We start from the raw sequence: 170,861 nt of genomic DNA on the forward strand, positions 1-170,861 counted from the left end.
GAGACTGAGTCGGGTCGAGTCCGGGAGGATGCGAGCATGATTCGGGTGGTGGTCGTCGACGACGAGGAGCTGGTGCGGTCGGGGTTCCGGCTCATCCTGGAGGCGGCCGGCGACATCGAGGTGGTGGCGACCGCGACCGGCGCGCAGGCCGTGCGCGAGGTCGGCCTGCACCAGCCCGACGTCGTGCTGCTGGACATCCGGATGCCCGATGTGGACGGGCTGACGATCCTGCGTCAGCTGCGCGGACTGCGCCGGCCGCCGGTGGTGGCCATGCTGACGACGTTCGACTCCGACGAGTACATCGCCACCGCGCTGCGCTCGGGGGCGGCCGGATTCATCCTCAAGGACACCGGTCCGGACCAGCTGGCCCAGGTCGTCCGGACGCTCGCGGCCGGCGGTGTCGTGCTCTCGCCGAAGGTCACCAGGACGGTCGTGGACGGCTACCTCGACTCCGGCGCCGGCTCGGCCGCCGCCGGCCAGGTCAGCCAGCTCACCGAGCGGGAGCGCGCGGTGCTCGTGCTGATCGCGGACGGACTGTCCAACACCGACATCGGGGCCCGCATCCACGTCAGCGTAGGCACGGTCAAGGACCACGTCAGCGCCATCCTGACCAAGCTCGGCGTGGGCAGCCGGGTGCAGGCGGCCCTGGTCGCGCAGCGCGCCGGCCTGCTCGACTGCGACGAGCGCCGGCCGTGACCCGGTCGCGGATGCTCGGGTTGCTCGCCGAGGCGTCGCTGCTCGGCGTCGCCGCCGTCGATGCCGGCCTCAACGCCGCACCGGCGTGGGACGAGACCGCATATGCGGCGCTTGCCGTGCTGGCGCTGCTGGTCCGCCGGCGCTGGCCGGTCCCGGTGTTCCTGGCGACGCTGCCGGCACTGGCCGTGTCGGGATCGGTCATCGCCACGCTCATCGCCCTGTACACCGTCGCCACCCGCAGCTCCAACCGCTGGCTGCTCGCCGGTTGCGGCGTGCTGGCCGCCACCGGCTACCTCTTTCCCGGCCAGGACTTCGACCTGTTCAGCATCGACGTGGTGCTCGGCGTGATCTACGCGACCATGACCGCGGCCGCGCCGATCTTCCTCGGCCAGTTCGTGCGGACCCATCGCGAGCTGACGCTGCGGCTGGCGGACATCGAGCAGGCGCGGGAGCACGAGCGGCGGCTGGACGCCCAGGCCGTGCTGGCCAAGGAGCGCAACCAGCTCGCCCGCGAGATGCACGACGTGGTGTCGCACCAGGTCAGCCTGATCGCGGTGCAGGCGGGCGCGCTCCAGGTCAGCACCATCGATCCGACGGCCAGGACCGTGGCGGAGAACATCCGCCGGCTGTCCGTCGACACGCTCGACGAACTGCGGCACATGGTGAACCTGCTCCGGGCCGCCGGAACTCCCGCGACCGAGCTCACCCCCCAGCCGACCCTGTCCGACCTGGAGCGCCTGGTGAACGGCAGCGGGATCGAGACCCGGCTGGTCGGTGACGCCCCGGAGGGCATGGACGCGCCGGTGCAGCGCACCATCTACCGCACCATCCAGGAAGCCCTGACCAACGTCCGCAAGCATGCGCCCGGCGGTGTCGCCACGGTCGAGTTCACACGCGACGACACCGATCTCACCGTCACCGTCACGAACACGCCGCCCACCAGGCCGACGCTCACGCTGCCCAGCGCGCGGCACGGACTCGTCGGTCTCCGGGAACGCGCGGCGCTGCTCGGTGGCACCGTCCACGCGGCCCCGACGTCGAACGGCGGATTCGAACTCCAGCTGCGCCTGCCGATCGCCGACCGATAGTCGATCTTCCACCGGCCCACCACGAAGCCGCTTCGGGGCGACGCCCCGGCTCCCGGCGGCACACCGATGCCGACGTTTCCGCTGGTCAAGCCCGCGCCGCCCCGTTCCCGTCCCGCCTGTTGACCGGCTTCGCAGCCGGCTGAGGCCGTGGGCGCAGGGCCGGCCGTTCCCCGGAGCGGGCGGCCCTGCCCCGTGTTCGCCACACTGTGTCAGCCGGGACGAACGCAGCGTCCATGGTGGTGGTCTTCGCGTGGCTCACCCGCGGCTCGCCGCTGTTCACCTCTCCCGTCGGCTACGTGCCATCGCCAGCGGGTCGCCGTCGGGCCGTGGAATCTCGAGGTCACCGAACAGCTCCCGCTGCTCCGCCGGGGACAAGGTCGGATCCGACGACGGCTGCTCGGACCCGCGGGTTCGCTCCGGCGAGGCCTGACGCTGCCGTTGTTCCCCACGGGCTGCCTGTTCACGGTCCGGCTCTGGCTGGTCCGGCTGCTGCCTGCGGCCCCACCACCGGCGGCTCGGCTCCCGGTCGACCGGCTCGCGACGGCCGGCCTGCCGCTGGTCCGGCTGCTGCCGTTGAGGTTCCGCCTGGTGGACCGGCTCACGGTTGCCCACCGCCCGCTGGGCCGCTTCGAGCAGGGCAGCCTCACGCTGCGCCGCTTCCCGCTGGGCCATCTCACGCTGGGCCAGCTCGCGCTCGACCGCCTCCCGTTGGGCCATCTCACGCTGCGCCGCTTCCCATTGGGCCGCTTCCCACTGAGCCGCCTCACGCCGGGCCGCCTCACGCTCAGCGGCCTCGCGCTGCGCCGCTTCACGTTGGGCCGCCTCACGTTGGGCCGCCTCGCGTTGGGCCGCCTCCCACCGGGCCACTTCACTTCGGGCTATCGGCTGGGAATGCGGCACCGGCGCGTGCGGGCTCGGCGCCGGGCCCCAGCCCGACTCCCTGGCGACCAGCTCCCGGAACTCCTCGTCCCACTGGTCCGGCTCCCATTCGGCCGACGCCCGCTGAGGCCGCTCGACCCGCGGTCGCTCATACCGGCCCGACCGCTGTTGGGCGGCCTGCCGCAACCGCGCGCCGTCCATCACCTGCGTGGCATCCACCGGGGCGGCCTCGGAGTGGGCCGCTTCCTGGGGTCGCGCATGCTGGCCCGACCGTTGTTGGGCGGCCTGCCGCAACCGTGCGGCGTCCATCACCTGCGTGGCATCCACCGGGACATCCTCGGGTGCGGCCGCCTCCCGCCGGCTGCGAGCCCGACCCGCGGGAGCCGCACCTCGCTGCTGGTGTCGGACCTGCCCGCTGTCGACGGGCCACATCTCGTCGCCGACCGTGCGCCGTGCGTCGGCACGGCTGGCGAACTTCTCGACGTAGTCGATCCACCGGGCGTACGAGTTCGACTGCTCCCACTCCGCCAGGGAGCTCTCGCCGTCGAAACGGTAGAAGATCTGCCAGTCGCGGCCGGTCGACACGGTGCCAAGGATCCCGGCGCCCAGGTAGCCCGGCTGCCGCGCCGCCATGCCGAGCAGCGCTGTGGCCGACATGGAGAACTGGCCCGCACGTCCGCGACGCACCTGGTAGCTCAGAGTGACAGTGATCGGCCCGCTCATGTCCGCGGCGCACCCCCTTCAGGAATCCGGGCGTGAATACGCGATCTCACCGGGACAGGTTCAACCCTTCGGCAAGCCGTTTCCGCGGCCGCGCCGGCCGGGTCACCGGAAGAAGCCGCCGCCGGACTTCTTGCCGAGCCTGCCCTCCCGGACCATGCCGACCAGCAGCTCGCAGGGGGTGAACCGGTCGTCGCCGGTGGTCTCCAGCAGCACGTGCAGGGTGTCGAGGATGGTGTCCAGCCCGATCAGGTCGGCGGTCCGCAGCGGCCCCATCCGATGCCCGAAGCAGTCCTCGAAGACCTTGTCCACGGTGGCCGGGTCGGCGGTGCCCTCCTGCACCACGGTGGCCGCGTCGTTGATCGTGGACATCAGCACCCGGTTGGAGACGAACCCGGGCGCGTCGCGCACCACGATGCCCCGTTTGCCCATGCCGGCCAGCAGCTCGTCGGCCCGGCGCAGGGTGTCCGCCCCGGTCTGCTCGGTGCGGGCCACCTCGACCACCGGTTTGAGCGGGGCAGGGTTCATGAAGTGCATGCCCAGCACCAGTTCCGGCCGGCCGGTGCAGGCGGCGAGCAGCCCGATCGGGATGGCCGAGGTGCACGAGGCGAGAACGGCGTCCGGTGGGCACACCGCGTCCAGCATCCGGAACAGCTCCTGCTTCAGCGGGATGCGCTCCGGCCCGCACTCCACCACGAACTGGACGTCGTCCAGGTCCTTTTCCACGGCCGTCCACCGCACCGAGGACAGCACCTCGGCATGGTCGCCGCTGAACCGCCCGAGCAGCTTCGCCAGCCGCAGGCCGTCCCGCAGCCGATCACTGCCGGTGGCCCGCACCTGGTCCGCCGGATCCAGCACGACGACCGGGTGCCCGGCGGTGGCCAGACTCTGCGCCACACCGAGTCCCATCGTGCCACCGCCGACCACGCCGACCGGCCTGTCCATGCCTTCCCCCTTCACGACAACAGCCTCACGTGTTCCGGCTGGGCCGGCGGCTGGTCCCCGGCGTAGCCGAGCAGCAACCGGTCGCCATCCCGGTCGGTCACCTCGAAGCCGCCGAAGCGCAGGGTCACCAACATGATCCGGTTCACCTCAGTGGACACGAACTCCGCCATCGGACGGCGGCCGGCGGCCAGCGCACGGGTGACGACGTGGTTGAGCAGCAGGGCGCCGACGCCTCGGGACATCACCCGGCACGACATGAGCAGCAGCTTGAGCACACTGCGTCCGTCGCCGATCTCGCTCACGGCCAGGCCGATCGTGCCGTACGGGCCGAACCTGTCGCGCAGGCTCGCCACGAGCACCTCGTGGGCCGGCGACCGGCTCAGCCTGCGCAGCTCGGCCAGATCGGCGGTCCAGCCGGTGGTGTTGAGCTGGTGCGTGCGCAGGGTCAGTTCGTGCGCCCGCACCAGGTCCTCCTCGCCGGCCCGCCGCACGGTCATCTCCAGTTCCAGCGAGGCGAGGAACTCCGCCGACGGCCCGGAATGCCGTTGCTCAGCCTGCTTCCTGGCCGCTTCCACCCGGTACATGTGCCGGCGCTGCCGGGACTCGGCGGTGACGAACTCCGGTTGGAACTCGGCGAGCCGGGGCAGCCTGGCGATCTCGGCGGCCGGGTAGCAGCGCACCATCGGCAGCGCCTGCGCCACCTCGGCCCGTTCCAACGGGTCGTTGTCCACGAACGCGACGGTGTCCAGGCCGATGTTGAGCGCATCGGCCACCATCCGGACCGAGTCCGACTTGGCGCCCCAGTTGACCTGCACCACGCTGAACATGTCCGCCAGCCCGCGTGCGGCCAGATGGGCCGCGGCGATCTCGGGTTCGCCCCGGCTGGCCACCGCGTGCAGGATGCCGCGCTGGTCCAAGGTGTGCAGCGTGGACACGGCGACCGGGAACGGATCGGGATCGTCGCCTTCCAGCACCACACCGTCCCACAGCGTGTCGTCCAGGTCCCACACCAGGCACTTGACCGTGTTCGTCATGTCCTCCTCCGGTGCTCGCGCAGCACGTGGTCGGCGATGTGCAGTTCGGCCACCTGGTCGGCGCCCTCGATGATGCGCATCACCTTGGCGTCGCGGTAGAACCGGCCGGCCCGGCTGTCCGGGGCGACACCGGCCGAGCCGAGGATCTGCACCGCGTCCGCACTGACGGTCGCCGCGGCCCGGGACGCGGTGTACTTGGCCATGATCGTCCGCGCGATGGCGTCGGGAGAACAGTCCATTCTGGACTGCGCGGCCGCCGTACAGGAGAGCCGGGCGTTGTCGGCCGCCACCGCGGCGCGGGCCACCATCGACCGCACCAGTTGGTGATCCGCCAGTGGAACACCGGCCTGCACCCGGATCATCGCGTGCTCGGCGGCGTCCCGGAGACACGCCTCGGCCATGCCGACGCACCCCCAGGCCACCGTGAAGCGCCCGTGGTCCAAGGCCGTCGCGACCACATGGGACAGTCCGAAACCGGCCGGCGCGACCAGGTTCTCCCGAGGTACCCGAACCTGGTCGAACCGGACGTCGGCGATGTGCGCGGCCCGCATGCCCAGCTGGTCGTGCACCGGTTCGAGGCACACGCCGGCGCGGTCGGTTTCCACGAGCACGGTCGCCGGCTTGCCATCCAGCACACCGAGCACCAGCAGGACGGTGGCAATCCGTCCGCAGGTGACCCAGCGCTTCTCGCCGTTGATCGTCAGCCCGCCGGGTCCCGCGTCGATGGTGGTGCCGACCGCGGCCAGGTCGGTGCCGGCGCCGGACTCCGTGGCCGCGAAGCCGGCGATCTCCTCGCCAGCGGCCAGTCGGGGCAGCCAGTGCTCCCGCTGGTCCGCCGTTCCCCACCGGGACAGCGCGGCCGACACCATGCCCTGCACCGTGACCAATCCGCGCAGCGAGCTGCACACCGCGCCGACCTCGGCGCAGAACTCCCCCAGCTCCAGCGGGGATCCGCCGAGCCAGTCCCGATCGGCGAGCTGTTTCACCACGTGCACCGGGAAACCGCCGTCGCGGTCCCACCGCGCCGCCTCGGCCGGATCGAACCCCATCTCAGGCGGCCGTCTTCACGCGGACGAACTCGGTCAGCCGGTCGATGGTGCGGAAGTGGTCCAGGTCGAGGTCCTCCACCTCGACCACCAGGCCGAACCGCCGCTCCACGAACGTGACCAGCTCCAGGGCGAACAGCGAGTTCACCAGGCCCTTGGCGAAGTAGTCCTCGTCGGGTTCGATCCGGTCCCCCGTCGCCTCGCTCAGGAACTCCGTCAGCTCCGCGCGGACGTCCATCCCGCTCTCCCTCACAGGTAGTGCTCCGTTGCCCCGCTGTCCCCGTTCTCCACCAGCAGCAGGCTCCACGCGGCCACCGGGCTGGCCCCCACCAGCACCGCGCGTTGCCCGGCGCCGAGTTCGCCGCCGTCGATCGCGGCGGTCAGGTTCAGCAGCATGTCGTTCGGTCCGAGGTGTCCGTAGCGGCGCAGGTTGTCCGTGCAGGCCTTGGCGATCTGCACGTCCAGCGACTCCGCGGTGAACCGCAGCGACCCCTCGGACAGGTTCTGGCCGAGGTGGCAGTGCACGTCGCCGGACACCATCCCGTTGCGGGCCAACAGGTCCCGGTACAGCTCGCGCAGGCGGTTCCGGGTCTCCACCGCCAGCTTGAACGAGTACTTCGGCGGGTCGGCGCACTCTTCCCGCCAGTCGGCCACCGGCCGGTCCCGGAAGTCCACGGCGAACAGGTCCCAGTACTCGCCGTTGCTGTACTGCACGAGGTCCAGCACCCGCAGCGGCCCGGTTCGGCCGATCACCACGGCCTGACCGCCGTCCCCGTTCACGGTCACCGGATGCCGGTACCGATTCGGAGTCGCCGGCTTGCTGCCGTGCACGACGAGCACGTGCTCGGCGGTCTCCTCGTCGGCGAGGAACGCCCGCGACGCCCGCAGCGCCGGCGCGATCGAGACGCACCCCAGGCCGCCGACGCCGAAGGTGACCGCCCGCCGGGCCCCGAGGATCGCCTGCACCCGGGTGGCCTCGGAACTCAGCAACGTTCGCGGCACCCGCGAGTCGATCACGATCAGCGCGTCGAGATCTCCGGCGTTGAGCCCGGCCTGAGTCAGCGCCTGCTCGCCGGCCCGCACCGCGAGGTCCACCGCGGACAGCCCGTCGTCGGCACGAACCCGTTCGATGCCCAGGTTCCGGCCGGTCTCCCGCTCCTCATCGGCGAACGGCAGGTCGGCGACCAGGAGTTCGTCGTCCGGCAGGAAATGCGCGACGGCACGCAGCGCGAAGGGCCTGGGCATCAGCGCTGCCCGGCCAGTTCGGCGAACGCGACCACCAACTGCTCGACGAAGGCCGACAACTCCCGCGCGTCGAACCGGCCGTGGTGCGCGAGGTACAGCTGGAGTTCGCCGTCGATCACGGCGGTGGCCACGATGATCGGCATGACGGAGAGCAGGGCGCGGTTCTCGGTGGCCATCATCGGGGGGACCATGCCGATCCGGCCCGCGCCGACCCGGAACGGGTTCAGCCCGCTCACCTTGTGCTCCACCAACAACTGCGGCTCCGGCAACGCACGCAACCGCTGCACCGCCTCGGTGGCCGGGCTGAGCTGCCGCAGAATCCCGTACCCGACCCCGTCGTTGGGCACGGCCCGCAGCGTGTCCGCCACAGCCGGCAAGGCGTCCCGCACCCGGGCCTCGGGCTGCACCGGCACCAGCAGCGGGAAGGCGTTGGTGAACCAGCCGACCGACCTCGACCGGTCCATGGGCCGGAACGTGTTCGGGGCACCATGGCCCACAGTGGACAGAAAGGCGTTCGGCGTGCCGCGCCACCTGGACCACGCACGGGCCACGGCGGCCACGGCCGCTTCGCGACTGGGTGCTCCGGGCAAGGTCAGCAGCGAGGCGGAGTCGCCCAGCCGGACGGTCCTGTGCCGCACGACCGGATCCGCCCCGGGAACGGCGGCCAGCGGTGCGGTGCCGACGGACCGGCCGCCGCGCAGCACGCTGGTCCAGTAGGTCAGTTCACCGGCGAGTTCGTCGGACCGGGCCGAGGCGACCAGGTGCCGCGACCACGCCCGCCAGGCCGCCGGCCTCGGTTCCAGCGGGCCGCTCAGCGCGGCGTTCAGGTCCTCCAGCATCGGCACCGCGGAGATCTCGTCGTGCACGAAGTGGTGCACCAACAACAGCAGGACTCCACCGCGCTGCGGGCCGCGCTGGTAGAACCGGGCGCGCAGCAGGGGGCCGCGCTGGATGTCGATCTCCGCGAGCAGCTCGTCCTTGTCCGCTTCCAGGATCTCGTGCTCCTCGGCCCGGCTCAGCGGCGGCAGCACCACGGTGTCGAACACGTGCCCGGACTCGGCGGCGGGTTCGATCCGCCAGCCCAGGCTGTTGCGGTGGAACCGGTAGCGCAGCGGTTCCTGCGCCTCGGTGAGTCGTTGCACGGCGGTACGCAGCGCATCGGCGTCGATGCCGGCCGGAACGTCCATCACTTCGATCACCACGAAGTCCGCCGCGGTACTGCCCGGCGCGTCCAGCAGCTGCCGGATCATCGGGGTGAGCTCGACGGTGCCGTCCACCGGCTCCGTCTCAGCCTGAACGGTCGTCGCCACGGCGGACAGGCCGCGCAGGGTCGGGTGCCGAAGCACGTCCTGCGGGGTGATGGAGACCCCGGCGCGGGCGGCCCGCGCGGCCAGGCCGACGCTGAGCACCGAGTCGCCGCCGATCTGGAAGAAGTCCTCGTCCAGCCCGATCTGCTCGCGGCCCAACAGTTCCGACCAGATTCCCGACAACACCCGCACCGGGCCGGCAGTGGTCATGACGTTCTCCTGGTTCAGGCTCGCGCGGTCGAACTTGCCGTTCGCGGTCTTGGGCAGCGTGTCGTGCACGATCACCCGGCCGGGCACCATGTGGGCCGGCAGCGCCGCGGACACGGCCGCGAGCAGCACGGGTTCGGCCGGGACGGCCTCGCCCGCGACGTGCGCGACCAGCCGCCGGCCGCCCGAGGGCAGTTCTTCGCTCAGTACCAGTGCTTCCCGCACGCCTGGCTGGGCGACCAGGACCCGTTCCACCTCCGCCGGCTCCACCCGGAAGCCGCGCAACGCGATCTGTCTGTCGGCCCGGCCGTGGAAGTCGATCGCCCCGTCCGGCCGGCGGGCGGCCAGATCACCGGTGCGGTACATCCGGGCCCCCGGCCTGGCGGAGAACGGGTCCGCCACGAACCGGGCCGCCGTCAGTCCCGGCTGTCGGTGGTAGCCGCGGCCGACCACCGCGCCACCCAGGTACAGCTCGCCGATCTCCCCTACGCCGAGCGGCTTTCCGTCTCCGTCCAGAATGTACGCTTCGGCGCCGGTGATCGGGTGGCCGATGTCCGGGGCGCCGTCCCCGCGCGGAGAGACCACCGAGCAGGTCGCCGCGATGGTGCACTCGGTGGGCCCGTACATGTTCAGCACCGTGAAGGGCAGCCCGGCGGGCGGGCGGACGCGGAGTCGGTCGCCGCCGGTCCACAGCGAGCGCAGGACCAGTCCCGGCTGCTCGGTGTAGTCGTTCAACAGTAGTTCGGTCATCGGCGTGGACAGGGCCGATACGGTGATCCCGTTGTCCGCGAACCACTTCAGCAGCGTGGCCGGGGTCTGCTTGACGTCCCGCAGCAGGTGCAGGGTGGCGCCGTGGTACAGCGTGGAGAGGATCTCGGCGACGGAACCGTCGAACCCGGCGGAGAAGGTCTGGCCGACGTGGTCCGCTGTGGACAGTCCTAGTCGCTGCCCGTGCCAGCGCAGGAAGTTCAGCAGGCTCTCATGGCCGATCGCACAGCCCTGTGGCCGGCCGGTGGAGCCCGAGGTGAACGCCACGTAGGCCAGGCCGGCGGCCGGTTCGGGTCGTCCGTCGAGCTGGCGCAACTCCGTGCCGACGATCATCATGGGCGCCCCGACATCGGCCAGGATCTGCTCGGTGCGCTCGTCCGGCGCGGCCGGGTCCAGCGGCACGAAGGCCCGGTCGGCGGCCAGCACGGCGAGCCAGCCGACCACCATGTCCACGCCGCGTTCGGCCAGCACCGGCACGACCGGCCCGGCCCCCTCGGCCCGCAGCCTGGCCGCCAGTTCCTCGGCCCGCCGGCAAATCTCGCCGTAGCTGTGCGAGTTCTCGCCATCCACCAGCGCGGGGTGTTCCGGCGCGTGCGCACGGATCGTCGACCACACCGAGTCCGGGTAGTCGGCCAGCCTGCGGTCCGGGTCGGCCATGGCCTTCGCGACGATCTCCGTGTACAACGCGACGACCCGCCGCATGTGCGGCTCGTCGAACAGGTCGGTGGCGTACTCCAGGTAGCCGCGCATCGGTCCACCGTCCTGATCGGACAGTCCGATGGTCAGGTCCAGCTTGGCGGTGCCCGGGGCGATGCCGAATCCGCCCTCGTCGCCGGCGGAGGCGGTCAGCCCGGCCAGTTCCGCCGGGTGGGCCTCGGTGTTCTGGTGGGTGTACGCCACGGTGAAGACGGGGTGCCGACTGGCGTCCCGTCGCGGGTGCAGGTCGGCCACGATGGCGCCGAACGGGATCTCCTCGTGGTCCAGGACGCCGGTGACCGTGGCCGCGCAGCGCCGGACCAGCTGCCGGAACGATTCGGCGCCGTCCACAGTGGTCCGGAAGGGCAGCAGGTTGTTGAAGTAGCCGATCAGCTCGTGGGTGGCGGGATTGGTCCGCCCGCTGGTGGCGGCGCCGACGACGACGTCCCGGTGTCCCGCCCACAGGTGCATCAGGGCGTCCATCACGGCCATCATGGTGACGAAGGTGGTCACGCCCTCCTGCCGGCTGAACTCCCGCAGCGCCACGGCCTGTTCCCGGGGCAACGTGAACTCCAGCAGCGCCCCGGCGTGCGACTCCACCTCCGGACGCGGCCGGTCCAGCGGGAGCTCCCGCGGTCGCAGCCCGGCCAGCTGGGACCGCCAGTACGCCAGTCCGCGCCCCATCCGCTCGGCATCGAGCCAGTTCCGCTGCCATGCGGCGAAATCCACGTACTGGATGGGCAGTTCCGGCAGTTCCGGCGGTTGGCCGGTCAGCCGAGCCCGGTAGAACTCGGACAGGTCACGCAGGAAGATCCGGGGCGTCCAGCCGTCGAAGGCGATGTGGTGCCAGGTGACGACCAGCAGGTGATCCACGTCGCTGAGCGCGTACAACACCGCCCGCACCAGCGGCCCGGCCGCCAGGTCGAAGCCCCTGACGCCCTCGGCCTCCGCGTGTTCGGCCAACCGCTCCGGCTCGGCGCTGAGGTCCACCACGCGCAGCGCCGGCCGGGGCGCGTCCAGCAGCACCTCGGGCCGGCCGTCCGCACCGAGGGCGATGCGGCTGTGCATGATCTCGTGCCGCTCGACCAGGTCCGCGAACGCGGCCTGCAGCGCCGCCCGGTCCAGCGGCCCGCCGTAGCGCACCTCGGTCGGGATGTTGTACAGGGCCGTGCCGGGCGTGAGCTGGTCGATGTACCAGAGCTGCTCCTGGTTGATCGACAGCGGCAGCCGGCCGGCGCGGGACACCAGCGGAACCGTCCAGTCCTCGGCGATCCCGGCCCGCTGCTCGATCAGCGCCGCCAGCTCGCCCACGGTCCGGTTCGCGTACAGGTCGGCGAAGGTCAGCCGCGCGCCGAACCTGGACTCGATCTCCCGCAACAGCCCGATTCCGGCGATCGAGGTGCCGCCGAGCGCGAAGTAGTCCGAATCGGCCCGCACGTCCGGGGCCTTGAGCGCCTTGGCCCACAATCCCGCCACGGACTCCGTGACATCCGAAGACGCCGGCTGGGCAACGGTGTCGACGGGTTCCACCGGAGCGTGCCAGCAGGACACCGGCTCGAACGGATAGGTCGGCGCCTCGATCCGTCGTGCCTTCGTGTTCCACTGCAGGGTGACGCCGAGTTCGTACAGACGGCCCAGTGCGGCGAGCAGTCCGTCCCCGGACAGCAGGCGCACCACCGGCAGTTCCGGTGCGAGTTCAGCGATCCCCCGGGACAGCGCCCCGTCGGCACCCATCTCCAGCACCACGGCGCCTTCGGCGACGAAGCCCCGCGCCGCCCGGCGCAGGCCCTCATGGTTCACCGGGGTCGACGGCTCGGCCGAGCGTTCCAGCGCCTCCGCCTCGGTGATCTTGCCTCGGATCAGCCGGACCGCCAGGTTGCCGTGGCCGGAGCCGACGAGCCGCGCGTCCGGCAGCCCCAGCAGCCCGTACAAAGCCCGCTGCCGCAGCAGGGTTCCGGCCAGCGCCGGGTCCACCGGGAACTGCGCGGCGAGGTCGGCCCACGTGGCGTCGTCGATCTCGGTGTCACCGGAGAACAGCAGCACCGCCGGGGCTTCCCGAACCGGCTCGGGCACCTCGGCTTCGCGCAGCGCCTCGGCCAGTTCCTTGGTGCTGTGCACGGTGAACGCCCACCGATACGCGTGATCATCGCGGCCGGCGTTCAACGCGAACGCCACCTCGGCCAGGCCGTGATCGGTCTCGTCCAGGAACGCCGCCAGCCGCACCGCGTAGCGCTCCAGTGCCGTGGGCGTACGGGCCGATACGGTGACCAGCCGGGGCATTCCATCGTCCACTGTGGCCTGTCGAGCCGGGGCCTGTTCCAGCACGGCGTGCACGTTGGTCCCGGTCAACCCGAAGGAACTCAGCCCGGCCCGAAGTGGCGCCCCACGCCAGGGCTCCGACACCGTCTGCACCGGAATCGGTTGCGGGAACAGCGGATTCGGCGTGTCGTAGTGGACGGTCGGGTACAGCGCCGAATGCCGGAACCCGGCGAGCACCTTGAACAACCCGGCCATCCCGGCGGCGTGGTCCAGATGCCCGAAGTTGCCCTTCACGGCGCCGACCGGCGGCAACTGCCGGTCGAACGCCTGGTGCAGGCCGTCGGCCTCCACGACGTCGCCCAGCGGAGTGCCCGAACCGTGGCACTCGACGTAGCCGATCTCCGCGGCGGAGACTCCGGCGTCCTGCCACGCGGCCCTGATCGCGGCGGCCTGGGCACGGGCACTGGGGGCGCTCATGCTGGTGGCCCCGGCCCCGTTGTGGTTGACCGCGACGCCGCGCAGCACGGCGTGGACGTGGTCACCGTCGGCCAGCGCCTCCGACAGTCGTTTGAGCAGCACGAATCCGCCGCCCTCGCCGCCGGTCGTGCCGTCCGCGGCGGCGTCGAACGGCCGGCACACCCCCACCTGGGACATCACGCCGAGCAGCGGATCGTCGTCCTCGTCGAGGTGCAGCACCGTTTCCAGGGCCACCCCACCGGCCACGGCCAGATCGGCCCGGCCGGCACGGAGTTTCTCCACCGCCAGCGCCACGGCGGCCAGGCTGCCGCTGCACGCCGTGTCCACCACCAACGCCGGCCCGGCGAAGTCGAACAGGTACGCGATCCGCGCGGCCATCGCCGCCGGCAGCGAACCCAGGATCTGGTTCGGGTCGTCGCCCTGGTACCCGCTGGCGTAGGCCCGGTTGGGCGCCGCGACGATCACCGCCGTGGCCGAGCCGCGCAGCCGGCCCGGGGCGTAACCGGCGTTCTCGACCGCCTCGTGCACCAGGTGCAGGCCCAGCCGCTGGTGCGGATCCATCGCCTGGGCCTCGGCCAGGGACAGGCCGAAGAACTGGTGGTCGAACAGGTCCACCCGGTCCAGGTAGCCCAGCGGCACGTAAGCCGCGCCCGGCACGCCGCCGGCGTGGCGCACCCGGTCCTCGGCCGGGGCGCGCACGCTGTCCCGGCCGGCGGTCAGGTTCTCGTGCAGCTCGTCCAGGGTGTGCGCGTCCGGCAACCGGAGCGCGACACCGATGATCGCTATCGCTTCCTGCGCCATGCTCCCCCGCCTCACAGTTCCTGGTCGGCCGGGGTGGCCCCGGCGTCCAGTCGCGCGGCCATCGCCTCGATGGTCGAGTCGTCCAGCAGCGCGCCGACCGGCACGGCCAGCCGGCCGGCCAACTGGAGCAGCGTCAGCGAGGAACCGCCGGCCTCGAAGAACTTCTCCCGCACGCCGATGCGCTCGCGCCCGATCAGTTCCCGCCAGATCGCGGCCACCTCCCGTTCGGCGTCGGTGCGCGGCGGTTGATCGAGTTCGGCCCGCACGGCCCCGGGGTCCGGCAGCGCCCGCCGGTCGACCTTTCCGTTCGCGGTGAGCGGCAACTGGTCGAGCAGCACGAACTGGTGCGGCACAAGGTGATCCGGCAGCCGCTCGACCAGGTACCCGCGCAGTTCCCGCTCGTCGACGGTCGACTCCACGTACGCCACGAGCCGTCGTGCCGGCCCGTCGCCCACTGCCAGCACCGCCACCCGCTCGACCGCCGGGTGCCGGCCGAGCACCGCCTCGACCTCGCCCAACTCCACCCGGAACCCGCGCACCTTCACCTGGTCGTCGGCCCGCCCGACGAAGAACAGGTTCCCGTCCGGTCCCCACCGGACCAGGTCCCCGGTCCGGTACCGGCGCTGCCCGTCCGGCCCGGCGACGAACCTGCTGGCCGTCAGCCCCGGCAGCCCGAGGTACCCGCGCGCCAGGCTCGGCCCGGCCAGGTACAACTCGCCGACCACGCCGACCGGCACGGGCCGCAACCACCGGTCCAGCACGGACACCGTGGTGCCGATGGTGGGCCGTCCGATCGGCACCGGGCCGGGGCGCAGCGGCCCGGCCAGTGTCGTGCACACGGTGGCCTCACTGGGGCCGTAGCCGTTGAAGATCCGCCCGTTGCGGGACCAGCGCCGAACGAGTTCCTCGGTGCACACCTCCCCGCCGCTGATCACGGTCAGTCCCACCGGCATGCGCTCGGCGGGCAAGGTGGCCAACACGGCGGGCGGGGCCACCAGGTGCGTCACGCCCTCGGCGGTGATCGTCTCGACCAGTTCGGCGGTGTCGCCCCGGTGCGGCACAGCGGTCGCCCCGGTCAGCAGGGCGATGCAGAACTCGAAGAAGGAGGCGTCGAAACCGATCGGGAGCCAGTGCGCCACCTTGGCTCCCGGCCCGACGCCTGCCCGGCGCACCACGGTCTCCACCATGTCGACCACGCCGCGGTGGGTCACCACCACCGCCTTGGGGCGGCCGGTGGAACCCGAGGTGTAGATCACGTACGCCGGATTGTCCACATGCGACACCACCGTCGGCGGGGTGGCCGGGTAGCCGCTCACGTCCTCCTTGCCGGTCACGAAAGCCGTTGCGCCGCAGTCGCGGAGCATCCAGCGCCGCCGCTCGGCCGGGAGTTTCGGGTCCACCGGCACGTAGGCGGCGCCGGTCTTCAGGATCGCCAGCATGCCAACGAGGTCGTCGGTGGCGAGGAAGGTCTCCGGACTGGCCCCGTGCTCGATCAGCTTGTGCGCCAACCTGTTCGTGCGCTCATCCAGTTCCGCGTAGGTGACGCCGGGCAGCGCGAGGGCCTGCGGCGTCCGGCGTGCCCACTCGGCGAAGAGATCCGGCACGCCGCGCGGCTCGGCCGGTTGGACCGGCTCCCGTTGCCAGCGGTCCACATCGGACAGTTCGGCCCCGGAGAGCATCGGGAGGTCGACCACCCGGCCACCTCGGGTCAGCCCGGCCAGCACGGTCACCAGGTGGCCGGCGAGCCGCTCGGCGGTCGCCGCGTCGAACAGTTCCGTGTCATAGCTCAGGTGCAGTTCGGCGTCCGGATACACCATCAGCCCGAGCCGGAAGTGGGTGGCATCCTCCCCGGTCAGGTCGAGGATCCGAATGCCGTTTCCGGAGACGGGCAGCGGGTCGCCCGGATAGTTCTCCACGGCGATCCCGCTGTGGTACAGCGGCGCTCCCGGGGGCATCTCGCTGACGGCTTGCTGCCGGGTGAGCGGCAGGTGGTCGAACTCGCGGGCGCGCACCTGCTCCTGCTGCAACCGGGACAGCAGGTCAAGCACCGGCTCGTCCGGCCGGATGCGGACCCGGGCGGGCAGCGTGTTGATCAGCGGCCCGGTGATCGTCTCGGCGCCGGGCAGTTCCGGCGGCCGGGTGGACACGGTGACCCCGTACACCACGTCGGTCACATCGGCGTGCCTGGCCAGCACCACGGCCCAGCCGGCCTGGATGATCGTGTTCACGGTGACGCGGTTGTGCCGGGCGAACTCGCGCAGCTCCGGCAGCGGAACCACCACGGTCCGCGACCGGGTGGTCCGGTGGTCGGCCGCCGGCGTCCGGTCGTACGGCAACGGGGTCGGCGCCCGAAACCCGGCCAGTTCGGCCCGCCAGTAGCGCACGGCGGCCTGCTCGTCCCGACCACGCAGCCATTCCACGTAGTCCCGGTACGGCCGGTCGGCCACCGAACCTGGCTGTTCGCCGGCGCAGGCCGCGAGCACTCCCGCGAGCATTCGGGACACGCTCCAGCCGTCCACGAACAGGTGGTGGGTGGTCAGCAGTACCTGCACGCGGGTCTCGGTCAGCCGGATCAGCGTCAGCCGCAGCGGGATCGGCTCGCCCAGGTCCAGCCCGGCGGCCTGGTCCGCCGCCATCAGCCGGGAGACCCCGGCCCGTTGCTCGACGGCCGACCGGGACCGCCAGTCGTGCTGCTCGATCCTTGGTCGCGCGTCCCGGTGCACCACCTGGACCGGCTCGCCGACCCCGACCCAGTGCACGGTGCTGCGCAGTACCGGGGCGGCCGCGACCACACCCCGCCACGCCGCCGCCAGCACCTCCAGGTCCGTGACGCCCTCGATCTGGAAGGTGATCCGCCGGGAGTACACGTCCTCGGTCACCGAGTGGTACAGCAGGCCGGCCTGGAGCGGGCTGAGCGGGTACACGTCCTCCACCGCCCGCCCGTCGCCGACCAGCGCGTCCACCTCGGCCTGGGTCAGATTGGCCAGCGGGAAATCCGAGGGGGTGCGGCCGCCGTGTCCGGCACGGCAGTGGGCGGTGATCTCCCGCAACGCGGTGAGCATCGCCGTCGCCATCCCGTCGATCTCCGCCCGCTGGCGCTGATCACGGGAGTAGTCCCAGGTCAGCACCAGTTCGCCGGCGGCGACCCGGCCGGTCACCTCCAGCGGGAAAGGCCGGGACTCGGCCGGATGGATGCCGTCGACCATCGGGAACTCGCGGCCCGTGTAGAACTGCCCGGCCCGATCCGGCTCGGCGAACCGGCCCAGGTAGTTGAAGCTGACCCGGGGCTCCCCCTCGCCCGGCAGCGCATCGGTCAGCTGGCGCAGCGCGTCGAAGCCGATCCCGCGCCCCGGCACGGCCCGCAGCTGCTCCTTGGCCGCCTTGAGGCGGGCACCCCAGTCCGAAGTGGACGGAAGGTCCAGCAGAACCGGGAACTGGCTGGTGAACCAGCCCACCGTGCGGCTCAGGTCCACCTCCGGGAACAACTGCTCCCGCCCGTGCCCCTCCAGGTTGACCACGACCCGGCCGCCCAGGGTGGCCGCCAGCGCGCTGAGCAGCACGTCGTTGGGCTGCGTCCGGTAAGCGGCCGGCACCTCCCGCAGCAGCGCCGTGGTCTCCGCCCGGTCCAGCCGCACCGTCACCCGCTCCGTACTGGCAACGGTCGCCGTGGCGGGCCGTTCCGCCGGCATTCGGGACGCCCAGTAGTCGATCTCGTGGTCCAGCGCCCCGGACTGCACGTGCGCCACCAGGCGCCGTGCCCAGTGCCGCATCGAGGTCGTCCTGGCCCCCAGATCCACCGGCTCCCCGGCCTTCACCTGCGTGTACGCCGTACGCAGGTCGTCCAACAGGATGCGCCAGGAGACACCGTCAACCACCAAGTGATGCACCATGAGCAACAGTCGAGCTCCGTGGTCGAAGAAGATCGCCTTGACCAACGGACCGTCCCGAAGGCTCAACTCGCCGTGCGCCGCGGCGACGCGGGCATCGATCTCCGTCCCGGTGTGCCGCTCCCAGAACTCCCCGAGTTCCGTGCCGATCCGCAATCGCCACTCCCCGGCCACCTGCTCGGCGCGGGTCCGCAACACCTCGTGCTGTTCCAGCACCGCCTGGACAGCGGCTCGGACGGCATTCGGGTCGACGCCCGGGACCAGTTCGACGAACCGGGGCATGGTGAAGTGGTCGGGACGTTCGGTGAACCGATCGAAGAACCACCGCTGGATGGGTGTCAGCGGCATCGGACCGGTGCCCGGTTCCTCGGGCGCCTCGGCCCGCCGCTCGGAAACGGTGGGTGCGAGCTGCTCGATGCTCTGGTGCCGGAAGATGTCCTGGGTCGTCGTGTGCCACCCGGCCTTGGCCAGCTCGGCGACCACCCGCACGCTCAGGATCGAGTCCCCGCCCAGCTCGAAGAAGTTGTCCAGCACGCCGACGTCGGGGACGCCGAGCACCGAGGTCCAGGCGGCGGCCAGTGCCCGTTCCACCGGTGTTCGGGCGGCGACGTGCCTGGTGACGGCCCGTTCCGGGGTCGGGAGCCCGGTCCGGTCCACCTTCCCGGCGGCGGTCCGCGGCAGCGCGTCCACCACGACGAAGTCCGCCGGAACCATGTGCCGCGGCAGGGACTCCGCGAGGAACCGGCGCACCTGGGGCACGGCCAGCCCGGTGACCACGTAGCCGACCAACCGGTTGTCCCGCAACACCACGGCGGCCTCGGCGACCTCGGGGTGCCGGGTCAGCGCCGCCTCGATCTCGGCGGGCTCGATCCGGTGCCCACGCACCTTCACCTGCGAGTCCACGCGGCCCAGGAACTCCAGCTCCCCGTCCTGGCGCACCCGCACCAGGTCCCCGGACCGGTACATTCGCGCACCGGGCTCGCCGAACGGGTCGGCCAAGAACCGCTCCGCCGTCTCACCGGGCCGGCCCACGTAGCCTCGGGCCAGTCCCGCACCGCCGATGTACAGCTCGCCCACCATCCCGGCCGGCACCGGCCGCAAATGCGGGTCGAGCACGTGGCAGGTGGCCCCGGCCACCGGCAAGCCGATCGGCACTACCGCGCCCGGCTCGCGGACCTCGCTCATGGTGGCCGCGACCGTGGTCTCGGTGGGACCGTAGATGTTGCCGAACACCCGGCCCGGCAGCCATTTCGCGACCAGCTCGGGTGGGCACACCTCGCCCCCGGTGTACACCGATCTGATCCCCGGCACCCGCTCCGGGTCGACAGTGGACAGCAAGCTGGGCAGCAGTTGCAGCGTGGTCACGCCGTCCTGGTTGAGCTGCTCCTCCAGCGGGATGCCATCGGACCGGCTCAGACACAGTGTCGCCCCGCACAGCAGCGGCATCAGCGCCTGCCACAGCCCCGCGTCGAAGCTGACCGAGATCTGCCCAAGGATCCGCTCCCCCGGCCCGATCCGCATCCGCCGCCCGCTGTCGAGCACGTAGTTCACCAGGGACCGGTGCGTCACGGCCACACCCTTTGGCCGCCCGGTCGAGCCCGAGGTGTAGATCACGTAGGCCAGGTTCGCCGGCCGCACGGTGCTGACCGCCGCGGGCGCGTCCGCAGCGTCCACGGAGCTGAGGACCATGGCCGCCCCGCTGTGCTCGGCCATGTACGCCAACCGTTCGCTCGGGTAGGTCGGGTCGAGCGGCACCAGTACGCCGCCGGCCTTGAGCACGGCGAGCATGGCGGTGATCAGGTCGATGGAGCGCGGGAACCGGACGCCGACCGCAACCTCCGGGCCGACCCCTTGCGCGGCGAGGTGATTGGCCAGCCGGGTCACGCGCCGGTCCAGCTCGCGATAGGTCAACCGGGACGAACCGTGCACCAGGGCCACCTGGTCGGGCACCTGCCGCGCCCAGCGCTCGAACAGGTCGTACGCGCAGTCGCCCTCCGGTTCGGCGGGTGGTCCCATCAGGCTGCCGGCCCCCGGCAGCGGCAGGGAACGCAACGGCCGGTCGGGGCACTCGGCGACCGCGGCGAGCAAGCCCGTGAGCTGCTCGGTCAGACCGTCGATCGTGCCGGCCTCGTAGAGGGCGGTGCTGTAGTTGACCAGCACCCGCAGCTCCCCGCCGACCTCGCGGAACTCCACGGCGAGATCGACATTCGTCGCCACCAGCGGCACCTCGACCTCGGTGGCGGTCAGACCGGCGAAGCGCCGGCCGCGGCTCGGCGCATTCTGCATCACCACCATGACCTGCACCAGCGGCGGGCGGGCGGGATCGCGGTGCGGCGCCAGTTCCCGCACCACCTGCTCGAAGGGGACCTCCGCGTTGGCCATGGCGTCCAGAACGCTTTCCCGCACCCGCGCCAGCAGCTCCGTGAAGCTCCACTTCTCGTCCACAGTGGACCGGACGACCGCGGTGTTCACGAAGAACCCGACCAGGTTCGCCCACTCGGCCCGGTCCCGGCCGCCGTGCGCGGTACCGATCGCCACCTCGGACTGCCGGCTGTACCTGGCGAAGAGCACCTGGCAGGCGGCGATCAACACGGTGAACAGGCTCACCTGGCGATCCCGCGCGAACCTCCTGAGCCGGTCGGTCGCCGCGCCGGGCAGGAATCGCTGCCGGGTGGCACCCGCGCTGTCGCGGACCACCGGCCGCGGCCGGTCCGGCGGCACCTCGGTGGGGACCAACCCGGCGAGTTCCTTCCGCCAGTGGTCCAGTTGCCGCCGCACTCGGTCGCTGGCGAGCTGTTCCCGTTGCCACAGCGTGTAATCCGCGTAGTCGGCCGGCAGTTCGGGCAGTTCCTCGCCGGAGTACAGGGCGGCGAGGTCGGACAGTAGCACCTCGTTGGCCCAGTCGTCGGTGACGATGTGGTGCATCATCAGCACCAGCACGTGCTCCTCGGCGCCGACGCGCACCAGCGTGCACCGCAGCAACGGCCCCGTCCGCAGGTCGAACTGCACACCGGCCTCGGCCCGCAACACCTGCTCCAGCGGCTGCTCGGTGAGCACGACCCGGACCGGGGCCGGCGGGTGCACGACCTGGGCGCCGTCCTCGAAGGTGGTCCGCAACATGCTGTGCCGCGCCACCAACGAGGTGAGTGCGCGGTTCACCCTGTCCAGGTCCAGCGGCCCGGTGAGGCGCAACGCCTTGCCCAGGTTGTAGTCGCTGCCGGGCTGGTGGCCGTGCAGGAACCAGAGCGGCTGTTGGTTGGCGGACAGCGGAAGCCGAAGGCCGGCGCCCCGTCCGCCGACCGGCACGGCCGCCGGGGTCAGCACGGCGGCCAGCTCGGCCACGGTGGGTCGGTCGAACAGCGCGCGATACGGCCACACGGCACCGAGTTCGGCACGGGCCGCCGCGGCGATCTGGATGCCGAGGATCGAGTCCCCGCCCAGGTCGAAGAAGTTGTCGTGCACGCCGACCCGGTCCACGCCCAGCACCTCGGACCAGATCCGGGCCAGTCCCGCCTCGGTCTCGGTGCGCGGACGCTCGTACGAGCCGGGCCCCGGCGCGGCCGGCAGGCTCCGGCGATCGAGCTTTCCGTTCGGCAGCAGCGGTAACCGGTCCAGCACGAGCACCGCACTCGGCACCATGTGCGGGGGCAGCCGGTCCGCCAGGAAGTCACGCAGCTCGGCCGGTGTGGCCGCGCTCTCGACGTAGCCGACCAGCCTCGGCTGCCCGACCACCGCCGCGCGGCGCACCCCGGGGTGTGCCAGCAGCGCGTTCTCGATCTCGCCCAGCTCGATCCGGAACCCCCGGATCTTGACCTGCTCGTCGGCCCGGCCGAGATAGTCCAGGGCGCCGTCGGGCCTGCGCCGCACCACGTCCCCGGACCGGTACATCCGGCTGCCGTCCGCGACGAACGGGTCGGCGACGAACCGAGTGGCGGTCAGCCCGGGACGGCGGTGGTAGCCGCGCGCCACACCGGCCCCGCCGAGGTACAGCTCGCCCTCCTCGGCCGGCCGCAACGCGTCGTCGAGCACGTACGCCGTGGTGCCGGGGATCGGCGGCCCGATCGGGACGAACGCGGCTCCGCCCAACTGGTCCACGGTGGGCCGCGAAACGCACGAGTCCACCGTGGTCTCGGTGGTCCCGAACGCGTTGACCACGACGGTCTCCGGGACCAGCTTGCCGGCCAGTTCCCGGAAGTCCCGCGCCGGCCAGGCCTCCGAGCCCACCGAGAGCAGTCGCAGGGCCGGCAGCCCGCCCACCCGGCCCATCGCCTTGACCAGGCCGGGAAGCGCCTCGATGGCGTCACCCCGGTGTTCGGCGAACAGGTCGAGCAGCAGCGCCGGGTCGGCGATCGCCCGCTCCGGCGCGATGATCAGCGTGCCGCCGCAGAACACCGAACGGAGCAGGTCGGCGAGGAACAGGTCCACCGCGAGGCCCGTGACCGACACGAACCGCAGCGGACGCTCCCGCAACCGGTACATCTCCTGCCACGCGGCCAGCACCGACGCCAGGTTCCGGTGCGTGACCGTGACTCCTTTGGGCGGCCCGGTGGAGCCCGAGGTGTAGATCAGGTAGGCGGCGTCCTCCCAGTGCCGGACCACTTCCGGTGCCCGCGCCGGGTACCCGGCGAGATCGTCGTCGAGCAGCACCAGGTCGGCCGGCCCGAACCCGGACGCCAGCGCGGATTCGGTGACCACGACCCGGACCCCGGAGTCCGCCCGCATCCAGTCCAGTCGCGCGACCGGGTACTCGGGATCGAAGGGCACGTAACCGGCCCCGGAACGCAGGATTCCGAGTATGCCGACCACCATCCACGGCCCACGGCGTACCGACAGTCCGACCATTTCCCCGGTCCGCTCCCCCAGGGCGTTGGCCAGTCGGGCGGACTGCTCGTCCAACTCGGCGAAGGACAGCCGCCGGTCGCCGAAGACCACCGCGGTCGCCCCGGGCCTGTCCCGGACCCGCGCGAAGAATTCGCCAAGCGGCTGCTGCACGATCCCCCCATGGCCCGCTGCCGTCACGCCGCCAGCCGGGGCGACCGCCAACAAGATCCTTCTGCTGTCAACGAATTCATCAGCTCGCCGCGCCTGTGTCAAGACTCCTTTGCCGATAGGGCAAATTGGTCACGCCCTGGTCCGGGGCTCCTCAGCCGCCCGCTCGTCGGACACCACGGGCGGGCGGCGGACTCCTCGGTGAAGTGGCACCGGCATCGGCACGAGTCCACTTCGGACACGGTGTCGTCCCTGGTGTCCGGTAGCAGCGCGATACCGCTGGCGGCGCGACCGCCGGGCACGCGAGTCGCGATCCTCGTCGGCGAGAGATAGTCATGGGGCGGACGGCATCCTCCGGTCACGGGCACTGCGCCGTTTGCGTCGGTCGATCGCCGGCGGCTACCGGCTGCACGACCTGATCCGAACGTGCGCCCATGGACGCCGCCCGGATCCCGGTGACGGGCCGACGGGCCGTGGTCGACTGCCTGCTCACGGCCCGGCTTGACGTCGCCGAGCACGCCTCGGACCAACTGCCGGTCGACCTGTTGCGGACGACGCCGAGGCGGCGCCGGGCGGCGTGGGCCGTGCCGGTCCTGTCTGTCCCGGATGAAAGTTTCACGGCACGGAGCGGCACGTACGCCGGAACTCGGCATCGTCACCTGACCCTGTTTTGCCTGCCACAGCGACGCTTCCGCTCATCCCGGCCGGCAGCCGGATCACGAAGGTCTGGACAGACCGCCGACGAGCAGCCATAAGTAGTACTTATCCGGGCGCCGGTCACGGCCAGGCATGGCGTTCGGTCAGGCACCTGCTGGACGGCAATGCCAACGGTCAGCGGATCAAGAGGAGAGTCATGCCCAGCTTGTCGGTGGCCGGCGCGACGGTGGCTCACCGCCCATATGAGTGAGGCACATCCGGGCACGACGTGCATCACACCCACCATTCGACCGTGAACAAGGGAGTTCACCTGTGGTCTCACGAACATGGATGTCTCGTGCGGGGCGGATCCTGGCGGTGAGCGCGGCGGCGGTGCTCGCGGTCGGGGCCGCGGTCGGCGCCGCACCGGCGACACCGGCCGCATCCGAGGGACCGTGTGACATCTACGCGGCCGGCGGCACACCGTGCGTGGCCGCGCACAGCACCACCCGGGCGCTCTACGGCACGTACAACGGCTCGCTGTACCAGGTGAGGCGCTCGTCGGACAACGCAACCCGGGACATCGGGGTCACCAGCGCCGGCGGTTCCGCCGACTCCGCCGCGCAGGATTCCTTCTGTGCCGGCACGACGTGTCTCATCACGATCATCTACGACCAGTCCGGCAAGGGCAACAACCTCACCCAGGCGCCCGGCGGCGGCGCGGCCGGCGGGCCGGACAACCTCGCCAACGCCACCGCGGCGCCGACGAGTCTCAACGGGCACAAGGCCTACGGCGTCTACGTGGCCCAGGGCACCGGCTACCGCAACAACCACACCACGGGTATCGCCACCGGCGACAAGCCCGAGGGCATGTACGCCATTTTCGACGGCACCCACTACAACGGCGGCTGCTGCTTCGACTACGGCAACGCCGAGACGGACAGCAACGACGACGGCAACGGCACCATGGAGGCCATCTACTTCGGCAACATCCGAGTGTGGGGCTACGGCGCCGGCAACGGCCCGTGGATCATGGCCGATCTGGAGAACGGCCTGTTCTCCGGCGTGAACCAGCACTACAACGCCAACGATCCCACCATCAACTACCGCTACACCACGGCGATCATCAAGGGCGGCCCGAACCAGTGGGCCATCCGCGGCGGCAACGCGCAGTCCGGCGGCCTGTCCACGTTCTACAGTGGTCCCCGCCCCAACGTGCCGGGCTACAACCCCATGCGCAAGCAGGGCGCGATCATCCTCGGCACCGGCGGCGACAACAGCAAGGGAGCCGTCGGCACCTTCTACGAGGGCGTGATGACCTCCGGCTACCCGTCCGACGCCACCGAGAACGCGGTGCAGGCCAACATCACCGCGGCCGGATACAACAACAGCGGTGGTGGCGGCGGAGCAACCACCGGCCCGCTGCACGCGGTCGGCGCGGGCAAGTGCCTCGACGTGCCGAACTCCACCACCACGCCCGGCACCCAGCTGCAGATCCACAGCTGCAACGGCCAGCCGAACCAGTCGTGGACGCGAACGTCGTCGAACCAGCTGACGGTCACGCTCGGCGGTACCACGCTGTGCATGGACGCCTACGGCAACCAGACGAGTCCGGGGACGAAGGTGGAGACCTGGTCCTGCAACGGCCAGGCCAACCAGCAGTGGACCGTCAACTCCGACGGCACGATCACCGGCGCGCAGTCGGGGCTCTGCCTGGACGTGACCGGCGCGTCCACCGCCGACGGGGCGCTCGCCGAGCTGTGGACCTGCAACGGCGGCAGCAACCAGCAGTGGACGCTCGGATAACCCGAGGTCCACAGTAGCCGGTCGCCGGGGCGGCATCGCCCGCCCCGGCACGACCTGGCGTTGCGCGCCACGAGACGTGCGGCCGTGTTGTCGTGCCGTAGGAATGGACTGCGGCTCGCACCGGATTCCCTGCACCACACGACATTCTCGAAAGGAAGACAATGCTCCGCCTCCTCAACTGCTGGCCACGACGACTGCTCGGTCCGGCGGCCGCCGCGCTCGCCGTGGCAGGCACCGTGGCACTCATCCCTGCCCCGGCGGGAGCCGCCGGCGCCACCACCCTCGGCGCGGCCGCGGCCGCGTCGGGACGGTACTTCGGCACCGCCGTGCCCACGAGCAAGCTGGGCGACGCCCAGTACAGCGGCATCCTCGACCGGGAGTTCTCGATGATCACTCCCGAGAACGAGATGAAGTGGGACACCATCGAGCCGTCCCGCAACAACTTCAACTTCGGCCCGGCCGACCAGATCGTCAGCCACGCGAACGCCCACAACCAGCGCATGCGGGGACACACCCTGGTCTGGCACTCGCAGCTGCCCGGCTGGGTGAGCGGCATCAACGACGCGAACACGCTGCGCAGCGTGATGAACAACCACATCACCACCGAGGTGACCCACTACCGCGGCAAGATCTACGCGTGGGACGTGGTCAACGAGGCGTTCGCCGACGACGGCAGCGGCCAGTTGCGCGGCTCGGTGTTCCGCAACGTGCTCGGCACCGGATTCGTCGAGGAGGCGTTCCGCACCGCCCGCGCCGCCGATTCCGCCGCGAAGCTCTGCTACAACGACTACAGCATCGAGGACTGGAACTCGCCCAAGACCCAGGGCGTCTACCGGATGGTCCGCGACTTCAAGTCGCGGGGTGTGCCGATCGACTGCGTCGGCTTCCAGTCGCACTTCGGCAATGGCGGTCCGCCGAGCAACTTCCAGACGACGCTGTCCAACTTCGCGGCGCTCGGCGTGGACGTGCAGCTCACGGAGCTCGACATCGCGTCCGCGCCGTCCACCGCGTACGCCAACACCGTCAAGGCCTGCCTGAACGTGCCGCGCTGCGCCGGCATCACGGTCTGGGGGATCCGGGACAGCGACTCCTGGCGCTCGGGTGAATCCCCGCTGCTGTTCGACAGGAACGGCAACAAGAAGCCCGCCTACAACGCCGTGCTCACCGCATTGGGCGGTGGCACCGGCGGTGGTGGCACCGGCGGCGGCCCGCAGGCCGGTGTCGAGTACCGCCTGGTGGCCGCGCACAGCGGCAAGGTGGCCGACATCTCCGGCGCCTCCACGGCGGCGGGCGCGGCGCTGATCCAGTGGTCGGCCGACGGCGGGCTCAACCAGCAGTTCGACTTCGTGTCCACCGGTGACGGCTACTACCGGATCCGGGGTCGACAGAGCGGTTTGGTGCTGCAGGTGGCCGGTGCGAGCAGCGGCGCCGACATCACGCAGCAGCCGGACACCAACGCGACCAGCCAGCAGTGGCAGGTGAAGGACCAGGGCGACGGCTCGGTCAGTCTCATCAACCGGTTGAGCGGGCTGGCGATGGACGTGTGGGGAGCCGCCACGGCGGACGGCACGCGGATCTCCCAGTGGACCTACAACGGCGACGCCAACCAGCGATTCCAGCTCCAGAGCGCCTGAGCCCGGGAGCTGGCAACGATGTTCCACCATCACAGGGAGGTGTTGGGTGTCAAGGTGTAGATCCTTACTCGGGGCTGTCGCGTCCGCGGCGGCACTGGTCCTGGCTGTGGGAGGCGCCGCGCAGGCCAGTGACTTCGGCGCGGCCGCGCCACACACGAACGTCGCCGTCGCCGGTGCGACCGCCGGTTGTGGCAAGGCCCCCACCCTGGCCAGCGGCACACACACCATCCAAAGCAGCGGCCAAAACCGCAACTACATCCTCCGAGTCCCCACCAACTACGACAACAACCACCCCTACCGACTCATCTTCGGCTTCCACTGGGTCGGCGGCACCGCCAACGACGTCGACTCCGGCGGCACCGACGGCTACAACTGGTCCTACTACGGACTCCGACGCCTCGCCGACAACGCCGGCAACACCACCATCTTCGTCGCCCCCCAAGGCAACAACAACGGCTGGGCCAACCCCGGCGGCCAAGACATCACCTTCGTCGACGACATGATCCGCCAACTCGAAGCCGGCCTGTGCATCGACACCACACAACTGTTCTCCACCGGCTTCAGCTACGGCGGCGCCATGACCTACGCCCTAGCCTGCGCCCGAGCAACCGTCTTCCGCGCCGTCGCCGTCTACTCCGGCGCCAACCTCAGCGGCTGCAACGGCGGCACCCAACCCATCGCCTACATGGGACTCCACGGCCTCCGCGACAACGTCCTGCCCATCTCCAACGGACGAGCACTACGCGACACCTTCGTCCGCGCCAACGGCTGCACCCCGCAGAACCCGCCGGAGCCGGCGCAGGGCAGCCTCACCCACATCGTCACCACCTACTCCGGCTGCAAAGCCGGCTATCCCGTGGTCTGGGCCGCGTTCGACGGAGCCGGACACGACCCCGGCCCCATCGACGGCTGCACCTGCGACGGCTGGCACACCTGGACCTCCGGCGAAGTCTGGAAGTTCTTCACCCAGTTCGACTCCAGCACGCCTCCGCCGCCCCCGCCGCCGCCCGGCGGCAAGCAGATCGTGGGCACGCAGTCGGGCCGGTGCCTGGACGACTCGAGCACCAACGGCACGCAAGCGCAGCTGGCTGACTGCGCCAACCAGGCGAGTCAACTGTGGACGGTCACGTCCAGCGGGCAGTTGACGGCCTATGGCAACAAGTGTCTGGACGCGTCCGGCCGGGGCACGACCAACGGCACACAGGTCATCGTGTGGGACTGCAACGGCCAGGCCAACCAGCAGTGGACCGTCAACTCCAACGGCACGATCACCGGAGTGCAGTCCGGTCTCTGCCTCGACGCGACGGGCCAGGGCACGACCAGCGGCACGAAGATCGAGCTGTGGTCGTGCAACGGGCAGGCCAACCAGCAATGGACCCTGCGTTGATCCCGACCGCCGTCCGCTGACCGGGCGGACAGCGGTCGACCGGAACCGGGTACGGCGCCTGCCGCGCGCCGTGCCCGGTTCCGCGTGCGTCCGGAGCATCGGATCCACCGCATCACCTCGTGACCACCGAAGGGAGATTCAATGCGAACAGGGCTCAGATGGCTCGTCGCGGTTGTGGCGGCCCTGGCTGCCAGCGCGTTGCTCAGCGCCGGTCCCGCCGTTGCCGAATCCAACGGCGGAGTCCGGATCATGCCGTTGGGTGACTCCATCACCGACGGCGTGCAGACTCCCGGCGGCTACCGGATCGGACTGTGGCAGCGGTTCGTGGCCGGCAACTACCGGGAGGACTTCGTCGGTTCGCTGTTCAACGGCCCGCCGGCCCTCGGTGACCACGACCACGAGGGCCATTCGGGGTGGCGCATCGACCAGATCGACGCGAACATCGTCACCTGGCTGCGCAACACCACCCCGCACACGGTGCTGCTGCACATCGGCACCAACGACGTCCTGCAGAACTACGACGTCGCCAACGCCCCCAACCGCCTATCCGGCCTGATCGACCACATCACCGCGACCGTGCCCACCGCCGAGGTGTTCGTCGCGACGATCATCCCGATCGCCAACGCCGGGCAGGAGCAGGCCGGCCAGAGGTACAACGCCGCGATCCCCGGCATCGTGCAGAGCAAGGCGGCCGCGGGCAAGCACGTGCACCTGGTGGACATGCACGCGGCGTTGACCGCTGCCGACCTCGTCGACGGCGTCCACCCCACCGCCGCCGGCTACGACAAGATGGCCGCGACCTGGTTCACCGCGCTGCGTTCCGTGCCCGGAAGCATCGGCGACCCCGTCGTGCCACAGGGCAAGCATGTCGTGGGCACTCAGTCCGGCCGGTGCCTCGACGTGGCGGACACCAACGGGGCACAAGGACAACTGGCCGACTGCGTCAACCAAGCCAGCCAGACCTGGACGACCACCGCCAACGGCCAGCTGACCGTCTACGGAAACAAGTGCCTGGACGCGTCCGGGCAGGGCACGGCCAACGGCACACAGGTCATCGTGTGGGACTGCAACGGACAAACCAACCAGCAGTGGACCGTCAACTCCAACGGCACCATCACCGGAGTGCAGTCCGGCCTCTGCCTCGACGCATCCGGCCAGGGAACAACCGCCGGCACGAAGATCGTCCTGTGGACGTGCAACGGACAGGCCAACCAGCAATGGACCCTGCGTTGATCCACTTCTGATGGCTGAAAGGCCGCCGGAGTCGTGTGCTCGCGATTCCGGCGGCCACCGTCCGTTCCAGCTCGCGAACGCCCTAGAGGTCGAGCACGAGGCGCGGTGAGCAGGACCGGGACACACAGATCATCATCGTGTCGTTCGCGGCCCGCTCCTCATCGGTCAGCACGGAGTCGCGGTGGTCGGGCGTGCCGGACAGCACTGCCGTCTCACACGTGCCGCACGTTCCTTCCTGGCACGACGACAGCACCGATACCCCCGATTGTTCGACGACCTCGAGGATCGACCGGCCGGCCGGCACTCGCAGGACAGTGCCGGTCTGGGCCAATTCGACGTCGAACTCCTGGTGCGGCCCGTCGGTCGCGGTGATCCTCGGCGCGAACCGTTCGAGGTGCAGCGAGCCGGCGGTACGGAACTGTTCGACAGCGGCCAGCAGGGGTTCGGGCCCGCAGCAGTACACGGCGGTGTCGTCGTCGGCCTCGGCGAGAACCGCCGGGAGGTCGAGCAGGCCGTGCTCGTTCTGCGGCCGGATCTCGACGTTGCCGGGGTGACAGCGCTCCAGCTCCGCGCGGAACGCCATGGACGACCGGGTTCTGCCGCCGTAGACCAGCCGCCAGTCTCGGCCGGTGGCCGCGACCTCGGCGATCATCGGCCGGATCGGTGTGATGCCGATGCCACCGGCGATGAACAGGTAGCGCTTCGCGGCGACGAGCGGGAAGTGGTTACGCGGGCCGCACACCTCGATCCGTTGCCCGGCGTGGAGGACATCGTGCACGTGCCGCGAGCCGCCGCGGCCCGACGGCTCGCGCAGGACGGCGACCTGCATGGTCGAGGTGTCGCCCGGGTCGCCGCACAGCGAGTACTGGCGGACCAAGCCGTCCAGGACCAGGTCGATGTGGGCGCCCGGCGTCCAGGCCGGCAGCGGGTGACCGTCCGGATGCCGTAGCGTCAGGAGCACCACGCCGTCGGCGATCAGTTCCTTGCTCTCGACTACCAGCTTCATGTCGCGTGTCCCACGGGATGACTGAGCAGCCACTCCCACATCTCGACCGGATCGTCGAACTCGCGCTCGGCCGAGCAGTGGCACACCGCGCGGAGCCGGTCGGAGCCCTGCACCCAGTGGACGCGGATCACGCAGCCGCCCGAGGGCGCGGTCATGACGCCGCGCACAGGCGCTGGAGCAGCCGTCGCGCCGCGAGCCCGCCCGTGTCGATGTTGATCGACAGTTCCTGGTAGCCCGCCGGCTCGGTCGCGATGACCTGCTCGAGCACGTTCAGCGCCTCGACGTCCTGCAGCACCACCGTGCGGTTGCTCTCGGCCAGGAACGCCGACACCTCCTCGTCGTCGAGTGCGAAGTCCCTGGCCACGCACCAGAAGTCGTGGGTCGAGTGGTCGGTCTCGGGCGTGATGGCGTACACCACCTCGACGTGGAACGCGTCCGGGTCGGCGCCGTCCGGGTGGGGCACGGACCCGACCGGCGCGATGCGACTGTGCAACTTGTAGAGGCACGGCGGCGTGTACTCGATGTCCTGCCAGCGTGCGATCCGGCCTCGCAGACCGGTCGACTTGGCATAGAACGGCGGGCATTCCGCGTCGTCGATGTGCCGCGAGACGTAGACGATGCCGGCGTCCTCGTCGACCGCGGTCGTGATCGGGGTGGCGGCGACCTCCGGCGTGCCGATGTAGCCCCCGTGCAGGTACGTCTCGTGCGAGAGGTCCAGCAGGTTGTCGACCAGCAGGGAGTACCTGGCGCGCAACGGCTCCATGCCGGCGACCGTCGTGTAGTCCGGCGAGACGAGCCACGGCGCGCGGGGAATCCGCGACGTGTCGGCCTTCGCCCGGTCGCCGATGAAGACCCACACGAACGAGTCCTGCTCCACGACCGGATAGGGCAGCAGCCGTGCCGTGCGAGGGATGCGGCTCTGCCCCGGCACGGCGACGCACTTGCCGCCCGCGTCGTAGGTGAAGCCGTGGTAGCCGCAGACCACCTGATCGTCGACGAGCCGGGACGGCGGCTGCGACAGCGGGAAACGCCGGTGCACGCATCGGTCCGGCACGGCCGTCACCGCTCCGTCGCGGGTACGCCAGAACAGGATCGGCTCGCCGCAGATGGTGCGGGTGAACAGGTCGTGCCCGATCTCGGCGCCGTAGGCGGCGACGTACCACTGGTCGCGCGGGATGCTCGTCATCGCAGGCTCCTCTCCGACTGAGGGAGTACAGACTGACCGAGACCACCGCCCGTTCCGTAGTGGGCTTTCCGGAAAATGGAAGCCTTCAGCCGGCCAGGGCGCGGGAGATGGCCTGGGCGCTGGTGCGCACGAGCCACGCCAGCGGGCGCGGCGTGGCACTGCCGTGGCGTACGACCAGAGACACCGCGGCGACTACCTCGCCGCGCCCGTCGCGGATCGGCGCACCGACCGACAGGGCATCCATCGTGACCTGGCGGTCGCTGACCGAGAACCCGTTCGACCGGACGGCGGCGAGCATCCGGCGCAGCTGCACCGGATCGGTGACGGTCTTGCTCGTGTAGCGCTCGAACGGGCCGCTCAGCACCTCTTCCTGCACCTCGACGGCGGCGTGCGCGAGCAGGACCAGGCCGACGCCGGTGGCGGTGAGCGCGAACCGGCCGCCGACGCGGGTGAGCACCGGCACCGCCCTCGATCCGGCGATCCGCTCCACGAAGACGAGCTCCATGCCTTCCCTGACGGCGAGCTGCGCGTTCTCCCCGGTGCTCCGGGAGAGGTCCTCGAGGAACGGCAGCGCGACCTCGCGCAGGCCCGCGCCACGCGGCGCGAGTGAGCCGATCTCCCACAACCGCAACCCGATCCGGTACAACCCGTCGCCGCCGCGCTCCACGGCGCCCCACGCGCAGAGCTCGTGCACCAGCCGGTGCGCGGTCGACAACGGCATGCTCGCCCGCCGGGCGAGCTCGCTCAGCGACAGCTCGCGGTGGTCCGGGCTGAACGCGTCGAGGAGCTGCAGCGCACGGCCGACCACCGGCCCGGTGGGGCCGATGGGGCCACCTCTCCTCGACGCGCTCACCCCGTCATTGTGCTGGAACCGGCCGGTCGACTACACCGAGGAGCACACGGTGCCGTTGAGGGAGAACACGGTCGGCGCCGGGGCCGCTCCGGTGTTCGTCCCGTTGAACCCGAGCGACACCGAGCCGCCGGCGGCGATGGTGCGGTTCCAGTCGGCGTTGGTCACGGACACCTGTTGGCCGGTCTGGCTCCAGGTTCCGTTCCAGCCGGCCTGCACCGCCTCACCCGCGTCCGGCCAGGCGAAGGTGAGGTTCCACCCGTTCACCGCCGTGGTTGCCCGGTTGGTGACGGTGATGCTGGCGCCGAACCCGCCGTTCCAGCTGCTGGTGACCTCGTAGTGCACGGCGCAGGTGCTGTTCGCCGGCGGTGGCACGGTGAAGGTCACCGGCGGTGACGGCAGCGACGCGTTGCCGTGGTTGTCGACGGCGACGACGTTGTAGGTGTAGCTCGTGCCGATCGTCAGGCCGGTCAAGCCGACCGAGGTGCCAGTGGTCGTCGCGGCCACCGAAGTACCCGAGTACACGTCGTACCGCGCGATCGGGTAGCTGCCGGCGGTTGCCGCCGGCCAACTCAGGGTGGCGCTGCTGGAGGTCAGGTTCGACACCGTCGGTTGGCCGGGAGCGCCGGGCGCTGTGGTGCCGGTGCCGCCGCTGCCCGGCACCTGCACGACCGTCAGCGTGTACGGCGCCACGGTGACCGAGCTGGCCGACGACTGGGTGGTGCTAGTGATCGAGGTGCCGTTGTTGGCCAGCGTGAACACGGTCGGCGACCCCGAGGGGGTGAAGTTGTTGTAGCTCAGGCTGACCGTGTAGGTGGTGCTCGGGTCCTCGTTGTCGATCAGGACGTCCAGGCTGCCGTTGGCACGGCGCACCGCGTGGGTGCGCACCAGCGCGTTACCCGACGAGGAGGTGACCATCTGGTCGCCCGGGGAGCCGAGCTTGGACAGCATCTGGATCGCGTAGTACGGCGAGAACGGGGTGTTCACCGCGGGCTCGGTCACGCCGCTTCCGTTGGTGCCGTTGGAGAAGATGCCCTGGTCGCCGTAGTCCTGCGCGCCGTTGACCATGCTCGGCGTGCCGACGCCGTTGTGCTCGTTCCACCAGTCCACGTTGGTGACGCCGTGCTCCAGCCACGTCATGTACATGTCCGCGCCGAACAGGGCGGCCGGCTGGGTGTCGAGGTCGATCGTGGAGTTGGTCTCGGTGACGACGATCTTCACCCCGGCCGGGTCCACGCCGGCGTACCGGCTGATCTGGGAGCGCAGGGTGGACGTGATGCCGGCGATGCCGTCGGGAGTGGACAGCATCGCGGCCGCGGTGGACCCACCGGGGTAGTAGTGCACGATCACGCAGTCGGTCTTGGCGCCCAGGGTGGACAACACCGTCTGGTTCCAGGGCTGCGGACTGGTGGTCGGGTTGGTCACGCCGTCCGGCCAGTACCCGGGCGTGGTCAGCACCGCGCACACGTGGATGTTCGGGCTGGCCGCCTTCATCGCGGTGATGTACTTCAGCACGTTCGCCGCGTACGTGGCCGGCCCGCAGTTGTAGGTCTGGGACGGCGCGCTGCCGACGGTCACCGGCTTCCCCGACGCGTCGGTGCAGTGGCTGTCGGCCTCCCAGTTGGCGCCGTAGGTCCCGTTCCCGTAGATCTCGTTGCCCACCTCCCAGTACGTGATCCCGTAGTTGTTGGTGACGTCGGCGTTGCGCACCCACGCCTGCGCCAGGTCCTCGGTGCCGGTGCCGTAGTTGACCGTGATGATCGGGTTCGCCCCGGTGGCCTGCGCCGTCTTCATGAAGTCGGCGAAGCTGGTGTTGGGCGCGTCGTATCCGCCCTGGGCCACGTTGGTCTGCCAGTTGTAGATGTCGGCGTAGGAGCCGCCGGGATAGCGCAGCGCGGTGATGCCGGCGGCCTTGACCAGGCCGGGGATCGCCGGGTCGTTCATGTGGCCGTCGTAGACGGCGGTGTTGAGGCCGATCGCGTTGGACGGGATCTGCCCGAGCCCGCCCGTCGCGTTGACGGAGACCGCCGTGCTCGCCGTCGTCGCGGCGGCGGAGTAGCCCGTGAGGCCGGCGGCGCCGAGCAGCACCGCCGCCATCCAGGCAACGCCGCGGACCCATCGTGTTCTCGTTGCGCTCCTGAGCATTCGGCACTCCCCTTTCGGTCGCTCGCCTGGGACTACAAGCACCGCGGGGAGCTGTCCAGCGCACCGACCGGCCCGAACCGTCGAATCGCGTCGAAGGCGCACGTCAGTCCGGAAACGCCTGGCACAGGAGGTTTTGTGGAACTTACACGCCGCGATATGCCTGTCAGGCGGAGGTGAGTGCCGGCGCCGGTTCACCGGCCTGACGCAGGACCGCGTCGAGAACGTCGTCGAGCGGTGTCGCCGTCAGCCCGAACGTCGTCTCGATCCGCGTGGAGTCCACGACGAACGGGCGGTGGGACATGTAGTGCGTCTCCCACAGCTCGTCCCAGACCGGGGCGGTGGCGCCGAGCAGGGTCAACTCCCGGTCGGTCATCTCGGCCAGGCGTGGGGCCGGGGCGCCGGCCAGTTCGGCGAGCCGGGTCGCCAGTTGGCGAACGGACCGGACGATGACGGGGGCGTGCCAAGCCTGTCCGAGGCTTCGCTGGTCGCGTGCCACAGCCACCAGGGCTCGGGCCGCGTCGTCGACGGAGGTGTAGGAGTGCGGGGCGTCCAGGGCGGCCGGCACGACGGCGAGCCGCCCGGCGAGCACCCGGGGCTGCACCATCGCGGTGAAGGTGGAGAAAGCGCCGGGACCGATGAACTGCCCGGCCCGGACCTCGGTGACCCGCACCCGGCCCGCGTCGTGGGCGGCCTTGGCCTCGCGCCACATGCGGGCGCGCACCTCGCCCTTCGGACCGGTCGCGGCCAGCGGGTGGTCCTCGGTGACCGGCCCGTCGACCGGCCCGTAGCCGTAGAGGTTGCCCAGCATCACGTAGCCGGCTCCGGTGCGCTCGGCGACCGACAGGACCGCCCTGAACAACGGCGGCACGGTCTGCGGCCACGTGTGGTAGGCGGGCATGGCGCAGTTGACCAGGGTGGCGGCGCCCGTGGTGAGTTCGGTCAGCCGGTCGGCGTCGTTGGCGTCGAGCGCGATCCGTTCGACCAGCGGGTGCGCGGGCCCGCCGCCGCTGCGGCTGACCACGCGCACCTGGTCACCGGCCTCGGCCAGCAGACGAGCGGTGGCCTGGGCGGTGGCGCCACGCCCGAGGATCACATGGACAGGCATGATTCTCCTTCACGAAAGGTTGTCAGGAACGCGAGCAAGCCCAACTGTGCCCTCGACGTCGGCGCGACAGCAGCGGCGCGGCGGCCAATCATCCGGAGGTTCTGGCCATGCATCGGGTCGCGTTTGTCGTCGTGCCTCCGGTGTACTCGTTCGACCTCGCGATCGCCCAGATGGTGCTGGACGCGGCCCGCCCCGACGGCCGCGCCGGCTATGAAGTGATCACGTGCGCGGCCCGGCCGGGGCGGGTCGAGGCGCTCGGCGGACCCGACGTGGTCGTCGAGCACGATCTGGCCGCCGCCGGGAACGCCGACAGCGTGATCGTGATCGGCGGCGGAGGCCGCGCGGACGTCGACCCGGGCGTACTGACGGTCGTGCGCGAGGCCGAGGCTTCCGGCGCCCGCGTCGCGGGGATCTGCACGGGCGCCTTCGTGCTGGCTCAGGCCGGGGTCCTGGACGGCCGCCGCGCGACCACGCACTGGGGCCTGACCGACGAACTGGCCCGCCGGCACCCGGCCGTCACGGTGGTCCCCGACGTGCTGTACGTCGCCGACGGCCCCGTGCTGACCTGCGCCGGGGCCGGTGCCTGCGTCGAGTTGTGCCTGCACCTCGTCCGCGCCGACTACGGCGCCGCCGTGGCCGGCGCGTGCGCCCGGCTGGCCGTGGCCGCACCGCCGCGCCCCGGCGGCCAGGCCCAGGTCGTCCAGACGCCGCTCCCCTCGGCCACGGACACCTCGCTCGCCGTCACCCGGGAATGGGCGCTGCGCCGACTCGACCGGCCGATCAGCCTGAACGACCTGGCCGCGCACGCCGGCGTCAGCGTGCGCACACTCACCCGCCGCTTCCACGCGGAGACCGGCCTCAGCCCGCTGCAGTGGCTGTTGCACCGCCGCCTGGACCGGGCCCGTCAACTGCTCGAAACCACGACGCTCCCCATGGACAAGGTCGCCTGGCACAGCGGCATGGGGACCGCCGACTCGCTTCGGCAGCACATGGTCCGCCGGGTGGGCGTCACTCCGACCGCCTACCGCACCTCGTTCAGTCGCGGGCAGATCGCCCGGTGAACGAAGCTGTGCCGGCGGATGTCACTGACACGCACGACGCCTGCGTGCGGTCCCGCATACGGGTCCCACACGCAGGCGTCGTGCGTCGCCTACTTGGCCGCTAGTTCCGGATCCATTGCTGGTTGCTCCCGCCGTTGCACGTCCACAGCTCGATCAGCGTGCCGTTGCCGGTTCCCGCCCCGGTGGCGTCCAGGCAGAGCCCCGACTGGGGGTTGGTGATCGTTCCGTCGGCGTTGGTGGACCACTTCTGGTTGGCGCCGCCGGTGCAGGTCGCGATGTCGACCTTGGCGCCGGCGCTCTGGCCGGCGGCGTCCAGGCAGTCGCTGCCGTAGACCTGGAGCTCGCTTGCGGCGGTCGCGGTCCACTGCTGGTTGGCGCCGCCGTTGCAGTCCCACAACTCCACCTGCGTGCCGGGGGTCTGGCTGGCGTTGGGCACGTCGACGCAGCGCCCGGAGCCGGTCCCGACGATCGTGCCGGTCGCGCCACCGCCGCCGCCCCCGCTGCCCGGGGTGATGGACAGGTTGTCGAACTGCGCCGTCTCACCCTGACTGGTCGCGTAGCCGGCCTGCCCCGCACCCCAGGTCCGGTCGTTGGCCGACCCGACCGTGACACCGTCGATGCTGGCGGTGATGGCGCTACCGGCGAAGGTGAGGGCCAGGCTGTGCCAGCGGTTGGTGCCCAGCGCCGCGACGGTGCCGTGGGCCAGGGTGGAGACGTTGGCGTTGGTGTTGGAGCTCAGGATGGACCAGGCCCCGGTCTCGCTGACGCGCAGGTGGTAGGCGTTGAGCCCGCCGGCTCCACCGTACGACTGCGTGTTGGCGCGACCCATCAGCTCGGCGTACCCGGACTTCTCGAGCAGCACGTCGGAGGAGACGGTGTAGTTGCTCCAGCTCACCTCGCCGAGCATGGCATGCGGATCCGACAGCGTGTCCCAGGTGATCGGGGCCTGCGCGCTCATCTGCCGCACGCACTGACCCGCGCGCCCGCCGCCGCAGCCGGCCACCTCGAAGGCGCCCTGCCAGTCCATCAGGTACTTCGCCTCGGCGCCGGTGGCGTAGTTGTCGAAGTTGTCGGTGTACGGCAGGCTCAGGCCGCCCGATGCGGGACCGGCCGCGGTGCCCTTGCCCTGCCCGGTCGTGGTGGTGACGGTGTACACCCGCCCGGGCTGCACGGTCAGGCTGTAGCTGCCGCCGGACGGGGTGATGTCGGCCTCGTGCACGAAGTAGTCGGCCTGGTTGTTGGAGTTCAGGTTGGTGGACCACACGTGCACCGCACCGGTGGACAGGCCGCCGGTCACGTTGAAGTTCAGCGTCTGCGCGCTGCCGGCGTCGACAGTTTCGATGACCGTGCTGTAGTCGCTGTTGTTCGTGGACTTCAGCGTGACGTAGCTGCCGTTGTTCCGGTTGCCGCCGAGGTAGCCGCTGGAAGCGTCCAGGTAGTGCCAGCCCGGCGCGGTGAACTGGGTCGTCTGCGCCTGCACCCAGGCGTTCTTGCCCACCGAGTAGTGCCCGGACCAGGGCTGCGAGGCCAGCACCAGGCCCATGGTGGGATAGGGCAGGTTCGGCGTGATCGCGGCGACGATCGGCCAGTTGAGGTACGCGGTCATCTTGCCGTCGATGTACCCGCGGTTGATGCCGCGGGCCATCGCCTGCGAGCCGGTGTTGTAGTCGTCCGAGCCGTTCTCACTGGCCCACAACGTCTTCCCGGACGAGGTGGCCGCCGCCGGCACGCCGCAGTTGGCCTGGGAGGAGCGGTAGCCGCACGGGTAGTGCGTGCCGATGACGCTGATCGCCGACGCGAAGGCCGGGTTGGAGTTGATGTCGTTGGCGATCGTCCAGTCCGAGTCGGCGCCGACGATCTTCACGCCGGAGTAGCCGCTGGAGTTCAGCGTGGACCGCAGGTTCTCGTACCAGCCGACGTTGTAGCCGCGCTCGTTCCAGCCGCCGAGGTAGTCGATGGGCAGGTTGTGCTGCTTGGCGCAGCCCAGCCACGACACCAGGTAGTTGACCATGTCGGTGGACCAGAAGTTGCCGTTGCCGATCCAGCCGGGCGCACCCCAGGCCAGCCCGTACAGCTTGATGTTGGGGTTGCGGGCCTTGGCCTGCTGGGCCAGCCAGAACTCGTAGCCGACATCGCAGTTCACCGCGCCGCGCGTGTGTTCGATGCTCGGCTCCGCGCCGGAGGTGGAGTTGGTGTCGCCACCGATCTCGATCTTGAGCATCTGCACCGCGGCGCCGTAGCCCGGCTTGAACAGGTAGTCCAGGATCTGGCCGCGCTCCGGCTCCGGGTAGTCGATCAACAGTCGGGAGTTGCCGCCCCCGCCGCTGATCGCCCCCACGCCGTCGAACGTCCGCCCGCCGGAGGCGCCGTTGACCGTGATCGACGTCGCGGCCTGGGCCGGCGCGGCGGTCAGGCCCACCACGCCGCCAACGACCAGGGCGACAACGCCGAGTGCGACGAGCACGCGACGCAGAAGTCTGCTACGACTGTCCACAGTGTCCTTCCCGAACGTGGTCATCCGAAGGTCCAGTGCTGGTTGCTGTTGCCGTTGCACGTCCACAGCTGCACCAGCGCGCCGTCGGCGGTGCTGGCGCCGGTCACGTCCAGGCACAGTCCGGACTGGACGCCGGTGACGGTGCCGTCGGCGTTGATGTTCCACTGCTGGTTGGCCTGCCCGTTGCAGGACCAGATGATCACCTTGGTGCCGGCGGTGGTGCCCTTGCCGTTGGCGTCCAGGCAGTCCGCGCCGTTGTAGACGGTCAGCTGGCCCGAGGCGGTCCGGGTGAAGGTCTGGTTGGCGCCGCCGGAGCAGGAGCGGATGTCCAGCTGCGTGCCGGCCGTGGTGGACGAGTTCGGCACGTCCAGGCACTTGCCCGCACCGACCGCGTGCAGCGGGCCGGTGCCGGTTCCGCCGCCACCACCACCCGAGCCGCCGAGGGCCGTGGCGGTGGAATTGTAAGCCGGCTTGGGCTGATAGTTGCTGTCATACATGGTCGCCGCGCCCTGACCCGGGAACGTACCCGGAATCCACGAGTCCGCGTCACCGACACCCCACTGCGACACCCCCGGACACCGCGTCACCGCCAAACAGTCATTGATCACCGTGGCGTAGTCGGTGGCCTGCTGCTGCAAACTGCCACTGCTGGCCGGCAACTGCACACGGTCATCCAACTCGGTCACCGCCACATCCAGACCCAACGCCGCGAACCGCTGCATGTTGGCCAACATCGACGACGGCACCTGCCCGACGATGAAATGCCCCTCCAAGCCGATACCACCCAACGGAACACCCTGAGCCAGCATCGACTGCGCCAGACTGTACAACGCGTTGCTCTTCGCGTTCTCACCCTCGATGTTGTAATCATTGATGTACAACACCGCGCTCGGATCCGCAGCATGCGCCGTGCGGATCGCGTCAGCCAGATAACCAGAGCCCATCGCGTTGTAGAACGCGTCCTGCCGCAAACTGCCGTCCTCGTTGAACGGCTCGTTGATCACATCCCAGGCATAGATCTTGCCCTTGTAATGACTCACCTCGGCCGTGATGTGCGACTCCATCACGCCCTGCACCTGGTTACGCGGCACACCGTTGACCCACCCCGGCAACTGACTGTGCCACACCAGATTGTGCCCACGCACCCGCATGTTGTGCGACTGCGCAAAGGAGACGATCGTGTCACCCGGACCGAAGTTGTAACTACCGTTGGACGGCTCGGTCGTGTCCCACTTCATCTCGTTGCCCGGAGTCACCATGTCGAACTGACCCGCGGCCAACGACGTGACCGTCGAGTTGTAGACCATGTTGCCGGTCAACTCGGTGCCGATGTACTTGCCCTTGGCCTCGGCCAGCGACCGCAGCGGCGAGGCGGCGTGCGCGAACGGCGCCGTGACCAGGGTGAGGACCGACGCGGCGACGAGGGCCGTCACGGCGCCGAGGACGCCGGATCGGGGACGTCGTGGTCGGGCGGAGCGAATGCAGGGAAACATACGAGACCTCCGGGATCGTCTCGACGTGAAGGAGCGAAGAAGCGACGGCATCGCATCGGCAGGGAGCCACGCCACGCCGCGGCCGGGCCGGCACCCGATCCCCAGGGAAGCAACTGCGCCGTAGGTAACTCCCGGCCGCCAGGGGTGTCAAGGCGCATCGGTGGCCGCTCGGTGTTCCCACAGCTGCGGACATGTCCGGCCCGCTGAAACTTACACACGTCGTCGGGGCGATCTGCGCAGGGCCACGCATGAGTACGAAACATGTCGTTGACCGCCCTCGCCCCGCTCCGTAACATCCGCCGCGTCAAGGGAATCGGTTCGACAGCCCGTTTGTCGGTCGTCAGCACAGGAATCGACCAGGGTCCGGCAGCCCGACGTCGCGTCCGCGCGTGCCCGCCGCACCGTCAACTTCGCGCCATGAGTTCTACACATCGCGTCGTCACGGCATCGTGGCGCGGTACCCCAGGAGGAGCCGATGAGAACGAGAACCGGACCCGGTCGGCTGCTGCTGGCCCTCGGCGCAGCCCTGGCCTTGGCCGTCCCCCTGCTCGCCCCCGGATCCAGCCACGCCACCCCGGCCGCCTCACTGACCGTGGACCTCGCCTCACCCCGCGGACCCTCAACCGGGGTAGGCGAAGGCTTCCTCTACGGCATCAGCTCCGACGGCACCCAACCCGTCGACCAGTACCTCAAACCCCTGGGCATCAACGCCTTCCGCGGCGGCGGCTGGTTCTCCGGCGGCTGGATCAAGGACGGCTACCGCTTCGGCCCGGCCACCCAGGCCGACCTCGACTCGATGATCTCCCAGGCCAAACGACTGACCCAACCGCCCTACCACGCCCAGTACCAGGCGCTGCTCACCGACATCTACGGCCTCAACGGCGGCCAACCCGCCAACACCACCTACCCCTGCGACAACGGCAACTGCTCCAACTGGGTCAGCTTCATCGACGCCACCGTCGGCGCGCTACAAGCCTCAGGCCTGAAGTTCGCCTACGACATCGACAACGAACCCGACATCTCCGTGTTCTGGACCCGCGGCGTGAACAGCGCCCAGTACTTCCAGATGTGGGACACCGCCTTCCGCGAGATCCGCCGCCTCGCCCCCGGCGCGCAGATCGTCGGCCCGTCCTTCGCCTTCACCCCCCAGGCCAGGTCGTCGCAGTGGCAGACCTGGCTGACCCACGTGAAGGCGGCCGGCACCGTCCCGGACATGATCACCAACCACGACGAGGGCGACGTCGACGACCCGGTCACCGTCTCCCAGTCGCTGAACAACGCCCTGACCACCGCCGGCCTCGGCCCGGTCCCGCTGTCGGCCAACGAGTACCAGCCCGCCGACCGGCAGACCGCCGGCGTGACCGCCTGGTACCTGGCCCGCTTCGCCCAGTCCGGCTACACCAACGCCATGCGCGGCAACTGGGTCTGCTGCATCACCCCCAACCTCACCGGGGTCCTGACCCAAAGCGGCGGGACCTGGCAGCCCACCGGCAACTGGTGGGCACTGCGCGACTACGCCGACCTGACCGGAACCCTCGTGGCCACCTCGGGCCAGGTCGGCTCGACCGCGATCTCGGCCTCGGAGGACGCCACCGCCACACGCGCGGTCGCGATCATCGGCGACGCCAACGGGACCACCGGCACCTCGTCGGTCACCTTCACCGGCCTGGCATCGGTCCCCTGGCTCGCGAACAACGGCAGCGTGAACGTCACCGTCCACCGCATCCCCGACCAGGCCCCGCTGTCCGCGCCGCAGGTGGTGTACAACCAGAACGTCAACGCCACGGGGGGATCGATCACCTTGCCGATCACCTTCCAGGCCTCCCACGACGCGTTCGCCGTCTACCTCACACCGGCCTCGACCGGCGGCGGCGGGTTCCCCAGCGGCAACCACCAGCTCGTGATCGCCAGCAACAACCTCTGCCTGGACGTGTACGGCGCCAGCTCCAGCGCCGGCGCGGTGATCGACCAGTGGACCTGCAACGGCCAGGCCAACCAGCAGTTCCAGTTCGTGCCCGCCTCCGGTGGCTACGGCGAGCTGCGGGCCCAGGGCTCCGGCCAGGACGTGACGGTCGCCAACGGCTCCACCGCCCAAGGCACCCCCGACATCGTCCAGGGTTCGCCGGGCACCACGGCCGCCAACCTGTGGCAACCGGTGCAGCAGTCCGACGGCTCGTACGAGTTCCGCAACCAGAACAGTGGCCTGTGCCTGGACGTGTACGGGGCCGGCAGCAACCTCGGCCAGCAGCTGGACCAGTGGCCGTGCAAGGACGCGCCCGGCACCAACCAGGACTTCATGCTCCGCTGACCCGCCCGTTCCCCTGCACCGGAAGGCAACGAAGCCATGTCCACCCGCACCAGATCGGTGCTCGCCGCGCTGGCCGCGGCGAGCACCGCCTTCGCCGGGGCCGCGTTGGCCGCGGCTCCCGCGCACGCCGCCGCCACCGTCACCATCGCCGTCTCCCCCACCGGAAACGACAGCAACCCCGGCACCCCCGACCAACCCGTCGCCACCCCGGCCAAGGCGCAGCAGCTGGCCCGTGCCCAGTCGGCGAGCAACGACGTGACCGTGCAGCTCGCCGGCGGCACCTACCGGCTCACCGCTCCGTTGACGTTCACCGGCGCGGACTCCCCCGGCTCCGGCCACCAGGTCACCTGGCAGGCGGCGGACGGCCAGACCCCGATCCTGTCCGGTGGGCAGCAGGTCACGGGCTGGACGGTGCGCGACGCGGCGGCCAACATCTACGTCGCCAGCGTGCCCAAGGGCATCGACTCCCGACAGCTCTTCGTGGACGGCTCGCTGGCCCCGCGCGCGGCCATCTCGTTGTCCCGCAACGACGTGCAGATCACCACGACCGGCATGACGATCGTGAACTCCGCGCTCAACTACCTGGCCACGCTGCCCGAGCAGAACCGGATCGAGGTGGAGAGCCAGAACTCGTTCACCGACCGGTTCGCGCCGGTCGACCACATCAGCGGCAACACGATCACCATGCAGCAGCCCGCGTGGAACAACAACAACTGGGGATACGACACGCTGGCCAAGCCGTTCGGCGGCGGGCAGATGTTCCTGGAGAACTCGTACTCGTTCCTCACCAGCGCCGGGCAGTGGTTCCTGGACCCGCAGGCCGGGCAGCTGTTCTACAAGGCCCCCGCGGGCAGGAACCCGGCGCAGAGCGACATCGAGCTCCCCCGCCTGACCTCGCTGGTCGACGTCGGCGGCAGCTACACCGCCCCGGCGCACGACATCGCGTTCAAGGGCATCCACTTCGAACACACGACGTGGCTCACCCCCAGCACCTCGGTCGGCTACGCGGACCAGCAGAGCGGCACGTTCTTTCCCCGAGCCGAGCAGCAGCCGTCCGACTTCCTGAGCTCCTGCCAGTCGGGCTGCCAGCTGTTCGAGGGCGCACGCAACGACTGGGCGCAGGCGCCCGCCGCCGTGCAGGTCTCGGCGGCCAGCCGGATCACCTTCGCCAACGACACCTTCACCAACCTCGGTGAGGTCGCGCTGGGCATCGGCAACGACGCCGACGCGCACGCGTCCGGGGTCGGCCTCGGCGCCTCGTCGATCACCGTCGACCACAACACGTTCACCGAGGACTCCGGCGCGGGCATCGTCGTCGGCGGCGTGCGGCCCGACGCGCACCACCCGTCCAACCCGGCGATGGTGAACAAGGACATCACCATCACGAACAACCTCGTCACCGGGGTGGCCAAGGACTACAAGGACATGGCCGGCATCCTGTCCACCTACGTCACGCACGCCGTCATCACCCACAACGAGGTGTCCAACCTCGCCTACGACGGCATCGACATCGGCTGGGGCTGGGGCGCCAACGACGCCGGCGGCAGCCAGGACTACCGCAACCGCGGCCTGTACAACTACCAGCCGGTCTACACCACCGCGACGACGCTGCGGGACACGATCGTCAGCTACAACCGCGTGCACGGCACCAAGCGGATCTTCCACGACGGCGGCAGCCTCTACAACCTCTCCGCCAACCCGGGCAGCTCCTTCGACCACAACTACGTCTACGACAACCAGCACACCGTCGGCCTCTACCTGGACGAGGGCTCGCGGTACGTGAACCTGTCGAACAACGTGGTCCAGGACTCCGGGGTGTGGGCGTTCACCAACGCCAACGGCAGCAACAACACCAACGACAACACGTTCTCCACCAACTGGTACAACGGCGGCGCGACCAACGTCGCCACCGGGGCGCCGCACAACAACGTCCTCAGTGGAAACGTCCAGGTGAGCGGCACCAACTGGCCGTCGGGCGCACAACAGGTGATCTCCGCCGCCGGGGTCGGCGGCAGCGGTGGCGGTGGCGGATCGACCACGGGCGCACTGCGCAACAGCGCCGCGAACCGCTGCCTCGACGTCAACAACAACAGCACCACGGCCGGCACCCAGCTCCAGATCTGGGACTGCAACGGCGGAGCCAACCAGACCTGGACCCACACGGCCGCCGGGGAGTTGTCCGTCTACAGCGGTGACAGCATGCGCTGCGTCGACGCCAACGGGCAGGGCACCACCCCCGGCACCAAGGTGATCATCTGGAACTGCAACGGCCAGACCAACCAGCAGTGGACCGTCAACTCCGACGGCACCGTCAAGGGAGTCCAGTCCGGCCTCTGCCTCGACCTGACGAACTCGGGCACCGGCAACGGAACCCTGGTGCAGCTGTCGACCTGCTCCGGCCAGTCCAGCCAGAAGTGGACCCTCGGCTGACGTCGATCGAAACGTGACCGGCGCCGGCGGCGGCTGAGGCCGCCGCCGGCGCGGACAGGAGCGGACAATGTGGTCTCGAATCGCGATGGTGCTCGCGGTGCTACTGGCCGCGGTGACGTGGTCGGCGCCGGCATCGGCGGCCGCCACCGGCCCCTGTGACATCTACGCCGCCGGCGGCACGCCGTGCGTCGCCGCCCACAGCACGGTGCGCGCGCTCTACGGCTCGTACTCCGGCAGCCTCTACCAGGTCCGGCGCTCGTCGGACAACACGACGAAGGACATCGGCGTGCTGTCACCGGGCGGCACTGCCGACGCCGCCGCCCAGGATGCCTTCTGCGCCGGCACCTCCTGCGTCATCACCGTGCTCTACGACCAGTCCGGGCACGGCAACGACATGTGGTACCAGGGTTCGAGCGCGGTTCCCGGGTCGAGCCAGAGCCGACCGGCCAGCGCCACGACGGAGTCGCTGACGGTCGGCGGCAGCAAGGCGTACTCGCTCTACATCAATCCCGGCAACAGTTACTGGCGTGACGGGCACCTCACCGGCATTCCCACCGGAACCGCGCCCGAGGGCATGTACATGGTCACCAGCGGCACGCATGTCAACGGCGGGTGCTGTTTCGACTACGGCAACAGCGAAACCACCAGGAAAGCCGACGCGGCGGGCGCGATGGACGCCATCAACTTCAGCACCTCGTGCTGGTTCGGCGGATGCAGCGGAACCGGCCCCTGGGTCCAGGCCGACCTGGAATGGGGGCTCTACCCGGGCGGCAGCCAGCAGTGGAACCCCAACCAGCGGGCCTTCACCAACAAGTACGTCACGGCGATGCTGAAGAACAACGGGACGTCCCGCTTCGCCCTCAAGGGCAGCAACGCGCAGGCCGGCAGCCTGACGACGCTCTGGGACGGCTCACTGCCGCCCGGCTACAGCCCCATGAAGAAGCAGGGGGCCATCGTGCTGGGCAGCGGCGGGGACTGCTGCAAGCCCGGTGGCGGCGCGAACCTCAGTGCGGGCACCTTCTACGAAGGCGCGATGGTGTCGGGCTACCCGTCCGACGCGACCGAGAACGCGGTGCAGGCCAACATCGTCGCCGCCGGTTTCGGCAGCGGGGGTGGCAGCACCGGCTCCACGGGCCCGGTGCACGCGGTCGGCGCCGGCAAGTGCCTCGACGTCAACGGGCGCAGCACCACGCCGGGCACCCAGCTGCAGATCTGGGACTGCAACGGCGGGACCAACCAGACCTGGACCCGCACCGCGTCCGGACAGCTGACCGTCTACAGCGGCAGCGACACGAGGTGCATGGCCGCGTCCAACGACCAGACCACGTCCGGCACAGCCGTCGTGATCTCGACGTGTGGCAGCGGAACGGGCCAGCAGTGGCACTTCAACGACGACGGCACCATCACCGGCGTCCAATCCGGACTGTGCCTCGACGTCAACGGCGCCTCCACCGCCAACGGCGCCAAGGTCCAGCTCTGGACCTGCAACCACGGCAGCAACCAGCAATGGACGCTCGGCTGACGAAAGGTTCGCCATGTCCTCCTCGCCCCGCCAGTTCACCCGCCGCAGGCTGCTGACGGTCGCCGGGTTCACCGGCATCGCGGCCGCCAGCGGGCTGGTGCGCCCCGGCATCGTCTGGGCCACCGCCGGCCCGAGCAGCTACAGCCCCACCTGGGCCTCGGTCGACCAGCACCCACCCGCGCCGGAGTGGTACCAGGACGCCAAGTTCGGCATCTACTACCACTGGGGCGTCTTCAGCGTCCCGGCGTTCGGCAACGAGTGGTACCCGCGCAACATGTACAACAACGGCTCCGCCGAGAACAACCACCACAAGGCCGTCTACGGCGACCCGTCGGTGTGGCCGTACCAGAACTTCATCAACGGCGCCCGGGACAAGGCCGGCAACTGGGTTCAGTTCGCGCCGAAGCTGAAGTCCGCCGGGGGCAACTTCGACCCCGACGCGTGGGCGCAGCTGTTCGCCGACGCCGGCGCGAAGTTCGCCGGCCCGGTCGCCGAACACCACGACGGCTACTCGATGTGGAACAGCACCTCCAACGAATGGAACTCGGTCAAGACCGGCCCCAAGCTCGACCTGTTGCAGCTGCACGCCAACGCCATCCGCGGCAAGGGCCTCAAGCTGGTCGCGGCCCTGCACCACGCGTACCACTTCAACGGCTACTACCAGTACGTCCCCTACCAGTCCACGGACTCGCTGCGCCGGCTGTTCGGCCAGAACGGATCGGCCGCCGAGAACCTGTTGTGGTACAACAAGCTCCTGGAGGTCATCGACGGTTACCAGCCCGACCTGATCTACCAGGACTTCGACCTGGGCCTGGTCGACGAGTCGAGGCGGCTCAACTTCCTCGCCCACTACTACAACCAGGCCGTGGCCTGGAACAAGGACGTGGTCGCCACCTACAAGGACGGCCTCGACAACAAGGGCGAGGTCTACGACTTCGAGCGCGGCGGCCCGACCAGCCTCCAGTTCCCGTACTGGCAGACCGACGACAGCATCTCCCCCACCAGTTGGTGCTACACCGTCGGGCTCAGCTACTACTCGACGAAGTCGCTGCTGCACTCGCTGGTCGACCGGGTCTGCAAGAACGGCAACCTGCAGCTGAACATCGCCCCGATGGCCGACGGAACCATCCCCGACCAGCAGCGCACGATCCTGCTCGGCATCGGGGACCACCTCAAGCGCTTCGGCGAGTCGATCTACGCCACCCGCGCCTGGACCGTCTACGGCGAGGGCCCGACCCAGATGGGCGGCAGCGGCCCGAAGGAGGGCACGAACCGGGACATCCGGTTCACCCGCAGCAAGGACAACACGGTGCTGTACGCCACGGTCATGGGCTGGCAGGGCAGCACCCTGACCATCACCACGTTGGGCTCCAACCAGGTCAGCCTGGCCTCGCTGCAGTCCGTGCAGCTGCTGGGCCCCACCGCCGGGACGTACGTCGACCTGCCCACCCGCACCCAGGACGGGTCCGGGCTGCACATCACCATGCCGTCGACCAACCCGCCGTTCGACGCGCTGGCGTACGTGGTCAAGCTGACCTTCGCCGGCCAGATCCCCACGCCCGGCTCGGGCCCGCTGCCCACCGGCTGGGCGCGCATCGCCAACGGCACCACCGGCCTGGTGCTGGACGGCGGCGGCAGCGTCGCCGCCGGCTCCCGGGTCAAGCAGTGGAACTGGGACGGCAGCAACAACCTCCAGTGGCAGCTGGTTGACGCCGGCGGCGGCTACTACCGCATCGTCAACCGCACCAACGGTCTGGTCATCGACAGCGGCGGCAACACCGCCAACGGCGCCACCGCCGTGCAGAACGCTTGGAACGGCGGCAACAACCAGCAGTGGCGGCTGAACAGCATGGGCAACGGCCTCTACCAGATCATCAACCGCGGCACCGGCACGGCCCTGGACGGCGCGGGCGACCGCACCGTCGGCGACTCCGCGGTCCTGTGGGCTCCGAACAACAGCACCAACAACCAGTGGACCATCGCGGCCGTGTGACCACGGCAGGACTGGGAGAACACATGAGAAACAGTTCACCGGCGGGCCGGTTGCGGCCCGCGCTCCGCGTGCTCCTGCGGGCCGGGCTGGCCGCCGTGCTCGTGCTCAGCGCACTCGTCGCGGCCAACACGACATCCGCGCCGGCCCGCGCCGCCACCAGCCTGGCGTGCGACATCTACGCCGCGGGCGGAACACCGTGCATCGCGGCCCACAGCACCACCCGGGCGCTGTACGCGGCGTACAACGGGCCGCTGTACCAGATCCAGCGCAACTCCGACAAGAAGTACCTCGACATCGGCCTCCTCGCGGCCGGTGGCGTCGCCGACTCGGCGCCGCAGGTCACCTTCTGCGCCAACACCTCCTGCACCATCACCAAGATCTACGACCAGAGCGTCAACCACAACGACCTGCCGATCTCGTGGGGCGGCTTCTGGAAGGGGCCGGGCCCCAACGGCTCCGACGTCGGGGCCAACGCGATGGCCCTGCCGGTGACCGTCGGCGGCCACCCGGCCTACGGCATCAGGAACACGCCGGGCACCGGGTACCGGATCGACGTGGCCAAGAACGCGCCGACCGGGTCCCACCCCGAGGGCGTCTACATGGTCACCTCGTCGAACTACGTGAACCAGTGGTGCTGCTTCGACTACGGCAGCGGCGAGACCTCGCACACCGACACCGGCAACGCCACCATGAACGCCATCGAGTGGGGCACCGCGTGCTGGTTCGGCAACTGCGTCGGCACCGGCCCGTGGGTCGAGGCCGACCTGGAGAACGGCATGTACCACACCGGCACCGGCTCCAACAAGGACCCGAACAACCCCGGCGTGCACTTCCCGTTCGTCAGCGCGTGGGAGAAGAACAACGGCACCAGCAACTTCACCCTCAAGTACGGCAACGCCACCAGCGGCGGCCTCACCACGCCGTACTCGGGTCCGCTGCCCAACGGCTACTCGCCGATGAAGACCGAGGCGTCGATCCTGTTGGGCACCGGCGGCGACAACAGCAACAGCGGCGCCGGCGAGTTCTTCGAGGGCGCGGTGATCTCCGGTTTCCCGTCCGACGCCACCGAAAGCGCCGTGCAGGCCGACATCGTCGCGGCCGGCTACTCCGCCGGCAGCGGTAACGGGACGACCGGCGCGGTGCGCAACACCGCCTCGAGCCGGTGCCTGGACGTCAACAACAACACCACGACGCCGGGCACCCAGCTCCAGATCTGGGACTGCAACGGCGGGAACAACCAGTCCTGGACCCGGAACGCCTCCGGTGAGCTGACCGTCTACAGCGGCGACACCATGCGCTGCCTCGACGCCAACGCGCAGGGAACCACCCCCGGCACCAAGGTGATCATCTGGAACTGCAACGGCCAGACCAACCAGCAGTGGACCGTCAACTCCGACGGCACCATCAAGGGAGTCCAGTCCGGGCTCTGCCTGGACGTCACCAACTCCGGCACCAACAACGGCGCCCTCGTCCAACTGTCCAGCTGTTCCGGTCAGGCCAGCCAGAAATGGTCCCTCGGCTGACCACTGACCGGTCGCCCGGGTGAATGGCGGGTCTCCGGGCGACCAGACCGGGCACGGCGCGCTTCGCGTGCCGTGCCCGGTTCCTCGGCTCAGGGGGAAGCGGCCGGGCCGAAACGGAGGCGGTAGGCGGTAGGCGTCAACCCGGTCCGCCGGCGCATCCAGGTTCGCAGGTTGGACGGTCTTCCCAGGCCGCTGGCGGCGGCGACGCGGTCGAGGCTCTGCTCGCCGCGTTCGAGCAGCCGGCAGGCCACCGAGACGCGTTCGGTGGCCAGCCACGCCAGCGGCGTGGTGCCCAGCTCCGTCTGGAAGCGGCGGTGCAGGGTGGCCGGGCTCACCGCCGCGCGGGCGGCCAGGTCGGCGACCGTCAACGGCCGGTCCAGGTGCTCCTGGGCCCAGGCCAGCACCGGGGCCAGCGAGTCGTCGGCCACGGCCGCGACGGGCCGTTCGACGAACTGGCGCTGCCCGCCGTCGCGGTGGGCGGCGAAGACCAGACGCCGGCTGACCGCGTTGGCGATCTCGGCGCCGTGGTCGCGGCGGATCAGGTGCAGGCCGAGGTCCAGCGCTGCGGCGCTGCCCGCGGCGGTCAGCACGTCGCCGTCGTCGACGTACAGCACGTCCGGCTCGAGCAGCACCTTCGGGTAGCGGGCGGCGAACCGCTCGGCCCAGTGCCAGTGCGTGGTGGCCCGGCGCCCGTCGAGCACCCCGGCCGCGGCCAGGGTGAACGCCCCGGTGCAGAAGCTGACCAGCCGGGCGCCCCGCTCCGCCGCCCGCTGGACGGCGCGCACCACGGCCGGCGAGCACCCGGCCTCCGGTTCCGGCCGGTTCGGCACGATCACGGTGTCGGCCGCCTCCGCCGCCTCCAGCGTGGCCACGTCGGTCAGCGTGAAGAATCCGGCGTGCATCCGCGCCGCCCGCCCGTCGGCGCACACCGTGAAGTCGTACCACCGACGGCCCAGCTCCGGCCGTCGCAGCCCGAACAACTCCGCCGCGACGCCCAACTCGAACGGGTTCGAGCCCTCGTCGACGATCACAGCCACCCGATGAGAGGATCCACGCGACATGTGCAATTCCTAGCACTCCACGGGGCGCGTGGAGTGGCGCAGGATGCGATCGTGACCAACCAACCCATCGACCTGCACGCCGCGCTGGCCGGTTTCGACGACCTGTGGGCGCCGCGGATCGCCGCCCGCGTCAACGACTACGACGTCCGCATCGCCAAGGTGGCCGGCGAGTTCGCGTGGCACCGCCACGACGACACCGACGAGTTCTTCCTCGTCCTCGACGGCGAGTTGCGCCTCGAGCTGCGCGACGAGGACGGCGAGCGCGCGGTCACCCTCCCGCGCGGCTCCGTGTTCGTCGTCGCCCGCGGCGTGGAGCACAAGCCCTCGTCCGCCGGCGGGGCGTCCATCCTCATGTTCGAGCCCACCGGCACTCCCAACACCGGGGACCAGCACGAGCGGCTGCCCGACCACATCGTCACCACAACGGGACACGCGCTCGCCTGAGCCCCGACCACCGGCGACAACCTCGCCAGCAGGCAGTTCCCCCCGTCGACGAGGACGGGGGGAACTGTTCCTGCTCCTGCGCTCCTTGTCAGCAGGTGGAGTTGGGCTGGTTCAGCGGACAGGGACTGATGGTCAGGGTTTGAGCGCCCACTGCTGGTTGGAACCACCGCTGCACGTCCACAGCTGGACGAGCGCTCCGCTGGCCGTGGAGGCGCCGGTCACGTCCAGGCACAGCCCGGACTGGACGCCGGTGACGGTGCCGTTGGCGTTGATCAGCCACTGCTGGTTGGCGCCGCCGTTGCACGGCCAGACCACGGCCTTGGTACCCGGCGATGTTCCCTTGCCGTACGCGTCCAAACACATCGTCGAGCCGCCGGAGGTGACGGTGAGCTGGTTGGCGGCGGTGTGCGTCCACGCCTGGCTCGCCCCGCCGGTGCAGTCCTGGATCTGCACCTGGGTGCCCGCCGTGGTCGACGAGTCCAGGCACTTGCCCGCGCCGACCGCGTGCAGTCCCCCACTGGTCGGTTGGCCGCCGCCACCGCCGCCGTCCAGGCCGAAGAAGTGGATCGCCAGGGCAGCCATCCCGTTCTGCGGCAGGGCATGCCCGACGCCGGCGATGCTGTACGCCTCCACGTCGACGTTTCCGCCGCTGTCGGCGTAGCGGGTCCGCGTCCACCCGGACTGCGGGGTGTCGGTGGAGGTCGGCGTCTGGCTCAGGCCGAAGACGTTGGTCCACTGCTTGATCTCTTCGCCGAAGTTCGCGTAGTAGAGCGTGGTGTCCGCGGTGCCGTGCCACAGCTGCATCCGAGGCCGCGGCCCGGTGTAGCCCGGGTACGCCCCGCGCACGAGGTCGCCCCACTGCTGCGGGGTCTTGGAAATCCGCCCCTGCGCGCACTGGGAGTTCCACTGTGAGCCGTCGGTCGTGGCGAAGCAGCCGAACGGCACGCCCATGAACGCGGCGCCGGCCTTGAACACGTCCGGGTAGTCGCCCAGCATGACGTTGGTCATCATCGCGCCGGAGGACTCGCCGGTCACGTACACCCGGTTGGCGTCGGCGCCGTTGTGCTGCTCGACGTACCGGACCATGGACACCAGGCCCACCGGGTCGTTGTTCCCGTTGTGGGTCAGTGAGCTCGGCGAGGACACGTCCCAGCAGTCGTAGCTGCGGGTCACCGACGGGTAGATGACGATGAAGCCGTACTGGTCAGCCAGGGAGGCGAACTGGGTGCTCGAGTAGAGGTACGGTCCGGACCCCTGACAGCCGTGCAACGCGAGCAGGATCGGCGGGTGGGCCTGGACGTTGTTGGGCACGTACTCGTACATCTGCAGGTTGCTCGGGTTGTTCCCGAAGTTGGTGACCTGCGTCAGCGTCGCCGCCGACGCCGCCGGGGCGACGGCGAGCTGCGCGGCCACGGACATCGCGGCGCAGGCGGCCATCGCCACCAGCGCCGTGAGGGCCCTTCCTAGTCTCATGCGAGGTCGCTCCTTCGGGGCAAGCTCAGCCGAGTCGCCACTGCTGGTTGGGTTGGCCGTTGCAGGTCCAGAGCTGGACGAGTGCGCCGCTGGCTGTGGAGGCGCCGCTGACGTCCAGGCACAGTCCGGACTGGACCCCCTTGACGGTCCCGTCGGAGTTGACGGTCCACTGCTGGTTGGGTTGGCCGTTGCAGGCCCAGGTGATCACCTTGGTTCCCGGGCTCGTGCCCTGCCCGGAGGCGTCCAGGCACAGCTGCGAGCCGTTGGTCACGCTGAGCTGGTTGGCGTCGGTGTGGGTCCAGACCTGGCTCGCCCCGCCGGTGCAGTCCTGGATCTGCGCCTGGCTGCCCGAGGCCCCGGCGTTGAGGCACTTGCCCGCGCCGACGGCGTGCAGGGGTCCCGTGTTGCCGGTCGGAGGCGGCGTCGTCCCTCCGCCCGGCACGTACGGGCACTTGGGCCGGTAGGCGGAGACGGTGCTCGGGTCGGGCAGCGTCGGGCACAGGAACTGGGTGTAGCGGGTGTCGTTGTCGACGAAGGTCTTGAGCCACGGGATCAGGAGCTTCATCTCGACGTTGTTCGGGTGCGTGTAGTAGACGTGGTCGGCCCCGGCGATCTGCGCGAAGTCGCTCGGGGTGGTGGCCGGCAGGGTGGCGTACAGACCGTCGACGTAGGACGGCGTGACCACCGTGTCGTTCTGCCCGCCGATCACCATGGTCGGCACGGTGTCGGTCGACATGTTCTGCGACGGGGAGAACGGCGCGAGCGCGACCGCGGCCTTGAGCGAGGGGCGGTGCTCGGTCGCGTACACGACCCCGCCGCCGCCCATGGAGTGGCCGAGCACCGACAACCGGTTCGGGTCGACACGGTCGTGCACGGGGCTCTTGGTCGTCAGGTAGTCCAGCGCAGCCAGCAGCTGCGTGCCCCGTGCGGTGTCGAAGTCGGTTCGGCTGTTGGTCTCCACGCCGATCACCACGAAGCCGAAGGACGAGAGCCAGGGCCCCATCCAGGCTTCCTCGTTGGCGAACAGGGCGGTGTAGCCGGGCACGATCGCGAGCGCGCCCCAGGTTCCCTGGCTCGTGTCGGTCGGGTAGTAGATCATCCCGCCGTTGAAGCCGTTGCCGGGCGGCACGCTCACCGAGGCGGTCGCGAACGGGCCACGGGTGGACTCGATCATGGCGATGGTCGGATCCGGGCCTCGCTGGTACGGATTGTCGGCGGCGGCATGCGGGAGCGGGGCGGCGGTCGCCCCGGTCGCCGGCTGCGTCGTGCCGACCAGCGTGGCCACCGCCGCCAGCACCGCCAGCGCGAGCCCGGCCGCTCTCGTCCACCCGGAGAACAGTCCCGGGTCCCGTGCCGATGTGCGGCATCGTCGCATGCCCAGCCTCCTCGTCGCGAAGGGAAACCGTCCGCTGATCAGTAGGACGCGGAATGTGTCGGGCACATCGTCCGTTCCGCGGTCCGACACATGCACAGCGTTGTATCCCATCGGTTTCACCCCGGTCCAGAACGGACGGCATCCGTGGCGTTCGGGCGTGAAACATTCATCGGACCCTGCCGTGACGGCCGGTCAGGGCGCCTGCTCGTCGAAAGGCGTTCGATAGCTGGCGTGGTTGGCGCGCAAGGTCAGCACGAGCGTGAGACGAACCCGCGTGGACGCCGGCAGCTCGACGGCGAGCCAGGGACCGTCGACCCGCAGCGACTCCTCGGTGATCTCGGGTTCCCGGTGTCCGTAGTCGTACAGATCGCCGATCCACGACCCGTCCCGGCACACCGTGTGCCGCACCGTGTGGATGGTGTGCTCCGCGAACGCGCCGGCTTGCACGATCACCGTGCGCCGCCGCTGCGGGTCGAGATTGACCAGCTCGACGACGGTCGCCTCCGGGTCGATGCTGGAGACCAGTGCCGCGACCGCGGGCGGCAGTCCGGGGCGACGGGCATCGGCGTCGTAGTACCGCACGCGCGCCTGCTGCAGGCCGCCGTTGTAGATCACCTGCGGCGCCCCCCACGTCAGCTGCACCAGCGCCTCGGTGACGACCGGATTCGACTGCTGCCACAGGTGAATGTCCGCCTCCGGCACATCCCGGTCCTGGTAGCGCGCCATCCGCGCCAGCCGATGGCGCACCTGCGCCTGCGCGGCGGCGAGGATCCGTTCGGGATAGTCGGGGTTGTCACCGCCGAGGTAGGCGACCCACGGTTCCTCGTGCCCGGCCTCCTCCTTGCTGCGGAACGAACGCACCGTGCACCAGTCGTGCGCGCTGGCGGCGCGCAGCCGCAGCAGGCGCCACAGGTCGACGTCGGCCGCGCTGTGGTGCCACAACGCCGTGGGAACGGCCATCAGCATCGGGTTGTAGTCGAACCAACCCCTGTCGTCGTGGCGGAAGGGCACATGCAGGGTGGGAGTGCTCACGTCCTCGGCCAGCTGAACCGTCCACTTGGAACAGAGGCTGGAGTCGGACTCGGTGTACGCGATGGTCTTGCCGTTGGCGATGATCTCGTCCAGCGCCGGGCGCACGAGATCGAGGTGGCTCTCGTCACCGGTGGCCTCGACGGCGGCGATGGCGCCGATCATGGCGGCGTGTCCCACGCTGTACCAGCCATGCGGCCACGACCACCCGTAGTGGCCGCCGTACCAGCGGCCGCCCACCAGCCCGCCGACCGTGCCGTCCGGCGCGACGTTGTCGGGGATGGTCCCGCCGTTCGCCGCCGCGCGTTCGCGCCAGGCGTCGACGTACTCCGCTATCCAGTCCCGGTACTTTCCTTCCCCGGACAGGATGAGGGCGTTGAGCACGAGGCCGGTGGCGGCCAGGTTGACCGCGGTGTCGCCGACGCCCAACCGCTCGCTCATCTGCCGGCCGAGCCGCGGGTCCCGATCGCGCGGCGGTTCGTCGACGTCCGGCGGCAGCAGCCAGTCGAGCGGAAAGCCGTACATCTCGGCTTCCTGCGGCAGCCACGGATACGACGCGCCGTCGAACAGGCCGGTGCGCGCCGAGTCGGAACCGTTGTGCGCACGGGTGATGATGCGGTGTTCCGGGTCGTAGTTGCCGTGCTTCGGGTCGACGTACAGATCGGCGAAGCGCAGCGCGCGCTCGCGCCAGCGGTCGGGCGCGGCCATGCACAGGAAGTAGAACAGCAGCAGGCTCTCGCCCTGGTGGAACCAGTCGTATCCGCGTTCGTACTCGTCCTGGAGCATGCCGAGTTCGGTCAGCTGCCGGGTGACTCCCCGCCAGTGGCGCTCGGATTCGGCCAGCAGGTCGTCCGCGCCGCCGAGCAGATAGAGCTGGGGCCAGTTGAAGAACACCTCGTAGAAGTCGTCCACCCCGTCGCGGGAGGTGAGCCGGCCGCGGTAGTTGAGGCGACCGTCCGGGCCGGTGTAGTCGCGGGCGAACTGCCGCCACGCCTGGTCGAGCAGGTCGAACAACGCGCGCTGGGCGATCGCCCAGCCCGGCGGCTCGAGCAGCGGCACAGAAGCCGTGATCACGGGATGCATGGGGTCAGTCCTTCGTCGCGCCGGCGAGCAGGCCGGCAACCAGGAAGCGCTGGGAGAACAGGAACACCAGCAACACCGGGGTGATCGCGACCAGGGTGGCCAGCGCCACCTCGGGTCGCTGCACCGCGAGCGCGCCGGCCGTCGGGTTGAACTGGGGGACGTTGTCCAGCAGCGTCCCCAGGCCCACCTGGACCGGGAACTGGTCACTGCCGGGCAGCAACACGTAGGGCAGGAAGTAGTTCGTCCAGTTCGCGACGAAGCTGAAGAAGCCCACCAGCGCCACGACCGGCGCGGCCAGCGGCAGGGCGACGTGCCGGAAGGCCGCGAACTCCGAGCAGCCGTCGAGTTTCGCCGCGTCCAGCAGTTCCCGTGGCAGCGCCGTGCTGAAGTAGATGTAGGCCAGGTACACGCCGAACGGATAGAACGAGTACGGCAGGATGACCGACCACATCGAGCCGATCAGGTGGACCGCGTTGACTTCGAGGAACAGCGGCACGACCAGGGTCGCGTTCGGCATCAGCATGACCACGAGGGTCGCGACCAGCAGGGTGCGCCGGCCGCGGAACTCGGTCACGGCCAGGGCGTAGCCGGCCGGGATCGCCACGCACAGCGTGATCACCAGCGCCACGAAGGAGTAGACGGCGGAGTTGCGCAGCCACAGCAGGATCGCGCCGCCCTGGTATCCGGTCAGCGCGTCCCAGTTGGCGCGCAGCGCCTCCCAGGATCCGAACGACAGCGGGCTGTCGTGCACGAGCTGGTCGTCGGTCTTGGTGGCCGCCAGCATCAGCCAGATCACCGGCAGCACGAAGAAGACCGCGAACAGCACCAGGACGGCGCCGGCCAGCGGGTTGGGGATCGGGCGCCGGGCGCGACGGGCCGATCGGGAGGTCGCGACCGTGGCCGGCCGCGTGTCCGTCCCGACGGGGGCGGTGTCAGTCGGCATCGAAGAACCCCGAGCGCACGACGAAGACGGCGGCGACCACGAGCCCGACCACCAGCAGCTCGACGGAGATCGCCGCGGCGGTGTTCACGTTGTCGTTCTGGAAGGCGAAGTCGTAGGACAGCTGGTTGGGTGAGTAGTCCCGGCCGGCCACCCCCACGCTGGCCTGCGACAGCAGCTGCGGCTCGACGAACAGCTGCGTGCCGCCGGCGAACGCGAGGATCACCATGTACACGATCCACTTGCGCAGCAACGGAATCTGGATGCGCCGCGCGGTCTGCCAGGCGCCGGCGCCGTCGATCCGGGCCGCCTCCAGGATGTCCGGGGAGATGGTGTTCAGCGCCCCGTGCATCACCACGATCCAGCCGCCCGCGCCGGTCCAGAACGCGATCATGGCGAACAGCACCGGCAGGTTGCCCGGCGCGATGACCTGGCCGAAGGTCTCGAAACCGGCGGCCCGCAGCAGGAAGCCGACGGGGCTGACGACCGGGTCGAGCACGAACAGCCACACCATCACACTGGCGGCGCCGGCCAACGCACCGGGCAGGTAGTAGAGGAAGCGCAGCGTCCGGCCGACGCCGCGCATGCCCGGTCGGTGCAGCAGGAGCGCGAGCCCGACCACGAACACGACCAGGCCGGCCAGCCAGAACACCAGGTACAGCGCGACGTGTCCGATCGCCGGCAGGAAGCGGAAGTCGGCCGCGGCGACGCCGAAGTTGGACAGTCCCGCGAAGGCGCCGCCGGCGTCGGTGAAGGCGAAGTAGATCGCGTAGACGGTCGGCACGATGCCGAACGCGACGAGCAGGACCAGGTAGCCGGCGACGAAGGCGTGTCCGGCCCGGCCCGACCGGCGCCGACGAGTCGCGCCGGCGGCGGTCGTCACTGGGTGACCTCGTAGCCGTCGGACCGGGCGTAGTTCGCGATCGCTTTCTGCCACGCGGGCAGCAGGGAGACGATGGTCTTGCCGGCGGTCAGCCCGGGAGTGACGGTGGCGGCCCAGATCGCCTCCTGGCTGAACTGCCCGTAGCCCCAGTCCGGCCACACCTGCCCCGCGGCGGACTGCAGCGGCGCGGTGATGTCGTTGGCGTAGTAGCCGGAGGCCGCCTGGTTGGCCAGCCAGGTCTTGGCCGCCGGCGCGTACGCCGGGTAGCCGACGGCCACCTTGCCCTGGTAGTCGTCCGAGGTGGTCACCCAGGTCAGGAAGTCGGTGGCGGCCTTGAGATGGGTCGAGTGCGCCGACAGCAGCCACGTGCCGCCGCCGACGTTGCCGACGGCCGGCGTGGCGTCGTCGGACCAGTGCGGCATCGGCGCGACCGCGACCTGTCCCTTCGGCGCCTTGAACGTGCCCTGGAACAGCGAGCCGCCGTACCAGGAGGGGCCGGGCATCATCAGGATCTTGTCGGCCTCGTTCTTGTCGAAGTCCGAGGAGAACACGCTGCTGGTCGACATGCTCTTGGCCGCGATCAGGTCGTCCAGCAGCGACGCCATCCGGGTGCACGCGGCGCTCGTGGTGTTGACGGTGACCGCCTTCGGCCCGGTGATGTGGTTGGCGCCGCACTTGCCGGCCCAGAGGTAGATCTCCGGGGCGAAGGTGTCCCCGGCCACGCCGACCAGGTAGCCCGGGTGTTCCCTGGCGACCTTCTCGCCGAGGGCCTTGTACTGCTCCCAGGTGGTGGGCACCTGGTAGCCCCACTGGGTCATCAGCGCCGCGTTGTACCACAGCACCGTCTGCGCCAGGTCGTTGCGCAGGCAGTAGATCGTGCCGTCCACCATGCACGGCTGGTTCGCGTTGAGCGCCCAGCCGGCCAGCAGGGACGGCGGCAGCAGGCCCTTGTTCAGCGGGGCGGCGAACCGGGCCGTGACCGCCCACGTCGCCTCGTTGTTCTGCGAGCTGAACACCACGTCGGGCCAGCCGTTGCCGGTGCGGTTGAACAGGCTGACCTTGGTCTGCAGGTAGTTCGACCCGTTCGCGTCCCCGTCGTAGGTGACGATGTCCATCTTCACCGCGGGGTTCTGCTTCTGGTACAGCTGGGCGGCGGCCAGCCGGGTCGAGTCCACCCACACGGTCAGCGGACCGGCGGACTGCGGGGCCTGCGTGAAGCCGTCCTTGGCGCCACTCGCGGTCGAGTCGCCCGCGCCGCCGCAGGCGGTGGCGGCCAGCGTGAGGGCGGCGCCGATGGCCAGCGCGGTGACCGTCCGCCGGGAGGGGGATCTTCCCGCGCGGACGGCGCGGATCCTACGCATCATTGGCTTGCTCCACGACGGTGTGGCGCCCGACCGGGTGGGCGAGGCGGCGGGTGAGCAGTGCTGAAGACGTCCAAAATTAGGCTCCCCATCGCGGCGCTAGTCAAGGCCAAGAGCCCACCTATCCCGCCACCGGCGCAACACTCCCTGGGATGTTTTGCCCGCGCTGCCCCATATGCGATGATCAGCACAGCGGTCAGCGCGGAAAATAAGTCGTACACATCTGGGACGGGCCTGGGGTGGAGTACGCTCAACTCGGCGGTCAAGAGCGGCCATACTGTGTCCTGTTGCCCACGACCACGGAGGTACGCGGTGGACGGCTCGTCCGCACTGTCAGGAGAGTCGGTCGAGCCGGCGAAGGCCGGGTCCGGCGACGCGGCCACCGCCTACCGTCCCGGCTACGAACTCGTCGCCGAGCAGATCCTGCAGTTGATCGCCGACCTCCGGCTGCGGCCCGGTGACCGGATGCCGACCGAGAACGAGCTGGCCGCCCGGCTGGGCACGAGCCGCACCGTGGTCCGGGAGGCCGTCAAGATCCTGTCCGCGATCGGCCGGGTGCGGGCGCAGAAGGGCCGCGGCCTCTACGTCGCCGACGACGAGGGAATGCTCGGCACCGCCCGCTGGGGCGGCTTCTTCATGCCGACCGACCTCGACCACGTCTACATGCTCTTCGAGTTCCGCCGCATCCAGGAGATGGAGGCCAGCCGCCTGGCCGCCACCCGGGCCACCCCCGCCGAGCTGCGGGCCATCGAAGCCGCGGTCGAGACCTGCCGCCACGGCCACCTCAGCGGGCAGGTGACGGTCTTCGAGCAGGGCGACGACGAGTTCCACGTCGGGATCGCCACCGCGTCACACAACCCGCTGCTGGTCATCGCGGTGCGGGAGGCGCGCCGGCTGCAGCGCCAGTCCAGCGTGATCGGACTGAACGGAACCATCGGCGGGCACGCCGAAGGCGCCGTCGAGGAGCACGCCGCCATCTACCGGGCGATCAGGGACGGCGAGCCGGAGGCCGCCGCCCAGGCCGCCGCGCTGCACATCGACAACACCCTTCAGGACTACCGCCGCGAGATCCAACGCCGCGTGTTCGGTTAGGACGCAGCCGCCGGTGGTCGGTCACCGGACCGGCGTGCCGGCCTCGCGCACGGCGCGCGGGGAGGCGCCAAGTTCCTTGCGGCAGGTCTTGTTGAACGCCTGCAGGTCCGGGATGCCGACGGTGGCGGCGATCGCCGGGATCGCCAACGTCGAGGCGACGAGGAGATGGCGAGCCCGCTCCATCCGGCAGTGTCTGATGTGGCCGACGACGGTGCGCCCGGTGCCGTCACGGAACAGCCGGGTGAGGTGGCTGTGCGAGACGCCCGCGGCAGCGGCGATCGCCGGAACGCTCAACGGCGCGGCCAGATTCTCCTCGATGTGGGCCAACGCCGCGCGCAGGGCGGGGTGGCCAGGGCTGCGTTCGGCGCCAGGCAACCCGGTGGTGCGCCACAGTGCGGTCCACAGCTCGGCCGAGGCCCGGGCCGGCGACTGGGTGTTCGCGGCGATCGTGTGGCGTAGCAACCCGCGCAGCACCGCCACGTCGGCGCCGGCGCTCTGCATCACGGGAAGACGGCGCCGCTCCCCGTTGCCGGGCAGTCGAAAGTGGACGTACAGGTGCTCACACCGCGGCGCGTCGTAGTCGAAGTGCACCTCCGTGTCCGGTGGGACGAGGCTGACGTGTCCGGGGCGAATGGGGTGCCGGAAGCCGCCGAACGCGAGCGTGCCCGAGTAGGCGTACACGTGCAGCTGCCACAGCTGGGGAAGCCGGAACACCTCGTGCGCCGCGATGGCCCCGTGCACTCCCACGCCCGCGTTCACCACCTGCGGCGGTTGGTCGAGCGCCAGCTCCACGGACGGGGCCATGGCGAAAACCTACCAGTGGTCGCCGATTGCGGCCCACGACCGCGACGCCCCGGCTTCCTAGGGTTGCGGCATGTCAACCACACGGCAGCTACTGAACTCCGGCCAGGTGGCGCGGTTCGTGGCGCGCGGTTTCCTGCGCCTGGACCGGGTCGTGCCCCCGGAGATGAACGAGGAGGCGCTCGGTGTGTTCGCCGCCGGGCTGCCCGCCGTGCCGTACGGCACTCCCCTGTCCGATGCGTTCCCCGAGGGAACCTTTGCCCGCAGGCTGGTGGAACTCCCCGCGGTTGCGGGTGCACTGGAAAGCCTGGTGGGCCCCGACCCGACCGTCGACCACCACTTCGTCCACCGGCGGGAGCCGCGCGAGGGCAGCGCGCAGGCGTTGCACGCCGACGCCCTGATCGATCTGCGGTTCGACGCATTCGACGTGCAGCTCATGTACTACCCGCAGGAGGTCACCGAGGACATGGGCGGCACGCTGCTCGTCCCCGGCAGCCATCTGCGCCGCATCAACGAGTCCGACACCGGCCGCTACCAGAACCTGCTCGGCCAGATCCGGCTCGTCTGTCCGGCCGGCACCGTCCTGGTGCTGCACCACGGCATCTGGCACGGCGGGCGCCGCAACGACAGCGACACCGTCCGCCACATGTACAAGATCCGCCTCAATCCGACCGTGCCGCAGGTGCGGCTGTGGGACACCGCGAACCTGGAGGGCCCCGCGGTCCGCGAGGAACTGTCGCACTGGTTCCCCTGGTACGAAACGGCCACCGGCCGGTTGGAGATCCACAACCGGATCCGGATGTGGCGGGCTCTGACCGACGACCCCGGATTCGACGTCGACTACTGGGCCACCCGCATCGCCAACCGCCCCGGGCAGAGGAGCCACGCATGACCACCGTGAGGCAACAGGTTCTCGTCCTGTACCTGAACAACTCCGCCCTCGACTCGGCGGTCATCGGCTGGGCCCGCTACGACGGCACCGGGCAGACGCGCCCGACGACCGGCGACAGCGACGAACCCCCGTACCTCACGGGTGTCGCCGCCCTCGAGGACGGGTGGCGGCTGTTCCAAGCGGCCCAGCTCATCCCCCCGTACCCCGGGGCGGAACACGAGACGTCCTTCCTCAAGCACGAGTTCTTCTTCGAGAAGCTCGTCAGCCGCTAGAGCACACGGTTCCGTTGAGCGTGAACGCGACCGGCGTCACGTTCGGCCCGGAGTAGCTGGCGACGAACCCGGCGCTCACGGTGGCGTTCGGCGCCAGCGACCCGGCGCCGGTCACGACGACGTTCGTCCCGTTCTGGGTCCATGTCGCGTTCCAGCCGCTGGTCACCTGCTGGTAGCCGGTCGGCCAGGTGTACGCGAGCGTCCAGCCGTCGAGCGGGGCCGTGCCGGTGTTGGTGATGTCGACGTTGCCGACGAATCCGTTGGCCCAGTCGTTGGTGTCGGCGTACCGCACCGAACACGTGCTCTGCGCGGGCGCGGTCGTCGTGAAGGTCAGCGGCGGCGACGACCACGACACGGCGCCGGCGCCGTTGCGCGCCAACACGTTCACCGTGTACCGCGTGCCCGGGTTGAGGTTGCCCACAGCCAGAGACGTGCCGGTCGTCTCCCCCAGTTCCTCGCTGGTGGCGCCGACCTGCCGGTAGACCTCGTACTTCAGGCCCGTACCGGACGCCGGCCAGGAGATCGTCGCAGTCCGGTCGGTCACCGCGCCGGCGGACGGCTGCCCCGGCGCAGCGGGCAGGCCGGTGGTCGATCCGGCCGGATGCAGCAGCACGGTCGTCAGCGAGTACGGCGGCAGCGTCTGGCTGGTCGCGGTGCCGGCGGCGGTCGTGGTGATGGCGCTCGCCCCGTTGGTGAACGTCGACACTGTCGGCACGGCGTTCGACGGCGCGTACCCGGCGTAGTCGATGGCGACCGTGCGGGCGTTGTCCGGGTCCTTGTTCACCAGCAGGAGCGCCAGATCACCGTTGGCCCGGCGAACCGCGTAGGCGTTGACCGACGACTGGTTGCTGCCCGCGTTCACGAACTGGTCGCCGGGATGGGCGAAGGCGCTGAGCATGGACAGCGCGTAGTACGGGGCGAAGGGCGTGTTCAGCGCCGGCTCGCACACGTCGTTCACGCAGCCTGCGCTGGACAGCAAGCCGGAGTCGCCGTAGTCGGTCTGGCCGGCCACTGTGGACACAGTGGTGGGACCGTTGTGCGTGTCCCACCAGTCCACCGTGAACACGCCGTTGGCCAGCAGGCTCGCATAGGTCTCGGCGGCGAACAGGGCGCCGGGCTGGGTGTCCATGCCGACCGCGGTGTTGGTCTCGGTCATCGCGATGCCGATGTCGCGCCCGCCCGCGTACCGGGCGATCTGCTGGCGCACCATGTAGATCATGTCGTTGACCTGGTCGGGACGGGAGAGTTCGTCGGCCGCGGTCGCGCCGGTCGGATACCAGTGGATGATGACGAAGTCGATGTGCGAGGCGGCGATCGACAGCACGGTCTGGTTCCAGGTCGCGGAATCGCCGCTGGCGATCAGGCCGTCCGGCCAGTTCGCCGGGGTGGTGAGGACCGCGCCGATCTTGACCGTCGGGTCGACCGCCTTCATCGCCTCCGAGTAGGCGACCACGCCGTTGGCGTACGCGGTCGGGCTCTTGTCGGCGTGCAGGTCGGTCTCCCAGTTCGTGCCGTAGTGGCCGTTGCCGGGGATCTCGTTGCCGATCTCCCAGTACTTCGCCCCGTACCCCTTGGTGACGTTGGCGTACCGCACCCAGTCGGCGGCCTCCTGCGGAGTTCCGCTGCCGTAGTCGGCGATGATGATCGGCTGGGCGCCGGCGCGGCGCACGCCGCCCATGAACGTGTCGAAGTCGGTGTTCGGCGCGACGTAGCCGCCGGGTGCGGTGTTGTCCTTCCAGTGGTAGATGTCGCCGTAGGAACCGCCCGGGTAGCGCATCATCCCGACGCCGGCCTTGGCGTACAGGTCCGCGACCTCGTTCGTGCCGAGCTGGCTGTCCCACACCGCGTGGTTCACGCCGATGGCCGTGTCCGACACGGTGGACAGCCCCGAACGAGCGTTGACCGTGACCGTCGCCGTGGCGTCGGCCGCGGCCGGCGCGGCGACGAGCACGCTCGCGCCGAGCACCAACACCGCTGCTGTCAGGCGGAATCTTCGCGCCGCCAACAAGATCACCATCCTCACTGAGCCGCTGCGGAAGACCTTCTGGAAGCGCTCTCCAGCCCGAGGAAAGCATCGTGGCCACGACAGCGTCAACCAGCGAAACTGTCGAAAGGACGGCCAGCGGTAAGTTTCACGCCGGTGGCCGGGAAACTTGACAGCGCGACCGTGGACGTCCGCAGAATCGGCGCATGCACAAGGGTGTCGCGTCCCGGCCGACCTCGGTCGCCCCGCTCGCGCCGGGCCTGTTCACCGGCCCGGCGTCGGCCGCGTCCGTGACCGGCAACGCCACCTACTTCGCCGGTCTCGGCTCGCCCTACGGGGGCTGCGGGCTGCCGCAGTCCGCGCTGGACAGCCAGAACTTCGTGGCGCTCAACGTGTTCGACACGCCGGGACAACCGTTCTGCCGCAACGGGTCGTGGGTGGCCGACCGATACGACGGAGCGACGCTCACCATGCTCGTCGCGGACAGCTGCGCCGACTCCGACGCGTGGTGCCGGGACGACCCGAACCACCTGGATCTCGCACAGAACTCCCTCAACCGGTTCGCGAAGGATGGCCTGCCGGTCGGCGACATGTATCCCGGCCACTGGAACAACCGCCGGATCAGCTGGCAGTTCGTGCCGGCGCCGGGCTGTGCCGGCGACATCCGCATCGGTTTCATCCAGTCGGCGCAACCGTACTGGCCGGTGATCGCCGTATCCCATCTGCCGAACGGAATACACGGAGTCCAGTACTACTCGAACGGCACGTGGCACGACGCCAGCATGGACTCCGACCTGGGTCAGGACTACCGGATCTACCGGATCGGCCCCACCAGCACGTCGCCGACGCAGGGCACGCAGTACCGGATCCGGGTCGTCGACGCGTCGGGCGCGCTCGTGGCCGGCGGCCGGACCTACCGGTTCGCCCTGCCCTCGTCCTGCGCCAACGGCTGCGGCCCGGCCTACACAACGGTCACGTACACGACGTCATGAGTGAACGTTCCTTCCTTGCCCGCCACGGATGTTTGCGGTAACACTGACTTCACGTACGTGCCGCCGCTGGACAATGCCGTCGTGTGAGGTGGAGCGTGACCGCTCTCGAGCTGTGCCCTGCACGCCCGACGCTCGCTGACGTCGCGCGGGCAGCCGGGGTGTCGTCGGCGACCGCGTCCCGGGTGCTCAACGGTTTACCCAGAGTGCGCCCGGAGACCAGAAGGCAGGTCGAGTCCGCCATGGCCGCGTTGGGCTACGAACGCCAGCGCGCCGTCAAGGTGGCCGCCCAGGCGCGCACCCGGTCGATCGCGTTCGTGGTGTGCGAGGAGGGACTGAGGCTGTTCTCCGACCCGTACTTCGCGCGGGTCGTGGTCGGGGTCAACCGGGTGGTGACCGCCGCCGGGTTGCAACTGGTGCTGCTGCCAGTTCCGTCCACAAGGGACTGTCAGGCGCCGGCCATGCACTACCTGAGCGGCGGTCACGTCGACGGCGCGCTGTTCGTCAGCATGCACGGCCGCAGTCCGCTCGACCTCGACCGGATCGACGTTCCCGTGGTCATCGGCGGCCGGCCGGTGCTCGACGGCGAGGACGGTCAGGTCTCCTACGTCGACGCGGACAACCTCGGTGGCGCGGCGAAGGCGGTTCGCCACCTCGTCGACAGCGGACGGTCCGTGATCGCCACCGTGGCGGGGCCGCGGGACATGACCGTGGGACTGGACCGGCTCGCCGGCTACCGCCGGGTCATGGCCGACGCGGAACGGTCCGACCACGGGCTGGTGTTCTTCGGCGACTTCAGCCAGGCGTCCGGTGAGCACGCCGCGGTGCGGCTGCTGGAACGCCGGCCCGATGTGGACGCCATCTTCACCGCGTCGGACCTGATGGCCGTCGGCGTGCTGCGCGCGCTGCGCCGGGCCGGCCGCCGCGTGCCCGACGACGTCGCCGTGATCGGCTTCGACGACCTGCCGATCGGGCGGCACACCGATCCGCCGCTGACCACCGTCCGCCAGCCGGTCGAGGAGATGGGCGCCCGGATGACCCGGGAACTGCTCGCCCTGATCGCCGGCGGGTCGTCCGGGCCACGCCGTGTCGTGCTCGACACGGAGCTCGTGCTGCGCGCCTCGGCGTGATGGACACAGCGGACACCGCGTTGGTTCCGGGAACACACGATCGGCCGATCGGAGAACAACTCCGCGGCGGTGTCCGTTTCCTGGGCATCCGATAGCGGACACTCTTCGGGAATTCCGTCACGAGCGCCCGAGCGGGGCGCCGATGGCGGCCGGGCGATTCGCCGGCCGCCATCGGCGCCACTGTTCTCCAGCGTCGCGGAGCGGATGGTCAGGACGAGGAGACGGAGAAGCTGTTCGAGACGAAGTTCATGCCACCGCTCGACGAGGTGATCTCGAAGCCGAACTGCACGTCGCCGAGGGTGACGTCGCCGTACCAGCCCTTCGACTTGATCCAGTTCAGCACCGCCTTGACGTCCACCGACCCCGAGTTCGTGTTGCCGTGGCGCAGGAAGGAGAACACCGCGTTCGATCCGTTCGAGCCCTTGTAGACGTCCCAGGTGTGGCCGCCGACCGACACCGTGGTCTGGTAGCTGCCGATCGGGCCGACCGCGCCGGTCTTGTTCATCCACAACATGATCTCGTACGCGTTGTTGTTGGCCCAGATGTCGTACGCCGTCTCGTAGGCGCCGCTGCCCGGCACCGAGACGTTGAACGTGCTGGTGACACTGCCCAGCGAGCTCAGCGTGCGGCCGATGGTGCGCCCGGAGTGCGGGTACGACTTCACGCCGCCGGTGTTGGGTTGGTTGGACCACACACCCCAGTTGCTGTAGGAATTCGCCCAGATCGTCTGCGGGCCGGCGCCACTGCCCCAGACGTCGTTGGTGATCGTGTATCCGCCGTTGGACCACGTGCCCCATTTGTCCGAGGACGACCAGGTGGCCGCCTGCGCGGAGGTGGCGGTCAATACGAGCGCGGCGAGCGCGGCCAATGAGGGCAGGGCGAAACGCAGGGTTTTCCGCATGAACGATGTCCTTCCGAGCGTCGTTGCACGGCTGTTCGGACGGGATCGGTCAGTCGAATTTATTCGACGACTCCGGCACTGCCGGATGGTGAAACAATGCCGTCCGATCGCAGCGTCGCATGGAGAACCCGCGTGGTCAAGAATTACGCCTCGATGACCGGAAACCGTGTCGAATATTCGAAGCCGCAATTAGCTCACGAGGATCCGGACGTCCCAGGCGCCGAGAGCCACGACCGTGCCGCCGGGGACCGAACGGCCGTCCAGGACGTCGACGAGATCCACGGGCGCTCTCACGTCGGCGGGCCGCCAGCTCCAGTTGTGCACCACGTGCACGCGCCGCCCGTCCGGGGCGGTGCCGGTCGTCGCGGTCACGGATTCGGGCAGCGCGGACCACCCGCTGCGCGGTAGCGGGGCGAGCCACGACACCAGAGTGCGGGCGAGCTCGCGGCCAGGCACCGTGCCGACGTAGGTGACACGGCCCTCGCCGTGCCGCCGGGTCGTGACGGCCGGCCACCGGCCGAAGTGCGGGTGGTCGTACTCGGCGAGCACCTCGGCGTCGACAGCGGTCAGGCCCTCCACCCAACGGGTCCCGGTGGCGTCGTCCGGCAGCACGAGCGGGCTGCCGGGCGCCGCCCGAACCGCGAGGTCGGTGGACAGGTTGCTGAACTCCTCGTACCACACGCCGGCGGCCTCGCTGAGACGCGCCGGGGCCGGCTCGTGCCGGGCCCGTGCCTCGTGGTCGGCGTAGCCGGTCCGCGGACCGAGAACGAGGTGGCCGCCGGCGGCCGCGTAGGCCACGAGCCAGTCGAGCATCGCGTCGTCGGCGATGTACAGGCCGGCCGCGATCAGCACGGGGTGGCGGCGCGCGGCCAGGTCGGGCGGAACCTCGGCGAGTCGGCGGGCGTGGAAGATCCGGACCTGACGGCCGGCCTCGAACGCGCCGCGGTAGAAGGAGTCGAAGATGCGGTGGTACGCGGCGCCGTCCGGGCTGCCGTCGGCCTTCGCCAGCGGCGGGTACTTCTGCATCAGCCACTTGCTCGGCATCGAGTAGACCATCGCGATGTCGGCGTCCGGCTGGATCCCCGCGACCAGGGCCCCGGCGGTGTCGAATTCCGCGCCGAGCCGGGCGAGTTCGGCGTAGACCCGGCCGGGACGGCCGCTGTGCGGCAGGACTCCGCCCCAGTACGTCTCCGCGCCGAAGTGCAGCGTGTGCCAGTGCCAGTACTCGATCATCCGCGCACCCCGGGCGACCAGCGCCCACGCGGCCTGCCGCCACTGGCCGTCGAAGGCCGGGCGGTTGTCCCACGGCGAGCTGACGGCCTGGGCGTTGGTCTCGGTGACCAGGAACGGCTCCTGCCGGGAGGAGAAGATCCGGTCGGCGCTCTGGAACAGCGCCCACACCCCGGTCGCCAGCCACGGGTGCTCGCGGCTGCCGGCAGGCTCGGGCAGTTCGAGGCCGTCCTGCATGTCGTAGTACGGGTTGCCGGCCGTCACGTCGAGCTTGTCGGTGAGTTCGTCGTCCGCCAGCGCCGGGTGCCCGTAGGCGACGCAGGTGGTGACGAACTGGTCCGCGCGGGCGTACTCGCGCACGATGTCGGCCTGCCAGGCGACGAACTCGGTGGTCTGGCGAGCCAGGAACGCCCGCCAGGCGACGTCGTACTGGGGCTGGGCGTTGCCGTCCGGCGTCCACAGGTCCGCCCAGGTGGACAGTCGATGCGACCAGTAGACCAGGCCCCACTCGCGGTTGAGGGTCTCGACGTCGCCGTACTCGGCGCGCAGATGGTCCACGAACCGCTGGAACACCCCGTGGTTGTGGGGCAGGCGCAGGCCCGGCTCGTTGTCCACCTGGTAGCCGATCACCGCCGGGTGCTCGGCGTACCGGGTGAGGATCGCTCGGATCACCCGCTCGGCGTGGAAGCGGAACGCCGGATGGCTGAAGTCGATCTCCTGCCGGGCGCCCCAGCCGATGCGCTGCCCGGTGGCGTGCTCGGCGGCGATCTCGGGGTACTGCCGGGAAAGCCACGGCGGCACCGCGTAGGTCGGCGTGCCGAGCACGACCGCAATGCCGCGCTCGTGGGCGCCGTCGAGGACCGGCCGCAGCCAGTCCAGGTCGAACCGCCCGTTCTCCGGCTCCCATGTGGACCAGACGGACTCGCCGACCCGGATGACGGTGAACCTGGCCTCCGCCATCAGGTCCAGGTCGGTCTTGAGCCGCTCGTAGGGCTGGTACTCGTGGTAGTAGGCGGCGCCGAACAGCACGCGCGGGGGCAGCGGGACCATGCGAGAACCTCGGGACGTGAGGGGCCCGGCCGCCGGTGGGGCCGGCGGCCGGGAACGGGGACGATGGTGGGTCAGGAGGCGGTGCCGGTCACGGTGGTGCCGGACTTGGTCACCTGGTAGGTCAGAGTGGCGCCGGTCCAGTAGTGGAAGATGAGCTTGGCCGGCGCGCCGTCCTTGAGACTGTTGACGAAGTCAGCGGTCAGAGTCGTGGTGCCGGCGGTGTAGTCGGGAGCGAACGCGTACCCGAACTGCTGGAACGGGGTCCAGCTGGTCGGGCCGGCGTTGGTCCCGTCGGCGTAGGTGGCCTCCATGGTGGCCAGCAGGTCACCATGGAACTGGGTCGGAATGGCCAGCGTGGTGGTGCCGGTCGCGTCCGCGAGCACCGGCTGGTCGGCCGACCTCACGTGCAGTTGCCAGGGCACTCCCCGCGAGTACCGAACCTGCAGAGTCGAGTTCACGCCGTACGCACGGTTGCCGGCCAGCCGGGTCAGCGCCCGGGAAGTCAGGGTCAGCCGGTCGCCGTCCAGCGTGTAGTCGAGGAACGGGATCAGCGGCGTGTTGCCCTGCCACAGGCCCGCGAAGAACAGCCCGTTGGTGTTCAGGGTGATGGTCTGCGCCGAGATCGGGCCGGACTTCGGCACGAACAGATTGTCGGTGGAGGCGGTGCCCGAGCGGGTGGTCCAGGACGCCTTGATCAGAGCCATCAAGTCGGAATCCCGCCACTGCATGGTGGTGCGGTTCAGGTAGTTGGCATCGTCCCAGAGTGCGGTGGTGATGCCGTTGATCCGCGCCTCGTAGTTGACGTGCTCGTAGTACTTCAGCATCTCCCCGCGCTCGACGTAGCCGGAGTTGGGCTCGCTGAGTAGGCCGTATTCGCCGAGGTAGACGGGAATGCCCTTGGCGACAAACGTGTCGTGCACCCGCTTGAAGCCGTCGGTCAGATCCTTCTGAGTCGTGGCGTCGTAGGTCGTGCCACCGGCGATGTTCACGCTGAACGGGTAGTAGCTGTAGTAGTGCACGGTGGCGACGAGATTGCGGTCGTGCAGCGAACTCATCGTCGTGGACAGGTCGTCCAGCCAGTGTTGGGCGTTGTTGGTTTCCTCCGAGGGCAGGACGAGCAGGCGGTCCTTGTTCTGCCCACCGGAGTTGCGCACGATGTCGTGGAACGAGGTGTTGAGCTCTCGCAGGTACTGCGTCTTCTGGGCGTCGGTCGCGTTGTCGAACTGCGGCTCGTTGATGCTCTCCATGAGCAGCTTGCGCGGCTCGTCCTTGAACGCGGCGGCGATCTGCTGCCAGGTCGCGTCGAACCGAGCCAGAATGTTGTCGTGGTCGGTGGACATGTACTTGATCCACTGCCACGAGTCGTGGTGCACGTTGATCTCGACGTACAGACCGTCGGCCAGCGCCCAGTCGACCACCTGCTTGACCCGGGCCATGAACGTCGGATCTATCGTGTACGGCGCCGTCGCCGAGGCGTGGCCGCTCCAGGTCACGGGAATCCGGACGCTGCGGAAGCCCTCGGCCCGGATGGTGTCGAACAGCGCCTTGGTGGTGAGCGGATTGCCCCAGGAGGTCTCGTCGGGGATGGCGTCCAGCGTGTTGCCCAGGTTCCAGCTGGGCTGCATGGCGGCCACGGCCTTCATCGGGTCCTGCGGGGCCGGTGCGGTCGACCCGCCCGGGACCCGGTTCGGGTCGGCCGGCGCGGCGAAGGCGGTGCCACTGGCCAGGCTGCCCGTGGTGGCCAGGGCCACCAGGAGGGTCGCCGCGCGGCCGAGCCGGCGGCGGTTCGGCCGGGCACTCTGCGGTGCGTCGTTCACGTGTCGTGCCTTTCGGTGGTGGATGCCCTGAACCGCTCGTACGGTTGGTACTCGTGGTGGTAGCCGGCGCCGAACAGCACGCGCGGGGGCAGCGGGACCATGCGAGAACCTCGGGGACGCGAGGGGCCCAGCCGCCGGTGAAACCGGCGGCCGGGGCGAGGGCGGAGGTAGGTCAGGAAGCGGTGCCGGTCACGGTGGTGCCGGACTTGGTCACCTGATAGGTCAAAGTGGCACCGGTCCAGTAATGGAAGACGAGCTTGACCGGCGCGCCGTCCTTGAGACTGTTGAGGAAGTCAGCGGTCAAGGTTGTCGTGCCGGCGGTGTAGTCAGGGGCGAACGCGTACCCGAACTGCTGGAACGGCGTCCAACTGGCCGGCCCGGCATTGGTCCCGTCCGCGTAGGTGGCCTCCATGGTGGCCAGCAGGTCACCATGGAACTGCGTGGGAATGACCAGCGACGTGGTGGTGCCGGACGCGTCCGCGAGCACCGGCTGGTCGGCCGACCTCACGTGCAGCTGCCACGGCACACCCCGCGAGTACCGGACCTGCAGAGTCGAGTTCACGCCGTAGGCACGATCACCGGCCAACCGGGTCAGCGCCCGGGAAGTCAGGGTCAGCCGGTCACCGTCCAGCGTGTAGTCGAGGTACGGGATCAGCGGCGTGTTGCCCTGCCACAGGCCCGCGAAGAAGTTCCCGTTGGTGTTCAGGGTGATGGTCTGCGCCGGAATCGGGCCGGACTTCGGCACGAAGAGATTGTCGGTGGACGCGGTGCCCGAGCGGGTGGTCCAGGAGGTCTTGATCAAAGCCTCCATCTCGGGGTCCACCCACTGCATGGTGCCGCGGTTCAGGAAGTCGTTGGCGGCATCCCAGACCGCGGTGGTGATGCCGTTGATCCGGGCCTCGTAGTCGACCTCCTCGAAGTACTTCAGCATCTCCCCGCGCTCGACGTAGCCGGAGTGGGGCGAGGTGAGCAGGCCGTACTCGCCGAGGTAGACGGGGATGCCCTTGGCGACGAGGGTGTCGTGGACCCGGGCGAAGCCCTCGGTCAGGTCCTGCTGGGCCTTGGCGTCGAAGGTCGTGCCGCCGGCGATGTTCACGCTGAACGGGTACCAGCTGTAGTAGTGCACGGTGGCGACGAGATTGCGGTCGTGCAGCGAGCTGATGGTCGTCGACAGGTCGTCGAGCCAGTTCTGGGCGTTGTTGGTTTCCTCCGAGGGCAGGACGAGCAGGCGGTCCTTGTTCTGCCCGCCGCTGTTGCGCACGATGTCGTGGAACGAGGTGTTGAGCTCTCGCAGGTACTGGGTCTTCTGGGCGTCGGTCGCGTTGTCGAACTGCGGCTCGTTGATGCTCTCCATGAGCAGCTTGCGCGGCTCGTCCTTGAACGCGGCGGCGATCTGCTGCCAGGTCGCGTCGAACCGAGCCAGAATGTTGTCGTGGTCGGTGGACATGTACTTGATCCACTGCCACGAGTCGTGGTGCACGTTGATCTCGACGTAGAGGCCGTCGGCCAGCGCCCAGTCGACCACCTGCTTGACCCGCGTCATCCACGCCGCGTCGATGGTGTACGGGGCGGTGTCGGACTGGTGGGGGTACCAGGTGACGGGAATCCGCACACTGCGGAAGCCTTGGGCCCGGAGGCCGTCGAACGTGGCCTTGGTGGTGAGCGGGTTGCCCCAGGAGGTCTCGTCGGGGATGGCGTCGAAGGTGTTGCCCAGGTTCCAGCTGGGCTGCATGGCGGCCACGGCCGTCATCGGGTCCACGGGCGCCGACTGCGCTGCCGGAGCTCCGTTCGCCGGGGCGACGGCGAGCGTGGCCATGGTCGTCACCGCCAGCGGGATGCTCGCCAGTAATCCGAGTCTGCGCCGGCGGTGCTGTGCTTGTGTCATGTGCCGTCCTCTTGGATTGGTCGGTTCGGGTCAGTCGGCGGTGAACGTCAGTCAGCGGTGAACGCGGCCGCCACGGCCGCGCCTTCACGGATGAGGACCGGGATGTGCTCCAGCGGGGCCGGGGCGTCGACGGTGACGCCGCCGTCGTGGACGGCGCCGGTCGTCGGATCCAGCCAGCGGGTCCCCGCCGGCAGGTACACCGGCCGGGACCGCGACCCGGCCTCCGTCACCGGGGCCACCAGCACGTCCGGTCCGAGCAGGAACTGGTCCTCGACGGTCCAGGCCCGCTCGTCGTCGGGGAAGTCGAAGAACAGGGGGCGTATCGGCGGTGCGCCGGTGCGGTGCGCGGTCTCGGACAGCTCGGCCAGGTAGGGGCGCAGGCGTTCCCGCAACCGCAGATGCGCGGCCAGGATCCCGTACGCCTGCTCGCCGTAGGACCACACCTCGTTCGGTCCGCCGGACATCTCGGTGGTGAACGGCTGGTTCGGGGCGCGGTCGCCGTGCAGGCGCATGATCGGGCTGAACGTGCCGTACTGGAACCAGCGGACCAGCACCTCCCGGTAGGCCGGATCGTCCGGGTCGCCGCCGAGGAAACCGCCGACGTCGGTGTTCCACCACGGGATGCCGCTGAGCGCCACGTTCAGGCCGGCCCGGATCTGCGCGGCCAGCGACTCGAACGTGGGCTCGATGTCGCCGGACCACAGGGCGGCGCCGTGCCGCTGGCTGCCCGCCCACGCGCTGCGCACCAGACTCAGCGGGCGGTCCACCCCCACCGAGCGCAGCCCGTCGGCGACGCCCTGGGCGTGCAGGTGCCCGTACAGCCCGCCGACCTGCGGGCCGGGGCCGGCGGCGTAGCGGGCGCGGGCAGCCACCTCCGGCGGCACGTCCGGTTCGCAGGCGTCCAGCCAGAACGCGGTGATGCCCAACGCGTGGTAGTTCTCCCGCAACCGCTGCCACAGGAACTCGCGGGCGCGCGGCGCCGTCGGGTCGTAGTGCGTCACCGGCTGGTAGTTCTGACCGTGGCCCCGGGCCGGTGCGTGGGTGGTGAGCAGGCCGCCGTGAGCGTCGCGGACCAGCAGACCGGCGGCCCGCAACGCGTCGTGGTTCTCGCTGTCGGCGGCCACGGTCGGCCACACCGACACCGCCAGCTCGACGCCGAGCCCGGCCAGCTCCTTCACCATCCCCTCGGGGTCCGGCCACTCACTCGGCTCGAACCGCCAGTCCCCCATCCGGGGCCAGTGGAAGTAGTCGCAGACGATCACCGACAGCGGCAGCCCCCGCCCGGTGTGCTCCCGGGCCACCGCCAGCAGCTCCTCCTGCGTGCGGTAGCGCAGTTTGGACTGCCAGAAGCCGGTGGCCCACCCGGGCAGCAGCGGCGGGTGGCCGGTGGCGTCGGCGTAGCTCGCCGTGATCTCGGCGGGGGTGTCGCCCGCGGTGATCCAGTAGTCGATCTGCTGCGCCGAGTCGGCCACCCAGCGGGTGGTGTCCTCGGCCAGCTCGACCCGCCCGGCGGCCGGGTTGTGCCACAGCAGGCCGTAGCCGCGCGAGGAGTGCAGGAACGGGATGGTGACCTCGGTGTTGCTCTGCACCAGGTCGACGACCAGGCCCTTCTGGTCCAGCCGGCCGTTCGGGTGCTGGCCGAGGCCGAACAGCCGCTCACCCAGGTGCGCGGCGAACCGCTGCTCCAGGTGGTAGCTGCCGTCGCCCACCGGCCGGCACCGCCGGGAGCCGGGCAGCCACGGCCGGGCCGGCGGCCGCTCGGCCAGCAGTTCCCGCCCGCTGGCGGTGTGCCGGAACCGCAGGCTCCCCAGGGTGTCGGCCACCACCGTGATGCGTCCGTTGACCAGGCGCGCCGAGCCGTCGTCGAGGACGGTCAGCTCGGCGTCCGCGGCGGGCGGGATCGGGTCCAGCGCGCCGGGCAGGCCGGGATCGATCGCGGTGGCGGCGGCGCGGACCCGCACGGCGTGCGGCCCCCACGGCTCGACGCGCAGCACCTCGTTCGGGGCACGCCGCTCAAGCGCGCCCCCGGCGACGACAAAGGCGGACATCGCGGCTCCTCAGGTGATCTGCTCGTAGTCGAACCAGTCGAAGTGGACGGTGCCGGCCGCCGCGTACATGCCGACGACCCGTCCGGTGAAGCCGCCCGCCACCTCCGTCGACAGGTACTTGCCGTCGAGTTCGGCCAGCGCGGTGACGACGCCGTCGGCCTCCACCCCGAGGCGAATCGTATCGGGGCCCGTGCGGGGGTCGCGTGGGGTCCGCGGCTCGATCTCGACGGCGAGCACGACCGGGGTCTCGGGCGCCGGACGGGACGCCACAACGGTTTTCAGCGAGCCAATGCGGGCGACGACCCGCACTTCTCCGGCGTCGGCCTCGATCTCGTAATGGTGCTCCTCGTCGAGCCGCACGGCCAGGCCGCCGCTTCCCGCCGCGGCGTCGATCAGGGTTCGTGCCCGGCACGACAGGTGTTGCTGTCGCCTGCCGACGAACACCACGTCGCGCTCGTCCAAGGAGCCGCCGCGTGCGTGCAGGGTCAGCCAGCCGGACCGTTCCTTGGTGGTGCAGTGCTCCGGGAGCCGGTCGCGCACCGAGATCCAGCACGGTTGCAGCTCGCTGAACTCGAAGTCGTCCCGGTGCGAACCCGTGATCACCGGCCCGGACACCAGGTCGCCGACGACCGGCCAGCCGTCCGCCCAGGTCACCGGCGCGAGGAACGTTTCCCGCCCGAGCACGTGCCAGCCCGGGGTGCCGCCGCCCGGCCGCACCCCGAGCAGCACCATCCACCACGAGCCGTCGGGAGCCTGCACCAGGTCGGCGTGACCGGTGTTCTGGACGGGATGGGTGGTGCTGCGGTGCGACAGGATCGGGTTGGCCGGGCACGGTTCGAATGGGCCGTCCGGTGTGCGGCCGCGGGCGATCGACACGCCGTGGCCCCGCTCGGTGCCGCCCTCGGCGATGAGCAGGTACCAGCAGTCCCCGATCCGGTGCAGATGCGGGGCCTCCGGCGCCTGGGCGTTGGGTGTGCCGGACCAGAGCCGTTGCGGTGGGCCGAGAACCTCGCCGGTACGAGGGTCGAGGCGCACCTGGTGGACGCCGGCGACGGTGCACCAGCACGTGCCGTCGGCGTCCCAGGCCAGGTCCGGGTCGATGCCGGGAACATCGGGCAGCCGCACCGGATCCGACCACGGCCCGGCCGGATCGGTGGCGGTGAACAGCAGGTTGCCGCCGTCGCTGACGTTCGTCACGATCAGCCAGAACCGGCCGTCGTGGTGGCGGAACGTGGGCGCGTAGATCCCCGCCGACGACGGCGTGTCGAACGGGAGGCGCAGCTGGCTCGGCCGGTCCAGGGCGTTGCCGATCTGCGTCCAGTGCAGCAGATCGCGGCTGTGGAAGACCGGCACCCCCGGGAAGTACTCGAAACTGGAGCAGGCGAGGTAGTAGTCGTCGCCGACGCGGCAGACCGTCGGGTCGGGGTGAAACCCGGGGATGATCGGGTTGCTGGTGGTGGCGGTCGCCTCGTGCTGGTCGGACACCCTTCGTTCCCCTCCCGGGCCGGTTGGCCCCTGTTCTGGTCGTCGTTCGGCACGGGGGCGGCCCGGCGACGTGCGGGCGCCGGGCCGCCCGGCTCGGCTCAGCCGAGACCGGTCAGCTGGCCGTCCACTGCTGGTTGCTCTGGTTCGACCCGCAGGCCCACAGCTGGACCTTGGTGCCGTTCGCGGTGCCGAACCCGTTCACGTCCAGGCACAGCCCGGACTGGACGTTGCTGATCGTGCCGTTGGAGTTGACGTTCCACTGCTGGTTGGCGCCGCCGTTGCACTGCCAGATCACGGCGGCGGTGCCGTTGGTCGTGCCGTTGCCGGAGTTGTCCAGGCACATCGGGGTGCTGGTGGTGGCGTAGACGCGCAGCTCCTTGGCCGAGGTGCGGGTCCAGGTCTGGCCCGCGCCGCCGTTGCAGTCCCAGATCTGGGCCTGCGTGCCGGCCGTGGTGGTGCTGTTGTTGATGTCCAGGCACTTGCCCGCGCCGACCGCGTGCACCGCGCCGGACGTGCCGCCGGTGCCGCCGCCCGGGTGCATCTGCACCACGACCACCGAGTACGCCGGGACGGTCTGGGTGGTGCCGCTGCCGGCGGTGGCCGAGGTGATCGACGTGCCGTTCTTCTGGTAGGTGTACACGGTCGGCGCGGCCGAGGACGGCGTGAAACCGTTGTAGGACAGGGACACCGTGGTGCTGTTGTTCGGATCCTTGTTGATCAGCATCACGTTCACGTCGCCGTTGCCGCGGTGCACCGCGTGCGCGGAGATCAGCGAGCTGGAGCTGCTGGCCTTGATCAGCGAGTCGCCGGACTGGGCCAGCTTGCCGATCATCGAGATGCCGTAGTAGGGCGCGAACGGGGTGTCCAACGCCGGCTCGCACGACGAGGCGCTGGACAGCACGCCCCCGTCGTCGTAGTCGGTGGCTCCGTCCACTGTGGTCACATGGGAGCAGTCGGTGCCGTTGTGCATGGCCCAGTAGTCGACGGTGAACGCGCCGTTCTCCGCCCAGGTCAGCATCTGGTCCGGGGCGAACAACCCGTTGGGGGCGGTGTCCTTGTACTTGTCGACGTTCGTCTCGGTGATGGCGATGCCCACGTTCGGCGCGTTGCCGCCGGCGTACTGGTTGATCAGCGACCGCACCGTGCCGGCCATGGTCGGGGCGTTGGCCTGCGGCTTGGCCAGCAGATCGGCTTCGCCGGTGCTGGTCGGGTAGTCGTGCACGATCACGAAGTCGATCTTCGAGCCGGCGATGGACAGGACCGTGTGGTTCCAGTCCTGGGTGTCGCCGGGGCCGACGATGCCGTCCGGCCAGCTGCCAGGCGTGGTGAGCACCGCCCCGATCTTGATGCTGGGGTCCACCGCCTTCATCGCCGAGACGAACTGCAGGAGGTTGGTGGCGTAGGTGGTGGCGCTGTGGCTGGAGTGCTTGTCCGTCTCCCACTGCGCGCCGTACTCGCCGTTGCCGGGGATCTCGTTGCCGATCTCCCAGTACTTGACGCCGTAGCCCTTGGTGATGTTGGCGTACCGCACCCAGGCCGCCGCCTCGTCCGGCGTGCCCGACCCGTAGTCCGCGGTGATGATCGGCTGCGTGTGCGCCGCCCGGACGGTGCCCATGAACGTGTCGAAGTCGGTGTTCGGGGCGACGAAGGCGCCGTCGGCGGTGTTGGTCTGCCAGTGGTAGATGTCGGCGTAGCTGCCGCCCGGGTAGCGCATCATCCCGACACCGGCGTTGCTGAGCAGGCCGGGGATGTCCGAGCGGTTCATGTTGGCGTCGTACACCGCGGCGTTGAGGCCGGGGGTGGTGGACGAGTAGTTCGCCAACCAGTGGGCGGTGTCGACCGACACCGACGCGGAGGTGGCGGCGGTGGCGACCGGTGCGGCGGCGGTGAACGCGCCGACGGACAGGGCGGCGGCGATGAGCGACAGGGCAGCGGTCGGGGCTAGCAGGCGATCGTGTACGGCGCGGCGTGACCGTTTCACGAAACCCTCCGTTGGGTCGTGGTTCGGGCAGGGATGTGGTGGTGCTCCCGTCTCTGGAACGGCGGGCTTCCGGCCGTGCGCTCAGGCACGGCGGCTCGGGGGTGGCGTGGTCAGCTCAGGCGGAGCAGGACGGCGGACGGGGCCGCGGGCAGGGTCAGCGCGAGTTCCGCCGCACCGGGGTTCCAGGCGGTGGTGGCGCGGGTGTCGGCGGGGAAGATCGGCGTCGCGACCGCCGGGGTGTCCAGCAGGTGCGGCAGGTGCAGGGTGATGGTCGGGTCGGTGCCGGGACGGCGCCACGCGGTCAGGTAGGTGGTGGTCGGGGTGCGCAGGGCCAGCGCCACCCACGGGTCGTCCCAGGCCGGCAGGCCCAGCGGCCACACCGGCAGCGCGCCCGGCAGGTCGGCGCGCAGCTCGCGGTAGAGCGCCACCGCCTCGTGGACCAGGGCACGCGCCGCCGGGCGCAGGTCGGCCAGCTGCCCGGACAGGTGGATCCGCCCGAGCAGCGCGCTCACCAGCGTGAACGCCACCTCGTCCGGGGTGTCGTCGGGCTGCGGGTAGGCCCAGACGGCGCCCTGCTCGGGGGTGACGGCGGTCGGCGCGGCGGCCGCGATCGGCGCGTAGAGCAGCAGGTTCTGTTGGTCGCTGGTGGACAGCAGCTGCATCCGGGACAACAGCGCCTGGTCCGCGCGCATCCCGCCGGACGCGCAGTCCTCCAGCACCAGGTGCGGGTGCCGGTCCAGGACGCCGTCCAGCCAGTCCAGGTGCGCCCGGTGGTGGCCGAGCGCCCCCGCCGCCGGGACCTCACCGGGGTGGCCGGTGGTGCCGGAGCCGGCGTCGATGTTGTGGTCCAGCTTCAAGTAGCCGACGCCCCACTCGCCGACCAGGCGGTCCACCACCGCGTCGAGGTGCGCGCGGGCCGCCGGGTGCCGCAGGTCGAGCTGGTACCGCCCGGTTTCCACCACCCGCACCCCGTCGCGGCGGAAGAACGCCTCGTCCGGCAGCGCGGTGGCGATCGGGCTGCGCACCCCGACCACCTCGGGCTCCAGCCACAGGCCGGGCACCATGCCGCGCTCCCGGATCCGGTCCAGCACCTCGTGGATGCCGCGCGGACCGGGGAACCGGGTGGTGGACGGCTGCCACTCCCCCACGCTGTCCCACCAGCCGGCGCTGTCGTCGTACCAGCCGGCGTCGATCACGAAGTACTCCGCGCCCGCGTCGGCGGCGGCGTCCACCAGCGGCAGCAGCTTCGCCGTGGTCGGGTCGCCCATCAGGCAGTTCATGTAGTCGTTGAAGATCACCGGCAGGTGTTCGTGGTCCCGGTGCGGGCGGCGGGCCGCGCGGCGGTAGCGGGTCAGCGCGCCGAACGCCTCGTCCAGCCGGTCGCCGAACGCCACCGACACCGGCACCGCGCGGAACTCACCGCCGGGCTCCAGCGGGTGCCGCCAGCCGTGGTCGCCGTCGGTGGGGCCGGACAGCGCCAGGTAGGCGGTGTCGTGCCGTTCCGAGCACTCCCAGCGCCAGCCGCCGCCGTTGTGCTCGACCTGCCACACCCAGGCGCGGCCGGACGCGCGGTCGGCCAGCGCGCCCATCGGCAGGTGTTCGCAGCTGGACCAGGTGCCCTGCCCGGCCAGCGTGAACGAGCCCTTGCCGTACCCGTACCGGACCTGCCGCCCGCTGAGCTGGGGCACCGCCGCCCGCAGCGGCCGGCGCTGCCAGCGGAACTCGGCGAGCCAGTCGTTGTCGGCCCAGAGCACGTCGGCGGTGTCCGGGTCGAGGTCGGTGATGCCACCGAGAGCCAGCGAGGTGACCGCTTCGAGGTGCAGGGTGCCGGCGCCCTCGTTGCGCAGCGTCACCTCTGCGCGCAGGGCCGGCACGCCGTCCGGCGACCGGTACACCACCTCGGCGACCAGCCCGGTGTCCGGGTCGTGCAGCTCGACGGTGAGCACGTGCCACCCGCCGTCGCGGCCGAGGTGGTGCGCGCGGTGCCGCAGCCGGTTGCCGATCGCGGTGTCCACCAGGCGGTGGCTGGACCAGTGCCGGCCGTGGCCGGTGGCGTTGACCTCGACCAGCGGCAGCGCGTTCGGCGCCTGGTCGGCGACGTCGTCGGCGGACGGCCCGAGGTGGACCACCTGCACGGGATCGTCGTCGGTGACGCGGAGGTCGAGCCTCAGTGCGTCGTGGCCCCAACTCAGGATCGGGGAACGGGTCAGCGGGGTGGTGGTCACGGGTGCCTCGCCAGTGCGGGAAGGGACGGGATCTGGGTCAGGAGGCGCGCAGGACCGCGCAGCCTCCGGGTGGCAGCTGGGCCAGCGGGCCGCCGGTGAGCAGGTCGTGTCCGGATTCCGGCAACGGCACGACGTCTGCGGTGTGGTTGAGCACGATGTGCCACCGCCGGCCGTCCGGGGCGTGTCTGGTGACGGCCTCGACGCCGAACGGCAGTCCGGGCAGATCCGGCTCCACACCGGCCTCGGCCAGCAGGCGGTCGATCAGCACGGCGTAGTTCGCGTCGTCGAGCCGGGTGGACAGGTACCAGCCGTGGCCGTCGCCGGACCGGTGCCGGGTGAGCGCCGCGGCGCCGGCGAGCATGCCGTCCGTGTACGTGACGACGGCCTCCGCCCCTTCCAGGCGCAGGGATTCGCTCCACACCGTGCCGTGAGAGCCGTCGGAGAGGACGATCAGCTCGTCCCGGCGCAGCGGGCGGTACTCCTCGACCCGGACGCCCAGCGCCTCCCGCAGCGGAGCTGCGGGATAGCCGCCGAGGCGCGCGTGGAACCGCGCGTCGACGACGCCGCTGAAGTGCTGGACCAGCAGCGTGCCGCCACCGGCGACGTACCGGCGCAGGTTTTCCGCGCTGGCGTCGGAAAGCAGGAACAGCGCCGGCGCCACCACCAGGCGATACCGGCTCAGGTCGTCGTCGGGGCGGACGAAATCCGTTGTGACGCCGGCATTCCACAGCGCCCGGTGCGCCCGGCTCAGCGTCGCGTGGTAGTCGAGCTCCGACGACGGCAGGCCGTCCACGTTCGTCGCCCACCAGGAGTCGGAGTCGTGCACCACCGCGACTTCCGCCCGCACGGTCGACCCGGCCAGCTCGCCGAGCCGCCCGAGGGCCTCGCCGAGCGCCGTCACCTCGCGGAAGATCCGGCTGTCCGGTCCGGCGTGCGGCACCATCGCCGAGTGCCACTGCTCGGCCCCGGCCCGGGACTGCCGCCACTGGAAGAACAACGCGCCGTCCGAGCCGTGCGCGACGTGGCCAAGGCTGTGGCGCAGGATCTCGCCGGGTTCCTTGGCCAGGACCCGATCCCCGGCGTAGACGGTGTTCGTGCCCTGCTCCATCAGCAGCCACGGCCGGCCACCGCCGAACGACCGCGCGCGGTCGCCGCCGAACGCGGTGTCGGCGGCCGCGTCGACGCCCGGCGCGATCGGATAGTGGTCGATGGCGACGACGTCGACCTCGCGGCCGAACGCCCACAGGTCGAGGTTCTGGTAGCCGGGCACCATCAGGTTGGTGGTCACCGGCCGGTCGCTGTGGGCGCGGATGGCGTCCCGCTGGTCGATGTAGGCCGCCAGTGCCTCGTCGGACCAGAACCGGCTGAAGTCCAGCGCCTGCCCGGGATTGTGGTGCCACTGGGTCGCGCGCGGCGGGAGCACCTGGTCCCAACTGGTGTAGTGCTGGCTCCAGAACGCCGTTCCCCACGCCTCGTTGAGGGCGTCGAGGGAACCGTGGCGTGCGTGCAGCCACACGCGGAACGCCGCGGCGGTGTGCTCGCACCAGCAGAGCGTCGCGTACTCGTTGTGCACGTGCCACATCGCCACCGCCGGGTGGTTCCCGTAGCGCTCGGCCAGCGCCGTGGCGACGCGCCGGGCCGCACCGCGGTAGGCCGGGGCGGCCAGGCAGTAGGTGTCGCGGCTGCCGTGCACCAGCCTCGTGCCGTCACGGGTCACCGGCAGGGCGTCCGGGTGGGCCAGCGTGAACCACGGCGGCGGGGACGCCGTCGGCGTGGCCAGGTCGACGGCGATCCCGTTGGCGTGCAGGCGGTCCAGGTGGGCATCGAGCCAGGAGAAGTCGAACTGGCCCTCCCTCGGCTCCAGCAGGGCCCAGGAGAAGACGCCGACCGTGGCCAGGTTGACCCCGGCCCGGCGCATCAGCTCGTCGTCCTCCTCCCACACGGACTTGTCCCACTGCTCGGGGTTGTAGTCGCCGCCGAACGCGAGCCCGCCGAGCCGGTCGACCAGGCGCCGGGTCGTCACGACTGTTCCCGGATCGGGAGCCGGGCGCCGTCCCGCAGGAACAGCGGGATCCGCTCGATCGGGGCCGCCACGGTGACCGCCTGTCCGCCCTCGTGCCGGTCGCCGGTCCACGCGTCGGTCCATCGGGAGCCGGCGGGCAGGTGCACGGTGCGCTCACGGGCGCCGGCCTCGGTGACGGGGGCGACGAGGAGGTCGGCGCCGAGCATGAAGGCGTCGTCGACCCGCCACGCCTGCGGGTCGTCGGGGAACTCCACGAACAGCGGGCGCATCGGCGGCAGGCCGGTCTCGGCGGTGACCCGCATCTGGCGCATCACGTACGGCCGCAGGCGTTCGCGCAGGCGCAGATGGTCGGCGAGGATCTCGTAGACCTCGTCGCCGTAGGACCAGACCTCGTTGGGCAAGCCGGTCATGGCCGGCTCCAGCACCTGGGCGGGGCCGCGGAAGCCGTGCAGGCGGAACAGCGGGCAGAAGGTCCCGTACTGGAACCACCGAACCAGCACCTCGCGGTAGGCCGGGTCGTCCGGGTCGCCGCCGTGGAAGCCGCCGATGTCCGTGGTCCACCACGGAATGCCGGACATCATCACGTTCAGGCCGGCCTTGATCTGGGTGCGCAGCGAGGCGAAGTCGACGTCGATGTCGCCGGACCAGAGCGCCGCGCCGTAACGCTGGGCGCCGGCCCAGGAGGAGCGGTTGAGCGAGATGATCTCGGTCTCGCCGGCTGCTCGCAGACCGTCGTGCACCATCCGCGCGTTCTCCCGGGGGTAGAGGTTGCCCACCTCGAGACCCGGGCCGGCGTGGTACCGCAGGCCGTTCTGGAAGCCGGGCTTGAGCTCGGGCTCGCCGGCGTCCAGCCAGAAGACCTTGATGCCCAGCTCGTGGTAGCCCCGCCGGAGCTGCTCCCACACATACTGCCGCGCGTCCGGGTTGGTCGCGTCGTAGAAGGCGACCTGCGCGGAGTAGGCGCCGAGCCCCTTGTCCGGCCAGTCGGCGTGCGCGACCGGACCGTACTCGGCGCCGATGAACAGGCCCTGGTCCAGCATCGGGTGGAAGTTCTCGCTCGCCGGGCTGACCGACGGCCAGACGGAGACCATGAGCTTGACGCCCAACTCGTCCAGCTCGCGGACCATGGCCGCCGGATCGGGCCACTCGGCCGGATCGAAGCGCCACTCGCCGAGGTGGGTCCAGTGGAAGAAGTCGCTGACGATGACCGACAGCGGCAGCCCTCGCCGCTTGTGCTCCCGGGCGACCTCCAGCAGCTCCTCCTGGGTGCGGTAGCGCAGCTTGCACTGCCAGAACCCGGCGGCCCACTCGGGCAGTTCGGGCGCATGGCCGGTCGCGTCGGCATAGCGGCGCAGCACGTCGGCGGGCCGGCCGGCGGTGATCCAGTAGTCGATCTGGCGGGCGCTGTCGGCCACCCAGCGGGTGCCGGTCTCGGCCAGCTCGACCCGGCCGATGGCGGGCGAGTTCCACAGCAGGCCGTAGCCACGGCTGGAGACCAGCAGCGGGATGGTGACCTCGCCGTTGCGCTGGACCAGGTCGACGACAGCGCCCTTCTGGTCGAGCAGGCCGTGGGTGTGCTGGCCCAGGCCGTAGAGCCGCTCGCCGGGGTAGGCACGGAAGCGCTGCTCGAGCCGGTGGTAGCCGTTGCCGGTGGCGGTGGCCAGGCGCGGTCCGGGCCACCAGAAGTGCGCGGGCTGCTCGGCCAGGAGTTCGACGCCGTCCTCGGTGCGCAGGAACGTCAGCCGGCCGGCCGCGGCGGGCAGATCGGGCGTGAGCCGGCCCTCGGTGCCGCCGTCGATGTGGACGGTCAGGCCGCCGTTGACCAGGGTCGCGGAGTGCTCGGCGATGGTGATCCGCGGCTTGCCACCGCTCGGCGGCGGGTCCAGCAGCGCCCCGGGCAGGTCGTCCAACAGCTGCCCGCCGGGAGTCGCGCGGACCCGGACGGCGTCCGGGCCCCACGCCTCGACGCGCAGGGTCTCACCCCTGGCCCGCCATTCGAGGGCGTCGCCGAGGTCGCGGAAATGCGGGGACATGCGGTGCTCTCCTCGCGGATCGGATGATCTGGTTCAGGGCGCGCGGGGTCGGGCCGTGCCCTGGGCACGGCCTGACGTGTCGGTTCGGGCCGTCGTCAGTGCGGGGCGGGACCGGTGCTCTCGCGGACGGTCAGGACGGGGGTGAGCAGGACCAGGCCGTCGTTCGGCCGCTCGCCGCGGCCGGCCGCGGTGATCCGGCCCATCACCTGCTCGACGGCGACGCGACCCAGTTGCTTGGTCGGGCCGGTCACCGCGGTGAGCCGGGGCGAGTACTGCTCCGCCAGCTGTTCCGGGCACAGTGCGACCACGGAGGCGTCCTCCGGAACCGTGCGCCCGCTGCTGCGCAGCAGGTTGAGCAGCGGGCCGATCGCCCCCTCGTTCTGCACCACGAAGCCGGTGGTGTCGGGCCGGTCGGCCAGGATGCGGGCGAGTGTCCCGGCCGTGCTCTCGAAGGTGCCCTCGCAGGACCGGTGCAGGAACCGCAGACCGCGCTGCTCGGCCCGGTCGCGGAAGCCCGTCAGCGTGCGCTCGGCGTACCCGGCGTGCCGCCGGTAGACACCGGCCCCGTAGCCGATGAACGCGATCTCGCGGTGACCGAGGTCGGCCAGGTGGTCCGCGCAGAGCGCCCCCGCCGCGGCGAAGTCGTGGTCGACGCACGACAGCCCCTCGGGATTGTCGGGCAGGCCGATGAGCGAGGCCTGAGTGCCCTGCGCGCGCAGCGCGGGGATGCGCTCGTCGTCCAGCTCGACGTCCATCAGGATCACGCCGTCGGCCAGCCCGCTGGCCGCGACCCGGCGCACGCCGTCAACGCCCTCGTCGTTGGTGATCAGCAGGACGTCGTAGCCGTGCTGGCGGGCCGCCATGGTGACCGAGATGGCGATCTCCATCATGATCGGCACGTACACGTCGGAGCGCAGCGGCACCACCAGGGCGACGATGTGCGAGCGCCGGGCGGCCAGCGCCCGGGCGCCGGCGTTGGGGTGGTAGCCCAACTCGACGACCGACTGCTCGACCCGGCGACGCGTCTCCTGTGAGATCGAGCGCTTGCCGCTGAGCACGTAGCTGACCGTGCTGGCCGAGACGCCCGCGTGCCTGGCCACGTCGGCGAGTGTCACCATCGGCGGTACTCCTGTTTTCTCTCTCGCCTCAGCCCTTGATCGCGCCGGTGAGCACACCGGTGCGGAAGTGCTTCTGCACGAACGGATACACGATCAGCAGCGGCACCAGCGTCAGCACCACCACCGCCATCTGCAGCGACAGCGGCGCGGTCTGGGCGTGGGTGGAGCCGAAACCGGAGTTGACCGAGCCCGGCATCCCGTTGCCGCGGTTGACGTACATGTACAGCACGTACTGCAGCGGCCACTTCTCGCTGTCGGTCGGCATGTACAGCATGACGTTGAAGAACGAGTTCCAGTAGCCGACGGCGTAGAACAGCGCGATCACCGCGGTCACCGCCCGCGAGGTGGGCAGCACGATCGACCACAGCGTCCGCCACTCCCCCGCGCCGTCGATCCGGGCCGCGTCGATCAGGTCGGCCGACGTGCTCGAGTAGAACGAGCGCAGCACCAGGATGTTGAACACCGAGACCGAGCCGGGCAGGATCAGCGCCCACCACTGGTCGTAGCCGCCGAGGCCGGTGACCACCAGGAAGGTGGGGATCAGGCCGCCGTTGACGAACATGGTGACGATCAGCAGCACCAGCACGAACCGGTGGCCGAACGACCGGGACCGGGACAGGCCGTAGGCGCACAGCACCGACACCACCATGGACACGGCCGTGCCGACCAGCGTGATGCCGAGGCTGACCAGCAGCGCGGTGCGCACCGTCGAGTCGGTCAGCATCTCGCGGTAGGCCTCGATGGTCACCCCGTCCGGCCAGATCACCAGCCCGCCGGCGCGGTTGACCGCGCCGGGGCTGGACAGGCTGGTCACCACGATGATCCACAGTGGCACCAGGATGACCGCCAGCATGCCGGTCAGCGTCAGCCCCTTGGCCGCCTGGCCGACCGGCGTCGGCGGCTCCTCCCAGGGCGGACGGGCCGTCCGCCTGCGGCGGCGCGCGGCGGCGTCCGGTTCGGCGGTGGCCGTGGCGGCGCGTTCGATCGTGAGTGCGTTCGTCATCGTCGGTACAACCCGTCCTCGCCGAAGGCGTGTGCCAGCTTGTTCGCGCCCCAGATCAACAGTAGCGAGATGATGCTCTTGAACAGGCCCGCCGCCGCACCGTAGCTGTAGTTGCCGGTGGCGATGCCGTAGTAGAAGGAGAACGTGTCGAGCACGTCCGCGGCGTCGTGGCCGACCGCGTCCCGCTGGACCAGGAACTGCTCGAAGCCGACCGACAGCGCGTTGCCCAGCCGCAGCACCAGCATCAGCACGATCACGCCGCGCAGGCCCGGCAGCGTGATGTGCCACAACCGTCGCCAGCGCCCGGCTCCGTCCGCCGCGGCCGCCTCGTACAGGTCGGTGTTGATGGCGGCCAGCGCGGCCAGGAACACGATGATGCTCCAGCCGGCCTCCTTCCAGATCGCCTGGGACGTGACCAGCAGCGCGAAGGTGTGCGGGTTGGTCATGATGTCCCAGGTGCCGATGTCGTGCGCGCGCAGGAACTGGTTGAGCACGCCGGCGCCGCCGAGCATCTGCTGGAAGACGGTGATGGCCAGCACCCACGAGAAGAAGTGCGGCAGGTAGACCACGGACTGGATGAAGTTGCGCAGCCGCTCGGACAGCACCGAGTTGAGCAGCAGCGCCAGCGCGATCGGGACGGGGAAGAACAGCACCAGCTGGACGAAGCTCAGGTAGAGCGTGTTGACCATCGACTCCCAGAACAGCCGGTCGCCGAGCAGCTGGCGGAACTGGTCGAGGCCGACCCAGTCGCTGTGCCACACGCCGACCAGCGGGTCGTACTCCTGGAACGCGGTGAGCAACCCGAACAGGGGCACGTAGTTGAACACCACCAGCAGCGCGACCGCCGGCACGGTCATCAGCAGCAGCGAGCGGTCCCGCCGCAGCCTGACCAGCCAGCTCAGCCGCGGCGGCCGGCCGGTGCGCAGGTCCGCGGTGCTCACTGGCCGGTACCGTACTTGTTGAGGACGTTGTCGGTCATCCACTGCTTGAGCCGGTCGCCACCGCTGGACTTCCAGCTGGCGATCGCGGCCTTGACGTCGGCGACCTTCTTCTTGCCGTGGTAGCAGTCCTTGATCGTGTCCTCGACGGCCTGCGCGGCGTCGGCGGTGGCCGCCCACTGCGGCATGCTGATGTTCATGTTCCAGAACACCGGCTTGGTCAGCGCCTTGACGTTGGCGGCCTGCCAGGCGGCGTAGTCCTTGGTGACGACGTCCGCGCCGGGACTGCTGATCACCGACTGCGGGGCGGCCAGGAACGGGTAGGTCTGCGCCTGGACGTCCTTCTTGCCCTCGTCGGTGAAGGTCGGCACCCCGTTCTGCCGGGTGTGGTGCACGCCCTCGACGCCGAAGTTGACCATCGTGTACTCGGCCGTGCCGTAGGGTGCGGCCAGGTAGTTGGCCACCGCCAGCAGCTCCTCGATCTGCTCGGGCTTCAGGTTGGCGTTGAGGTAGCTGATCATGGAGCTGGAGGCGCCCATGAACGTCCGGGGCGTGCCCTTGCCGTCGGCGGTGATGGCGTTGAACGCGCCGCGCCGGTAGTTCGGGTTCGCCGCGACGCCGGACTGGTAGTCGGCCAGAACCCACGCGCCCATGCCGCCCCCCTGGATCAGCTCCTTGCCGGCGTAGAAACGGGTGGTGGCGTTGGCGTTGTCGCCGGCGAGCGTGTCCGGGTGCATGTAGCCCGAGGTGGCCAGGCGGTAGTGCCAGTCCAGTGCGTCCAGGAAGGCCGGCATCTCGTACTTGTGCACCAGCTTGCCGTTGTCGACCGACCACTTGAGCGGCACGTTCCAGGCCGAGAACATGTACGTCCAGATGTCGCCGAACGCCCACACGCCGCGCTTGGCGTCGGTCAGCTCCTTGCCCAGGCTCATCAGGTCGTCCGCGGACTTCACCTGGTCGCCGGTGATGCCCCTGGACTCCAGGATGTCGCGCCGGTAGAACGTGCCGCCGGCGATGGCAAAGCCGGTGGAGAAGCAGGGAATGCCGTAGAGCTTGTCGCCCCAGGCCCCGACCCGCCAGGCGGCGCTGGGGACGGCCGCGAGGTTGGGGTACTTCTTGATCTTGTCCCCGGCCAGGTACGGCGTCAGGTCGGCCAGCTGGGTGCCGGCCAGCTCGCCGACGTTGAAGTTGGAGTTCCACCAGCTCGGCAGGTTGATCCAGTCCGGCAGATGCTTGGACGCCGTCATGGTCGGCACGATCGTGTTGTAGTTGTTGCCGTCGGCCGGCTTCATCGTGAGGTTGACGCCGAGGGCCTTGCTCATGGCCTGGTAGAAGGAGTTTCCGGCGGTCGGCACGGTCCCCCACAGCGGCGTGACCGCCGTGTAGCTGCCGCCCTTGCCCGGCACGCCGGAGACCGTGGCGACCGGGTTGGCCGGGTACGTGAGAAAGCCGGGGTCGGTCATCACGTCGGCGCCGCCGGCGATGGACGGGAAGTCCGGCTTGAGGGCCGTGCTCGGCACGTAGGCGGGCAGCACCGCCTTGAGACCCGACTCGGTGTTCACGGTGCTGCTCTGGCTGCCGCTGCCGCCGCACGCGGACAGCAGGGGCGCCGCCGCGGCGAGACCCGCGACCGAGACGGCAGCGCTCAGGAAATGTCTGCGATTCAACTCGATGCCCATGGTGGCGGCGGCCCTTCCCCGTTGAAGTGTCGAAGCGCTTGAACTGGCGGTGAGACTAGCGACACGTTTCCACGTTCGACAAGCGTTTCGATGAGTCCAGAATCCGCACTGAACTGGGCCATTGACAGGCCAGGGGCCGCATGCGACGGTTCGAACCGCTTGAATTCCGGACTTCACCGAGGGGTTTGCCACGTGAGTTCCCCGTCCGTGTCCGCCACCGAGCGGCTGCCGTACCGCGACCCCGCGCTACCGCTCGACAAGCGCATCGATGATCTCGTCCAACGGCTCACGCTCGACGAACGGCTCGCGATGCTGCACCAGTACGCGCCGGCGGTGCCCCGCCTGGGTCTGGGTGCGTTCCGCACCGGGACCGAGGCCCTGCACGGCGTCGCCTGGCTCGGCCCGGCGACGGTCTTCCCGCAGGCGGTGGGCCTGGGCGCGACCTGGGACGAGGAGCTGGTGCGGGCCGTCGCCGAGGCCACCTCGGTCGAGCAGCGCGCCTTCCACTACCACCGCCCGCCCACCGTCGGCACCGGCGCCAACAGCCTGCAGGCCTGGGCGCCCGTGGTGAACCTGCTGCGCGACCCGCGGTGGGGGCGCAACGAGGAGGGCTACTCCGAGGACCCGGTGCACACCGCGCGTCTGGCGACGGCCTACTGCCGCGGACTGGCCGGGGACGACCCGTCGTTCCTGCGGACGGCGCCGGTGCTCAAGCACTTTCTCGCCTACAACAACGAGGACGACCGCTGCACCACCTCCTCCGGGCTGCGTCCCCGGGTGTTGCAGGAGTACGACCTCGCCGCGTTCAGGCCGGTCGTCGAGTCCGGCGCGGCCACCGGCGCCATGGCCGCCTACAACCTGGTCAACGGCCGGCCGTGCCACGTCAGCCCGCTCATCGAGAGCGAACTGCGCCGCTGGACCGACGACGAGCTGTTCGTGGTCAGCGACGCCGAGGCGCCGTCCAACCTGGTCGATCCGGAGCACTACTTCGACGACCACGCGGAGTCCCACGCCGCGGCGCTCAAGGCCGGCATCGACAGTTTCACCGACCACGGCCAGGACAGCGACGTCCCGATCGGCCGGCTGCGCGAGGCGTTGACCCGTGGACTGATCGACGAGTCCGATGTGGACAGGGCGGTGCGGCGGCAGCTGCTGGTCCGCTTCCGGCTCGGCGAGTTCGACCCGGATCTCGACCCGTACGCGGGCATCGGTCCCGAGGTGATCGACTGCGCCGAGCACCGCGATCTCGCGCTTCGCGCCGCGACCGAATCCGTTGTGCTGCTGCGCAACGACGGCATGCTGCCCCTCAACGCCAGCCGCGCGCCGCGGGTCGCGGTCGTCGGCCCGCTCGCGGACATGCTGTGCGAGGACTGGTACAGCGGCACCCTGCCGTACCAGGTCACCGTTGCGGCCGGCCTCCGCGCGGCGCTCGGCGACGTGGTCCACGTCGAGGGCGCCGACCGCATCGCGTTGCGTTCCCGCACCAGTGGCGAACTGCTGGGCTCGTCCGCGTTCGACGTCGTCGACTGGGGCGCCGCGGCACTGACCCTGCGCGACGCCGACACCGGCCGCTACCTCAGCCTCAAGGCCGACGACACGCTCGTCGCGGACGTCGAACTGCTCAAGAGCTGGGAGGTGCGGGAAACCTTCCGCCTTGAGGCCGACGGCGACGCCGTGCTCCTGCGCAGTGTCCTCACCGGACGCTACGCCGCCGTCGACCCCGCCGACGGTCGGGTCACCGTCACCGCCGAGACGCCCGAGGACGCCGAGCGGTGGCAACGCGAACTGCTTCGCGACGGCGCCGCCGAGGCGCGGGCCGCGGCGGAGGCGGCCGACGTCGCGGTGGTCGTGCTCGGCAACCACCCGCTCATCAACGGCCGGGAGACCGAGGACCGGTCCGGCATCGCGCTGCCGGACGGCCAGGAAGCGTTGCTCCGCACGGTCGCCGAGGTCCGTCCGGAGACGGCGCTGGTCGCGATGAGCAGCTATCCCTTCGCCCTCGACTGGGCCGACAAGCACCTGCCCGCCGTGGTGTGGATGTCCCACGGCGGGCAGGAATCAGGCCGCGCGCTGGCCGCCGTCCTGCTGGGCGAAGCCGACCCCGCCGGTCGGCTGCCGCAGACCTGGTACCGCGGCGACGACGAGCTGCCGCACCCGCTCGACTACGACATCGTCAAGGCGGGCTGGACCTACCAGTACCACCGGGCGAGGCCGCTCTACCCGTTCGGCCACGGCCAGTCCTACACCGACTTCGCCTACCGCGACCTGCGGCTGTCCGGCGACGTCGTGGCTCAGGACGGTTCCGTCGACGTCTCGGTGACGCTGGCCAACACCGGCGCGCGGACCGGGAGCGAGGTGGTCCAGCTCTACGTCCGTGCGCGGGACGCCCGCTACCACGCGCCCCGGCTGCGGCTCGCCGACTTCCGCAAGGTCCGGCTCGACCCGGGGCAGAGCGAGGAACTGACCTTCCGGCTGCCCGCCGAACGACTGGCCCACTGGGACGTCGCCACCGGCGCCTTCACCGTCGATCCCGGCGCCTACGAGGTGATCGTCGCCCGCTCCGCCGACAACGCCGTGCTCACCACACCTCTCACGGTGACCGGGCCGGTTCCCGCACCCCGGGACGTCGTGGACCGGCCCACGGCGAGCGTCGACTTCGACGACTACGAGGACGTCACCATCGTCGACGCCAGCCGAACCGCCGGCGACGCGGTCACCCCGACCGCCCCGGCGCGGCCCGGGACGCTGTGGTTCCGCACCGCCGACGTGTCCGGCGCGGTCCGGATCGAGGCCGAGGTCAGCCGCGAGAGCGACGACCTGGGCCCGACCTGCCTGGAGTTCCGGGCCGGCGACCAGCTCCTGGCGGAGATCACGGTGCCGGTCACCGGCGGCCGCTACGCGTGGACGACCGTGGCCGCCGAGCTCCCCGCGCCGCTGGCCGGCGTGCACGACCTCCGACTGACTCTGCGCGGCGACTTCCGGCTCGCCGCCTTCCGGTTCACCACGGCCAGCTGAGGACCTCAATGCCCCTGACGGACGCTTCCCTCGACGAACTCACGAACTACCGCCCCGAGATCCCGACGCCGCAGGATTTCGACGCCTTCTGGGACCGCACCCTCGCCGAAGCACGTGGCCACGGCGCGGCCGTGAAAGCCGACCGAGTCACCGACCACCATCTGCTGCGCACCGTCGAGGTGGACGACGTGCGCTTCCCGGGCTGGAACGGCGAGCCGGTGGCGGCCTGGCTGCTACGCCCACACGACGCCGACGGCCCGCTGCCCGTCGTCGTGACGTGCATCGGCTACAGCGGCGGCCGCGGACTGCCCACCGACCACCTGCTCTGGTCCGCCGCCGGGTACGCCCAACTCGTCGTCGACAGCCGCGGGCAGGGCCACGACACCCCGGACCGCAGCCAGGGCGACGGCACGCAGTGGGCCGAGGGGTTCATGACCCGCGGCATCGACTCCCCCGACCACTACTACTACCGACGCCTGATGACCGACTGCGCCCGTGCGGTCGACGCGGTCGCCGAGCTCGCAGGCCTGGACCCGGAACGGGTGATCGTCACGGGCGGCAGCCAGGGCGGCGGTCTCGCCCTCGCCGTCGCGGGCCTGGTGCCGGACCGCGTGGCGGCGGTCATGCCGGACGTGCCGTTCCTGTGCCACTTCCGCCGCGCGGCGGAGATCGCCGGCGAAGGGCCGTACGTGGAACTCGCGAAGTACCTGCGCTGGCACAGTCGCCACAACGTGGAGCCGGCCTTCGCCACACTGTCCTATTTCGACGGTGTCCAGTTCGCGCGGCGGGCGGTGGCGCCGGCGCTGTTCAGCGTCGGCCTGATGGACCCGATCTGCCCGCCCTCCACCGTCTACGCCGCCTTCAACAACTACGCGGGCGAGGACCGCACCATGACCGTCTGGCCCTTCGCCGACCACGGCGGCGGCTACGGCTCCAACCCGGCCGTGCAACTGGCCTGGCTACGGGATCGCGGCCTGGCCCCGCGCTAGCCGGGTCACATCGGATGGGCCGCCCGCCGCGCCAGCGGGCGGCCCATCACTCCGCGCGCGTCGAATTCGTCGAACCGACGGGCGAAGGGCGAGACAATACTCACAGCGTCCGATGTGGACATCGTGCCTGGTGGGCACGGCTTCGTTTATGATCCCTGCCGATCAGCCCGCCCAACCACGAAAACGAGCACGGGTCGAATGAACTCCCTGTTTCTCGCGATCGCCGTCGCCCTCATGGTTCGATCGCTGGCCGCCGCCCGCCTGGACCGGTGGAACCTCGGCGCGCCGGTGGTCATGGTGCTGGCGGGCGTCGTCGTCGGTCTGGTCAACGAGGACTCCATCTCGGCCCTGCTGAACACCCAGGCGGTGCAGCAGGCCGCCGAGATCATCCTCGCCGTGCTGCTGTTCACCGACGCCACCGAGGTCCGCGGTGGCCGGCTGTGGGGCGGCTCGCCCGGACTGGTCGCCAGGGTGCTGCTGCTGGCGCTGCCGCTGAGCCTCGCGCTGGCCATGGCGTTCGGCTGGCTGCTGTTCCCCGGCCTGCCCTGGCCGGTGCTGCTGCTGGTCGCCGGGGTCGTGGTGCCGACCGACTTCGCCCCGGCCGAACGCCTCGTCCGCGATCGCGGGCTGCCCACGCACGTGCGCAGCGTGCTCAACGTGGAGAGCGGCTACAACGACGGCATCGTCTCCCCGCTCTTCCTCTTCGCGCTGATCCTCGCGGGAGACCACGACCAGCAGCGCACGCCGCTCGACGCCCTGGGCACCGCGGTGCCCTTCGCGCTCAAGGCCGTCCTCGTCGGTGTCGTGGTCGGAACCGCCCTGGCGCTGCTGATGAACCTGGCCGCCCGCGCCGGCTGGATGACCGAGCAGTCCGGACGCGTCACCGTTCTGCTGGCCCCGCTGCTGACCTACACCGTGACCGTCGCCATCGACGGCAACGGGTTCGTCGCCTCGTTCGTCTGCGGCATCGCCTTCCGGTACGTGCACCGGCTGGCCAAGGCGCACCGGCTGCGGACCGTGTCCGGCGGCGTGAGCCGCACCCCGGCCCTGAGCGCGGACTTCCACCTGCTGGAGGACATCACCACGGTGCTGACGATGACCATGTGGTTCATGGTCGGGATTGCGGCCGTGCTCACGGTCCTCATCGGAGTCCCCTGGCAGGTGGTGCTGTTCTGCGCGGCGGCCCTCACCGTGGTCCGGGTCGGGCCGGTGCTCCTGTCACTGATCGGTTCGAGGTTCTCCGCCCGTGAGCGACTGCTCGTCGGCGCGCTGGGGCCACGGGGCACGACGTCGATCGTGTTCGGGCTGCTGGCCTTCAACCGGCTGCCGGAGGGATCGACCGCCGACACCATCCTCGTGATCACCGTGACCTGTGTGCTCGGCAGCGTGCTGGTGCACGGGATCGGCGCCCGGCCGGTGACCCGCCTGCTGACGGCCACCCCGAAGGCCGCCTCCGAGCAGCCGGCCTGACCCGGCGTCGACGCCCCCGACCGCGGCCGGGGGCGTCGGCCTCGTCACGGCGACGAGCAGTTCATCGTGGGCTGGGCCGGATTGGATCCGGTCACGTTCATGGTGAGCCCGAACGTGGTCGAGCCGTCGGCCGGCACGGTCCGGTTCCAGTCGGCGTTGCGCACCACCGTGAGCGACCCGTCCTGCGTCATGGTGCCGTTCCACAGGCTGCCCACGGTCTGACCCGCCGGCTGGGTCCAGCTGACGGTCCAGCCGTTGATCGGCGTGGTGCCGTGGTTCATCACCTTCACGGTCGCCTGGTAGCCGCCGTTCCAGGAGCCCGTGACGTCGAACTCGGCCATGCAGCCGTTGTCACCGCTGCCCGGCGGCGGTGGCGGGGGTGCGTCCTTGATCCCGGTGACCTCGCCGTGGCCGCCGTCGAACGTCACGTCCGAGCAGCCGTAGAAGGTCTCGGCGCTGTCCGACCGCTTCCACACCGAGTAGATGATGTGCCGCCCGGTCTTGTTCGCCGGCAGCGCCCCGGACCAGTCGTACTGGCCGTTCACCGTGCCGACCTGCCCGGTCACCGGCGGGTGGTCGACGGTCAGGAACGGCTGGTCCTCCAGCTCGTCCCAGGTCAGCGGCTTGCTCGGATCCCAGCCGTCCTTGGTCACATAGGTGTAGAACCAGCCGGGATGCGCGGCCCACGCGTTGTAGGCGAAGTCGAACGTCGCGCCGGCGGTCAGGTGCGTGATCGGCCAGTTGCCGGGCTGGTCGAAGCCGGCGTAGTTGGGATTGCCGCCGCTGCACAGTTTGCCGTCCGGGATGAAGCCGCGGGTGCGGCCGGCCCCGTCGGAGCGCAGCACGGCGAACCAGTTGTACAGCGAGTTCGCGCCGCTGACGTTCACGGCCGCCGAGCAGGCCGGGTTCTGCGGCACGATCTGACCGGTCGAGGTCAGGCCGTCCTCCCAGCACAGGAAGGTGCGGCTGCCCGGTTTCATCATCGCGCCGTGAGCCGAGGCGGGGATCGCCTCGAGCAGTACGAGGGCCACGCTCGCCGCCAGCACGGTGAGCGCCTTCCATGTCTTCACATCGAACTCCTCCCAGGGTCAACAGCCGACACGCGCGGTGGCCACCGCGATGTCGTCGAACGAGACCGTGTCGTCGCCGCCGGCGTAGCTCTCCCAGCCGATCCGGTGTGGCGGCAGCGCCGTGACCGGCGCTGCCGCCAACAACATCCGCATGTCAGCTCATCCCACAGCTCGTGCCGTTGACGGCGTACCCGGTCGGCGTCGCGGTCGAGGAACCGTTGGCCTGGATGCCGATCGACGTGCTGGCGCCGGCGCCGATGGTCGGCGCCCACGCCGGAGCCTTGGCGGTGACGGTCGTGCCGCTCTGGCTCACCGTCGCGTTCCAGCCGCTGACCAGCTGCGTGCCGCTCGGCACGGTCCAGGTCAGCGTCCAGTTCGCCAACGGCGCACTGCCGGTGTCCTTCAGCGTCACCGTGGCGGTGAAGCCGCCGTTCCAGCTGTTGTCGACGTGATAGCCGACCGTGCAGGAGACCGGCGGCGGGGTGGTGCCGCCGCCGTCCCCGCCGCCGACCGGCGGGATGAGGTACGGCTGGAGTATCGACTGCTTGTTCTGGTCGACGGTCTTCCAGTCGTCCTTCAGGATGCCGCCGGTGTCGCCGGAGTTCGGGTTCCACGACCAGTAGGTGAAGCTCATCCCGGTCGGCCCGGTTCCCATGTAAGCCATCAGGTTCTGCAGCCACACCTTGTCCCGCGGGTCGGCCAGCGTGCTGCCGAACTCGCCGACCAGCACCGGCGCGATGTGCTGCTTGACCAGGTAGCCGAAGAAGTGGTCCCACAGCGCGGGCATGTTGGCCGGGAAGGTCGGGTCGTCGAACCAGGTCTGGTGGAACACGGAGATGGCGTACTCGTGCGCGGAGTACACGAGCTTGTCCGGTTTGGACAGTCGAACCGGGTACTGCGCGGCCCCGGACAGGTTGCCGCCCCACCAGCCGCACTCCGGATCACCGGTGCCGGACACGCAGTCGATGCCCTCCACGATGATCAGCACGTCCGGGTTGACCGCGAGGATGGCGTTGCCGGCCCGTTCCGCGGCGAGCCGCCAGTCGTGGGCGGTGTCGCCGCACCCCCAGCAGGCGCCGCCACCACCCTGCACCGCGTGCGGCTCGTTGTGCAGGTCCATGCCGACCACGGTCGGATTTCCCTTGTACCGCTGGGCCAGCATCGTCCAGTCGGAGATCCAGCGGCTCTCCGGGTACTGGGCGGTGTACCACAGCGGCGACTGCGCGCCGCTGTCCGGCCGGTGCTGGTCCAGCACCACCCGCATGCCCTTGCTGCCGATGTAGCCGATCACCTTGTCCAGGATCTGGATGCCGGACAGGCCGACCAGATCGGGATTGGACGCGGCGTCGATGCTGTTCGGCGTGGAGCCGGGGTCGAACAGCTGGTTGGAGTACGGCACGCGGACCGTGTTGTAGCCCAGCGACGCCATCTGGTCGATCATGTCCCGGTAGTTGCGGGACCACAGGCCGTGGAAGGTGTAGTTGGCCGTTTCCGGGCCGAACCAGTTGAGGCCGGTCATCCGCACCGGCGAGCCGGTCGAGTCGACGAGCTGCGACCCGACCGCATGGTAGTAGCCGGTTCCGGTCCCCGCCGACGTGCTCGTCCCAGCCGCGTGGGTCGGGCTCACCGTGACGACGGCGAGCCCGACCACTGCGGCGAGGGCGACTCCGAGGGAGCGCCAACGCTTCATGTGCACCTCATCCGAACAGGTCGACGTGGACGGCGAACGCGGTGGCGATCTCCGACTGCGACCAGAACCGGTGGTAGGTGAACGTGGGCGCCGGCCCACCGTTCAGGTAGGACTGGACCTTCGACCAGTCCGGGTCGTTCTTGTAGAAGGACCGGATCGACAGGAACGTGGAGTTGGAGTTGATCGGGTCGCCGTTCGGCATCGTCCCGGTCCAGCCCGGCGGCACGTACAGGCCCTGGTCGCCGTTGTAGGTGTCGTCGAACCGGCTGTAGTCCGTCCGCGTCTCCGGAATGGCGATGCCCTTGGCGTCCTCGTGCCCGGTCAACGCGGTCAGCAGCCCCTCGGCCAGGGTCTTCGACGCCGTGTCACCGGAGCCGGCCGAGTAGTACATCAGCGTCTTGGCCAGCGAGGCGGCGACACCGACGTCCTGGCTGTAGTTCTTCACGGCCACGTGCAGGCCCGAGTTGCCGCCCGGGTTGGTGGCGTTCCACGTGTCCGGGGCGCCGGTCCAGGTCAGGTCGGACGGGATCTGGAACGACCCGTTCGCCCCGACGGTGGTGTTGGCGATCGCCCACGGCACCCACTTGTCCAGGATCTTCTTGGCGCGGGCGTCCTTGGTCGCCTGGTAGTACTCGGCGACCCGCTCCATGCCCCACGTCTGGAAGCCGAACCACTGGTTGCTCGGCGGGTCGTGCCACACCGGCTGCCAGTCGTAGTACATGCCGTAGAAGGTCGGGTCACCCGCGGGCGGCGTGCCGTACTGGCCGTCCCAGCTGTTGGTGGCGCCACCGGCGATGCCGCCCTCGCTGGACTGCAGCCACTGCAGGAACTCCAACTGCCGGCCGAGGCTGGTCGCCCAGTCGCTCGATCCGGTCGCGGACGTCGGCTTCAGCCCCGGGTCCGTCGACAGCGCATACGCGGCGAGGGGGTTCTGGTAGCCCTGGTGCGCGGCGCCGTCGCCGATCCGCCACGCCCACGCGTTGGACGGGTCGAGCGAGCCACCCCACGCGTAGTACCAGGAGATCAGGTAGTGCTCGCTGTCCTTGCCGCTGCCGGCGGGACACGTGCTGGCCCCGACGCAGTTGCCGATCTTCTTGAAGTACTTGTCGAACAGCGAGTACCGCAGGTAGTCGCCCATCTTGGACGCCTTCTTCACGACGTCGGCGACGGCCGAGGACTTGCCCTGCGCCTTGGCCCACTGCTCGGCCTGGAACGCCACCTGCACCGCGCGGGCGTCGGCGTCCGGCGCGTCGGTGTACTTCCACTGCTTGGCGTAGCTGGAATCCCCGGTGAACAGGTCCAGGTAGCCGTTCTTGCCACCGAACTTCATCTGGTCGCAGGACGGCTGCGTGACCGTCTCCCAGACCGACTCCTGGGAGCCGCGCTGGAAGGTGTTGATGAACGCCGGCGCGGTGTTCGTGCCGTCCTCGCAGTGCCCGAAGCCGTAGATGTTGTCCACGTCCAGCAGCCAGTGCATGCCGTAGACGTTGCTCGTGCCGTAGGCGGACTTCAGCTCACCGGCGATCGGGTCGCTGCCGACCGGGACGCCGGACTGCAGCTGCGCCGGGTACTGCGACGGGCTCGGGTACTCCGCCGCGTAGGTCGCCGGCTTGCTGGCGTTGTAGCCGGAGTTGGACGGCTGGTCGGCGGCCGACGGGATGGCGAAGGTCTCCAGCGAGGTCCACGCCGCGTTGAAGGGGGCCCAGTCCTGGGTGATCCGGCCGTAGGCGGCCTCCAGCCACAGGTAGTAGCTGTACGCCTCCGACGTCGTCTCGTGCCCTTGGTCCGGGGCCTCCACGATCAGTGTCTCCACCGAGTGGTAGGGCACCAGCAGGTTGCCGAACTTGCGGAAGTAGCCGCTGTTCGGATCCTTGATCTTGCTGTACTGCTTGAGGAACTCCACCTGGTAGTCCGAAGTGGACTTCGAAACCTCGGTCGCGGTGACCGTGCCGGACGCATAGCCGGTGGCCGCGGCGGTGAACACCGCGGAGCCCAGGTCGCCCCCGTTGTCCGCGGAGGTGACGGTGACGTTCTGCGCCGTCTGCCAGTTCGACGGCGTGAACGTCAGGCTCGTCGGCGACGCGGTCAGGTCGGCGCTGCCCGACGTCCGGGACACGGCGACGCTGACGTTCCCGGTCGGGGCGCTGGCCAGGCTCACGCCGAAGGTCGCGGTGGAGCCCTGCTTGACGTTGATCGTCGCCGGCGAGGCCACGATCGTCGGGCCGGACAACACCTTCACCGACACCGGGGCCGTGGACGTCGACGCGCCCTTGTCGTCGTAGGCCTTGGCGGTCACGGAGTACGTGCCGGCGGGCACGTTCGTCCAGCTGCCGGCGTACGGCGCGGTGGTGTCGGTGGCCAGCAGCGTGTCACCGGCGTAGAACTCGACCTTGCTGATCGTGCCGTCGCTGTCCGACGCCGTGGCCGCCAGCGGAATCGTCGCCGGCGCGTTGTAGGAGTCGGTGGACTTGGGCGAGGTCAGCGACACCGTCGGCGCCTGGTTCGGCCCGGTGCACGCGGTGCCGTTCACCGCGAAGTCGGTCGGCGGCCGGTTGGCCGAGCCCTTGCTGGCGTTGAAACCGAAGGACGTGGACGCCCCGGTGGGCAGGTTCCCGTTGTAGCTCAGGCTGTTCGCGGTGACCTTCGAGCCGGACTGGGTGACGGTGGCGTTCCAGCCCTGCTGCACCTGCTGGCCGTCGAGGAAGGTCCAGCCCAGTGACCAGCTGGTGAGCGCCGGGCCGTTGTTGGTCAGGGAGACGTTGGCGGTGAAGCCGTTGGACCAGTCGTTGGTGGTGTAGACGACCGTGCAGGCCACGGCCGCCGCGTTCGCGGGTGTTGTCGGGGTGAACATGGCGGCGATCAGCGCCGCCGCGGTGCCCAGGGCGACCCGCAGTCGTCGACGCATGCGCAGGGATTCCTTTCCGGGATGGGACTCCCGCCCCGGGCGGGTGAGAGCAGGCACCGCCCGGGGCGAGAGAGGTTTACTGCACCGGCGGATAGGCGTTGGCCACCAGCTGCGCGAACTGGTCCTGGAACCAGTGGCCGGACAGCGGGGCGTTCGGCAGCGCGCCGGTCAGGTTGCCGCCGTTGGCCTGCTGGCTGCCCCGGAAGGTCGGGTCGCACATCGGGTCCGCGCCCTTGCCCTCGTCGTTCGGGATCGACGCGCTGGCCCCGTCCGACTCGCCCGGCGGCTTGATCCACACGTACGCGTCGAAGTGCGGCGCGGGACTGACCGTCGGCCGCTGGCCGAGGCCGGCGCCGCTCTGGTTGCACCAGTTGCCCCGGGCCAGCCGGCGGTCGACCCGACCCGAGTCGACGTAGGAGTCCACGGTGGACCCGCTGGCGCCGGTCGGCCGCGCCGAGCCGCCCCAGCCGTTGCGCGAGGTGTCGATCAGCATGCCGATGCTGCTGGGCATGCCGGCCGCCACGAACGCGCTGTACATCGTGTTGTCGTAGTGGGACTCGTCGAAGTACGGGTTCCACTGGTAGAACGTCGCCGAGCGCAGCGGCTGGCCGCCGACGTTCAGGCCGGAGTCGGGCAGGTACGGCTCGGTCACCGGCGTGTAGTTCGCGGTGTCGCTGATGAAGCCGTCCACGCTGTTCACGCCGGCGGTGGTGCCCTTGATGGTCTGCGTGATCAGGTTGACCGCCGGCTGCAGGTTGCTGTCCCAGCCCAACCACGCCGAGTGCGCGATGTCGATGTAGTTGTAGACGTTGCTGATCGCGTGCAGCTTGTTCAGCGCGTACTGCACACCCTGCACGTAGGCGCCGCTGGACTGGGCCTCCGCGCACTTGGCCATCGAGGTGTTGGTGACCAGGTTGGGCAGCGAGTCCGGCTCGATGATCGCCACGATGCGCAGGTTCGCGTACTTCGGGTCGGCCATGATCGCCGCGATCGGGTCGATGTACTCGCTCTTGTACCGGGCCAGGCCGTTCTGGCTGACCTGGAGCTCGCCGTTGGAGGCCAGCGCGGCGCAGTCGCGGTCGGGCAGGTCGTAGATCACGAACTGGGCGACGACGGGCGTGCCGCCGGTGGCCTGGCTCAGGGCCGCGTCCAGGTGGGCCCGCAGGCCACGCTGGGTGTCGGTGCCGGCGATGGCAGCGATCCGGTCCAGCCACACCGCGGTGGACGTGTTGGCCACCTTCGACATCTTGCTGCCGAGCGTGCCGCCCGCGGTCGCCGCCGCGGCGGTGACCTCGGCCGACCAGTCCGGATTCACGTAGCCCTTCGCGCCGGCGTAGGGGTTGTCGACGTGCGTGCCGGGCGGCGGCGGGTTGCCGGTGGTCGTCGTGGTCGTGGTTGTGGTCGTCGTGGTGGTCGTTGTCGTGGTGGGCGGCGCGGACCCCGTGCAGGCGGTGCCGTTGAGCGTGAACGAGGCCGGCACGGCGTTGGTGCCCGAGTAGGAGGCGTTGAACCCGAAGGTCGCGCTCGCCCCGCTGGCCAGGGACTTCGCCCAGTCCGGGCTGGCGGCCGTGACGTGCTGGCCGGACTGGGTGACAGTGGCGCTCCAGCCCTGTTGCACCTGTTGGTTGCCCGGGAAGTCCCAGGCGAGGGTCCAGCCGTTGCCGATCGCGTCGCCGAGGTTGGTGACGGTGACGTTGCCGGTGAAGCCGGTGCTCCACTGGTTGACCGAGTAGTCGACCTTGCACGCCGGCGCGGCCGAGGCGTTGGTACCGGTGGCGACCAGGAATCCGGCGGTGAGCGAGAGTGCGCCCAGCGCGGACAGACCGCTGATCAGGCGGGTACGGCCGGCGCCGGGAGATGCGGATGCAGGCATGCGGAGTACTCCTCGCGGCGTTGAGGGAGTGCTGACCGATCGCTCTGGAAGCGCTTCCAGTCGTGCCCGACTGTAACCATTGAGAAACAGGAGGGGAAGGTCACACGCTCACATTCCCCTTACATGCCCCAAGTGGACGCCATTTGCCCGTACGGCGTTAGGCCGCACAGCCCTGTGTTGTTTACAGCAACTCCCACCGAAGCTACGATCGGCTCACTCTGGAAGCGCTCCCAGTCGACATCCCCTGCCTTCGAGGAGCGACAATGCGATCTGGCACCACCGCTCTCGCCGACGCGCCCCTGCCGCCACCATGGCCACCCTGTCGTGGAACGCCACCGGGCCGGCGCTGACCACCTCCCCCGACGGCGTCCGCGCTGCTTCACCGGCGCCGCCGGGTGATGAACGTCCAGGCCCCGCCACCGAAGTGGCGGGGCCTGGACGGGAGTCACCGGATCAGCCTGTGGCGCACCGGGTTCCGTTGAGGGTGAAGGCGGTCGGGGCCGACGTGTCGCCGGTGTGGTTGGCCTGGAAGCCGAACGACACGGAGCCGCCGGGCGGCACGGATCCGTTGTAGCTCACGTTCTTCGCCGTCACCTGGCCGCTGCCCGGCGAGATCGCGGCGTTCCACGCGGAGGTGATCGTCTGCCCGCCGGCCAGGGTGAACGCCAGCGACCAGCCGTTGACCGGCCCGGTGCCGGTGTTGACGATCGTGATGTTCTCGGTCAGGCCGGTGTTCCACGCGTTCACGCTGTCCGTGACCGTGCACGTGGAGTTCGGTGGCGGAGACGACGTGGTCGTCGTTGTCGTTGTTGTTGTCGTCGTGGTCGTCGTGGTTGATCCGCCGAGGGCCGTGGCGGTGGAGTTGTAAGCCGGCTTGGGCTGATAGTTGTTGTCATACATGGTCGCCGCGCCCTGACCCGGGAACGTGCCCGGAATCCACGAGTCCGCGTCACCGACACCCCACTGCGACACCCCCGGGCAGCGCGTCACCGCCAAACAGTCATTGATCACCGTGGCGTAGTCGGTGGCCTGCTGCTGCAGACTGCCACTGCTGGCCGGCAACTGGACACGGTCATCCAACTCGGTCACCGCCACGTCCAGCCCCAACGCCGCGAACCGCTGCATGTTGGCCAACATCGACGACGGCACCTGCCCGACGATGAAATGCCCCTCCAGGCCGATACCACCCAACGGAACACCCTGAGCCAGCATCGACTGCGCCAGACTGTACAACGCGTTGCTCTTCGCGTTCTCACCCTCGATGTTGTAATCATTGATGTACAACACCGCGCTCGGATCCGCAGCATGCGCCGTGCGGATCGCGTCAGCCAGATAACCAGAGCCCATCGCGTTGTAGAACGCGTCCTGCCGCAAACTGCCGTCCTCGTTGAACGGCTCGTTGATCACATCCCAGGCATAGATCTTGCCCTTGTAATGACTCACCTCGGCCGTGATGTGCGACTCCATCACGCCCTGCACCTGGTTACGCGGCACACCGTTGACCCACCCCGGCAACTGACTGTGCCACACCAGATTGTGCCCACGCACCCGCATGTTGTGCGACTGCGCAAAGGAGACGATCGTGTCACCCGGACCGAAGTTGTAACTACCGTTGGACGGCTCGGTCGTGTCCCACTTCATCTCGTTGCCCGGAGTCACCATGTCGAACTGACCCGCGGCCAACGACGTGACCGTCGAGTTGTAGACCATGTTGCCGGTCAACTCGGTACCGATGTACTTGCCCTTGGCCTCGGCCAAGGTCTTCAACCCGGTGCTGGCCGCGCCGGCCTGGCTGGACACGCAGGCGAGCAGCAGCCCACCCACGGCCAGCGCGGCGGTGGCGGCCAGCGCGGCGCGGGCCCTGGCGGTGCTGGTAACGGACACAGTGGTCCCTTCTCATCTGGCGGGAATACGTGCTTACGGGGCGACGGCGCGGCCGGTCTGGGGCGAGATCCGGCCGGTGCACAGGCCGCGGGCGGCGAGCCCTTGTGCGATACGGGGAATCGCGGCGAGCGTGTTGGCCGGCCACTCGTGCATCAGGATGATCTGGCCGTTGGTCAGCCGGGCGTTGGCCTGCACGATCGCGTCGACGCTCGCGCCGTTCCAGTCCTGGGAGTCGACGTCCCAGATGATCTGCGTCAACCCGTACTTGGCCTCGACGGTCCGCACCGCCGCGTTGGTTTCGCCGTACGGCGGGCGGAACAGGTTCGGGGTGCCGCCGCCGGCCGCGGCGATCGCTTGCTGCGTACGGGAAATCTCCGAGTCGATCTGCGCCTGGCTCTCCTGGGTCAGGTGCGGGTGGGTGTAGCTGTGGTTGCCGATCCACATGCCGGCGGCGGCCTCGGCGCGGACCTGCGCCGGATAGGCGGCGGCGTACTGCCCCTCGTTGAACATCGTCGCCCGTAACCCGTTCTGCCGCAAGGCATTGAGCAGGGCCGGCGTATGGGCGGCGGACGGGCCGTCGTCGAAGGTGAGCCCGACATAGCCGTTGCACGTCGCGGCGTGCGAGATGCCCGCGGCCGGCGCCATCATGGCGGCGGCGGTCAGTCCCGCCGCGAGCAGCCGTGCGGTCGTGCGCATCTGCGGTGCTCCCTTCCCGCTCAGCTGACCGTGATGGACGAGTTGCCGCTGCTCTGGTAGCCCTCGGTGGCGAGGATCATGTAGTAGCGGAAGCTGCCCAGGTTCATGCCGTGGCTGGCCCACGCGTCGAAGTGGTTGCCGGTGGTGATCGTGCCGCCGGTGCGCCTGCTCTGCCGGACGCTCCAGTACTGGTTGAACGTCCGGGTTCCCTCCACCGACGGGGCGTTGTAGCGGGTGGTCTCGTAGATGTCGTACGTGCCGCCGTCGCTGCTGACCGTGCCCTTGTACGTGCCGGTCGGCCGGTAGCTGCCCCAGTTGTCGACGATGTAGTACTCGACCAGCGGGTTGGAGGTCCAGCCGTACAGCGACAGGTAGGCGTTGCCGGACGGGTTGAAGCTGCCCGAGTAGTGGACGCTGCGCCGCCCGCCGTTGCTCCACCCCTTGCCGGCGACGAAGTTGTTGCAGTTCGTCCACTGCGTGCGGTAGCTGCCGCCGGACGACAGCGTCATCGCCACCGAGCCGCCGCCGGCGGTCCAGAACGAGTAGTAGTACCCGTTGTTGGTGCCGGTCTGGTTGGTCGTGATCGTCGTGTCGGCGTGCGCCGTGGCCGGCAGCGCCACCGCCGAGGCCGCCAGCAGGGCGCCGGCGCTGAGGATGCCTCGGCGGCTGATGGTGAAGTCGGGAAGGTGCTCCATCTGTGTTGTTCCTCCTCGTCGAGGAAACCGTCTGGGTGTCGAACAGTGTCAGTCCGGTCGCACAGGGTGGCAACAACTTTCGATCGTGTTTCGGAAATTCGGCCGCTTCCAGGGGCCACGCCGACGAGGCCAGGACGCGCGGCGACGCAGCGCACTGCCGGCGTCGTGGCTGCGATCATGGGCAACGGCGAACGCACGTCCCCTTCGAAACTTTCGAAGTCCATCGCCCGGTGCGGCCGCAAAGTACGGCGCGCACCGGCACGCGTCAACGGCCCGTGTTCAGCCGGCGCAGCCCTGAGATCAGCGCCGGGTCGTGCGGCCCTGTTGCGCGGACCACCAGTTATGGCGGCCGTTGCCGGCGAAGACCGCGCTCGGCCGGCCGGCCGGACGTCAGGAGGTCTCGTGGTGAAAGTTTCTCGAATGCCGCCTTCGCGGGGCTGCGACAGGGCGAAGACGCTGCGCCCGATGTCCGGGGACTCGGCCACTGAGGGGAGTGCACACCCCGGCGTCGCTGGGTACCGTCGACTACGGTCGGTGAACCTGGGGAGGACGGTGTGGCGGCGGATCAAGCCGCGTTGTGCGCTCTCGGCGCATACCTGCGCAGGCTGCGGCTCCGGCGCGGTCTCTCCCTGCGTGGCATGGCCCGCCGGCTCGGCGCCACCGGCCACAGCGCCCTTGTCGACTTCGAGCACGGACGCCGGCTGCTTCCCGCCGACCTGCTCGCCTTGTACCGCAACGCCTTTCCGGACGACGCCGCGGAGCTGAGCCGACTGTGGGACGCCGTGCTCTCGGCCCGCGCGCAGGTTCCGCCGCCGGTCGGAACGGTCGCACAGCTGCCGGCCGACCTCGTGGACTTCGTCGACCGGGACACCGAACTGTCCCGGGTGCTGACGTGGATTCGGCAGGCGACGGCGGTCGTCACCGTCTCCGGCGAACCGGGCGTCGGCAAGTCGAGCTTCGCGTTGCACGTCGCGCACCGCGTCCGCGCCGACTACCCGGACGGCCAGCTCTACGTGGCGCTGCACGGCGCCGGGCGGCAACCGCTGCCGCCGGCCCAGGTGCTGGCGAAACTCCTTGTCCCGCTGGGCGTTCCGGACAACCGGCTGCCCGCGGACGTGGACGGCCGCGCGGCGCTGCTGCGCTCCGTGCTGGCCAGCCGGCGGGTGCTGATCGTGCTGGACGCCGCCGCCGACGAGACCCAGGTGCGACCGGCGCTGCCGGGACACGGCGAGTCGCTGGTCCTGATCACCTCGCGTGGCCCGTTGGCCGCGCTGGACGGCGCACGGCACGTCCGGCTCGGCGTGTTCGCGCCGGACGCCGCGTTGGAGCTGTTCCGGCGGGTCGCCGGAGCGGACCGAGTGGCGGCCGAGCTGCACGAGAGCCGGCAGATCGTCGCCCACTGCGGACACCTGCCCCTGGCCACCCGACTCGCGGCCGCCAGCATCGCCACCTGGCCGCGCGGGCAGCTGCGGGACTGGGCCGACGAACTGGCGGACCGGGCGACCCGCCTGGACCGGCTGCGGGTCGGCGACCGCGCCGTGAACACCGTGTTCGAGCTGAGCTATCAGGCGATGTCCGAGCCGGCGCGAACCCTGTTCCGGCGGGCCCCGTTGCTCCCAGGTCCGGACTTCGGTGCGCGGACCGCCGCCACGGCGTTCCCCGATGGTGGCGCGGACACGGCCCTCGCGGAGCTGACCCAGCGCGGCATGGTGCAGGCGTCCGACCGCGCCCGCCGGTACCGGATGCACGACCTGCTCAGGTTGTTCGCCGAGACGCGGCTCGATCTGGAGGAGGCGGCGGCCGACCGGGAATCCGTCGAACGGGCCGTGCTCGGCGACCTGCTCGGCACGGCCTTCGACGCGGGCGCGACGCTGGACCCGTCCGGATATGCCGTGCCCCGGCCGGAATCCAGGTTCGCCGACCGGGAGGCGGCTGTCCGCTGGCTGGACGCCGAGTACCGCTGTGTCGCGGCCGGCATGCGGCGCGCCGGCGAGCTCGGACTCACCGAGCTGGTGTTCCCGTTGCTGGTGGCGCTGCCGTGGTACTGGGACCTGCGCTGCCACTGGGACGAATGGCGGGACGTGAACACCTCGGCGCTCGAGCTGGCGGAGACCGTCGGCGACGGCCTGCACCAGGTCATCGCGCTGAACGGACTGTGCATCGCGTTGCGTTCGGTCGGCGACGTCACGGCGGCCATCGAGCACGGCCGGGCCGCGGTCCGGCTGGCCCGCCGAATCGAGCGTCCCGACGAGGAAGCCGGGGCCCTCGATCGCCTGGGGTGCGCGCTCGGCGACGTCGGCCAGCACGAGACCGCCGCCTCGCTGTTCGCGGACGCGATCCGGCTCAACGAGCAGGCGGGCGAGCGCTGGTCGCTGGCGACCACGCGGCGGCACCTCGGCGAGGCACTGCGCGCGTTGGGCCGGCTCGACCAGGCCGCGGCGGCGTTCGAACAGGCTGCCCGGGAGTTCGCCGAACTGGACGCGACCCGGTCGCAGGCGATGACGTACTGCGGGCACGCCGAGGTGATGCTCGACCGTGGCGCCCTTGACGAGGCCGCCGGCCTGTACCGGGACGCGATGGAGTCGTTCCGTGCGCACGACGACCACTGGGGCGTCGCCTACACACGGCTCGGCCTCGGCCGGGTGTTCGCCGCCGCCGGTCGGCGCGAGGACGCCGCCCGCGAACTCACCACCGCCGTCGACGCGTTCGCCGACCTGGGCGACAACAGCTATCAGGCCGCCGCGCTGCGGGCGCTCGCCGTGCTGTCCGACGCCTCCGCCTGAGGCGGTCCGGGACTGGTCCAGGGTCGGTCCAGACCGTGTCGACCACCCCGCGCGTCCTGCTTGTCTCGGATCGAACCCGTTCCGGCACGAGGAGGTTCGATGCGTATCCGATTACCACTGCTCGCCGCCGTCGTCGCGTTGGGCGCCGCGATGACCGCGGCCGCGCCGGCCGGCGCGGCCGGCGCCACGCAGCGCCACACGTACCTGCGGACGGTCAGCGGTTGGAACTACGTCTCCACCGAGGCCGGCTGGACCGACAGTCAGGGCCGGCACGCCAAGAACGTGCTGCGGGCCCGCGCGACCATCCCCGGCCCGTACGAGGGCTACGAGATCCGGCACCTGTCCGGCATGCCCGACGGCGCCGTCGCGCTCTGGTCGGACGTCGCCCAGGCCTATGTCAGCGCCGAGTTCTCCTGGACCGGCCGCGACCGGGGCGCCCTGCACGCCCGGCCCGGCCAGACCACCGTCGGCCCGTGGGAGACGTTCTACCAGGTGCAGATCGGCACCAGCGGCAACTACCCCGTCTTCACACTCAAGGCGAACGACTCCAGCGGCGGCAGCTACTACGTGTCCGCCGACCAGGGCCAGAACTACCCCGGTGACCTGCAGGGCGTGCTCCAGGCCAACCAGACCGTGGCCAAGGACGGCGAGCACTGGGCCGAGGGACCCGGTCCGCGCAACCTGATCACCGGCAACGACTATCCGTGGCGCTACGCCGCCTTCGACCCGGCCAAGAACCCGCCGAGCGACTTCGTCGACGCTCCGAACCGGGGCGGCTTCCAGTACGCCCGCGAGTGCGACTCGTTCGTCGCCTGGAAGATCTACGAGAACACCGGCGGCCGGCAGTACACGCAGACCGGCGGGCCCGGCGGCACGCCGACCGACTACCGCACCTACTCGGTGGACATCAACGGCGGCAACCCGGGCATGGGCCCGGACGCCAAGGACTGGGCCACCAACGCGACGCGCTACAACTCGAGCTTCTGGGTCGACCAGACGCCGACGCCCGGCGCGGTGGCGCAGTGGAACGCCAACTCCGGAGGCATGGCCGGCTTCGGCCACGTGGCCTACGTCGACAAGGTCAACCCCGACGGGTCGATCGTGGTCGAGAACTTCAACCTGACCGGGCACGGCGAGTACTCGGTGAACACGTTCAGCACCAAGAGCCCGACCGTGGTGGGGAACCTGACGTTCTACTGGCCGTCGAACTTCGTGCACATCAACCAGTTCCACTGACCGATTGGCGGGATCTCGCGTCGACCGGGGGGCGGCGCGAGATCCACTTTCCGCCGTCCGGCCACGTGACCCGTACGGTGGCGGTCAGGCCGGCTGGTAGCCCGAGCAGACGATGCGGATCGTGTCGATCCGGTTGTCCCGCGCGGTGTAGTACGCCTGCTGCTCGACCACCTGGTCGCCGGCCTGGAGCCGGTAGCCGACCTGGTCGCACTCGCCGACCCGGCCTACCGTCAGGTGCCGCAGCTCGATGCGGCCGCGGGCGGGGCCGAACCACGGACCGATGATGATCTTGTCGACCGCCTCGGCCGGATCGGTCGCCGCCCAGTGCCGCCCGGGCGTGAGCGCGAAGGCCCATTCCGAAATTGAAGCGCGGTGGTCATGCTGCTCCGCACAACGGTGCCCGCGCCGTCTCAGCCTGACGAAGTCGGCGATCCGGAGCCGGGCACCCACGGAGGGCTGGCATGAGGATCCCTCGGGAGTGGCGAACGCGGCTGCCGGGTCACGCCGTATCGGCGCGTGGCTGGGGCCGGTGCCTGGCGTCAGCCGGCCCTCGCGCAGGACGTGGCCCGTTTGGCGGAACCATGATCCGTGCAGCGTGATATGCATCTGCGCGTGACGATGGACGCGATCAAACTGCACTGCGTCAATCCCTGGGAGGAGTCCTTCCTGCGCGAGGAGGTGGGGGGCTACTTCGCCCACGGCGTCACGTGCGAACCAGGGACGACGGTGCTGGACGTGGGTGCCAACATCGGCGTCTTCTCCGCCACTGTCTACGAGCGATTGGACGGCGATGTGCGGATCTACGCCTTCGAACCGCTGCCGCCACTCCACACGACGCTGGAACGAAACGCTCGGGAGTTCTTCAACGGACGCCTGACCGCGCTGCCCTACGGACTGGCGGCAGGAGACGCTGAGCTCGACTTCAGTTACTTCCCGGCCGCCACGATCTTCTCGTCGTCCCGGCGGAACCAAGGGAATGTCGAGGCCGACCGAAAGCGGGTCACCGCCAGCATCGTCGAGATGATCCGCCAGGGCGGCCTGGGACCAGCACTGCGTCACGTGCCCGCCCCCGTCCTGCGCCTTCTCGTCGGTCGCCAGCTGCGCGTGATGCGCAAGCTGGAAACGCACCGGGTCTCGGTCCGGCCGCTGTCGGCCGTGCTCGACGAGCAGGGCATCGACCGCGTCGACCTGCTCAAGGTCGACGTCGAGGGCGCCGAACTCGATGTGCTGCGCGGCGTCGAGGAACGGCACTGGCCGCTCATCCGGCAGGCCGTCGTCGAGGTCGAAGGCTGGCGGCACAACCGCGACGCGATCTGCCAGGTCTTCAGCACGCATGGCTTCACGGTCAACGCCGAGCAGGGCCCGGTGCAGCAGGCCGCTGACATCGGGATGGTGTTCGCCGTCCGCTAGCCGCGGGCCGGGATCACCGTGACGACAAAGACATCGCGTCGATCACTGTAACTTTCATCAGCCACTGCTGCCCTGGCAGGCACATCATCGACCGCCCGGACGACCGACATGGCCCGCTACCGGCGATGATGGCCCGGGCTCGCACGAACGTCGGCCGTCGAACCGCCGGAGGTTCCGCCGGCCGGCGCACTTCCGCTTCGAGACGTTTTGGCGGCGGCACACGCTGGAAGTACCCTCCTCCGCAGGCACCCTGCTTCACTCGAAACCATCGGTGTCCGGGCTCCCCGCCGTGCCGGCCCGGGAATGCGCTCACCGGTCAGACGCAGCACCCATGGGGCGCAACGACTTGGTGTGCGCACGCCACTGTCCGTTGCGACCGCCCTGCCGAAAACCACTTGGTACCACTCAGGTTTCGCGTCGACGCGGCCATGCTCGGCGCGCCGCTCCTGACGGGAACACAGACGCTTGAACTTGTGCGGCCGGGCAAAGGCGTTTCCTGGCCAGGCCGCTTACTGGAGGAGGTCGTTATGTTCCGGCGATTTCTCCGCGTGGTGGCGGTCGGCGTGCTGCTGGCCGCCGTTGCCGTCGTGGCTCCCGCCGCGGCCGCCACCGCCGGGGCGGCCGCGCCCACGCGGATCATGGCACTGGGCGATTCCATCACCGGTTCGCCCGGCTGTTGGCGGGCCCTGCTGTGGAAACACTTGCAGGACACCGGTCACACCAACATCGACTTCGTCGGCACGCTGCCGGCCCCGGGCTGCGGATTCAGCTACGACGGCGAGAACGAGGGCCATGGCGGGTTCCTGGCGACCGGGATCGTCCGGGACAACCAGCTTCCCGGGTGGTTGTCGGCGACGCGCCCGGACATCGTGCTGATGCATCTGGGCACCAACGACGTGTGGAACAACATTCCGGCGACCACGATCCTGGACGCCTACACCACGCTGCTCAGCCAGATGCGGGCCAGCAACCCGGCGACCAAGCTCGTCGTCGCCAAGATCATCCCGATGAACCCGTCCGGCTGCTCCGCGTGCGGCCAGCGGGTGGTCGACCTGAACAACGCCATCCCCGGATGGGCGCAGGCGCACAGCACGGCCGCGTCTCCGATCACCGTGGTCGACCAGTGGACCGGGTTCGACACCGCCACCGACACCAGTGACGGGGTGCACCCGAACAGCACCACCGGCATCCAGAAGATGGAGGCCCGCTGGTACCCCGCCCTCGTCGCGGCCCTGCCGGGCGACGGTCCGACCCCGGCGGCGGGTCTGCACGTCGACGGCACCCGGATCGTCGAAGGCAACGGCGCCACGTTCGTGATGCGCGGGGTGAACCACGCCTACGTGTGGTACCCGAGCCAGAACAGCTCGTTCGCGAACATCAAGTCCTTCGGCGCCAACACCGTGCGAGTGGTGCTCGGCAGCGGTCAGCGGTGGGGACCGACCTCGGCCGCCGAGGTCTCGAACATCATCTCGCTGTGCAAGCAGAACCGGCTGATCTGCGTGCTGGAAGCGCACGACACCACCGGGTACGGCGAGCAGAGCGGCGCCGCGACCCTGGACCAAGCGGCCAGCTACTGGATCAGCGTCGCCAGTGCCCTGAAGGGCCAGGAGAACTACGTCGTCATCAACCTGGGCAACGAGCCGTTCGGCAACAACCAGCAGGTGAGCGCGACCTGGGCCAGCGCGACGAGCAACGCGGTCGCCCGGTTGCGCGCCGCCGGGTTGCAGCACCTGCTGATGGCCGACGCACCGATGTGGGGCCAGGACTGGCAGAACATCATGCGTGACGGCGCGGCCTCGGTGCTCAGCGCCGATCCGCTGCACAACACGGTCTTCTCCATCCACATGTACGGCGTCTACGACACCGCCGCGGAGATCAACGCGTACTTCGACGCGTTCCAGACCGCCGGGCTGCCGCTCGTGGTCGGCGAGTTCGGGAGCATGCACACCGACGGCAACCCGGACGAGGACACGATCATGGCGCAGGCGCAGGCCCGTGGCCTCGGCTACATCGGCTGGTCGTGGAGCGGCAACAGCAGCGACGTCGCGTACCTCGACATGACCAACGGCTTCGACCCGGCCAGCCTCACCCCGTGGGGCGAGCGGTTCCTCAACGGCCCCAACGGGGTCAAGCAGACCTCGAAGGAAGCCACCGTCTACGGTGGCGGGAGCGGCGAAGACACCCAGCCACCGTCCACACCGGACACACCGACCGTGTCCGCGGTGACGTCCACCAGCGTGAAGCTGACCTGGACCGCGTCGACCGACAACGTCGGCGTGACCGGATACGACATCCTCCGGGCACCCGGCGCCAGCGGTGGAACCTTCAGCCCGGTCGGCTCGTCCGCGACGACCACGTTCACCGACACGGGGTTGTCCGCGTCGACCACGTACCGCTACCAGGTACGAGCCCATGACGCGGCCGGCAATTCCTCGGGCAGCTCCGGGACCGCGACCGCGACGACCAGCGCGGGCGGCGGCACCGGGACGTGCAAGGTGACCTACTCCGCGTCCAACTGGGGCGGTGGCAACGGGTTCACCGCCAACGTGACCATCACCAACACGGGCACGAGCACGGTCAACGGCTGGACTCTGGCCTTCAGCTACGCCGCAGGTCAGCAGATCACCATGCCAGGTTGGGGCGCGACGTACACCCAGTCCGGCGGCAACGTGACGGCCACCAACCTGACCTGGAACGGCACGTTGGCGCCGAACGCCTCAACCGGTATCGGCTTCAACGGCACGTTCAGCGGCTCCAATCCGGCACCGTCCTCGTTCAGTCTCAACGGAAGCACCTGCACGACCGCGTGAGAAGAACTCCCGACGCGGAGACGGATCCCGGCGCCGACCACCGTCCAGGTCGTCGGCGCCGGCTCCGGCGTGCACGCGGGCGGAAGGTCGGCCCGACGCCACCCGTGTTTGTGTGGCGTCAGGCCGGGAAGCCGGTGGCGACCGTGACCGACGAACGCGTGGGCTGGAGCGGAGACCGAGAATGGCCAGCACAGCAGACCGGGCCAGTGCCGAGGTGACGCCGGCGAGCCTGCGACTGCCGGGGATCGTGCTCGGAGTGGGGCTGGGCGGGTTCGTCGACGGCATCCTGCTGCACCAGATCCTGCAGTGGCACCACATGCTGACCAGCACGAACACCGACAACATCGGTGTGCCGTACTACGACCCCGACACCGTTCCCGGCCTGCGGATGAACACGGTGTGGGACGGCGTCTTCCACACCGTGTGCTGGCTGGCCGTCCTGCTGGGCCTGGCCATCCTCTACAACCGCGTCACCCGCGACCGCCGCCGCGTGTGGACCTCCCGCGTCCTGTGGGGCTGGATCCTGGCCGGCTGGGGGCTGTTCAACCTCGTCGAAGGCATCCTCGACCACCACATCCTGGGCATCCACCACGTCCGCGGCGGCCCTTACCAGCTCTGGTGGGACATCGGCTTTCTCGTCCTGGGCGCCCTGCTGCTCGTCGGCGGCCACCTGCTCCAGCGCAGCGGACGCGCCGTCGATCCCGGCGGCCAGGTGGCAGGACGACCCGACTGATGGACATGCCCCAGCACGCCCATACGGCCGGCAACGACATCCTCTCGGCACTGCTGCCCGCGCTCGTCCTGTTCGCCTGCGCCGCCGGCTACCTGCACCTGGCCAGGCGCGCCCACCGTCGTAACCCGGCACTGGGCTGGAGCCGATGGCGAACGGCCAGCTTCACCCTCGGCCTCGTCCTGCTGGCCGTCGCACTGTTGCCGCCCGTCGCACCATGGGCCCACATCGACTTTCGCGGTCACATGGCCCAGCACCTGCTGATCGGCATGTACGCGCCACTGGCACTTGTGCTCGGTGCACCCGTCACCCTCGCACTACGGGCTGTGTCCACCCGCCGCGGCCGGCAGTTCACCGCTCTCCTGCACAGCCGTCCGGCTCGACTGCTGGCACATCCCGCCATTGCGCTGCTGTTGTCGACCGGCAGCCTCGCGGTGCTCTACTTCAGCCCGCTCCACGAAACGATCACCAGCCAGCCGGCCGGGCACTGGCTGCTGCACGCCCACTTCCTGTTCTCCGGCTGCCTGTTCGCCTACGTCATCGCCGGGCCCGACCCCGCCCCCGCACGACCCGGCGTCCGGACCAGGCTGGTCTACCTCGGCTGCGCCATCGCAGCGCACGCGGCGATCTCACAGTTGATGTACGGGGGATACTGGATCGACATCCACGCCCCCGCCGCCCAGATCCGGGGAGCCGCGGAGATCATGTACTACGGCGGCGACATCGCCGAACTGCTCCTCGCCGCCGCTCTCGTCGCGACCTGGCGCCCCGAGCACACGTCCGGCCCGTCACGGTTTCCGCGCCACCGCGGCCAGCATCGAGTCGTGCCACAGGGTGTCGTCCACCACGCGCACCGATTCCGGGCGCCAGAACGACGTGTAGACCAGCCCGGGGTCGAGCACCTCCAGGTCGTCGAGCAGCGCCGCGATCCACTCCCGGGACCGGGCGGTCGCGGCGCTGGTCAGTGACTTGGTCATCTCGAGGACGGCACCGAACTCGAGCAGGTCCCGCTGGCGCCGGTCGAGGGTGGCGTGCGAGATCACGACGTGGCTGCCGGGGGCGAGCAGGGACTTGTAGTGGGCCACCATGGCGGCCGTCTCGTCGGCGTCCGGCAGGTAGTACAGCGACGCGGTCATCAGCAGGCCGATCGGTTCGTCGAAGTTCAGCAGCTGACGGGTGACCGGGGCCCTGAGCACGGCGCCGACGTGTCGCATGTCGGCCTCCACGATGCCCACGCCCGCCACCCCGCCGAGGGTCAGCGTGCTGTGTGCGACCGCGACTTCCTCGTTGTCGACGTAGACCACACGGCTGTCGGGCTGTACCCGCCGGGCCATCTGGTGCACGCTCTCGCCGGTCGGGATGCCCGAGCCGAGATCGAGGTACTGGCGGACACCGGCCTCGGCGCAGGTGATCACCGCCCGCCGCAGGAACGCCCGGTTGGACCGGGCGGCGGCCCGCAACCAGGGCATCTGCTCGATGGCCCGCTCGGCCCAGTCCCGGTCGACCGCGAAGTTGCAGGCGCCGCCGATGAGGTAGTCGTACACCCTGGACGGGCTCGGCCTGCTCAGGTCGACCACCCAGGGGATGGGTCTCGACGCGTTCTCACCCACAAAACCACCTCTCCGAGGTGGGCGACCGTACCGGACGCCGACGCCGACGGTGATCGGCACCACCCGTTCGGCGGCAGCGAATACCCTTTCAGGGTAAGGAAGTCAGCCGGTCAGGCCGTTACCGGCCACGCTGCGTTTCACACGATCGTGTCGAACCGGTGTCACCGGGTCCGAGCGGGGATAGCGTCCCTGGCCGCCAACGCTTCCCCACCGCCAGGAGGCCCCTTCCCGATGAGACTGAGACCCTTGGCCGCTCTCGCGGCATCGCTCGTCGCCGGCTGCGCGCTGCTCGCCGCCGCGCCCACCGCATCCGCCGACCCCGCCCGCTGCTCCGAATACACCCTGCCGGTGTCCACCAACCTGCTGCTCCCGCTGAGCATGCACGGGCAGTTGTGCCTGCCGGCGGGCGCCGTCTCCCCCACGGTCCAACTGCTGCTGCACGGCGCCACGTACAACCGGATGTACTGGGACCTGCCCTACCAGCCCGCCAACTACTCGTACCAACGGGACATGGCCGCCAACGGGCTGGCCACCTTCGCCGTCGACGAGATCGGCATCGGGCAGAGCAGCCGGCCGTTGAGCGCCGTCATCACCGGCGCCATGCAGGCCGCCGCCGTGCACACGGTCGTGGGCGACCTCCGCGCCGGTGCCGTCGGCGGCATCGCCTTCAGCAAGGTCGTGCTCGTCGGCCACTCCGCCGGCTCGGCCATCTCGATCATCGAGGCGGCCACTTACCACGACGTCGACGGCGTGCTGCTGACCGGGATGACCCACCTGCCCGACGCCCCCGTCGTGATCGAGGACGTCGCCCTCGGCCTGCACCCGGTGACGCTGGACCCGCAACTGGCCTCGCGCGGCGGCGATCCCGGCTACCTGACCACCGTGCCCGGCAGTCGCGGCACGATGTACTACTCCGCCGGCGACCTCGACCCGCTCGCCGTCGCCGCCGACGAGACGTACGCCAAGGACCAGGTCTCCGCGAGCAGCCTGCTCGACATCGTCGGGGTGGGCCTGGCGAGCCCGATCTCGCTGAACATCACCGCGCCGGTGCTCCTCGTCGACGGCACCAACGACACCGGCTTCTGCGGGCTGCTCCGCAACTGTGCCTACGCCGGCACGCTGCAGGACGAGGAGGCGCCGTACTTCGGCCCCGCCGCCCACCTGACGACCTACGTGCTCGCCGGCGCCGGACACTCGGTCGCACTCGCCGCCAACGCCTCGCTGTACCGCGACGCCAGTCGCGCCTGGCTGAGCCAGTACGTCGGGATCTGAGCGCACGAGGGCCCGGCGCACCGGCCGGGCCCTTATGCGCGCGTCGACTCGGACGTCCAGGCGGCCAAGCCGGGCGATCATGACGAGCGGGTCATTCCGCGCGAACACTGTCTGACGAGACACCATTGCGTCCCCTGGCGGATGGCCACGCGGTTGAAAGAACGCGTCGGACACGCAGACTCGAATGCGTACGACGAAAAGCCGCACGTCACCAGGAGTGGACCGTGATGGAAAAAAGGCTCCGTCGACCCTCCCCGCTACGCATCATCGACCAACTGTCCAGCGGCCCGCTCGAAATTCGAACAAGGGACCGCATCCGACGGACCACGGTCGATGTGGCGCCGACCGCGACCCGGTTCCGATTACTGGAGATGAACCGCCGGCGAGTTCAGGTCTTCTCCGTGGACGGCGGTCCCGGCGGCACGGACGACCTGCGCTCCTCCTGCCCGCGGCAGGTGCGGCGGTGAACCCGTGCGGACAGCTGCCGCAGCCCCATTTCACCTGGCAGCCCGCCGCGCTGCGGAGGCACTGCTATCTCGCGGATCATCCCGCCTGGCCGGGCACCGAGCTGCCGGCGCTGTGCGGCGTGGTCATCGTCAGCCGTCGAGCCGACCGGGACGAGTGGTGGTGGCCGACGTGTCCGCACTGCTATGACGAGGCCCGGCGGATCCAGCTTCGCTGGGCCGGGTGACGGCCGGTCCTGGTAACCGGAGTTGCCGAGGCACGCGCAGAAACACCCGCGCAGGCCACATCGTACTCGGGACGACAGTGTCTATTCCGGCCCGACGACTTCACCACGACCATGGGGAACCCGGCACTCGTACACCAATGGTTCTCACAGGGACGATGTTCGCGCGCCGCATTCGGTGTACAGAACTGCCGAGGGAAATACCGCGCGCGGACCTGGGGCCGGATCTCGGGGAGGACGCGGGTGGACGAACTGGCGGGGAATCGGCTGGCGCGGGTGGCGCCGGATGTGTCCGGCGGCCGGCACGTCACACCGAGAAATGTGCCGCTCGCGCTGGCCAACGCGCGATTCGCCGTGCGCGCGCTCGGCGGCGCGCGGCGGGAGGAGTGGTCCGTCGTGTCGACGCTCGCGGACCAGTTGTGCGCCCGGCAATTCCGCGCCGGCGAGGACCTGTGCTCGCCCGGACAGTGGCCGCCAGGCATATGGATCGTCCAGGACGGCATCGCGGAGGTCGCCGTCGGCGCCAACGGCAACCGGTGTGTGGTGCAGACGTTGTGCCGCGGGGACGCGTTCGGCCTGGCTCCGCTGATGTCGGGCCGCCGGACGCCGTGCCGCGTGCACGCCACCACCCATGTGTCCGCGTTGTTGTGGCCGGCGCACGAGTTTCTCGTTCAGCTGGAGCGGAATCCCGCGCTGGCCCGAATGTTGCTGCACGGTCTGGCCAACCGCATAGTCGACGGGCGAGTTCGGCTGTCGACCGTGCTGGCCAGCAGCTTGGAGGTGCGTGCGGCGCGCATACTGCTGTTGGAGGAACGCGACGGCGTGGTGCCGGTTTCGCAGGCGACGTTGGCGTCGATGATCGGCGCGTCGCGGCCGGCGCTCAACCGCGTGCTGCGGGACTTCCAGCGGGACCGGACGATCGAGCTTCAGTACCGCAGGATCAAACTCCTCGACCACGACCGGCTCGACGACCTGGCCCAGTCCACGACGGCGCCCGCACAGCACGAGCTGTCGCGCGGGCCGCGGATACGCCAGCTCCACACGGGTTGCTGACGCCGCGCCCGGCAGGGTGGCTCGGTCAACCCCTTCCCTGCGTGGGTGCGGAATGGACAGCTACTTCGGTTCCGCACGGCGGCGGCTGTCGAGCACGCCGACCGGTTCGTCCTGATAGGGCTGGGCGAGCCGGACCAGGGCGGCGCGGTCGAGGATCCGGATCGCCCGGTAGGACAGCTCGATGACGCCGGCCGTCCGGAGTCCGCGCAGGATGCGGTTGAGCGCCGGCCGGGAGGCGCCGATCATCGACGCGACGACGTCCTGCGGCAACGCGACAACATCGTCCCGCGCCTCGATCAGCAGCATGCGCGCCGCGCGGACCTCGAGGCTGCTGACCGCGACCGAGGCGAGCCGGACCCACCCGCTGGTCACGCGCCTGCTCAGCGTGGGCAGCAGCATCCGGGCCAGCGCCGGGTGCCGGTGCAGCGTGCCGAAGAACAGGCCGGCCGGCCATTCCAGGACCGACACGGTGTCCACCGCCTGGGCCTGGCACGGCAGAACCTGCCGGCCGAGCAGCTGAACCATGCCGACGACCTCGCCGGCGCCGGCGGTCTGCACGACCCGGCGGCGCGCGCCCCGCCCGAGGGCCACCTCGACCAGGCCGTGCTGGATGATCCAGACCGCCGACGGCGGCCGGTCCGCCTGCCACAGCTTCTCGCCGGGCCGCAGCGACCGCAGCGACAACTGGGCGGCCAGCGTCGACAGCACGCCGAAGTCGATGTCGCCCGAGTTCTCGGGGGTCTCGCCGCCGGACAGGCAACAAGCCGCGAATCGTGCCTTCTCCAGCCCGGCGCGGCGATGCTCGGGCCTGGCGTCGTCCATCTGTCGCTCCCCTCCAGCTGCTGCCGACAGGGACGGGACACCGGTCGACGAGCGTCACGACGCGATATGCAGGATGCAACTTGCCAGACGACAGCGCGGGGCAGTAGACAAGGCCGATCGATGCCACCCTATCGGGCGATACGAGTCACCCCCGAACGGCGCAGTGCGGGTTGATTCCTCCGTACCCACGCGGACATCGCCTGCACGAGCATTCGCCGCAACGGACCGAAGACTGACCCCGGCGCGACGGCGGCCCCTCGGCGGTGCGGGCATACCGCGCGGTCCGGGACGCCTCGACGTCACGTCATCAGGCTCGGCGTGAACCGCCCGCCGCCGTGGGAGCGTTCTCCTCGGCCTCGAGCTCTGCCCTGGCCTTCCGCAGCTCGTCACGAGCCTCGTCACTCACGCTCGGGTACTGCGGATCAAGTTCCATCAACGTGTGCGCCAGCACCGCACCGGCGCACAGGCGGGCGAACCACTTCCGGTCCGCCGGGATCACGTGCCACGGCGCCCACGGAGTGCTCGTCGCCGACAGCATCTCGGAGAACGCGCGCTGGTAGTCCTTCCAGAACCGCCGTTCCCGGATGTCGGCGGCGGAGAACTTCCAGTTCCGCTCGGGCACGTCGATCCGCTTGAGGAACCGCGCGCGCTGTTCCTCCCACGACAGGTTGAGAAAGAGCTTCACCACGACGATCCCGTTGTCGGTCAGGTACCGCTCCCAGTCGTTGATCTCGCGGTACCGCCGGGCCCAGATGTCCTTGCCCCGGGACGCGTCGGGCAGGCGCTGCCGGTCCAGGTTCTCCGGGTGCACCCGGACCACGAGAACCTCCTCGTAGTGCGACCGGTTGAAGATCCCGATCTCACCGCGGGCGGGCAGCCGACGCGCGTAGCGCCACAGGTAGTCGTGATCGAGCTCCTCGGCCGAGGGGACCTTGAAGCTGCTCACCTTCACGCCCTGCGGGTTGACCCCGCTCATCACGTGCCGGATCGTGCCGTCCTTGCCACCGGCATCGAGCGCCTGCAGGCACACCAGCACCCCACGGGTCTTCTCCGCGGCCAACCTGCGCTGGTACTCGGCGAGCAGGTCGACCCCGGCCGCCAACAGCTCCCGGCCCTCCCGCTTCTTCGTCACCCCGGCCTTGAAGGCCGGGTCGAAGTCCCGGGCCAGCCTGACCTTCGAACCCGGCTCGACCCGCAGTGGCTCGATGAAGTCCGCCGTCCACCTGGCCCGCACCTCGTTCACTCGACGCCTCCCTCGGTGCCGGCCCCGGGACGAGGCTCGGTGGATCGTCCCCGCGATGATGTCCACGTCCTGGCCACCATCGCAACCGCGGCCCGTCCGGGACGACCATGTCGCACCGCCCCGTTCCGTCCGAAATGGACGGTGCGGGCACGGCCCAGCCGGCGGCATCAGGCTCGTCGGTGCTGATCACCGCGCTGCCGCCGCTCTCCCCCCGCCTTTCTCCTCCGCCGGGCGGCGGACTTCCGCGAGGCCCGTGGCGGTGTCCGGAGCAGCGCGGCGACCCAGCCGGCGTGCGGATCGACGTCGACCAGCACGACCATGACCAGCAACGTCGCCGGAATCGCCAGCAGCAGGCCCAGCGGGCCGAGGACCCAGGCCCAGAACACCAACGCCATGAACGCGGCCGCGGCCGACAGCCCGACGGCGTCGCCGACGTAGTAGGGCTGGATGAGCGACTGCGCGACGAAGTTGATCGCGGTGTACACCAGGATGACGATCAGCATGAGCTGCCAGCCGTTGCCGGCCAGGGCGAGCAGCGCGGGCGGGAGCAGCCCCAGGACGAAGCCGATGTTCGGAATGTAGTTCGTGACGAACGACAGCAGGCCCCACAACACCACCAGCGGGATGCCCATCCACGCCAGCGCGACGGTGTCCAGCGCGGCGACGATCAGGCCGAAGACCGTCGTGACGACCAGGTACCGCCGGGTCCGGTGGGCGAAGCCCTCGAGGGCGACGGTGACCTGCGGGCGGTCGGCCGCGATCTCCAGCATCCTCGCGTCGACGCCGGCGGCCTCCATGCTGAGGAAGAGCAGCAACGCCAGCAGGAACACGATGCTGGTCGTCACTCCGGTCAGGTCGGCCAGCAGGGCTCCGAGGTAGGACAGCACCTTGCCGACGTCCAGCGAGGCGGCGATGTCGCGGAGCTGGGCCGATCCGACGCCCAACCGGCCCAGCACGTCGGCGGTTTCCGCGACGAGCACCTGGAACCGGTCCGAATACTGGGGCAACAGCGTGGCCAGCCGCGCCAGCGAGACGACCACCACCAGGCTGAACGCGACCAGAACGCCGTAGACCAACAGGACGAGCACCAGCGTCGCGGCCCAGGCGGGGAACCCGTGACGCCGCAACCGCTTGTGCACGGGGCTGATCACGATCACGATGACCAGCGCCAGCAGCGTCGGCGCGATCAGCCACGCCGCCGCCCTGATCCCGGCCACCGTGACGACCGCCGCGGCGGCGCCGAGGAGAATCACCAGGCCACGTGGCATGACCGCGCCCGCACGCGGTGCGGCCGCCGAAGCGGCCGGGATCCGTCCGTCAGGTATGGGACTCGTCACCTGCCGCTGCTTTCGTTCGCGCTACCCGCGTCATCACCGCACATGCCGGCACTGTGGCACGGCCGGCACGGCGGAGTCCTCATCCGTCCGGGGTGACACAGTCCCCACGAACGTTTCGTCCGGAAGTGCCTCGCCGGCATGGAGTGTGGCGGCAGGGTGGCGTGTGGCCGGCCCACACTCTCGTGGCGTCGATGCTGGTTCGCCGGGACATGGTCCGGGTCAGGCGGCGGCCCTAGCGTTGGTCGGTGAACCGTCCGCGCGTGGGAAAGGTGCGACGATGCATCCCCTGCCTCCCGATCGTGCCCCGGCCGACCGTCGATCGATCCGTCGAACACTGGCCTTGGCCGCCGCCGCGGCGTTCGTGGCCGGCTCCGCAGTGGCCGCCGTGGGCCCGGCCGGTTCCGGCGAGGCTGCGGCGGCCGGGACGTACAGTCAGGTCACCGGCTTCGGGCCCAACCCCGGCAACCTGTCGATGTACAGCTATCTGCCGGCCGGCCTGTCAGCCGACGCGCCGCTGGTGGTGGCGCTGCACGGCTGCACGCAGAGCGCCGGCGACTACTACCAGCACTCGGGCTGGGCGCAGTACGCCGATCGGTGGGGCTTCGCCGTGGTGTTCCCGCAGCAGAGCTCGTCCAACAACCCGCAGAGCTGTTTCGACTGGTACACGCCGTCGGACGACAGCCGGGGCCGGGGCGAGGCGGAGTCGATCCGCGAGATGGTGTCGTACGCGCAGTCCACGTACCACGTCGACCCCAAGCGCATCTACGTCACCGGCCTGTCCGCCGGCGGCGGTATGACCTCGAACCTGTTGGCCGACTACCCCGACGTGTTCGCCGGCGGCGCGATCGACTCCGGCCTGCCGGCGCAGTGCGCGACGAGCCTGGTGCAAGCGACGAACTGCCAGTACAGCAACCAGAACAAGACGCCGGCGCAGTGGGGCGACCTGGTCCGCGCGGCCGATCCCGGCTACGCCGGGCCGTGGCCGCGTGTCGCCATCTGGCAGGGCACCGCGGACACGACCGTGTCCCCGGTGAACGCCACGGAGGAGCGTGACCAGTGGACGAACGTCTGGGGTATCAGCCAGACGCCGTCCAGCACACGGACGCTCAGCGGCGGCACCACCGAGAACATCTACAACGACTCGCACGGACAGCCCGCGGTCGAGCTCTACTCGGTTTCCGGCATGGCCCATGGCCTGGCCGTGCATCCGGGCACTGGCGCGGACAACTGCGGCAGCACCGACACGTACTACCTGGACTACATCTGCTCGACCTACTACACGGCGCTGTTCTGGGGGCTGGACAACGGTGGTGGCACTCCACCTCCGACGACGACAACGACGACGACGACCACCACCACGCCGCCCGTGCAGTGCTTCACAGCCAACAACTACGCCCACACGGTGGCCGGTCGCGCCTACCAGAGCGGCGGCTACGCCTACGCCGTCGGCTCGAACGACGCCATGGGGTTGTGGAACGTCGCCGTGATCACCAGCCTGTCCGAGACCTCGCCCGGGTACTACGCCGTCGTACCGTCCTGTTGAGACGGCCGCCGCCGGGTCGTCAGTCGCCCCGCAGCACGGACCCCAGCTGGGTGCGGTCGGTGACGCCGAGCTTGGCGCCGGCCCGGTACAGGTGTCCTTCGACGGTACGGACCGAGACGAGCAGCCGGTCGGCGATCTCGCGGTTGGACAGGCCGTCCGCGGCGAGCGTGACGATCTCGCGTTCGCGCGCGGTGAGCGGCAGCGGGCGGACGGCGGCGGTGAGGGCGGGGGTGCGGGCGCCCTCGCACTGCGCGGCGAGCCGGTGCGCGCGGGCGACGGAAGTCTGTTCCGCCCCGCGACGGCCGTGGCGGGCGTGCACCTCCGCGGCCTGTGCGGCGGCGTCGGCGGCGGCAAGGAGGTCGCCCATCTGTTCCAGCCGGGCAGAGGCGGCGTGTAGCCCGTCGCCGTCGTCGGCGGCGAATGCGGCGGCGTACGCCGCGGCGGCCTGTGCACGCGGCCCGCACACCTGGCCGGCGAGTTCACCGAGACGGGCGGCGACGGTGCGATCGCCAAGCCGCGTAGCGGTCTGCAGCGCCAGCACTTCGAGGGCGAACTGGTCGCGGCCGGCGGCGATGTCGGCGGCGGTGCGGGCACTCGTGACGGCCTGGCTGAGAGCGCCTTCGGCGGCGGCCAGCCCGGCGCGGGCCAGCTCGGCCTCGGGTTCGAGGAACTCCCAGCCGGGGTGGTGAACGTCGCCCAGCCGATCCAGCGCTTCGCGGGCCGCGGCGACCTCGCCGACGGTCGCGTGCGCACTGGCCAAGGCGACCAGGCACAGCTCCTCGAACCCCGAGGTGTCGAACGGCGACAGGCCGGTGCGGGCCTCGCGCAGCATGCGGATCGCGGTGCGGAGCCGGCCGCTGGCCAGCGCGGCCCGGCCGGCCAGCACCGTGCCGTACAGCTGTGGCGCCCCCGGAATGTCCGCGCCCCGGCGGCGTAGCTCCTCGGCGACCTGTTCGGCCTCCGACAGGTATCCGGCCAGCTGGAGCGCGAGCGTGTGCCAGTACCCGAGGCCGAACGACGGCACCGCGGCGCCCGCGGTGGCGCCCGCCGCGTAGGCGCGGGCGGCGGCGTCGCCGATCTCGTCGCACCGACCTTGCACGCCGAGCCCGCCGACCAGGCCGAAACTCGCCATCACGAACGCCGGCGGAGGCAACGCGGGCGAGGCCAGGGCCTCGGTCGCGCACCGCACTGCCAGCTCCGGCTGTCCGAGATGGACCAGGAAGGCCGCACGCAACCCGGTCAACGCCGCGCGCAGGTCGCCGTCGGTGACCGCCGCATCGGCCTCGTCCAGTGCCGCGAGCGCCTCGACGGGTCGCTGCAGCGTGTAGAACAGGTTGGCCGCCCGCGGAAAACCCGCCCGTACGCGGTCGAGGTCCGACTGCGCACCGGCGAACAGCACCCGCAGTTCACTGTCGGACTCCTCGCCGCGGCTGAGCCAGGACAGCGCGTTCGCCATGTTCAGCCGGGCATCGAAACCGCCGCCGGCGGCGACCGCCGCCGTGGCCAGCCGCTCGGCCAGCGGCAGGTCCAGCATCTCGGTGGCCGCGCCGGATGCCACGGTGAGCAGGTCAGGGTCGGGCTCCAGGTCGGAGTCGAGGGTGAGCACGGCCCGCCGCAGCGTGTCCTCGGCGCGCCTGGCACCGGTGGCGGTGATCGCTCGGGCGATCTCACCGCTGAGCCGCCGGGCGCGCAGCCGCCCCATCGCCGACCGGCGTACCTCGCCGTACAGCGGGTGGGCCAGCCGGGCCTGAAGCCGCCGCCCGTCCGGGGTGAGCTCGATCAGCCCGCGGGACTCCGCCTCCTCCACGGTCGCGGCGCCGGTCAGTCCGGCGAGGAGGCCGGCGCCGAGCGGCTCACCGAGGGCGAGCGTGTCGACCACCTCGAGCAGCGGCTCGGACAGCCGGCCCATCCGCGCGCCGACCAGCTCGACCAGCCCGGGCGACACCGCGGGTGCGCCGGTCCACCGCCATACGCCACCGGTTTCGCGCAGGTGGCCGGACTCGATCTCGCCGTCCACCAACTGCCGCAGGAACAGGGCGTTGCCCCGGGTGAGGGCCCACAGCCGCTCGGCGCCGACGCCGTCGACCGGACCACCGAGCACCGCCTCCAGCAGGCCGGCGGTCTCGGTCGCCGACAGCGGCTGCACCTCCAACCGGTCCAGGTGGCCGTCCTTCCACAGCGCGGTCACCGCGTCCGGTGCCGGCTCACCGGAGCGCACCGTCACCACCACCGTCGCGGCCGCGCGCAGCACCAGTTCGTGCAGCACCAGCGCCGAGAGCTCGTCGAGCAGGTGGGCGTCGTCCACCCCCACCACCACGCCCGCCCGCGGCGCGCCGGCCAGCAGCGCGTCGATGGCCTTGCCCAACAGTCCCGCCGACGACGGATCGAGCTCGCCGAGCAACCCGGCGAACGCCCCCAGCGGCAGCCCGCGCGCGGACATGGTCGCGCACACCCATCGGGTGGCCGTGCCCCGCCCGGCCAGCGCCGCCAGCGCTTCGCGGGCCAGCCGCGTCTTGCCCACCCCGGCGGCCCCGGCGAGCACGACGCCCTTCGCTCCGGCCGCGCGGCGGACCGCGGCGTCGATGAATCCCAGTTCCTCCGCACGGCCGGTCAAGGGCCAACTCCCGCTCACCCGGCAGAGCGTAGGACGAGTGGCCGGCTACTCGTGACAGCGCCACGGGTCGCCTCGATGGTTGGGCCATGGCTGGTTCCGATGGTTCTCGCGAGGCGGCGTTGCGCCGTCTTCCGGCGGCGTACTCGCTGGCCTTGCGGTTGCGGGACGCCGGCGTGTCCGAGGCGCTGATCGCCGAGTGCGTGGGGGTCGAGCCCGAGGCGGTCGGCGCGATGCTGGCGGTGGGCGAGGCGAAGCTGGCGGCGGCGCGTGGGCGCGAACTCGAGTAGCCGACTACTCGGGACACCGCCGCCCCGCCACGCGACCCTGGCTTCGAGACCGCCGCATGTATCAGCCGGCCGCTTCGCTCATCCGAACACCGACAGCCGTGGAAGAGGAGTCGCCATGACCACGCCCGGATCCCGCCAGGCGCAGCAGAACTACCAACAGCAGGTTCAGCACAACAGCAGCACCTTCGCGCGCAACGCCGCGTATCACGCGCAACGCCGCGGCCGGCGCGGCCCGGTCGGCGCGGTCCGGAGGCTGTTCGGCCTCGTGTGCTCGCTGGTGTTCGTCGCGATCGCGCTCGGGATCTTCCTGATGATCCTCAACGCCGCCCAGCCCGACCTGCTCGACCAGGCCAAGTCCTGGCTCGGCCTGACCTTCTGAGCCCGGGGAGGGCGCTGTGAGCGGGACCTATCGCATGGCCGCCGGGCAGGGGCAGGGCCTCTCGCCCGTGATGGCGGCGACCGACAGCTGGGCGGTCCAGCTCGCCCCGCGGTTGTTCGCACCGCCCGCCCGGTGGGGCTGGCAGGCCGCGGCGCCCGTGCCGGTGGCGACCGCTGTCCCGCCCGCGCCGCCGGCCCGGCCGGTCTGGGTCGAGCCGGCCCGACCGGACACCAGCGGACTGGTCGCGGCCCGGTCCAAGGCCGTCACCAGGGTGATCTGGCGGCTGGCGCTGCTGGTGGTGGCCGCCTTCGCGTTCACCACCTACCAGCTGGTGATCGAGCGGCAGGTGAGCCGGTACGGCAGTTCGGCGCACCAGGTGTACACGGTGATCCTGATCATCGTCGCCGCGCTGCTGGCGCTGGGCGTGATCCGCGCGGTGGCCGGCGTGCGGTTCGCCAGCCGCAACATCCGCAACTTCGAGCAGCCGTACCACCAGCTGCGCCACTCCGAGCAGGCCCGCTACCGGCAGGCCCTGTGGCAGTGGGAGCAGACGATTCGGCAGCACGCCGCGGCCGCCGCGGAAGCCACGCGAGCGGCGGCGGCCGCCGCGAACGGTCCACAGTGGTACCCGGTCCGGCCGTCGTCCGAGCCCACGCGGGTCGACGTGTTCGGGGGTGACCCGCACCGGCACGGTTGGGCCAGCCTGCTGGTCACGTTCGGCTCGTCGCTGCTCGCCGCGGGACAGCGGATCACCGTGCTCGACTTCACCGGCCAGGAGGTCGGCGAGTCGCTCGCGGGCGTGGCCCGCGCCGGGGGCCTGAGCGTGGGATCGGTGCGCCTGACCGGTGACGAGACGGTCGGGCTGAACCTGTTCGCCGGGCTGACCGCCCGGGACATCGCCGAGTGCGTCGGCTACGCGGCCACCAGTCGCCCGGACGGCGACCACCGTGAGGAGCGCGCACTGGCGGTCGACGTGCTGCGGACGGTGCTCGACGCCCTCGACGGGCCGGCGACGTTCGCCCAGCTGGCCGCGGGTGTGCGGGTGCTGTGCCAGGGCACCGGCGAGCTGGCCCCGCACGAACTCGACAAGCTCGCCGCGCACATCGGCGACATCGACCAGAACGAGTGGGCGACGCGGCAGCTGCGGCTGCTCGCCCGCCAGCTGGACATGGTGCACGACGTGGTGGCGGCCGGCCCGGCCGGCCGTCCACTCTGGACGAACGACCACGTCTCGCTGGTCGCCACCGACGGCGGCCGCCATGACCGCAAGGAGCTGGTGGACCGGCTGCTCGTGCAGCTGGCGCAGCGAGCCATGGACGGTCGGGGCTGGCCGGGCGGACTCCTGGTCGTCGCCGGGGCGGACCATCTCGGTGCGACGACCCTGCAGGCGCTGTCCGACCACGCCCGGCACGCCGGCGTGCGGCTGATCCTGATGATCGACCAGCCGCAGGGCGACCTGGAGAAGTCGGCCGGCACCGGCGGGGTGGTCTGCATCATGAAGATGTACAACCACCGCGACGCCACCATCGCCGCCGAGTTCATCGGCAAGGGCCACAAGTTCGTGGTCAACCAGATCACCCGGCAGGTGGGCAGCACGTTCACCGACGGCGGCGGCGACAGCTTCGCCGCGAACACGAACCAGAGCGGCCAGAACAAGCAGCGGCGGTCCGGCACCGTCGGCCGGCCCACCGGGCTGTCCGAGTCGCGCGGGCACACGTGGACCGGCACCCGGAACTGGTCGACCGCCGACAACGTCAGCACCTCGACCGGATCCAGCCGTGTCTACGAGTTCACCGTCGAGCCGGCGGAGATCATGGGCATGCCCGAGACGTTGTTCATCCTGGTGGACAACTCCGGCCACGGCCGCCGGGTGATCACGGCCGACGCCAATCCCGGCATCTGCCTGCGCGACCGGGTCTCCGCGATCCCGGCGTCGTGAGGCGGTGACGGCCATGGCAACCGCAGTGCGCTGGTCGGAGTTCGACCTGCACGAACTGACCGAGGTGCCCGCCCCGGCGGAGCACCGGCGTGGGGAGGACGGCGAGCGCGGCGACCGGGACGGGTACGCGGACGACCCGCTCGCCGCGCTGGCCGTCGCGCTCGCCGGGGCCCACGCCGGACTCACGGCCACCGGGCACCACGCGCCGGTCGTGGTGTCGGCCTGGGTGCGCCCGCCCAACGCCCGGCGGATGCATTTCCTGGTGGGCGGCAACCCCGACTTCACGCCGGCGATGGGCACCGGGCCGGGCGAGGTGCTGTTCCCGCCCGGCGCCCTGGCCACGCCCCTGGGCCGGGGCCAGACGACGCTGCTGGACCTGTTCGACTGCTGGGTGCCGTGCACCGGCCATCCGGACGCGCTGTGGGCGCCGACGGATCCCAAGCACGCCAAGCCCCAGGCGCGCCGGGGCTCGTTCGAGCAGTACGTGGCCCACCTGCGGCAGCCCTTCGCCTGGGTGGTGCTGGCCGAGCCGGCACGGGCCCAGGAGGTCCAGCCCGAACTCGACCGGCTGGTCCGCGAGATCCTGCCCTTGTCGCGGACCGAGGTCGGCGAGGCGAACCGGATCAGCCTCGAACGCAAGCAGAGCCGACACCGGGAGCTCAGCCGCGCGCTGCTCGGCAACGCGTGGCGGATCCGGGTGTTGGTCGGCGGGTGCGACGGGGCCGTCACAGAGAACGTCGCCGCCTTGCTCTGCGCGGCGGCGGACCTCGACAACCAGCCGTACGTGCTCACGCCGAGCGGGCGCGCGACCGGGTTGGCCGGCGCCGCGCAGCACGAGGGTGTCCTGGCCGGCACCGACCTGCTGGTGCGGTTGACCCGGCCGCCGCGGCGGGAACTGCCCGGGATCCGGGTCGTCGAGCCGCGGCGCTTCGACGTCACACCGGACGCGCCCGCCGACGAGGGCCTGCTGCTGGGTGGTGTGCTGGACGCGGCCCGCAGCGAGGTCGGGGCGCTGACCGCGAGCCGCGACTCGCTCAACCGGCACACCTTCGTCTGCGGCGCGACCGGCAGCGGGAAGTCCTTCACCGTCCGGCACCTGCTGGCCGAGGCCACCAGGGCCGGGCTGCCGTGGCTCGTCGTCGAGCCGGCCAAGGCCGAGTACGGGCGGATGGCGAACCGGCTGGCCCGGCTGGGCGGCGACGTCGTCGTGCTCCAGCCGGGCAGGGCGGACGACCCGCCGGTCGGCTTCAATCCGCTGGCACCGGCCCGGGTCACCGACGCCGACGGCACGGAGCGCGTCTTCCCGCTGCAGACCCACCTCGACCTGGTGCGCGCGTTGTTCCTCGCCACGTTCGACCCACAGGAACCGTTCCCGCAGATCCTCACCACGTCGCTGACCCGCTCGTACGAGGAGCTCGGCTGGGACGTCACGCTCGGCGAGGCCGCCCACGACGGCGCGGAGCCGCGCTATCCCACCCTCACCGACCTGCAGCGGGTCGCGGCGATCGTGGTGGACGAGATCGGCTACGGCGCCGAGATCGCCGCCAACATGCAGGGGTTCGTGAAGGTCCGGATGCGCAGCCTCGGCCAGGGCGTGATCGGGCGCTTCCTCAACGACGCGCACCCGCTGGACTTCGGCCGGCTGATGCGCCGCAACGTCGTGCTGGAGATCGAGGACGTCGGCGACGACACCGACAAGGCCTTCCTGATGGGCGCGGTGCTGCTGCAGCTGACGGAGCACCTGAAGCTGCTGCACGGCAACCGGTCCCAGGTTCCGCTGCACCACCTCACCGTCATCGAGGAGGCGCACCGGCTGCTGCGCAACCCGGGCGAGGACGCCGACAGCGCGGCCGGGCGTGCGGTCGAGACGTTCGCGTCGCTGCTGGCCGAGGTCCGCGCCTACGGCGAGGGCCTGGTCGTGGTGGAACAGATCCCCAGCAAGCTGATCCCGGACGTCATCAAGAACACCGCGGTGAAGGTGGTGCACCGGCTGCCCGCCGAGGACGACCGCAAGAGCGTCGGCGCCACGATGAACCTCGACGACGGTCAGTCCCGGAACGTGGTGTCGCTGCAACCACGGGAGGCCGCGGTCTTCACCGACGGGATGGACCGGCCGCTGCTGGTGCGCGTCCCCGACGGTCGCAAGGCGGAGGAGGGCGCGGCCCGGCCCGCCCCGGTCGCCGACCTGATCCGCACGGTGCGCAGCTCGACGTGTGGCAGCGAATGCCAGGCCGCCGCGTGCAGCCTGGCCGACATCGCGCGCGGCAACCAGCTGCTGGCCCGGTATCCGGTGCTCACCGTATGGACCGAGCTGACCGTGCTCGCGCACCTGGCCAACGCGCCGAACCCGGCACTGCAGCCGCGCTACCGGGACATCCTGCTCGACGCCGCGTCGGTGCGGACCTTGGAGTGCGCGTTGTCGCAGGCGGTCGAGCGAGCGGTGCGGACCCGCTCGGCCCAGCTGCAACCGACCATGCGCCCGTGGTTGTTCGCGGCCCACTGCAATGCCGTGCAGGTCAACGCGCTCTGGCACGGCGCTGACCACCGCTGCGAGGACGACGACCCGTTGTTCCTCGCGGAGTCGTACAAGTGGGCCCGGGTGCTGCAGTGGCTCGAGGGTGACGACGATGCCCCGCGGCACCAGGACAGCGAGGCGTGGGAACGCTTCTACCGCCAGCCGATCCCGGGCGCGACCCGCGCCGATCAGCGCGCCGTCGTGGAGGGCTGGCAGGACGAGCTGTATCGGGACGAGGCCGGCCGGAACGCGGTCACGTACGGCACCAGCCGGCCGTCCGCACTGGAGTCGGCGCTCGGCGCCCAGGCCGACGGCGGCGATGCGTGGCGACGCGCGGTGGCCAGGGCGGTGGACTGGTTCACCGGCGACACCCGGTGGATCTGGTCACACGTGTTACCGATAGGGAGCGAGACATGACAGGACCAATGGGGTCCGGGTCCGCGGACAAGCCCAGGACACCGAAGCCGCCCACCGACAAGCCGCCGGTGCCGCCGGACGCGCAGAAGTCGCAGCACGACACCAACCACCCCGCGGACAAGACCACGCAGCCGGACGGCAAGGGAGGCAAGGACAATCACGGCCCGGCCGGACCGCAGGGCGGCAAGCCGGCCGATGGCGCGCCCAAGTCGGTCGACAAGACCGACAACCGGACGCACGATCCCGGTTCGGGTCATGCCGGTGACGGCCCCGCCAAGCCCGGCGACAATGGCGGCGTACGGGTCGCCGACGCCCCACGTCACGGGGACGACCACCAGCCGGGCCCGCACGTGTCGACCAACTTCGCGGAGTGGAAGGCCAGCTTCCAAGCCCAGTGGCAACCGCACCCGGACGCCGCCATGAAGCCCGTCGCCCCCGACGCCAAACAACACGGTGACCAGAAACCCGAAGGATTCGTCAACCGGCTGGACCTGGACGGTTGCCGGACCCCGGACGGCAAACTCGACCCGGCCAAGCTGAAGGCGGAACTCGTACGCGCCGTGAAGACGGACATCTCCATGTCGCTGCAGGCGCACCTGCGGACCGACATCGGCAAGCCGCCGCAGCGCGACGCTGCCGGCTATCCGCACGGCGGGCACACGGGACGAGAGGTGCACACCCGCCCGATCGAGGTCACGGTGCGGGTCGAGCACGCGAAGTCGAATGCCGAAGTCCGGCAGGTGCAGGACGTGTTCACCGAGGTTCGCAAGGAATTCAAGGTGAACGGCCACGTCGAGAGCGGTCGGCCGCCGGTGGAGGTGCCCGAACCGACGCCTGGCTCCGGGTACAAACCTCGCCCCGAGCCCAGACCCGTGCCGCATCCGGTTCGCGGCCCGGAACACCCGCAGGTCCAGCGCGGGTCACACGAGGTCCACCGGCCGCAGCCCGTACCGCCGCCGCGGCCGATAACACCGGTCCAGCCCCACATCCGATGGAGGTGATCACTGTGGGTGTCAACGAATTCGGGTCGAAGCCGCCGGACGTGAAGGTGCCGCCGGCCGTGGCGCCGTCGAACGACCGGCAGGCGGAGATCGCCGAGTGGCGGACGAAGTTCGGGTTGGACGGTCACTCGCCGGCGACCGACCGGCCGGCGCCGCACGTCGCCGAGACCAGGACCGATCACCGGTCGGTCACGGAACGTGCGCTGGACGCGCGGCTGCCGATCCCGACCGTGAACCGGGACGCGTTCGAGCGATCACCGGTCCGTGAGTTCGAGAGAGGGCTTGTGCGGCAGGGGTTCCCGGCCAACCAGATCGACACGCTGCGACAGGTGCTGCGGCACGAACCCGACCTGTGCGTCACCTACGGCGGCTCGAAGGCCGGTGCGGAGCTGCTCCGGGACTTCGCCCGGGTGGGCACCGTCCCGTTCGAACGCTACGCCATGCCGAAGAGCCCGGAGGTCGACGCGCTCGTGCACAAGGCAGTCGGCAAGCAGCCGGGCGAATACGTCTCGCAGCACGACCTGGACCAGCTGCTGAAGACAGTTGCCGACGACCGGAACACCCTGCTGCGTAAGGGGTTCAGCGAAACCGAGGTGGACCGTGTCCGCAGCTATCTGGTGCGCGACACCGGCCGGGTGCCGCGCAGCGACCTTGCCCAGCCGGTCATGACCAGCGACGGCATGATCCACACGAACTCCGAGGAAGCGGTCCGGCACGACCGATGGCGCATGGTCGACGCCACCGTCGACTCCCCGCTGAGCACGGGGGTGGCGCGGTGGCAGGGGGCGGACCTGGACACGGTCGAGCATGTGGGCCACGCCGCCACGCTCATCCACGACGCCGTCGGTGCGTTCGTGATGCACACGACGGCGGTGCGCGACGGCATCGCCGCCGCCGAACGACCACCCGTCTCCCCGACGCATGTGCCCGAGGCGATGCGCGGTCCGCGAGACACTGACTCCTACGCCAAGGAGTTGTTCACCATCCGCGATCGCGCTTACCAACTGGCCCTCGCCGACGCGCACGAGATCGAGGACAAGCACGGCCAGCGGCTCAACGCCGCGCAGTTCGGCACCCGGGTCCACGTCAACTTCGGCGCACTCGCCAACGAATCGGTGCGCCAGGGGCGACTGCCGCAGGACTTTGTCGTCAACGTGCAGACGAGGCTCGGCCAGGACGTCCGCGGACTGGACGCCTGGGACAAGTCCACCGGCATCGGCTTCGACATCACGACGGCGACGTCACGATCGGTGGAGAGCCACGAGAAGCACGTCGGCGTCGCGGCGACCGACGGCACGATGATCAAGGAGTACCTGCCGCTGGTCTACCCGCCGTTCAAGCAGACGAGAAGGACATTGGGCTGGGAGTGATTCGGGGGCTGGGCTGGGAGCGATCCGGGCAGCCGGCCGGCGTCTTTCGGACAGCGACCGGTCCCGGACATGTTCGCCGTTTCGGCGGTGATCGGCGGGGGCACGCTCGCGGAATGACCAGGGTCAAGGGCGGTGCCGCGGTCCTCGCCAAACCGCAGAAGATCACGTTCGCCGTGGGCGCGCTCAACGTCGCGGCGGCGGCACTGCACGTCTTTCCGCTCAGCCCGGCCCAGCACTGGGCCCAGCTGCTGACCGGCGTGGCCGGGCTGCTGCTGGCCGGCAGCGTGGATCGGGCCCGGCTGTTCGGCCTGCTGCTCGTGATCGGTTACGGCGCGATGCTCGCGTGGGAGCTCACGACGACCACCGACTTCGGCGCGTGGCTGCCGGCCCGGATGATCGTCTCCGGTGTGGTGATCGAGGTGGTGGCCTGTGGCACCGCATCGGGAAGATGACGCACACTCGGATTCCCGCCGTCAGCCACCGGCCAGCTGACCCAGCGTCGCCCGCACCGTCGAAGTCTTGCCGGCCCGGGTGATCTGGACCGGCACGGTGTCCCCCGGCTTGGACTTCGCCAGCACGGCGGCGAGCGACCCGGTGTCCGCCACGGGCGTGCCACCGACGGCCGTGATCACATCACCGGCCTTGATCCCGGCCTTGTCCGCGGGCCCGCCGGGATCGACCCGGACCACGCCGGCCCCCGCGGGCCTGCCGTCCGGGCCGACGACCGTTTCGACCGCGATGCCGAGCGCCGCCCGGCGCGAGTCGGTGACCTTGCCGTCACGCACGATCTGCCCGGCGATGTCCGTCACCGTGTTGCTGGGGATGGCGAACCCGATGCCGGGCGCGGCGCCGCCGCCGAGCTCGGGATCGGTCGCGGCCATCGTCGGGATGCCGACCACCTGGCCGGAGGTGTCCACCAGCGCGCCGCCGCTGTTGCCCGGGTTGATGGCCGCCGAGGTCTGGACCGCGTCGGCGATGGTCGTTCCCGGTGAGCTCGGACTCGCCGGCTCCGAGACGGTCCGCCCGACCGCGGACACGATGCCCTCGGTGACGCTGCCGGTCAGGCCGAGCGGGTTGCCCATGGCGAGCACGATCTGCCCGACGGCGAGCTTGCTCGAATCAGCGAACCTGGCCGGCGGCGGCGCGGCGCCGCGGACCTGGATCACGGCCAGGTCGTCCGGCGGGTAGACGCCGAGCAGGCGGCCGGTCAGCGGCGATCCGCCGGTGGCCGGGCTGACCTGCACGGTCTCGGCGCCGGCGAGCACGTGCGCGTTGGTGACGATGTCGCCGCGGTCGTCGAACACCACACCGGACCCGAGGGCCCTGTCGGTCGCTATCCGCACCACGGCGGGCAGCACTTGCCGCACGACCTGTTGGAACGTGCCCTCGATCGCCGCCCCACCCGTGGCGGTGGCCGTGCTCGGGGCCGGCGATGTCGAACCTCCCGATGTGCACGCCGCACAGAGCAGGACGATCGCCAGTGCCGGCACGATCCGGTTGCGCGTTGTCGGTCGCATCGCCTGATGCGCCTCCCATCATGCTGACGTCGAGTCCTCGCGCCGCGGATCTGGGTACGGCAACGATCCCGACATCCGGTTTCCCCGCTGGACACAGATCATTCGGCCGACGCAGCGCGGACACCCCCGGTGAGACAATGGCTTCCGCTGCCCTCCCCGTCCACGGGAGCGCGGTTGACGAGGCCGGCCCCGGGTATTCGCCGTGCACGAGGAATCCACACGTCGGAAGGATGTACGCGGATGTGTCGTCTGTTCGGTTTGTCGGCCGCGCCGCAGCGAGTTCGAGCCACCTTCTGGCTGCTGGAAGCTCCGGACAGCCTGGCCCGGCAGAGCCGGCGCGAGCCCGACGGCACCGGGCTCGGCACGTTCGCCGAGGACGGCACCCCCGAGGTGGACAAGCAGCCGCAGGCCGCTTACGAGGACCAGGAGTTCGCCCAGGAGGCCAAGCAGCGCGAGTCGACCACCTTCCTCGCGCACATCCGTTACGCCTCCACCGGCGGCCTGGATCCGCGCAACACCCACCCGTTCGAGCAGCGGGGCCGGTTGTTCGCGCACAACGGCGTCATCCAGAACCTTCCCGCCCTGGAGGCCGAACTCGGCGACCACCTCGACCTGGTGGCCGGCGACACCGACTCGGAGCGGTTCTTCGCACTGATCACCAAGCACATCGACGACAACGGCGGCGACGTCGGCGCCGCGATCACCACAGCGGCCCGATGGGTGGCCGACAACCTGCCCGTCTACGCGATCAACCTCGTCCTGACCACGCCGACCGAGCTGTGGGCCCTGCGCTACCCCGACACGCACGACCTGTTCGTGCTCCAGCGCTGCGCCGGCGGCACCCATGGTGGGCGGCACCTGGAGCACGCCAGCACCGCCGGGCGAATCCGAGCCCGTTGCGGTGACTTGTCCGACCGTCCGGCGGTGGTGGTGGCCAGCGAGCGGATGGACGAGGACCCGGGCTGGCAGGCCCTGCGTCCCGGCGAGCTGCTGCACGTCGACGGCCATCTGGTGTGCACGCGGCGGGTCGTGCTCGAGCGTCCGCCGCGTCACCCGTTGTCCCTCGACCAGCTCGGCGCCCACGCCGCGGCATCCCAGTCGGGCACGTGACCACTGCTCACGAACGAAAGCCGACTTCATCCGCCGGCACTTGTGGTCGTGGCCGGCCCGTCCGAGCCGGCCGGGTACTCCTGGAGCGGAACGAGGTTCTTCGACCAGGCCGACAGCACGGGGGTGAGGACTCGCCAAGCCTCCTCGGCCTCGTCACCGCGGATGGACAGGGCGGGATTCCCGGTCAACACGTCGAACAGGAGGCGGCCGTACGGCGGCAGGTCGGGTTGCGCCAGCCGCGCGCTCAACCGTAGTGGGGCGAACATGCGGGCGCGCGAGCCCGTCCCGGTCAGATCCAGGGTCAGGGTCTCCGGTTCGAGCCCGAACCGGAGCACGTTGGGCAGCGCCTCGCCGCTGTGTCCGAACGGCACATGGGGCACGTCACGGAAGCGCACGGCGACCTCCTTGCGCTCCTGCCCGAGCGCTTTGCCGCTGCGGAGCCGGAAGGTCGTTCCTGACCAGCGCCAGCTGTCCAGTTCCAGCTCGACCTCGGCGAAGGTCTCGGTGCGGCGGTCCGGGTCCACGCCCTGCTCGTCGACGTAGGCCGGAACCTCGCGGTCACCGATCCGGCCGGCGAGATAGCGGGCGCGGCGCGTGCGGCGCAGGACATCCTCGCCGGTGAGGGGCCGCACCGAGCGCAACACATCGATCTTCCGGTCACGCAGGTCGCGCTCGCCGAGGCTGATCGGGGGCTCCATCGCCACCAGGCACAGCAGTTGCAGCAGGTGGTTCTGCAGCATGTCCTTGAGCGCGCCGGTGTTGTCGTAGTAGCCCGCCCGACCCTCGAGCGTGAGCCGCTCGTCCCAGACGATCTCCACCTCGGCGATGTGCGCGCTGTTCCAGAGCGGCTCGAGCACGCGGTTGGCCAGCCGGCTGCCGAGCACGTTCTCGACGGTGGCCATGGCCAGGAAGTGGTCGACCCGGAACACGGCCTCCTCGGGCACGAGATCGGCGAGCAGCCGGTTCAGCTCCACCGCGCTGTCCAGGTCCTCCCCGAACGGCTTCTCCAGGACGATTCGGCTCCCTGCTGGCAGGCCCGCGCGGTGCAGCGTGGAGATCGCCCGCGGGAACAGGGCGGGGGGAAGGGCGAGGTAGACGGCAAGGGGCCCGTCTCCGGCGATGACGGACGCGACGTCCGCGGCGTCGGTGACATCGGCCCGCTGAAAACCGGCCGAAGCGGCGACCGCTTTCCTGGCTTCGGCGGGCCAAGCGTCGCCGTGCCGGTCGAGTTGCGCGGCGGCCCAGGAGCGGAACTGTTCGCTGTCCCGGTCGCTGCGGTCGGCGCCGGTCAACCGGAACCGGGCGGGGAGGTGACCGGCCGCCTGGAGTGCGGCCAGCCCCGGCAGCAGGTAGCGCGCGGTGAGGTCCCCCGTGCCACCGAACACGGCGAGCCGCTCGATCATCGTGTGGCCTCCGCTTTCGCCCGTGCGACGTTCACCCCGGCGGCGATGACGCCGATGTGGCTGAACGCCTGGGGGAAGTTGCCCATGAACTGGCCGGTGGACGGGTCGATCTGCTCCGAGAGCAGTCCCAGCGGGCTCGCCCGGGCGCACAGCGAGGTGTAGAGCTCCTCGGCCGCTTCGACCCTGCCCTGGCTGGCCAGGTTGTCCACCAGCCAGAAGCTGCAGAGCAGGAACGCCCCCTCGTCACCGGGTAGGCCGTCGGCCGACTGGTCGTGCAGATAGCGGTAGAGCAGGCCGTCCCCGGCCGACAGCCGTTTGGCGACGGCCGCCGTGGTGGCGACCATTCGCGGATGGTCGGCCGGGACGACCCGGCGCACGGGCAGCGCGAGCAGGCTGGCGTCCACGCCCCCGCTGCCGTCGAGGTGTTCGTGAAACGTCTGGTCGTCCTCGTTCCAGGACTGGTCCAGGATGAGGCGGCGCAGGTGCTCGGCCGATGCCCGCCAGGACGCGCTCGGTCCCGGCCGGCCGAGCCGCTCGCAGATGGCCGCGGCGCGGTCCAGGGCCACCTGGCACATTCCGGCCGAGTACGTGAACACGCGGCCTTCGCTGCGGACCTCCCAGATGCCCTGGTCGGGCTGTCGCCACGCCTTGCCCGCGGCATCCGCGAGGCCGGTGAGCTCGGCCCAGAGCGCGGGTTCCAGCTCCCCGCCGGCGCGCAGCCACTGGTCGGCGCAGTCCAGAACCTCGCCGTAGAGGTCGTGCTGGCGCTGGTCGGCCGCTCCGTTGCCCCACCTCACCGGGGCGGACCGGCGATAGCCCTCCAGTCCGGCGTCCTGGACCTCGTCCGGCACCGGGCTGCCATCGAGGTCGTACATGATCCGCGGCGCTCGGCTGTGCTCGAAGGCGTCGAGGACCCAGCCGAGGAAGGCGCCCGCTTCGCCGCCGAAGCCGATCCGACGCATCGCGTACACGGTGTAGGCCGCGTCGCGGATCCAGACGTAGCGGTAGTCCCAGTTACGCACTCCGCCGAGCGGGGCGGGCAGCGAGGACGTCGGTGCGGCGACCAGCGACCCATTCACCCAGTCGTCGCACAGCTTCAGGGTGATCGCGGACCGCCGGACCAGCGGTTCTTCGAGACCGTGATAGCGGAAATGCGTCATCCACCGACGCCACGCGTCGGCGGTGTCCCGTAACGTCGTCTCGGCGTCGAACCGGTGGTGGCGGTGAAAGCGGCCCCACGACAGCACCAGATCGAGGCGATCACCCCGGTGGAGTTCATGGGTGCTGGTCAGTCCGGTCAAGGGGCGGTTCGACCGTAGGTGCAGGCGCAGGTCGGGCCGGCCGGGCAGGCGTAGTTCCAGCCCGCTGAACCGTGGCCCAACCTGCGCGCCGCCGCGTGGTCGCAGATCCACCCGCAGCCGGACATCCCCGTCCAGGACAACCGCGGAACGCACGAGCTCGGCCCGCTGCGCGGGCGTGTCATCGGTGAGATCCGCACCCGAACGCAGGGCCAGCGCGTCGGCAACCTGGACCCGGCCCGTGGCGGTCGCCAACTCGGTCGTCAACACCGCCGTGTCCGGCTCGTACCGTTGGCGGGCCTCGACCACGTCCTCCGGCGCCACGGTGAAATGCCCGCCTCTCGCGTGATCCAGCAAGCCGGCGAACAGCGGCTCGGAGTCGAACCGGGGAAGACACAGCCACGGGATGGAGCCGTCGAGGCCGACGAGCGCCACCGTCGTGCCGTCGCCGATGAGCCCGAAATCCTCCAGTGGCAGGTAGCCGTCGGGCCGCCGCACCCGCCGCAGCGGTGGATCAGGATCGAACATTGGTCATCTCCGTCGGTGAAGTCACGGCCCGGCCCCTAGAAGGTGACCAGTACCTTGATGACGTCCTCGAGCTTCTTGTCGGAGACCTCGAAGGCCCGCTCCATCTCGTCGAACGGGAAGCGGTGCGTCGTCATATGGGTGGGATCGACCCGATCGGTCTCCAGCAGCCGCAGCAGGCGTTCCATGCGCAGCCGGCCGCCGGGGCACAGTCCCGTCGCGATCGTCTTGTCGGCCATTCCGACACCCCATTCGACCCGGGGAATCCGCACGAACTCGCCTTCCCCGAAGTAGCCGATGTTGGAGATCGTGCCGCCCGGTTTGGTGATCTTCACGGCGGTCTGGAACGTGGCGTCCGCACCGAGCGCCTCGATCGCGGTGTCCACGCCCTCCCCCTGAGTCAGGTCGAGCATTCGCTCGATGACGTCCTCACTGGTGAAGTCCACGATCTCGTCGGCACCGTAGGCACGCGCGAGGCTCTGCCGCCGCGGGACCGACTCCACCCCGATCACGATTCCGGCGCCGCGTAGTCGGGCGCCGACTGTCGCCATCAACCCCACCGGCCCCTGGGCGAGCACGGCGACCGTCCCACCGATCGGGATGTCCCCCTTCTCCGCCCCCATGAACCCGGTGGAGAACATGTCGGCGCAGTACACCGCCGACTCGTCGGAAATGCCGTCCGGAATCCTCGCCAGGTTCGCGTCGGCGTCGTTCACGTGGAAGTACTCGGCGAACACGCCGTCCTTGGAGTTCGCGAACTTGAAGCCGCCGAGCGGCCCGCCGGACTGTGACGGGTAGCCGTTCTGGGAGGCCGGACTTCCCCAGTCGGGGGTGATGGCGCCGACCAGGACCCGGTCGCCCTGGCGGAAGTCCTTCACGTCGCTGCCCACGTCGTGCACCACGCCGACCGCTTCGTGGCCGAGCGTCAGGTTCTCCCGGGGTCCTATCCCCCCTCGCACGGTGTGGGAATCGGAGGTGCAGATCAAGGCGCTGGTCGTGCGTACGACAGCGTCGTCCGGACCCGGTCGCGGTATGGGCTTGTCCGCGAAGCCGACCTGCCCGATCTCCTTCATCACAAAGGCTTTCATCCCGTCACCACTCCCTGGCTCAGGCTCGTCACACGTTCCCGGGATCGCGTGTACCCCTCGGGTTTACCGCGAAGCGCTTCCGTAACGGTCATTCGCGTCACTGGCGCCTGTTCGCCACCACCGGGTTCGCCCGTGTGACGTATCTGTTCGTGTGACGCGACCTGGCCAGCGCGGCTGCCCGCCGCCGCAACGCGCGGGGTACCCAGCGGCCGGCGCGTAGGGCATGGAGTCACGTGGAGGTATGTGATGCGCAAGGCGGTTTCGCCGGAATCGACGCGGGTGCCGGTCGCCGGCTTCGCCACCTACGCCGAGGCCGAGCGGGCGGTGGACTCGTTGTCGGACCAGAGTTTTCCCGTGCAGCACACCACGATCTCCGGGGTGGGGCTGCGCTTGGTGGAGGATGTGCTCGGCCGGTTGACCTATCTGAGGGCGGCCGGCATGGGGGCGGCGTCCGGGCTGTGGTTCGGGTTGCTGTTCGGCGTGTTCCTGGCGCTGTTCACGGCCGACGCCGTGGCGTGGTTCGCGGTGATCCTGTGGGCCCTGTTGTGGGGCGTGGTGGCCGGAGCGGTCTTCGGGCTGATCTGGCACGCCCTCTCGGCTGGTCGGCGGGACTTCGTCTCGACCCGCCAGTTGCTCGCCGACCGCTACGAGATTCTGGTCGACCGCGCACATGCCGACCAGGCCCGCCAGTTGCTGAACAACGGCCGGCGTGGTCCCGCGTGACGGCAGGCGCGGCCCGGTCGAGTAGCCGGCCACGACACCGCGTGGCATCGACGCCACCGATATGAGCCGGCCTCGCCTACGGTCGCATTCCGTTCCGGGGCCGCATGGTTGGCCTCTTATCCGGATGCCGAGCCGTCGGCAAGCTTGGCGGTTGGGTCCACCAGGTTCCAGACCGCATCACCGCCGCGTCGCGCAGAAATCGACCGGAGACCCCGCGGCAGAACCACATCGTTCGAGGAGGGGCACTCGCGGTGGTGATCGTCGCCCACCGAGTTGCGCACCCCTTCCGGCACCACGAAACGCGCTTCACGACTATTCCGAGAAGGAGACGAACACTGATGAGGCGTTCCCTCGCGGCCCTCGTTGCAGCGGGCATCGCGGCTCTCTCACTGGTCACCGGCGCCGCTGCCGCATCCGCGGCCCCGCAGTCGACGGCGAGCGTGCAGAAGTCCTTCACCTTCGTGATCGACCAGCTCGCCACCCGCGGCCCCAACGGCGCGGCCGACCAGTACATCCAGATCAAGAACCTCAGCCAGGTCCCGCAGGACCTGAGCAACTTCCGGCTCGTCGTCGCGCCCAGCCAGGCGCAGCGGTTCACCGCGGCAGTGATCCCGCAGAACACCGTCCTGCAGCCGGGCCAGGTGTGGGTGATCGCCAACCCGCAGGGCTACAGCGGTCCGGTGGTCGACCAGTTCTTCTCCGGCATCGTTCCGCTGACCGACCGGATGGGCGTCGCGCTGCTGTCCCCGAGCAACGTCATGGTCGACGCGGTGGCCACCGTCACGACCTCGCCGTTCATGATGGGCGCCCCGGCGTCCCCGCTGACCACCAACCAGCCGCTCGCCCTCGTGCGGTTCAGCAACACCGACAACAACGCCGTCGACTTCCACGTCGCGCCGCGGACCCCGGGTCTGCCCGGCCCGGACGCCTGATCCGACCGGGAATCGACGGCACGTCCACACCACTGGCCGGAGGACCTAGGACTCGCCGGCCGGGCATGAGTTGACACGAACACGATGGGCCTACCGGGACTCGATGTCCCGGTAGGCCCATCGTCGCTTCGAGGTCACGGACGGATTTCCCCGTTTGCGCCCGGCCGCGCCGCCGGCTGGCTACGATCTTCGCCAACCGGTGGAGGCGCACGAACCATGAGCATTGCTGACGAACTGGCGAAGCTGGACGCGTTGCGGCGCTCCGGCGCACTGTCGGACGACGAGTTCGACGCGGCGAAGCGACGCCTGCTGGCGCCGGGATCGCCGGCCGGGCCGAACTCGCTCGGCCGGGCCGCCAACCGCTACGTCAGCTATCAGATGATCGCCGGCGTCGTCGGACTGGTCGTCTTCCTCGTCTTCGTGTTCGCGGTTCTCGTGCCGATGTTCACGAAGGTGACCGACAGAACCGGGCCCGTGGTCCCCGGCGACAACCAGGTGCGGATCACGCAGTTCCCCTGACCCGGGCGAAACCCGTGCCGCCCCGATCGAGGCGGCACGGGCCGGCCGGTGGCCTACAGCTCGTAGAAGTTGCTGTAGTGGTCGGGCGTGAACCAGACCTCACCGTTGTCCATGTCGACCACGATCCGGGCCGCGTCCCGGTGCGCGCCGCAGGTCCGCGGGTAGACGTCGAACTCCTGGAAGGAATCACCGCCGGGCAGCTGGCCGTCGTTGTTGTAGTACGTGCCGCCCGCGTAGCTGCACTGGCCGTTCGGCCAGTCGTACCAGCCACGCTGGCCGGGGTAGCCCATGGACTGCCACGTCGAGTTGGCCGAGGCCGCCGCGGAACAACCCGAGATGGTGCAGGAGTTGTGCACGGTCGCGTTGGCCGCCGGTGTCGTCACCAGGGCCAGGCCGAACATCGTCGCCAGTGCGGTCAGGGTCAGGGTGACGCGCTTCGTCCAGGTAAGACGCACGAAATCTCCTCATCGGCGAGTACTGCGTTGACAATCAGGCGCCGTCGCGATCGCGTCGGCACAGGGCAGGGGTCAGCCGATACCGACCACGGATTCGGCGGTCGTCCAGTCGGTGGCGATGGCGTTCTGCGCGTCGACCAGGTCGACCCGGCCGTCGCACACGGCCTTCTTCAGGGCGTTCTCGACCGAGTCCTTGTTGTACGAGGTCCGGGCGCCGTAGCGCGGCTCGGGCCACAGGTTGCTCGGGTCACGCGGCGCGCCGCCGAGTTCCAGCGGGATCAGGTGGTCTTCCTCGTAGTCCGCGGTGCTGGTGTCGGAGTAGCCGTACTCGGCGATCTGCTGCACCTTCAGGGGGTTGGTGTAGGACGTGGGCGGCCGGACCGTGCCCGTCCAGCCCGACACGCAGATCGTCTGGTCGATGGTGCCCTGGGTGACGTCGGGGTTGGTGGCGCCGGGCGTGCAGGACGGGTCCGGCAGCGGCAGGTACGACGTCGAGCAGGACGCGGCCGCGGCGAGCGGAACCGACGGCGACGCTCCGGCGGGCGCCGCGGCGAGCACAGCCGTGGCGCCGATGCCGACCAGAATGGTCAGAGCCAGTCGAGCATGCGGGGCAGGGCGGGACATTCGAGGGCTCCTCGTGGTGACGATGTCGCTTCTACGGACGACCGCGCGGCAGCAGGGAAATCGCGGCGGTCGAAACGGACCGTAAACACGTTCCGGCGCGAGCGGAACCGGTCGAAATTTGACAGGGCACGACCGTTCTGTGAATCCGAAGATCCGGATTGGCCGCTATGTCGGCTCTCGCGGGCGTGACCGCGCACGGGTTCGATTTCCGTTCAACGCCCGTTTCGTATCGCGTCCCGTGTCAGCGCCGGCTCGTTCAGCCGACGGCCGAGACGTCGCGCGGGGAGACAATGATCACGTGACCTGGTGGGCCTAGCACCACCATGTCGACGGGCCCCAGAACCAGTGCCCGACCGGCCGTGCCGCAGCAGGATCGACGCGGAGAGAACAGCCGAGGGGGCCACGTCGATGTCAGTGATCACACGACCAGAACCGACCACCACTCCGGCCGGCAGCCGGTGGTGGCGCCGATGGCCACGCGTCACGTCCGGCGGCCGGCGCCGATGGCCGCTCGTCACGTTGGCCGTGGTGAGCGTCGCGACGCTGGGATACATGTTGTCGGCATATGTGCCGCCCGAGATGAGCACCAGCCGGGTTCCGTTGCAGAGCAGCACCCACTACGTGTTGCTGGTGGGGCACATCTTCACCGCGACGGTGGCCACGCTCGCGGGTTTGGCTCAGTTCTGGCCGTCGTTGCGGAGTCGTCATCCGCGCGTGCACCGCTGGACCGGGCGCGCCTACATCTTCCTCGGCGTGTTCCCGTCCTCGGTGCTGGCGATCCCGGTGGCCGTGCTGACGCCGTTCGGTGTGTCGAACCAGGCCGTCCTGCTGATGGTCGACGCGGCATGGATCGTCACCGCCGTGGCCGGCTACCGAGCGGCCCGGCAACGCCGGTTCGCCGACCATCGACGGTGGATGATCCGCAACTACGCGCTGACGTTCTCCTCGCTGGTCGCCCGATTCTTCAACCCGGTGCTGGCGCTGATCATCGTGCCGCAGGCGACCGGGCCGGCCTACCGGGGCGACGGCCTCGCGATCGTGCACGACATCGCCACCGGCAGCATCGTGGTCGGCGTGGTGCTGACGGTAGTGGCCGCCGAGTGGTACATCCAGCGCCGCTACGGAGTCCCGCCCCGTCGGCCGAGGGATGCCGAGTCCGGTGTGGCTCCGTCCGGCTTCTGACCGGAGGCCGCACTTTGTCCGGTGCGCGCCGTTGCACCCCTTGAGTGTCAGCCGATCAGGTGGGCTCTTGCCCCGGAAACCGAGCAGCGCTACAGAGAATCCATGAGACATGAACCTGCTGCCGTTCTGCTCACGGTGACCGTCGCCATGCTGGGTGTCGTGGGCACGGCGATGGCCGACTCCGCACCACCCGCCCACCCGGCGTACACCTCGGCCGATTTCGAGAACTACCGACCGAACGCCAAGGCCGTGACCTACGCCCCCGGCCTCGTTCCGGTGGGATCGACCGCCACCGTGTTCGCCACCCCCACCCCGAACGGCTCGACCACCGTGGTCCTGTACGTCGAAGGCCTGCTGGCCAACCACCAGTACGGGGCGCACGTCCACCAGAAGCACTGCGGCGCTGCCCCGGAGGACGCGGGCGCGCACTACCAGAACATTCCGGACCCGGTGCAACCGTCGGTCAATCCCGCCTACGCCAACTCGCAGAACGAGATCTGGCTGGACTTCACCACCGACCGGCACGGGAACGCCTGGACCGTTTCCAGCGTGAACTGGCAGTTCACGGAACGGCACGCGGGCTCCGTGGTGATCCATGCCGAGCACACGCACACGGATCCCGGGCACGCCGGCACGGCGGGTGCCCGGCTGGGATGTGTCAGCGTCGACTTCTGACGGGCAAAGCCGCCGAGCCCGAGGGTCGTTCAGCCGACGGAGGCGGCGACCGGGTGCGACGTCAGGCACCGCTCGGTGCTCTCGGTGTGTTCGGCGGTGAGCAGTGCGGCGGCGATGCCGGCCCGGGTGGTGACGCCGAACTTGGCGCGAATGCTGGCGATGTGGTGTTCGACGGTGCGCGGGCTCAGGTAGAGCTTGCCGGCGATCTGCCGGCTGGTGAGCCCTTGCGTGACCCAGTGGGCGATCTCGGTTTCACGGCGGGTGAGGGCGGCCGCGCCCAGGGCGTTGCGGGGGTTGCGCTGCCCGCTGACGCCCAGGGGAACCCGGCGGCCGAGCTTGCGGAGCTCGCGGACGGCGCGGTGGTGCAGGCCGGTGGCGTCGCACTGGGTGAACAGGGCGTGCGCCTGCTCCAGTTCGCGCAGTGCCTCGGCGCGGGAACCGGTGCGCGCCATGGCGATGCCGGCCAGCAGCCGGGCGGAGCCCTCATCCAGGGGATCGCCGATCTGCCGGAAGGCGGTGGCGGCCGCGTGAGCGGCGCCGGCCGCGCCAACGGTGTCACCGGTGGCGTGCCGGACGCGGGCACGGGCGAGTTGCGCGAAGGCCGTGCTGCCGGCCAGACCGAGGTGGGCGGCGGCTTCGGCGCGGGCGGCCCATTGGTCGGCTTCCGACACGTGGTCGAGGGCCAGGGCCGCGGTGGTGAGGACGTCGAACCAGCCGGGGCGCGCCGGCTCGGGGATCATCGGGAGCTCCGCGCCGCCACCGGCGTCGACCAGGGTGGCCACGCAGCCCTGGGGGTCGCCGGCCATCAGGCGGGCGTGGGCGAGGAACGCCGCGGCCAGCACCGACAGCCAGTCATCGGCCGGTCCGGCCAGCTGGCACGCTTCCTCGCCCAGGAGCACGGCCTGGTCGGAATCGCCGGTGAAGGTCGCGATACGGCAACGCATGGCGAGCGTGGCCGCACGCAGCGCCGGGCTGTGCACCAGTTGTCCCGACTCACGCGCTTCGGCGACGGTGTCGGCGGCCTCCCGCAACTGTCCTTGCCACCGCAGCGTGGTGTCGAGGCCGACGAGGAGATAGGTCACGAGGTGGTGTTGACCCGTTGCGCGGCACAGGGAAAGTCCTCGCTCGAGATGGCGCCGGGCCGCGTTGTAGCGTTCCAGGCACTGTTCGGCCCAGCCCAGCCAGACCACGGTGTCCAGCTGCCGGGCCAGTTCGCCGTCGGTGAGCCCGTCGACGAGCTCGGCCGCCCGGTCGCAGTTGCGCTGTGCGGCCGGAATGTCGGCCACGACGTAGTCGGCGAGGGCCAGGACACCCGTCCCGCCGGCCGACACGAGGCGGTCGCCGGTGCCGCCGACGGCACGACGGGCGGCACTGGCCCAGGTCCGGGTCTGGGCGAAATCCCCGGACAGCAGGCTGGCGGTGGCGAGCTTCAGCTTCAACGCGGTGACCCTGCCGTCCCGTTCGGCGGCGCCGTCATGGTCGTGCTCGGGCAACCGGCGCAGTTCGGCGAGGAGCAAGCCGCCGGCTTCGGTGTGCCGGCCCAGGAGGTGTTCGATGGTGGCGCAGAACCCCACGGCACGCACCCGCTGGTCCACCGCGTCGCGCGGCAGCAGCCGCACCACCTCGTGCAGGACGTCACGGGCCTGCTCCAGGCGGCCGCTCATGCCCAAGAAAGTTGCCATGTCGGCCAGCAACTCCAACCGGCGCTCATCGTCTTCGCCCTTGTCCGGCAACAGGTCCAGGGCGAGCGACAACCAGTGCGCCGCATTCGCGGGCGCCCGCGCGGCGGTCATTCGCGCGGCGTCGACCAGCACGGCGATCGCTCGCTCGTCGCCGGTCCGCGCGCACCGTTCCACGTGGTGTGCCCGCAGGAGCACCGAGGCCCCCCGCTCCTCCAACGCCTCCCAGGCTCGGGCGTGCGCCTGGATCAGCCAGGCGCCGCCGCCGCTGGCGTACGCGGCCGCACGCATCATCGGCAGCCAGTAACCGAACCGGCCCCTCCCCTTCGGCCGGATGAGATCACGGGCCACCAACTCGTCCACCGCGTGGTCGGTGTCCTGTTGGCTCATCCCGGCGATCGCGGCGAGCACATCGGGCTCGAACAGGTCACCGGCCACCGCCGCCGCCTGGGCGACCACCCGAACGCCGTCCGGTAGGTCGGCCAACTCGGCCTGCATGCTCGCCCGGACGACGGCGGGCACATCCCGCACCGACACCACCGCGTCGCCCGACCGGGCCCCGCCCGACGCCCCGGCCAGCAGTGTGGTCCGGAGCTGGTCCTCGGGAACCTGTGCCAGCGCCGCCACATAGAACGGGCACCCTCCACTGGCCTCGTGCAGGACCTGGCACCGCCGGGTGCTGACCTCGGGACCGAGGAACTCGGCCACCGCGTCGACGTCCAGCGGACCGAGTTCGACCCGGCCGGCCCTCCCCTGTCGCGCCGCCTGAGCCAGCACCGCGGTCAACCGGCCGGGGGCCAGGCTGGGACGGTATGCCACCGCGAGCACCAAAGGTCTCCGCGGCGGGTGACGCACCAGATACCCCAGCAACTCCAGCGAGGCTTCGTCGCCCCAGTGCAGATCGTCCAGCATCAACACCAGCCCACGCCCGGGCGCCAGCTGCTCCAACAACGCGCCGACCCTCAGGCGCAGCCGCAACGGCTCGAGCGGGTCGAGCGACGCGATGTGATCCCCGAGTGCGTCACCCAACACGCCGAACCGGCTGCCTCGATCCGGTTCGGACGCCTGGCCGGTCAGCACCGTCCACCCGTCGCGGACCGCTGCCGCACCCAACTCGCCCAACAACCGCGACTTGCCGATACCCGACTCGCCAACGACCTCCGCCACCCGAGTGGCGTCCCCGTCCGCGGCGTCCACGAGAATCCTTTTCAGGTAACCCAATTCGCGCTGCCTTCCGACCAAAGGACCGACGCCGCTCGCCACTTCCGCACGGACTCGCATGCCACCTCCCGCAGTTCCCCCGTCACGACAACTCCGTGTCCCGCTCACATGGCGACCCTCGAGTCCCGAACGCCCGCACGAGCGAGGGCGACGATTCGGGCCCGCTCGGTGGTCAATTCCGCGGACGGCGCTGATCACGGCGGGCCGCCATGGCACGACACCGAGTTTTCGCCACCACGGCGGCACACGGGAGAGGTTCTCCGTATTCCCGCCGACGACGGGTCGGGATACAGTCCGCCAGCAGGGAGAACGAGCCCCATGAGGCGCGGTTCCCCGGCGGCGTCGGGGGTTCGACGAGGGCCCGGCCGGTGTGCGCTGACGGGCCGTTCCCGCCGATCACGGATCCGGGCGGGCGGGATAGTGCCGCCACGGCCTGAGTTGGTTGCCGGGGAATGGCGTGTAACCCGTCAGCCGGTCACGGAGATCAGCCACGGTGGCGGCGAGAGTGAGGTCGTGATGTCGAATCCACGTGTCGTTGTAGATGGTGTCGAGATAGCGATCGCCGCCGTCGGGCGCCACGGCAACGACATTGTTGCCAGGACCCAGTCGTCGGGCAACCGCCAGTGCGACGAAGACGGCGGCGCCGGACGAGCCGCCGAGCAGCATGCCTTCCTTGCTCGCCAGTAGCCGGCACGTGCTGAATGCTTCCGTGTCACCGCACCAGTAGGCCTCGTCGACGGTTGCGGGATCGAAATTGCCCGGGGTGAACGCGGAACCGAGGCCGACCAGAAGGTGCTGGCCCATGGGGCCGCCGATCGCGGCGGAGCCCCGGCCGTCCACCGCCACCATCCGGCAGTCGGGGCGGGTTTGCTTGACCCGTCGACCTATTCCGGTGATCTGCCCGCAACTGCTGGTGGTGCACACGACGGCGTCGACGTCGCCGTCGAGGTCGTCGATGATCTCCGAGGCGGTCGCGCTGTGCGCGGACGGGTTTTCCGGGTTGTCCCACTGATTGGGCACGTACGCGCCCTCGACGGTCCGGCCGACCGTCTCGGCCGCCTGGATCCGCGGGATCTGGAACTTGCCGTGTTCGTCGGCCCGCTCGACGAGCACGGGGTCGGCGCCGTAGGCGGCGATGGTCCGCACGCTCAGCGCCGGTGTGCGAGGGTCGACCATGATCCGCACCTGGATGCCGAGCGCGGAGCCGATCATCGCCAATGCGATGCCCAAGTTGCCCGACGTGGCTTCGACGATGCTGCCGTCCTCGGTGAGGGCCCCCGAACGCAGCGCCGCGCGGATCATGGCCGAGGCCGGCCGCGCCTTGACGCTTCCGCCCGGGTTGAGGCATTCGAGCTTGACCCACACCGCCGCGTCGGCCGGCCCGGCGAGCCGCTGGAGACGCACCATCGGCGTGTTGCCGATGGCGTCGAGGATGGTGTCGTAACGCATGGGCCTCCTTCCGTGTCACAAGCGGTTTCGAGGTGGAAACGCCGCGCGGGAGCGCAATACGCCGATCAGAGTGGCGCAGGCGACCCCATGGCCGACGAGCAACAGCCACGGCAGCCACGGCATGTCCAGGCGCGAACCCAGATCCGCGACGTAGCCGACGACGGTGTTGCCGATCGCGGAGGCCAACCCGGCGACCATGGCGTAGGCGCCGAGATACGTGCCGGTCAGCGTGCCGCGGCCGAACGTCGCGGTGAGATCCAGGACGAACGGTTGCGCCACGACCACGCCGAGGGTCAACACGATCGTCGCCAGTATCGCCGGGGAGATGGCCGGCAAGGACAGCAGCACGGCCGCCATCCCGCCGTCACGGCGGTCGGTGGCGGTCGGCTGCAGGGACGCGGTGACGGCGAGCGGCACGAAGGCCAGGCCGCACAACGCCAGTCCGACGCCGATGGCCGTCGGCGGCTCCCAGTGCCGTTGGCACCAGTTGGTGACACGGACCTGCAGGCCGAGGGTGACAAGGGTGGACGCGACGAACAGCACCGCGACCGTACTGTCCACTCCGGACACTCGACTGGCCTCGAGCGGCAGCACCAGGTAGAGCTGGCTGTACAACACGAACAGGCCGGATGTGGCGCAGATGAAGAGCAGGAAGCGCCGATCGGCGCTCATCTCCCGCCAGTCCACCAGCACCGACCGCGCCGCCGGCCGCGGTGCGCGAGTGGGCAGCGCGACGACCTGGGCGATGGTCAGCGCGGCGAAGACGGCGGCCGCCGTGATCGCGACGGCGGGGAATTCCACGGCGAGCAGCACCCCGCCCAGCAGCGGGCCGAGCAACGTGCCGGCCTCACCGGCGACGTTGAGCAACGCGAACGCCCGCAGTCGCTGGTCGCCGGACTCGTGCGCCAGGTAGGCCCGGGCGGCCGGGCTGAACAGCGCCCCCGCGACACCGGCCAGTAGTGTGGCGGCGAACAGCCCGGGCAGGCTGTCGAGGAACGCGAACGCCGCGAAGCCGACGGCCCGGAGCGCACAACCGGTGATGATCACCGGCCGGCAGCCGAAGCGATCCGCCGCCGATCCGCCGAACAGCGTCAGCCCCTGCTGACTGAGGCTGCGGACGCCGATGACGGCCCCGATGACACCGGTCGGCAGCTGCAGGTTCTCCCGCAGATGCGTTGCCAGGTACGGCATCAGGAGAAAGAAGCCGAGGTTGACGCCGAACTGGTTCAGCAGCAGCAACTGCACGGTGCGAGACAGCGATCGGACGGACCGGATCGCGCTCAGCACCGTCCCGCCTCGCCGTGCTCCGGTCGGGCGAGCGGATCCACCACCCGAAGGCACCGCGTCCAGCAGGTGACGTCCCGGGCCGAGGGGTCGGGAATCTCGTCCGGCTGGGCGGCCGGTGGCGCGTCGAGCAGTCCGTGCCGCCGGCAGTACCCGTCGTTGTAGATCGTGTCGAAATACCGCATCGGGCCGTCCGGGAAGATCGCCACCACCCGCAGGTCCGGCGGCTGCGTCCGGGCGATCCAGCCCGCGACGAGGGCCACCGCGCCCACACTCCAGCCGCCGCAGACGTACCGAGCCCTGGCCAGCTGCCGGCACGACCACACCGCCTCGGCCGGCGCCACCCAGTGCACCTCGTCGAAGCTGGCGTAGTCCACGTTGCGTGGATGGACACTCGACCCGAGACCGCGCATCAGGCGGCCCCAGGCCGGCTGGCCGAAGATCGTCGACCCCACCGCGTCCACACCGACCAGCCGCAGATGCGGGAAGTACGTGCGCAGCACCCGCGTCACGCCGGCGGAATGACCGCCCGTGCCGACCGAACACACCAGCACGTCGATCCGGCCGAGCTGGGCCACGAGCTCCAGGGCCAGAGGCGCGTACCCCGCGGCGTGGTCGGGATTGTCGTACTGGTCGGGGTGGTACGCGCCCGGGCACGCGGCCAGTAGTTCCCGCACCCGGTCGCACCGGGCCCGCTGCCATCCGCCGACCGGGCAGGGCTCGCGAACCACCTCCACCCGCACCCCGAGAGCGCACAGCATGCGCCGAACGATCGGCTCCATGCCGGCATCCGTCACGACCGTCACCGGGTGGCCGAAGGCGATTCCGGCCAACCCCAGGCCAAGGCCGAACGAACCGCTGCTCGACTCGATGATCATCGAGCCCGGGGCGAGGTCACCACGCTCACGGGCGCGGGCGACCATGTGCAGGGCGGGACGGTCCTTCATCCCACCGGGATTGACCCCCTCCAGCTTGGCCCAGAACCCTCGCTTGTCCGACGCGAACGGGGTGTCGATCCACAGTACCGGCGTGTTTCCCACGGTCGACGCGAGATCCGCGCAACGGGCCACCCCCGGTGGACATCCCGACACACCGTTCAACGTCCGAAACCCTTGCCGGGCAAGCACAACAGCGCCTGTCCAGCAGTGGACACTGTCATGACCATGGCACACCCTTTCCGCACGCGCACACGTAAACTTCCCCGGCGGCGGGTCCCCCTGGCGCCCGCCGCCGGGATGAGACCACAACTGGATACGTGTCAGCTTGTCCCGCACCAGCACGGAGTTTTCGCGAACGCGCCGTCCGTGTGGAGAAGTTTCCCGTATCCCTGCCTGACGACAGTGGGGGATACAGGCGATGAACAGCGAGAACGGCTCGAGAAAGGCACAGGGCTTCGCGACCGCGCTGCGGCGGCTGCGGCACGCACAGGGACTGTCACTGTCCCAGTTGTCCGCGCTCACCCATTACAGCCGGGGCTACCTGAGCAATGTGGAGAACGGCCACAAGCCGGCGACGACCGACCTCGCCCGCCGATTGGACGATGTGCTGCAGGCCAAAGGGGCGCTGGCCGGCCTGGTGGCGCCGGCCGAGGACACGCCCCCGTGCCCGTACCTGGGCCTGGCGGCGTTCGGCCCCGACGACGCCCGGTGGTTCTTCGGCCGGGCGCGCAGCACGGCGGCCCTGATCAGCCGGGTCACCGAGTGCGTGGACCGTGATCAGCCGCTGATCGTGTTCGGCGCCTCCGGGGTGGGCAAGTCCTCGCTGTTGTCCGCCGGCCTGATTCCCGCGCTGGCCGCCGGCGCCCTGCCGGCGGCGGGTTCGGCCGGCTGGCCGGTGCTGGCGATGACCCCGACCGCGCACCCGACGGCCGCGCTGGCCGAGCACGCGGCCCCGCTGCTGGGAATACCCGCCGAGAAACTCCGCGACGAGATCCGGGCCGGGCGGTGGGGTTCGACGCTGCGGATGACGCTCGGGCCCGGCGAGGGCCGCCTCGTGCTGATCGTCGACCAGTTCGAGGAGGTCTTCACACTCTGCGAGACCGACAGCGAGCACCGGGCGTTCATCGCGGCGCTGTGTGACGCGTCCCGTCCCGGCGACGGCGGTCAGCGGGCCGCCGCGCTGGTCGTCGTCGGCGTCCGGGCCGACTTCTACAGCCATTGCCTGACCCACGCCGAGCTGCTCGGCGCGGTGCAGGACAACCAGTTCGCCGTCACGGCGATGAACCGGGACGAACTCGTCGAGGCGATCAGCGCTCCCGCGCGGGCCGCCAAGCTCGACCTCGAACCCGGCCTGGTCGAGATCCTGCTGCGCGACCTGGGCATCGAGCACGGCGCCGACCAGGAACACGCCACCTACGAGTCGCGCGTCCTGCCGTTGCTGTCCCACGCGCTGCTGGCCACCTGGCAGCAGCGGGAGGGCAATCGCCTGACGGTGGCCGGCTACCAGCTCACCGGCGGTATCCACGGTGCGGTCGCCACCACCGCCGAACGCGTCTACACCAGCCTGGACGCCACCGCGCGGCGGGAAGCCCGCCACCTGCTGCTGCGTCTGGTGCGGGTCGGCGAGGACAGCGAGCACAGCGGCCGCCGCGTCGAACGTGACCGGCTGTTGAGCCAGTCGTCGAACCAGGTCGCCTCCGCCGTCGCCATGGAAGCGCTCGTCGCGGCCCGGCTGCTCACCCTGGACCGCGATTCCGTGGAGATCACCCACGAAGCCCTGCTGCGGGCCTGGCCGAGACTGCGCGGCTGGATCGACAACGACCGCGCCTGGCTGCTCAGCCGCCAGCGGCTCATCGACGCCGCCGAGGCCTGGGACCGGGAAGGCCGGCATCCGGCCACCCTCTACCGGGGCCCCCGCCTCGCCGCCGTGCGCGAGTCGGTGCAGGAGGCCGGGTCCGGCGCCGGCGTGACCCCACTGGCTCGGCAGTTCCTCGACGCCTCGATCCAACTGGAGCAGGACGAACAGCGGGCCGCCCGCCACCACACCCACCGCCTTCGCCGACTCGTCGCCGGTCTCACCGTCCTGTTCATTCTCGCGACCGCGGCGACCATGTACGCGATACGCGCCCGGGAAGACGCGGTGGAGCAACGGAATCTGGCCATCTCCGGCAAGGTGGCCAGCGAGGCGACCGGCCTGCGGGCCGCCAACCCCGCTCTCGGCGGGCAGCTCAGCCTGGCCGCCTATCGCCTCATGCCCACGGCGGAAACCAGGAGCAGCCTGCTGAGTTCCTGGGCCGCGCCACGGGCCACGGTCGTCACGAGCGGAGCGGATCTCACCGACGCGCTCGCCCTCAGCCCGGACGGTCGAACACTCACCACGACCACGCGCAGCGGCTTCAGCTTGTGGGATATCAGCGACTCGTGGCAGCCGAGCCCCCTGGCCGCGACGAGAGACGTGACCAGGAGGACCGATGACATCGTCGGCTCGGCGGCCTTCAGCCCGGCCGGAAACCTGCTGGCCACCGGCAGCACGGACGGGACGGTTCGACTCTGGGACGTGGCGGACCGGCACGAGCCGCGCGACCTCAGCACCATTCCCAGCCACACGGATGCGGTGGGGTCGATAGCGTTCGCGCCGACCGGAGCCGTGCTGGCCACCGTGGACCGCGACCGCGAGGTTCAGCTGTGGGATCTCAGCGATCCGCAACAACCCAGGGCCTTGGGCCGGACGAGCGGGCACACCGGCGCCCGCGCGGTCGCCTTCAGTCCACGAGGCGATACGGTGGCTACCGTCGGCCACGACCGGACGGTCCGGCTGTGGGACGTGGCGGACCGGTCCGCTCCTCGGCTCGTCGGATCTCTCGCCGGGGACGGGCAACTCGGCGTCGAATTCAGTTCGGACGGACGGCTGCTGGTCACCGCCGGCCAGGACCGCACCGTCCGGCTCTGGGATGTGACGGATCCACGTCAGGCCGGCCTGGCCGCCACTGTGCCGGGACCGGACGGCACGGTCGGGGCTGTGGCGCTGAGCGCGGACGGCCACATGCTCGCCACGGCGGGCGACGATCGCATGATCCGGCTGTGGGATGTGACCGATCCGCACCAGCCCGGTTCCGTCGCGGTGCTGACCGGCCACACCGACGCGGTCACATCACTGGTGTTCAGCCGGGACGGCCGTACCCTGGCCTCGGCCAGTGCCGACAACACGGCTCGGCTGTGGGAGGTCACCGGTCCCGCCCTGGCCGACCACGCCGGCGCCGTCTACGCCGTCGCGTTCAGCCCGGACGGGCGGGTGCTGGCCACTACGGGGGACGATCGGTCGCTACGCCTGCGGGACGTCTCGGATCCGCGCCGGCCGACCCTGCTGTCCGCGACGCCGACCGGCCACTCCCACACGGTGCGCTCGTTGGCCTACAGCCCCAACGGCCGGCTGTTGGCCACCGCGAGCTGGGACAGGACCGTCCGCCTGTGGGACGTGGGCGATCCGCGCCGGCCGAGCCTGTCGGCGACTGTGTCCGGCCACGAGGGCAAGATCCGCTGGGTGGCGTTCAGCCCGGACGGCCAGATCCTGGCCACCGCGAGCGACGACCACACCGTCCGGCTCTGGGACGTCAGGAACGCACGCGCGCCGGCGCTGCTGAGCACGGTGACAGGGCACACCGAGACGGTTCGTGTCGTGGCGTTCAGCCCCGACGGCCATCTGCTGGCCACCGCGAGCTGGGACCGGACCGCCCGCCTGTGGGACGTCAGGAACCCGCGCAAGCCGACGCTGGTCGGCACGGTCGGCGGCCTGGACCAACCGGTGCGATCCATCGTGTTCTCCCCGAACGGGGACATGGTCGCCACGGCGACGTGGGACGGCGTGATCCGGCTCTGGGACGTCACCGACCCGCGGCAGCCCCGGTCGCTGCCGTCCCTGACCGGACACAGCGGCATGGTCTTCGGCACCGCCTTCAGCCCGGACGGCGACACCCTCGTCTCCACCGGCGTCGACGGGACCGTCCGGCTGTGGGACGTCGCCGATCCCGAGCATCCCAGCGCGACGGCCGTCCTGTCGCCCGAGCACCTCACCGCGGTGTTCGCCGTGGCGTTCAGCCCGGACGGCCACACCATCGCCACGGTCGCCCACGACCACACGACCCGACTGTGGGAGACCGACGCCGACCTGGTGGCCGAGCACATCTGCGACGTCACGCGGAACCCTGTCTCGATCTCCGAGTGGGATCGCTACTTCGGCGACACTCCCTACAACCCACCCTGCGCCTAGGTGACGTGCCGGCCCCCTGTCGGGCCGGCCACACACCGGTACCGGTGTAGGTAACTTCGCGGATGTTCCGTCACGCGGTCCGACGCACGCTTGTCGCGTTCCTTTCCGCCCCCTGCGCGGATCTGCCGACTTCTGGTTCAGGGAGCTCACGTGGCGGGCAAGTCTGTCGAGACCTTGACAGCCGATCTGGCCGAACCTTCCACCATCCGGTGCGGCGCCGACGCCGAGGGGATCCTCGCGGAGGTGCTGGCCGACGTCGTGCGTGTCGAGCGCGTGCCGGTCGACAGCCACTTCTTCGACGATCTGGGCGCCGACTCGTTGGTGATGGCCCATTTCTGCGCCCGGGTGAGGAAGCGGGCGGACGTGCCGTCGGTGTCGATGAAGGACGTCTACCAACATCCCACGATCGCCAGCCTGGCAGCGGCGCTCGCGCCCCCGGGCGACACGCTCGTCGAGCCGGCCCAGCCACCCGTCGAGGTGGGGCCGCCGGCAAGCACGCGGCAGTACGTCCTCTGCGGAACGCTGCAGGTTCTGCTCCTGCTCGGGTACGTCTGTCTCGTCGCGCTCGGCCTCGACCAAGCCATCCAGTGGGTTGCGGCCAGCGGAAACCTGCTCGCCGACTACCTGCGCACGGTGGTGGTCGGAGGCGTGACCTTCCTCGCCGCGTGCACCCTCCCGATCGCGGCGAAATGGGTGCTGGTCGGCCGGTGGAAGCGCCGGCGGATCCGCGTCTGGAGCCTGGACTACGTCCGGTTCTGGCTGGTCAAGACCCTGGTCACGCTGAACCCGGTGGTTCTGTTCGCCGGTTCGCCGCTCTACGTGCTCTACCTGAGGGCACTGGGTGCGCGGGTCGGCCGCGGCGCCGTGGTCTTCTCGCGGCACGCGCCCGTGTGCACCGACCTGCTCACCATCGGCGACGGCACGATCATCCGCAAGGACACCTACCTCACCGGGTACCGAGCCCACGCCGGCTGGATCGAGACGGGCGCGGTCACCGTCGGGCGGGACGCGTTCGTCGGTGAGAAGGCGGTGCTCGACATCGAGACCTCGATCGGCGACGGGGCCCAGCTCGGCCATGTCTCCTCACTCCACACGGGACAGCACATACCCCACGGCCAGCGCTGGCACGGCTCCCCCGCGCAGCCGACCGAAGCGAACTACCAGACAGCCGCACCGGCCGACTGTGGCATCGGGAGAAGGGCCGTCTACACCGCGGTGCAACTGGCGAGCCTGCTGTTGCTGTACCTGCCGCTGATGCTGAGCGCCACGGACCTGCTGTTCGGAGAGGTCCCGGGGCTCGCGACACTGTTCGACTCGGATTCGACGGCCTTCGCGAGCTGGTCGTTCGTGGGCGTCGTGTTGGTGACATCCCTGGTGCTCTTCTTCGGTTCCGTGCTCCTCGGCCTCCTCCTCGTGGTCACCCTTCCCCGCCTGCTCAATCTCGTCATCGAGCCGGACAAGGTCTATCGCCTGTACGGATTCCGCTACGCCGCCCACCGGGCGATCGCGGGCCTGACCAACCGGAAGTTCTTCGTCGAGCTCCTCGGCGACAGCTCCTACATCGTCGGCTACCTGCGCTGCCTCGGGTATCGGCTCGCGCCGGTCGTGCAGACCGGAGCGAACTTCGGCAAGCAGGTCAAGCACGAGACCCCCTACCTGGTCTCCGTCGGCAGCGGCACGGTGGTCGCCGACGGATTGTCGATCGCCAATGCCGACTACTCCAGCACGTCGTTCCGCGTGTCCGAAGCGTCGATCGGCCGGAACAACTTCCTCGGGAACGACATCGTCTATCCCGCGCGGGGCCGGACCGGCGACAACTGCCTGCTCGCGACCAAGGTCCTCGTCCCGCTCGACGGGGAGATCCGCGAGGATGTCGGACTTCTGGGCTCGCCCAGCTTCGAGATCCCCCGCACGGTCGAGCGGGACAGCAGGTTCCAGCACATGGCGAGCGGGGACGAACTGCCCGGCCGCCTGGCGGCCAAGAACAAGCACAATGCCCTCACCATCGCGTGGTTCCTGCTGTCGCGGTGGGGCTATGCCTTCGTGATCACCCTGACCGGTTTCTGGGCCGCGGACCTGCGGGGCTCGTGGGGCGGCCTGGCGATCGCGTCGTTCGCCGTCTTCTCCCTGGTGTTCGGCGTGGTCTACTTCGCGCTGGTCGAACGCGCCGCCACGGGGTTCCGGGGCACACAGCCGTCGTACTGCTCGATCTACCAGCTCGACTGCTGGCGGCGGGAACGTTTCCTCAAGCTGACCGGGCACATGCACATGGCACTCAACGGAACCCCGCTGAAGAACGTGGCCTGGCGGCTGCTGGGTGTCCGACTCGGCCGGAGGCTGCTCGACGACGGCTGCACCATGGCGGAGAAGGACATGGTGACGATCGGCGACGACTGCGCGCTCAACGTGGGAAGCTCGATCCAGTGCCACTCGCTGGAGGACTTCGCCTTCAAGGCCGACCGCATCACGATCGGGTCCGGCTGCACCATCGGGGTCGGCGCGCTTGTCCACTACGGCGTGACGATGGGTGACGGCGTGGTGCTCGCCCCCGACTCCTTCCTCATGAAGGGCGAGGAAGTCCCGCCCCATGCCCGGTGGGGCGGGAACCCGGCCCGTGAGATGCCCGACACCGCAACCGGTTCGCCGGCCCGCCGGAACGACGACCACAGCGCCGACGCCGCTCTGACCGGCGACAAGTAGCACCAGGGAGCGGAGGAGAAACTCGATGGACATGTCAGCGGAGTTCTGGCGCGGCATGCTCGGCGCCGGCGGATTCACCGCCATCCCGCGATGGACCCACGATCCGGCGCCCGGTGTCGCCGAGCATGACTCGGTTGTTCCCGACGACGTCACGGCGGCGGTGTGCCGGCTGGCGGACGAGTGGGCGGTGTCGTTGGACTCGGTGCTGTTGGCGGCGCACGCCAAGGTGTTGTCCGCGCTGTCCGGCGAACGCGAGGTCGCGACCGGCTACGTCGCCGCGGCCGGCAGCGGACCGCTGCCCTGTCGGCTGACGACCGAGCACGGCTCGTGGCGGGGCGTGGTGTGCGACGCCCATCTCGTCCAGTCGCAACTGCTGTCGCACAAGGACTTTCCCGTCGACGTACTCGGCCGCGAGTTGGGCATGACCGAGCCGCCGTTCGAGGTGGTGTTCGATCCGGCCGGCACCGACGGTGACCTTCCCGAGAAAGCCGTGCTGCGGGTGGGAATCTCGCAGCACGGCGGTCGGATCGAGCTGCGGCTTCGATACCGCACCGATGTGCTCGACGCCGACTGCGCCGCCAGGATCGCCGGCTACCACCACCGCGCACTCGCGCTCATCGTCGCCGATCCGGACGCCGAGCACCGCCGGCAGAGCCTGCTGTCCGGCCAGGAACTCCGCTTCCAACTCGACGGGCTCGCCGGACCTCGCCGGGAACTGCCGGACCGGCGGGTGCACGAGCTGTTCGAGCAGCGCGTGCGGATGCACCCGGACGCGATCGCGGCCGTGCACGGCGACCGGCAGTGGACCTACCGGGAGCTCAATTCCCGGGCCAACCAACTGGGACGGGCTCTGTTGGCGCGGGGCCTGCGCCGTGAGGGCGTCGTCGCGGTCGTCACCGAGCGAAACCTGGACTGGATGGCCGCCGTCATCGCGATCTTCAAGGCCGGCGGCGTGTACCTGCCCATCGAGCCGCATTTCCCGGCCAGTCGCATCGCGGCCGCGCTCTCCCTGGCCGAGTGCGGGCTCGTGCTGACCGAACACGGCAGCGCCACCACGCTCGACGCGGCCCTCGACACCCTGCCCGGCGTTGCGAAACTCCGGGTCGACACGGCGTACGAGGAGGGTCACGCCGACGGCGATCTCGGCGTCGGCGTCGAGCCGGACCAACTCGCCTACGTCCTGTTCACCTCGGGCTCCACCGGAGCGCCCAAGGGAGCGATGTGCGAGCACGCGGGCATGCTCAACCACATCTACGCCAAGATCGCCGACCTGGAGCTCGGTGAGGGGGAGGTGGTTCCCCAGACCGGACCGCAGTGCTTCGACATCTCGGTGTGGCAGCTGGTCGCCGCGCTCCTGGTCGGCGGGCGGACCCTGCTGGTCGAGCAGGAGGTGATCCTGGACGTCGAGCGATTCGTCGACACGATCGTCGACGGCCGGGCCGCCGTGCTCCAGGTCGTTCCGTCCTATCTGGACGTCGTGCTGTCCTATCTGGAGCAGCACCCCCGGGAACTGCCCGACCTGCACACGGTGTCGCCCACCGGGGACTTCCTGAAGATGGAGCTCGTGCATCGCTGGTTCGCCGCCCAGCCCGGGATCAAGCTGGTCAACACCTACGGGCTGACCGAGACCTCGGACGACGCCGTGCACGAGGTCATGGACCGGGCGCCGGACGGGGACCGGGTCCCACTCGGTCGCCCCATCGACAACGTCGGTGTCTACGTCGTCGACGAGCACCTGTCGCCGGTGCCGCTGGGCGCGCCCGGCGTGATCGTCTTCTCCGGGGTCTGCGTCGGCCGCGGCTATGTCAACGATCCCGAGCGCAGCAGCGCGGTCTTCATGGCCGACCCGCATCGCCCGGGCCGGCGCGTCTGCCGGAGCGGCGACTACGGCCGCTGGCGGCCGGACGGCAAGCTGGAGTTCCTCGGCCGCCGGGACAACCAGGTCAAGATCTCCGGTTTCCGGATCGAGATCGGCGAGGTCGAGAACGCCCTGTCGCGGGTGCCCGGCGTCCGTGACGGCGCGGTGGTGGTCGCCGGGCGGACGGACCGGAGCAAGCGCCTGGTTGCCTTCTACGCCGGGCCGCGGCCGCTGGCGGCCGACGTCCTGCGGGACCGGCTGGCGGAATCGCTGCCCGGGTACATGGTCCCGTCGGCCTTCCACTGGCGGGAGAACCTGCCGCTGACCCCCAACGGCAAGATCGACAGAACGACGCTGACGGCCCTCACCGGCAGTGACGGCACCGAGGGGGCGTACCAGGCGCCGAGCACGCGGGCCGAGCGGCGGCTGGCGGCCGCCTGGGCGGAGGTGCTCGGCGTGCGCGCCGACCAGATCGGCCGGCGGGACCACTTCTTCGACCGGGGAGGCACGTCGCTGTCCGCGGTCAAGCTGGCGATCGCCCTGGACCGCGCGGTGTCCCCGGCGGACCTCACCCGGCACCCGATCCTCGCCGACCTGGCCGAACTACTGGCTTCCTCCTGAACACCAACCTGCCGAGTTCCGCGAGGCCCCGCCGGTGCCTGGACCGTCGCCGGATTTCGCCCGCCGCCACCCAGCGCAACCCACCACCCAAGCCGACGCGGCGGGCTAAATCCGGCCAGGGAAGGCACCGGCCCCAAAGGGGCCGAGCCCCGCGCGGCACGCGCGGCATAAACACAGCACGAAGGGAACCCAGATGTCTTCCTCATCTCCGGCCGCACTGCTCGACGTCGACCTGCGGCCCGGCGCGCCGCCGATGCTGCGGGTCGAGGCGGCCGGCGACGCGCCGAGTTGGGCGGCCGAGCACCGCGACGCACTCCGTGCCACCGTCGCCGAACACGGTTCGGTTCTGGTCCGCGGCCTGTCGTTGCGCGACGAGGCCGAGATCGCCGCGGTCTTCCAGCGCCTGGCCACCGGCCTGATGGTCGAGCGGGAGTCCTTCGCGTCACGGCGAAACCACTGCGACGGCGTCTACTCCGCGTCGAAGTGGCCGCCGAACCAGCAGATGTGCATGCACCACGAAATGAGCTACACCCTCGACTTCCCCGCCCTGATGCTGTTCGCGTGCCTGCGGGCGCCGGCCGGCGGCGGGGCGACCGTGCTGGCGGATTCGCCGACCGTGCTCGACGCGTTGCCCACGGAGCTGGTCGAGCGGTTCGAGTGGGAGGGCTGGCTGCTCACCCGCAACTACAACGACGAGATCGGCGCGTCCCTGACGCAGGCCTTCGGCACCGACGACCGGATGGCCGTCGAGGACTACTGCCGCGCCAACGCGATCGAGTTCGAGTGGCAGTCCGACGGTGGCCTGCGCACCTGGCAGCGCCGCAGTGCGGTGGTGCGGCATCCGGTGACCGGCCGGCGCTGCTGGTTCAACCAGATCGCCTTCCTCAACGAGTGGACGCTGGCCCCCGAGGTGCGGGAGTACCTGGTGGACGTCTACGGCGCCGACGGGTTGCCGTTCACCACGCGCTTCGGCGACGGCGACCCGATCGGCGAGGACGTCATCCAGCTGCTCAACGACGTCTACCAGGTCAACACCGTCCGCGAGCCGTGGCAGGCGGGTGACCTGATGCTCGTCGACAACATCCGCACCGCGCACGGCCGGGAGCCCTTCGAGGGATCACGCGAGGTGCTCGTCGCGCTGGCCGACGCGGTGCGCCTGGTCGACTGCTCGCCGACCGTCGAGGTGGCCGACCGATGAGCGCCATTCGTTCCACAGAAACGGGATCCGGTCTCGTACCGTCGTTCGCGGTGATCTCCGGCGCTCAGGTCCGGCAGGCGCTGCGGGGTCGCGAGAAGCAGATCGTGGAGTTGGTCGAGGCCGCCTACCGGTCGCACAGCGCCGGTGATTCGGTGAACCCGCCGTCCTACTTCCTGCGCTTCCCCGACCGGCCGACCTCGCGCATCATCGCGCTGCCCGCCTCGATCGGCGGGCAGGCACGGGTGGACGGCCTGAAGTGGATCTCCAGTTTCCCGGAGAACGTCGCGGCTGGCCTCCCGCGGGCCTCGGCCGTGCTGATCCTCAACGACCATGACACCGGCTACCCGTTCGCCTGCCTGGAAGGCTCGATCATCAGTGCCGCCAGGACGGCCGCGTCGGCGGCGTCGGCGGCCGACTGGCTCAGCCGCGGCCGGCCGCGCCCGACGCGGGTCGGGTTCTTCGGGACGGGCCTGATCGCCCGCTACATCCACACCTACCTGGCGGCCACCGGCTGGTCGTTCGACGAGATCGGCGTGTACGACCTGTCCGACGACAGCGTGGCCGGCTTCCGAAGCCACCTGGAGCGGTCGGGCGCCACCGGCCGGATCACCGTGCAGCCCGATCCCGAGCGGCTGCTACGCGCCAGTGACCTGGTGGTCTTCGCCACCGTCGCCGGCCGGCCGCATGTCGGCGACCTGTCCTGGTTCGACCACAACCCGGTGGTGCTGCACGTGTCGCTGCGCGACCTCGCGCCGGAGATCGTGCTCGCCTCGGCCAACATCGTCGACGACGTCGAGCACTGCCTGCGGGCCGACACGTCGCCGCACCTGGCCGAACAGCTCACCGGCAACCGGGACTTCCTGCACGGCACGTTGGACGACGTGATCGCCGGCCGGGTGGCGCCGCCGGCGGATCGGCCGCTGGTGTTCTCGCCCTTCGGTCTCGGCGTGCTCGACCTGGCGGTGGGTCGGCACGTCTACGACGAGGTGTTCCGCGCCGGCGAGTTGCACGTCGTCGACGACTTCTTCCACGAGCTGCGTCGGTATGGATGAGCGGCCGGTTCACCGGCCGCGGACGAGGGGGTCACGAGTGTCAGTCATATCCGTTCCCGAGGACTTCAACGAGGAGAGCCTCTACGTCGACCTTCGGTCGATCGTGAGGCGTTCGCTCTACCTGAAGTGCGAGGGCTTCAACTTCGCCGGCTCGATCAAGCTGAAGGCGGCGACCGAGATGGTCACGGCGGCCGAGCGGGACGGGCTGCTGCGGCCCGGCTCGGTCCTGGTCGAGTCCTCGTCCGGGAACCTGGGCGTGGCGCTGAGCGTGATCGCCGCGAGCAGGGGCCACCGGTTCCTGTGCGTCACCGACTCGCGGTGCAACCTGTCGACCAGGCGCATGATGGAGGCGTTGGGCAGCCGGGTGCACGTCATCGCCGAGCCGGATCCCGTCGGGGGCTTCCTCGGCGCGCGGATCGCCCATGTCCGCGCGCTGTGCGACTCCGACGACCGGTACGTGTGGCTCAACCAGTACGCCAATCCGGGCAACTGGCGGGCGCACTACCGCAGGACGGCGCCGGCGATCGCCCGCCAGTTCCCCGGACTGGACGTGCTGTTCGTCGGCGCGGGCACGACGGGGACCCTGATGGGCTGCGCGCGCTACTTCCGGCAGTGGCGCCGTCGGGTGCGGGTCGTCGCGGTGGACAGCGTCGGCTCGGTGACCTTCGGCGGCCCGCCGGCCCGCCGGATGATTCCCGGCCTGGGCACGAGCGTTCGCCCGCCGCTGCTCGACGAGTCCTATGTGGACGATGTCGTGCACGTCGAGGAGGCGGACACCATCCGCGCCTGCCATCGCCTGGCCAGGAACGGCTTCCTGTTCGGCGGTTCCACCGGCACGGTGGTCAGCGGCGCCGCGGAATGGCTGTCCCGGTACGACGCGGGCGGACTCACGGCGGTGGCCGTCGCGCCGGACCTCGGCGAGCGCTACCTCGACACCGTCTACCAGACCAACTGGCTGCAGGATCTCTACGGTGACGACGTGCTCGGTTCCGACGAGCTGACCGCGGGTTCGCGGTCGGCCTGACGTAGGAGACCACGTGGGTAGCGTGACCGGGTCGGTCGATCGAGCGGGTTGTGAGTGGCTGCAATACGATTACGGCTCCGCGCTGATAGCGGGTGAGCGCCCGCGGGCGTTCACGATGTGGCGGTACCGGAAGCTGCTGCCGGTCCCCGACGGCCCGGTGCGGTACCCGCTGCCGATCGGCGGCACGCCGCTGCTGCCCGTGCCGGCTCTCCGCCGGACACTGGGCACGCCGCACCTGTGGATCAAGGACGAGACGCGGAACCCGACCGCGTCCAACAAGGATCGAGCCACCGCGCTCGTGATCGAGGACGGGCTGCGCCGCGGGATGGACACGATCACGACCGCCTCCACCGGCAACGCGGCCGTGGCCACCGCCTTCGGCGCCGCGGGCGCCGGGATGCGGGCCGTCATCTTCGTGTCCACCGGTTGCCGGCCGGACAAGCTCGCGCTCATGACGCAGGCCGGTGCGCACGTCTTCCGCGTGCCCGCGGGCTACGCGGCCGCCGTCGACCTCTCCCGGGCGGCCGCGCGCTCGTTCGGCTGGCTCGACCGCAACACCGGCGCCAACCCGTACACCATCGAGGCGAAGAAGACCGTGGCGTTCGAGGTGTGGGAACAGCTCGGCCGCCGGCTCCCGGACGTGATGATCGTCCCGGTCGGCGACGGTCCCACGCTGGTGGCGCTGGACAAGGGCTTCGCCGAGCTCGTCAGCTGTGGCCACGCCGGGCGGCAACCGCGCCTGATCGGCGTCCAGGCCGAGAGCTGCCAGCCGTTGGTGCGCGCCTGGTTCGGCGCACCCGCCGGCCCGGCGGAGTTGGATCCCACGGCGACGGTGGCCGACGGCATCGCGGTAGTCCGCCCGGCCATCGGTGACGCCGTGCTCGACGCGGTGCGCCGGGGCGGCGGTGCGATGGTGGCGGTCACCGACAACGCGCTGCTGAGCGCGGTCACGACGTTGGCCGCGCGGGCCGGCGTGGGGGCGGAACCCGCCGGGGCGGCGGCGCTCGCCGGGCTGGCCCGTGCTGTCGAGTGCGGCCTGGTCGACCGGTCGGAAACGACGGTCCTGCTGGTCACCGGCCGGGAAGTGAAGGCGGGCGGTGGGCCGGCCGGCCCGGGCCGGGTGGCGGTCGTCGAGGGACTCGACGAGGTCGAACGGGCACTGGCGGGTGCTTGCTGACGCAGAGGCCGGTCCCTGACAGCTGGGGAGCATTGCCAGGGACCGGCGGCAGCCGGTCCGGCGGTGGCCACACCGGCATCGGACCAGCTGCGGTAGGCGAGCACGATGACCCGACAGCGGTGGTCTCCTGTGGGTCGGTCATCACTTGGCGGTAGCGGGAGACCACCTGCCGGTCGGACCTCCTCCCTGCGCGTCGGCGGTCCGCACTCGCACCGCCCGGTGTCCACCGACTGCGACGTCTCGTGCCACCGGACGGCGAGTCCCACTATGCCGCGCCCACATGGCTCACGTGAGGGGCCAAATCGCGGAATCCTCACAATGCGACGCCAATGTCCACTGCACGCCAGGCGTCGACCGGGACGAGATCACGGCGTGAACTGGATGCCGCCCTCCAGTACGGCGTCGGCGACCTCCCGCAACTGACAGTCCACAGTGAACGCGTAGGCGCGCAGGCGCTGGTACGCCTGCGTCACGCCGATGCCCAGTTGGACCGAGACGACAACCGCCGCCAGGTTCACCCGCGCCCACTGTTCCGGCAGCGTGCCGCCGAGCATGTCCGCCATATCGCTCCCCCGCCGCCAGCAGTCGCTGTCGAGCAGCAACGCCGTCGCGTAGTCCGCGAAAAGCTGGCCATCGGTGAGCGCCGCCATCGGCAAGCCACCCGGGTAGGCGCGGTACAGCTCAAGGACGCCGATCGTCACCTCGGCCGCGGCCAGCGGGAACGCGAACACGGCCTGCACGCCGAGCGAACTCAGCATGGGGACCAGCACCGGCCACTGGTTCAGGCCGGCCGTGCTGGACAGGTCGGTCGACATCACCACGTTGCCGTCCCGCAGCGCCTGCATGCCCGGACCGGCGCCGACGGTGATCTCCAGTTCGATCGCCCGCTCGCTGACGACGTCCGTCGCGTAGATCGGCTCGCCCAGCCCGAGGTCGCCGATCGTGCACAGGCTCACCCCGGCCAGGCCGAGCGCGGCCGAGCAGGCGCGGCATACATGCTCGATCCCGACGGGCACGTTGTTGGCGCTGGCCAGCCTGCTGATCGCGGCGGCAATCGCCTGGTCCCGGTCGCCGGCCATGCCGCTCACCTCGGCTGTCCGTCTCGGTGCTCCAGCTTCTCAGTCGCTCGCATCTCACGTCCCGATGCTCGGCGTTCGTTCCTTGCAACACCACAGCTTCGTGGTTGAGCGGGCGCGTGTCGTCGCAGCGACCGGGCGTCTTGTCCTGGGTGCTCACCGGCAGCGGGGCATACCAGCTAGCCGGAACCGCCCGCCGTCACTCGTCCACGCCCACGGGCAGCTCCACCTCGATCGAGGTGCCCAGGCCGGGCGGGCTGGCGACGGTGATCCGCCCTTCCAGGGCCTCGATCCGGTCGGTGAGCCCGATCAGGCCGGACCCGCGCGCCGGGTCGGCGCCGCCGATGCCGTCGTCGCGGACCGAGACGTGCAACCGGTCGCCCCGCACCGCCGCTTCGACGCGGACCTCCGACGCCCGCGCGTGTTTCGTGGCGTTGGCCAGCGCCTCCGCCACGGTGTAGTAGGCCGCGACCTCGACCGGCCGCGGCAGTCGGCCCTCGACCCGCACGTCGATCGCGACCGGGACGGCCGAGCGGCGGGCCAGCGCCCTGAGCGCGGGCCCCAGCCCACCCTCGGACAGGATCGCGGGGTGGATCCCCCGCGAGATCTCGCGCAACTCGTCCACCGCCGCCGCCAACCCGGAAATGACCCCGGACAGCTCCGCCAGCAGTCCGGGCAACTCGGCCGGCACCCCGGCCTCGGCCGCCCGCAGGTCCAGCGCGAGGGAGACCAGTCGCTGCTGGATGCCGTCGTGCAGGTCGCGTTCGATCCGCCGGCGGGTCTCGTCGGCGGCGGCCACCACGCGCGCCCGGGAGGCGGCCAGATCGGTGCGCGCCTGG

General features: G+C 70.5%; 115 protein-coding genes and 1 pseudogene. 51 read left to right on the forward strand and 65 right to left on the reverse strand.

The genetic code is table 11. The features are described from left to right. Positions 1–36 precede the first annotated feature (36 nt). Positions 37–696: a response regulator gene (locus BJ998_RS45115; RefSeq protein WP_184870360.1), complete on the forward strand. Its 660-nt coding sequence runs from the start codon at positions 37–39 to the stop codon at positions 694–696. After that, entirely contained in the window at positions 693–1,784 is a 1,092-nt protein-coding gene (locus BJ998_RS45120; RefSeq protein ID WP_312890694.1) for a sensor histidine kinase, read from the forward strand. Before BJ998_RS45115 ends, BJ998_RS45120 begins: the two co-directional genes overlap by 4 nt. Positions 1,785–2,060: 276 nt before the next feature. Here the strand turns inward: BJ998_RS45120 and BJ998_RS45125 are convergent, their stop codons facing one another. The 8 genes from BJ998_RS45125 to BJ998_RS45160 form a co-directional block, all read right to left on the reverse strand. Further along, the gene (locus BJ998_RS45125) at positions 2,061–3,386 is read right to left on the reverse strand and encodes a hypothetical protein (protein WP_184870361.1); all 1,326 of its coding nucleotides are present in this window, start codon (positions 3,384–3,386) and stop codon (positions 2,061–2,063) included. A 102-nt stretch (positions 3,387–3,488) separates the two neighbouring features. Continuing rightward, a complete protein-coding gene (locus tag BJ998_RS45130; RefSeq protein ID WP_184870362.1) occupies positions 3,489–4,328 on the reverse strand; it encodes a 3-hydroxyacyl-CoA dehydrogenase family protein in 840 nt (279 codons plus the stop codon). A gap of 11 nt (positions 4,329–4,339) precedes the next feature. Beyond that, the gene (locus BJ998_RS45135; RefSeq protein ID WP_184870363.1) at positions 4,340–5,362 is read right to left on the reverse strand and encodes an HAD-IIIC family phosphatase; all 1,023 of its coding nucleotides are present in this window, start codon (positions 5,360–5,362) and stop codon (positions 4,340–4,342) included. Then, complete coding sequence (locus tag BJ998_RS45140) at positions 5,359–6,411, reverse strand: acyl-CoA dehydrogenase family protein (RefSeq protein WP_184870364.1); 1,053 nt, start codon at positions 6,409–6,411, stop codon at positions 5,359–5,361. The genes BJ998_RS45135 and BJ998_RS45140 overlap by 4 nt, the downstream gene beginning before the upstream one ends. Position 6,412: 1 nt before the next feature. Next, complete coding sequence (locus BJ998_RS45145; RefSeq protein WP_184870365.1) at positions 6,413–6,646, reverse strand: acyl carrier protein; 234 nt, start codon at positions 6,644–6,646, stop codon at positions 6,413–6,415. An 11-nt stretch (positions 6,647–6,657) separates the two neighbouring features. Next, positions 6,658–7,653 (reverse strand): 3-oxoacyl-[acyl-carrier-protein] synthase III C-terminal domain-containing protein, encoded by a 996-nt coding sequence (locus BJ998_RS45150; RefSeq protein ID WP_184870366.1) that lies wholly within the window; start codon positions 7,651–7,653, stop codon positions 6,658–6,660. Then, a complete protein-coding gene (locus tag BJ998_RS45155; RefSeq protein WP_184870367.1) occupies positions 7,653–14,168 on the reverse strand; it encodes a condensation domain-containing protein in 6,516 nt (2,171 codons plus the stop codon). Before BJ998_RS45155 ends, BJ998_RS45150 begins: the two co-directional genes overlap by 1 nt. Before the next feature lie 11 nt (positions 14,169–14,179). Next, entirely contained in the window at positions 14,180–23,047 is an 8,868-nt protein-coding gene (locus BJ998_RS45160; RefSeq protein ID WP_184870368.1) for a non-ribosomal peptide synthetase, read from the reverse strand. Positions 23,048–24,031: 984 nt separating this feature from the next. Between BJ998_RS45160 and BJ998_RS45165 the strand changes: the two genes are divergently transcribed. The 4 genes from BJ998_RS45165 (at position 24,032) to BJ998_RS45180 (ending at position 29,740) form a co-directional block, all read left to right on the forward strand. Further along, entirely contained in the window at positions 24,032–25,486 is a 1,455-nt protein-coding gene (locus BJ998_RS45165) for an arabinofuranosidase catalytic domain-containing protein (protein ID WP_184870369.1), read from the forward strand. Between the two features lie 161 nt (positions 25,487–25,647). Then, the gene (locus tag BJ998_RS45170; RefSeq protein ID WP_184870370.1) at positions 25,648–27,120 is read left to right on the forward strand and encodes a glycoside hydrolase family 10 protein; all 1,473 of its coding nucleotides are present in this window, start codon (positions 25,648–25,650) and stop codon (positions 27,118–27,120) included. 106 nt (positions 27,121–27,226) lie between these two features. After that, positions 27,227–28,507 (forward strand): ricin-type beta-trefoil lectin domain protein, encoded by a 1,281-nt coding sequence (locus tag BJ998_RS45175; RefSeq protein WP_312890695.1) that lies wholly within the window; start codon positions 27,227–27,229, stop codon positions 28,505–28,507. Positions 28,508–28,648: 141 nt separating this feature from the next. Then, positions 28,649–29,740: an SGNH/GDSL hydrolase family protein gene (locus BJ998_RS45180; protein ID WP_184870372.1), complete on the forward strand. Its 1,092-nt coding sequence runs from the start codon at positions 28,649–28,651 to the stop codon at positions 29,738–29,740. Positions 29,741–29,822: 82 nt separating this feature from the next. Here BJ998_RS45180 and BJ998_RS45185 read toward each other — a convergent pair whose 3' ends face one another. The 6 genes from BJ998_RS45185 to BJ998_RS45210 all read right to left on the reverse strand — a co-directional run bounded on the left by BJ998_RS45185 (position 29,823) and on the right by BJ998_RS45210 (position 36,032). Then, on the reverse strand, positions 29,823–30,746 hold the full coding sequence (locus tag BJ998_RS45185) for a PDR/VanB family oxidoreductase (protein ID WP_184870373.1): 924 nt from the start codon (positions 30,744–30,746) through the stop codon (positions 29,823–29,825). Beyond that, the gene (locus BJ998_RS45190) at positions 30,743–30,901 is read right to left on the reverse strand and encodes a hypothetical protein (RefSeq protein ID WP_184870374.1); all 159 of its coding nucleotides are present in this window, start codon (positions 30,899–30,901) and stop codon (positions 30,743–30,745) included. The genes BJ998_RS45185 and BJ998_RS45190 overlap by 4 nt, the downstream gene beginning before the upstream one ends. Next, positions 30,898–31,932, reverse strand: a complete 1,035-nt coding sequence (locus BJ998_RS45195; RefSeq protein WP_184870375.1) for a Rieske 2Fe-2S domain-containing protein — start codon at positions 31,930–31,932, stop codon at positions 30,898–30,900. The genes BJ998_RS45190 and BJ998_RS45195 overlap by 4 nt, the downstream gene beginning before the upstream one ends. Before the next feature lie 85 nt (positions 31,933–32,017). Beyond that, entirely contained in the window at positions 32,018–32,785 is a 768-nt protein-coding gene (locus BJ998_RS45200; protein ID WP_312890696.1) for an IclR family transcriptional regulator, read from the reverse strand. 30 nt (positions 32,786–32,815) lie between these two features. Continuing rightward, positions 32,816–34,927: a cellulose binding domain-containing protein gene (locus BJ998_RS45205; RefSeq protein WP_184870376.1), complete on the reverse strand. Its 2,112-nt coding sequence runs from the start codon at positions 34,925–34,927 to the stop codon at positions 32,816–32,818. 163 nt (positions 34,928–35,090) lie between these two features. Next, entirely contained in the window at positions 35,091–36,032 is a 942-nt protein-coding gene (locus BJ998_RS45210) for an NAD-dependent epimerase/dehydratase family protein (RefSeq protein WP_184870377.1), read from the reverse strand. 107 nt (positions 36,033–36,139) lie between these two features. Between BJ998_RS45210 and BJ998_RS45215 the strand changes: the two genes are divergently transcribed. Then, positions 36,140–37,093: a GlxA family transcriptional regulator gene (locus BJ998_RS45215; RefSeq protein WP_184870378.1), complete on the forward strand. Its 954-nt coding sequence runs from the start codon at positions 36,140–36,142 to the stop codon at positions 37,091–37,093. 100 nt (positions 37,094–37,193) lie between these two features. On the opposite strand, the gene BJ998_RS45220 is transcribed toward BJ998_RS45215, so the two are convergent. Both BJ998_RS45220 and BJ998_RS45225 read right to left on the reverse strand, forming a co-directional pair. Then, the gene (locus BJ998_RS45220; protein ID WP_184870379.1) at positions 37,194–39,611 is read right to left on the reverse strand and encodes a ricin-type beta-trefoil lectin domain protein; all 2,418 of its coding nucleotides are present in this window, start codon (positions 39,609–39,611) and stop codon (positions 37,194–37,196) included. Then, positions 39,608–41,080: an endo-1,4-beta-xylanase gene (locus tag BJ998_RS45225; protein ID WP_184870380.1), complete on the reverse strand. Its 1,473-nt coding sequence runs from the start codon at positions 41,078–41,080 to the stop codon at positions 39,608–39,610. Before BJ998_RS45225 ends, BJ998_RS45220 begins: the two co-directional genes overlap by 4 nt. Positions 41,081–41,555: 475 nt before the next feature. Between BJ998_RS45225 and BJ998_RS45230 the strand changes: the two genes are divergently transcribed. The 5 genes from BJ998_RS45230 (at position 41,556) to BJ998_RS45250 (ending at position 50,856) form a co-directional block, all read left to right on the forward strand. Next, positions 41,556–43,388, forward strand: a complete 1,833-nt coding sequence (locus tag BJ998_RS45230; protein WP_184870381.1) for an RICIN domain-containing protein — start codon at positions 41,556–41,558, stop codon at positions 43,386–43,388. Between the two features lie 36 nt (positions 43,389–43,424). Further along, positions 43,425–45,818 carry a ricin-type beta-trefoil lectin domain protein gene (locus tag BJ998_RS45235; RefSeq protein ID WP_184870382.1) on the forward strand — a complete coding sequence of 798 codons (2,394 nt, stop codon included), beginning with the start codon at positions 43,425–43,427 and terminating at the stop codon, positions 45,816–45,818. Between the two features lie 67 nt (positions 45,819–45,885). After that, positions 45,886–47,340 (forward strand): arabinofuranosidase catalytic domain-containing protein, encoded by a 1,455-nt coding sequence (locus BJ998_RS45240; protein ID WP_184870383.1) that lies wholly within the window; start codon positions 45,886–45,888, stop codon positions 47,338–47,340. Between the two features lie 13 nt (positions 47,341–47,353). After that, positions 47,354–49,333: an alpha-L-fucosidase gene (locus BJ998_RS45245; protein ID WP_184870384.1), complete on the forward strand. Its 1,980-nt coding sequence runs from the start codon at positions 47,354–47,356 to the stop codon at positions 49,331–49,333. 23 nt (positions 49,334–49,356) lie between these two features. Further along, positions 49,357–50,856, forward strand: a complete 1,500-nt coding sequence (locus BJ998_RS45250; protein WP_184870385.1) for an arabinofuranosidase catalytic domain-containing protein — start codon at positions 49,357–49,359, stop codon at positions 50,854–50,856. Between the two features lie 89 nt (positions 50,857–50,945). Here the strand turns inward: BJ998_RS45250 and BJ998_RS45255 are convergent, their stop codons facing one another. Next, positions 50,946–51,917, reverse strand: coding sequence for a GlxA family transcriptional regulator (locus tag BJ998_RS45255; RefSeq protein WP_184870386.1), 972 nt, complete (start codon positions 51,915–51,917; stop codon positions 50,946–50,948). 51 nt (positions 51,918–51,968) lie between these two features. Between BJ998_RS45255 and BJ998_RS45260 the strand changes: the two genes are divergently transcribed. Then, positions 51,969–52,361, forward strand: coding sequence for a cupin domain-containing protein (locus BJ998_RS45260; protein ID WP_184870387.1), 393 nt, complete (start codon positions 51,969–51,971; stop codon positions 52,359–52,361). A gap of 132 nt (positions 52,362–52,493) precedes the next feature. Here the strand turns inward: BJ998_RS45260 and BJ998_RS45265 are convergent, their stop codons facing one another. From BJ998_RS45265 to BJ998_RS45290, 6 genes are all read right to left on the reverse strand, one after another. Then, complete coding sequence (locus tag BJ998_RS45265) at positions 52,494–53,834, reverse strand: extracellular catalytic domain type 1 short-chain-length polyhydroxyalkanoate depolymerase (protein ID WP_184870388.1); 1,341 nt, start codon at positions 53,832–53,834, stop codon at positions 52,494–52,496. A gap of 25 nt (positions 53,835–53,859) precedes the next feature. After that, positions 53,860–55,209, reverse strand: a complete 1,350-nt coding sequence (locus BJ998_RS45270; protein ID WP_184870389.1) for a poly(ethylene terephthalate) hydrolase family protein — start codon at positions 55,207–55,209, stop codon at positions 53,860–53,862. A 192-nt stretch (positions 55,210–55,401) separates the two neighbouring features. Then, complete coding sequence (locus tag BJ998_RS45275) at positions 55,402–57,321, reverse strand: DUF8034 domain-containing protein (protein ID WP_184870390.1); 1,920 nt, start codon at positions 57,319–57,321, stop codon at positions 55,402–55,404. A 4-nt stretch (positions 57,322–57,325) separates the two neighbouring features. Continuing rightward, positions 57,326–58,264 (reverse strand): carbohydrate ABC transporter permease, encoded by a 939-nt coding sequence (locus tag BJ998_RS45280; protein WP_184870391.1) that lies wholly within the window; start codon positions 58,262–58,264, stop codon positions 57,326–57,328. Further along, positions 58,254–59,144: a carbohydrate ABC transporter permease gene (locus BJ998_RS45285; RefSeq protein ID WP_184870392.1), complete on the reverse strand. Its 891-nt coding sequence runs from the start codon at positions 59,142–59,144 to the stop codon at positions 58,254–58,256. Before BJ998_RS45285 ends, BJ998_RS45280 begins: the two co-directional genes overlap by 11 nt. After that, positions 59,141–60,508, reverse strand: a complete 1,368-nt coding sequence (locus BJ998_RS45290; RefSeq protein ID WP_184870393.1) for an ABC transporter substrate-binding protein — start codon at positions 60,506–60,508, stop codon at positions 59,141–59,143. Before BJ998_RS45290 ends, BJ998_RS45285 begins: the two co-directional genes overlap by 4 nt. Before the next feature lie 309 nt (positions 60,509–60,817). Here BJ998_RS45290 and BJ998_RS45295 point away from each other — a divergent pair, with 309 nt between their 5' ends. Then, on the forward strand, positions 60,818–61,597 hold the full coding sequence (locus BJ998_RS45295) for a FadR/GntR family transcriptional regulator (protein ID WP_184870394.1): 780 nt from the start codon (positions 60,818–60,820) through the stop codon (positions 61,595–61,597). 21 nt (positions 61,598–61,618) lie between these two features. Here the strand turns inward: BJ998_RS45295 and BJ998_RS45300 are convergent, their stop codons facing one another. Continuing rightward, a complete protein-coding gene (locus BJ998_RS45300) occupies positions 61,619–62,401 on the reverse strand; it encodes an AraC family transcriptional regulator (RefSeq protein WP_184870395.1) in 783 nt (260 codons plus the stop codon). A gap of 70 nt (positions 62,402–62,471) precedes the next feature. Here BJ998_RS45300 and BJ998_RS45305 point away from each other — a divergent pair, with 70 nt between their 5' ends. Next, positions 62,472–63,290, forward strand: coding sequence for a phytanoyl-CoA dioxygenase family protein (locus BJ998_RS45305; protein ID WP_184870396.1), 819 nt, complete (start codon positions 62,472–62,474; stop codon positions 63,288–63,290). Beyond that, positions 63,287–63,562, forward strand: a complete 276-nt coding sequence (locus BJ998_RS45310) for a hypothetical protein (RefSeq protein WP_184870397.1) — start codon at positions 63,287–63,289, stop codon at positions 63,560–63,562. Before BJ998_RS45305 ends, BJ998_RS45310 begins: the two co-directional genes overlap by 4 nt. Here BJ998_RS45310 and BJ998_RS45315 read toward each other — a convergent pair. Further along, a complete protein-coding gene (locus BJ998_RS45315) occupies positions 63,552–65,567 on the reverse strand; it encodes a cellulose binding domain-containing protein (RefSeq protein WP_246490215.1) in 2,016 nt (671 codons plus the stop codon). The genes BJ998_RS45310 and BJ998_RS45315 overlap by 11 nt on opposite strands. Before the next feature lie 185 nt (positions 65,568–65,752). On the opposite strand from BJ998_RS45315, the gene BJ998_RS45320 reads away from it, so the two are divergent. Together BJ998_RS45320 and BJ998_RS45325 are read left to right on the forward strand one after the other, a co-directional pair. Further along, on the forward strand, positions 65,753–66,538 hold the full coding sequence (locus BJ998_RS45320) for an RlpA-like double-psi beta-barrel domain-containing protein (protein ID WP_184870399.1): 786 nt from the start codon (positions 65,753–65,755) through the stop codon (positions 66,536–66,538). A 95-nt stretch (positions 66,539–66,633) separates the two neighbouring features. Next, positions 66,634–67,665: a LacI family DNA-binding transcriptional regulator gene (locus BJ998_RS45325; RefSeq protein WP_184870400.1), complete on the forward strand. Its 1,032-nt coding sequence runs from the start codon at positions 66,634–66,636 to the stop codon at positions 67,663–67,665. A gap of 208 nt (positions 67,666–67,873) precedes the next feature. Here BJ998_RS45325 and BJ998_RS45330 read toward each other — a convergent pair whose 3' ends face one another. The 14 genes from BJ998_RS45330 to BJ998_RS45395 all read right to left on the reverse strand — a co-directional run bounded on the left by BJ998_RS45330 (position 67,874) and on the right by BJ998_RS45395 (position 91,069). Beyond that, on the reverse strand, positions 67,874–68,566 hold the full coding sequence (locus BJ998_RS45330) for a glycoside hydrolase family 12 protein (RefSeq protein WP_184870401.1): 693 nt from the start codon (positions 68,564–68,566) through the stop codon (positions 67,874–67,876). A gap of 189 nt (positions 68,567–68,755) precedes the next feature. Then, on the reverse strand, positions 68,756–70,846 hold the full coding sequence (locus BJ998_RS45335; RefSeq protein ID WP_184870402.1) for a beta-galactosidase: 2,091 nt from the start codon (positions 70,844–70,846) through the stop codon (positions 68,756–68,758). Positions 70,847–70,917: 71 nt separating this feature from the next. After that, a complete protein-coding gene (locus BJ998_RS45340) occupies positions 70,918–72,663 on the reverse strand; it encodes a cellulase family glycosylhydrolase (RefSeq protein ID WP_184870403.1) in 1,746 nt (581 codons plus the stop codon). Positions 72,664–72,835: 172 nt separating this feature from the next. Then, positions 72,836–74,548 (reverse strand): cellulase family glycosylhydrolase, encoded by a 1,713-nt coding sequence (locus BJ998_RS45345; protein WP_184870404.1) that lies wholly within the window; start codon positions 74,546–74,548, stop codon positions 72,836–72,838. Between the two features lie 47 nt (positions 74,549–74,595). Continuing rightward, complete coding sequence (locus tag BJ998_RS45350; protein WP_184870405.1) at positions 74,596–76,596, reverse strand: glycoside hydrolase family 31 protein; 2,001 nt, start codon at positions 76,594–76,596, stop codon at positions 74,596–74,598. Between the two features lie 9 nt (positions 76,597–76,605). Next, a complete protein-coding gene (locus BJ998_RS45355) occupies positions 76,606–78,081 on the reverse strand; it encodes a glycoside hydrolase family 43 protein (protein WP_184870406.1) in 1,476 nt (491 codons plus the stop codon). Positions 78,082–78,193: 112 nt separating this feature from the next. Further along, complete coding sequence (locus BJ998_RS45360) at positions 78,194–80,062, reverse strand: RICIN domain-containing protein (RefSeq protein ID WP_312890698.1); 1,869 nt, start codon at positions 80,060–80,062, stop codon at positions 78,194–78,196. A 110-nt stretch (positions 80,063–80,172) separates the two neighbouring features. Continuing rightward, positions 80,173–82,287 carry an alpha-galactosidase gene (locus tag BJ998_RS45365; protein WP_221339744.1) on the reverse strand — a complete coding sequence of 705 codons (2,115 nt, stop codon included), beginning with the start codon at positions 82,285–82,287 and terminating at the stop codon, positions 80,173–80,175. 37 nt (positions 82,288–82,324) lie between these two features. Then, entirely contained in the window at positions 82,325–84,310 is a 1,986-nt protein-coding gene (locus tag BJ998_RS45370; RefSeq protein ID WP_184870407.1) for a beta-galactosidase, read from the reverse strand. Then, complete coding sequence (locus BJ998_RS45375; protein ID WP_184870408.1) at positions 84,307–86,343, reverse strand: glycoside hydrolase family 31 protein; 2,037 nt, start codon at positions 86,341–86,343, stop codon at positions 84,307–84,309. The genes BJ998_RS45370 and BJ998_RS45375 overlap by 4 nt, the downstream gene beginning before the upstream one ends. 95 nt (positions 86,344–86,438) lie before the next feature. Then, a complete protein-coding gene (locus BJ998_RS45380; RefSeq protein WP_184870409.1) occupies positions 86,439–87,461 on the reverse strand; it encodes a LacI family DNA-binding transcriptional regulator in 1,023 nt (340 codons plus the stop codon). A gap of 28 nt (positions 87,462–87,489) precedes the next feature. After that, positions 87,490–88,464, reverse strand: coding sequence for a carbohydrate ABC transporter permease (locus tag BJ998_RS45385; protein WP_184870410.1), 975 nt, complete (start codon positions 88,462–88,464; stop codon positions 87,490–87,492). Then, a complete protein-coding gene (locus tag BJ998_RS45390) occupies positions 88,461–89,405 on the reverse strand; it encodes an ABC transporter permease (protein ID WP_312890699.1) in 945 nt (314 codons plus the stop codon). The genes BJ998_RS45385 and BJ998_RS45390 overlap by 4 nt, the downstream gene beginning before the upstream one ends. Beyond that, positions 89,402–91,069, reverse strand: coding sequence for an ABC transporter substrate-binding protein (locus tag BJ998_RS45395; protein ID WP_184870411.1), 1,668 nt, complete (start codon positions 91,067–91,069; stop codon positions 89,402–89,404). The genes BJ998_RS45390 and BJ998_RS45395 overlap by 4 nt, the downstream gene beginning before the upstream one ends. Positions 91,070–91,273: 204 nt before the next feature. Here BJ998_RS45395 and BJ998_RS45400 point away from each other — a divergent pair, with 204 nt between their 5' ends. From BJ998_RS45400 to BJ998_RS45410, 3 genes are all read left to right on the forward strand, one after another. Continuing rightward, entirely contained in the window at positions 91,274–94,096 is a 2,823-nt protein-coding gene (locus BJ998_RS45400) for a glycoside hydrolase family 3 protein (protein WP_221339745.1), read from the forward strand. Positions 94,097–94,104: 8 nt separating this feature from the next. Further along, a complete protein-coding gene (locus tag BJ998_RS45405) occupies positions 94,105–95,085 on the forward strand; it encodes an acetylxylan esterase (RefSeq protein WP_184870413.1) in 981 nt (326 codons plus the stop codon). Between the two features lie 198 nt (positions 95,086–95,283). After that, a complete protein-coding gene (locus BJ998_RS45410; protein ID WP_184870414.1) occupies positions 95,284–96,555 on the forward strand; it encodes a cation:proton antiporter domain-containing protein in 1,272 nt (423 codons plus the stop codon). 44 nt (positions 96,556–96,599) lie between these two features. Here BJ998_RS45410 and BJ998_RS45415 read toward each other — a convergent pair whose 3' ends face one another. The 8 genes from BJ998_RS45415 to xynA form a co-directional block, all read right to left on the reverse strand. After that, on the reverse strand, positions 96,600–97,625 hold the full coding sequence (locus BJ998_RS45415; RefSeq protein ID WP_312890700.1) for a lytic polysaccharide monooxygenase: 1,026 nt from the start codon (positions 97,623–97,625) through the stop codon (positions 96,600–96,602). An 18-nt stretch (positions 97,626–97,643) separates the two neighbouring features. Next, positions 97,644–97,778, reverse strand: coding sequence for a hypothetical protein (locus tag BJ998_RS48915; RefSeq protein WP_281393545.1), 135 nt, complete (start codon positions 97,776–97,778; stop codon positions 97,644–97,646). Between the two features lies 1 nt (position 97,779). Next, positions 97,780–99,315 (reverse strand): cellulase family glycosylhydrolase, encoded by a 1,536-nt coding sequence (locus BJ998_RS45420; protein ID WP_184870415.1) that lies wholly within the window; start codon positions 99,313–99,315, stop codon positions 97,780–97,782. A gap of 7 nt (positions 99,316–99,322) precedes the next feature. After that, a complete protein-coding gene (locus BJ998_RS45425; protein ID WP_184870416.1) occupies positions 99,323–102,220 on the reverse strand; it encodes a glycoside hydrolase family 48 protein in 2,898 nt (965 codons plus the stop codon). Between the two features lie 76 nt (positions 102,221–102,296). Next, positions 102,297–104,093 (reverse strand): glycoside hydrolase family 6 protein, encoded by a 1,797-nt coding sequence (locus tag BJ998_RS45430; protein ID WP_184870417.1) that lies wholly within the window; start codon positions 104,091–104,093, stop codon positions 102,297–102,299. Positions 104,094–104,546: 453 nt separating this feature from the next. Beyond that, positions 104,547–105,977 (reverse strand): endo-1,4-beta-xylanase, encoded by a 1,431-nt coding sequence (locus BJ998_RS45435; RefSeq protein ID WP_184870418.1) that lies wholly within the window; start codon positions 105,975–105,977, stop codon positions 104,547–104,549. Between the two features lie 33 nt (positions 105,978–106,010). Further along, the gene (locus BJ998_RS45440; RefSeq protein WP_184870419.1) at positions 106,011–106,673 is read right to left on the reverse strand and encodes a polysaccharide deacetylase family protein; all 663 of its coding nucleotides are present in this window, start codon (positions 106,671–106,673) and stop codon (positions 106,011–106,013) included. Between the two features lie 20 nt (positions 106,674–106,693). Further along, positions 106,694–107,368, reverse strand: coding sequence for an endo-1,4-beta-xylanase XynA (gene xynA, locus BJ998_RS45445; RefSeq protein ID WP_184870420.1), 675 nt, complete (start codon positions 107,366–107,368; stop codon positions 106,694–106,696). A 554-nt stretch (positions 107,369–107,922) separates the two neighbouring features. Here xynA and BJ998_RS45450 point away from each other — a divergent pair. Both BJ998_RS45450 and BJ998_RS45455 read left to right on the forward strand, forming a co-directional pair. Then, the gene (locus BJ998_RS45450) at positions 107,923–110,151 is read left to right on the forward strand and encodes an ATP-binding protein (protein WP_184870421.1); all 2,229 of its coding nucleotides are present in this window, start codon (positions 107,923–107,925) and stop codon (positions 110,149–110,151) included. A 99-nt stretch (positions 110,152–110,250) separates the two neighbouring features. Further along, positions 110,251–111,387, forward strand: coding sequence for a CHAP domain-containing protein (locus BJ998_RS45455; protein WP_184870422.1), 1,137 nt, complete (start codon positions 110,251–110,253; stop codon positions 111,385–111,387). Between the two features lie 84 nt (positions 111,388–111,471). Here BJ998_RS45455 and BJ998_RS45460 read toward each other — a convergent pair whose 3' ends face one another. Beyond that, positions 111,472–112,026 carry a hypothetical protein gene (locus BJ998_RS45460; RefSeq protein WP_184870423.1) on the reverse strand — a complete coding sequence of 185 codons (555 nt, stop codon included), beginning with the start codon at positions 112,024–112,026 and terminating at the stop codon, positions 111,472–111,474. On the opposite strand from BJ998_RS45460, the gene BJ998_RS45465 reads away from it, so the two are divergent. The 4 genes and pseudogenes from BJ998_RS45465 to BJ998_RS45480 form a co-directional block, all read left to right on the forward strand. After that, a complete protein-coding gene (locus BJ998_RS45465) occupies positions 112,006–112,797 on the forward strand; it encodes an FkbM family methyltransferase (RefSeq protein WP_246490238.1) in 792 nt (263 codons plus the stop codon). The two genes, BJ998_RS45460 and BJ998_RS45465, sit on opposite strands and share 21 nt — an antisense overlap. Before the next feature lie 527 nt (positions 112,798–113,324). Beyond that, positions 113,325–115,607: a cellulase family glycosylhydrolase gene (locus tag BJ998_RS45470; RefSeq protein ID WP_184870425.1), complete on the forward strand. Its 2,283-nt coding sequence runs from the start codon at positions 113,325–113,327 to the stop codon at positions 115,605–115,607. 181 nt (positions 115,608–115,788) lie between these two features. Further along, positions 115,789–116,340 carry a DUF2243 domain-containing protein gene (locus BJ998_RS45475; RefSeq protein WP_184870426.1) on the forward strand — a complete coding sequence of 184 codons (552 nt, stop codon included), beginning with the start codon at positions 115,789–115,791 and terminating at the stop codon, positions 116,338–116,340. Between the two features lie 5 nt (positions 116,341–116,345). Next, a pseudogene (locus BJ998_RS45480) lies at positions 116,346–117,092 on the forward strand (cytochrome c oxidase assembly protein); the annotation flags it as partial. A 33-nt stretch (positions 117,093–117,125) separates the two neighbouring features. On the opposite strand, the gene BJ998_RS48365 reads toward BJ998_RS45480, so the two are convergent. Then, the gene (locus tag BJ998_RS48365; RefSeq protein WP_312890701.1) at positions 117,126–117,947 is read right to left on the reverse strand and encodes an SAM-dependent methyltransferase; all 822 of its coding nucleotides are present in this window, start codon (positions 117,945–117,947) and stop codon (positions 117,126–117,128) included. Positions 117,948–118,178: 231 nt separating this feature from the next. Between BJ998_RS48365 and BJ998_RS45485 the strand changes: the two genes are divergently transcribed. The 3 genes from BJ998_RS45485 (at position 118,179) to BJ998_RS45495 (ending at position 120,960) form a co-directional block, all read left to right on the forward strand. Then, complete coding sequence (locus BJ998_RS45485; protein WP_184870428.1) at positions 118,179–119,219, forward strand: alpha/beta hydrolase; 1,041 nt, start codon at positions 118,179–118,181, stop codon at positions 119,217–119,219. A gap of 463 nt (positions 119,220–119,682) precedes the next feature. Next, the gene (locus tag BJ998_RS45490; protein ID WP_184870429.1) at positions 119,683–119,910 is read left to right on the forward strand and encodes an HC3 family zinc finger protein; all 228 of its coding nucleotides are present in this window, start codon (positions 119,683–119,685) and stop codon (positions 119,908–119,910) included. 240 nt (positions 119,911–120,150) lie between these two features. After that, positions 120,151–120,960, forward strand: coding sequence for a Crp/Fnr family transcriptional regulator (locus tag BJ998_RS45495; RefSeq protein WP_184870430.1), 810 nt, complete (start codon positions 120,151–120,153; stop codon positions 120,958–120,960). 60 nt (positions 120,961–121,020) lie between these two features. Here BJ998_RS45495 and BJ998_RS45500 read toward each other — a convergent pair whose 3' ends face one another. The 3 genes from BJ998_RS45500 to BJ998_RS45510 all read right to left on the reverse strand — a co-directional run bounded on the left by BJ998_RS45500 (position 121,021) and on the right by BJ998_RS45510 (position 124,293). Continuing rightward, positions 121,021–121,782: a Crp/Fnr family transcriptional regulator gene (locus tag BJ998_RS45500; protein ID WP_184870431.1), complete on the reverse strand. Its 762-nt coding sequence runs from the start codon at positions 121,780–121,782 to the stop codon at positions 121,021–121,023. A 307-nt stretch (positions 121,783–122,089) separates the two neighbouring features. Continuing rightward, positions 122,090–123,025: a polyphosphate kinase 2 family protein gene (locus tag BJ998_RS45505; protein ID WP_184870432.1), complete on the reverse strand. Its 936-nt coding sequence runs from the start codon at positions 123,023–123,025 to the stop codon at positions 122,090–122,092. 167 nt (positions 123,026–123,192) lie between these two features. Continuing rightward, entirely contained in the window at positions 123,193–124,293 is a 1,101-nt protein-coding gene (locus BJ998_RS45510; RefSeq protein WP_184870433.1) for an AI-2E family transporter, read from the reverse strand. 346 nt (positions 124,294–124,639) lie between these two features. Here BJ998_RS45510 and BJ998_RS45515 point away from each other — a divergent pair, with 346 nt between their 5' ends. Then, on the forward strand, positions 124,640–125,905 hold the full coding sequence (locus tag BJ998_RS45515) for an extracellular catalytic domain type 1 short-chain-length polyhydroxyalkanoate depolymerase (RefSeq protein ID WP_184870434.1): 1,266 nt from the start codon (positions 124,640–124,642) through the stop codon (positions 125,903–125,905). Between the two features lie 19 nt (positions 125,906–125,924). On the opposite strand, the gene BJ998_RS45520 is transcribed toward BJ998_RS45515, so the two are convergent. After that, on the reverse strand, positions 125,925–128,519 hold the full coding sequence (locus BJ998_RS45520) for a helix-turn-helix transcriptional regulator (RefSeq protein ID WP_221339748.1): 2,595 nt from the start codon (positions 128,517–128,519) through the stop codon (positions 125,925–125,927). A gap of 86 nt (positions 128,520–128,605) precedes the next feature. Here BJ998_RS45520 and BJ998_RS45525 point away from each other — a divergent pair, with 86 nt between their 5' ends. The 7 genes from BJ998_RS45525 (at position 128,606) to BJ998_RS45555 (ending at position 136,879) form a co-directional block, all read left to right on the forward strand. Then, positions 128,606–128,806, forward strand: coding sequence for a hypothetical protein (locus BJ998_RS45525; protein WP_184870436.1), 201 nt, complete (start codon positions 128,606–128,608; stop codon positions 128,804–128,806). 115 nt (positions 128,807–128,921) lie between these two features. Next, positions 128,922–129,185 carry a hypothetical protein gene (locus BJ998_RS45530; protein WP_184870437.1) on the forward strand — a complete coding sequence of 88 codons (264 nt, stop codon included), beginning with the start codon at positions 128,922–128,924 and terminating at the stop codon, positions 129,183–129,185. A gap of 16 nt (positions 129,186–129,201) precedes the next feature. Then, positions 129,202–131,124, forward strand: coding sequence for a hypothetical protein (locus BJ998_RS45535; RefSeq protein ID WP_184870438.1), 1,923 nt, complete (start codon positions 129,202–129,204; stop codon positions 131,122–131,124). Positions 131,125–131,137: 13 nt separating this feature from the next. Continuing rightward, complete coding sequence (locus BJ998_RS45540) at positions 131,138–134,056, forward strand: ATP-binding protein (RefSeq protein WP_184870439.1); 2,919 nt, start codon at positions 131,138–131,140, stop codon at positions 134,054–134,056. Further along, positions 134,053–135,057, forward strand: a complete 1,005-nt coding sequence (locus BJ998_RS45545; protein ID WP_184870440.1) for a hypothetical protein — start codon at positions 134,053–134,055, stop codon at positions 135,055–135,057. Before BJ998_RS45540 ends, BJ998_RS45545 begins: the two co-directional genes overlap by 4 nt. A gap of 5 nt (positions 135,058–135,062) precedes the next feature. Next, entirely contained in the window at positions 135,063–136,427 is a 1,365-nt protein-coding gene (locus BJ998_RS45550) for a hypothetical protein (protein ID WP_184870441.1), read from the forward strand. Between the two features lie 113 nt (positions 136,428–136,540). Then, complete coding sequence (locus BJ998_RS45555; RefSeq protein WP_184870442.1) at positions 136,541–136,879, forward strand: DUF4383 domain-containing protein; 339 nt, start codon at positions 136,541–136,543, stop codon at positions 136,877–136,879. A 21-nt stretch (positions 136,880–136,900) separates the two neighbouring features. Here BJ998_RS45555 and BJ998_RS45560 read toward each other — a convergent pair whose 3' ends face one another. Next, entirely contained in the window at positions 136,901–137,944 is a 1,044-nt protein-coding gene (locus tag BJ998_RS45560) for a S1C family serine protease (RefSeq protein ID WP_184870443.1), read from the reverse strand. Between the two features lie 240 nt (positions 137,945–138,184). Here BJ998_RS45560 and BJ998_RS45565 point away from each other — a divergent pair, with 240 nt between their 5' ends. Continuing rightward, positions 138,185–139,054, forward strand: coding sequence for a class II glutamine amidotransferase (locus tag BJ998_RS45565; RefSeq protein ID WP_184870444.1), 870 nt, complete (start codon positions 138,185–138,187; stop codon positions 139,052–139,054). Between the two features lie 26 nt (positions 139,055–139,080). On the opposite strand, the gene BJ998_RS45570 is transcribed toward BJ998_RS45565, so the two are convergent. From BJ998_RS45570 to BJ998_RS45580, 3 genes are read right to left on the reverse strand one after another with little or no spacing between them, the layout of a single operon-like run. Further along, positions 139,081–140,457: a glucose-6-phosphate dehydrogenase gene (locus BJ998_RS45570; protein WP_184870445.1), complete on the reverse strand. Its 1,377-nt coding sequence runs from the start codon at positions 140,455–140,457 to the stop codon at positions 139,081–139,083. Next, positions 140,454–142,283, reverse strand: a complete 1,830-nt coding sequence (locus BJ998_RS45575) for a glycoside hydrolase family 15 protein (RefSeq protein ID WP_184870446.1) — start codon at positions 142,281–142,283, stop codon at positions 140,454–140,456. The genes BJ998_RS45570 and BJ998_RS45575 overlap by 4 nt, the downstream gene beginning before the upstream one ends. A 35-nt stretch (positions 142,284–142,318) precedes the next feature. Then, positions 142,319–143,368 carry an NAD(P)-dependent alcohol dehydrogenase gene (locus BJ998_RS45580; protein WP_184870447.1) on the reverse strand — a complete coding sequence of 350 codons (1,050 nt, stop codon included), beginning with the start codon at positions 143,366–143,368 and terminating at the stop codon, positions 142,319–142,321. 246 nt (positions 143,369–143,614) lie between these two features. Between BJ998_RS45580 and BJ998_RS45585 the strand changes: the two genes are divergently transcribed. The 3 genes from BJ998_RS45585 to BJ998_RS45595 all read left to right on the forward strand — a co-directional run bounded on the left by BJ998_RS45585 (position 143,615) and on the right by BJ998_RS45595 (position 145,542). Beyond that, entirely contained in the window at positions 143,615–144,091 is a 477-nt protein-coding gene (locus tag BJ998_RS45585) for a YflT domain-containing protein (protein WP_184870448.1), read from the forward strand. Between the two features lie 338 nt (positions 144,092–144,429). Beyond that, positions 144,430–145,023, forward strand: a complete 594-nt coding sequence (locus tag BJ998_RS45590; protein WP_184870449.1) for a lamin tail domain-containing protein — start codon at positions 144,430–144,432, stop codon at positions 145,021–145,023. Positions 145,024–145,239: 216 nt separating this feature from the next. Continuing rightward, positions 145,240–145,542, forward strand: coding sequence for an SHOCT domain-containing protein (locus BJ998_RS45595; RefSeq protein WP_184870450.1), 303 nt, complete (start codon positions 145,240–145,242; stop codon positions 145,540–145,542). Between the two features lie 53 nt (positions 145,543–145,595). On the opposite strand, the gene BJ998_RS45600 is transcribed toward BJ998_RS45595, so the two are convergent. Both BJ998_RS45600 and BJ998_RS45605 read right to left on the reverse strand, forming a co-directional pair. Next, positions 145,596–145,997 (reverse strand): ribonuclease domain-containing protein, encoded by a 402-nt coding sequence (locus BJ998_RS45600; RefSeq protein ID WP_312890702.1) that lies wholly within the window; start codon positions 145,995–145,997, stop codon positions 145,596–145,598. Between the two features lie 72 nt (positions 145,998–146,069). Next, positions 146,070–146,621 carry a hypothetical protein gene (locus BJ998_RS45605; protein ID WP_246490216.1) on the reverse strand — a complete coding sequence of 184 codons (552 nt, stop codon included), beginning with the start codon at positions 146,619–146,621 and terminating at the stop codon, positions 146,070–146,072. A 528-nt stretch (positions 146,622–147,149) separates the two neighbouring features. On the opposite strand from BJ998_RS45605, the gene BJ998_RS45610 reads away from it, so the two are divergent. Continuing rightward, positions 147,150–147,803 carry a DUF2306 domain-containing protein gene (locus tag BJ998_RS45610; protein WP_184870451.1) on the forward strand — a complete coding sequence of 218 codons (654 nt, stop codon included), beginning with the start codon at positions 147,150–147,152 and terminating at the stop codon, positions 147,801–147,803. A gap of 102 nt (positions 147,804–147,905) precedes the next feature. Beyond that, positions 147,906–148,478, forward strand: coding sequence for a superoxide dismutase family protein (locus BJ998_RS45615; protein WP_221339749.1), 573 nt, complete (start codon positions 147,906–147,908; stop codon positions 148,476–148,478). A 29-nt stretch (positions 148,479–148,507) separates the two neighbouring features. On the opposite strand, the gene BJ998_RS45620 is transcribed toward BJ998_RS45615, so the two are convergent. The 4 genes from BJ998_RS45620 to BJ998_RS45635 form a co-directional block, all read right to left on the reverse strand. After that, on the reverse strand, positions 148,508–151,438 hold the full coding sequence (locus BJ998_RS45620) for a helix-turn-helix transcriptional regulator (RefSeq protein ID WP_184870452.1): 2,931 nt from the start codon (positions 151,436–151,438) through the stop codon (positions 148,508–148,510). Between the two features lie 336 nt (positions 151,439–151,774). After that, on the reverse strand, positions 151,775–152,827 hold the full coding sequence (locus tag BJ998_RS45625) for a PLP-dependent cysteine synthase family protein (protein ID WP_184870453.1): 1,053 nt from the start codon (positions 152,825–152,827) through the stop codon (positions 151,775–151,777). A 15-nt stretch (positions 152,828–152,842) separates the two neighbouring features. Beyond that, positions 152,843–154,114, reverse strand: coding sequence for an MFS transporter (locus tag BJ998_RS45630; RefSeq protein ID WP_184870454.1), 1,272 nt, complete (start codon positions 154,112–154,114; stop codon positions 152,843–152,845). Then, a complete protein-coding gene (locus BJ998_RS45635; RefSeq protein WP_221339750.1) occupies positions 154,108–155,211 on the reverse strand; it encodes a PLP-dependent cysteine synthase family protein in 1,104 nt (367 codons plus the stop codon). The genes BJ998_RS45630 and BJ998_RS45635 overlap by 7 nt, the downstream gene beginning before the upstream one ends. A 256-nt stretch (positions 155,212–155,467) precedes the next feature. Between BJ998_RS45635 and BJ998_RS45640 the strand changes: the two genes are divergently transcribed. From BJ998_RS45640 to BJ998_RS45670, 7 genes are all read left to right on the forward strand, one after another. Beyond that, positions 155,468–159,316 carry an nSTAND1 domain-containing NTPase gene (locus BJ998_RS45640; protein ID WP_184870456.1) on the forward strand — a complete coding sequence of 1,283 codons (3,849 nt, stop codon included), beginning with the start codon at positions 155,468–155,470 and terminating at the stop codon, positions 159,314–159,316. 150 nt (positions 159,317–159,466) lie between these two features. After that, positions 159,467–162,016, forward strand: a complete 2,550-nt coding sequence (locus BJ998_RS45645; RefSeq protein WP_184870457.1) for a Pls/PosA family non-ribosomal peptide synthetase — start codon at positions 159,467–159,469, stop codon at positions 162,014–162,016. A gap of 25 nt (positions 162,017–162,041) precedes the next feature. Further along, a complete protein-coding gene (locus tag BJ998_RS45650) occupies positions 162,042–164,495 on the forward strand; it encodes a non-ribosomal peptide synthetase (RefSeq protein WP_246490217.1) in 2,454 nt (817 codons plus the stop codon). A gap of 193 nt (positions 164,496–164,688) precedes the next feature. After that, positions 164,689–165,693, forward strand: a complete 1,005-nt coding sequence (locus BJ998_RS45655) for a TauD/TfdA family dioxygenase (protein ID WP_184870458.1) — start codon at positions 164,689–164,691, stop codon at positions 165,691–165,693. Continuing rightward, positions 165,690–166,745: a 2,3-diaminopropionate biosynthesis protein SbnB gene (sbnB, locus tag BJ998_RS45660; protein ID WP_184870459.1), complete on the forward strand. Its 1,056-nt coding sequence runs from the start codon at positions 165,690–165,692 to the stop codon at positions 166,743–166,745. The genes BJ998_RS45655 and sbnB overlap by 4 nt, the downstream gene beginning before the upstream one ends. A 37-nt stretch (positions 166,746–166,782) precedes the next feature. After that, positions 166,783–167,769: a 2,3-diaminopropionate biosynthesis protein SbnA gene (sbnA, locus tag BJ998_RS45665; RefSeq protein ID WP_184870460.1), complete on the forward strand. Its 987-nt coding sequence runs from the start codon at positions 166,783–166,785 to the stop codon at positions 167,767–167,769. A gap of 115 nt (positions 167,770–167,884) precedes the next feature. After that, on the forward strand, positions 167,885–168,946 hold the full coding sequence (locus tag BJ998_RS45670) for a threonine synthase (protein ID WP_246490218.1): 1,062 nt from the start codon (positions 167,885–167,887) through the stop codon (positions 168,944–168,946). 365 nt (positions 168,947–169,311) lie between these two features. Here BJ998_RS45670 and BJ998_RS45675 read toward each other — a convergent pair whose 3' ends face one another. After that, the gene (locus BJ998_RS45675; protein ID WP_184870461.1) at positions 169,312–170,025 is read right to left on the reverse strand and encodes a GAF and ANTAR domain-containing protein; all 714 of its coding nucleotides are present in this window, start codon (positions 170,023–170,025) and stop codon (positions 169,312–169,314) included. A gap of 196 nt (positions 170,026–170,221) precedes the next feature. Next, positions 170,222–170,861, reverse strand: a 640-nt coding sequence (locus BJ998_RS45680) for a sensor histidine kinase (protein ID WP_246490219.1), incomplete at its 5' end; no start/stop codon positions are given.

Origin of the sequence: Kutzneria kofuensis (assembly GCF_014203355.1) — a bacterium.
Lineage (GTDB): Bacteria > Actinomycetota > Actinomycetes > Mycobacteriales > Pseudonocardiaceae > Kutzneria > Kutzneria kofuensis.

Bases quoted from the DNA above. Each gene is read 5' to 3' on its own strand.
- BJ998_RS45115 (WP_184870360.1), top strand. From the start codon at position 37: ATGATTCGGGTGGTGGTCGTCGACGACGAGGAGCTGGTGCGGTCGGGG.
- BJ998_RS45125 (WP_184870361.1), bottom strand. From the start codon at position 3,386: ATGAGCGGGCCGATCACTGTCACTCTGAGCTACCAGGTGCGTCGCGGA.
- BJ998_RS45130 (WP_184870362.1), bottom strand. From the start codon at position 4,328: ATGGACAGGCCGGTCGGCGTGGTCGGCGGTGGCACGATGGGACTCGGT.
- BJ998_RS45135 (WP_184870363.1), bottom strand. From the start codon at position 5,362: ATGACGAACACGGTCAAGTGCCTGGTGTGGGACCTGGACGACACGCTG.
- BJ998_RS45140 (WP_184870364.1), bottom strand. From the start codon at position 6,411: ATGGGGTTCGATCCGGCCGAGGCGGCGCGGTGGGACCGCGACGGCGGT.
- BJ998_RS45145 (WP_184870365.1), bottom strand. From the start codon at position 6,646: ATGGACGTCCGCGCGGAGCTGACGGAGTTCCTGAGCGAGGCGACGGGG.
- BJ998_RS45150 (WP_184870366.1), bottom strand. From the start codon at position 7,653: ATGCCCAGGCCCTTCGCGCTGCGTGCCGTCGCGCATTTCCTGCCGGAC.
- BJ998_RS45155 (WP_184870367.1), bottom strand. From the start codon at position 14,168: ATGGCGCAGGAAGCGATAGCGATCATCGGTGTCGCGCTCCGGTTGCCG.
- BJ998_RS45165 (WP_184870369.1), top strand. From the start codon at position 24,032: ATGTCTCGTGCGGGGCGGATCCTGGCGGTGAGCGCGGCGGCGGTGCTC.
- BJ998_RS45170 (WP_184870370.1), top strand. From the start codon at position 25,648: ATGCTCCGCCTCCTCAACTGCTGGCCACGACGACTGCTCGGTCCGGCG.
- BJ998_RS45180 (WP_184870372.1), top strand. From the start codon at position 28,649: ATGCGAACAGGGCTCAGATGGCTCGTCGCGGTTGTGGCGGCCCTGGCT.
- BJ998_RS45185 (WP_184870373.1), bottom strand. From the start codon at position 30,746: ATGAAGCTGGTAGTCGAGAGCAAGGAACTGATCGCCGACGGCGTGGTG.
- BJ998_RS45190 (WP_184870374.1), bottom strand. From the start codon at position 30,901: ATGACCGCGCCCTCGGGCGGCTGCGTGATCCGCGTCCACTGGGTGCAG.
- BJ998_RS45195 (WP_184870375.1), bottom strand. From the start codon at position 31,932: ATGACGAGCATCCCGCGCGACCAGTGGTACGTCGCCGCCTACGGCGCC.
- BJ998_RS45205 (WP_184870376.1), bottom strand. From the start codon at position 34,927: ATGCTCAGGAGCGCAACGAGAACACGATGGGTCCGCGGCGTTGCCTGG.
- BJ998_RS45210 (WP_184870377.1), bottom strand. From the start codon at position 36,032: ATGCCTGTCCATGTGATCCTCGGGCGTGGCGCCACCGCCCAGGCCACC.
- BJ998_RS45215 (WP_184870378.1), top strand. From the start codon at position 36,140: ATGCATCGGGTCGCGTTTGTCGTCGTGCCTCCGGTGTACTCGTTCGAC.
- BJ998_RS45220 (WP_184870379.1), bottom strand. From the start codon at position 39,611: ATGACCACGTTCGGGAAGGACACTGTGGACAGTCGTAGCAGACTTCTG.
- BJ998_RS45225 (WP_184870380.1), bottom strand. From the start codon at position 41,080: ATGTTTCCCTGCATTCGCTCCGCCCGACCACGACGTCCCCGATCCGGC.
- BJ998_RS45230 (WP_184870381.1), top strand. From the start codon at position 41,556: ATGAGAACGAGAACCGGACCCGGTCGGCTGCTGCTGGCCCTCGGCGCA.
- BJ998_RS45235 (WP_184870382.1), top strand. From the start codon at position 43,425: ATGTCCACCCGCACCAGATCGGTGCTCGCCGCGCTGGCCGCGGCGAGC.
- BJ998_RS45240 (WP_184870383.1), top strand. From the start codon at position 45,886: ATGTGGTCTCGAATCGCGATGGTGCTCGCGGTGCTACTGGCCGCGGTG.
- BJ998_RS45245 (WP_184870384.1), top strand. From the start codon at position 47,354: ATGTCCTCCTCGCCCCGCCAGTTCACCCGCCGCAGGCTGCTGACGGTC.
- BJ998_RS45250 (WP_184870385.1), top strand. From the start codon at position 49,357: ATGAGAAACAGTTCACCGGCGGGCCGGTTGCGGCCCGCGCTCCGCGTG.
- BJ998_RS45255 (WP_184870386.1), bottom strand. From the start codon at position 51,917: ATGTCGCGTGGATCCTCTCATCGGGTGGCTGTGATCGTCGACGAGGGC.
- BJ998_RS45265 (WP_184870388.1), bottom strand. From the start codon at position 53,834: ATGAGACTAGGAAGGGCCCTCACGGCGCTGGTGGCGATGGCCGCCTGC.
- BJ998_RS45270 (WP_184870389.1), bottom strand. From the start codon at position 55,209: ATGCGACGATGCCGCACATCGGCACGGGACCCGGGACTGTTCTCCGGG.
- BJ998_RS45275 (WP_184870390.1), bottom strand. From the start codon at position 57,321: ATGCATCCCGTGATCACGGCTTCTGTGCCGCTGCTCGAGCCGCCGGGC.
- BJ998_RS45280 (WP_184870391.1), bottom strand. From the start codon at position 58,264: ATGCCGACTGACACCGCCCCCGTCGGGACGGACACGCGGCCGGCCACG.
- BJ998_RS45290 (WP_184870393.1), bottom strand. From the start codon at position 60,508: ATGATGCGTAGGATCCGCGCCGTCCGCGCGGGAAGATCCCCCTCCCGG.
- BJ998_RS45300 (WP_184870395.1), bottom strand. From the start codon at position 62,401: ATGGCCCCGTCCGTGGAGCTGGCGCTCGACCAACCGCCGCAGGTGGTG.
- BJ998_RS45305 (WP_184870396.1), top strand. From the start codon at position 62,472: ATGTCAACCACACGGCAGCTACTGAACTCCGGCCAGGTGGCGCGGTTC.
- BJ998_RS45310 (WP_184870397.1), top strand. From the start codon at position 63,287: ATGACCACCGTGAGGCAACAGGTTCTCGTCCTGTACCTGAACAACTCC.
- BJ998_RS45320 (WP_184870399.1), top strand. From the start codon at position 65,753: ATGCACAAGGGTGTCGCGTCCCGGCCGACCTCGGTCGCCCCGCTCGCG.
- BJ998_RS45330 (WP_184870401.1), bottom strand. From the start codon at position 68,566: ATGCGGAAAACCCTGCGTTTCGCCCTGCCCTCATTGGCCGCGCTCGCC.
- BJ998_RS45335 (WP_184870402.1), bottom strand. From the start codon at position 70,846: ATGGTCCCGCTGCCCCCGCGCGTGCTGTTCGGCGCCGCCTACTACCAC.
- BJ998_RS45345 (WP_184870404.1), bottom strand. From the start codon at position 74,548: ATGACACAAGCACAGCACCGCCGGCGCAGACTCGGATTACTGGCGAGC.
- BJ998_RS45350 (WP_184870405.1), bottom strand. From the start codon at position 76,596: ATGTCCGCCTTTGTCGTCGCCGGGGGCGCGCTTGAGCGGCGTGCCCCG.
- BJ998_RS45375 (WP_184870408.1), bottom strand. From the start codon at position 86,343: ATGTCCCCGCATTTCCGCGACCTCGGCGACGCCCTCGAATGGCGGGCC.
- BJ998_RS45380 (WP_184870409.1), bottom strand. From the start codon at position 87,461: ATGGTGACACTCGCCGACGTGGCCAGGCACGCGGGCGTCTCGGCCAGC.
- BJ998_RS45385 (WP_184870410.1), bottom strand. From the start codon at position 88,464: ATGACGAACGCACTCACGATCGAACGCGCCGCCACGGCCACCGCCGAA.
- BJ998_RS45405 (WP_184870413.1), top strand. From the start codon at position 94,105: ATGCCCCTGACGGACGCTTCCCTCGACGAACTCACGAACTACCGCCCC.
- BJ998_RS45410 (WP_184870414.1), top strand. From the start codon at position 95,284: ATGAACTCCCTGTTTCTCGCGATCGCCGTCGCCCTCATGGTTCGATCG.
- BJ998_RS48915 (WP_281393545.1), bottom strand. From the start codon at position 97,778: ATGCGGATGTTGTTGGCGGCAGCGCCGGTCACGGCGCTGCCGCCACAC.
- BJ998_RS45420 (WP_184870415.1), bottom strand. From the start codon at position 99,315: ATGAAGCGTTGGCGCTCCCTCGGAGTCGCCCTCGCCGCAGTGGTCGGG.
- BJ998_RS45425 (WP_184870416.1), bottom strand. From the start codon at position 102,220: ATGCGTCGACGACTGCGGGTCGCCCTGGGCACCGCGGCGGCGCTGATC.
- BJ998_RS45430 (WP_184870417.1), bottom strand. From the start codon at position 104,093: ATGCCTGCATCCGCATCTCCCGGCGCCGGCCGTACCCGCCTGATCAGC.
- BJ998_RS45440 (WP_184870419.1), bottom strand. From the start codon at position 106,673: ATGCGCACGACCGCACGGCTGCTCGCGGCGGGACTGACCGCCGCCGCC.
- xynA (WP_184870420.1), bottom strand. From the start codon at position 107,368: ATGGAGCACCTTCCCGACTTCACCATCAGCCGCCGAGGCATCCTCAGC.
- BJ998_RS45455 (WP_184870422.1), top strand. From the start codon at position 110,251: ATGCGTATCCGATTACCACTGCTCGCCGCCGTCGTCGCGTTGGGCGCC.
- BJ998_RS45465 (WP_246490238.1), top strand. From the start codon at position 112,006: ATGGACGCGATCAAACTGCACTGCGTCAATCCCTGGGAGGAGTCCTTC.
- BJ998_RS45470 (WP_184870425.1), top strand. From the start codon at position 113,325: ATGTTCCGGCGATTTCTCCGCGTGGTGGCGGTCGGCGTGCTGCTGGCC.
- BJ998_RS45475 (WP_184870426.1), top strand. From the start codon at position 115,789: ATGGCCAGCACAGCAGACCGGGCCAGTGCCGAGGTGACGCCGGCGAGC.
- BJ998_RS45485 (WP_184870428.1), top strand. From the start codon at position 118,179: ATGAGACTGAGACCCTTGGCCGCTCTCGCGGCATCGCTCGTCGCCGGC.
- BJ998_RS45500 (WP_184870431.1), bottom strand. From the start codon at position 121,782: ATGGACGACGCCAGGCCCGAGCATCGCCGCGCCGGGCTGGAGAAGGCA.
- BJ998_RS45510 (WP_184870433.1), bottom strand. From the start codon at position 124,293: ATGCCACGTGGCCTGGTGATTCTCCTCGGCGCCGCCGCGGCGGTCGTC.
- BJ998_RS45515 (WP_184870434.1), top strand. From the start codon at position 124,640: ATGCATCCCCTGCCTCCCGATCGTGCCCCGGCCGACCGTCGATCGATC.
- BJ998_RS45525 (WP_184870436.1), top strand. From the start codon at position 128,606: ATGGCTGGTTCCGATGGTTCTCGCGAGGCGGCGTTGCGCCGTCTTCCG.
- BJ998_RS45530 (WP_184870437.1), top strand. From the start codon at position 128,922: ATGACCACGCCCGGATCCCGCCAGGCGCAGCAGAACTACCAACAGCAG.
- BJ998_RS45540 (WP_184870439.1), top strand. From the start codon at position 131,138: ATGGCAACCGCAGTGCGCTGGTCGGAGTTCGACCTGCACGAACTGACC.
- BJ998_RS45545 (WP_184870440.1), top strand. From the start codon at position 134,053: ATGACAGGACCAATGGGGTCCGGGTCCGCGGACAAGCCCAGGACACCG.
- BJ998_RS45555 (WP_184870442.1), top strand. From the start codon at position 136,541: ATGACCAGGGTCAAGGGCGGTGCCGCGGTCCTCGCCAAACCGCAGAAG.
- BJ998_RS45560 (WP_184870443.1), bottom strand. From the start codon at position 137,944: ATGCGACCGACAACGCGCAACCGGATCGTGCCGGCACTGGCGATCGTC.
- BJ998_RS45565 (WP_184870444.1), top strand. From the start codon at position 138,185: ATGTGTCGTCTGTTCGGTTTGTCGGCCGCGCCGCAGCGAGTTCGAGCC.
- BJ998_RS45570 (WP_184870445.1), bottom strand. From the start codon at position 140,457: ATGATCGAGCGGCTCGCCGTGTTCGGTGGCACGGGGGACCTCACCGCG.
- BJ998_RS45575 (WP_184870446.1), bottom strand. From the start codon at position 142,283: ATGTTCGATCCTGATCCACCGCTGCGGCGGGTGCGGCGGCCCGACGGC.
- BJ998_RS45580 (WP_184870447.1), bottom strand. From the start codon at position 143,368: ATGAAAGCCTTTGTGATGAAGGAGATCGGGCAGGTCGGCTTCGCGGAC.
- BJ998_RS45585 (WP_184870448.1), top strand. From the start codon at position 143,615: ATGCGCAAGGCGGTTTCGCCGGAATCGACGCGGGTGCCGGTCGCCGGC.
- BJ998_RS45590 (WP_184870449.1), top strand. From the start codon at position 144,430: ATGAGGCGTTCCCTCGCGGCCCTCGTTGCAGCGGGCATCGCGGCTCTC.
- BJ998_RS45595 (WP_184870450.1), top strand. From the start codon at position 145,240: ATGAGCATTGCTGACGAACTGGCGAAGCTGGACGCGTTGCGGCGCTCC.
- BJ998_RS45605 (WP_246490216.1), bottom strand. From the start codon at position 146,621: ATGTCCCGCCCTGCCCCGCATGCTCGACTGGCTCTGACCATTCTGGTC.
- BJ998_RS45615 (WP_221339749.1), top strand. From the start codon at position 147,906: ATGAGACATGAACCTGCTGCCGTTCTGCTCACGGTGACCGTCGCCATG.
- BJ998_RS45620 (WP_184870452.1), bottom strand. From the start codon at position 151,438: ATGCGAGTCCGTGCGGAAGTGGCGAGCGGCGTCGGTCCTTTGGTCGGA.
- BJ998_RS45625 (WP_184870453.1), bottom strand. From the start codon at position 152,827: ATGCGTTACGACACCATCCTCGACGCCATCGGCAACACGCCGATGGTG.
- BJ998_RS45640 (WP_184870456.1), top strand. From the start codon at position 155,468: ATGAACAGCGAGAACGGCTCGAGAAAGGCACAGGGCTTCGCGACCGCG.
- BJ998_RS45650 (WP_246490217.1), top strand. From the start codon at position 162,042: ATGGACATGTCAGCGGAGTTCTGGCGCGGCATGCTCGGCGCCGGCGGA.
- BJ998_RS45655 (WP_184870458.1), top strand. From the start codon at position 164,689: ATGTCTTCCTCATCTCCGGCCGCACTGCTCGACGTCGACCTGCGGCCC.
- sbnB (WP_184870459.1), top strand. From the start codon at position 165,690: ATGAGCGCCATTCGTTCCACAGAAACGGGATCCGGTCTCGTACCGTCG.
- BJ998_RS45670 (WP_246490218.1), top strand. From the start codon at position 167,885: ATGTGGCGGTACCGGAAGCTGCTGCCGGTCCCCGACGGCCCGGTGCGG.
- BJ998_RS45675 (WP_184870461.1), bottom strand. From the start codon at position 170,025: ATGGCCGGCGACCGGGACCAGGCGATTGCCGCCGCGATCAGCAGGCTG.